This window comes from Phycicoccus jejuensis (assembly GCF_044797865.1).
In the GTDB taxonomy this organism is placed as follows: domain Bacteria; phylum Actinomycetota; class Actinomycetes; order Actinomycetales; family Dermatophilaceae; genus Phycicoccus; species Phycicoccus jejuensis.
The window spans coordinates 170,636-401,321 of the sequence record NZ_CP085209.1; the positions used below are offsets into that span (position 1 = coordinate 170,636).

At 72.8% G+C, this 230,686-nt stretch carries 192 protein-coding genes, 3 tRNA genes and 1 pseudogene (2 of these 196 cut by a window edge); 88 read left to right on the forward strand and 108 right to left on the reverse strand.

Features of this window, described 5'->3' with window-relative positions; translation table 11 throughout:
- Nucleotides 1-834: the 5' portion of a gamma-glutamyltransferase gene (locus LG324_RS00795; protein WP_404350919.1), read on the reverse strand. 699 nt of this gene lie to the left of the window's left edge; 834 of the gene's 1,533 nt are visible here — the first part of the coding sequence; its start codon is at nucleotides 832-834; the stop codon falls past the left edge of the window.
- 73 nt (nucleotides 835-907) lie between these two features.
- Here LG324_RS00795 and LG324_RS00800 point away from each other — a divergent pair, with 73 nt between their 5' ends.
- From LG324_RS00800 to LG324_RS00855, 12 genes are all read left to right on the forward strand, one after another.
- Complete coding sequence (locus LG324_RS00800; protein ID WP_036828595.1) at nucleotides 908-1,684, forward strand: S-methyl-5'-thioinosine phosphorylase; 777 nt, start codon at nucleotides 908-910, stop codon at nucleotides 1,682-1,684.
- Nucleotides 1,681-3,021: an amidohydrolase family protein gene (locus LG324_RS00805; protein WP_404350922.1), complete on the forward strand. Its 1,341-nt coding sequence runs from the start codon at nucleotides 1,681-1,683 to the stop codon at nucleotides 3,019-3,021. The genes LG324_RS00800 and LG324_RS00805 overlap by 4 nt, the downstream gene beginning before the upstream one ends.
- On the forward strand, nucleotides 3,018-3,518 hold the full coding sequence (locus LG324_RS00810; RefSeq protein ID WP_404350924.1) for a cupin domain-containing protein: 501 nt from the start codon (nucleotides 3,018-3,020) through the stop codon (nucleotides 3,516-3,518). Before LG324_RS00805 ends, LG324_RS00810 begins: the two co-directional genes overlap by 4 nt.
- On the forward strand, nucleotides 3,515-4,267 hold the full coding sequence (locus LG324_RS00815) for an SDR family NAD(P)-dependent oxidoreductase (protein ID WP_404350926.1): 753 nt from the start codon (nucleotides 3,515-3,517) through the stop codon (nucleotides 4,265-4,267). The genes LG324_RS00810 and LG324_RS00815 overlap by 4 nt, the downstream gene beginning before the upstream one ends.
- Before the next feature lie 112 nt (nucleotides 4,268-4,379).
- Nucleotides 4,380-5,468: a BMP family ABC transporter substrate-binding protein gene (locus LG324_RS00820; RefSeq protein ID WP_030526187.1), complete on the forward strand. Its 1,089-nt coding sequence runs from the start codon at nucleotides 4,380-4,382 to the stop codon at nucleotides 5,466-5,468.
- A gap of 229 nt (nucleotides 5,469-5,697) precedes the next feature.
- Entirely contained in the window at nucleotides 5,698-6,858 is a 1,161-nt protein-coding gene (locus LG324_RS00825; protein ID WP_404350928.1) for an ABC transporter permease, read from the forward strand.
- Between the two features lie 2 nt (nucleotides 6,859-6,860).
- Nucleotides 6,861-7,898: an ABC transporter permease gene (locus LG324_RS00830; RefSeq protein WP_207022086.1), complete on the forward strand. Its 1,038-nt coding sequence runs from the start codon at nucleotides 6,861-6,863 to the stop codon at nucleotides 7,896-7,898.
- Nucleotides 7,898-9,547, forward strand: a complete 1,650-nt coding sequence (locus LG324_RS00835; protein ID WP_404350930.1) for an ABC transporter ATP-binding protein — start codon at nucleotides 7,898-7,900, stop codon at nucleotides 9,545-9,547. Before LG324_RS00830 ends, LG324_RS00835 begins: the two co-directional genes overlap by 1 nt.
- 367 nt (nucleotides 9,548-9,914) lie before the next feature.
- On the forward strand, nucleotides 9,915-11,069 hold the full coding sequence (locus LG324_RS00840) for a ferredoxin reductase (RefSeq protein ID WP_404350932.1): 1,155 nt from the start codon (nucleotides 9,915-9,917) through the stop codon (nucleotides 11,067-11,069).
- A gap of 43 nt (nucleotides 11,070-11,112) precedes the next feature.
- Nucleotides 11,113-12,408, forward strand: a complete 1,296-nt coding sequence (locus LG324_RS00845; protein WP_404350934.1) for a fatty acid desaturase family protein — start codon at nucleotides 11,113-11,115, stop codon at nucleotides 12,406-12,408.
- Nucleotides 12,409-12,575: 167 nt separating this feature from the next.
- A complete protein-coding gene (locus tag LG324_RS00850) occupies nucleotides 12,576-13,067 on the forward strand; it encodes a CAP domain-containing protein (protein WP_084696490.1) in 492 nt (163 codons plus the stop codon).
- 34 nt (nucleotides 13,068-13,101) lie between these two features.
- Nucleotides 13,102-13,851 carry a sulfite exporter TauE/SafE family protein gene (locus LG324_RS00855; RefSeq protein WP_245616040.1) on the forward strand — a complete coding sequence of 250 codons (750 nt, stop codon included), beginning with the start codon at nucleotides 13,102-13,104 and terminating at the stop codon, nucleotides 13,849-13,851.
- 56 nt (nucleotides 13,852-13,907) lie between these two features.
- On the opposite strand, the gene LG324_RS00860 is transcribed toward LG324_RS00855, so the two are convergent.
- From LG324_RS00860 to LG324_RS00900, 9 genes are all read right to left on the reverse strand, one after another.
- Nucleotides 13,908-15,329 carry a L,D-transpeptidase family protein gene (locus LG324_RS00860; protein WP_404350936.1) on the reverse strand — a complete coding sequence of 474 codons (1,422 nt, stop codon included), beginning with the start codon at nucleotides 15,327-15,329 and terminating at the stop codon, nucleotides 13,908-13,910.
- 268 nt (nucleotides 15,330-15,597) lie between these two features.
- Nucleotides 15,598-17,103, reverse strand: a complete 1,506-nt coding sequence (locus LG324_RS00865) for a CoA-acylating methylmalonate-semialdehyde dehydrogenase (RefSeq protein WP_404350938.1) — start codon at nucleotides 17,101-17,103, stop codon at nucleotides 15,598-15,600.
- A gap of 77 nt (nucleotides 17,104-17,180) precedes the next feature.
- Complete coding sequence (locus tag LG324_RS00870; RefSeq protein ID WP_404350940.1) at nucleotides 17,181-18,242, reverse strand: Gfo/Idh/MocA family protein; 1,062 nt, start codon at nucleotides 18,240-18,242, stop codon at nucleotides 17,181-17,183.
- Complete coding sequence (gene iolD, locus LG324_RS00875; protein WP_404350942.1) at nucleotides 18,239-20,197, reverse strand: 3D-(3,5/4)-trihydroxycyclohexane-1,2-dione acylhydrolase (decyclizing); 1,959 nt, start codon at nucleotides 20,195-20,197, stop codon at nucleotides 18,239-18,241. Before iolD ends, LG324_RS00870 begins: the two co-directional genes overlap by 4 nt.
- The gene (gene iolB, locus LG324_RS00880) at nucleotides 20,194-21,129 is read right to left on the reverse strand and encodes a 5-deoxy-glucuronate isomerase (protein ID WP_030526175.1); all 936 of its coding nucleotides are present in this window, start codon (nucleotides 21,127-21,129) and stop codon (nucleotides 20,194-20,196) included. Before iolB ends, iolD begins: the two co-directional genes overlap by 4 nt.
- The gene (locus tag LG324_RS00885) at nucleotides 21,126-22,028 is read right to left on the reverse strand and encodes a deoxyribose-phosphate aldolase (RefSeq protein WP_404350944.1); all 903 of its coding nucleotides are present in this window, start codon (nucleotides 22,026-22,028) and stop codon (nucleotides 21,126-21,128) included. Before LG324_RS00885 ends, iolB begins: the two co-directional genes overlap by 4 nt.
- 5 nt (nucleotides 22,029-22,033) lie before the next feature.
- Nucleotides 22,034-22,987: a 5-dehydro-2-deoxygluconokinase gene (gene iolC / locus LG324_RS00890; protein WP_404350946.1), complete on the reverse strand. Its 954-nt coding sequence runs from the start codon at nucleotides 22,985-22,987 to the stop codon at nucleotides 22,034-22,036.
- On the reverse strand, nucleotides 22,984-23,889 hold the full coding sequence (locus tag LG324_RS00895) for a TIM barrel protein (RefSeq protein ID WP_404350948.1): 906 nt from the start codon (nucleotides 23,887-23,889) through the stop codon (nucleotides 22,984-22,986). Before LG324_RS00895 ends, iolC begins: the two co-directional genes overlap by 4 nt.
- An 11-nt stretch (nucleotides 23,890-23,900) precedes the next feature.
- Nucleotides 23,901-24,905: a Gfo/Idh/MocA family oxidoreductase gene (locus LG324_RS00900; RefSeq protein ID WP_404350950.1), complete on the reverse strand. Its 1,005-nt coding sequence runs from the start codon at nucleotides 24,903-24,905 to the stop codon at nucleotides 23,901-23,903.
- A gap of 59 nt (nucleotides 24,906-24,964) precedes the next feature.
- On the opposite strand from LG324_RS00900, the gene LG324_RS00905 reads away from it, so the two are divergent.
- A complete protein-coding gene (locus LG324_RS00905; RefSeq protein ID WP_207022074.1) occupies nucleotides 24,965-25,705 on the forward strand; it encodes a GntR family transcriptional regulator in 741 nt (246 codons plus the stop codon).
- Nucleotides 25,706-25,720: 15 nt separating this feature from the next.
- Here LG324_RS00905 and LG324_RS00910 read toward each other — a convergent pair whose 3' ends face one another.
- The gene (locus tag LG324_RS00910; protein WP_242525681.1) at nucleotides 25,721-26,488 is read right to left on the reverse strand and encodes an AAA family ATPase; all 768 of its coding nucleotides are present in this window, start codon (nucleotides 26,486-26,488) and stop codon (nucleotides 25,721-25,723) included.
- 158 nt (nucleotides 26,489-26,646) lie between these two features.
- Here LG324_RS00910 and lysS point away from each other — a divergent pair, with 158 nt between their 5' ends.
- The 5 genes from lysS (at nucleotide 26,647) to LG324_RS00935 (ending at nucleotide 30,090) form a co-directional block, all read left to right on the forward strand.
- Entirely contained in the window at nucleotides 26,647-28,098 is a 1,452-nt protein-coding gene (gene lysS, locus LG324_RS00915; protein ID WP_084696547.1) for a lysine--tRNA ligase, read from the forward strand.
- A gap of 5 nt (nucleotides 28,099-28,103) precedes the next feature.
- Nucleotides 28,104-28,313, forward strand: coding sequence for a hypothetical protein (locus tag LG324_RS00920; protein WP_404350953.1), 210 nt, complete (start codon nucleotides 28,104-28,106; stop codon nucleotides 28,311-28,313).
- Between the two features lie 124 nt (nucleotides 28,314-28,437).
- Nucleotides 28,438-28,776, forward strand: a complete 339-nt coding sequence (locus tag LG324_RS00925) for an Lsr2 family protein (RefSeq protein WP_404350955.1) — start codon at nucleotides 28,438-28,440, stop codon at nucleotides 28,774-28,776.
- A gap of 56 nt (nucleotides 28,777-28,832) precedes the next feature.
- Nucleotides 28,833-29,420, forward strand: coding sequence for a (2Fe-2S)-binding protein (locus tag LG324_RS00930; RefSeq protein WP_404350957.1), 588 nt, complete (start codon nucleotides 28,833-28,835; stop codon nucleotides 29,418-29,420).
- Between the two features lie 229 nt (nucleotides 29,421-29,649).
- Nucleotides 29,650-30,090 carry a hypothetical protein gene (locus LG324_RS00935; protein ID WP_404350959.1) on the forward strand — a complete coding sequence of 147 codons (441 nt, stop codon included), beginning with the start codon at nucleotides 29,650-29,652 and terminating at the stop codon, nucleotides 30,088-30,090.
- 162 nt (nucleotides 30,091-30,252) lie between these two features.
- On the opposite strand, the gene LG324_RS00940 is transcribed toward LG324_RS00935, so the two are convergent.
- The 3 genes from LG324_RS00940 to ligD (LG324_RS00950) all read right to left on the reverse strand — a co-directional run bounded on the left by LG324_RS00940 (nucleotide 30,253) and on the right by ligD (LG324_RS00950) (nucleotide 32,498).
- A complete protein-coding gene (locus LG324_RS00940) occupies nucleotides 30,253-30,507 on the reverse strand; it encodes a hypothetical protein (RefSeq protein ID WP_404350961.1) in 255 nt (84 codons plus the stop codon).
- Nucleotides 30,508-30,664: 157 nt separating this feature from the next.
- Entirely contained in the window at nucleotides 30,665-31,549 is an 885-nt protein-coding gene (gene ligD / locus LG324_RS00945; RefSeq protein WP_404350963.1) for a non-homologous end-joining DNA ligase, read from the reverse strand.
- Nucleotides 31,542-32,498 (reverse strand): non-homologous end-joining DNA ligase, encoded by a 957-nt coding sequence (ligD, locus tag LG324_RS00950; RefSeq protein ID WP_030526162.1) that lies wholly within the window; start codon nucleotides 32,496-32,498, stop codon nucleotides 31,542-31,544. Before ligD (LG324_RS00950) ends, ligD (LG324_RS00945) begins: the two co-directional genes overlap by 8 nt.
- A gap of 59 nt (nucleotides 32,499-32,557) precedes the next feature.
- Here ligD (LG324_RS00950) and LG324_RS00955 point away from each other — a divergent pair, with 59 nt between their 5' ends.
- From LG324_RS00955 to LG324_RS00965, 3 genes are all read left to right on the forward strand, one after another.
- Entirely contained in the window at nucleotides 32,558-33,112 is a 555-nt protein-coding gene (locus LG324_RS00955) for a hypothetical protein (protein WP_404350965.1), read from the forward strand.
- A 108-nt stretch (nucleotides 33,113-33,220) separates the two neighbouring features.
- Nucleotides 33,221-34,186 (forward strand): Ku protein, encoded by a 966-nt coding sequence (locus tag LG324_RS00960; protein WP_404350967.1) that lies wholly within the window; start codon nucleotides 33,221-33,223, stop codon nucleotides 34,184-34,186.
- A gap of 92 nt (nucleotides 34,187-34,278) precedes the next feature.
- Complete coding sequence (locus tag LG324_RS00965) at nucleotides 34,279-36,306, forward strand: hypothetical protein (RefSeq protein WP_404350969.1); 2,028 nt, start codon at nucleotides 34,279-34,281, stop codon at nucleotides 36,304-36,306.
- Between the two features lie 33 nt (nucleotides 36,307-36,339).
- Here LG324_RS00965 and LG324_RS00970 read toward each other — a convergent pair whose 3' ends face one another.
- From LG324_RS00970 to LG324_RS00980, 3 genes are all read right to left on the reverse strand, one after another.
- Complete coding sequence (locus LG324_RS00970; RefSeq protein ID WP_404350971.1) at nucleotides 36,340-36,900, reverse strand: amino-acid N-acetyltransferase; 561 nt, start codon at nucleotides 36,898-36,900, stop codon at nucleotides 36,340-36,342.
- Between the two features lie 297 nt (nucleotides 36,901-37,197).
- Complete coding sequence (locus LG324_RS00975; protein ID WP_030526158.1) at nucleotides 37,198-39,717, reverse strand: ATP-dependent Clp protease ATP-binding subunit; 2,520 nt, start codon at nucleotides 39,715-39,717, stop codon at nucleotides 37,198-37,200.
- Between the two features lie 849 nt (nucleotides 39,718-40,566).
- Nucleotides 40,567-41,184: a CGNR zinc finger domain-containing protein gene (locus LG324_RS00980; RefSeq protein WP_051749951.1), complete on the reverse strand. Its 618-nt coding sequence runs from the start codon at nucleotides 41,182-41,184 to the stop codon at nucleotides 40,567-40,569.
- Between the two features lie 70 nt (nucleotides 41,185-41,254).
- Here LG324_RS00980 and LG324_RS00985 point away from each other — a divergent pair, with 70 nt between their 5' ends.
- Nucleotides 41,255-41,824 carry a hypothetical protein gene (locus LG324_RS00985; protein ID WP_404350973.1) on the forward strand — a complete coding sequence of 190 codons (570 nt, stop codon included), beginning with the start codon at nucleotides 41,255-41,257 and terminating at the stop codon, nucleotides 41,822-41,824.
- Nucleotides 41,825-41,834: 10 nt separating this feature from the next.
- Here LG324_RS00985 and LG324_RS00990 read toward each other — a convergent pair whose 3' ends face one another.
- Together LG324_RS00990 and LG324_RS00995 are read right to left on the reverse strand one after the other, a co-directional pair.
- On the reverse strand, nucleotides 41,835-42,662 hold the full coding sequence (locus LG324_RS00990) for an Fpg/Nei family DNA glycosylase (RefSeq protein ID WP_207022058.1): 828 nt from the start codon (nucleotides 42,660-42,662) through the stop codon (nucleotides 41,835-41,837).
- Between the two features lie 31 nt (nucleotides 42,663-42,693).
- Entirely contained in the window at nucleotides 42,694-43,395 is a 702-nt protein-coding gene (locus tag LG324_RS00995; RefSeq protein ID WP_404350975.1) for a DUF305 domain-containing protein, read from the reverse strand.
- 183 nt (nucleotides 43,396-43,578) lie between these two features.
- Here LG324_RS00995 and LG324_RS01000 point away from each other — a divergent pair, with 183 nt between their 5' ends.
- Nucleotides 43,579-45,000: an LVIVD repeat-containing protein gene (locus tag LG324_RS01000; protein WP_404350977.1), complete on the forward strand. Its 1,422-nt coding sequence runs from the start codon at nucleotides 43,579-43,581 to the stop codon at nucleotides 44,998-45,000.
- A 93-nt stretch (nucleotides 45,001-45,093) separates the two neighbouring features.
- Here the strand turns inward: LG324_RS01000 and LG324_RS01005 are convergent, their stop codons facing one another.
- A complete protein-coding gene (locus tag LG324_RS01005) occupies nucleotides 45,094-45,765 on the reverse strand; it encodes a DUF305 domain-containing protein (RefSeq protein WP_404350979.1) in 672 nt (223 codons plus the stop codon).
- 156 nt (nucleotides 45,766-45,921) lie between these two features.
- Here LG324_RS01005 and LG324_RS01010 point away from each other — a divergent pair, with 156 nt between their 5' ends.
- Nucleotides 45,922-46,779 carry an HAD family acid phosphatase gene (locus tag LG324_RS01010; protein WP_404350981.1) on the forward strand — a complete coding sequence of 286 codons (858 nt, stop codon included), beginning with the start codon at nucleotides 45,922-45,924 and terminating at the stop codon, nucleotides 46,777-46,779.
- A gap of 164 nt (nucleotides 46,780-46,943) precedes the next feature.
- Here LG324_RS01010 and LG324_RS01015 read toward each other — a convergent pair whose 3' ends face one another.
- The 10 genes from LG324_RS01015 to LG324_RS01060 form a co-directional block, all read right to left on the reverse strand.
- Nucleotides 46,944-47,858, reverse strand: a complete 915-nt coding sequence (locus tag LG324_RS01015; protein ID WP_404350983.1) for an A/G-specific adenine glycosylase — start codon at nucleotides 47,856-47,858, stop codon at nucleotides 46,944-46,946.
- Nucleotide 47,859: 1 nt separating this feature from the next.
- Nucleotides 47,860-48,942 carry a DNA integrity scanning diadenylate cyclase DisA gene (disA, locus tag LG324_RS01020; protein ID WP_030526149.1) on the reverse strand — a complete coding sequence of 361 codons (1,083 nt, stop codon included), beginning with the start codon at nucleotides 48,940-48,942 and terminating at the stop codon, nucleotides 47,860-47,862.
- Between the two features lie 142 nt (nucleotides 48,943-49,084).
- Nucleotides 49,085-50,488, reverse strand: a complete 1,404-nt coding sequence (radA, locus tag LG324_RS01025) for a DNA repair protein RadA (protein ID WP_404350985.1) — start codon at nucleotides 50,486-50,488, stop codon at nucleotides 49,085-49,087.
- A gap of 166 nt (nucleotides 50,489-50,654) precedes the next feature.
- Nucleotides 50,655-51,374 (reverse strand): BCCT family transporter, encoded by a 720-nt coding sequence (locus LG324_RS01030; protein WP_404350987.1) that lies wholly within the window; start codon nucleotides 51,372-51,374, stop codon nucleotides 50,655-50,657.
- A 399-nt stretch (nucleotides 51,375-51,773) separates the two neighbouring features.
- On the reverse strand, nucleotides 51,774-52,220 hold the full coding sequence (rplI, locus tag LG324_RS01035; protein WP_404350989.1) for a 50S ribosomal protein L9: 447 nt from the start codon (nucleotides 52,218-52,220) through the stop codon (nucleotides 51,774-51,776).
- 21 nt (nucleotides 52,221-52,241) lie between these two features.
- On the reverse strand, nucleotides 52,242-52,478 hold the full coding sequence (gene rpsR, locus LG324_RS01040; protein WP_030526145.1) for a 30S ribosomal protein S18: 237 nt from the start codon (nucleotides 52,476-52,478) through the stop codon (nucleotides 52,242-52,244).
- Between the two features lie 110 nt (nucleotides 52,479-52,588).
- The gene (locus LG324_RS01045) at nucleotides 52,589-53,173 is read right to left on the reverse strand and encodes a single-stranded DNA-binding protein (RefSeq protein WP_404350991.1); all 585 of its coding nucleotides are present in this window, start codon (nucleotides 53,171-53,173) and stop codon (nucleotides 52,589-52,591) included.
- A gap of 46 nt (nucleotides 53,174-53,219) precedes the next feature.
- Nucleotides 53,220-53,507: a 30S ribosomal protein S6 gene (rpsF, locus tag LG324_RS01050; RefSeq protein WP_030526143.1), complete on the reverse strand. Its 288-nt coding sequence runs from the start codon at nucleotides 53,505-53,507 to the stop codon at nucleotides 53,220-53,222.
- 3 nt (nucleotides 53,508-53,510) lie between these two features.
- Nucleotides 53,511-54,776, reverse strand: coding sequence for a hypothetical protein (locus LG324_RS01055; protein WP_404350993.1), 1,266 nt, complete (start codon nucleotides 54,774-54,776; stop codon nucleotides 53,511-53,513).
- Nucleotides 54,777-54,889: 113 nt separating this feature from the next.
- Entirely contained in the window at nucleotides 54,890-57,112 is a 2,223-nt protein-coding gene (locus LG324_RS01060) for a transglycosylase domain-containing protein (protein ID WP_404350995.1), read from the reverse strand.
- A gap of 285 nt (nucleotides 57,113-57,397) precedes the next feature.
- On the opposite strand from LG324_RS01060, the gene LG324_RS01065 reads away from it, so the two are divergent.
- Together LG324_RS01065 and LG324_RS01070 are read left to right on the forward strand one after the other, a co-directional pair.
- Nucleotides 57,398-57,961 (forward strand): PadR family transcriptional regulator, encoded by a 564-nt coding sequence (locus LG324_RS01065; protein WP_030526140.1) that lies wholly within the window; start codon nucleotides 57,398-57,400, stop codon nucleotides 57,959-57,961.
- An 80-nt stretch (nucleotides 57,962-58,041) separates the two neighbouring features.
- Nucleotides 58,042-59,133: an inositol-3-phosphate synthase gene (locus LG324_RS01070; RefSeq protein WP_030526139.1), complete on the forward strand. Its 1,092-nt coding sequence runs from the start codon at nucleotides 58,042-58,044 to the stop codon at nucleotides 59,131-59,133.
- Nucleotides 59,134-59,411: 278 nt separating this feature from the next.
- On the opposite strand, the gene LG324_RS01075 is transcribed toward LG324_RS01070, so the two are convergent.
- From LG324_RS01075 to LG324_RS01090, 4 genes are all read right to left on the reverse strand, one after another.
- Complete coding sequence (locus LG324_RS01075; protein ID WP_404350998.1) at nucleotides 59,412-61,955, reverse strand: transglutaminaseTgpA domain-containing protein; 2,544 nt, start codon at nucleotides 61,953-61,955, stop codon at nucleotides 59,412-59,414.
- The gene (locus LG324_RS01080; protein WP_404350999.1) at nucleotides 61,952-63,538 is read right to left on the reverse strand and encodes a DUF58 domain-containing protein; all 1,587 of its coding nucleotides are present in this window, start codon (nucleotides 63,536-63,538) and stop codon (nucleotides 61,952-61,954) included. Before LG324_RS01080 ends, LG324_RS01075 begins: the two co-directional genes overlap by 4 nt.
- Before the next feature lie 61 nt (nucleotides 63,539-63,599).
- A complete protein-coding gene (locus tag LG324_RS01085; protein ID WP_404351001.1) occupies nucleotides 63,600-64,571 on the reverse strand; it encodes an AAA family ATPase in 972 nt (323 codons plus the stop codon).
- Nucleotides 64,572-64,611: 40 nt separating this feature from the next.
- Complete coding sequence (locus LG324_RS01090) at nucleotides 64,612-70,962, reverse strand: Ig-like domain-containing protein (protein WP_404351003.1); 6,351 nt, start codon at nucleotides 70,960-70,962, stop codon at nucleotides 64,612-64,614.
- Between the two features lie 342 nt (nucleotides 70,963-71,304).
- On the opposite strand from LG324_RS01090, the gene LG324_RS01095 reads away from it, so the two are divergent.
- Nucleotides 71,305-73,686 (forward strand): M12 family metallopeptidase, encoded by a 2,382-nt coding sequence (locus LG324_RS01095; protein WP_404351005.1) that lies wholly within the window; start codon nucleotides 71,305-71,307, stop codon nucleotides 73,684-73,686.
- 14 nt (nucleotides 73,687-73,700) lie between these two features.
- Here the strand turns inward: LG324_RS01095 and LG324_RS01100 are convergent, their stop codons facing one another.
- The 5 genes from LG324_RS01100 to LG324_RS01120 are packed head-to-tail and all read right to left on the reverse strand — an operon-like array spanning nucleotide 73,701 to nucleotide 78,745.
- Entirely contained in the window at nucleotides 73,701-74,399 is a 699-nt protein-coding gene (locus LG324_RS01100; protein ID WP_404351007.1) for a hypothetical protein, read from the reverse strand.
- 46 nt (nucleotides 74,400-74,445) lie between these two features.
- Nucleotides 74,446-75,903 (reverse strand): serine/threonine-protein kinase, encoded by a 1,458-nt coding sequence (locus LG324_RS01105; protein WP_404351009.1) that lies wholly within the window; start codon nucleotides 75,901-75,903, stop codon nucleotides 74,446-74,448.
- Nucleotides 75,900-77,453 (reverse strand): FHA domain-containing protein, encoded by a 1,554-nt coding sequence (locus tag LG324_RS01110; protein WP_404351011.1) that lies wholly within the window; start codon nucleotides 77,451-77,453, stop codon nucleotides 75,900-75,902. The genes LG324_RS01105 and LG324_RS01110 overlap by 4 nt, the downstream gene beginning before the upstream one ends.
- Before the next feature lie 12 nt (nucleotides 77,454-77,465).
- Entirely contained in the window at nucleotides 77,466-78,272 is an 807-nt protein-coding gene (locus LG324_RS01115) for a PP2C family protein-serine/threonine phosphatase (RefSeq protein WP_404351013.1), read from the reverse strand.
- The gene (locus LG324_RS01120) at nucleotides 78,269-78,745 is read right to left on the reverse strand and encodes a hypothetical protein (protein WP_404351015.1); all 477 of its coding nucleotides are present in this window, start codon (nucleotides 78,743-78,745) and stop codon (nucleotides 78,269-78,271) included. The genes LG324_RS01115 and LG324_RS01120 overlap by 4 nt, the downstream gene beginning before the upstream one ends.
- Nucleotides 78,746-78,961: 216 nt before the next feature.
- Here LG324_RS01120 and LG324_RS01125 point away from each other — a divergent pair, with 216 nt between their 5' ends.
- On the forward strand, nucleotides 78,962-80,683 hold the full coding sequence (locus tag LG324_RS01125; protein WP_404351016.1) for a stealth family protein: 1,722 nt from the start codon (nucleotides 78,962-78,964) through the stop codon (nucleotides 80,681-80,683).
- Between the two features lie 45 nt (nucleotides 80,684-80,728).
- Here the strand turns inward: LG324_RS01125 and LG324_RS01130 are convergent, their stop codons facing one another.
- Together LG324_RS01130 and LG324_RS01135 are read right to left on the reverse strand one after the other, a co-directional pair.
- Entirely contained in the window at nucleotides 80,729-83,407 is a 2,679-nt protein-coding gene (locus LG324_RS01130; protein ID WP_404351018.1) for a CDP-glycerol glycerophosphotransferase family protein, read from the reverse strand.
- 153 nt (nucleotides 83,408-83,560) lie between these two features.
- Entirely contained in the window at nucleotides 83,561-84,682 is a 1,122-nt protein-coding gene (locus tag LG324_RS01135) for an SGNH/GDSL hydrolase family protein (RefSeq protein ID WP_404351020.1), read from the reverse strand.
- A gap of 113 nt (nucleotides 84,683-84,795) precedes the next feature.
- On the opposite strand from LG324_RS01135, the gene LG324_RS01140 reads away from it, so the two are divergent.
- The 9 genes from LG324_RS01140 to LG324_RS01180 all read left to right on the forward strand — a co-directional run bounded on the left by LG324_RS01140 (nucleotide 84,796) and on the right by LG324_RS01180 (nucleotide 101,520).
- The gene (locus tag LG324_RS01140) at nucleotides 84,796-86,685 is read left to right on the forward strand and encodes a glycosyltransferase (protein WP_404351021.1); all 1,890 of its coding nucleotides are present in this window, start codon (nucleotides 84,796-84,798) and stop codon (nucleotides 86,683-86,685) included.
- 210 nt (nucleotides 86,686-86,895) lie between these two features.
- On the forward strand, nucleotides 86,896-87,525 hold the full coding sequence (locus tag LG324_RS01145) for a hypothetical protein (protein WP_404351023.1): 630 nt from the start codon (nucleotides 86,896-86,898) through the stop codon (nucleotides 87,523-87,525).
- On the forward strand, nucleotides 87,522-89,507 hold the full coding sequence (locus LG324_RS01150; protein ID WP_404351025.1) for a glycosyltransferase: 1,986 nt from the start codon (nucleotides 87,522-87,524) through the stop codon (nucleotides 89,505-89,507). Before LG324_RS01145 ends, LG324_RS01150 begins: the two co-directional genes overlap by 4 nt.
- Nucleotides 89,504-91,450, forward strand: coding sequence for a glycosyltransferase (locus LG324_RS01155; RefSeq protein WP_404351027.1), 1,947 nt, complete (start codon nucleotides 89,504-89,506; stop codon nucleotides 91,448-91,450). Before LG324_RS01150 ends, LG324_RS01155 begins: the two co-directional genes overlap by 4 nt.
- Nucleotides 91,447-92,103, forward strand: a complete 657-nt coding sequence (locus tag LG324_RS01160; protein WP_404351029.1) for a hypothetical protein — start codon at nucleotides 91,447-91,449, stop codon at nucleotides 92,101-92,103. The genes LG324_RS01155 and LG324_RS01160 overlap by 4 nt, the downstream gene beginning before the upstream one ends.
- A 49-nt stretch (nucleotides 92,104-92,152) precedes the next feature.
- A complete protein-coding gene (locus LG324_RS01165) occupies nucleotides 92,153-92,512 on the forward strand; it encodes a hypothetical protein (RefSeq protein WP_404351031.1) in 360 nt (119 codons plus the stop codon).
- A 115-nt stretch (nucleotides 92,513-92,627) separates the two neighbouring features.
- A complete protein-coding gene (wecC, locus tag LG324_RS01170; RefSeq protein ID WP_404351033.1) occupies nucleotides 92,628-93,851 on the forward strand; it encodes a UDP-N-acetyl-D-mannosamine dehydrogenase in 1,224 nt (407 codons plus the stop codon).
- A 95-nt stretch (nucleotides 93,852-93,946) separates the two neighbouring features.
- Complete coding sequence (locus LG324_RS01175) at nucleotides 93,947-98,335, forward strand: glycosyltransferase (protein ID WP_404351036.1); 4,389 nt, start codon at nucleotides 93,947-93,949, stop codon at nucleotides 98,333-98,335.
- A gap of 197 nt (nucleotides 98,336-98,532) precedes the next feature.
- Nucleotides 98,533-101,520 (forward strand): hypothetical protein, encoded by a 2,988-nt coding sequence (locus LG324_RS01180; protein ID WP_404351039.1) that lies wholly within the window; start codon nucleotides 98,533-98,535, stop codon nucleotides 101,518-101,520.
- 15 nt (nucleotides 101,521-101,535) lie between these two features.
- Here the strand turns inward: LG324_RS01180 and LG324_RS01185 are convergent, their stop codons facing one another.
- The 10 genes from LG324_RS01185 to LG324_RS01230 are packed head-to-tail and all read right to left on the reverse strand — an operon-like array spanning nucleotide 101,536 to nucleotide 114,969.
- Nucleotides 101,536-102,702 carry a DUF6270 domain-containing protein gene (locus LG324_RS01185; protein ID WP_404351041.1) on the reverse strand — a complete coding sequence of 389 codons (1,167 nt, stop codon included), beginning with the start codon at nucleotides 102,700-102,702 and terminating at the stop codon, nucleotides 101,536-101,538.
- Nucleotides 102,615-104,429: a hypothetical protein gene (locus tag LG324_RS01190; protein WP_404351044.1), complete on the reverse strand. Its 1,815-nt coding sequence runs from the start codon at nucleotides 104,427-104,429 to the stop codon at nucleotides 102,615-102,617. Before LG324_RS01190 ends, LG324_RS01185 begins: the two co-directional genes overlap by 88 nt.
- A gap of 18 nt (nucleotides 104,430-104,447) precedes the next feature.
- A complete protein-coding gene (gene wecB, locus LG324_RS01195; protein WP_404353170.1) occupies nucleotides 104,448-105,578 on the reverse strand; it encodes a non-hydrolyzing UDP-N-acetylglucosamine 2-epimerase in 1,131 nt (376 codons plus the stop codon).
- A gap of 25 nt (nucleotides 105,579-105,603) precedes the next feature.
- A complete protein-coding gene (locus tag LG324_RS01200; protein ID WP_404351046.1) occupies nucleotides 105,604-106,518 on the reverse strand; it encodes an ABC transporter ATP-binding protein in 915 nt (304 codons plus the stop codon).
- Nucleotides 106,511-107,413: an ABC transporter permease gene (locus tag LG324_RS01205; protein WP_404351049.1), complete on the reverse strand. Its 903-nt coding sequence runs from the start codon at nucleotides 107,411-107,413 to the stop codon at nucleotides 106,511-106,513. The genes LG324_RS01200 and LG324_RS01205 overlap by 8 nt, the downstream gene beginning before the upstream one ends.
- Complete coding sequence (locus LG324_RS01210) at nucleotides 107,410-109,161, reverse strand: glycosyltransferase family 4 protein (RefSeq protein ID WP_404351051.1); 1,752 nt, start codon at nucleotides 109,159-109,161, stop codon at nucleotides 107,410-107,412. Before LG324_RS01210 ends, LG324_RS01205 begins: the two co-directional genes overlap by 4 nt.
- The gene (locus tag LG324_RS01215; RefSeq protein ID WP_404351054.1) at nucleotides 109,151-110,416 is read right to left on the reverse strand and encodes a glycosyltransferase family 4 protein; all 1,266 of its coding nucleotides are present in this window, start codon (nucleotides 110,414-110,416) and stop codon (nucleotides 109,151-109,153) included. Before LG324_RS01215 ends, LG324_RS01210 begins: the two co-directional genes overlap by 11 nt.
- A complete protein-coding gene (locus LG324_RS01220) occupies nucleotides 110,413-111,453 on the reverse strand; it encodes a hypothetical protein (protein WP_404351057.1) in 1,041 nt (346 codons plus the stop codon). The genes LG324_RS01215 and LG324_RS01220 overlap by 4 nt, the downstream gene beginning before the upstream one ends.
- Nucleotides 111,450-113,432 carry a polysaccharide biosynthesis protein gene (locus tag LG324_RS01225; protein WP_404351060.1) on the reverse strand — a complete coding sequence of 661 codons (1,983 nt, stop codon included), beginning with the start codon at nucleotides 113,430-113,432 and terminating at the stop codon, nucleotides 111,450-111,452. Before LG324_RS01225 ends, LG324_RS01220 begins: the two co-directional genes overlap by 4 nt.
- 58 nt (nucleotides 113,433-113,490) lie before the next feature.
- Nucleotides 113,491-114,969, reverse strand: a complete 1,479-nt coding sequence (locus tag LG324_RS01230; RefSeq protein WP_404351063.1) for a CCA tRNA nucleotidyltransferase — start codon at nucleotides 114,967-114,969, stop codon at nucleotides 113,491-113,493.
- 116 nt (nucleotides 114,970-115,085) lie between these two features.
- On the opposite strand from LG324_RS01230, the gene LG324_RS01235 reads away from it, so the two are divergent.
- The 7 genes from LG324_RS01235 (at nucleotide 115,086) to trxA (ending at nucleotide 122,145) form a co-directional block, all read left to right on the forward strand.
- Nucleotides 115,086-115,577, forward strand: a complete 492-nt coding sequence (locus LG324_RS01235) for an NUDIX hydrolase (RefSeq protein ID WP_030527304.1) — start codon at nucleotides 115,086-115,088, stop codon at nucleotides 115,575-115,577.
- Complete coding sequence (gene murJ / locus LG324_RS01240) at nucleotides 115,574-117,232, forward strand: murein biosynthesis integral membrane protein MurJ (RefSeq protein WP_404351066.1); 1,659 nt, start codon at nucleotides 115,574-115,576, stop codon at nucleotides 117,230-117,232. The genes LG324_RS01235 and murJ overlap by 4 nt, the downstream gene beginning before the upstream one ends.
- 76 nt (nucleotides 117,233-117,308) lie before the next feature.
- On the forward strand, nucleotides 117,309-119,174 hold the full coding sequence (locus LG324_RS01245) for a hypothetical protein (protein ID WP_404351068.1): 1,866 nt from the start codon (nucleotides 117,309-117,311) through the stop codon (nucleotides 119,172-119,174).
- A gap of 17 nt (nucleotides 119,175-119,191) precedes the next feature.
- On the forward strand, nucleotides 119,192-119,773 hold the full coding sequence (gene sigM, locus LG324_RS01250) for an RNA polymerase sigma factor SigM (protein WP_030527301.1): 582 nt from the start codon (nucleotides 119,192-119,194) through the stop codon (nucleotides 119,771-119,773).
- Between the two features lie 82 nt (nucleotides 119,774-119,855).
- A complete protein-coding gene (locus tag LG324_RS01255) occupies nucleotides 119,856-120,677 on the forward strand; it encodes a hypothetical protein (RefSeq protein WP_404351070.1) in 822 nt (273 codons plus the stop codon).
- 117 nt (nucleotides 120,678-120,794) lie between these two features.
- Entirely contained in the window at nucleotides 120,795-121,733 is a 939-nt protein-coding gene (gene trxB, locus LG324_RS01260; protein ID WP_030527300.1) for a thioredoxin-disulfide reductase, read from the forward strand.
- An 85-nt stretch (nucleotides 121,734-121,818) separates the two neighbouring features.
- Nucleotides 121,819-122,145, forward strand: coding sequence for a thioredoxin (gene trxA, locus LG324_RS01265; protein WP_404351073.1), 327 nt, complete (start codon nucleotides 121,819-121,821; stop codon nucleotides 122,143-122,145).
- 92 nt (nucleotides 122,146-122,237) lie between these two features.
- On the opposite strand, the gene LG324_RS01270 is transcribed toward trxA, so the two are convergent.
- The 8 genes from LG324_RS01270 to rpmH all read right to left on the reverse strand — a co-directional run bounded on the left by LG324_RS01270 (nucleotide 122,238) and on the right by rpmH (nucleotide 129,400).
- Nucleotides 122,238-123,278 (reverse strand): ParB/RepB/Spo0J family partition protein, encoded by a 1,041-nt coding sequence (locus LG324_RS01270; protein ID WP_404351076.1) that lies wholly within the window; start codon nucleotides 123,276-123,278, stop codon nucleotides 122,238-122,240.
- Entirely contained in the window at nucleotides 123,275-124,426 is a 1,152-nt protein-coding gene (locus LG324_RS01275; protein ID WP_404351079.1) for a ParA family protein, read from the reverse strand. Before LG324_RS01275 ends, LG324_RS01270 begins: the two co-directional genes overlap by 4 nt.
- A 1,596-nt stretch (nucleotides 124,427-126,022) precedes the next feature.
- Complete coding sequence (gene rsmG / locus LG324_RS01280; protein ID WP_404351081.1) at nucleotides 126,023-126,739, reverse strand: 16S rRNA (guanine(527)-N(7))-methyltransferase RsmG; 717 nt, start codon at nucleotides 126,737-126,739, stop codon at nucleotides 126,023-126,025.
- Between the two features lie 17 nt (nucleotides 126,740-126,756).
- Nucleotides 126,757-127,476 (reverse strand): R3H domain-containing nucleic acid-binding protein, encoded by a 720-nt coding sequence (locus tag LG324_RS01285; RefSeq protein ID WP_030527295.1) that lies wholly within the window; start codon nucleotides 127,474-127,476, stop codon nucleotides 126,757-126,759.
- A gap of 74 nt (nucleotides 127,477-127,550) precedes the next feature.
- On the reverse strand, nucleotides 127,551-128,513 hold the full coding sequence (gene yidC / locus LG324_RS01290; RefSeq protein WP_030527294.1) for a membrane protein insertase YidC: 963 nt from the start codon (nucleotides 128,511-128,513) through the stop codon (nucleotides 127,551-127,553).
- A gap of 57 nt (nucleotides 128,514-128,570) precedes the next feature.
- On the reverse strand, nucleotides 128,571-128,891 hold the full coding sequence (gene yidD / locus LG324_RS01295) for a membrane protein insertion efficiency factor YidD (RefSeq protein ID WP_404351084.1): 321 nt from the start codon (nucleotides 128,889-128,891) through the stop codon (nucleotides 128,571-128,573).
- Nucleotides 128,888-129,253 carry a ribonuclease P protein component gene (gene rnpA, locus LG324_RS01300; protein WP_030527292.1) on the reverse strand — a complete coding sequence of 122 codons (366 nt, stop codon included), beginning with the start codon at nucleotides 129,251-129,253 and terminating at the stop codon, nucleotides 128,888-128,890. The genes yidD and rnpA overlap by 4 nt, the downstream gene beginning before the upstream one ends.
- A 9-nt stretch (nucleotides 129,254-129,262) precedes the next feature.
- On the reverse strand, nucleotides 129,263-129,400 hold the full coding sequence (rpmH, locus tag LG324_RS01305) for a 50S ribosomal protein L34 (RefSeq protein WP_013885212.1): 138 nt from the start codon (nucleotides 129,398-129,400) through the stop codon (nucleotides 129,263-129,265).
- A 399-nt stretch (nucleotides 129,401-129,799) separates the two neighbouring features.
- Here rpmH and dnaA point away from each other — a divergent pair, with 399 nt between their 5' ends.
- From dnaA to gnd, 3 genes are all read left to right on the forward strand, one after another.
- A complete protein-coding gene (gene dnaA / locus LG324_RS01310; RefSeq protein WP_030527291.1) occupies nucleotides 129,800-131,311 on the forward strand; it encodes a chromosomal replication initiator protein DnaA in 1,512 nt (503 codons plus the stop codon).
- 939 nt (nucleotides 131,312-132,250) lie between these two features.
- Entirely contained in the window at nucleotides 132,251-133,384 is a 1,134-nt protein-coding gene (gene dnaN / locus LG324_RS01315) for a DNA polymerase III subunit beta (protein WP_030527290.1), read from the forward strand.
- An 85-nt stretch (nucleotides 133,385-133,469) separates the two neighbouring features.
- Nucleotides 133,470-134,492: a phosphogluconate dehydrogenase (NAD(+)-dependent, decarboxylating) gene (gene gnd, locus LG324_RS01320; protein ID WP_404351089.1), complete on the forward strand. Its 1,023-nt coding sequence runs from the start codon at nucleotides 133,470-133,472 to the stop codon at nucleotides 134,490-134,492.
- 23 nt (nucleotides 134,493-134,515) lie between these two features.
- Here gnd and LG324_RS01325 read toward each other — a convergent pair whose 3' ends face one another.
- A complete protein-coding gene (locus tag LG324_RS01325; protein ID WP_404351092.1) occupies nucleotides 134,516-135,139 on the reverse strand; it encodes an Hcp family type VI secretion system effector in 624 nt (207 codons plus the stop codon).
- A gap of 105 nt (nucleotides 135,140-135,244) precedes the next feature.
- Here LG324_RS01325 and recF point away from each other — a divergent pair, with 105 nt between their 5' ends.
- Nucleotides 135,245-136,504, forward strand: coding sequence for a DNA replication/repair protein RecF (gene recF, locus LG324_RS01330; RefSeq protein WP_404351094.1), 1,260 nt, complete (start codon nucleotides 135,245-135,247; stop codon nucleotides 136,502-136,504).
- Nucleotides 136,488-137,186: a DUF721 domain-containing protein gene (locus LG324_RS01335; RefSeq protein ID WP_404351097.1), complete on the forward strand. Its 699-nt coding sequence runs from the start codon at nucleotides 136,488-136,490 to the stop codon at nucleotides 137,184-137,186. Before recF ends, LG324_RS01335 begins: the two co-directional genes overlap by 17 nt.
- Before the next feature lie 130 nt (nucleotides 137,187-137,316).
- On the opposite strand, the gene LG324_RS01340 is transcribed toward LG324_RS01335, so the two are convergent.
- Nucleotides 137,317-138,063, reverse strand: a complete 747-nt coding sequence (locus tag LG324_RS01340) for a TetR/AcrR family transcriptional regulator (RefSeq protein WP_404351100.1) — start codon at nucleotides 138,061-138,063, stop codon at nucleotides 137,317-137,319.
- A gap of 107 nt (nucleotides 138,064-138,170) precedes the next feature.
- On the opposite strand from LG324_RS01340, the gene LG324_RS01345 reads away from it, so the two are divergent.
- The 11 genes from LG324_RS01345 (at nucleotide 138,171) to LG324_RS01395 (ending at nucleotide 149,189) form a co-directional block, all read left to right on the forward strand.
- Entirely contained in the window at nucleotides 138,171-138,644 is a 474-nt protein-coding gene (locus LG324_RS01345; protein ID WP_404351104.1) for a nitroreductase family deazaflavin-dependent oxidoreductase, read from the forward strand.
- Between the two features lie 30 nt (nucleotides 138,645-138,674).
- Nucleotides 138,675-139,427, forward strand: a complete 753-nt coding sequence (locus tag LG324_RS01350; protein WP_404351107.1) for an enoyl-CoA hydratase-related protein — start codon at nucleotides 138,675-138,677, stop codon at nucleotides 139,425-139,427.
- Between the two features lie 61 nt (nucleotides 139,428-139,488).
- On the forward strand, nucleotides 139,489-140,940 hold the full coding sequence (locus LG324_RS01355) for a protealysin inhibitor emfourin (RefSeq protein ID WP_404351109.1): 1,452 nt from the start codon (nucleotides 139,489-139,491) through the stop codon (nucleotides 140,938-140,940).
- Between the two features lie 179 nt (nucleotides 140,941-141,119).
- Nucleotides 141,120-142,442, forward strand: a complete 1,323-nt coding sequence (locus tag LG324_RS01360; protein WP_404351112.1) for a hypothetical protein — start codon at nucleotides 141,120-141,122, stop codon at nucleotides 142,440-142,442.
- A 196-nt stretch (nucleotides 142,443-142,638) separates the two neighbouring features.
- A complete protein-coding gene (gene gyrB, locus LG324_RS01365) occupies nucleotides 142,639-144,810 on the forward strand; it encodes a DNA topoisomerase (ATP-hydrolyzing) subunit B (RefSeq protein ID WP_404351114.1) in 2,172 nt (723 codons plus the stop codon).
- A 52-nt stretch (nucleotides 144,811-144,862) separates the two neighbouring features.
- A complete protein-coding gene (gene gyrA, locus LG324_RS01370) occupies nucleotides 144,863-147,502 on the forward strand; it encodes a DNA gyrase subunit A (protein ID WP_404351117.1) in 2,640 nt (879 codons plus the stop codon).
- 74 nt (nucleotides 147,503-147,576) lie between these two features.
- The gene (locus LG324_RS01375; protein ID WP_404351120.1) at nucleotides 147,577-148,065 is read left to right on the forward strand and encodes a DUF3566 domain-containing protein; all 489 of its coding nucleotides are present in this window, start codon (nucleotides 147,577-147,579) and stop codon (nucleotides 148,063-148,065) included.
- A gap of 103 nt (nucleotides 148,066-148,168) precedes the next feature.
- A tRNA-Ile gene (locus tag LG324_RS01380) sits at nucleotides 148,169-148,245 on the forward strand.
- Nucleotides 148,246-148,276: 31 nt separating this feature from the next.
- Nucleotides 148,277-148,399, forward strand: a complete 123-nt coding sequence (locus LG324_RS01385; RefSeq protein WP_211250970.1) for a DLW-39 family protein — start codon at nucleotides 148,277-148,279, stop codon at nucleotides 148,397-148,399.
- Nucleotides 148,400-148,430: 31 nt separating this feature from the next.
- Nucleotides 148,431-148,503: transfer RNA gene (locus LG324_RS01390), tRNA-Ala, on the forward strand.
- 206 nt (nucleotides 148,504-148,709) lie between these two features.
- Complete coding sequence (locus LG324_RS01395; RefSeq protein WP_404351124.1) at nucleotides 148,710-149,189, forward strand: SLATT domain-containing protein; 480 nt, start codon at nucleotides 148,710-148,712, stop codon at nucleotides 149,187-149,189.
- On the opposite strand, the gene LG324_RS01400 is transcribed toward LG324_RS01395, so the two are convergent.
- The 5 genes from LG324_RS01400 to LG324_RS01420 all read right to left on the reverse strand — a co-directional run bounded on the left by LG324_RS01400 (nucleotide 149,186) and on the right by LG324_RS01420 (nucleotide 153,233).
- Complete coding sequence (locus LG324_RS01400; RefSeq protein ID WP_404351128.1) at nucleotides 149,186-149,731, reverse strand: ImmA/IrrE family metallo-endopeptidase; 546 nt, start codon at nucleotides 149,729-149,731, stop codon at nucleotides 149,186-149,188. The genes LG324_RS01395 and LG324_RS01400 overlap by 4 nt on opposite strands.
- Before the next feature lie 2 nt (nucleotides 149,732-149,733).
- Nucleotides 149,734-150,249, reverse strand: coding sequence for a helix-turn-helix domain-containing protein (locus tag LG324_RS01405; protein WP_404351131.1), 516 nt, complete (start codon nucleotides 150,247-150,249; stop codon nucleotides 149,734-149,736).
- 425 nt (nucleotides 150,250-150,674) lie between these two features.
- Nucleotides 150,675-151,832: a nucleotidyltransferase gene (locus LG324_RS01410; RefSeq protein ID WP_404351134.1), complete on the reverse strand. Its 1,158-nt coding sequence runs from the start codon at nucleotides 151,830-151,832 to the stop codon at nucleotides 150,675-150,677.
- A complete protein-coding gene (locus tag LG324_RS01415; protein WP_404351137.1) occupies nucleotides 151,807-153,087 on the reverse strand; it encodes a site-specific integrase in 1,281 nt (426 codons plus the stop codon). Before LG324_RS01415 ends, LG324_RS01410 begins: the two co-directional genes overlap by 26 nt.
- Nucleotides 153,084-153,233 carry a hypothetical protein gene (locus LG324_RS01420; protein WP_404351140.1) on the reverse strand — a complete coding sequence of 50 codons (150 nt, stop codon included), beginning with the start codon at nucleotides 153,231-153,233 and terminating at the stop codon, nucleotides 153,084-153,086. The genes LG324_RS01415 and LG324_RS01420 overlap by 4 nt, the downstream gene beginning before the upstream one ends.
- A gap of 377 nt (nucleotides 153,234-153,610) precedes the next feature.
- Here LG324_RS01420 and LG324_RS01425 point away from each other — a divergent pair, with 377 nt between their 5' ends.
- The 5 genes and pseudogenes from LG324_RS01425 (at nucleotide 153,611) to LG324_RS01445 (ending at nucleotide 159,393) form a co-directional block, all read left to right on the forward strand.
- Nucleotides 153,611-154,201: a relaxase domain-containing protein gene (locus LG324_RS01425; protein WP_404351143.1), complete on the forward strand. Its 591-nt coding sequence runs from the start codon at nucleotides 153,611-153,613 to the stop codon at nucleotides 154,199-154,201.
- Nucleotides 154,119-154,754: pseudogene (gene mobF, locus LG324_RS01430) on the forward strand (MobF family relaxase); the annotation flags it as partial. The gene LG324_RS01425 and the pseudogene mobF, both read left to right, overlap by 83 nt.
- 519 nt (nucleotides 154,755-155,273) lie before the next feature.
- A complete protein-coding gene (locus tag LG324_RS01435; protein WP_404353171.1) occupies nucleotides 155,274-157,136 on the forward strand; it encodes an ATP-dependent RecD-like DNA helicase in 1,863 nt (620 codons plus the stop codon).
- Between the two features lie 240 nt (nucleotides 157,137-157,376).
- Complete coding sequence (locus LG324_RS01440; RefSeq protein WP_404351146.1) at nucleotides 157,377-158,462, forward strand: hypothetical protein; 1,086 nt, start codon at nucleotides 157,377-157,379, stop codon at nucleotides 158,460-158,462.
- Complete coding sequence (locus tag LG324_RS01445; RefSeq protein WP_404351149.1) at nucleotides 158,455-159,393, forward strand: hypothetical protein; 939 nt, start codon at nucleotides 158,455-158,457, stop codon at nucleotides 159,391-159,393. Before LG324_RS01440 ends, LG324_RS01445 begins: the two co-directional genes overlap by 8 nt.
- Before the next feature lie 26 nt (nucleotides 159,394-159,419).
- On the opposite strand, the gene LG324_RS01450 is transcribed toward LG324_RS01445, so the two are convergent.
- The 6 genes from LG324_RS01450 to LG324_RS01475 form a co-directional block, all read right to left on the reverse strand.
- Entirely contained in the window at nucleotides 159,420-159,749 is a 330-nt protein-coding gene (locus tag LG324_RS01450) for a hypothetical protein (RefSeq protein ID WP_404351152.1), read from the reverse strand.
- Entirely contained in the window at nucleotides 159,746-160,600 is an 855-nt protein-coding gene (locus LG324_RS01455) for a hypothetical protein (RefSeq protein WP_404351155.1), read from the reverse strand. Before LG324_RS01455 ends, LG324_RS01450 begins: the two co-directional genes overlap by 4 nt.
- On the reverse strand, nucleotides 160,593-161,684 hold the full coding sequence (locus LG324_RS01460; protein WP_404351158.1) for a hypothetical protein: 1,092 nt from the start codon (nucleotides 161,682-161,684) through the stop codon (nucleotides 160,593-160,595). The genes LG324_RS01455 and LG324_RS01460 overlap by 8 nt, the downstream gene beginning before the upstream one ends.
- A gap of 2 nt (nucleotides 161,685-161,686) precedes the next feature.
- Nucleotides 161,687-163,738, reverse strand: coding sequence for a Z1 domain-containing protein (locus LG324_RS01465; RefSeq protein WP_404351161.1), 2,052 nt, complete (start codon nucleotides 163,736-163,738; stop codon nucleotides 161,687-161,689).
- Between the two features lie 101 nt (nucleotides 163,739-163,839).
- Entirely contained in the window at nucleotides 163,840-165,249 is a 1,410-nt protein-coding gene (locus LG324_RS01470; protein WP_404351164.1) for a DNA cytosine methyltransferase, read from the reverse strand.
- Between the two features lie 168 nt (nucleotides 165,250-165,417).
- A complete protein-coding gene (locus LG324_RS01475) occupies nucleotides 165,418-165,849 on the reverse strand; it encodes a very short patch repair endonuclease (protein WP_404351167.1) in 432 nt (143 codons plus the stop codon).
- A gap of 91 nt (nucleotides 165,850-165,940) precedes the next feature.
- On the opposite strand from LG324_RS01475, the gene LG324_RS01480 reads away from it, so the two are divergent.
- Both LG324_RS01480 and LG324_RS01485 read left to right on the forward strand, forming a co-directional pair.
- Nucleotides 165,941-166,831 (forward strand): nuclease-related domain-containing protein, encoded by an 891-nt coding sequence (locus LG324_RS01480; RefSeq protein ID WP_404351170.1) that lies wholly within the window; start codon nucleotides 165,941-165,943, stop codon nucleotides 166,829-166,831.
- 11 nt (nucleotides 166,832-166,842) lie between these two features.
- Entirely contained in the window at nucleotides 166,843-169,386 is a 2,544-nt protein-coding gene (locus tag LG324_RS01485; RefSeq protein WP_404351173.1) for a UvrD-helicase domain-containing protein, read from the forward strand.
- Nucleotides 169,387-169,809: 423 nt separating this feature from the next.
- On the opposite strand, the gene LG324_RS01490 is transcribed toward LG324_RS01485, so the two are convergent.
- Entirely contained in the window at nucleotides 169,810-170,937 is a 1,128-nt protein-coding gene (locus tag LG324_RS01490; protein WP_404351176.1) for a hypothetical protein, read from the reverse strand.
- A 135-nt stretch (nucleotides 170,938-171,072) separates the two neighbouring features.
- Between LG324_RS01490 and LG324_RS01495 the strand changes: the two genes are divergently transcribed.
- Both LG324_RS01495 and LG324_RS01500 read left to right on the forward strand, forming a co-directional pair.
- On the forward strand, nucleotides 171,073-171,591 hold the full coding sequence (locus tag LG324_RS01495) for a peptidylprolyl isomerase (protein ID WP_404351179.1): 519 nt from the start codon (nucleotides 171,073-171,075) through the stop codon (nucleotides 171,589-171,591).
- A gap of 58 nt (nucleotides 171,592-171,649) precedes the next feature.
- Complete coding sequence (locus tag LG324_RS01500; protein WP_404351182.1) at nucleotides 171,650-172,528, forward strand: rhomboid family intramembrane serine protease; 879 nt, start codon at nucleotides 171,650-171,652, stop codon at nucleotides 172,526-172,528.
- 351 nt (nucleotides 172,529-172,879) lie between these two features.
- On the opposite strand, the gene LG324_RS01505 is transcribed toward LG324_RS01500, so the two are convergent.
- Nucleotides 172,880-173,134, reverse strand: coding sequence for a cell division protein CrgA (locus LG324_RS01505; protein ID WP_030527270.1), 255 nt, complete (start codon nucleotides 173,132-173,134; stop codon nucleotides 172,880-172,882).
- A gap of 71 nt (nucleotides 173,135-173,205) precedes the next feature.
- Between LG324_RS01505 and LG324_RS01510 the strand changes: the two genes are divergently transcribed.
- The 4 genes from LG324_RS01510 to LG324_RS01525 all read left to right on the forward strand — a co-directional run bounded on the left by LG324_RS01510 (nucleotide 173,206) and on the right by LG324_RS01525 (nucleotide 175,568).
- The gene (locus LG324_RS01510) at nucleotides 173,206-173,988 is read left to right on the forward strand and encodes a DUF881 domain-containing protein (protein ID WP_404351185.1); all 783 of its coding nucleotides are present in this window, start codon (nucleotides 173,206-173,208) and stop codon (nucleotides 173,986-173,988) included.
- Nucleotides 173,985-174,662 (forward strand): class E sortase, encoded by a 678-nt coding sequence (locus LG324_RS01515; RefSeq protein ID WP_404351188.1) that lies wholly within the window; start codon nucleotides 173,985-173,987, stop codon nucleotides 174,660-174,662. Before LG324_RS01510 ends, LG324_RS01515 begins: the two co-directional genes overlap by 4 nt.
- Nucleotides 174,663-174,666: 4 nt before the next feature.
- On the forward strand, nucleotides 174,667-174,822 hold the full coding sequence (locus tag LG324_RS01520; RefSeq protein ID WP_404351191.1) for a hypothetical protein: 156 nt from the start codon (nucleotides 174,667-174,669) through the stop codon (nucleotides 174,820-174,822).
- Between the two features lie 89 nt (nucleotides 174,823-174,911).
- The gene (locus tag LG324_RS01525) at nucleotides 174,912-175,568 is read left to right on the forward strand and encodes an aminodeoxychorismate/anthranilate synthase component II (protein ID WP_404351193.1); all 657 of its coding nucleotides are present in this window, start codon (nucleotides 174,912-174,914) and stop codon (nucleotides 175,566-175,568) included.
- Nucleotides 175,569-176,013: 445 nt separating this feature from the next.
- On the opposite strand, the gene pknB is transcribed toward LG324_RS01525, so the two are convergent.
- Genes pknB through LG324_RS01555 form a run of 6 tightly spaced genes read right to left on the reverse strand, consistent with a single transcriptional unit; the run spans nucleotide 176,014 to nucleotide 183,479 of the window.
- Nucleotides 176,014-177,861 (reverse strand): Stk1 family PASTA domain-containing Ser/Thr kinase, encoded by a 1,848-nt coding sequence (pknB, locus tag LG324_RS01530; protein ID WP_404351196.1) that lies wholly within the window; start codon nucleotides 177,859-177,861, stop codon nucleotides 176,014-176,016.
- A 12-nt stretch (nucleotides 177,862-177,873) separates the two neighbouring features.
- Nucleotides 177,874-179,328 carry a peptidoglycan D,D-transpeptidase FtsI family protein gene (locus tag LG324_RS01535; protein WP_404351199.1) on the reverse strand — a complete coding sequence of 485 codons (1,455 nt, stop codon included), beginning with the start codon at nucleotides 179,326-179,328 and terminating at the stop codon, nucleotides 177,874-177,876.
- Nucleotides 179,325-180,707 (reverse strand): FtsW/RodA/SpoVE family cell cycle protein, encoded by a 1,383-nt coding sequence (locus tag LG324_RS01540; RefSeq protein WP_207025382.1) that lies wholly within the window; start codon nucleotides 180,705-180,707, stop codon nucleotides 179,325-179,327. The genes LG324_RS01535 and LG324_RS01540 overlap by 4 nt, the downstream gene beginning before the upstream one ends.
- Nucleotides 180,704-182,125 (reverse strand): PP2C family protein-serine/threonine phosphatase, encoded by a 1,422-nt coding sequence (locus tag LG324_RS01545; protein WP_404351202.1) that lies wholly within the window; start codon nucleotides 182,123-182,125, stop codon nucleotides 180,704-180,706. The genes LG324_RS01540 and LG324_RS01545 overlap by 4 nt, the downstream gene beginning before the upstream one ends.
- A gap of 3 nt (nucleotides 182,126-182,128) precedes the next feature.
- Entirely contained in the window at nucleotides 182,129-182,626 is a 498-nt protein-coding gene (locus LG324_RS01550; protein WP_404353172.1) for an FHA domain-containing protein, read from the reverse strand.
- A gap of 10 nt (nucleotides 182,627-182,636) precedes the next feature.
- Nucleotides 182,637-183,479 (reverse strand): FhaA domain-containing protein, encoded by an 843-nt coding sequence (locus tag LG324_RS01555; RefSeq protein WP_404351205.1) that lies wholly within the window; start codon nucleotides 183,477-183,479, stop codon nucleotides 182,637-182,639.
- 141 nt (nucleotides 183,480-183,620) lie between these two features.
- On the opposite strand from LG324_RS01555, the gene LG324_RS01560 reads away from it, so the two are divergent.
- From LG324_RS01560 to LG324_RS01570, 3 genes are all read left to right on the forward strand, one after another.
- A complete protein-coding gene (locus LG324_RS01560; protein ID WP_404351208.1) occupies nucleotides 183,621-184,607 on the forward strand; it encodes a pirin family protein in 987 nt (328 codons plus the stop codon).
- 75 nt (nucleotides 184,608-184,682) lie between these two features.
- Nucleotides 184,683-184,765 (forward strand) — tRNA-Leu (locus tag LG324_RS01565).
- 257 nt (nucleotides 184,766-185,022) lie between these two features.
- On the forward strand, nucleotides 185,023-185,397 hold the full coding sequence (locus LG324_RS01570; RefSeq protein WP_404351211.1) for a DoxX family protein: 375 nt from the start codon (nucleotides 185,023-185,025) through the stop codon (nucleotides 185,395-185,397).
- Nucleotides 185,398-185,427: 30 nt separating this feature from the next.
- On the opposite strand, the gene LG324_RS01575 is transcribed toward LG324_RS01570, so the two are convergent.
- From LG324_RS01575 to LG324_RS01585, 3 genes are all read right to left on the reverse strand, one after another.
- Entirely contained in the window at nucleotides 185,428-186,621 is a 1,194-nt protein-coding gene (locus LG324_RS01575) for a sterol desaturase family protein (protein ID WP_404351213.1), read from the reverse strand.
- Between the two features lie 62 nt (nucleotides 186,622-186,683).
- Nucleotides 186,684-188,003 (reverse strand): DUF4232 domain-containing protein, encoded by a 1,320-nt coding sequence (locus tag LG324_RS01580; protein WP_404351216.1) that lies wholly within the window; start codon nucleotides 188,001-188,003, stop codon nucleotides 186,684-186,686.
- A 143-nt stretch (nucleotides 188,004-188,146) separates the two neighbouring features.
- Complete coding sequence (locus tag LG324_RS01585) at nucleotides 188,147-188,671, reverse strand: hypothetical protein (RefSeq protein ID WP_404351219.1); 525 nt, start codon at nucleotides 188,669-188,671, stop codon at nucleotides 188,147-188,149.
- Nucleotides 188,672-188,802: 131 nt separating this feature from the next.
- Between LG324_RS01585 and LG324_RS01590 the strand changes: the two genes are divergently transcribed.
- From LG324_RS01590 to LG324_RS01605, 4 genes are all read left to right on the forward strand, one after another.
- The gene (locus LG324_RS01590) at nucleotides 188,803-189,255 is read left to right on the forward strand and encodes a hypothetical protein (protein ID WP_404351222.1); all 453 of its coding nucleotides are present in this window, start codon (nucleotides 188,803-188,805) and stop codon (nucleotides 189,253-189,255) included.
- Nucleotides 189,256-189,313: 58 nt separating this feature from the next.
- Nucleotides 189,314-190,747 carry a DNA polymerase IV gene (locus tag LG324_RS01595; protein WP_404351225.1) on the forward strand — a complete coding sequence of 478 codons (1,434 nt, stop codon included), beginning with the start codon at nucleotides 189,314-189,316 and terminating at the stop codon, nucleotides 190,745-190,747.
- 399 nt (nucleotides 190,748-191,146) lie between these two features.
- The gene (locus tag LG324_RS01600; protein ID WP_404351228.1) at nucleotides 191,147-191,581 is read left to right on the forward strand and encodes a hypothetical protein; all 435 of its coding nucleotides are present in this window, start codon (nucleotides 191,147-191,149) and stop codon (nucleotides 191,579-191,581) included.
- Between the two features lie 62 nt (nucleotides 191,582-191,643).
- The gene (locus LG324_RS01605) at nucleotides 191,644-191,814 is read left to right on the forward strand and encodes a CsbD family protein (protein WP_404351231.1); all 171 of its coding nucleotides are present in this window, start codon (nucleotides 191,644-191,646) and stop codon (nucleotides 191,812-191,814) included.
- A 28-nt stretch (nucleotides 191,815-191,842) separates the two neighbouring features.
- On the opposite strand, the gene LG324_RS01610 is transcribed toward LG324_RS01605, so the two are convergent.
- On the reverse strand, nucleotides 191,843-192,646 hold the full coding sequence (locus LG324_RS01610; protein WP_404351234.1) for an alpha/beta fold hydrolase: 804 nt from the start codon (nucleotides 192,644-192,646) through the stop codon (nucleotides 191,843-191,845).
- Between the two features lie 50 nt (nucleotides 192,647-192,696).
- Between LG324_RS01610 and LG324_RS01615 the strand changes: the two genes are divergently transcribed.
- The gene (locus LG324_RS01615) at nucleotides 192,697-194,007 is read left to right on the forward strand and encodes a condensation domain-containing protein (RefSeq protein ID WP_404351237.1); all 1,311 of its coding nucleotides are present in this window, start codon (nucleotides 192,697-192,699) and stop codon (nucleotides 194,005-194,007) included.
- Here LG324_RS01615 and LG324_RS01620 read toward each other — a convergent pair.
- Nucleotides 194,004-194,654 carry a GNAT family N-acetyltransferase gene (locus tag LG324_RS01620; protein ID WP_404351240.1) on the reverse strand — a complete coding sequence of 217 codons (651 nt, stop codon included), beginning with the start codon at nucleotides 194,652-194,654 and terminating at the stop codon, nucleotides 194,004-194,006. The genes LG324_RS01615 and LG324_RS01620 overlap by 4 nt on opposite strands.
- A 268-nt stretch (nucleotides 194,655-194,922) precedes the next feature.
- On the opposite strand from LG324_RS01620, the gene LG324_RS01625 reads away from it, so the two are divergent.
- Both LG324_RS01625 and bfr read left to right on the forward strand, forming a co-directional pair.
- The gene (locus tag LG324_RS01625; protein WP_051750264.1) at nucleotides 194,923-195,174 is read left to right on the forward strand and encodes a bacterioferritin-associated ferredoxin; all 252 of its coding nucleotides are present in this window, start codon (nucleotides 194,923-194,925) and stop codon (nucleotides 195,172-195,174) included.
- Nucleotides 195,161-195,655, forward strand: a complete 495-nt coding sequence (gene bfr, locus LG324_RS01630) for a bacterioferritin (RefSeq protein ID WP_030527246.1) — start codon at nucleotides 195,161-195,163, stop codon at nucleotides 195,653-195,655. The genes LG324_RS01625 and bfr overlap by 14 nt, the downstream gene beginning before the upstream one ends.
- Before the next feature lie 100 nt (nucleotides 195,656-195,755).
- On the opposite strand, the gene LG324_RS01635 is transcribed toward bfr, so the two are convergent.
- The 4 genes from LG324_RS01635 to egtB form a co-directional block, all read right to left on the reverse strand.
- On the reverse strand, nucleotides 195,756-196,547 hold the full coding sequence (locus LG324_RS01635) for a 2-oxo acid dehydrogenase subunit E2 (protein ID WP_404351244.1): 792 nt from the start codon (nucleotides 196,545-196,547) through the stop codon (nucleotides 195,756-195,758).
- Entirely contained in the window at nucleotides 196,544-197,329 is a 786-nt protein-coding gene (locus LG324_RS01640; RefSeq protein ID WP_404351246.1) for an SDR family NAD(P)-dependent oxidoreductase, read from the reverse strand. The genes LG324_RS01635 and LG324_RS01640 overlap by 4 nt, the downstream gene beginning before the upstream one ends.
- Before the next feature lie 91 nt (nucleotides 197,330-197,420).
- Nucleotides 197,421-198,413, reverse strand: a complete 993-nt coding sequence (egtD, locus tag LG324_RS01645) for an L-histidine N(alpha)-methyltransferase (protein ID WP_404351248.1) — start codon at nucleotides 198,411-198,413, stop codon at nucleotides 197,421-197,423.
- Nucleotides 198,410-199,741, reverse strand: coding sequence for an ergothioneine biosynthesis protein EgtB (gene egtB / locus LG324_RS01650; RefSeq protein WP_404351250.1), 1,332 nt, complete (start codon nucleotides 199,739-199,741; stop codon nucleotides 198,410-198,412). Before egtB ends, egtD begins: the two co-directional genes overlap by 4 nt.
- Nucleotides 199,742-199,953: 212 nt before the next feature.
- Between egtB and LG324_RS01655 the strand changes: the two genes are divergently transcribed.
- Both LG324_RS01655 and LG324_RS01660 read left to right on the forward strand, forming a co-directional pair.
- Nucleotides 199,954-200,547, forward strand: coding sequence for a hypothetical protein (locus LG324_RS01655; protein WP_404351252.1), 594 nt, complete (start codon nucleotides 199,954-199,956; stop codon nucleotides 200,545-200,547).
- A complete protein-coding gene (locus LG324_RS01660) occupies nucleotides 200,544-202,004 on the forward strand; it encodes a SagB family peptide dehydrogenase (protein WP_404351254.1) in 1,461 nt (486 codons plus the stop codon). Before LG324_RS01655 ends, LG324_RS01660 begins: the two co-directional genes overlap by 4 nt.
- 182 nt (nucleotides 202,005-202,186) lie before the next feature.
- On the opposite strand, the gene LG324_RS01665 is transcribed toward LG324_RS01660, so the two are convergent.
- From LG324_RS01665 to LG324_RS01685, 5 genes are all read right to left on the reverse strand, one after another.
- Nucleotides 202,187-203,113, reverse strand: a complete 927-nt coding sequence (locus LG324_RS01665) for a lantibiotic dehydratase C-terminal domain-containing protein (RefSeq protein WP_404351256.1) — start codon at nucleotides 203,111-203,113, stop codon at nucleotides 202,187-202,189.
- Nucleotides 203,113-204,588, reverse strand: coding sequence for a hypothetical protein (locus LG324_RS01670; protein WP_404351258.1), 1,476 nt, complete (start codon nucleotides 204,586-204,588; stop codon nucleotides 203,113-203,115). The genes LG324_RS01665 and LG324_RS01670 overlap by 1 nt, the downstream gene beginning before the upstream one ends.
- A 65-nt stretch (nucleotides 204,589-204,653) precedes the next feature.
- On the reverse strand, nucleotides 204,654-208,079 hold the full coding sequence (locus LG324_RS01675; protein ID WP_404351260.1) for a TOMM precursor leader peptide-binding protein: 3,426 nt from the start codon (nucleotides 208,077-208,079) through the stop codon (nucleotides 204,654-204,656).
- Nucleotides 208,076-210,670: a hypothetical protein gene (locus LG324_RS01680; protein ID WP_404351261.1), complete on the reverse strand. Its 2,595-nt coding sequence runs from the start codon at nucleotides 210,668-210,670 to the stop codon at nucleotides 208,076-208,078. The genes LG324_RS01675 and LG324_RS01680 overlap by 4 nt, the downstream gene beginning before the upstream one ends.
- Entirely contained in the window at nucleotides 210,667-211,767 is a 1,101-nt protein-coding gene (locus LG324_RS01685) for a hypothetical protein (protein WP_404351263.1), read from the reverse strand. Before LG324_RS01685 ends, LG324_RS01680 begins: the two co-directional genes overlap by 4 nt.
- Before the next feature lie 589 nt (nucleotides 211,768-212,356).
- On the opposite strand from LG324_RS01685, the gene LG324_RS01690 reads away from it, so the two are divergent.
- From LG324_RS01690 to LG324_RS01700, 3 genes are all read left to right on the forward strand, one after another.
- On the forward strand, nucleotides 212,357-212,515 hold the full coding sequence (locus LG324_RS01690) for a thiazolylpeptide-type bacteriocin (protein WP_084696604.1): 159 nt from the start codon (nucleotides 212,357-212,359) through the stop codon (nucleotides 212,513-212,515).
- Nucleotides 212,516-212,870: 355 nt separating this feature from the next.
- On the forward strand, nucleotides 212,871-213,620 hold the full coding sequence (locus tag LG324_RS01695; protein ID WP_404351266.1) for a response regulator transcription factor: 750 nt from the start codon (nucleotides 212,871-212,873) through the stop codon (nucleotides 213,618-213,620).
- A gap of 1 nt (nucleotide 213,621) precedes the next feature.
- Nucleotides 213,622-214,797 (forward strand): FAD-dependent monooxygenase, encoded by a 1,176-nt coding sequence (locus LG324_RS01700; RefSeq protein WP_404351269.1) that lies wholly within the window; start codon nucleotides 213,622-213,624, stop codon nucleotides 214,795-214,797.
- Nucleotides 214,798-214,851: 54 nt separating this feature from the next.
- Here the strand turns inward: LG324_RS01700 and LG324_RS01705 are convergent, their stop codons facing one another.
- The 14 genes from LG324_RS01705 to LG324_RS01770 form a co-directional block, all read right to left on the reverse strand.
- Complete coding sequence (locus LG324_RS01705; protein WP_226902858.1) at nucleotides 214,852-215,706, reverse strand: carbohydrate ABC transporter permease; 855 nt, start codon at nucleotides 215,704-215,706, stop codon at nucleotides 214,852-214,854.
- On the reverse strand, nucleotides 215,703-216,665 hold the full coding sequence (locus LG324_RS01710) for a carbohydrate ABC transporter permease (RefSeq protein ID WP_404351272.1): 963 nt from the start codon (nucleotides 216,663-216,665) through the stop codon (nucleotides 215,703-215,705). The genes LG324_RS01705 and LG324_RS01710 overlap by 4 nt, the downstream gene beginning before the upstream one ends.
- On the reverse strand, nucleotides 216,662-217,969 hold the full coding sequence (locus LG324_RS01715) for an ABC transporter substrate-binding protein (RefSeq protein ID WP_404351274.1): 1,308 nt from the start codon (nucleotides 217,967-217,969) through the stop codon (nucleotides 216,662-216,664). The genes LG324_RS01710 and LG324_RS01715 overlap by 4 nt, the downstream gene beginning before the upstream one ends.
- Nucleotides 217,970-218,173: 204 nt before the next feature.
- Entirely contained in the window at nucleotides 218,174-218,614 is a 441-nt protein-coding gene (locus LG324_RS01720) for a DUF6069 family protein (protein ID WP_030527229.1), read from the reverse strand.
- A gap of 55 nt (nucleotides 218,615-218,669) precedes the next feature.
- On the reverse strand, nucleotides 218,670-219,782 hold the full coding sequence (locus LG324_RS01725) for a 3-dehydroquinate synthase II family protein (protein WP_404351277.1): 1,113 nt from the start codon (nucleotides 219,780-219,782) through the stop codon (nucleotides 218,670-218,672).
- The gene (locus tag LG324_RS01730) at nucleotides 219,751-220,608 is read right to left on the reverse strand and encodes a 2-amino-3,7-dideoxy-D-threo-hept-6-ulosonate synthase (protein WP_404351279.1); all 858 of its coding nucleotides are present in this window, start codon (nucleotides 220,606-220,608) and stop codon (nucleotides 219,751-219,753) included. Before LG324_RS01730 ends, LG324_RS01725 begins: the two co-directional genes overlap by 32 nt.
- Nucleotides 220,605-222,152 (reverse strand): class I adenylate-forming enzyme family protein, encoded by a 1,548-nt coding sequence (locus LG324_RS01735; RefSeq protein ID WP_404351282.1) that lies wholly within the window; start codon nucleotides 222,150-222,152, stop codon nucleotides 220,605-220,607. The genes LG324_RS01730 and LG324_RS01735 overlap by 4 nt, the downstream gene beginning before the upstream one ends.
- Nucleotides 222,153-222,155: 3 nt before the next feature.
- Nucleotides 222,156-223,673 carry a multicopper oxidase family protein gene (locus LG324_RS01740; protein WP_030527225.1) on the reverse strand — a complete coding sequence of 506 codons (1,518 nt, stop codon included), beginning with the start codon at nucleotides 223,671-223,673 and terminating at the stop codon, nucleotides 222,156-222,158.
- Nucleotides 223,674-223,898: 225 nt separating this feature from the next.
- Nucleotides 223,899-224,654, reverse strand: coding sequence for an ABC transporter permease (locus LG324_RS01745; RefSeq protein ID WP_404351285.1), 756 nt, complete (start codon nucleotides 224,652-224,654; stop codon nucleotides 223,899-223,901).
- Between the two features lie 27 nt (nucleotides 224,655-224,681).
- On the reverse strand, nucleotides 224,682-225,650 hold the full coding sequence (locus LG324_RS01750; protein ID WP_404351288.1) for an ATP-binding cassette domain-containing protein: 969 nt from the start codon (nucleotides 225,648-225,650) through the stop codon (nucleotides 224,682-224,684).
- A 144-nt stretch (nucleotides 225,651-225,794) separates the two neighbouring features.
- A complete protein-coding gene (locus tag LG324_RS01755; protein WP_245616090.1) occupies nucleotides 225,795-226,433 on the reverse strand; it encodes a response regulator transcription factor in 639 nt (212 codons plus the stop codon).
- Nucleotides 226,430-227,581 (reverse strand): sensor histidine kinase, encoded by a 1,152-nt coding sequence (locus tag LG324_RS01760; RefSeq protein WP_404351292.1) that lies wholly within the window; start codon nucleotides 227,579-227,581, stop codon nucleotides 226,430-226,432. The genes LG324_RS01755 and LG324_RS01760 overlap by 4 nt, the downstream gene beginning before the upstream one ends.
- A gap of 55 nt (nucleotides 227,582-227,636) precedes the next feature.
- Nucleotides 227,637-228,323: a hypothetical protein gene (locus tag LG324_RS01765; RefSeq protein WP_030527220.1), complete on the reverse strand. Its 687-nt coding sequence runs from the start codon at nucleotides 228,321-228,323 to the stop codon at nucleotides 227,637-227,639.
- A 204-nt stretch (nucleotides 228,324-228,527) separates the two neighbouring features.
- Nucleotides 228,528-230,686: the 3' portion of a hypothetical protein gene (locus LG324_RS01770; RefSeq protein WP_404351295.1), read on the reverse strand. It continues 466 nt past the right edge of the window; 2,159 of the gene's 2,625 nt are visible here — the last part of the coding sequence; its start codon lies beyond the right edge, outside the window — the gene reads right to left on this strand; its stop codon occupies nucleotides 228,528-228,530.

Genomic DNA, 230,686 nt, shown 5'->3' on the forward strand with positions numbered 1-230,686 from the left:
GTCCCAGTCGTAGGAGCCGCGACGCGCGAGCTCGCCGAGCATCACGGCGAGCATCGGACCGCCCACCGACGGAGGCGGGTTCGCGGCGAGGTCCCAGTCGCCGACGGTGCGCCGCACCGGGTCGCGCTCGAGGACGCGGTAGGCGGCGACGTCGTCGGCGGTCACGAGCCCACCGTGCGCGGCCATGTCGGCGACCATCGCCCGGCCCACCTCGCCCGTCGTGAGGACGGAGGCGCCGTCGCGCCCGACGAGGTCGAGGACGTCGGCGAGCAGCGGGTTCGTCGTGACGTCGCCGGCGCGCAGCGGCGAGCCGTCGTCGCGGGTGACGACCCGGTGCGCCTCGGGGTCGGCCCCGAAGAGGCTGCCGGCGACGAAGCCGAGGTAGCGGGCGGCGGCGCCCCCCATCGGGTACCCGTCGCGGCAGGCGGCGGCCGCCGGGGCCACGACGTCGGACCATCCCGCCCGCCCGAAGCGGGTCACGACGTCCTCGCACGCCGACGCGGCGCCCGGGGTCGCCACCGACCCGTGGCCGGCGAACATCGTCACGCCGCCCCCGTACTCGGTGTGGACCTCGCGCACGCCCTGCCCGAAGGCCTCGCGGGACAGGCCGCGGCCCGGCATCTCGACCGTGCCGTCGACGAGGACGGGCTCGCCGTCGGGGCCCCAGACCGACACGAAGGCACCACCGCCGAGCGAGACGATGCCCGGCTCGGTGGCCATCGCGGCGAGCGCCGCGGCGACGGCGACGTCGACGGCGTTGCCCCCGGCGTCGGCGAGGGCCCGGCCCGCCGCGAGCGACACCGGACCGGTCGCCGCCAGCGCCACCTCACCCATGGAGCGGCATCCTGCCACCGCCCGGACCGCTCGCGTGGCCGCCGTCCGTGACCGGGCGGTAGCGTTCGGGAGCATGAGCCGCCCGCCCCTCGCCGTCGTCGCCGGGACCGGCTTCTACGACCTCGAGGCCCTCGAGGACCGCACCGAGGAGACCGTCGACACCCGGTGGGGCCCGGCGCGGGTCACCCGCGGCCGCTGGCACGGGCTGCCGGTCGTCTTCCTCACCCGGCACGGCCCGGGCCACTCGGTGCCGCCGCACCTCGTCAACTACCGCGCGAACATCCGCGCGCTCGCCGACCTCGGCGTCGAGGACGTCGTGGCCGTCAACGTCACCGGCTCGATCGACCCCGACCTCGCCCCCGGCGACCTCGTCTGCCTCGACGACTTCCTCGACCTCACGAAGCAGCGGCCGCTCACCTTCTTCGACGGCTCGGGCCCCGAGGGCGTCGTCCACGTCGACGTCTCGGCGCCCTACCACCCGGCGCTGCGCCGCGAGCTGCTCGACGCCGCCGCGGCGGTCGGCCGGCCGATGCGCGACGGCGGGGTCTACGCCGCCTTCGAGGGGCCGCGCTTCGAGACCGCCGCCGAGATCCGGCTGGCCCGCCTCGCCGGCGGCGACGTCGCCGGGATGACCGGCGTCCCCGAGGTCACCCTCGCCCGCGAGGCCGGCCTGCGCTACGCGGCGGTCTCGCTCGTCGTCAACCCCGCGACCGGGGTCGGCGACGCCGACGAGCCGATCACCATGGCCGAGATCGACGCGGTGCTGGCCCGCAGCCGCGACGCGGTGCTCGCCGTCCTCGACGAGCTCGTCCACACCCGGGCCACGTTCAGCGAGGAGGACGCCGGATGAGCCGGCTGGTCATCGACCGCGCCGCGTACGTCGTCACGGTCGACGACACCGACACCGTCCTGCGGGACACGACCGTCGTCGTCGAGGACGGCACGGTCACCGAGGTCCGGCCGGCGGCCGACGGCCCGGTCGACGGCGACGAGGTCCTCAACGCGCGCGGCCGGCTGCTGATGCCGGGCCTGGTCAACCTCCACACCCACCTGCCGATGACGCTGCTGCGCGGGCTCGCCGAGGACGTCGACCTCCAGGGCTTCCTCACCCGCGTGTGGGCGGCCGAGGGCGCGGTGATGGACCCGCCGACCGTCGAGCTCGGCGCGACGCTCGGGGCGCTGGAGTCGCTGCTCGGCGGCTGCACCACGCAGCTCGACATGTACTTCCACCACGAGGCCGCCCACCGGGGCGCGGTCGCGGCGGGCAGCCGGCACGTCATCGGCCCGGTCTTCATGGACGGCCCCGGCCCCGACGGCCTCGCCTGGGAGGAGCGCCTCGCCCTGATGCGCGCCTGGCCGGCGGCGATGGCGGCGCTCGGCGGCCCGGCGGTGCCCGTGTCGGCCATGCCGCACGCGACGTACACCTGCTCTCCCGAGAACCTCGCCGAGGTGCTCGCCACGCTGCGCGAGGTGCGCGACGGCGGGCCCGCCCTGCTGACGACCCACGTCTCGGAGAACGCCGCCGAGAACGACGACGTCGCGGCCCGCTACGGCGCGACCCCCACCGAGGTCCTCGCCGGGGCCGGCTGGCTCGACGGCGACCTCCCGCTCGTCGTCGGCCACGGCGTGCACCTCTCGGCGAGCGACCGCGAGCGCCTGGCCGCCGCGGGCGCCGCCGTCGCGCACTGCGCCGGCTCCAACCAGAAGCTCGCCAGCGGCGCCCTGCCGTGGGAGACGGTGCGCGAGAGCGGGGTCCGCCTCGGCATCGGCACCGACGGCTGCTCGAGCTCGAACGACCTCGACATGTGGCAGGCGATGCGCCAGGCCGCGCTCCTGGCCCGCCTGACGAGCGGCCGTCCCGACGTCGCGAGCGCCCACGCCGTGCTGCGCGCGGCGACCATCGACGGGGCCCGGGCGCTCGGCCTCGGCGACGTCGTCGGGTCGGTCGAGGTCGGCAAGCGGGCCGACCTCGTCCTCCTCGACCTCGAGAAGCCGCACCTCACGCCGGTGCACGACGTGCACGCGCTCCTCGTCTTCGCGGCCGGTCGCGCCGACGTCACCGACGTCCTCGTCGACGGCGAGGTCGTCGTGCGCGACGGGCGCAGCACCCGCGTCGACACTCCTGCCCTCCTCGCGCGCGCCCGCGAGGTCGGGGCCAGCGCCCGGGCGGCCGCGGAGGCCTCGTGAGCGCGGCGGCGGGCGTCCCCCAGGTCGACCCACCGGACGAGAGCGCCGAGGAGGTCATCGACCGGCTCGGCATGGTCCCGATCCCGGAGGAGGGCGCCTGGTACGTCGCCGGCCCCCGGACCCAGGGCCTCAACGCGATCACCGTGCTGCTGACCAACCGGCCCGACGGGTTCTCGGCGATGCACCGGCTCACGATCGACGAGGGCTGGCAGTGGCTCGGTGGCGCGCCGGCCGCGCTGCTGCGGCTGCGGCCCGGTGGCTCCGGCGTCCTCAACTACGTCGGGGGCGAGCACTCGCAGGTCCTCGTCCGCAGGAACACGTGGATGGGCGCGACGACCCTCGGCTGGTGGACGCTCCTGTCCTGCTGGTGCGCCCCGGCCTTCCGTCCCGAGCACTTCGAGCTCGGCCGCCGCGACGACCTCGTCGCGCGGTACCCGCAGTTCGGCGAGGAGATCCGCACCCTGACCCGCGAGCAGCCGGTCGGGCGGATGGGGTGACCGCGCTCGTCACCGGCGCGAGCGGTGGGCTCGGCGCGGCCGTGGCCCGGGCCCTCGCGAGCGCCGGGCACGACGTCGCCGTCCACTACCGCGGCGACGAGGCGGGGGCACGCGCCGTCGTCGCCGGCGTCGAGGGGCTGGGCCGGCGGGCGCTGGCCCTCCACGCCGACCTCGACCTCGAGGCCCCCGCCGACCTCGACGCCGCCTGCGCCGACCTGCTCGGGCGCTGCACCGACGCGCTCGGCGCCCCCGACGTCGTCGTGCTCAACGCCTTCCCCCAGCACCACCTCGCGTGGGACGACCTCGACGCCGCCGCGTGGGACGGCTACCACCGGGCCGGCCTGCGCCCGACCGCCGTGCTCCTGCGCCAGGCCGCGGCCGGGATGGGCGCCGGCGGCGCGGTCGTCGTCGTCGGCTCGATCGAGGGGCTGCGGGCGATGCCGACCCACGCCCCCTACGCCGTCGCGAAGGCCGCGCTGCACCACCTCGTCGGGGCGGCGGCGCACGAGGTCGGGCCGCGCGGCGTGCGCGTCGTCGGGGTCGCGCCGGGCCTGGTCGACCGCGACGGGCTCGCCGAGGCGTGGCCCGCGGGCGTCGAGCGGTGGCGGGCGGCCTCGGCGCTCGGGCGGCCCGTCGACCCCGACGAGGTCGCCGCGACCGTCGCCTTCCTCGCCTCACCGGGTGCCTCCGGCATCACGGGCACCACCGTCACCGTCGACGCCGGGTGGTCCGCCGCGCCCGGGTGGTGAGGGACGGGGACCTCTGGTAACGACCCCGCAACGAAGCCCGGCGGCGTGCGGCGAGAGGCGTTTCTGGCCGTAGCATCTGCTCGTCTGTACAGCCCTCTCGAGGAGATCCTCCATGAAGTCTTCGCGTTACCTCGTCGCGGTCCCCGCGGCGCTCGCCCTGGCCCTCGCGGGCTGTGGCGGCAGCACCGGCACCTCCGGGTCCGGCAGCTCGGCCTCCGGCTCGGCCGCGGCCGGCGCCCCGACCGACGACTCGAACTGCGCGAGCGCCGACGTGTTCTGCATCGGCCTGGTCACCGACACCGGCAAGGTCGACGACAAGTCGTTCAACCAGTCGGCGCACGAGGGCGCGAAGGCCGCTCAGGCCGAGACCAACGGCTTCTACAAGTACATCGAGACGCAGGACGCCAAGGACTACGCGGCCAACATGGCCCAGTTCACGAACAAGAAGTACGACGTCGTCGTCACGGTCGGCTTCCTCATGACCGACGCCACGGTCGCCGCGGCCAAGGCCTCCCCCGACACCAAGTTCATCGGTGTCGACCAGGGCTACCCCGAGGGCACGACCGAGAAGAACCTCACCGGTCTGATCTTCCCCGAGGACCAGGCCGGCTACGGCGCGGGCTACCTCGCGGGCCTGATGACCAAGACCAACAAGCTCGGCCAGGTCCTCGGCCTCGAGATCCCGCCGGTCCAGAAGTACGCCAAGGGCTTCGAGGCGGGCGCCAAGGCCGCCAACCCGTCGGTCTCGGTCACCACCGTCTACCACCCCGCCGGCGACAACGCGTTCAACGACCCGGTGTGGGGCGGCGGCGAGGCGCGCAAGATGCTCGCGCAGAACGCGGACATCATCTTCGGCGCCGGCGGCAACACCGGCAACGGCGCGCTCCAGGAGGTCGCGAAGGCCTCCGGTGCGGGCACCGACAAGTTCTGCATCGGTGTCGACACCGACCAGTGGGACACCGTCCCCGCCGCGCAGCCGTGCCTCATCACCTCGGCCGAGAAGCTCATCTCGAAGGGTGTCACCGACACCATCAAGACGGCCAAGGACGGCGAGTTCTCCGGCATCCAGACCCTCGGCCAGGCGGGGCTGTCGTCGTTCCACGACTTCGACGCCACGATCCCCGAGGACGTCAAGACCAAGGTCGCCGACATCGTCAAGCAGATGGAGGCCGGCACGCTGAAGACCGGCGTCACCCTCTGACCGACGCGGTCACCGGTCAGCGCCGCTGACCACCCGCCCGAGGGGGCGGGCATCCCGACCGGATGCCCGCCCCCTCGGCACGTCGGTCGCCGTCGGCGCCGCCCCCGCCCTCGGCCGCCCCGCCCTCGGCAGAACCTGCCCAGAGCACGCCCGCGCGTCGGGCACCCCCGCACTTCCGCCCACCGGGCCCTCGGGCCACACTGTGGGCACCCCGAGTCATTGGAGACCCATGTCCGACACCCGCACGGCGGAGAAGACTCCGCCGCCGCCCGCCGAGGATCCGCAGCAGCGCGACCGGGGCGGGGCTCTCGCGTTCCTCGTCAGCCACCAGAGCGGCGTCGTCATCGTCGTCGCCCTCCTCATCTCGCTCCTCGTGGGCGCGGCGCTCATCCGCTACCAGGGCGTGGACCCCTGGTACGCGTACACGACGCTGTTCAAGGAGGCCTTCCAGAACGACGCGTACACGCGCACGCTCCAGAAGACGGCGCCGCTCGTCCTCACGGGGCTCGCGGTCGTCCTGCCGCTGCGGGTGGGGCTGTTCAACATCGGCGGCCAGGGACAGTTCGCCACCGGCGCCATCGCGGGCGCGTGGGTCGCCTACGCCGCGGGCGGGGCGGGCTGGCTCGGCGCGCTCCTCGGCATGCTCGCCGGGCTCGTGGCGGGCGCGCTCGTCGGGGTCCTCGTCGGCGTCCTCAAGGCCTGGCGCGGGGTGCACGAGGTCATCTCGACGATCATGCTCAACTACATCGTCGCGGGCGTCACCTTCTGGCTCGTCGTCGGCCCGCTGCAGGCGGAGTCCTCGAAGACCAGCGGCATCCCGCAGACCGAGGCGATCCCCGAGTCCAGCCAGATCGGCGCCGTCGGCGGCGTCCCGGTCGGGTTCCTCGTCGCCGTTGTCCTCGCCGTCGCGTGCTGGTGGATGCTCACGCGCACCACCCTGGGCTTCAAGCTCAACACCGTCGGTGCGAACAAGAGCGCGGCCGGCTACGCGGGCATCTCGATCCCGACCATCACCGTCCTCTCGCTCGCGCTCGGCGCCGGCCTCGCCGGGCTCGGCGGCGCCCTCGAGGCCGAGGGCACGCTGTTCCGGTTCGAGCCGGCCATCGTCGGGACGCTCGGCTTCGACGGCATCACCATCGCGCTGCTCGCCCGGGCCAACCCGCTCGCGACGATCCCGGCCGCGTTCCTCGTCGGCATCCTGCGCACCGGCGCCGCCGGCCTGCAGTTCGCGACCCAGACGCCCGACCTCCCGAGCGGCATCACGCCCGAGATCGTCGACGTCCTCCTCGCCGTCATCCTCCTCATGGTGTCGATCCCCGTCCTCGGCAAGTGGCTCTTCCGCAGCCGCGCCGCCAAGGTGAGCGTCGCCTCGACGAGCTGGGGGAGCTGAGCATGGCCTGGGTGCAGAAGAACCGCACGACGCTGGCCATCGCGGCCGCCGTCCTCGTCGCCTCGTACGTCTTCTACTACGCGAAGAACGACATCGCGCCGTCGATGTTCGGCGCCGCGTGGGGCTACGCGATCCCGCTCGTCCTCGCCGCGCTCGTCGGCGTCATCGGCGAGCGCTCCGGCGTCGTCAACATCGGCATCGAGGGGCAGATGCTCCTCGCCGCGTTCGCCGGCTTCTTCGGAGCCGCCTACAGCGGCTCGATGATCGTCGGCGTCCTCGCCGGCATCGGCACCGGCCTCATCGCCGGCGGGTTCCTCGCGTGGACGACCGTCCGCTGGCGGATGGACCAGATCATCGCCGGTGTCGTCCTCAACATCATCGCCACCGGCATCACGTCCTTCTACCTCAAGTCGGGCCAGACCCTGCCGGGCGTCATCCCCAACGTCGACGTCCCGGTGCTCGGCAGCATCCCGCTCATCGGCGAGACGTTCTTCAGCGGCCGCAGCGCCATCGCGCTCGTCGCCATCGCCGCCGCGGTGCTCGTGCACCTCTCGCTGTTCCACACCCGCTGGGGCCTGCGCACCCGCGCGGTCGGCGAGTACCCGTCGGCCGCCGACACCGCCGGCATCAACGTCGAGCGGCTGCGGATCATCAACGTGACGCTCGCCGGCTCGCTCGCCGGCCTCGCCGGGGTCTACCTGTCGATGGACGCCTCGAGCTCGTTCGAGCGCGGCATCACCGCCGGGCGCGGCTTCCTCGCCCTCGCGATCATGATCATGGGCGCGTGGCGGCCGCTGCGGGCCTTCGTCATGGCCCTGTTCTTCGGCTTCGTCAACGCGATCGCCAGCCAGCTCCAGCAGTCCGGGCTCGGCCAGGGCGAGGGCACCGGGTTCTTCCACGGGATCGTCGGCGCCATCACCGCGCCGCAGATCCTCGGCACCCTCCCCTACGTCGCGACGCTCGTCGTCCTGGCGCTGGCCGCCGGCCGGGTCCGCGGGCCGGCGGCGGCCGGGCAGCCCTACGTCAAGAAGGACCAGTGATGAGCGACCCCACGCCCACCGAGGGCACCCCGCGGCCGGTCGGGCACGACACCTCGCGCGAGCACCTGGCGGCCCACGTCACGAACGAGGCGATCCTCGCGCTGCCGCCGGAGCAGTCCGGCTTCGGCGAGGGCAACGTCGGCGAGGTGCTGCTCGACATCGACGGGCTCTCGAAGTCCTTCGGGTCGGTCCAGGCCAACCGCGACATCAGCCTGAGCGTCCGGCGCGGCGAGATCGTCGCGCTCCTCGGCGAGAACGGCGCCGGCAAGTCGACCCTCGTCAACCAGATCTTCGGCCTCATCACGCCCGACACCGGCACGGTCGCGGTCAAGGGCGACACGACGCCGATCAAGGACCCGAAGGACGCCATCGCGCGGGGCATCGGGATGGTGCACCAGCACTTCCAGCTCGTGCCGGTCATGACGGTGGCCGAGAACATGGTCCTCGGCCACGAGACCACGCGCGGCGGCGGCGTGCTCGACCTCGAGGCGGCGCGGCGGATGGTCCGCGAGCTCTCGGAGCGCCACGGCCTCGCCGTCGACCCCGACGCCGCGGTCGAGGACCTGCCGGTCGGCACCCAGCAGCGCGTCGAGATCCTCAAGGCGCTCTCGCGCAAGGTCGACCTCCTCATCCTCGACGAGCCGACCGCGGTGCTCACGCCGCAGGAGACCGACGAGCTGCTCGGCGTCATGAAGGAGCTCGCCGACTCCGGCACCTCCATCGTCTTCATCACGCACAAGCTGCGCGAGGTGCTGGCCGTCGCCGACCGCGTCTACGTCCTGCGCCAGGGCCAGGTCGTCGGCGAGGTCGCGACCAGGGACACCGACGCCCGCGGGCTCGCGACGATGATGGTCGGCCGCGAGGTCGTCCTGTCCATCGACAAGGCGGCGGCCACGCCCGGCGAGACGGTGCTCGAGGTCGAGGACCTCCGCGTCCGCGACGACCGCGGGCTCGGGGCGGTCAACGGCTTCAGCCTGACCGTGCGCGCCGGCGAGATCGTCGGCGTCGCCGGTGTCGAGGGCAACGGCCAGCGCGAGCTCGTCGAGGCCCTCGCCGGGATGCGCAAGGTCGACTCCGGCCGGATGGCCTTGGGCTCCCTCGACCTCACGAGGGCGAACCCGCACCAGACCCACCACGCCGGCATCGGCCACGTCCCGGAGGACCGCGAGAAGCACGGCATCGTCGGGTCGTACTCGATCGCCGACAACCTCGTCCTCAACGAGTTCGACCAGGCGCCGTACGCCAAGGGCGGCGTGCGCCAGTTCGACGCCGTCCGCGAGAACGCCGAGCGGCTGCGCGAGGAGTTCGACATCCGCTCCAGCGGCGTCGGGCAGAGCGCGGGGTCGCTCTCGGGCGGCAACAAGCAGAAGGTCGTCGTCGCGCGCGAGATGTCCTTCGAGCCCACGCTGCTCATGGCGGCCCAGCCCACGCGTGGCGTCGACGTCGGGTCGATCGAGTTCATCCACCGGCGGATCGTCGAGGCGCGGGACGCGGGCGCCGCGGTCCTCCTCGTCTCGGCCGAGCTCGACGAGATCCTCTCGCTCTCGGACCGGATCGCCGTCGTCCACGGCGGCGCGGTCGTCGCCGAGATGGACGCGAAGGACGCGGACCGGACGGAGATCGGCCGCCTCATGGCCGGCGACCACTGACCCGCGGCACTACGTCCGGCACCACGACGACAGACACCACGACGACCCCCGTCGGCCCCGGCCGGCGGGGGTCGCGCACCTCCGGTCGAGGTGAAACCAGACCACGAGAAGGTCCTGTTTCACCTCGACCCACCGGCTCCCACGCGGTTCGAGGTGAAACCGACCACGACAGGGTCCTGTTTCACCTCGACCCGATGTCGCGCCGTCCGTCCCAACTTCTTGCGAGTTCCGCCGCTCGACGCGCCGCTGACGGGCGTGTCGAGCGGCGGAACTCGCAATCAGTGCGGATCGGGGCGTGGCTGATCACTTCCTGAGAAGCGACCCTACGATGCCGTAACTTACGGATGCGTAGGTTACGCTGGCGTACGTGAGCACCATCACCGACCGAGCGACCCCCCGCGGGGCCATGCGGCCGCGCCTCGGGGCGCACACCGACGGACCCCTGGGCGGCCTCGCCCGCGGCGCCCGCCGGGTCGCCGAGGCCCTCGCCACCCCGCTCGTCCCCGCCGACTACCTCGACCTCCTCGACCCGATGCGGGCCGGCGCCGACCTGCGCGGGCGCATCGTCGAGGTCCGTCCCGAGACCGACGACGCCGCGACGGTCATCATCCGCCCGGGCCGCGGCTGGCGCGGGCACGTGCCCGGCCAGTACATCCGGATCGGCGTCGACATCGACGGCGTCCGCCACTGGCGCGCCTACAGCCTGACCCACCGCGCCGACGGCACCGCCGCGGCCGGCATCCCCGCCGGGTGCGTCGCCATCACGACCAAGGCGATCCCGGAGGGCAGGGTCAGCACCCACCTCGTGCGCCACGCCACCCCGGGCACCCTCGTGATGCTCGACCAGGCGACCGGTGACTTCACCCTCCCGACGCCGGCGCCGGCCAAGGTCCTCTTCCTCACCGCCGGCAGCGGCATCACGCCGGTCATGGGGATGCTGCGCAACCACCTCGGCGAGCTCGCCGACGTCGCGCACGTCCACTGCGCCCCCTCCGAGCGCGACGTGATCTTCCACCGCGAGCTCGCCGGGCACCACGCCGCCGGTCGGCTCGCCCTCAGCCTCAACCTCGACGACGTCCACGGCGTCCTCGACCTCGCCCGCCTCGACACCCTCGTCCCGGACTGGCGCGAGCGCGAGACCTGGCTGTGCGGCCCGACCGCGCTGCTCGACGCCGCCGAGAAGCACTGGGCGGACGCCGGGGTCCCCGAGCGCCTCCACGTCGAGCGCTTCCGCCCGAGCGTCGTCGAGCCCGGTGAGGGCGGCATCGTCACCTTCGCCCGCAGCAGCCGCATCGTCGAGGCCGACGGCGCCACGGCCATCCTCGACGCCGGCGAGGACGCCGGCGTCCTCATGCCGAGCGGCTGCCGGATGGGCATCTGCTTCGGCTGCGTCGTGCCGATGCGCTCCGGCGCGATCCGTGACCTGCGCACCGGCGAGGTCACCGTCCACGAGTCCGACGAGCCGCTGCCGGTCCAGACGTGCGTCAACGCCGTCGCCGGCTCCTGCGAGCTCGACCTCTGACCATCCGACCGCCCTCCCGACCCCTCCACGGAAGGACCACCCCATGACCCTCGCCCCCGAGCGCACCCCCGCCCACGGCTCGAGCAAGCCGCACGGCATCAACCCGCGCCTGCGCGTCGCGTCCGACGCCCCGCGCCCCCAGCGCCCCGCCCTCAAGAAGTCCGGCCGCCCCAACCCGGCCGCGCACCTGACCCCCGAGCAGATCGAGGGCATCGGCCACGAGCTCGACGCCCTGCGCAAGGAGGTCATGGACTCCCGCGGCGAGCGCGACGCGGCCTACATCCGCAAGGTCATCAAGGTCCAGCGCTACCTCGAGATGGGCTCGCGCGCCGCGCTGCTCTTCAGCGGCGTCAAGGTCAAGGGCTTCCGCCCGGCCTGGTGGATCGGCACGGCCGGCCTCTCGGTCGCCAAGATCCTCGAGAACATGGAGATCGGCCACAACGTCATGCACGGCCAGTGGGACTGGATGCGTGACCCGAAGATCCACTCGACGGCGTGGGAGTGGGACAACGCCTCGCCGGCCAGCCAGTGGAAGCACAGCCACAACGAGATGCACCACACCTTCACCAACGTGCTCGGCCGCGACAACGACCTCGGCTACGGCATCCTGCGGGTCGACGAGGACCAGAAGTGGAGCCTCTTCTACCTCTTCCAGCCGATCTGGCACGTGGGCAACGCGCTGCTCTTCGAGTACTCCATCGCCGCCTACGACCTCGAGCTCGGCGGCTACCTCGCGAAGAAGCACCGCCTCAGCGAGGAGGACAAGGCCGAGTTCCGCAAGAACCGCGACGAGGTGCTCGCGAAGATCCGCCGCCAGGCGACGAAGGACTACCTCGTCCACCCCGCGCTCTCGGCCGTCACGGGCTCGGCCCGCACGACGCTCACCGCGAACGTCGTGGCCAACCTCGTGCGCAACGTGTGGACCAACACGGTCATCATCTGCGGCCACTTCCCGCCCGGCATCTCCACCTTCGAGAAGACCTCGATCGACGGCGAGACCCGTGGCGAGTGGTACCTGCGCCAGATGCTCGGCTCCGGCAACATCTCGGGCACCAAGGCGATGCACGTGATGACCGGCAACCTCAGCCACCAGATCGAGCACCACCTCTTCCCGGACATGCCGAGCAACCGGTACGCCGAGATCGCCCCGCAGATCCGCGACCTCATGCAGCGCCACGACCTGCCCTACGTCACCGGCAGCCTCTGGAAGCAGGCGGCGTCGGTGTACTGGAAGGTCGTCGAGCTCTCGCTGCCGAACAAGGTCGAGGGTCGCCGCCGTCGCGACATCATCCGTCTCGAGCTGAAGAAGGCGCAGCGCCGCCGGAAGACCCGCCGCTGAGCGGGGCGTCGCAGCGAGGGTGAGGGGTCGGCCGGTCGGCCGACCCCTCACCCGTCCGCCGCGCGGGCGACCGCCCGCGCATGGCATGGTGGCCGGGCGCCGTCCCCTGCCCGGCGCGGCCTGCGGGCCCGACCGCGCCACCGGCGCGACCACCCCGAGGAAGCACCATGAGCACCAGCCCCACCCGTACCCGCCTCGTGCGCGCGCTCGCCTGCACCGCGCTGCTCACCCCGGCCGCCGTCGTCGCCGCCGAGCCCGCGAGCGCCGCCACGGCCGCCCAGATGCAGACCGAGGTCATCACGCTCGTCAACGCCCAGCGCGCCAAGGTCGGCTGCGCCCCGCTGCGCACGAGCACCGCGCTGCGCAACGCCGCGGTCCTGCACAGCACCGACATGCGCACGAAGAACTACTTCAGCCACACCTCGAAGGACGGCCGCAGCCCCTGGGACCGCATCCGGGCGCAGGACTACGCGTACGGCTCCGCCGAGAACATCGCCGCCGGCCAGCGCACGCCCAAGGCCGTCGTCACCGCGTGGATGAACAGCGCCGGCCACCGCAAGAACATCCTCAACTGCGCCAACAAGGCCGTGGGCGTGGGTGTCTCGCAGGGCGGCGGCGACTACTACATCTACTGGACGCAGGACTTCGGCACGCGCTGACCCCGGCGCCGCCGCGCCCGGTAGCGTCCGGGCGGTGGACCTGCTCGGTGGTGGCGTGGTCGCGGCCGGGCTCATGGCCCTCGCCGCGGTCGTCATCGGCTACTCCAAGACCGCGCTCGGCGGCCTGGCCGTCGTCGCCGTCGCGATCTTCGCCACCGTGCTGCCGGCCCGGCAGTCGACGGGCGCCATCCTCGCGGTGCTCGTCGTCGGCGACCTCGTCGCGGTCGCGCACTACCGCCGCGACGCCGACTGGTCGCTCATCCGCCGGCTCCTGCCGGCCGTTCTGCCCGGCCTGGTGCTCGGGTCGCTGTTCCTCGGCGTCGTCGACGACACGACGCTGCGCCGCAGCATCGGCGCCATCCTCCTCGTGCTCGTCCTGCTCCAGCTGTGGGTCAAGCGGCGCAGCGACGGCGGTGGCAGCGACGTCCACGAGCGGCGCCCGGTCGCCTGGGCCGCGGGGACGGGGGTCGGCTTCGCGACGATGACGGCCAATGCGGCGGGGGCCGTCATGACGCTCTACCTGTCGGCCTCGGGCATCGACAAGCGGCGCTTCGTCGGGACCAACGCCTGGTTCTTCCTCATCGTCAACCTCGTCAAGGTGCCGTTCTCGGTCGGGCTCGGGCTGCTGCACCCGGCCGACGTCGGCCGCGCCGCGCTCCTCGCGCCGCTCGTGCTCGTCGGCGGGCTGCTCGGCTACGCGACGGTGCGGCGCATCGGCCAGCGCACCTTCGACGTGGCCGTGCTCGTGGCCTCGGCGGTGGCGGCCGCCGCGCTGCTGCTCTGACGCGGGCGGGCCGGGGCGCCGGCCGGTCAGGTCCGGTCGGGTCCGGTCGGGTCCGGTCAGAAGTGGGTGGTGACGGTCGTGCCGACGGTGGCGAAGTCGTAGACCCACTTGGCGACCGGCACCGGCAGGTTGATGCAGCCGTGCGACGCGGCGTACCCGAAGGAGTCACGCCACGGCGCACCGTGCAGCGCGTAGCCGCGGTGGAAGAACGAGGTCCACGGGACGTCGGGAGTCTCGTAGTTCGACCCGTCGGCGTTGGCGCCCCGCATCGTCATCAGCGGGTTCTTCAGGTACACCTGGAAGGTGCCGACGACGGTCGGCGTCGCGCTCGCGCCGTTGACCATCGACACCGGCCCGTAGACGACCTTCGCGCCGACGTAGGCGGTCATCGTGTGGCGGCTCAGGTTGACGTCGATCCACTTCTCGCCGACCGCGGCCGGGTAGGCCAGGTGCTCCGCGCCGGGAGCGACGGTGCGCTGCTCCCACGTGGCGGGGACGGTCGTGTACCCGAGCTTGCCGGCGTACTTCTCGTGGGCGCCCAGCGCCGCGAGGACCTTCTCGGCGAGCGCGCCGGTGTCCTTGGCGGTCCGGCCGTCGACCGCCTCGGTGACGACCCGGCGGACCGCGCCGTCGGCGTCGACGTACCGCAGGCCGGTCGTCGGCGAGCGCTCGGCGTCGGCGGCGACCGAGTCGACCCAGGCCCGGACCTTCGCGGCGTCGACCTCGGGTGCGCCGATGCCGTCGGAGGTGGTGGGGACGGTGACCCACGACGCCTTGCGCGCTGCGGAGGGCGCGTGCTTCTCGGACCCGTCGCTGATGCTCACCGGTGTGCGCACGACGGCGTTCGCCGCGGCCGCGGCCTTCTCGGCCTCGGCCGTCGTCACGGCCGGCGTGCGCTCGACGAGGTCGACGTGGGCGGTCGCGGGCTCCATCGCGCGGGCGGCACGCTCGAGGACGTCCTGGAAGCTGGCCGGGTCGACGGTGCGGCCGGGGACCGCGGGAACGACGGTGAAGGACTTCTTGCTCGACGCGAGGCGCACCTGCGCGTCGCGCCCCTTCTCGCCGGCCTCGCCGACGAGCCCGGCGACGGCGCGCTGCACGGCCGCGTCGTCGGTCGTCACGACGGCGGCGACATCGTGGTGCGACACGAGCGAGCGCGCGTAGGAGGACCAGGTGCGGTGGTCGGCGGCGAGCACGGCGTCGACGGTGGCGTCGACGTCGACCCGGTAGCCGACGTCGGCCGGGTCGACGGACCGGGTGGTGCCGTCGGCGTCGACGGTGACGCGCAGCGCCTCGGCCCGCTGCCGGACGGCGGCGGTCAGCTCGGCGCGGGTCATCCCGGTGACGTCGACGCCCGCGACGGTGCTGCCGGGGAGCGCGCGGTCCTGGTAGTGCGCAGCGTAGGCGGTGCCGACGCCCCCCAGCGCCAGCGGGACCGCCACGGCGGCGGTCAGCAGCAGGGTCCTGCGCGTGCTCATGTGTCGTCCGTCCTCGTCCCCGGTGACGCGCGCAGAGGTCACGCGCCGTCCCTCATGATGGAGCAGCCGTCGCGATCGGGCCACACGGCAGCGGCCCCGAGGGCGTCACGAAGTGACAACGATGCACCCACGCCCCACGCGCCCCAGCCACCCCACACCCCCTCGCGCCTCCACATTTCGGGGTCACCCCGACATGTCCACGAGACCCCGGCTCGGAGCCGGGGTCTCGTGGACGAACCGGGGTCTCGGCGCCCCGGCAGCCGCGCCGTCAGACGTTCTGGGGGAAGCCGAGCTCGATGCCGCCGTGGCTCGGGTCGAGCCAGCGCGAGGTGACGACCTTGCCGCGGGTGAAGAAGTGCACGCCCTCCATGCCGTGGGCGTGGGTGTCGCCGAAGAGGCTGCTCTTCCACCCGCCGAAGGAGTAGTACGCCATCGGCACGGGGATCGGCACGTTGATGCCGATCATCCCGACCTCGACCTCGTGCTGGAAGCGCCGGGCCGCGCCGCCGTCGTTGGTGAAGATCGCCGTGCCGTTGCCGTACTGGTTGGCGTTGATCAGCTCGATGGCCTCGTCGTAGCTCTTCGCGCGCACGATCGACAGAACCGGTCCGAAGATCTCGTCGGTGTAGACCGACATCTCGGGGGTCACGTCGTCGAAGAGCGTGGGGCGCAGGAAGAACCCGTCGCCGTCGGCGTCGACGTCGCCCTCGCGCCCGTCGACGACGAGCGTCGCGCCCACCTCGACGCCGGCGTCGAGGTAGGAGGCCACCTTGTCGCGGTGCTGCTTGGTCACGAGCGGGCCCATGTCGCAGCCGCGCGTGCCGTCGCCGGTGACGAGCTTGCCCATCCGGTCCTTGATCTTCCCGACGAGCTCGTCGGCGATCGGCTCGAGCGCGACGAGGGCCGAGATGGCCATGCAGCGCTCGCCGGCCGAGCCGAAGCCCGCGTTGACGGCGGCGTCGGCGGCGAGGTCGAGGTCGGCGTCGGGCAGGACGACCATGTGGTTCTTCGCGCCGCCGAGGGCCTGGACGCGCTTGCCGTGCGCGGTCCCGGTCTCGTAGACGTACTTCGCGATCGGGGTCGAGCCGACGAACGAGACGGCGCGCACGTCCGGGTGGGTCAGCAGCGCGTCGACGGCCTCCTTGTCGCCGTGGACGACGTTGAGCACGCCGTCGGGCAGGCCGGCCTCCTTCCAGAGGGCCGCGACGGCGTTGACCGCCGACGGGTCCTTCTCGGAGGGCTTGATGACGACCGCGTTGCCGCAGGCGATGGCGACGGGCACGAACCACAGCGGCACCATCGCCGGGAAGTTGAACGGGCTGATGACGGCGACGACGCCGAGGCTCTGCCGGATGGAGTAGACGTCGACCTTCGTCGAGGCGTTCTCGGTGAAGCCGCCCTTCATGAGGTGCGGGATGCCGCAGGCGAACTCGGCGACCTCGAGGCCGCGGGTCACCTCGCCGACCGCGTCGGAGAGGACCTTGCCGTGCTCGGCGGTGATGAGCGCGGCGATGTCCTCCTTGCGCTCGTCGAGCAGCTGGCGGAACTTGAACAGGACCTGCGTGCGCTTGGCGAGCGAGGCGTCGCGCCACTCGTCGAGCCAGGCCTGCTTCGCGCGGCCGACGACGTCACCGACGACCTGCGCCGAGGCGAGGTCGAGGACGCCGGTCTGCGCCCCGGTGGCCGGGTTGTAGACGGGGCTCGTGCGCTCGGCGGTGCCCTCCCACGGGGTGCCGGCGACGAGGTGGGTGATGCGGGTGGGGGTCGAGCTCACGGGTATCGGTCCTTGTCCGTGTCAGTGGTGGATTCAGTGTGTCAGGTGCGGCCGCGGATGTGGAGTCCGCGTCCGCGTCACGGAACGGCGACGGGATCAGCAGCCGAGGCGTAGAGCGCCGGCCGCTCGGCCAGCGTGACGGCGACCGGCGCACCGGACGCGAGCGAGACCATCCCGGCGGTGCTGACGGCGGTCGCGGCGTAGCCGTCCCACGCCGAGGCGCCGACCGCGCCGGTGCCCGAACGGATGCCGTCGACCCAGGCCTGGACCTCGAGGTCGTAGGCGCGGGCGAACCGGGTCCGGTAGTCGGCCGGGACGACACCGCCCCACGCCCCCTCGCCCCCGGCCGCGCTCGTGCCGAGCAGCGCGGTCGAGTGCAGCCCCGCGGTGAGCGAGCCGCGCTCGGCCACCGCCTCGAAGCGCACCTCGTAGCCGACCTGGCTGTTGACGAACACCTCGTTGGTGACGAGCCCGCCGCCGGCCATCCGGAACAGGGCGACCTGCGGGTCGAGGACGCCCTGTGCGGCGTGCGACGTCGGGGCCGGCGCGAGGACCGTGACCTCGACGATCTCGTCGTCGAAGAGGAAGCGCGAGGAGTCGACCTCGTGGACGAGGCTGTCGCGCACGATCATCTCGGAGCGAAAGTCGGCGTTGGGGACCGACCGGTTGCGGTGGACGTTGTGCAGGACGAGCAGCCGCCCGCGGTCGCCGGCCGCCAGGAGCGAGCGCACCTGGGCGTACTCGGGGTCGAATCGCCGCATGAACCCGACGGTGACGAGGCGCCGCCCGAGCGCCGCCTCCGCCTCGACGAGCCGCAGCGAGGACGCGTCGTCCATCGTCAGCGGCTTCTCGCAGAGCACCGGCTTGCCGGCCGCGAGGCAGGCGAGGACCTGCTCCTCGTGGACGAAGCCGGGCGAGGCGACGACGACGGCGTCGACGGCGTCGTCGGCCACCAGGTCGAGCGGGTCCTCGCGGGCGCGCACCCCGAGGCGGTCGGCGAGCTCGCGGGCCCGCGCGTGGTCGGGGTCGGCGACGGCGGCCAGCGTGGCACCGGCCACGCGGGCCGCGAGACGCTCGGCGTGGTCGGTGCCCATGAGGCCGACGCCGAGCACCCCGACGCGGACGGTGGACGGGCTCATCGGGCGGTCTCCTTCGGGAGGGTCGGGGCGAGGTGGTGGCGCTGCGCGGCCTTGGCCTCGCGGTACGCGGTGGACGCGCCCTGGGTGGACGCGAGCGACGAGACCTGCGCGACGGGGACGTCCCACCACGACTCGCTCGACGGGGCGTGGACGCGCGGGTCGGTCTCGACGTGGATGACGACCGGGCCGCCGTCGCGCGGAGCCGCCTTGGCCTGTGCCAGGGCGGCGACGAGCTCGTCGCGCGAGTGCACCTCGATGACGTGGGCGCCGAGGCTGCGGGCGTTGGCGGCGAGGTCGACCGGCAGGTGACCGCCGTCGAGCCGGCCGTCGGCGCCCCGGTACTCGTACGAGGTCCCGAAGCGCTGCGAGCCCAGGCCCTCCGACAGCGACCCGATCGAGTGGAAGCCGTGGTTCTGGACGAGCACGACGACGAGCTTGACCCGCTCCTGGACGGCGACGACGAGCTCGGTCGGCATCATGAGGTAGCCGCCGTCGCCGACCATCGCGACGACGTCGCGGGTGTCGTCGGCGAGCGCGACGCCGAGGGCGCCGGGGATCTCGTAGCCCATGCAGGAGTAGCCGTACTCGACGTGGTAGCCCTTGCGGTCGCGCACCCGCCACAGCTTGTGCAGGTCGCCGGGCATCGAGCCGGCCGCGCAGAGGACGACGTCGCGCGGGTCGGTGTGCTCGTTGACGACCCCGAGCACCTGGCCCTGGGTGAGCAGGCCGGGCGCCAGGGCGTCGGTGACCTCGGCGGGCGGGTCGTAGGTCGCGTCGACCTGCGCGTCCCAGGCGCGCCAGAGCCCGGCGACCTCGTCGGCGTAGGCGTCGTCGACCCGGTGGCCGGCGACGGCCTCGGTCAGCGCCTCGAGGCCGGAGCGCGCGTCGGCGACGAGCGGGATGCCGCTGTGCTTGCCGGCGTCGAACGCGGCGACGTTGAGGCTGACGAACCGGACCCCGTTGCGCGCGAACGCGGTCCGCGAAGCGGTCGTGAAGTCGGACCAGCGGGTGCCCACGCCGATGACGAGGTCGGCCTGCGCCGCGAGCGCGTTGGCCGCGGTCGTGCCGGTGGAGCCGACGGCCCCGACGAGCTGCGGGTGCCCGTGCGGCAGAGCGCCCTTGCCCGCCTGGGTCTCGGCCACCGGCACCCCGGTGGCCTCGGCGAAGGCGGCGAGCGCGGCCTCGGCGCCGGAGTAGTGCACGCCACCGCCGGCGACGACGAGCGGCCGCTGCGCCGACCGCAGCGCGTCGGCGACGTCGGCGACCCGCGAGGGCTCGGCCGGCGGCCGCGCCACGTGCCAGACGCGCTCGGCGAACAGCTCGACCGGCCAGTCGAAGGCCTCGGCCTGCACGTCCTGCGGCAGCGAGATGGTCGCCGCGCCGGTCTCGGCGGGGTCGGTGAGGACGCGGCAGGCGCCGAGGAGCGCCGCGGGCAGCTGCTCGGGCCGGTCGACCTGGTCGTAGAAGCGCGACAGCGGCCGGAAGGCGTCGTTGACGCTGACGTCGGCGGCGTACGGCAGCTCGAGCTCCTGGAGCACCGGGGCGGCGACGCGCGTGGCGAAGGTGCCCGAGGGCAGCAGGAGCACCGGGATGCGGTTGATGGTCGCGAGCGCGGCCCCGGTCAGCATGTTCGTCGAGCCGGGGCCCACCGAGGCGGTGACCGCCCACGTCGTCAGCCGGTCGCGGTGCTTGGCGTAGCCGACGGCGGTGTGGACCATCGCCTGCTCGTTGCGACCGAGGACGTAGCGCAGGCCGGGCTCCTCGCCGGCCTCGGCGGCGCGCAGCTCGTCCTCGAGGAGGGCCTGCCCGACGCCGGCGACGTTGCCGTGGCCGAAGATGCCGAGGCACCCGGCGAAGAGGCGCCGGCGCTCGCCGTCGCGCTCGGTCCACTGCTGCGCGAGGAAGCGCACCACCGCCTGCGCGACGGTGAGGCGGACGGTCTCGGGCGCGGTCATCGGCTGCCTCCCAGGGGAAGTCGGGGGTCGAAGGGCTCGTCGGGCCAGGACTCCCGCACCCAGGCGTGGGCGGGGTCGTCGCAGATGCGCCAGGCCCGCTCGGGGCCGGGGCCGGCCATGACGTTGAGGTAGTAGAGGTCGGCGTCGGGGGCGGCGATGGCCGGGCCGTGCCAGCCGTGGGGCACGAGGACGACGTCGCCGGTGCGGACCTCGGCGACGACGTCGAGGGGCCGCTCGTCGCTCGAGCCGTAGACCCGGAGGTAGCCGACGGGGTCGGTCCCGCGCGGGTCGGTCGAGCGGGTCTCGACGTAGTAGACCTCCTCGAGCTCGGTCTCCTCGCCGGGCCGCTCGACGTCGTGCTTGTGCGGCGGCCAGCTCGACCAGTTGCCGGCGGGTGTGACGACCTCGCAGACGAGGAAGGAGTCGGCGTCGAGGACGTCGGGCAGGCCCATGTTGCGCACCTCGCGGCTGGCCCGGCCGGCGCCGCGCAGCTCGACGGGGACGTCGGCGGCGGCCAGGTGCCGGAAGGGCCTCGGGGCGTCGGCCTTCGTCGCCGGGGCGCCGCAGAGGGCGACGCGGGAGGGCCCGTCGGCCGTGCCGGTGACCCGCAGGCGAGAGCCGCGGCCGGCGTAGACCACGTCGGTGGGGCCGTCGAAGACCGAGGCGCGGCCCGCGAGGTCGACCGCGTGCGTCGTGCCGTCGGCCTCGGTCACCTCGACCCGGACGGACCCGACGAGGGGGACGACGAGCGTCTCCTCCTCGCCGGCGTCGTGCTCGACCGCAGCGCCGTCGAGCGTGGCGACGCGCAGCGTCGTGTGGCGCCAGCCCGGGACCGGCGAGGAGGACGTCGGCGTGACGGCCACCCCGAAGTCACCGTCGACGGCGCTGCCGAGCGGGCGGACGTAGGCCTCGTTGTCGCGACCGGTGCTCATGACGTTCCACCGTGGACGAGGTCGGCCGCCACGTCCACCGCGGCGGCGACGTCGCCCTCGCGCGGGTAGAGCAGCGCGCGCCCGACGACGAGCCCGCGGACCGACGGCAGCCCGAGGGCGTGCCCCCAGGACGCGTACGTCTCGGCCGGCGCGCCGGCGGGGTCGCCGCCGAGGAGCAGGGTCGGCAGGGTCGTGGCGTCCATGACCCGCTCGAGGTCGTCGACGACCGGCAGCTTGAGCCACGTGTGCGCGCTGCTGGCACCGAGACCGGAGGCGACGTGCACGGCGCGCACCATCGACTCGGCGTCGAGCAGGTTGCGGACGCGGCCGTCCTCGCGCACCGACCAGAACGGCTCGACCATCGCGAGCAGCCCGGCGTCGGCGAGGTCGGTGACCGCCTGCGCACACGCCTCGAGGGTGCGGACCGAGCCGGCGTCCTCGAGCGCGATGCGGGTGAGCATCTTGCCGCCGTCGAGCCCGAGCCGGCGCACGGCCTCGGCGGTGTAGGCGGTGAAGCGGTCGTCGAGCTCCCACGAGGCGCCCTGCAGCCCACCGCGGTTCATCGAGCCGACGACGACCTTGCCGTCGAGCGCCCCGAGCAGCAGGAGGTCCTCGAGGATGTCGGGGGTGCCGAGCACGCCGTCGACGCCGGGTCGCTCCAGCGCGGTGACGAGCCGGTCGAGCAGGTCCGTGCGGCTGGCCATCGCCATCGGGTCCGCGCCGACGCCGAGCGCACCGCGGGCGGGGTGGTCGGCGGCGACGAGGAGCAGGCGGCCGTCGACGGGCAGCAGCGGGCGCAGCCGGCGCTCGTCCCACAGGCGGGCCACCTGCTGCGGCTCGCGGGCGCGCACCTCGGTGAGGCGGGCGAGGTCGGCGGGTCCGACGCGGCGGGTCGTCACGGCGGTCACCTCCCGGCCCCGGCGAGCGCGGCCTCGACCTCGTCGCTCGTCGGCATCGCGGTCGAGCACTCGAGCCGGCCGGCGACGATGGCGCCGGCGACGTTGGCGAAGCGGACGGTCCGCTCCAGGTCCCAGCCCTCGAGCAGCCCGTGGACGAGCGCTCCCCCGAACGCGTCGCCGGCGCCCAGCCCGTTGACGACCTCGACGGGGAAGGGGGCGGCCTCGACGCGCTCGTCACGGGTGGCGGCGAGGACGCCGCGGGGCCCCTGCTTGACGACGGCGAGCTCGAGCCCGCGCTCGAGGAGGGCGTCGGCGGCGCGGTGGGGGTCGGTCTCACCGACGGCGACCTCGCACTCCTCGAGGTTGCCGACCGCGACGGTCACGTGCTCGAGCGCCCGGCCGACCTCGGTGCTCGCCTCGGCCGGGTCGGCCCAGAACATCGGCCGCCAGTCGAGGTCGAGGACGGTGTGGCGGGCCCGGCCGCGCGCCGCCCACGCGGTGTGGTGCGCGCCGCGCGAGGGCTCCTGCGAGAGCCCGGTCACCGTCGCCCAGAAGACCCGGGCGTCGCGCACGGCGTCCAGCGGCAGGTCGTCGTCGGTGAGGAGCAGGTCGGGAGCGGTCGGCCAGCGGTAGAACGAGAGCGGGAAGTGGTCCGGCGGGTGCACCTCGCAGAAGGTGACCGGCGTCGGCGGCCCGTCCCCCGCGTGGACGGCGATGGCGGCCGGGTCGACGCCGAGCCGCTCGGCCTCGCGACGCACGTAGCGGCCGAACGCGTCGTCCGCGACCTTCGTGACGAGCAGGGCCGAGTGCCCGTGCCGGGCGGCGGCCACGGCGACGTTGGTCGCGCTGCCGCCGAGGAACTTCTGGAAGGTCTCGACGTCCTCGAGGCCCACCCCGTGCTGGAGCGGGTAGACGTCGACCCCGGTGCGCCCGATCGCGACGAGGTCGGGGGCGCTCACGGGCGGTCCCCGAGCCGGTCGGCGACCCCGACGACGTGCGCGACCGAGGCCCGGACGTCGGCGGCGGGGTCGACCCCGGTGGCGTCGGGGTCGCCGGAGAGGACGGTGTCCTGCTCGAGGACGTACCAGCCGTCGTAGCCGGCCGCCTCGAGCGAGCCGATGATGGCGGCGACGTCGACGTCGCCCTCGCCGAGCGGCACGTACATCCCGGCGCCCACGGCGTCGGTGTACGAGAGCTCCCCCGCGCGCACGCGGTCGGCGAGGTCGAGGCGCACGTCCTTGAGGTGCACGTGCCCGATGCGGTCGGGGTGCTGCGCGGCGACCGCCACCGGGTCGCCACCCCCGATGAGGAGGTGCCCGGTGTCGAGGCAGAGGGCGATCCGGCTGCCGGCGAGGACGCGCTCGGTCTCGGTGCCGCTCTCGACCATCGTGCCGACGTGCGGGTGGAGCGCGGCGAGGAGGCCGCGCGCGGCGGCGGCGGCGCTGATCCGGTCGAGGTTGGCGAGGAGCGTCGCCCACTGGTCGTCGTCGAGGTCGGGGCGCTCGTCGTAGCCGTCGGCCCCGGTGGCCGCGGCGATGACGACGACGCCGGCCTGCGCGGCGACGAGGCCGGTCATCGCCTCCTCGACCGCGGGGAGGGGGTCGACCGCGGTGTCGTGGAGGACGACCGGCACGAACTGCCCGACCGCGCGCAGGCCGGCGGCCGCGAGCGTCTCGGCCTTCGCCTCGGGTGCGTCGGGGAGGAAGCCGTCGGGGCCGAACTCGGTGGCGGCGAGGCCGACCTCGCGCATCTGGGCGAGGACGAGGTCCGGGGTCAGCTGGTGACCCCAGCCGGGGACCTCGCAGACGCCCCAGGAGATGGGGGCGCCGGCGATGCGCTGGGCGACGGGTGCGGTGGTCATCGACGGTTCCTTCAGGTGGTGGGGATCTCGGACAGGGCGACGGCGCGGCCCTCGGCGAGGGCGAGCGTGGCGGCCTCGACGACGCGTGAGGCCTCGAGCGCGTCGCGGACGGTGCAGGGGCTCGGCGCCGCGCCGCGGGCGACGTCGAGGAAGGCGGCGAGCTCGGCGCGGTAGGCCGGCTCGAAGCGGTCCATGAAGGCCTCGTGCACCGGCCCGGCGGGGAAGCTCACGCCGTCCTCGACCGAGCGCAGCGCGAGGCTGTCGTCGAGGCCGACGGCCACCGAGCCCTCCGAGCCGACGACCTCGAGCCGGACGTCGTGGCCCTGGCCGGAGTAGCGGGTCGTCGTGAGCACGGCGATGGTGCCGTCGTCGAGCGTGAGCAGCGCGGCGGCGCTGGCGACGTCGCCGGCGGCGGCGAAGAACGGCTCGCCCTTCGTGCCGCCGACGGCCTGGACGGTGAGCACCTCGCGGCCGGTGACGAAGCGGACGGCGTCGGCGTCGTGCACCGCGCAGTCGCGGAAGATGCCGCCCGAGGTCGGCACGTAGTCGGGGTGCGGCGGGCGGCGGTCCGACGTCGTGGCCCGCAGGGTGTGGACGAAGCCGAGCTCGCCGGACGCGACGGCCTTGCGGGCCCGCCGGTAGCCGGTGTCGAAGCGCCGCTGGAAGCCGACGTGCACGGGGGTGTCGGCGTCCTCGACGAGGCGCACGAGCTCGAGCGTGCCGTCGAGGGTCGCGGCGAGGGGCTTCTCGACGAAGACGGGGACGCCCGCCTCGACGCCGGCCCGCACGAGCGGGGCGTGCCCGGGGGTGGAGGTCGCGACGACGAGGGCGTCGAGGCCGGAGCCGACGAGCTCGTCGATGCCGACGGCCTCGGCGACGGGGAGCGTCGCGGCCACCTGCGCCGCGCGGGCCGCATCGGCGTCCGCCACGACGAGCGCCTCCACGCCCTCGAGCCCGGCCAGCGTGCGGGCGTGGAACGCCCCGATCCGTCCGGCTCCCGCGAGTCCGACCCTCATCCGACCTCCTTTGTCAGGACATACTGACACGACGCGGCGCCGGCTGTACAGTCCCCTGCATGGCGGCGCGACAGGTGACGGTGCGGATCGACCGCACCTCCCCCGTGCCGCTGTGGCACCAGCTGGCCGAGCAGCTCGGCGGGGCGGTGCGCGACGGTGTCCTCGCGCCCGGCGACGCGGTCGAGAACGAGCTCGACCTCGCGAGCCGCCTCGGCCTCTCGCGCCCCACCGTCCGCCGGGCGATGCAGGACCTCGTCGACCGCGGCCTGCTCGTGCGCCGCCGCGGCATCGGGACGACGGTGGCGCCGACGCGCGTGCACCGCCGGGCCGAGCTGTCGAGCCTCCACGACGACCTCCTGCGCACCGGCCGCACCCCGGGCACGACCGTGCTCTCCCTGGAGATGACGCGCAACGACGAGGCCGCCGCTGCGTTCGAGCTGCCCTCCGACACACCGCTGCTCGGCATCGTCCGGCTGCGGACGGTCGACGGGCGCCCGCTCGCCGTCCTCCACAACTGGCTGCCACCGGGCCTGTCGGACCTCACCGCCGAGGAGCTCGAGGCCACCGGCCTCTACGCCGCACTGCGCACCCGCGGCGCCGTGCCCGTCGTCGCCCGGCAGTCGGTCGGCGCCCGGATGCCGACCCCCGAGGAACGGCGGCGGCTCGCGCTCAAGGGCACGAAGCCGGTCCTCACGATGGCCCGCACGGCCTTCGGGGCGCACGGCGAGCCGGTCGAGCACGCCAACCACTGCTACGACGCCGACGGCTACACGCTCGAGATGACCCTCGACGAGCGCTGACCCCCGGCGCCTCGGTCAGTCGTCGAGGTCGTCGACGACGTGCCGCAGGTACCGGCGCGGGGCGTCGAGGAAGCCGCGGTGGTGCGCCACGAGGTCGAGCTCGTCCCACGTGCTCGGCCGGATGCCGTGCTCGCCGAGCTCGAGCAGGTGCGCGCCGGGGATGGCCGCGAGCACGGGCGAGTGCGTCGCGAGGACGACCTGCGTGCGCGGCCGGCGGGCCATCTCGGTCAGCTCGGCGACGAGGTGCAGCTGCGCCGAGAACGACAGCCCGGCCTCCGGCTCGTCCATCACGAAGAGGCCCTCGCCGCGGAAGCGCCGCGTGCCGAGCAGCGCGACGAAGGACTCGCCGTGCGAGAGGCCGTGGAAGAGCGGGTCACGGCTCCACGGTGAGTCCGCGCGCGAGGTGTCGAGGTAGGTGAAGAGGCCGTGCATCGTCTCGGCCCGCACGAAGTAGCCCCAGCGCGGCGCCCCGGGGTCGCGGACGACGCGCAGCCACTCGTGCAGCGGCGACTCGCTCGCGTGGGTGCGGTGCGCGGCGCCGGTCGAGCCGCCCTCGGCGTTCATCCCGACGGCCATCGCGAGCGCCTCGACGAGCGTCGACTTGCCGGAGCCGTTCTCGCCGACGAGCACCGTGCAGCGGGCGAGGTCGACGCCGTGCGCGAGGACGTGCTCGACCGCGGGCACGGTGCGCGGCCAGACGTCGGGCGGCGGGAGCTCGACGGGGTCGGCGTGCTCGAGCCGGCGCGCGGGCAGCCCCTCCTCCCAGCTCCCGTGCCTCGCCACGCGGGCGACGCTACCGACGCGCCCCGACATCCGGACCTCGCCGCGGCGGCGGTCGCTGGGCGGGCAGGGGGCGGACCGGCCCTCGCGGGTCAGTAGGCTTGTCCTCCGTGACCGAGAACCCCACCACCGCCCTTCCCGAGGCCGAGCTGCCCGAGCAGATGCGGGTCCGGCGCGAGAAGCGCGACCGGCTGATCGCCGAGGGCGGCCAGGCCTACCCCGTCGCGGTCCCGCGCACGCACTCGCTCGCCGAGGTCCGCGAGCAGTGGGCGCACCTCGAGACCGGCGAGGAGACCCAGGACGTCGTCGCCGTCGCCGGCCGCGTCGTCTTCGTCCGCACCACCGGCAAGCTCGCCTTCGCGACGCTCCAGGAGGGCGTGGGCACCCGCCTCCAGGTGATGCTCAGCCTCGCCGAGGTGGGGCAGGAGGCGCTCGACGCCTTCAAGCGCGACGCCGACCTCGGCGACCACGTGTGGGTCGAGGGCAGGGTCATCTCCAGCCGCCGCGGCGAGCTGTCGGTGATGGCGACCCGCTGGGGCGTCGCGAGCAAGGCGCTGCGCCCGCTGCCGACCCTCCACAAGGAGCTCTCGGAGGAGTCGCGGGTCCGCCAGCGCTACGCCGACCTCGTCGTGCGCCAGGAGGCCCGCGACATGGTGCGCACCAAGGCCGCCGCGCTGCGCGCCGTCCGCTCCGTGCTCGACGGCCAGGGCTACCTCGAGGTCGAGACGCCGGTGCTCCAGCTGGTCCACGGTGGGGCCGCGGCCCGGCCGTTCCGGACGCACCTCAACGCGTTCGACCAGGAGATGGTCCTGCGCATCGCCCTCGAGCTCAACCTCAAGAAGGCCGTCGTCGGCGGGGTCGACCGCGTCTACGAGATGGGCCGCATCTTCCGCAACGAGGGCGTCGACGCGACGCACTCCCCCGAGTTCACGATGCTCGAGGCCTACCAGGCATGGGGCGACCAGCGCTCCATCGCCGGCCTCATGCGCGACCTCTACCTCGGCGTCGCCGACGCGCTCGGGTCGCGGCAGGTCGAGACGCCCGCGGGCACGGTCGACCTCGACGGCGAGTGGCGCTGGCTGCCCGTCTACGAGGGCGTCAGCGAGGCCGTCGGCGAGGAGGTCACCCAGGAGACCTCGAAGGAGACGCTGCTCGCGCACGCCGAGCGGCACGGCGTCGAGGTCGACCCGGCGCTCGAGAAGGACAAGGTCTTCCTCGAGCTGCTCGGCGAGCTCGTCGAGCCCGGCCTGCTCCAGCCGACCTTCCTCTGCGACTACCCCGCCATCGCGCAGCCGCTCGCGCGGCCGCACCGCGACACCCCTGGGCTCATCGAGGCGTGGGACCTCATCATCGCCGGCGTCGAGCGCGGCACCGGGTTCTCCGAGCTCGTCGACCCCGTCGTCCAGCGCGAGGTCCTCACCGCCCAGTCGCTGCGGGCGGCCGGCGGCGACCCCGAGGCGATGCAGCTCGACGAGGACTTCCTGCGCGCGCTCGAGTACGGCGCCCCGCCGATGGGCGGCCTGGGCCTGGGCGTGGACCGGCTCATCATGCTGTTCACCGGCGCGAACATCCGCGAGACCATCCTCTTTCCGCACCTGAAGCCGGAGGCCTGATTCCGATGGGTTCGATCGTCCCTTATCTCGTCGCGATCATCCCGACGATCGTCGTGGCGGCGTTTTTCTACGTCATCGTCAAACGCATCATGGAGGCCGACCGCAACGAGCGCCTGGCCCAGAGCAAGTTCGAGGCCGAGCAGGACCGGCAGGCGGCCCGCGAGGCGTCCGCCGAGCACGGAACGACGACGGGAAACGACGAAAAGACCGACTGAGGAATGTCTCGGACTTTCCTTTCCTTTACCTGCGCTTTACCCTGTGGGAGAGACGCCGCGCACCTTTGTGCGGCATGCTCGGACCACCCCTGACATTCCCTTCTGCATTCGGAGGCACGACACCATGGCCAAAAAGGTCCAGGTCCTTCTCGTCGACGACGTCGACAAGGAGTCCCCTGCCGACGAGACGGTCACCTTCGCCCTCGACGGCGTCAGCTACGAGATCGACCTCACCAGCGACAACGCGAGCAAGCTGCGCGACGCGATGGCGGTGTGGATCGGCCACGCCGAGCGCACCGGCGGGCGGCGCAGCGCCTCCCGCGGCGCGGCCAAGAACAGCGGCGGCAGCAAGCGCGACGTCTCGGCGATCCGCGAGTGGGCGCGCAGCAACGGCTACGACGTCAGCGAGCGCGGCCGTATCTCGGGCGAGGTCCAGGAGGCCTACGACAAGGCGAACTCCTGAGCCACGGCTCGCCCGACGCAGCGGCGGCACCCGACCCGGGTGCCGCCGCTGCGCGCATGTCCGCCCGCCACGCGTGGCTGCGGTTCGTCGTCGGGGGGCCGGCCCTGCCGCACGACCTCGCCGTCGACCCCGACCCGTGGCGCGAGGGGCTGCGGCGGATGCACGCCCGCTGGTACGACGGCGTCGCCCCACCCTCGGTCGCGGCGGTGTTCGTCCTCCAGTGGCTGCTCCAGGTCCCGGCGCACACTGCCGCACACGCTGCCGCGGCCGGGCCCGTGCGAGCGGTCCTCGACGGGCTGACGTTCTCGCTCGCCCCGTCGCTCGTCCCCGACGCGGTACGCCTGGCCGGGCTCGTCGCCGACCCCCGCAAGCTCGAGGCCCGGCTCGACGCCGCCGAAGCCGACTACCGCGCCGTCGCGACCCCGCTCGCGCAGGGCTACCGCAGCCCGGTGCGCCTCGGGCCGCACGCGCGCGCCGCGCTCGTCGACGACATGTGGGCCGCCGCCCGCCGCGAGGCCGAGTCGGCGGCCGGGATGCTCCGGCCCGGCGGCGTGCCTCGCGCGTCGTGCTGCCTCATCTACGCCCTGCCCGGGTGCGTCGAGTGCGCCGGCTGCCCCCGCCTGCGCCGCACCCCCTCCCCCTGACCCGACCCCTCCCCCGCCCCGACCCCCTCACCCCGCCCTCGACCCCCCTCATCGACTTCTTGCGAGTTGAGCCGCTCGACACGCCGTCCGACGGCGCGTCGAGCGGCGGAACTCGCAAGAAGTCGGGGTCGATACCGGCTGGCGGACAGGTCGGCCGAGCGGACCGTCCTCGCGCGGCTGAGTACCGGTGCTCACGCCGGCCCGCGCCGGGCGCCGCCATGCTCGCGCCATGACCACTGCTCTCGCCGCCCTGCCGCGCACCGCCGCCCTCGCCGTCCTCGCCTGGGCGGCCCTCACTCTCGTCGAGCGGCTCTCCGGTCCCACCGTCGGCGCGAACATCGGGGCAGGCCTCGCGGCGATGCTCGCCGTCGCCGTGGCCGCCCTCGTCTGGGGCACGGTCGACGGGCTGCGCGCCCGGGCCGCCGGTCCCGTGCTCGCGCGCTGGGGCGTCGTCGCCGTCCTCGCCGTGCCCGTCTTCACCGCGGCCGGCCAGCTCGGCGCCCCGACCGCGTTCGACTGGGGCCTCTGGGCGACCGAGACCGTCTTCGGCGGCTGGTTCTGGGCGGTGCTCGTCGCCGTGCCGGCCCTGACGGGCGTTGCGGTCGGGTCCGCACTCTCGGGCCGCCGCGCCCCGACCACGCCCACGACCCCCCGCCACCGCCCCGCCTGACCCGACTGGTTGCGAGTTCCGCCGCTCGACACGCTGTCTAGCGGCGTGTCGAGCGGCTCAACTCGCAAGAAGTCGATGGATCAGTGCCGACGTGTTGCCCATCTGCCACCCGCCCCGGACCGGATCGGGCCCTCGGAGGTGGCGGATGGGCAAGAAGTCGGGTCAGGGGAGACGCACCCAGCGGGCGCCGTCCCACCGCCACGTGACGCCGCGCGTGCTCGTCTCCGTCGGCGGCGCGGCCGGGTCCGGCGGACGCGGCACGACGACCGGCCGGTCGTCGTGGACGCCGGCCGCCTCAGCCGCCGCGGCGGGGAGGGCAGCCGTCCCGACGAGGGCGACGGCGGTGGCCGAGGTCAGGGCGCCGACGAGGCGCAGGCCGGTGGAGCGGAACGGTCCGGAGCGGGTCGAGGAGGTCATGGCTCCAGCCTCCGACCGGCCCGGATGACCCCGCTGTCCGTTCCCTGTGCCCCTCCCCTGACCGGCACCCACCCGACTGATTGCGACTTCCGCCGCTCGACACGCGGTCCGGCGGCGTGTCGAGCGGCTCAACTCGCAAGAAGTCGATGGGGTCGGGTCAGGGGAGGTCGGCGAGGAGGTCGCCGTCGCGCTCGACCCGCTCGAGCACCTCTTCGAACATCAGCTGGGCCAGCGTGCCGTCGTCCTCGGCGCCGGCCTCGACCTCGTCCCAGGTGCGCGGCGCCGCGACGTGCGGCAGCTCGCGCCCGCGCAGCGAGTACGGGCTGATGGTCGTCTTCGCCGCGACGTTCTGGCTCCAGTCGAGGAACACCTTGCCCGGGCGCAGCGACTTGGTCATCTTCCACAGCACGAGCTCGGGGTGCTTCTTCGTCATCTCCTGCGCCAGCTGCTGCGCGAGGTCGCGCACCTGGTCGGAGGTCAGGTCGCCGCCGAGCCGCGCGTACAGCTGCATCCCCTTGCTGCCCGAGGTCACCGGGTGCAGCTCGAGGCCGAGCCGCTCCAGCCGGTCGCGCACGAGCAGCGCGACCCGGGCGCACTCGCGCAGGCCGGCCGGCTTGCCGGGGTCGAGGTCGATGACGAGCCGGTCCGGGTGCTCGCGCGCGCCGTCGTCGTCGACCGTCCACTGCGGGACGTGCAGCTCGAGGGAGTTGAGGTTGACGAGATAGGTGAGCTCGGCCATCCCGGGCACGAGGGGGTAGCGGACGTCGTCGACCTGCACGCCGGGCAGCCACGACGGCGCCCCGGACGGCATGTTCTTCTCGAAGAACATCTGGTCCTCGACTCCGTGCGGCCAGCGCACGCGCGTCACCGGTCGGCGCGCGAGGTGCGGCAGCAGCACGCCGGCGACGCGCGCGTAGTAGTCGAGGACCTCGCCCTTGGTCGTCTCGGTGGCGGGGTACATCACCTTGTCGAGGCTGGTCAGCTTCAGCCGCCGCCCGTCGACCTCGACGCGCGTCACCTGCGGGACGTACCGCTCAGCCACCCTCCTCGACCTCCTGCAGCTCGTCGGGCGTGAGGTCGGCGCGCACCCCGAGGAACGTGGGCTGGCGCAGCCGGTGGTCGGGGGTGAGCTGGAGCGTGCGGACCTCGACGACGACCGCCGGCTCGACCCACGTCGTCCCCGAGGCGTCGATGCGGGGCACCTCGTCGGCGAACGGCGACGCGTCGCACTCGTGCCGGCGGACCCGGCGCAGCAGCGCCTCGCCGGCCGACCCCGCGAGCCCGGACCCGACCCGCCCCGCGTACCGCCAGCCACCCTCGCCGTCGGGCAGCCCGACGAGCACCGCCCCCAGCCGGTCCGCCGACGACGCCCCCGACCCCACCTCGGGCCGCCAGCCCCCGACGACGACCGAGTAGGTGCGCCGGTGCGCGACCTTGCGCCAGTCCGGCGAGCGCCGACCGGGCAGGTAACGCGCGTCCCGCCGCTTGCTGACGACCCCCTCGAGCCCCTGCTCGCCGGTGACCCGCAGCAGCACCGCGCCGTCGTCGTGCACCTCGGGCACGCGCCACGCACGCCCGTCGAGCTCGAGCTCCTCGAGCAGCCGCCGCCGCGCCGACCAGGGCTGGCCGGTGAGGTCCTGCCCGAAGAGCCGCAGCAGGTCGAAGACCATGAGCGTCACCGGCCGCGAGCGCGCCAGGCGCTCGGCCTGCGCCCGCTTCGTGACGTGCATCCGCTCGGTCAGCGCGTGGAAGCTCGGCAGCCCCTCGTCGAGGGCGACGACCTCGCCGTCGAGCAGGAGGTCGTCGTAGGTGCCGGCGAGCGCGTCGAGCTCGGGGAAGGCCGCCGTCACGTCGCGCTCGGTCCGCGAGGTCACCGTCACCGACCCGCTGCGGACGTCGACGAGCACCCGCATCCCGTCCCACTTCACCTCGTGCACCCACGCGTCACCGCGCGGCGGGGCCTCCGCGGCGGTCGCGAGCATGGGACGCATGGGCCCATCCTGCCGCCCGCGGGCCCCGGAGCGCCCCGGGCACGGGTTAGCGTCGCGCCATGGAGGCCGCGGGCGCCGGACCCGTCGTGCTCGTCGAGGGCGAGAGCGACGCCGTCGTCGTGCGCACGCTGCTCGCCGGCCGCGGCGTGCCGGCCACCGTCGTCCCGATGGGCGGGGTCACCAACCTCGCCCGCCACCTCGACGGGCTCGGCGGCCCCGGTCCGGGCGTCCTCGCCCTCGTCGACGCCCCCGAGATGCGCTTCGCGGTGGGCGCGCTGCGTCGGCACGGCGTCGTCGCGCGCGACGTCGAGGAGCTCGCCTGGCACGGCGTCTTCGTCTGCGACCGCGACCTCGAGGACGTCCTCATGCGCGCCCTGGGCGCCGATGCCGTCCGCGACGCGCTGGCCTCGATGGCCGAGCTCGGCGCGTTCGAGTCGATGGCCCGGATGCCGTACTGGCGCGGGCGCCCGGTGCTGGAGCAGCTGCACCGGTTCGCGGGCTCGGGGTCGGGACGCAAGGCCCGGCTGGCCGCCCGCCTCGCCGAGCGGCTCGACCCGGATGCCCTGCCGGACCCGCTCGGGGCGCTCGTCGACGCCGTGGCCGCCCGCGCCTGACCGTCGACCCGACCCGCCGCGGGCCCTCCCCCGCGGGCGCCGACCGTCCTAGGCTGGGTGGACGTGCCGGGGGCACCCGGGGCGAGCGACGAGAGGACGGGACCGACGATGCGCGCGATCTGGAAGGGCGCGGTCTCCTTCGGGCTGGTCAACGTGCCGGTGCGGCTCTACTCGGCGACCGAGAACCACGACGTGCAGTTCCGGCAGGTGCACCGCGAGGACGGCGGGCGCATCCGCTACCGGCGCTTCTGCTCGATCGACGGGGAGGAGGTGAGCTACGACGACATCGCCAAGGGCTACGAGACCGAGGACGGCGACATGGTCGTGCTCACGGACGACGACTTCGCCGACCTCCCCTCGCGCTCGAGCAAGGAGATCGGCGTGACGAAGTTCGTCCCCGCCGACCAGATCGACCCGATGTGGCTCGACAAGAGCTACTACCTCGAGCCCGACAAGTCCGCCACCAAGCCGTACGTCCTCCTGCGCGATGCCCTCGAGAGCGAGCAGCGCGTCGCCGTCGTCACCGTCTCGATCCGGACCCGCATGACGATGGCGATCCTGCGCGTCCGCGACGGCGTCATCGTCATGCAGACGATGCTCTGGCCCGACGAGGTGCGCGCTGCCGACTTCGCCGCCGTCGACGAGCAGCACGCCACCCGCCAGGAGATGGACATGGCGAAGATGCTCATCGACCAGCTCGCCGGCGACTACGACCCGGCCGAGTACGAGGACGACTACGCGCTCGCGGTCAAGGAGCTCGTCCGGGCCAAGGTCGAGGGCGGCGAGGTGCGGGTCTCCGCGCCCGAGGAGGAGGAGTCCGGCGAGGTCGTCGACCTGCTCGCCGCGCTGTCGCGCTCGGTCGAGCGGGCCAAGGCCTCCCGCGGCGAGGCGCCGTCGTCCGGCGGGGGCCAGGGCTCGACGGCGGCGAAGAGCTCGTCCGGCTCGTCCGGGAGCACGAAGAAGGCCGCGCCGAAGAAGTCCTCGACGACGAAGAAGGCGGCGTCGAAGAAGTCCACCGCCACGAAGAAGTCCACGACGAAGACGGCGAAGAAGGCCGAGAAGAAGGCCAGCTGACCCGCACCGGACGGTCCGCCACGCCGCCGCGCGCCTACGATCGGGTGCGGCGCCGCAGCGCCGTGCCGCCCCGGGCGACGACGGAGGGACCGATGACGAGCACGCTGCGCCGCGCCGTGGCCGGCTCCGTCGTGTCCGCCCTCGTCGCGCTCTCGCTCGTCGTCGCGGCCCCGGTCGGCCCCGCCGCGGCGGCCGAGGAGGGGCTCGCGGTGTCGGCCGTCAGCCGCTACCGGCTCGACCCGGCGGCCGACCTCGTCCGCGCCACGATGACCCTCGACCTGCGCAACACGAGCAAGGACACGAAGGCCGACGGCGGCGTCTACGCCTACTTCTTCGACGCCTACACCGTCCCGATCCCGGCCGGCGCCACCGACGTCCGCGCGTCGACCGGGGGCAGCCGGCTGTCCGTCCGGACCTCGGGCACCGACGACCCGAGCACCCAGACGGTGCGCATCGGCTTCCCGGCCCTGCGCTACGACCAGCAGCGCCGGATCGTCCTGGAGTTCGACGTCCCCGGGGCGCCGCCGCGCTCGGCCAACAGCACGCGGGTCGGCCCCGGCTACGCCACGTTCGTCGCCTACGGCCCGGGCGACGAGGGCCGCAACCGCGTCGAGGTGATCGCCCCGTCGGGGATGTCGTTCGCGAGCACCGTCGACGGCTTCGACACGGCGCGCTCCGGTGGTACGGCGACGTACACCGCGACGGAGAACACCTTCGAGGGCGGTCTCTGGGCGACCGTGTCGCTGCGCGACCCCGCCCAGGTCACGGAGCGCGCGGTCGACGTCGGCGACCTCTCGCTCACGCTGTCGGCCTTCCCCGACGACGAGCAGTGGTCGCGCTTCGTCGCCGGCCGGGTCGAGGAGGGCCTGCCCGTCCTCGAGCGCCTCGTCGACACCCCGTGGCCCGGCGGGCTCCAGCGCATCCGGGAGGATGCCTCTCCGTCGCTGCGCGGCTACGACGGCTGGTTCGACCCGACCGGTGACGAGATCGTCGTCGGGGAGCAGCTCGACGACGACCTGATCTTCCACGAGCTGACCCATGCGTGGGTCTCCGCCGACACCCTCGAGCAGCGCTGGCTCTTCGAGGGGCTCGCCCAGGCCGTCGCCGAGCGCGCCGTCGACGAGACCGGGGGCACGCCGCGCGAGCACCGCTCCGTCGGCTCCGACGACCGCGACGCCGTCCCCCTCAACGAGTGGAGCGGGGACGCCGGCAGCCGCTCCGCCGACGTCGACGCCTACGCCTACCCCGCCTCCTACCGCGTGATGCACACGCTGCTCGCGGACACGACGGACGCCGAGTTCGCCGCCGTGGTCGGCGCCGCCGTGCGCGGCGAGCGGGCGTACGACCCCCCGGGCCTCGTGACCCCGAGCGGCGGGCGCACGTCGTGGCAGGACTGGCTCGACCTCGTCGAGGACCGGGCCGGGGTCGAGGGCGCGCCCGAGCTGCTCTCGACCTGGGTGCTCACGAAGGAGCAGCGCGCGCTCCTCGCGCCCCGCGAGCGCGAGCGCACGGCCTACCGAGCGCTGGACCGCGCCGACGGCCCGTGGCTGCCGCCCGAGGGGCTGCGCGACGCGATGACCGTCTGGGACTTCGACCGGGCCCGCCAGGTGCGCGAGGCGGTCGCCCCGCTCGGCCCCGACGTGGCCGCCGTGCAGCAGGCCTCGGCCCGCACCGGGCTCGCCGTCCCGCCGAGCGTGCGCGAGGCCTACGAGCAGGCGGCCCTGGACCCCGACTACCGCGAGCTCGCGTCCACGCTGCCCGCGACGGCCACGGCCCTGCGCGCGGTCGGGTCCGCCCGCGACACCGCCGCCCGCGAGCGCGACCCCCTCTCGGACGTCGGGACGACGCTGCTCGGCGTGCGGGAGCGAGCCGACGCGGCGCGCACCTCCCTCGCCGACGGCGAGGTCGGCCGGGCCACCACCCTCGCCCGCGAGAGCACCGAGCGGGCCGGGTGGGCCCTCCCGCTCGGGCTGGGCCTCCTCCTGCTCGGGGTCGTGCTCGTCGTGGGCACGACGACCGTGGTCGTCGTCGCGGTCCGCCGGCGACCCCAGGGGCGGCACGCCCACGCGCTCCCCGAGCGCAGCGTCGACCCCGCGCTGGACCCTTCCTCCGGTCGCTGAGCCGCCCGGCGGCCCGCGCCGCCAGCGGCGGGGTCAGAGGACGCGGAGCATCCGGGTGTTGCCGAGCGTGTTCGGCTTGACCCGCTCGAGGTCGAGGAACTCGGCGACGCCCTCGTCGTAGGAGCGCAGGAGCTCGGCGTAGACGGCCGGCTCGACGGCTTGGCCCTCGATGGCCTCGAAGCCGTGCCGCGCGAAGAAGGCGGTCTCGAAGGTCAGGCAGAACAGCCGCGACAGGCCGAGCTCGTGGGCCCGCTCGACGAGCCGCGTCATCAGGGCGCTGCCGACCCCGAGCCCGAGGACCGAGCGGTCGACGGCGAGGGTGCGGACCTCCCCGAGGTCCTCCCACAGGACGTGCAGGGCCCCGCAGCCGACGACCCGCGGCGACGTCGCGTCGGCGCCGTCGGTCTCGGCGACGACGAAGTCCGCCACCGACTCGTAGTAGGCGACGGCCTCTTTCTGCAGCAGCACCCGAGCCTCGGCGAGCGGGGCGACGAGCGAGCGGATGGCGCGGACGTCGGCGGTGCGGGCGGGCCGGACGCGCACGCCGGTGCGGGACGTGGCGACGGCGTCGGGCGCAGCGTCGGAGGAGGCCATCCCGGCAGCGTAGCCGCGGCTCGCCGGCGGGTGGCGGCGGTGTCCGGACAGGGGCACGGCCCGCCACCGCAGGGGTGGTGGCGGGCCGCTGCAAGGGCCCCGGAGGTCCTTGCTGCGCTCAAGTCTGCACAATCCGTCCATCCAGTGGGGTAAAGACCGGGTAAGGATTTCGCGGCGCGAACCCCGTTTTCGACGGAATCCGTGGGTCCAGCGGCGACATGACCGGTCGCGCGATGTCCCCCGGACACACCGAGGGCGCCCGACCGTGTGGTCGGGCGCCCTCGGGGAGCGGCTCGGTCAGCCCTCGGCGGCCTCGGCCGCGACGACCGGGAGCTCGATGCCCCGGCTGTGCGCCGTGCCCTGGAAGGTGAACGTGTCGTCCTTGGTCTCGCCGGTCGCGTCGACCGCGACGATCTCGCCGGACTTCAGCTCGTTGAAGAGGATCTTCTCCGAGAGGATGTCCTCGATCTCGCGCTGGATCGTGCGACGCAGCGGACGCGCACCGAGCACCGGGTCGTAGCCCTTGGTGGCGAGGAGGTTCTTCGCCGCCGGGGTGAGCTCGATGCCCATGTCCTTGTCCTTGAGCCGCTTGTCCAGCTTGGCGATCTCGAGGTCGACGATCTGGACGATCTCGGCCTGCGAGAGCTGCGGGAAGACGATCGTGTCGTCGACGCGGTTGAGGAACTCAGGACGGAAGTGCTGCTTGAGCTCGTCCTGGACCTTGGCCTTCATCCGCTCGTAGTCCGAGCGGGTGTCGGGCCCGGCGGAGAAGCCGAGCGTGCCCTTGGAGATGTCCCGGGTGCCGAGGTTGGTCGTCATGATGATGACCGTGTTCTTGAAGTCGACCATCCGACCCTGGGAGTCGGTGAGGCGGCCGTCCTCGAGCACCTGCAGGAGGCTGTTGAAGATCTCCGGGTGGGCCTTCTCGACCTCGTCGAAGAGGACGACGGAGAACGGCTTGCGGCGCACCTTCTCGGTGAGCTGACCGCCCTCCTCGTACCCGACGTAGCCGGGGGGCGAGCCGAAGAGGCGCGAGACGGTGTGCTTCTCGCTGTACTCCGACATGTCGAGCTGGATGAGGCTGTCCTCGTCGCCGAACAGGAACTCCGCGAGCGTCTTGGCCAGCTCGGTCTTCCCGACGCCGGTCGGGCCGGCGAAGATGAACGAGCCGCCGGGGCGACGCGGGTCCTTGAGGCCGGCCCGCGTGCGGCGGATGGCCTGCGAGAGCGACTTGATGGCCTCGTCCATGCCGACGACGCGCTTGTGCAGCTCGTCCTCCATGTGGAGCAGGCGGCTGGACTCCTCCTCGGTCAGCTTGAAGACCGGGATGCCCGTCGACGCGGCGAGGACCTCGGCGATGAGCTCCTCGTCGACCTCGGCGATGACGTCCATGTCGCCGGACTTCCACTCGGCCTCGCGCCGCGCCTTCTCGTTGCGCAGGTTCTTCTCGTCGTCGCGCAGGCGCGCGGCCTTCTCGAAGTCTTGGCCGTCGATGGCCGACTCCTTCTCGCGCACGACGGCGGCGATCTTCTCGTCGAACTCGCGCAGGTCCGGCGGCGCGGTCATCCGGCGGATGCGCAAGCGCGCGCCCGCCTCATCGATGAGGTCGATCGCCTTGTCCGGGAGGAAGCGGTCGTTGACGTAGCGGTCGGCCATGTTCGCCGCTGCGACGAGCGCGCCGTCGGTGATGGACACCCGGTGGTGCGCCTCGTACCGGTCGCGCAGGCCCTTGAGGATCTCGATGGCGTGCGCGAGGGTCGGCTCGGCGACCTGGATCGGCTGGAAGCGGCGCTCGAGGGCGGCGTCTTTTTCGATGTGCTTGCGGTACTCGTCGAGCGTCGTCGCCCCGATGACCTGCAGCTCGCCGCGGGCCAGCATCGGCTTGAGGATGGAGGCCGCGTCGATGGCGCCCTCGGCCGCCCCGGCCCCGACGAGGGTGTGGATCTCGTCGATGAACAGGACGATGTCGCCGCGGGTGCGGATCTCCTTGAGGACCTTCTTCAGCCGCTCCTCGAAGTCACCGCGGTAGCGGCTGCCGGCGACGAGCGCGCCGAGGTCGAGCGTGTAGAGCTGCTTGTCCTTGAGCGTCTCGGGCACCTCACCCTTGACGATGTCCTGCGCGAGGCCCTCGACGACCGCGGTCTTGCCGACGCCGGGCTCACCGATGAGCACCGGGTTGTTCTTGGTGCGGCGGGAGAGCACCTGCATGACCCGCTCGATCTCCTTCTCGCGCCCGATGACCGGGTCGAGCTTGCCCTCGCGCGCGGCCTGCGTGAGGTTGCGGCCGAACTGGTCGAGGACGAGGGAGCCCGCGGGGGTGCCCTCGGCGGGACCGCCCTGGGTGCCGCCGGCGCCCTGGGCCGCGCCCTCCTTGCCACCCTGGTAGCCCGAGATGAGCTGGATGACCTGCTGGCGCACGCGCGAGAGGTCGGCGCCGAGCTTGACGAGCACCTGGGCCGCGACGCCCTCGCCCTCACGGATGAGGCCGAGGAGGATGTGCTCGGTGCCGATGTAGTTGTGGCCGAGCTGGAGCGCCTCGCGCAGGCTCAGCTCGAGGACCTTCTTCGCGCGCGGCGTGAACGGGATGTGACCGGTCGGGGCCTGCTGGCCCTGGCCGATGATCTCCTGCACCTGCTCGCGCACCGCCTCGAGGCTGATGCCGAGGCTCTCCAGGGCCTTGCTCGCGACACCCTCACCCTCGTGGATGAGGCCGAGGAGGATGTGCTCGGTCCCGATGTAGTTGTGGTTGAGACCGCGCGCCTCCTCCTGGGCGAGCACGACGACGCGCCGGGCGCGGTCGGTGAACCGTTCGAACATGGTGCTTCTCCTGACGTCGAGTCCCCTCGATGCTAGTCGCGCTGCCTGTCGGTGGCGCCCCCGTTCCTCACGGAGGGGGGTGCGCGTCTACGAGGTGGTCAACGTCGTGAGCACGCAGGCCTGTTCCGCGTTCGCCCACGGCGTAGCGCCGGCCGGCCTCGGTGCCCCGCACCACCCGCCCCACGCGTCTCCACATTTCGGGGTCACCCCGAAATGTCCACCGGGCAGGGCTTCGGAGCCGGGGTCTCGCGGACGAACCGGGGTCTCGACCCGGCCGGGATGGTCCCGCCCTGCCGGGGTGCCAGGACGCACCGGCCCGGCGAGGTGAAGGCGGAGAGGGGACAACGGTGCGGCCGGGCGAGGTCAGGGCGGCATGACGAGGTGGGGGCGACCCCGCCCCGCCGGGGTGGCCTCGCCGTGCCGGGGTGCCAGGGCGCACCGGCCGGGCGAGGTGAAGGCGGAGAGGGGACAACGGTGCGGCCGGGCGAGGTCAGGGCGGCATGACGAGGTGGGGGCGACCCCGCCCCGCCGGGGTGGCCCCGCCCTGCCGGGGCGCCAGGATGCACCGTCCGGGCGAGGTCAGAGCGGCAAGGGGGCATCGGTGCGGCCGGGCGAGGTCACGGCGGCGTGACGACATCGGGGTGACGAGCCGAGGCGACATCGGGGCGGCGAGCGGCAGCCGGGCACGCCGGCGTCGTCGGTCACCCCGGCCTCCTGCCGACCCCACGGTCCCCACGCGTATCGGGTGACCCGATACGACCGCGCTGTACCCCGGAACCGTTCCTGGGTGAAGCGCAGGGTTATCGGGTCACCCGATACGCGTGTGACTCGTGAGGGGGCTGGGCGGGGTCAGCGGCGGGAGCGGGTGCGCTCGGCGTGCGCGCGGACCTTGGCCCGGTTGCCGCACCAGGCCATCGAGCACCACCGGCGCCGGCCGGAGGTGTCGAGGAAGACCCACCCGCACCCCAGCCCGGGGCACGCCCGCACCCGCGCCACCTCCGGCCGGGTCACGAGGTCGGCGGCCACCCAGGCGAACGCGTCGGAGGGGCGGTCGAGGTCGTCCGGCGAGATGCCCTGCACCCGCCAGCGCGCCGGGTGACCGGGGACGAGCTGCACCCCGGTGGCCGCCGACCGGGTCGCGACCGTGAGCGCCCCGACCGCCTCGCCGTCGCTCGGGTCGAGCGCGGCGTCGCGGATGACGGCCCGGACGGTGCAGGCCCGCTCGAGCGCCGCCGCTGCGGCCTCGGGCTGGCGGTGGGCGGCGCGCCGCAGCCGCTGGACGTCTCCCACCGGCAGCAGGTCGAGCTCCCCCGCGAGCACCGCGAGGTGGTCGTAGGTCTCGAGGTAGTCGCTCGCATGCGTGCCGTCCCACCCGGAGAAGGTGTTGACGAGCTCGAGCGCCGGGTGGCCCGCCACCGGTCGGGGCAGCACGAGGCCGTCGACCTCCACCCAGTGCTGCTCAGCCACCCGCAGAGCGTATCCGTGGGCTACGGTCGAACCTAACCGTTCACAGCGCATTACCGGTTAGGAGACCGTCGTGACGACCACCGCCACCCGCACCACCCCCCGCCGCACCCTGGCCGCCCTCGGCGTCGCGACCCTCCTCGGAGCCGGCGTCGCCGCGCCGGCCGCGAGCGCGCACCCCCGCCCGGGCCACCACCACGGGTCGCCGTGGACCCCGTACCGCACCGAGGAGGTCGTCGTCCCGGCCGCACGCTCGACCTGCGGCTTCGACACCCGCATCACGCCGCTGCGCGACGAGGAGGAGTACCGGACGAGCTCGACCTGGCCCGACGGGACGCCCCGCACGCAGCTGTTCCGGGGCGCGCTGGTCGAGCGCTACACGAACCTCTCGACCGGCGCCTCGGTCGTGCGCGACCTCAGCGCGACCGCCGTCTTCGCCTACCGCCCCGACGGCTCCCCGGAGTCGCTGACCTCGCTCCACGGCGCGTTCGGCACGACGATGCCGCCCGGCAGCCGCCCGGACACCGGCCTCTACGTCCTCGGCGGCCGCGGAACCCGCGTCGTCTTCGAGGCCGACGGCACCCGCACCTTCACCCTCGGCCGGCACGGCACGGCGGAGGACGTCTGCGAGGCCATCGACTGACCCCGCCCGGTCAGCGGCGTCGCTGGCAGCGGCCGCACCAGAAGAGGTTGCGCCCGGCGACGACCTGGGTGCGGATGCGCGAGCCGCACCGCGGGCACTCCTCGCCGGCCCGTTTGTAGACCTGCGAGGTGCGCTCGGTCAGGTGCGGCCGCTCACCGCGCCCGAGCGCCGCCTCGACCTCGAGCACCTGCTCCTCCACCGTGACGATCCGCCCGGTCGCGACCCCGAGCGGCATGAGGCGCACGAGGTCGTCCCACACCAGCCGCCACGACGCCGGCTTCATCGCCCGCCCCTCGGTGAACGGCGAGAGGCGGTGGCGCCAGAGCACCTCCGAGCGGTACACGTTGCCGACCCCGGCGAGCACCGCCTGGTCCATGAGCAGCTCGCCGACGCTCCGGCTCGAGCGCTGGATGCGCCGCCACGCGCGGTCAGGGTCGGCGTCGGGGCGCAGCGGGTCGGGGCCGAGCCGGTCGAGCACCGCCGCGACCTCGTCCGGCGTGACGACCGCGCAGAGGTTCGGGCCGCGCAGGTCCGCCACATGCTCGGGTGTGGCGAGGCGCATCCGCACCGCGCCGACCGGCGCGACCTCGGCCGTCCAGTCGCGCCCGTCGACCCGGAAGGTGCCGATGAGGCCGAGGTGCACGTGCACCCAGCGCTCGCCCTCGAACTCGAGGAAGAGGTGCTTGCCGCGCGAGGTCGCCGCGAGCAGCTCGCGCCCCGTCACCTGCGCGGCGCCCTCCTCGAAGCGCCCCTGCGGGCTCGTGACCTCGGGGCGGGTGCCCGCGAAGGCCGCGTGGAGGTCGCGGGCGAGCGCGAACAGCGTGTGTCCCTCGGGCATGGGCCCATCCTGCCCCGGCCCGTCGACCGGCTCAGCCCAGGCGGGCGAGCATCCCCGTCATCTGCTCGACCTGCTTGGCCTGCGTGACGTTGATGTCGGCCGCCAGCTCCTCGACGCGGGGGTCGCCCGCCGAGCGCGCGTGCTGCCCGACCATCTCGAGCGCGCCCTCGTGGTGGCGGACCATCAGCCGCAGGAACAGGCGGTCGGCCTCGGCGCCGCGGGCGGCCCCGAGCGCGGCGAGGTCGGCCTCGGACGCCATCCCCGGCATGCCGCGGTGCGCGGAGTGGTCCTGGATGCGCGGGTTCTCGGCCTGCGGGGGGACGTCCTGCCCGCGCTGGCGCAGCCACGCCGCCATCGCGTCGATCTCGGGCTCCTGCTCGTCGCGGATGCGCGAGGCGATGCTCGCGACCGGGCGGTCGGAGAGGGCCGCCGACGCGGTGTCGACGAGGACGATGGCCTGCGCGTGGTGGACGACCATGTCCTGCATAAACCGGGTGTCCGCCGGGGTCGCGCTCGTCGTGACGACCGGCGTCGCGGCCGGGCCGGTGAGCGTGGCGTTCGGCTCGCCGGGCTTCCCGGGCTGCAGGACCGGGACGTCGCCGGGGGACGCGGTGACCGCCGGCGTCGCGTCGCCGCCGCTGCAGCCGGCGAGCAGCACCGCCGCGAGGAGGACCGGGGCGGCCGCGGCGCGCAGCACCGCACGACGCGCGCTCGGGGCGTGGGGGCTCGGCATCGCGCCACTGTAGGCGCGGACCGCGGACGTCACCAGTTGGCGGAGAGAACCCCCGACCTGTCATTTTTTGACCCGGACTTTGCCCCCGACCTCCCGGTAGCCCGCCATCGTGGGCCGTTCCATACCGCCAGGGGTGCGCACGGAGGGAACGTGTCGGGCACCCCACGACGAGGGAGACACCACATGGGAGCACGACGACGCCTCGGCGTCATCGCCGCGGGAGGGGTGCTGGCCCTCACCGGGGGCGTCGGCACGGCCGCCGCGGGCGACGGGGTCGGGCTGGGAGGCCTGGACCTGCAGCCCGAGCAGATCGGGTACTCGAAGAACATCGAGCACCTCGCCAACGTCCCGCACACCGGGCCGTTCACCGGCCAGTTCGGCACCGACATGGCCTTCCAGGGCGACCGGGCCTACGTCGGGAACTACCAGGGCTTCATCATCTACGACATCTCGAACCCGAGGAAGCCGCGGACGCTCGCGCAGGTCAACTGCCCCGGGTCGCAGAACGACGTGTCGGTCTCGGGCGACCTGCTCTACCTCTCGACCGACAGCTCGCGCAGCGACTCCTCGTGCAGCTCGGTCGCGCAGTCGGCGACCGTCAAGTCCTCGTGGGAGGGCATCAAGGTCTTCGACGTCAGCAACCCGCGCGCCCCGAAGTACGTCGCGGCCGTCGAGACCGCGTGCGGCTCGCACACCAACACCCTCGTGCCGGGCAAGGACGCCGACTACGTCTACGTCTCGAGCTACTCGCCCCGCGCGGAGTACCCGGACTGCCAGCCGCCGCACGACGCGATCTCCATCGTCAAGGTCCCGAAGAAGAAGCCGGCCTCGGCGGCCGTCATCGCCGCGCCGAACCTCTTCCCCGACGGCGGCAACCCGGGTGGCACCAACCCCGCGGGCAACTCGTACTCGGCGACGACGGGCTGCCACGACATCACGGCCTACCCCGCGAAGAAGATCGCGGCCGGGGCGTGCATGGGCGACGGCATCATTATGGACATCAAGAACCCCGAGAAGCCGAAGGTCATCGAGCGGGTCACCGACACCGAGAACTTCGCGTTCTGGCACTCGGCGACGTTCAACCAGGCCGGCACCAAGGTCGTCTTCACCGACGAGCTCGGCGGCGGCGGCGCGGCGACCTGCAACGACGAGGTCGGCCCGACCCGCGGCGCGAACGCGATCTACACGCTCTCGAAGAAGAACCGGCTGACGTTCGCCTCGTACTACAAGATCCCGCGCAACCAGTACGACACCGAGAACTGCGTCGCGCACAACGGCTCCATCGTGCCGGTCAACGGGCGCGACGTCATGGTGCAGTCCTGGTACCAGGGCGGGGTCTCGCTGTGGGACTTCACCGACGCGAAGAACCCGCGTGAGCTCGGATGGTTCGAGCGCGGCCCGCTGGAGCCGGCGAACACCGGCGGCACGTGGTCGGCGTACTACTACAACGGGTACGTCTACAGCTCCGACATCCAAAAGGGCTTCGACGTGCTCGAGCTCAAGGACAAGAACCTCAAGCAGGCCGCGAAGGTCCGCCTGAAGGAGCTCAACCCGCAGTCCCAGCCGGTGTACTCCGGCAAGGGCGGCGGGCACCACCACCACTGACGCCCACCGCACGCACCGACGGCCCGTCCCCATCCCGGGGGCGGGCCGTCGTCGTCGTGGTCGGCCCGGCCCGGCGGCACCGAGGCCCGGCGGTCAGTCGGTGAGCGTGACGAACAGGTCGTCGATGCGCCGCAGCTGCTCCTGCCGCGTCTGGCGGATGCCGGCGAGGAGGGCCTCGAGCTCGGCGTCGGCGGAGGCCGGTCGGCCCTCCAGCAGCGCGAGGGCCTTCTCGTGGTGGGTCATGAGCAGCCCGAGGAGCAGGCGGTCGGCATCCGACCCGCGGGCGGCCGCGAGGTGCTCCAGCTGCGTGCCGGAGACGAGCGCGGCAGCGGCCCCGGCTCCCTCGTGGACGACGCGGCGCGGGTCCTCGACCTCGGGCGGGACCTCCTCGCCGCGCGCCCGCAGCCACCGCGCGGTGTCGTCGAGCTCGCGCAGCCGCTCGGCGCGGACCTCGTCGGCGAACTCGGCCACGGCGGGGCGTTCGAACGCGCGGACGGTGTCGACGAGGACGACCGCTTGGGCCTGCTGCGCGACGAGCGAGCGAGCGAGGGCGGAGTCCTGCGGGCTCGCCGTCGTCGGCCGCCCGGCGCCGGCGCCGTCGGTCGTCCCGTCCGCCACGCCTCTGGGCACGGCCGCGGGCGCCGGGGCCGACAGGGCCCCCGACGTGCGCTCTGCGCCACCGGAGGAGCAGCCCCCGAGCAGCGCCACGGCCGCGACGAGACCCGTCAGCAGCCGACCGGGACGGGCCGTGGGGGCGGGAAGCACCCGGACACCCTACGCATCCTCCCCGGGCGCCGCCCCCGGGAGGGGTGGTCTGAGAGGGGCCTGAGCACCGCTCGCCGATGCGCCGTCACGCGGCCCCCGTCGGACCGGGGACGGGTCTAGCGTCCCGGCGTCCGGTCACCACCGAGAGGACCTCCCATGCCGAACCGATCGCTCTCCCGCCGCGGCCTCGCCGCCACCGCCGTCGTCTGCTCCGCCCTCGTCGGGGGTGGCGTCGCGTACGCCGCCACGACGCCCGAGCCCGCCATCAAGACCTTCACCCCGCGCTCCGCCGACCAGGTGACGAACATCGACGTCCTGCGCCAGCAGATCCGCAACTACTACGGTGACCCGCTGGGCACGGGGACCTTCGGGCCGGACTCGAACTACGTGCGCGAGGCCACGTCGGTGGCCCGCGACGCCGGCCGCTGGCTCTCCGCGCGGGGCCGCGAGCGCGGCGAGGACCGCCACCACCACCGCGGGCAGAAGGCGATCGTCCTCGACGTCGACGACACGACGCTCACGACCTGGAACTACGAGGTCGCGAGCAACTGGGCCTACAACCCGACGACGAACGGCGAGTACGTCACCGGCCAGCGCTTCCCGGCGACCCCGGGCATGGTCGACCTCGTGAAGACGGCGAAGCGCGAGGGGTACGCCGTCTTCTTCCTCACCGGACGCCCCTCGTCGCAGGAGGCCGCCACGCTCGGCAACCTCACGTCCGACGGTGTCGGCGTCGACGCCGGCTACCCCGCGCCGACGACCCTGCGCAACGGCGAGGACGGCCTCTTCACCAAGCCCGACGTGTCGGCCTACCCCGGCTACCTGCAGAAGGCCTGCACCGCCGACCCCGGTGGCAAGTGCACGACGATCCACTACAAGTCGGCGACCCGTGCGCACATCGAGTCGCTCGGGTACGACATCGTCGCCAACCTCGGCGACCAGTACAGCGACCTCAAGGGCGGGTACGCGGACCGCACCTTCAAGGTGCCGAACCCGAACTACTACCTGCCCTGATGCTCCGGCGGCCGGGGGTGTGAGGGCCCCCGGTCGCCGCATCCCCGGGTGCGCACTGGCCGTGTGCAGGAATCGACGAATGTGTCAGTTCTTGTCCGCCCCGCTCACTCGACCCTCGCGGAAGGCCCCTGCTCCTCGCGTGCGCCGACGTGCCGCGGCCCCGCTCAGGCGGGCAGCCGGTAGCGGCCGGCGCCGTCCGGCTCGACGAGGCCGTCCTCGACGAGCGAGGCGAGGCAGCGGTCGACCTGCCCGAGCGCGCCGGGGTCGGTCCGGGCGAGGCGCTCGAGCACCGTCGCCTCGAGGACCTCGCGGCCGACGGGGTCCGCGCTCTCGCGCAGCACCTGGACGAGGGCGCCGCGCACCTGCCGGTCGGTGCCCTCCCACGCCTGCCCGCGCCGGGGCGGCCCGTCGTCGGGCGGGCTGCCGGCGGCGACCCAGGCGCAGACGTCCTCGAGCGGGCACCGGCCACACTCCGGCCCGCGGGCGCGGCAGACGAGCGCGCCGAGCTCCATGACGGCGACGTTCCAGCGGGCCGAGGTCGCGGCGTCGTCGGGCACGAGCGAGGCGGCCAGCCGGGTCTCGGCCGCCGTGAGCGAGGGCGAAGCCATCGCCCGTCCCTCGACCGCGCGGGCGAGGACCCGCCGCACGTTGGTGTCGACGACGACCGCGCGCCGGCCGAAGCCGAAGGCCGCGACGGCCGCCGCGGTGTACGCCCCGACCCCCGGCAGCGCCCGCAGCGCCTCCTCGTCGGCGGGCAGCTCCCCGCCGTGCCGCTCGACGACGGCCACCGCCGCGTCGCGCAGCCGCAGCGCACGCCGCGGGTAGCCGAGGCGCCCCCAGGCCCGGACGACGTCGCCGGGGCTCGCCGCGGCCAGCGCCGCCGGGGTGGGCCAGCGCTCCATCCACGTCCGCCACACCGGCTCGACGCGCGCGACGGGTGTCTGCTGCGCCATCACCTCCGAGACGTGCACGCCCCACGGCGTCGTCGACGGGTCGCGCCAGGCGAGCGGGCGGGCGTGCTCGTCGAACCAGGCGAGCACGCGGCGGTGGAGGACCTCGCGGTCCGGCGCCGGGGCCACGTCAGACGTAGCGCTCGAGGATGCTCGTCTCGGCGAGGCGCGAGAGGCCCTCGCGGACCAGGCGCGCCCGGCCCTCGCCGACGCCGTCGACGTCCATGAGGTCGTCGATGTTCGCCGCGAGCAGCTTCTGGAGGGAGCCGAAGTGGACGACGAGGCGGTCGACGATCGCGCCCGGCAGGCGCGGCACCTTCGAGAGGAGCCGGTGCCCGAGCGGGCTGACCGAGGAGTCGAGCGCGTCGCCGACGACGGTGAAGCCCATCGCCTTGGCACCGCCGGAGGGGTCGAGCAGCTCGGTGGAGTCGATCGCCGTGAGGTTCGCGACGGCCTCCTCGAGCGTGAACCCGGCCTTGGCCTCGTGGAGGTAGTCGCGGATGACGAGCCCGAGGTCGTCGGACAGGCCCCCGGTCAGCTCCTCGAGCTGCAGGCTGAGCAGGCGGCCGTCGGTGCCGAGCTGGACGACGTACTCGGCGATCTCGTCCTTGATCCGCCGGACCATCTCGAGGCGCTGGAGGACGTTGGCGACGTCACGGACCGTCACGAGGTCCTCGATCTCGAGGGCCGACAGCGTGCCGGTGACCTCGTCGAGGCGCGACTTGTAGCGCTCGAGGGTCTGCAGCGCCTGGTTGGCGCGGGACAGGATGGCGCTGGAGTCCTCGAGGACGATGCGCCGGCCGGCGATGTAGAGCTGGATGATCCGCATCGACTGGCTGACCGAGACGACGGGGAAGCCGGTCTGCTTGGCGACGCGCTCGGCGGTGCGGTGCCGTGTGCCCGACTCGCTCGTCTCGATGCCGGCGTCGGGCAGCAGCTGGGTCGCCGCGTGGAGGATGCGGGTGACGTCGCGGTCGACGACGACGGCGCCGTCCATCTTCGCGAGCTCGCGCAGGCGGGTCGCGGAGAACTCGATGTCGAGGGGGAAGCCACCGGTCGCGATCTGCTCGACGACGCGGTCGTGGCCGAGGACGATGAGCGCGCCGGTGCGGCCGCGCAGGATGCGCTCGAGGCCGTCCCGGAGCTCGGTGCCGGGCGCGACGGCGCCGAGGGTGACGCGCAGCAGCTCGTCGTCGGTCGGTGACCCGGCCATCCGTGCTCCTCCTGCTGCGTCCGTGGGCGTGCGTCTCGGGGGCCCGTGGGCGGGATCCCGCTGGATCCTATCGGCCGGGTGGTCACGGCGCGGTCTCGATCTGCGGGAGCTCGCAGCGGACCGTCCCGCCGGGGCGCCGGGCTCAGCGGACGGGCACGTCGTGCAGCGCCCGCCCGACGGCCTCGGCGACCGTCCCGACCTCGAGCACCGACAGCCCTTCGGGCACCGGCCCGGCCCCGAGGACCCCGCTCGGGACGACGGCCCGGGTGAAGCCGAGCCGCGCGGCCTCGGCGAGGCGGCGGTGCGCGCCGGTGACCGGCCGCACCTCGCCCGCGAGCCCGACCTCGCCGAACGCGACGGTGCCGGGCGGGAGCGGCCGGTCGGTGATGGCGCCGGCGAGCGCGAGGGTGATCGCGAGGTCGGCGGCGGGCTCGGTGAGCCGCACCCCGCCGACCGTCGAGAGGTAGGCGTCGCTGCCGCCGATCGGGGCCTGGGCCCGCTTGTCGAGGACGGCGAGCACCATGTTGACGCGGGCGGCGTCGAGCCCGCTCGTCGCGCGGCGCGGCGTGGCGAGCGAGGACTGGGTGACGAGGGCCTGCACCTCGGTGACGAGGGGGCGGCGCCCCTCGAGGGTGACGGTGACGCAGGTGCCCGGCACGGCGGCGGTGCGCCCGGAGAGGAAGAGGCCGCTCGGGTCGGCGAGGCCGACGATGCCGACGTCGGAGAGGTCGAAGCAGCCGACCTCGTCCGTCGGGCCGTACCGGTTCTTGACCGCCCGGACCAGCCGCAGCCGCGAGTGCCGGTCGCCCTCGAACTGCACGACGACGTCGACGAGGTGCTCGAGGACGCGGGGGCCGGCGATCGAGCCGTCCTTGGTCACGTGCCCGACGAGCAGCACGGCGATGCCCCGCGCCTTCGCCGCCTGGATGAGGGAGGCCGCGACCTCGCGCACCTGCGCGACGTTGCCGGCCGACCCCTCGACCTCCCCGCTGGAGATGGTCTGCACCGAGTCGACGACGAGGAGCTCGGGCTGCACCTGCTCGACCTGCCCGAGGACCGTGGCGAGGTCGGTCTCGCTCGCGAGGTAGAGCGTGCGGGCCATCGCCTCGATGCGCTCGGCGCGGGCGCGCACCTGCGCGGCCGACTCCTCGCCACTGACGTAGAGGACCGTGCGGTCACCGTGCTCGGCGGAGCGGGCGGCGCGCCCGGCGACGTCGAGCAGCAGCGTGGACTTGCCGATGCCGGGCTCACCCGCGACGAGGACGACGGCGCCGGGCACGAGACCGCCACCGAGGACCCGGTCGAACTCGGGCACCCCGGTCGGGCGGGCGACCGCGTGGCTGACGTCGACCTCGCCGATGGGGGTCGCAGGGCGCGCGACGGTGCTCGCGGCGGTCGTGCGGACGGTGACGGCGCCGACCTCGGCGACGCTCCCCCACGCCTGGCACTCCCCGCAGCGGCCGACCCACTTGGCGGTCTGCCAGCCGCACTCGGAGCATCGGAAGGCGCCGGCGCCCTTCGCGCGTCGTGTCGTCGTCCCGGCCATGGCGCCCAACCTACGGCCCGCCCCCGACACCGCCCCGCACCCCGCCCGTCGGCACACCAGCACCCCCGGGTCCGGGCTCTTCTCCCGGCGACCTGCGCGGGTCCGCGTGCGGTCGCACGCGCAGGAGCGCATGTCGCGGGGAGAAGGGGCCAGGATGCGCGTGCGGCTACTCGCGCGTCGGGACGCTGCGCGTCTCGGACGGGTCGGGCGTCGCCGCCGGGACCGTGGCGCGCAGCCCGTCCGTCGTGCCGTTGCCGTTGCCGTACGCCCTCTCGCGCAGGTCCGGCGTGCGGGCGATCTGGCCGGCGATCTCGTCGGCGAGCAGGCGACGCTCGGCACGCTCGGTGCGCCCGTGCTCGGCGAGGAGCGCGCGCGTGATCGACATGACCATGCCGATCATCACGAGGCTGAACGGCAGCGCGAGGAGGATGGCGGCCGTCTGCAGCGCGGTCAGCCCGCTGTCGCCGCCGGCGACGAGCAGCGCGATCGCGACCGCGCCCTCGAGCACGGCCCAGAGCACGCGGCTCCAGGTGGGCGGCTCGGGGTCGCCACCGCTGGCGAGCATGTCGACGACGAACGAGCCCGAGTCCGAGCTCGTGACGAAGAAGACGACGACGAGCACGATGGCGACGATGCTGAGCAGCGAGGACCACGGCAGGCCGCCGAGCATCTGGAAGAGCGCCGCGTCGGTGTCGACGGCGCCGTCGGGGCCGACGAGGCCGCCCTGGCCGAAGATCTCGCGGTGGATGCCCGAGCCGCCGAAGATGGCGAACCAGGCGAAGGTGACGACCGTCGGCACGAGCAGCACGCCCGTGACGAACTCGCGCACCGTGCGGCCGCGCGAGATGCGCGCGATGAAGACACCGACGAACGGGGCCCAGCTCATCCAGGTCCGAGCTCGGTGGCTCGGGGGGCATGGCGGCTGGTGCGTCGGGTAGGGGTCGTTCGGGTGCGGACACGGTCTTGCTCCTCCGGGGACGGCGGTCTGGGGCACGGTCGGCGATCGACGCCAACGGCGCCCGGGGGCGCCTGGCCAATGCCTCGCGCCGTCGCGCGGCTGCGGACGCGCGCTCGCCGCGCGGGCTCCGGTGTCCCGGAGCGCGGTTGGGCCGGAGGTCACGATCCGGTCTCGGGCCCCGCCGGACCCCGTCGAGTGAGCAGGACACGCCGTCTGCACACCGGCCCGGACGGCGTGTTCTGTTCGCTCGACGGGTGGGTGGGGATACACGAGGGCCCCGGACCGCTGGTGCGGTCCGGGGCCCTGCGTGCTCACGAGGTGTCGGCGTCAGCCGGCGACGACCTCGAGGGAGACGGTCGCCTGGACCTCCGGGTGGAGGCGGACGAGCGCGGTGTGCGTGCCGGTCGTCTTGATCGGGGTCGGGACCTCGATGCGGCGACGGTCGAGCGACGGCCCGCCGGAGGCCTGGACGGCCTCGGCGATGTCGGCGGTGGAGACGGCGCCGAAGAGGCGGCCCCCGGTGCCGGCGTGCGCGGTGACGGTGACGGCGTTGGCCTCGAGGTTGCCCTTGATGGACTTCGCCTCCTCGAGGGACTTCACCTCGCGGGTCTCGCGACCCTTGGCGATCGAGTCGACCTGCTTCTGGCCGCCCTTGGTCCACGCGGTCGCGAGACCACGCTTGAAGAGGAAGTTGCGGGCGTACCCGTCCTTGACGTCGACGACGTCACCGGCGGTACCGAGGCCGGTGACCTCGTGGGTGAGGATGACCTTCATCTGTCTGGCTCCTTCGGCGGGTCAGCGGGACGAGCTCGAGTACGGCAGGAGCGCCATCTCGCGCGCGTTCTTCACCGCGTTGGCGATGAGGCGCTGCTCCTGGACGGAGACGCCGGTCACGCGCCGGGCGCGGATCTTGCCGCGGTCGGAGATGAACTTGCGCAGGAGCGCGACGTCCTTGTAGTCGATGTTCTCGACCTTCGCCGCCTTGAGCGGGTTGGCCTTCTTCTTCGGCTTGCGAATGGCGGGCTTGGCCATCGTGGTGCTCTCCTTCTGCCGGCCGGAGCCGGCGGATGAGCCCCGGTCACCCGGGGATGGTGTCTGTCTGTGTCGTGTCGACCGTCAGCGGGCGGGGTGCCCGGCGTCGGTCAGAAGGGGGGCTCGTCGTAGCTCGGGGCCTGGCCCCAGCCGCCGCCCTGCTGGCCACCCTGCGCGGGCTGCTGCTGCGGGGCCTGCTGGCCACCGCCCCAGCCGCCGCCCTGCTGGCCGCCGCCACCCTGCTGGGGGGCGGAGCCACCGGTGGCCCACGGGTCGTTCTGCTGGAAGCCGCCGCCACCGCCGCCGCCGAAACCGCCGCCACCCTGGCCGCGCTCGGCCTTGGTGACCTTCGCGGAGGCGTACCGCAGCGAGGGGCCGACCTCGTCGACCTCGAGCTCCATGACGGTGCGCTTCTCGCCCTCCTTCGTCTCGTAGGAGCGCGACTTCAGCCGGCCCGAGACGATGACGCGCGTGCCGCGGTGGAGCGACTCGGCCACGTTCTCGGCCGCGTCACGCCAGATCGAGCAGCGCATGAAGAGGGTCTCGCCGTCCTTCCACTCGTTCGACTGGCGGTCGAACGCGCGGGGGGTCGACGCGACGGTGAAGTTGGCGACCGCGGCACCCGAGGGGGTGAAGCGGAGCTCGGGGTCGGCGGTGAGGTTGCCGATGATCGTGATGACGGTGTCGCCTGCCATGACGGGCGTCCCTTCGGGGGTTGGTCGTGGGCTGGTGACGGAGTGCTCAGGCGCCGGGGCGCAGGAGCTTCGTCCGCATGACCGTCTCGTTGAGGCCGAGCTGGCGGTCCAGCTCCTTGGCCGTCGCCGGCTCGGACGTGAAGTTGACGACGGCGTAGATGCCCTCGGCCTTCTTCTTGATCTCGTAGGCCAGGCGGCGCCGGCCCCAGACGTCGACGGTGTCGATCGAGCCACCATCGGTGGTCACGACCTTGAGGAGCTTCTCCAGCGACGGCTGGATGGTCCGGTCGTCGAGCTCCGGGTCGAGGATGACCATGAGTTCGTACTGACGCATGTGCTAACCCGCCTCCTTCGGTCTCAGGCGGTCACGGTCTTTCCGTGACAGGAGGGTATGCGGTGTCGCCCACAGCCCCCGTGGTTCGTCCACAGGGTGCCCGGCGGGCAACCGCTCCAGCCTACCGGCAGCGCGGCCGGGCTCCCAATCCGTGCGGGAGGAGGGGTCCGGCGCCCCCGTCCCCCAGGTGGCGCGGGCCCACACGACCCAGCCCAGACGACCGAGCGCGACGAGCCGCAGCGCGAGCGCCGTGGCGTACCAGCCGGCGGGCAGGCCGTGCGCGGGGTCGGTGGCGGCGGCCAGCCACGCGAGGAGCGCCACCGCGTGCACGACCTCCGCGCCGGCCCAGAGCAGCTGGTCGCGCCACGGCACGCCCGCGAGCGCGAGGAAGGGCACGAGCCACAGCGCGGCGCCCACCGGCAGCGCCGGCGCGGTGACGAGGGCGACGACGAGCGCGAGCACGACGACGTCGGCCACCGGGGGGCGGGCCCGGTGCCGCAGCAGCAGCCCGGCGAGGACGGCGGCGAGCAGCATCCCGAGGACGGCGAGCCCCGCGACGGCCGCCCCGGGGAGGGGCCGCTCGACGAGGGAGGGGACGAACCAGGGCGAGCCGGGCCCGGCCCCGCCGGTCCACCACGCGGCGACCGGGCGCCCGAGCAGGCCGGGGTCGAGGGCGGCGGCCGGGCCGGCGACGAGCACGACGGCCGCGCCGGCTCCGACGAGCAGCCGGCGCGCGTCGGCGCCCCGGGCGAGCAGGACGAGCGCGAGGAGCGGGGCGAGCCCGAGGGGGCCGCCGAGCACCGCGAGCCCCGCCGGCGCCCCGGCCACGGCCACGCGTCCGCGGCTGCCCGCCCAGACCGCGAGCACTGCGCACGTGACGGGCACGAGGTCGGTCGAGGTGAGGACGGCGAGCGCGAGGACCGGCGAGAGCGCGAGCGGCAGCGGGTCGGCCAGCGGGTGGCGGCGTGTGGTCCCGACGAGGACGACGACCGCGGCGAGCAGCAGCGCCGCCACGACCGTCCACAGGACCAGCACCCAGCGGTGCTCGGGCATCCCCGTCCCCGGCGCGGCGGTGCGCAGGAACCCGACGGCGAGGCGCTGCAGCAGCGGCAGGTCGGGCGTCCCGGTGCCGGCGAGCAGCGGCGAGGCGCACTGGCCCCACAGCGCGGTCCGTCCGTCCCACCCGGTGGTGGCGCAGGCCGCCTGGCGCAGCGCGGCGAGCCCGACCGGCAGCGCGAGGAGCGCGACGACCGGTGCCAGCGCGGCCACCCCCCGCGCGGCGGCGGGGGCACGAACACCGCGCCGCCCCCCGAGGGCCGTCAGGAGACGGGCGGGGAGCGGCGCGGCGGGGTGGCGGTCACGGGCCACGGTCGCGGCGGGGGTCAGCCGGTGTTCTGCGACGCGTTCGGCGACGGGCTGCTCGACGGTCGGCCGGGGACGGTCGGCAGTCCGGGCGACTGCGTCGGGGTCGGCTGGTCGGTCGGCGTCGGCGGGTCGCTCGGGGTCGGGGTCTCGCTCGGCGTCGGCGTCTCGCTCGGCGAGGGCTCGGCCGTGCTCTGCGTCGGCCGCGGCGCCTGCGTCGTGCGGGTCGGCTGCGGGGGCAGGACGTCCCGGTTGATGTAGGCCGGCTGCGGGAACTGCTCGATGTCGGTCCGGTCGAGCGCGGCCTTCATGTACGCCGTCCAGATGCGGGTCGGGAAGGTGCCACCGGTGATGCTGCCGGCGTTCGGCAGGTTCTCCATGAGGAGCTCCTTGCCGGTCTCGTCGTCGGAGCGGTAGAGCGCGACCGCGGTGGCCAGCTGCGGCACGTAGCCGTCGAACCAGGCCGAGCGGAAGCTCTCGGAGGTCCCGGTCTTGCCGGCGGCCGGGCGGCCGAGGTTCTGCCCGACGTAGCGGGCGGTGCCGCCGTTGACCGGCTCCTGCATCGCCGTGATGACGTCGGCCATGAGGTCCTCGTCGAAGACCCGCTTGGTCTTTGCCTTGGCCTTGACGACCGGCTGCTCGTCCTTGGGGAAGCGGATCTCCTTGACGATGTACGGCTCGGAGCGCACACCCTGCGCGGCGATCGTCGCGTAGGCGTTGGCCATGTCGAGGACGGTCACGTAGTCGGTGCCGAGCACGTCGGCGACGTTGGGCTCGAGCGGCGAGCGCACGCCGGCGTCCTCCGCGGCCTGCATCGTGTTCTTCGCGCCGGCCTCGATGTTGAGCTTGGCGTACACGGTGTTGACCGAGTGGCCGGTCGCGGTGAGCAGGTCGATGTTGCCGAACTGCTCGTTGCCGAAGTTCTTGACCCGGCCACGGCGGGAGTTCTCGTTCGACGCGTTCGGGTCGGCGAACTCCTCGAAGTACTGCGGGCTGTAGCCGGGGAAGGCCGAGCGGATGCTCGCCTTCTTCTCCTGCAGCGCCGCGATGAGGGTGAAGATCTTGAACGTCGAGCCGGCCTGCATCTTCGCCTGCGTCGCGTTGTTGAGCGGCCGCTTCGCGAAGTCCTCGCCGCCGTAGAGCGCGACGATGGCGCCGTTGCCGGGCTTGATCGAGACCAGGCCCTCGTGGACGTCCTCGACGTCCGGGCGCTCCTCGCGCACGGCCTTCACCGCGTCGTTCTGGCGGCCGCGCTCGACGGTGGAGGTGATCTTCAGACCGCCGCGCTGGATGTCGTTCTCGCTCAGCTTGTACTTGCTGACGAGCTCCTTCTTCACGAGGTCCACGATGTAGCCGTTGGTGCCGCCGAGCTGCTTGGGCGTGTACTTCTTGATGCCGTCGAGCGTCTTCTCGACGTCGGCCGCCTCGCGGTCCTGCGGCGAGAGCCACTTCTTGTCGACCATCGCGTCGAGGATGTAGGCCGAGCGCTTCTCGGCGTTCGCCTTCTGCTCCGCCCCGAGGGTCGGGTCGTAGAACGAGGGCCCGCGGATGACGGAGGCGAGGATCGCGGCCTCGGCCGGGGTGAGGTCCTTCGCGTTCTTCTTGAAGTAGGCCTGCGAGGCGGTCTGGATGCCGTACGCGCCGCGGCCGTAGTAGATCGTGTTGAGGTAGTTGGTGAGGATCTCGTCCTTGGACTGCTGCTTGTCGATCTTCAGGGAGATGAGGATCTCCTTGGCCTTGCGGGTCAGCGTGCGGTCCTGGGTGAGGAAGTAGTTCTTGACGTACTGCTGCGTGATCGTCGACCCGCCCTGCGTCGCCTGCCCGCCCTTGACCGCGACCCAGACGGCGCGCGCGATGCCCGTCGGGCTGATGCCGCTGTTCTGGTAGAAGTCGCGGTCCTCGGCGGCGAGGATCGCGTGCTGCATGTTCGGGGAGATGTCCGCGAGCGGCACGGACTGGCGGTTGCCGCCCTCGTCGGACAGGCGCGCGAGCACGGTCTTGCCGTCGGAGTAGTAGACGGTGCTGGCCTCGGCCGTCACCATCTCGTTCGGCTGCGGGATGTCGGTCATCGCGTAGGCGACGAAGAACCCGGCCATGCCGAGGACGAACGCCCCGAGGCCGGCCCAGACGACGCGGCGCAGCCAGCGGCGGGTGCGCGAGGTCGTCGGGGCTCCGGCGGCGCCGGAGCGGGCGGTGGCCCGTCGCGTGGCGTCGGAACGGGTGCGTGGCTGTCGTTGGCTCATGGGCTTCCGGGGCAGGGAACGGGGGGACAGTGAACGACGCGGCTCGCGCCGCGTCCACCCGCCAGTATGACCACGCAGGCTGGGAAATCCCCAAGAACGGACGCTCCGGTCGGTCCGTCGACGTGCCCTGCCGCCGCGACCGCGGCCCGCCCGCCGCTCGCACCCGGTCCGTCGCGCCACCCCGCGCGAGATGTATCGCCCCGATATATCTGTGTTACGTTCGAGGTGACAAGGTCCGAGTTTGTCCGGTCGGCCGGCGCCAGTGGTGAGGAGGAGCAGCAGCCCGTGGTCTCGCGTCGCGCCCAGCTCCTCGAGCTCGCCGTCCTCGGCCTCCTCCACGAGGGGCCCACGCACGGCTACGACCTGCGCCGTCGGCTCAACACCGCCCTCGGCCCGTTCCGGGCGCTCTCCTACGGCACGCTCTACCCGGCGCTCAAGGGCCTGCTGGCCCGCGGGCTCATCGCCGAGGCCACGGACGCCCCCCGCCCGGGCAAGCGCCCGCGCGTCGTGTACGAGCTGACCGCCGCCGGCAAGGAGCACTTCGCCGAGCTCGTCGCCCGCACCGACGCCTCCTCGTGGGAGGACGACGGCTTCGACGTGCGCTTCGCCTTCTTCGCCCGCACCGAGCGCGAGGTGCGCCTGCGCATCCTCGAGGGCCGCCGCTCCCGCCTCGAGGAGGACCTCGAGCGCGTCCGCGAGCGCTCGGCCCGGCACCGCGAGCGGCTCGACTCCTACACCGCCGCCCTCCAGCGCCACGGCGAGGAGACGACCGAGCGCGAGGTCCGCTGGCTCTCGGAGCTCATCGACGCCGAACGGCGCCACCCCACCGACCCCGGCCCCCAGCCGTAGGCGGTCTCCGGTCCGCGGCTCGTCCGCGGCCCGGCGCCCGTCGCCCCACCCCCTCCACCACCGACCCACCAGGAGAAGCCATGGGTTCCATCCGCGTCGCGATCGTCGGCGTCGGCAACTGCGCGTCCTCGCTCGTGCAGGGCGTGCACTACTACCGGGACGCCGACCCCGCCACCACCGTCCCCGGCCTCATGCACGTCCGCTTCGGCGAGTACCACGTGAGCGACGTCGAGTTCGTCGCCGCGTTCGACGTGGACGACAAGAAGGTCGGCAAGGACCTCTCCGAGGCCATCAACTCCTCCGAGAACAACACCATCACCATCGCCGAGGTGCCGACGACGGGCGTCACCGTCCAGCGCGGCCACACCCTCGACGGGCTCGGCAAGTACTACCGCCAGACGATCGACGAGTCGGGCGCCGAGCCGGTCGACGTCGTCGCCACGCTGCGCGACGCGCAGGTCGACGTGCTCGTCTCCTACCTCCCGGTGGGCTCGGAGCAGGCCGACAAGTTCTACGCCCAGTGCGCCATCGACGCGGGTGTCGCCTTCGTCAACGCGCTGCCGGTCTTCATCGCCTCCGACCCGGAGTGGGCCGCGAAGTTCGAGGCCGCGGGCGTGCCGGTCATCGGCGACGACATCAAGTCGCAGGTCGGCGCCACGATCACCCACCGCGTGATGGCGAAGCTCTTCGAGGACCGCGGCGTGCAGCTGGACCGCACCTACCAGCTCAACGTCGGCGGCAACATGGACTTCAAGAACATGCTCGAGCGCGAGCGCCTGGAGTCCAAGAAGATCTCCAAGACGCAGGCCGTCACCTCGAACCTCACCGGCTCGCTCGCCGGCAAGACCGAGGACCGCAACGTCCACATCGGCCCGTCGGACTACGTCGCCTGGCTCGACGACCGCAAGTGGGCCTACGTCCGCCTCGAGGGTCGCGCGTTCGGCGACGTCCCGCTCAACCTGGAGTACAAGCTCGAGGTCTGGGACTCCCCGAACTCGGCCGGCATCATCATCGACGCCATCCGCGCGGCGAAGATCGCCAAGGACCGCGGCATCGGCGGTGCCCTGCTCTCGGCGTCGAGCTACCTCATGAAGTCCCCGCCGGAGCAGCGCCCCGACGAGGTCGGCCGCGCCCGCCTCGAGGCCTTCATCTCGGGTGACGAGGAGCGCTGAGGCGCCCCTCCCCCCGGCCCATCGCGGGCTACACCGCAGTACGTGACGCTCTGGCGGCAGTTACTGCGGTGTAGCAGGCACCGGGCTCGCGCACGACGGGGCGGTCTCCCACACCGGGAGGCCGCCCCGTCGGCGTTCCTCCGCCGGGGTCGAGGGCGGAAGAGGTTGCCGGGGCTGCCGCTTCCGCACTCGACTCCGGGAGGCGTGCGGGTCGAGGGCGGAGGGGGTTGCCGGGGCTGCCGCTTCCGCACTCGACTCCGGGGATGGGGTGAGGGGGGTCAGGCCGGGGTGGGGTCCTCACCGCGGCGGCGGGGCAGCGAGGGCAGGCGCAGGCGCCGCCACCACCGGACACGGGGGCCGGTGCGCTCGCGCTGCACCCACAGGGGACGGGGGTCGGCGTCGGAGCGCAGCCGCGCCCAGCGGCTCACGCCGGCGCGCATCGTCGTCCGCGCGGCCTCGGCCTGGGCGTGCAGGGCCGCCGTGGCCTCCGGGTCACCGTCACCGGGCCCGAAGACGACGGCGTCGACGGACGCCGCGACCTCGCTCACCGCCACCGCACCCTCCAGCGCGGTGGCGTACGCGGCCGCCTCCCCCGGCTCCGCCTCGGGCACCGAGCGCAGCGCGACCGCCGCGTCGATGCCGTGCGCCTGCTCGCGGCGGGTCACCCCGCGCGGCACGGCGACCCCGAGGGACCGTGACTCGGCGACGAGGTCGCGCCACACCCACGCGGCCCGGCCGGGCACCGGCCCGAGCGAGGCGTGCCGGCGCCGGCGCCGCGCCTTGAGCAGGCGCAGCACCACGACGTAGAGGGCGACGAGGAGCAGCAGCGCCGCGACCCCGGCGAGGACCTGCAGCCACAGCGGCCAGGCGGTGACGTCGAAGGGGTTCTTCTTGCGCTTGGTGACGTCGGTGGCGTTCTGCGCCTGGTCCGGACCCTGGAGCACCGACGGCGGGCTGACCCCCGCGGGCGGCGGCACCTGGGCGCCGACCTTCTGCTCCTCGGTCTTCAGCTGCTGCTCGCTCGGCGTCTTGTCGCGGCTCGGCACGAAGGACCGGTAGTCCATCGGGAACCACGTGCCGTCGTCGAGCTGGACCTCGACCCAGGCGTGGACGTCCTTGCCACGGACCTCGCCGCCCGCCTGCGGGATGCCGCCCATGACGACGCGGCTGGGGATGCCGAGCCGCTGGCCGACGAGCGCCAGCGTCGCGGCGTACTGCTCGTCGTTGCCCGCGAGCTTGCTCGAGCCGGCGAACCGGGTGAGCCGCGACACCGCGTGCCCGGGCAGGTAGACCTTCTCGAAGCTGTTCGGGGTGCCGCCGTCGGTGTACGTGCCCTCGGTGCGCATCGCCGTCGCGAAGGCGCGCAGCTTCGACCACGGGCCACCCTCGGCGCGGCTGGTCAGCGCGTCGATCTTCGCGTCGAGGAAGTCGGTGTCGACGACGCTCGAGGCGCCGGTGCGGACGTCGAGGTCCTCGGGCAGGGTCGTCGCGGGGGTCGGCGGCACGAGGGCCGTCATCCGGTAGGAGTCGCCGCCGAGGAGGCCGGCCGGCACGACGGCGGTGTCGGTGGCGGTGTTGAGCCAGAGGGCGTCGGCGAGGTCGGTGGCCCGCGGCCCCTCGAACTGGATGCGGGTCGGGTCGCCGACGGTCGGCAGCCAGACCGAGCGGTAGCCGCCGTCGGGCACCGTGACGTCGACGTCGACCTCGCGCCCCTCGGCCCCGGTCGGGGCGATGCGGGAGCCGACCTGCTGGAAGGGCGTGCCGTCGGCGGTGCGGTCGGCCGCACCCCAGACGAGGCCGTCGTACCGGTCGAGGGTGGCGAAGCGGACGGGCGTGCCGGCGGGCAGCCCGGTGACCCGCAGGACGACCTGGTCGTAGAGCTTCGCGCCGTTGGGCTCGGTGTACTGCCGGTACCCGGGCAGGGGGCTCGCGAACTGCGAGACGTCGAACGGCGGCACGAGCCGCTCGCGCACGACCTCGCGGGTGGCGGCGGCCGAGGTGCCGGGCAGCAGCGGGCCGGCGAAGGCCCCGGCGACGAGGGCGACCACCGCGAGGACGCCGGCGGTCGCGAAGCGCACCCCGCGGCCGGCGCCGTTCTGCACCGGCGGGCGCGTGCGGTGGGCACGGACGACGAGCCACGCCACGAGCACCGCCGCGAAGCCGACGCCCTGGACGAGCAGGGCCGCGGGCTGCGTCGTCCCGAGGGCGATCGAGCCGGCGAGCAGGGCCAGCGGCGCCACCGCGGTGAGCGGCACGTTGGCCCAGCGGCGCGCGAACCCGAGGGTCGTCGCGCCGCCGAGGAGGCCGGCGAGCCACGGCAGCGCGAGGACCGGCCCGCGGGCGTCGACGGGCGGCAGCAGCGTCAGCCACTTCTTCCAGCCGGTGACCGCCCAGGTCGCGAGGTCGACGAAGGTCTGCCCGGTCGGGACGAACCCGGCGAGGAGGTTGTCGCGCACCGCGAGCGGCCCGCCGAGGAGGAAGTAGATCGCGACGAGGACGGCGAAGGTCGTCAGCGCCATCCAGCGCAGCGTGCCGGCGACGTGCCCGACGACGAGGCCGAGGACGAGCCCGGACCACGCGGCCACGACCCACTCGACGCCGAGGAAGCCGGTGCGCATCCCGAGCAGGGCGATGCTGCCGAGGACGAGCGCGAAGGCGAGGTCGACCGACGCGTCGCGCCCGGGGACGAGGCTGCGCCACACCGACGGTGCGTCGGCGGCGCGGCGGCGGGGGCGCCGCTTCTCGCCGCCGCGAAGGGCGGTCGCCAGGCTGGGCTGCCGGCCGGTGCGGCCGGCGCCATCGGTGGACGGCTGGTCGGTCATGCGAGCGCTCCGGAGAAGAGGACACGGCGGACGTCGGTCAGCTCACGGACGTGGAGGATGACGATGGACCCGAGGCGGCGGACGCCCACGGGCACGTCGGGGTCGACGACGAGCGCGACCTTGACGACCTCCGGCTCGAACTGGTCGAGGGTCCGCTGCACCTGGATGAAGGGCCGCTCGACCCCGGTGACGAGCACCGCGATGCTCGCGTCCGGTGCGAGGGCGGCGGCCTGCCCCACCGAGCCGTAGAGGTCGAGGGGGCCGACCTCGGCGCGGGCCAGCGCGTCGAGGGTCAGCGGCGCGGTCGTGCGGGACGCGGTCTCGCCGTGGCAGACGACGGTCGTGTCCTGCTCGTCGAGGATGGAGCGCAGCGCCAACGACGCGGCGCACGAGATCGCGAGCTCGACGTCGTCCTCGTCGTTCGTGTACACCTCCGGCGTGGTGTCGACGACGATCGCGAGGTGGCTGCGGCGGGTGTCGAGGAACTGCCGCACGAGGAGGCGGCCGTGCTTGGCCGAGGAGCGCCAGTGCACGTAGCGGCGGTCGTCACCGGCCTGGTACTCGCGCAGCGCGTGGAAGGCGAGGTCGGACATCGACAGGTCGGGCGTCACCTCGCCCTCGAGGTCGCGCAGCAGGCCGGCGCCGAGGTTGTCGAGCGAGATCGTCCGCGGGTGGACGTAGAGCTCGGAGCGCTCGGTCCACTGCACGGTGCGGCGCACGAGCCCGAACGGGTCGCCGTGGACGGTGGTCGCCGGGCCGACGGGCACGACGCCGCGGCGCGAGGTCGGGACGACGAAGAGCTCCTCGTGGGTGCGCCCGGCGGACAGGGCCGGCAGCGTGAAGCGCGCGGCGGTGCGGCCGACCGGCAGCTCCACGAGCAGCGGGAGCATCCCCCGCTTCGAGGTGTTGGTGACGGCGATGCGGCCCGTCGCGGGGTCGCCGACGGTGACGCGGGCCGGCTCGACGTCGGCGCGGATGCGCACCTTCGCGCGGTCGAGCGCCAGCAGCACGCAGGCGATGACGAGGACGAGGCACGCGGCGGCGACCATCCCGAGCTCCGCCCAGGCGAACCGCGCCGTCATCCACCAGGCGAGCAGGCCGACGACGAGCACCGTCCAGCCGAGCGGCGAGACCCAGCGCAGCACCTCGACGACGGGGTGCCAGACGCGGCGGGTCTGGTCGGCGATCGGCTTGATGCGCTCCCCGGTGAGGACGAGGATGCGCGCGCCGGTGTCGGTGAGGGCGCTCGGCACCTGGACGCGCGGCAGCGTGACGGTCCGGGTGCTGCCGTCGGCCTTCGTCTGCGTGCGGGTGGCCGCGCGCGCCGCGGGGCGCGAGCGGCCGGCGTCGTCCCGGCCGGGGCCGGTGGTGCGCAGGCGGGGCAGCGAGAGGCGGCGGCCGGCGCGGGGTCGCCTGGACCCGCCGGAGGGTCGCCGGGCGGAGCGCGAGGTGGCCCCCTCCGCGGCGTCGTCCACCGGGCGTGGGGCACCGCCCCCGGCGCCGCGCGGCGCGGGGGGAGGCGTGAGGTCCGAGCGACGGACCGTCGACTCGGCGTCCTCGGGCAGCCCGGTGGGGTCGCTCATGCGGGGTCCTCGCGAAGTATCTGGAGGAGCGAAGCGGGGGAAGAACTTCGTGGGGCGCCTCTCATGCGGGGACGCGCTCCGTGGGCGGCGCCACCTCGGCGAGGATCTGGTCGATGACCTGCTCGACGGTGATGCCGGCGAACTGCGCCTCGGCGGTCACGAGGAGGCGGTGGTTGAGCACCGGCTGCGCGAGGAGCTTGACGTCGTCGGGCACGACGTGGTCGCGGCCCTGGCTGATCGCCCACGTCTTGGCGCAGCGGACGAAGGCGAGGCAGCCGCGGACCGACAGGCCCAGGCGGATGCTCACGTGGCGACGGGTCTCCTCGGCCAGCCGCGAGACGTAGTCGAGGATCGCGTCGTCGACGTGCACGCCATCGGCGAGCTCGGCCATGTCGCTGACCACCTGGGCGGTGACGACCGGCTCGAGCGAGCGCGTGCGGTCACGGGTCGCGGCGTCACGCAGGACCCGGACGGTCGCGTCGTGGTCGGGGTAGCCGAGCGTCGTCTTCATGAGGAAGCGGTCGAGCTGCGCCTCGGGGAGGCGGTAGGTACCGGCCTGCTCGATGGGGTTCTGGGTCGCGATGACCATGAACGGCTCGCCGACCGAGTGGCGCGTCTTGTCGACGGTGACGTGTCCCTCCTCCATGACCTCGAGGAGCGCCGACTGGGTCTTGGGCGAGGCGCGGTTGATCTCGTCGGCGAGGACGATCGTCGCGAAGATCGGGCCCTCGTGGAACTCGAAGACCTTGCTGTTGGGGTCGTAGATCGTCACGCCGGTGACGTCGCTCGGCAGCAGGTCCGGCGTGAACTGGATGCGCGAGTTCGTCCCCTTGACCGTGCCCGCCATCGCCCGCGCGAGCTGCGTCTTGCCCGTGCCGGGGAAGTCCTCGAGCAGGAGGTGGCCCTCGGAGAGCATGCAGGTCAGCGCGAGGCGGATGACGTGCTCCTTGCCGAGCACCGCCTTGTCGACGTTGGCGACCATGGCGCCGAAGGCCTGCGAGAACCAGGTGGCCTGGTCGGAGGTGACGGTCATGCGGAGGGTGTCCTTTCGACGGAACGGGGGATGGAGGGGCTCACCACGGGGTGGGCGCTGACTCGTGGCACGTGCCGCCCCGGCAGAGTCGCACGATGACGGGTCCGTTGCCGTCGTCGAGGACATAGCCCTGCGAGCTCCAGTTGGAGCGGTTCGTGCTCGAGCCGGTGCCGTCGCCACTGACGTTGAACGGCGTGCTCGAGTGGAACCCGGGCGACGGCGAGGCCCGGCTGATGAAGTAGACGTCCCACCCGCCGCCACCGCCGGGGAAGTCCTTGACGTCGAACGAGACGCGGGGGCACGCCTTCGTCGTGCAGCTGCCGGTGGCGTTCGGGGGGATGTACCCCGGGGTCTTGCGGACGTTGTAGACCGACGGGTCCGGCGGCGGCGGGGCCGGGACGGTGACCTGGCGCGAGACCGGGTCGGACCATCCGGCGTCGGAGTGCGCCTCGACGGTCAGCGTGTAGGTGCCCGGGCCCTTGCTGATCGAGTGCTGCGTCTTGTTGCCGCCGAAGGTGCCGGTGTCGGCGCCGGAGAGCCGCACCTGGTCGATCGGGCGGCCGTTGGTCGGCAGGTTCCAGGTCCAGGTCGCGCCGGTCGTGCCGTCGTTGCGCCCGTCGAGACCGGAGGGCGAGAGCGTCGGGCCGTAGGGGGTCGCGTTGGTCGCCGCGGGGTTCGAGGAGGCGCCGGCCGAGTTCTCGGTGCGGACGGCCACGTTGTACGCCTGGGTCGGGCTCGTGTCGAGCGGGCCGATGTCGAAGGTCACCTGCGAGCCGGGCGCGCACCCGCACTGGTGGGTGCCCGAGGCGCCGTTGGCCGACCACCGGATGACCGAGAAGGACGCCGCCCGCGGCTGCCCGACGGTGACGGTCACGCGGATCTTCCGGTCGGCGGCGGGGGTCGACGCGGTGACAGACGGGTCGGACGGGACGCCGTTGGAGGTGAAGGACGACGAGTTCGTCCTGGGCCCCTCGAGGTCGGCGCCGTTGGTCAGCGTCACCGTGTAGCGGTAGTCGCGACCGTCGTAGGGGACGACGACCTTCGTGGTGCGGCGGTCCGGGGCGAGGGTCTCGACGGCGGTCCAGCCGCCCCCACCGACCTGCTGGTAGAGGGTGTAGCCGGTCGTCGGCGGGCCGTTGGGGCTGCCCTGCTCCCACGAGATGGTGAGCGTCGCCGAGTCCTCTGCCGGGCCGGGGCCGCTGGCAGTGATCTTCGGGGCCGGTAGCGCGGGTGGCGTGCCGGCGGACTGCATCGTCACGGCCGGGCCGAACTGGCCCGCGCCGAGCTCGTTCCACGCCTGGACCTGCACGTCCTGCTCGGCCATGTTGTCCAGGCCGGTCACCGTGGCCTGGCGGGTCGCGGCGGCGACGTCCTGGGTCTTGGTCTGCCCGGTCGAGGAGATGAGCCGGACGACGTACTTGCGCAGGGCGCTGCCCTCGTTGACCGGCTGGTCCCAGGCGATGGTCAGGGTGCCGTCGCCACGCGAGACCATCCGGACGCCGGACACGGCCTCGGGCAGCCGGTCGGGGCGCACGGCCGCGCTGGGCGCCGACGGCTCCCCCTCGCCGATGCCGTTCACCGCGGCGACGGTGAAGGTGTAGTCCTGGCCGTTGGTCAGGCCCTGGATGGTGCACGGAGACGCCGAGCAGGTCTGCTCGCCCGACGAGCCGCCGCTCCAGCGCACGACGTAGCCGGTGACGACCGACCCGCCGTCGTACGTGGGCGGCAGCCAGCGGACGCGCGCCTGCCCACCGGCGTCGCGGTCGGCGACGGCCTGCACCTGTCGCGGCGGGTCGGGCCGGCCGAGCATCGTCACGGTGACCCGGCCGGAGGTCTCGCGGCGCGGGCCGTCGGTGACGACGAGGCCGATCGACGCGGTCGGCGAGGGCCGGTCGCCGGCGGTGAGCGTGAGGGAGCAGCCGTCGGAGGAGGCGGTGATGCCCGAGCCCGACTCGACGGTGGCGCTGACGATCGCGCAGGTCGGGGCGAAGAGCGGCGAGTCGAGGTAGCCGGAGACGTCGACGGTGCGCGACTGCCCCTCCTCGAGCCCGGAGACCGAGATGGGGCGCAGCCGGGCCGGGCCCTGGGCGTCGGCGCCGACGACCCGGACGGTGAGGGTCGACGGCTGCGTCATCCCGCGCGAGGAGATCTCGACCTTGCCGGTGGAGGTCTGGGCGTCGGCGTCGGCGTGGAGGGTGAGGCGGCGGTTGCCCTGGCCGTCGACCTCGAGGTCGGCGTCGGCCTCGGTCTGCCAGCGGGCCTCGAAGTCGATGTCGTCGAACGTCATGCCGACCGGGAGCCAGGCGTGGCAGACCGTGGGGATGTCGACCGTGCGGTCCAGGCCGCCGGCGGTGACCGTGACGGCGCCGTCGGGGCAGCGCAGCAGCGGCACCAGCGGCCCGACCTGCACCGGCACCGACACGTACGCCGTGCCGAAGTCCTTCTGGTCCACCGCGCTCTGGTCGGTCACCTCCAGCATCACCGCGGCCGGGCCCACGTACCCGTTGGAGGAGGTCAGCTGCAGGGTCCGGTTGTCGGTGAGGCTGACCGAGAGGTTCTCCGCCGGGGAGGCCGAGACCGTCGAGGCCGTCGTCACCGACACCACCCGGCCGCGCGGGGAGCGCACGTGGTCGCCCAGGTTGACGGTCTTGGACGAGTCGGGGTCCATCGTGATGAGCGAGCCGGCCACGACGAACGGCTGCCCGTTGGCGCCGGTCGGGACGTGGATGAGCGCCATCGCCTCCTCGTCGTCCTCGTCGACGATGACGTAGGGCACCGAGTAGGCGTGGTCGAGGATCTTGACGCTGACCCGACCGTCCGCGGTGACCTGCGCGTCCGGGGAGAGGACCTCCTTGACCCGCAGCGTGGCGGGGTCGGAGTCGACGTCGGTGTCGTTGGCCAGCGCGTCGACCACCGTCGAGGTCTCCCCCGGCTTCGGCGCCGCGACGTCGTCGTTGGCCACCGGCGGGTTGGTGTAGCCGGCCACCGGGCGCACGAGCACCGTGGCCCGGGAGGGGTCGAAGAGCCCGTCGCTGATGCCGTAGACGAGCTGGTGGAGGGACGAGGTGTCCTCGGGGACCTTCGTGCGGACGGTGTGGTCGGCGTCGACCGTCCACTTCTTCAGCTCGCCGGCGGGGTTGAGGCCCTCGGTCTGCACGTCGACCACGTCGCCGCGGGCGATGAGGTCGTTGACGAGCGGCTTGACGGTCACCGTCTTGCCGGGCGCGGCGAAGACCTCGTCCGGCACCGCCACCGGGGGCTGCGGGTCGCCGGGCTGCACGACGCCGACCCGCACGAACGCGCGGCTCGTGGCGCCGAAGCGGTCGCGCACCTCGTAGGTGATGACCTCGGTACCCGCGGCGAGCGGGAAGGCCTCGTACCGGATGGTGGTCGGACCCGTGCCGACCACGCGGCCGAGGCGCAGGTCGACCGGGCCGCCGTCGCTGCCGACCACGCCGGTGACCGACACCGAGTCGCCGTCGGGGTCGACGCCGAACGTCGGGATGGTCATCGTCAGGGGGTCGCCGGCGGTGACCGTGGCCGTGAAGCTGCGCGCGACCGGGGCCTGGTTGACCTGCTGCGCGGTCGGGAGAGGGTTGACCTGCACCCGGACCCGCGCGGTCTGGGCGCGTTCCTTGCTGCCCTCGGCGTAGGCGGCGTACTCGATCGTCACGAACTTGGGGGCACGGAGGCCGCGGGCCTCGGGCACGTAGCGCACGACGTTGCCGGAGGCGAAGGCGCGCTGGGCGTCCCCCTTGCTCACGACCTTGACCGAGCCCGGGTCCAGGCGCAGCGGGATGCCGTCGGCCATCGTGTCGTTGTCCAGCACCGGGATGCTCACGGTGTCGCCCTCGCGCACGGTCGCCTTGTCGTCCTCGACGAGGGGGAGGGAGTCGGCGAGCGGACCCTGCTGGAGCACCTCGACCTGGCCGGTCGTGCGCTGCGTGCCGTCGCTGACCGTGTACCGGATGGTGCCACGGCGCCCCTCGGTGCCGGCGGGCGCGGGGTCGCGGGCCTCGAGCCGGACCCATCGGCCCTGGTAGATCGAGGGCTGGAGCCACTGCGAGTCGTCGGTGGTCTCGACGGCCGCCGTCACGAGCACGTCACCGCGGGGCGAGTAGTCGTTGGCGAGGACGTCGACCATCGCCGGGGCCTGGTCGTGCAGGGTCGCGTTGTCCGGCACCGAGACCGGCGGAGCACCCTCGGGAGGGGCGGTGAGGTCGACGCGGATGCGGCCGGGCGCGGCGCCGGCGCCGGTGACGGCGGAGTAGCTCAGCTCGAACGTCCCGGGGGCGTTGCCGGTGACCGTGACGGTGCCGGTCGCGAGGTCGGTGTCGACCTGGAGCGGACCGACCGGCCGGACCTCGGAGCGCAGCCGCAGCGACGCGTCCGGCTCCCCCGGGTCGGCGCCGGCGATGTCGTTGCCCAGCGGCTCGACCTGCAGCGGCTTGCCGACGACACCGCGCACGGCATCCGGCTGGGTGCGGGGAGCGACGAACGTGCTGTCGCCGTTGGTCGACAGGACGCGGGCGTTGACGCTGCCCCTGGTCTCACCGCCGCGGCCGTCGCTGACGACGTAGCCGATGGGCTGTCGGCCCTCCTCGCCCGGGGCGGTGACGGTGACGCGGCCGCCGCCGTCGACGACCGCACCCTCGACGTCGGCCCGCGCGGCGAGCGTGTCGTTCTCGGGGTCGCGCCAGTCCGCGAGGACCGGCACCGAGAGGCGCTTGCCGGCGATGACCGGGTACTGGCGCTGCGCGAGCTCGGCGCCACCCCGCCGCAGCTGCGGGGGCGAGTTGACGTCGTCGCCGACTACCCGCACCGTCACCTTGCCGGCGGTCTTCGACGTCGCCCGGCCGTTGTTGACCTTGTAGGTGAACTCGAGCTGCTGGTTCGCGGTCCCGGCGGGGACGGACAGGTCGATGGCCTGGCCGTCCGACGAGACGGTGGCAGTCGCGCCGCGCATCGACGGTGCGGTGACGTCGCGCTGGTCGATCGCGAGCACGGACCCGGCGACGTCGGTGTCGTTGTCGAGGACGTGCAGCTTGCTCGTGCGGCCGGGGCGGACCTTCTCGGAGTCGTCGACGGCCTTCGGCGGCTGCTGCGCGGACGCCTCGTCGACGAGGTTCTCGTCCTTCTTCTGGTTCTTGTCGTCCTGACGGGTCGGCGGCGTCAGCGCGTCCCAGTTGTCGATCTTCGTCGGCTTGTCGTCGAGGTCCCAGACGCCGCCGTCGTCGAGCTCGTTGAGCACGACGAGGCCGCGGTTGACCCGGAAGGCCACGCCCTCGCGGATGGGGTCCTCGGAGCCGGTCGGGAGCGTCGCGGTCGGCTCGTCGCCGGTGCGCCCGCAGTTGGCCCCGTAGAAGACCTGCGTCTGCTCGGCCCACGCCGCGTGGACGCAGCCGCCGAGGACGACCGGCCGCGTGACGAGGGTCGCGCCCGGCACGCGGTTGACCCGCTCGCCGATGACGACGCCGCCCGGCGAGAGGCCACCGTCGAGCGGCACCTGGACGGCGCGCTGGGCGGACTCGACGACGACCGTGTCGGCGTCCGGCCCGGGCACCTGGAGCGCCGCGAGCCGGGAGCCGTCGGCGGTGACCTGCGCGTCGACGCCCTCGGGCTCGTCGGCGGTGTAGACGCGGTCGGTCTCGGGGTCGTAGGCGACCCAGTCCGCCCCGACGGCGGTGATGTCGGGGTGCGGGCTGCGCAGCGCCGAGCGCGTGGTCGTCGGCTTCGCGAAGCCGGTGGGGGTCGGGGCGATGGTCGTCACCGTGCCGTCGGCGCCGGAGACCGCGTGGACGACGCCGTCGAGGCCGACCGCGACCGCGGCGCTCCTGCCGACCGTGGCGACGGGCTTGGCGCCCACCGCGACCCCGGGCAGGTCGGTCGTGCCGGTGCGGGTGTCGACGCGCTGCGCGTAGAGCTTGCCGCTCGCGGGGTCGAGGAGCGCGAGGGTGCCGCCGCGCAGGTCGACCGGCTGCGGCGTGAAGCGACCGGACTGCTCGTCGACGGCTGGCACGGTGGCGGCCGGGTCGCCGGCGGTCGAGGTGCGCGGGTCGAGGGGGAAGAGCTCGCCGCCGGCGGTGGAGATGCCGAAGACCGCGGCGCCGTCCTGGAGCACGTCGAGGCCGTCCCCCGTGCCGCTGTCGGTCGCGACCCCGGTCTCCAGCTGGCCGATCGGGATGTTGGCCTTGGCGAACTTGGCCTGCTGCGCGGAGCTGACCCAGACGCCGGCGTCGTTGAGGTCGGCCTCGTGGACGGTGGTGCCGTCACTGGCGACCGCGGCGTACCCGAGGCCGGCGGCGACGAGCGCGACGACGACGGTGCCGGCCGTGCGCCGGCGCGCGCGGCTGCGCGAACCACGGGCCCGCGCGGCACCCACCCGTGTCACGTGCGGCTCCTCGTCCCGTGCTGGTCTGCTCCCCCGAGCGGTCCCGTCCACCACCCCGGCCCGTCCAGAGTAACCAGAGAACGGGGGGCATCTGTCCCGGTCCGGAGGGGAGCACTCCCCGGGTGCAACCGGGGCGTCCAGATCAGACGGTGGACGCGGCGCGTCCGCTCTCCCATACTGAGGTGGATCCACGGCTGGCCGAGATGGTCTCTGAGCGGAGGATCAATGGGCCTGTTGCACGCTGATCACCGACGACGCTGGCCCCACGCCACGCTGCCGTACACGCTCGACGAGACGCAGTTTCCCGCAGGATCACCCGCACGACGCGGAATCGACCGCGTCGTGGAGTACCTCGCAGCCACGACCGGGATACGAATGGTCGCGCGCACCGGGGAGGCGGACTACCTGCGCTTCATCAGGGTCGCAGACAGACCCTCGTCCGCCGTCGGTCGACTGGGAGGGGAGCAGTTCCTTCGCTGCGCCATCGCTGACCTGGTTGTCGACATCGAGCGGGTCACTACATACACCGACACCAGCGAGGATCCACCCGCCCTCGCCGTTGAGCACGTCGATGGCGCGGGCACGCACCTGCTGATGGCTTGGCGCGGCGAGGGCAACGCCTGGCTCAATATCGGCCGCCCGGGCCCGGGACCGGGACTCTCCGATAAGGTCACGATCACCCTCCGTTGCGAGGAAGCCCCGACCCTCGCCGTACGTCGATCGCCAACTCTCAACGCCCCCGACCTGCTTTCCGTGTTGTGCGCGACAGTGATAGACGGGCACGTGGCGGTTCTCGCGTCGGCAGGCGCGAGCGTCGGAGGTCCTCTCCCTTTGCCGACGCGGCTGTCTCTCGCGACCGGCATCGTGGGTTCGGACGCACTGGCCACGAGTACAGGGGTGGCCATCGCCCACCACGCGGGCCGCGAAGAGCTGGCGTGGTGCGATGGCGACGGTCGCATCGTCATGGGTGACCTCCTGCGGACGTCACCGACGAGCGGTCGCGTCACCATCACAGCGGTGCTTCCGGAGACCAGCCGGTCGATGCCGACACTCTGCTCGCACGCCAGCGCACTGTACCTCGCATGGCGTGGCCTCGACGACCGGGTCAACGTGATGGTTCGCCCTCAAGGCGGCATCAACTTCATCGGCAAGTCTACGACCGACGAGCGCACAGACGGCCCGGTCAGTCTCGCATCCGCCGTCACCATGCCTGGACCCCGCCCGCAACTCTTCGCCTCGTGGCGCAGTCAGGACGGCGCCATCTCCATCGGCCGGGTCAGGGACGTGCCGGGAGACGGCCCAGTCCGCGTGAATCAACTGTGGCAACACGGGCGGACGAGCCACGCCAGCACCTCAGCGGCGCCAGCGATCGTTGGTGACGGCGGCGCGGCCTCTCTAGCCGTGGCATGGGTTGGCTCGGGGAACACGAACCTGAACGTGGCGCCTGTTAGCGCGCTGGGCGATGAGGCACTCATCCACGAGGTGGGGCACGCTCTGGGCCTCTTCCACGAGCAGCAGAGGAGCGATCGCGACCTCTTCGTGCAGGTCATCGGGCCCAGAGACGACTCGGAGTACCGAAACAACTACGAGGTCGTGGACGACGCGCAGAAATGTGAGGCGTACGACCTCCAGTCCACGATGCACTACCCCACAGGTCCGCGTCTGCAACCACTCCCAACAGGACCAGGGCCCGCCCCATCCGCAGCCTTCAGCCCGCTGGACATCCGGACGCTCCAACTCGCATACCCGATGACCAGTGTCCTGACCCTCCCCTTCACCACACCGTCATCACCGGCGGTGTCCCAACTCGGCGCCGGTGAAGGTGTGGCCATAGCGTGGCGAGACGACGGGAGCGATGACCTCAGCGTCGTCGGCGTTCCGCTCGAGCTGATTTACCGTCCCGGGGGAACGCTCTTCCCGACGTTCGGCGCCCCGGTGCCGTGGACGTCCACACCTGGGGCTCCACCGGCACGGCTCACGGGTGCCGACCTGAGGCCCGGAGCTCCTTGGCCACCGTACCGGCTGCCGGAGCGCTCGGCCGCGGGTCCCAGCCTCGCGCTGTCGACGATGTGCTGGCGCGGTGCTGGTAACGAGAATCTCTCGGTTGCGAGCCTCGGTGACATGGCTGTCCGCTGGAAGGTCGTGCTTCCCGATCGGTCGGAGTTTGCTCCGGCCATCGCACGGTGCGGCGGAGGATACCTCCTGGCGTGGACCGGCACGGACGAGCGGCTCAATGTCGCCCTCCTCGACGACCGTGGTGCGATCCTGGCCAGAGACATCACGCTGCAGAGGTCCGACGCAGCACCCTCGGTGGCTTGTGACACCGAGGGCCGGGCGTTTCTCGCTTGGAAGGGTGTGGGTAACGACGCCCTAAACGTCGCCGCCGTCCAGACGTCCTCAGGTTCGCTCGGCCTCGGCTCTCCGACGACGCTCGACGAACGTTGCGATCCTGTCACCGGACCCTCCGTGGCGTGCGTAGGACCTTGGCTGTGCCTCGGATGGAGGGGGAAGGGCAACGACTACCTCAACGTCATCACCTCGCCCGACCTTGGAGGTACCTTCAGCCAGAAGCACGTGTCGGGCGAACGTTCAGAGCACGCACCCGCCCTCGCAGGCTTCGCGACCGGGATCGGTCGACTGACCAGCCACGCCCTCGTCGTGGCGTGGACTGGTGTCGGCAACCATCGGGTGAATGTGGCGATCGTCGGGCTGCGTCTTCCTTGAGGCGAAAGCCGGCCTCACCCCTCGGGGAGGAGGCGCAGGTCGACCTCGGTGACCATCCGGGTCGAGAGGGCGTGCTCGACGAGCCGGGCCTTGCGATTGCTCGCGAGCTTGCCCGGGCCACCGTGCAGCCCGCGCGTCCCGGCGTCCGCCAGCTTCTGGCACACGTTGTCGAGCTTGCGGTTGAACTTGGTCGTGGTCCAGCCCAGGCGCGCGGCGGCGTCGGCGGACGAGGGGATCTGTCCCCCACCGGCGTACGTCGTGCGCAGGAAGCTCTCGCAGAGCGCGACGACGAGCAGCTTCTGGTCCGGGGTCATCGAGATCCGGCCGACGGTCGTCTGCGCGCCGGAGTCCTCCGGCTCGGGCTCCGCCGCGGTCTCGACCGACACGAACGGGGTGTCGTCGACGAGCACGTCGAAGTCGTACGTCGTCGGCCCGGCGGTGAACCACACGGTGAACGCCTCGAGCGCGAGCGGGATGCGCGCGCCGGGGCTCAGCCACGCTTGGAAGAGCCCCTTCTTGTCGGCGACCGTGGCGGTGAGGGTCGAGCCGACGTTGGTCAGCCACCAGAGCCCGTGCTCGTGGTGCACCTGGAGGAAGACGCGGTGCAGGTACGGGTTGTCGTCGACCTCGACGTCGGCCACCCGGCCGATCGTCATCGGGCGGTCCTCCGGCGCCACGTACAGCTCGCCGCAGTAGTCGACGGTCACCCCCATCGGGTCGTCCTCTCTCGCAGGGAAGTCGGCATCGACAGGCTAGGCGTCACGGCGCGGTCTCGCAGCGCACGGGCGAGAGGGGGGACGTCACGCCGGAGCTCCGCGACACCTGCACCTGGGCGCACACCGTCTGCCCCGAGCCCGCCTTCGCGGTGTAGCGCGGACCGTCCTTGACCGTGATGATCTCGGCATCCGCCACCCCACCCTCGGTGTCCGCCAACCGGACCCGGAAGAAGTCACCACTCTCGGCGCCGACGTAGTTCCAGGAGAACGTGACTCCGGCATCGGTACCGCGCGCGTCGATGGCCGGCTGCTCGGGGTAGTCGACCGCCCGGCTCGGGGCGGCGGTGCGCGTCAGCGTCCCGGCGGCGCTCGGGGTCGGCGCGGCCTCCTCGTCACCGCGGCCGAGGGCCCACACGACGACCCCGACCGTGACGGCGACGAGCGCCGCCAGCACGCCGAGCACGACGCCGCCGCTGACGGTCGTCGGGGCGTCGTCGTCCTCGTCGTCGTCCGGGTGCGCAGCCGCGGGCGCCGGGGCCGCCGGGGCGGGGACGGACACCGCGCGGATGCTCGTGCGGTCGTGGTCGTCGGTGCCTCGCGCGGCCGGCGACTCGGCGACCGTCGTGTTGCCCTGCTCGTCGAGGACGACCACCGCGGTCGGGGCCAGCCGCTGCTCGCGCTCGACGGCCTGGAGGCCGCGCGCCAGCTCGATCGCGCTCTGCGGGCGGCCGTCCGGGCTCTTGGCCATCGCGTGCGCGAGCAGCCGCTCGAGCGAGACGGGCACGTCGGCCCGGCCGGTGGCGGGCACCGGCGTCGCGCGGATGCGGGGCATCAGCGCGTAGGCGGAGTTGTCGCCGCCCGGCTGCTCGAACGGCGAGCGCCCCACGAGCAGGTGCCACAGGGTCGCGGCCAGCGAGTAGACGTCGCTGCGGGCGTCGCCGTTCGACATCCCGTAGAGCACCTCGGGCGCCGACCACGGGACGGAGACGCCCACGTCCTCGTCGACGTCCTCGGCGTGGCCGCCGCGCCCCGCGATGCCGAAGTCGGTGAGCCCCGGCTGCCCGTACTGGCTGACGAGCACGTTGGCCGGCTTGATGTCACGGTGGACGATGCCGGCCCGGTGCGCGGTCTCGACGGCGCTGGCCAGCTGGATCCCGGTGCGCAGCACCTCCTCGACCGTGAGCCGCTCCGCCTTGGCCCGCTGCGCGAGGTTCGGCGGCGGGTAGTACTTCATGACGAGGTACGCGCCGCCGTCGGCCGTCTGCTCGGACCGGAAGACCTGGACGATGTACGGGTGGTCGGCGAGCTGGGCCATCGTGTTCGCCTCGTCGACGAACTGCCGCCGGATGCTCGCCGTCAGGCCCTGGCGCTTGAGCACCTTGACCGCGACGTTCATCCGCGGCGACTGCTGCTCGTAGAGGTAGACGTCCGCGTACCCGCCCGAGCCGAGCGGGCGCACGAAGGTCAGGCCCGGGATGACCGGGGCGTCGGCTGGGGTCATCCCTCGACCTCGTAGGTCAGCGAGACCTCGTCGGCGAGGGTGATGACGGCTCCGGGCTCGATGCCCTGGTCCTCGGTCGGCCGCAGGCGCACCGGTTCCTCGCCGGGCAGCGCGACCGTGGTGCCGTTGGTCGACCCGAGGTCGCGGACGAGGACGTGCCAGCCCTCGAGGACGACCTCGGCGTGGTTGCGGCTGATGTCGCGGTCGACGCCGCCGACGCGCACGAGATGGGGACGCTGCGCCGCCGGGAGCTCCTCGTTGACGCGCGGCGAGCGCCCGAGGAGGACGCCGCGGTCCAGCGGCACCGAGCCGCCGGTCGAGATGCGCAGGACGCCGAGGGTCGGGCGCGGGATGGGGGTCGGCTGCTGCGGCGGGATCTCGCGCCGGCAGGTGCGGCACCGGCCGGCGTGCGGCGGTGAGTGGTGCCCGGCGGGGCAGAGGACGGCGAGGACGACCGGGCGGTCGAGGTCCTCGTCGTGCCGGGGCAGCGCGGCGCGCGCGGTCGTCACCTCCGGGGCGGCGTCCGGGACGGGGGTCGCGACCGGCGCCGGGACCGGCTCGGGGTCGGGGGTGGGTTCTGGCTCGGCGTGGTGCTCGGGCTCCGGCTCGGGCACGACCGTGCGCTCAACCGGCGGGGGCGGCGGCCCGGCGGGCGGCGGCGGGGGGACGGGCGGAGCCGCTGCGGCGGCCTCCGGGGGCGCTCCGCCGGAGCGGCGCCACGGCACGGAGTCGATGATCGTCCGGTCCGGCGGCGGGGAGGCGGGCACCCGCTCGGCCGGGGTCTGCCCGGCGGAGTCCTCCGGCGGGGGGAGCGTGAGGTCGGCCGGGGGCACGACGGGCTCGGGCTCGGGCTCGGACTCGGACTCGGACTCGGACTCGGACTCGGACTCGGACTCGGAGGCAGCCTGTGCATCGAGCGACACATCCGGCGATTCCTGCACGTCCTCGCGCTCAGGCCCCACCTCCGGCTCCGGCTCGGCGTGGTCAGGAATCGACACATCCGACGATTCCTGCACGCTCTCGAGCTCAGGCCCGACCTCCGGCTCCGGCTCGGCGTGGTCAGGAATCGACACATTCGACGATTCCTGCACGTCCTCGACCTCGGGCCCGACCTCCGCCCCCGGCTCGGGCACCGGGAGGACGGCGGCAACCGTGCCGGCGCGCAGCCGGGCCGGCCGGCGCCACCCACGGGCGACCTCGGGTTCGGGCAGCACCGCCGAGAGCACGACGTCGGACGCCGGCGCCTCGAGCACGACCTCGCGCCAGGGCAGCCGGTCCTCGGCACCGACGACCGAGCCGTCCGGCAGCGCCGCCGTGGCCACGCCACGCAAGAGCACCCGGACCCCGTCACCGTGCGCGGTGGCCAGCGCGAACGCCGGCATGACGAGCAGCCCGCGCGAGCAGAGCAGGTCGAGCAGCTGGAGCATCCCCTCGGAGGCCGCGTTCTCCAGGGCCTCGCGGTGCCGGTCGGCGACCTCGACGACGGCCACGACGTCGGCCCCCCGCACCTCGACGAAGCCGTCCGGCACCGAGGTTCGCACGTCGGTCACGGTCGGCTCCTGTCAGGGTCGGTGCAGGCCGGCGCGCGGTGCGGTGTCCGCGTCGTCGTCGTCCTCTCCGGGGTCGACGGCCACGACCACGACGGACACGTTGTCGCGTCCCCCGGCCCGCACGGCGGCACCGACGAGCTCGTCGGCTGCTGTCTGGGGGTCAGCGTACTGGCGCGCCAGCACCATGATGTCCCGGTCGTCGAGCTCGTTGCTCAGCCCGTCGCTGCAGATGACGAACCGCTCCCCCGGCGTCGGAGCCATCACCCACACGTCCACGCGGGGCGCGGGGTCGGTGCCGAGCGAGCGCGTGATGACGTTGCGCAGCGGGTGCGTCGCGACCTCCGACGGGTCGAGCAGCCCGGCGTCCACGAGCTCGCGCACCTCGGAGTGGTCGCGCGTCACCTGGTGCATCCGGTGGTCGGCGAGCCGGTAGACCCGGGAGTCGCCGACGTTGAAGACGACCCACTGCTCACGCCCGCCGGTGTCGACGACCACGACGCCGGTCGCCGTCGTGCCCATGCCGCGCTTCGCGGGGTCGGCACCGACGGTGTCGAGGATGCGCCGGTTCGCCTCGCGCAGCGCGGCGCTCACGTCGTCGGCGCTGGTCGGCGGGTGCTCCTCGAGCTCGCCGAGCGTCTCGACGACGATGCGGGAGGCGACCTCGCCGGCGGCGTGGCCGCCCATCCCGTCGGCCACGGCGAACACCCGGCTGGCCGCGATGACGCTGTCCTCGTTGTGCTCGCGCACCCGGCCGACGTCGGTGGCCCGCCCGGAGCGCACGAGCATCGAGCTGCCGCGCAGCACCCGCCCGGCCCTCACGCGTCCACCCCGTCGACGACGACGGACTCGAGGACCTGCTGGAGGAGGTCGTAGTCGTCGTCCAGGCCCTCGCCCGACACCCGGCCGCGCACGTGCACCGCCGAGACGGCGTCGTCGTCGGCACCGACCACGGCCACGAGGTGCACCTCGACGACGGCGCCGTCGGCGTCGTCGCGAGAGACGTTGTGCGCGGTCCACTCGCGGTCGGCGATCTCGACGAGAAACACCTCCTCGACCTCCCCCGATGCGCCGGCGGCCGCCGTGGCGACGGAGGACGCGACCGTCCCGGCGACGGCGTCCGGCGCCTCGACCCGGTGCCGGACCTCGACGACGACCTCGTCACCGGCGCTGCCCCGGCCGACGACGCGGACGAGCGCGTCCCCGGGCGGCGGGCACGACCAGCCGTCGGGGACCTCGAGCCGCAGCGCGGGCGGCGCCGGGCGGACCCGGGAGGGATACGCGACCACGGGCATCAGACGGTTCCCCCTCGGACGGCGGCAGGTGACCGACCGAGCCTAGACCGCGCCGCCGACCCCGACGATGGGGAGCGCTCCCCGGCGGTCGGTCGACGACGCCCTCGCGGCACGCCCCTGACCCGGGCGGTCGCAGGCCAAACGACCGCCTATCATGGGCGCGCGTCGTCGGGGTGACGGCGCAGGTCACCACCCGGGGGAGAGGAGCAGTCCGGCATGCGCCTGGCCCGAGCCGTTCCCGTGCCCGCCCGCGAGTGGGTCCGCGCCCACGTCCCCGACCCGGTCTGGCGCCAGATCCGCGACGTCGCCAACGGGCGCACGCTCCCCCAGCGGGCCGTGCGGGACCTGCGCGAGACCTCCGCCAAGGCGCGCGTCGCCCAGCACCGCCGCGGCTGGAGCGCGGTGACCGTCGCCGGGCAGGTCTACGTCGCCAAGCAGGTCGAGTCCTTCCGCGCCGGCGACGTGCTCGACGCCAACCTCGCGGTCGTCGCCGACGCCCTCGAGGCGGCCGACGTCCCCTACTTCGTCCTCGACGCCGAGCCGGGCACCCGCCGCGTCGTCGTCGTCCGGCAGCCGAACCGGGCGCAGGCCCTCAGGGCGCTCGCGGCCGCGTGCCGCGGTGACGTGGTCTACGTCGGCCGGGTCGGGGGCCAGCAGGTGCGCGGCGTCCGCGTCGTGCGCCCGCAGACGCTCCCGCGCCGGGCCAAAGTCGTCCGGGTCTTCCGCGCGTACGCGAGCCCGGACGGCCGCTTCATCGGCGGTCCGGCGCTCGGCTGCGACCTCGAGTTCTGGCCGGTGGCTTCCTCGGACCGGCCCGCAGCGGAGAACGGCGAGCCGATCCCGGCCGGCACGCTCGTCGCCCCCCGCGTCAACCGCTGGATCGACCTCATCACCCCCGACGAGCAGGAGACGACGCCGCGGCGCATCGGCGACACCGAGCGGCCGACCCTCGCCTCGGTCCGGTACCCCCACGTCCAGTCCGTCCAGTTCCCGGTCGACGTCGTCTACACGTGGGTCGACGGCAGCGACCCGGCCTGGCTGGAGCGCAAGGCCCGCACCCTCGAGGCCCGCGGCGGCGACGCCGGGGAGCTGCACGCCCTGGCGACCAACCCCAGCCGCTTCGTCTCCCGCGACGAGCTGCGCTTCTCGATGCGCTCGCTCGACATGTACGCCGACTGGGTGCGCCACGTCTACCTCGTGACCGACGACCAGGTCCCGGAGTGGCTCGACACCGACAACCCGCGCGTCACCGTCGTGTCGCACCGCGAGCTGTTCGGCGACCGCGGCCGGCTGCCGACGTTCAACTCGCACGCCATCGAGACCCAGCTGCACCACATCGAGGGCCTGAGCGAGCAGTACCTCTACCTCAACGACGACGTGTTCTTCGCACGCCCGGTTAGCCCCACGCACTTCTTCGTGGCCAACGGGCTGAGCACGTTCCACATGTCGAAGGCGAAGATCGGCCTGGGCCACCCCTCGGCCGAGGACGCCCCGGTGATGAGCGCCGCCAAGCGCAACCGCGACCTGCTCGCCGGGGCGTACGGCGTGACCATCGCCAACAAGTTCTGGCACGTCCCGCACGCGCTGCGCCGCTCGACGATGACCGACCTCGAGCAGCGCTTCGCCGACGAGTTCCGCGCCACCTCCTGCGCGCAGTTCCGCAGCCCGATGGACCTCTCGGTCGCCGCCTCGCTCGGGCACTACTACGGCTACCTCACCGGGCGGGCCGTCCCCGGCCGGCTGCGCTACTTCTACGCCGACATCGCCAAGGACGACACGCCCGCGCGCCTCACCGGGCTGCTCGACGAACGCAACTTCGACGTCTTCTGCCTCAACGACCACGACTCCAGCGGGATGGACCCCGCCGCGCAGGCGAAGATCGTCCGCAACTTCCTCCAGGCCTACTTCCCCCTCAAGAGCTCCTTCGAGCGCGACTGAGCCGGGCGACCGCCCCGCCTCGACGTGGTCGCGCAGCGGGGCGGGTCAGCGGTCGGCCCGGTCCAGGGCCAGGATTTCGCGATGGACGCGCGCGCACGCCTGACCGTCGCGCAGCGCCATCGTCGCCTGCATCCGCTCGACGTACCCGGGAGGCACCCCGTCCCGGAGGAGCGCGACCACCGCGTCGGTCGTCTCCGCCGTGGTCTGCGTCACGGGACCGAAGCCGTCGTCCTCGTAGGACCAGTAACCCCTGCGGTAGGGGTGGACCCCGGAGAAGAACTCCTCGGCGTCGAACTGGAAGTAGACCGTCGCGGCGTCGAGGTACGCCATGTCGAAGGCGAGCGAGGAGTAGTCGGTGACGAGCAGGGCCGAGCCCGCCATCATCTCCTGGATGTCGGTCGAGGCGTAGGCGCGGACCTCGCAGTGGTCCGGGACGGCGAACTCCGACAGGAACCCGGCCATGTTGGGGTGCGGCATGAAGGTCAGCGTGAGCCCGTTCTCCTCGCACACCGCGCGCAGCTCGTCGTCGTTGAGCAGGCCTTCCCACGCCCGGACGTAGTCCGACTGCTTGAACTCGGCGAGCCGCTCCTCCGGCGTCGAGTCGGGCCGGACGAGGAAGCGTCGCCAGGTGGGGCACACCAGCAGACGACGCTTCTCCGAGCGCGTCCCGAGCTCGCCGAGGCGGTCGTGTCGCGGGAAGCCGGTCAGCTTGACCTCACGTGTCGTGTACTCGTAGGGCGTGCCGTCCGCGACGAAGGAGTCCTGCTCCGCCGTCGTCGCGCTGATCATGAGCGTGATCGGCTTGGGGTTGACCCACCGCGACAGGTCGTCCTTGGTGACGCCGTGCTGCAGCCAGACCAAGCGCCAGCCGCCCCTGCGCAGGGCCTCGCGCTGGAACGGCTGGAGGACGTACCAGTCCAGGTGCGAGGAGATGAGCTTCGTGGCGTTCTGGGCGAGCAGCACGTGCTCGCGGCTACCGTGCGCGACGAGGCGGAACCCCTCCTGCCGGAGCCGGTCCCAGTCGCTGGAGTCGCGACGGAGGACGAACCACGAGTTGGTGGCGGGGGTGTTGTGCATCAACCATCGGTAGAGGTGTTCCGCGTTGTCCCCGGCCTGGACGTCCCGGTCCATGAGGATCCAGGCGTCCTCGTAGCGTGTCCGCACCCGCTTCGTGCGGGCGATCCGGACGGCCAGGCGGTCCGCCCTCTCCTGACGACGGGTCGGCGACATCTCCAGGCGCAGCTCGTGCGCCCATCCCTCCACGGACTTCCCGTACCTCTCCACGGTCTGCAGGCCGAGCCGCGCGGACGCCTTGGCACGGCGCAGGGCCCGGCGTCGCGGTCCGCCCGTGCGCGGGGCCGGCCGGGGAGAGGCCGTCGGGGACGGCTCCGGGGGTCGTGAGTTGGCCAGCTTGCGCCAGTACACGACGGGTCGCGCGGTGTAGACCGGATCCGGGGACTGACCGATGTCGAGCGGCACGGGACGGCCGTCGAGCGTCATCCGGATCGTCCCGTTGGCCGGCAACCACACGATGCGCTGGCTGATGAGCGTCTGCCCGAAGAACTGCACGGCCCTGTCCTTGGCGTGCCGCGGGGACACGACCCGTCCCCGCACCCGGAACTCCTCGACCGGCCGCTCGCCCGCGAAGTAGTAGGTGACGCGGACGAGCTCGCGTTTGCGGTCCAGGAAGGAGAGGGCGACGTCGGAGGTGGAGTAGCTGCCGCGCAGGCCCATCACCAAGGCCAGCCGCAGCTCGCGGCTCGTGGGCACCAGCGCGAAGGACTCGATGGTCTCGTCGGCGACGTGCTGCAGGATCGCCGCGACGGTCCGGAGGAACTCCTGGGCCGTCTCGGTGTCGAGCCACCCGGTCTGACCGTAGGTGCGTGCGTCCTCCCGGAAGTAGAACAGGAGGTCGTAGAGGAGCAGCGTCTGCGCCCAGAGCGGCAGCTCGCCGGACTCGTACGCCAGTCGCTCCGCGAGCCGGAGATACCCCACCCGCGGGAGGAGCAGGTACTTGTCGGGGTTGCGCCAGCTGCTCTGGATGAGTGAGCTGCCGTCGTCGCGTCGCCGGTAGAGGTAGCGGGCCTCGCGGACCACGGCGAGCGTGGGGGCCTCGCGCAGCCCGAGGTAGAGGGCGGTGAAGAAGGCGTCCTCGAAGTTGGGGCGCACGTCCGTCGGGAACTCGAGCCCGTGCTCGCGGATGCGGTCGAGTCGGTAGAGCGCACTGCCCGACTGCAGGTGGATGTACTCGGGGTGCCGTTCGAGGTTGACCAGCTGCGACCCACCGCGGAACTTCCGTCGCAGGGCATGGGTGTCGGAGAGCTCGCCGGTGCGGTCCGACAGGAAGATCTGCGGAGTGCTCACGAGGTCCACGGCGCGGCCCCGACGCCCGGTCACCCAGGGTCGGACCGAGGCGTAGAACTCGGGGTCCAGCATGTCGTCGGGGTCCGGGAAGTGGACCCAGTCGGCATCGACGTGCCGCAGGCCGAGGTTGCGGGCCGACGCCGGACCGCCATTGGGCTGGCGGAAGAGCCGCGCGTGCGGCGCGCGGGTGTCGATCCACTGCTGGATGATGGCGCCGGAGGCGTCGGGCGACTCGTCGTCCACGAACACCAGGTCGATGTCCTCCAGGGGAACCGTCTGCTGCTCGAGCGAATCCAGGAACGCCTGGACGTACTTCTCCACCCCGTACACCGCGACGACCGCCCCGAACGGGCGCCTCACCTGCGTCTCCACCTGCGTCCTCTCTCCGCAGCGCACCTGCTCACCCCACGCCCGGACGGCGTTCGGCAGGTGTCGCTGACCCCAGATCGGGCGTCAGTGTCGCACAGGCCCGAGGTGCCCCTCGCGAAGGTGCGCTCGGGACCGGGTCCCGGGTCAGACCGCCGCGGACGCGGGCGTCGGCCCCGGGAGCCAGGCGTCGGTCTCCGTGGTGGCCGGGTCCGTGGTCGTCGGCTCCGGCGTGCTCGGCGGCGGGTCCGTGGCCGGCGGCGGGGTGGTCGGGGTCGGGTCCGCGCTCGGCGTCGTCCCGCCGGTGGGGGTCGGGTCGACGTTCGACGGCTCCGGCTGCGGGGCGACCGACCCGGTGCCACCGCCGGTCCCCGTCCCGCCGGTGGTGCCGCTGCCCGCGGGGGTGCCGGCCTCCGTGGTCTGCGAGGGCTGCGGGGCGTCCGGCGTGGCGGCCTCCTTGCCGGTGAGGAGCCGGTAGACCTCGCGGCCCCACAGCTCGTCGCCGGCGCTGGACATCACGAGGGGGTCGCGGCCGGAGACGTAGGAGTCGGCCCGGCCGGTGTCCTCGAAGGCGGCGGCGATGTCGAGGGTCGGCAGGTCCGACTCCTCCGCCCAGTCGCTGACCGCCTCGCGGACGTCCTGCTGGCCGTCGCCGGCCGTCGGCGCCTGGAGCGTGACGAGCACCCGGGCCTGCGGCAGCTGCCGGCGGACGGCCTTCGCCGTCTTCTCGAGCCGGTCGGCGACCTTGTCGGCGGAGTCGTTGCGGCCGTAGTTGAGGATGACCAGGTCGGCCTCGACGGGCACCAGCAGCGGGAGCCGGGGCGCGGCGTAGTCGGCCTTGACCCCGGCGCGGCTGGCGTTGCGGATGGAGATCTTCGACCCGGAGGAGCCGTAGGAGCGCTCCTTGGCATAGACCGTCGGGTCCGAGGGGTCGAGGCCGCGCAGCTCCACCCGGTGGTCCTGCCCGAGGAGGGCGGCCATGACCCCGACCCACTCGGCGTCGCCGTCGCTCGTCTGGTCACCGAGGACGGCGAGGCTGACTGGCTCGCCACTGGTGATGAGGCTGCGAGCGCTCGGCGGCGAGGGCGCCTCGGTCGGGTCGACGGTCGTGCTCGTCGAGGGGCTGGCCGACGGCGACACCGCCACCGTCGCCTCCGCCTCGGGGGTCTCGCGGTTGCTGGTCATGGCGACGACGCCCACGACGAGCCCGATGTTCACCGCGACGGCCACGAGGCCGAGCGCGACATCGGTCCCCCGGAAGCGATTCACACGTCAATTGTGCAGCACCAGCCCCTCCGGCCACAGCCGGTCGGTCTCCTCTACCCTTGATCACCCGGGGTGGAGCCACACGGGCCGCACCCGTCCGACGGGTGGAGGACACGGTGCGACGGGCCGGCCGATCGCAGGACCTGCGGCGCCTCCTCTGGCACGTCCGCCGGGGTGGTCTGGGCCAGGCCCGCCGCCACCTGAAGCGCCGCCGCCTCGACGCGGCCCGCCTCGAGGGCTCGGTGCACGTGGGGCCGGACGGGCTCGAGGTGCCGCCCTGGCCGCTGCCCGAGCGCGCTCCCCGGCGCCCGGACCTGCGGGTCGGCGTCGTCCTCGACGACTTCTCGGCCCTGGCCTACCGCTACGAGTGGGACCAAGTGGCCCTGACCCCGCAGGGCTGGCGGGCGCAGGTGGTGGAGCCGCGACCCCTCGACCTGCTCTTCGTCGAGTCGGCCTGGCACGGCAACGGCGACGCCTGGCAGTACCACCTCGCGGGCCCGAGCGCCCCGCGGCCGGCGCTGGTCGAGCTGGTGGCGTGGTGCCGCGATCAGGGCGTCCCGACGGTCTTCTGGAACAAGGAGGACCCGGCCCACTACGACGACTTCCTCGCCACCGCGCGGCTGTTCGACCACGTCCTCACGACCGACGAGGGCCGGCTTCCGGCCTACCGCCGCGACCTCGGGCACGAGCGGGTCGGGCTGCTGCCGTTCGCGGCCCAGCCGGCGGTGCACAACCCGGTGCGCCTGCCCCCGGACCAGCACCAGTCCCGCGACCTGTTGTTCGGCGGGATGTACTTCGCCCACAAGTTCCCCGAGCGCCGCGCCCAGATGGACCTGCTCCTCGGGGCCGCCGAGCGCGTCTCGGCGCGGATGGCCACCGGGCTCGAGATCTTCTCCCGCTACCTCGGCGGGGACGAGCGCTACCAGTTCCCCGCGCCGCTCGATGCCCGCGTCGTCGGCTCCCTCGACTATGCCCGGATGCTCACCGCGACCCGGGCCTACAAGGTCGTCCTCAACGTCAACTCCGTCGTCGACAGCCCGAGCATGTGCGCCCGCCGGGTCCTCGAGGCCAGCGCGTGCGGCACCCCCGTCGTCTCCACGCCGAGCGCGGCGATCGACCGGGTCTTCGCGGGCGACGAGGTGCTGCGGGTCGCGACGCCCGAGGAGGCCGAGTGGACGCTGCGCGCCCTCGTCGGCAGCCCGGAGATGCGCGACCGGACGGTCCACCTGGCCCAGCGGCGCATCTGGGCGGCCCACACCTACGGCCACCGCGTCGACGACGTGCTCGCCGCGACCGGGATGGCCACCCGGCGCCGCGCGCGGCCCACGGTCAGCGCCCTCGTGTCGACCAACCGCCCGCAGCAGCTCGACCACGTCCTGAGCACCCTCGGAGCGCAGGTCGACGTCGACCTCCAGGTCGTGCTCCTCGCGCACGGCTGGGACCTGCCCGCCGACGTGGCCGAGCGCGCCGTCGCGCACGGCGTCACGGACCTCGTCACCCTCGCCGCACCGGCCGGGCTGACCCTGGGCGAGTGCCTCAACCGCCTCGTCACGGCGGCGGACGGCGATGTCGTGGCCAAGGTCGACGACGACGACCTCTACGGCCCGCACTACCTGTCCGACCAGCTGTACGCGCTCGACTTCTCGGGGGCGGAGGTCGTCGGCAAGCAGGCGCACCACATGTACCTCGAGGGTCAGGACGTGACGATCCTGCGCTTCCCGGACCGCGAGCACCGGTACACCGACCTCGTGATGGGTCCGACGATCGTCACCGGGTGCGACGTCGCCCGCGCCCACCCGTTCGCCGCCGTCGGGCGCGGCGAGGACACGGGTTTCCTGCGCGACGTCGTCGCCGCCGGGGGCCGGGTCTACTCGGCCGACCGTTTCTCGTTCCTCCAGATGCGGCATACTTTGGTGCGCCACACCTGGGGAACGTCGTCGGCCGAACTGCTGGCCAATGCGCGGGTGCTTTTCTATGGCCGTGCCGACAGGCACATCTTCTTCTGACAACCTGCCCGCCGATTTTCGAGAAGGGTGATCACCGCGATGCACGCCCCCCGCTCATCGCATGCCCCCCAGTTCAAGCGGCTCGCCCAGTACATCCGTGATGACGCTGCTGGCGCCCCTCTGATCTTCTGCCCTTCCCCTGGCAACTGGGGTGACTCGCTCATCAACGCAGGCAGCCGTGCGTTCCTGGCCCATCACGGATTCGCTTACGTGGAGCTGCGACGGGAACGCATCTTGGAGCACCGAAATCTCGCTGCAAGCCACGTTCTCGTCGGGGGCGGAGGTGGATGGTGCGAGTTCTGGCACACCACACCCGAGTTGGTCTCCTCTCTCAAGTCGAAGGTCAGGTCGATCACGGTGCTGCCCACAACGTTTGGCGTGCCCCCGACCGAGCCGGAACCCACGGAGGGGGTACGACTGTTCGCCAGGGACAACTCGTACTCTCTGGGCAATCGCTCCGACGCCATCTTCTGTCACGACATGGCCTTCTATCTCTCCCCGGAACCGGTGCAGGGCGGGTCGCCACTCAACCACCTCAGCGCCTTCCGGAACGACGGCGAACGTGACCGGGCCTCCACCCAGTTCGAGGACCCCGCCAACCGCGATCTCAGCCTCGAGGGGGATGGCTTCTCGGCGTCCGCCGGCTTCTATGACCGCCTGCGGGAGTACGGGTCGGTCAACACCGACCGGCTCCACGTCGCCATCGCCGGAGCGCAACTCGGCTTGGACGTGACCTTGTATCCCAGCGCCTACCCGAAGATCGAGTCCGTCTACCGGAGCTCGCTAGAGGGGACGTTCCCCAACGTCAGCATCGGCGGTCATCGGGAGCACGCTCCGTGATCGACCTGACGGTCATCATCCCCTTCCGGGATCGTGACGTGCGGCGAGTGCAGTTGGCCGCATCGACTTTGACAGCGGCTTGTGGAGACCTCACGTACGAGGTCATCGTCAGCGATGGTGGGAGCTCCGACCTCGACGAGCTCGCCGCCGCCTCCCACCGCATCGGGTCGATCCTCGTATCAACGCCCGCCAACCACTGGAACAAGCCCGTCGTCATGAACCGGGCCCTGTCCATCGCTCGCGGCGAGTGGATCCTCTGCGCGGACGCGGACATGGTGTGGGCTCCCGGGTCGATCGCCAGTGCTGTGTCGCGACTCCGTCAGGGGGGCAGCGACAGCGTCTTGGCATTCCAAACGCGGGATCTACCGTCCGAACTGACCAGCTTCTTGCTCGACGATGCCGAGCAGATCCCGTGGGGTGAGCTTCAGACGCTCTCCCAGATGCACTCCCGTTGGGGCAATGGCGTCCTGCTCTTCCCCCGTGCTCTCGCCGCAAAGGTGGGCGGGTACGACCAGCGGCTCAGTGTCTACGGTGTCGAGGACCTGGACTTCTGCCTGCGTTTGCAGTCCGTGGGTGCCATCTTCATGTGGAGCCACCCCCACCACGAGCGCGTCTACCACGTGTGGCACCCAACTCTGCAGAACCGTGAGAAGCGCTTGGGGTGGGCAAGTCGGGCGCTCGAGCGCAACCGTCGCATCCTGCGAACTGACCGCTCGGTCGTGCGGAACGTGACTGAGCCTCGCCCGATGGACGAACCGCTGGTCACCATCGCCATCTCGACCCAGAACCGGGCCGACATGCTGCGCACCGCGATTTCTTCCGTGCTGTGCCAGACGGTCCAGTCGTTCGAGGTCGTCGTCGTCGACGACGGTTCGACCGACCACACGCACGCCGTGGTCGAGGAGTTCGACGACCCGCGCCTGCGCTATTTCCGCCAGGACAACGCCGGAATCTCGAAGGCACGGAACAGGGCACTGGACGAAGCCCGTGGCTGGTTCACCGCCGTCATGGACGACGACGACATCATGCCCCCGTGGCGCCTCGAACGATCCATCGAGCGCATCCACGCCGGCGAGCACGGCTGCGTCGGATCCTTCGTCACCTTCGACGACGACTCCGGACAGCTCACCTCCTGGGGCGACCCGTACCCCACCCTTTTGGGCGCCTACCGCCAGGGCGGCTTCGCCGGACACCCGACCTGGATGGTCCGCACCGACGTCCTGCGAGCCTTCCGCTACGACGAGTCGTTCACCTCGGCGGTGGACAACAACCTCGGCCTGCGCATGCTCCGCTCCGGGATCAGGCTGCGCCACTCCGGGTCAGTGATGAACCTGCGCCGCGTGCACCCGGGACAGATCACCAGCCACGACTCCGCATTCCAAGGGCGAGGCGCCAAACTCAACGGCACGTGGCTGCGAACCGGCAGCACAGCCAAGGAATGGCACGAGGCCGGACAGGAAGCCGCCAAGAGCCAGCTCACACCCACACCCTCACCGGCCCAGCACGCCGAGATCTTGCCCTACCTGCCTGACCACCTGGTCCACCGCACCATCACGGCCAAGACGCATCGCGACCACGCAGCGCAGGCGATCCGCGCCCACCTACCCCGCGCTGCGCACGTGCAGCTGGAGAACCCGGACGGCTCCCACGTCCACCTCTTCCATATCCCCGACGCCACCTGGCGAGAGTGCGCCTTCATCACCACCCGTCCCGACACCACCATCACCCGCTGGACCGGCACCCCCCGCACCGACGTCGCGAACAGCCCACGGGCAGAATCTGAGCTCTACGGCGCAGCCTGGGGCGAGATCATCGAGGGGTGGGCCCGGACCGCTGATTTGGGGAGCCCGATCACCATGGTCGTCTCGAGGACGATCGAAGAATCGAGCCTCACGCAGGCGTTGACCTACGACTCCAGCAACCCGACAGACGAGCGTGGCCTTCTCGCCATCACAATCGAACCTACGGACCCGACATCATGACGACTCCTGACCTGTCTGCCGTCATCCCGTTCCGCAACCGTGGCCCCGAGCGGCTCGCCTTGGCCATCCGGTCCCTACTCACCTCCACCAATCGCCCGGTCGAGGTCATCGTCTCGGACTTCGGATCCGACGACCCCGCCGTAGCCCGCGACGTCGCAGACTCCCAAGGAGCGTCGGTTGTATACACACCGAGCGACCACTGGTCGAGGTCGGGAGCTCTTAATGCCGGGTTCCGCGCTGCTCGCGCCCCGTACTTCCTCGGAGCCGACGCCGACATCATCTGGGGACCCGAAGCCGTCAATCACGCCTTAACCATCATGGACCTCGATCCACAGACGTGCGTGGCCTTCGAGTGCCAGTTCATGGGCCCCGAGATCAGCGTCGACGATGTCACAGCCGATGCCACCTCGTGGAAGGCGTTCGACCGGGCTTCGCAGCTCAACCCCCGTTGGGGTGTCGGCATGCTGTTCTTCCCCCGTTCCGCATTCATCCGGACCAACGGGTACGAGGCCCGCATGAGAACGTACGGCTACGAGGACAACGACTTTTCGAGTCGGGTCCGGTCTTTGGGCCATCGCATCAAGTGGGTCGGTGCCGGACAACACCGGGCCTACCACATCTGGCACGAGCGTCCCGGGCTCATGGCCAAGCACGACACCAAGCTCGCGGCGGAGTACGCGGCCAACCGCGTCCTTTTCGAGGCGACGAAGTCGGTCGTGCGGAACGTGACTGAGCCTCGCCCGATGGACGAACCGCTGGTCACCATCGCCATCTCGACCCAGAACCGGGCCGACATGCTGCGCACCGCGATTTCTTCCGTGCTGTGCCAGACGGTCCAGTCGTTCGAGGTCGTCGTCGTCGACGACGGTTCGACCGACCACACGCACGCCGTGGTCGAGGAGTTCGACGACCCGCGCCTGCGCTATTTCCGCCAGGACAACGCCGGAATCTCGAAGGCACGGAACAGGGCACTGGACGAAGCCCGTGGCTGGTTCACCGCCGTCATGGACGACGACGACATCATGCCCCCGTGGCGCCTCGAACGATCCATCGAGCGCATCCACGCCGGCGAGCACGGCTGCGTCGGATCCTTCGTCACCTTCGACGACGACTCCGGACAGCTCACCTCCTGGGGCGACCCGTACCCCACCCTTTTGGGCGCCTACCGCCAGGGCGGCTTCGCCGGACACCCGACCTGGATGGTCCGCACCGACGTCCTGCGAGCCTTCCGCTACGACGAGTCGTTCACCTCGGCGGTGGACAACAACCTCGGCCTGCGCATGCTCCGCTCCGGGATCAGGCTGCGCCACTCCGGGTCAGTGATGAACCTGCGCCGCGTGCACCCGGGACAGATCACCAGCCACGACTCCGCATTCCAAGGGCGAGGCGCCAAACTCAACGGCACGTGGCTGCGAACCGGCAGCACAGCCAAGGAATGGCACGAGGCCGGACAGGAAGCCGCCAAGAGCCAGCTCACACCCACACCCTCACCGGCCCAGCACGCCGAGATCTTGCCCTACCTGCCTGACCACCTGGTCCACCGCACCATCACGGCCAAGACGCATCGCGACCACGCAGCGCAGGCGATCCGCGCCCACCTACCCCGCGCTGCGCACGTGCAGCTGGAGAACCCGGACGGCTCCCACGTCCACCTCTTCCATATCCCCGACGCCACCTGGCGAGAGTGCGCCTTCATCACCACCCGTCCCGACACCACCATCACCCGCTGGACCGGCACCCCCCGCACCGACGCCTCTTCCGAGCACCCGCCGCCCTCTGGTGACCCCGTGGCCGCTCTGCTTGCGGCGGCACTCGAGTCGGGACTCCCACATTCCACGGTGACACGCTTCGACCCGGGCGACGGCGGCCCGGTCTGGCACGTCGAGAGCGACGCAGTTCACCGCATACAGATCACTGTCAACGAGTCGGGAGATGAGGCGTGAAGACCGCCTACACCATGGATCGTTTCCGCCGGGCCTGCCTTCAGGCCGAGCCGGAGGAATACGACGGCCGAGCTCAGCTGCCGACCCGCACACTCGAGCTGGCCCCGCAGCGTCTGAACAGGTTCCGCGAGGGGCTGGCGTCGGCCCTGCCGTTCCTCGACCGGGTGAACGGCCCGCTTCGGACCGAGCGGCCCATGTATCCCCTGACGGCGTCGTTGTTGCGTGAGTATGCCGAGCCCTTCGAGGCCTTGGCCACCGAGGTCGAATGGAAGCCTGCCGATATCCCCTCCGGGGCGGGTCGACTCTTGATCCGCCTCGCCAAGGACGGCGAGCGCGTGTCCCCATCGAGGGACCATCCGGACACCTTCGAGATGATTCTTGCGCGATCGGATGAGTACCGCGGATACCTCAGTACGACCACGGGTTGCGTTGTGAGCTCGAACGCCTGGCTGTCGCGAATCCTAGAAGGCGACAACGCCCTTGCGTTGACGCTCGTGGCCTTCGGGGTCTTATTCGCGGAGGACTACGACGCCAAGGTCCTGGAGGTCGAGGTGCCCGTCATCCCGGTGAAGCACGAGCTCCTCTCCCAGATCCTCGAATCCACCGGGCTACAGCTCGTTTTCAAAGAGGTGACGCACGATGGCCCCCAGTAACTCGACCACCGTCCATTTCCCGTTCCCCGTGCGGGAACTGCATTGCACCGTGAGCGGATTGCCCGCGGACGTGCCGTCCCGTTCAGCACTGCTGTGTCTCAAGGCAGAAGAACGACTCACGGGCGCGAACTGGTCCCGACTCCTGGAGTGCAACTACGCCTACCTGGAGTCTGAAGACGGCCAGGAGATCGGTAACTACTCTGTCCTCTTCGAGACGAAGGAGTCTTGGCACACCGCCGAGATCTACGTCCACCCGTGGGGTGAGGCTAGCCGTCGCGTTGACCTCGTCCCCGAGTCGATCCAGGTGTCAGCGACCGGCGTGCTGGGCGAGGAGATGAGGGAGTTCATCGTGACCTATCGATGGTCGCCCACAGCGTGGTCTCCTGAGTCCGACTCCACACCTTTTTGAATCTCCGGATCAGTCCGAAGGCAGGGCTGAACTCACCGGACCTCCTCTATTCAGAACCTAACCGGTTCACCCTGAAGAAAAGGCATTACTTGTGGTTCGAGACTCCACCGTCGCCGTGATCGGACTTGGTTACATCGGCCTTCCCACCGCAGCCATCCTGGCCACGAACGGGATGACGGTCGTCGGGGTCGACATCAGCGACCGACACGTCGACGCGGTCAACCGCGGAGAGGTGCCCTTCGTCGAACCCGACCTCGCGACGCACGTCGCGGGCGCGGTCAGCCAAGGTCGGCTGAGTGCCCGCAAGGACACCCCCGAGGCCGACATCTACATCGTCGCCGTCCCCACGCCCTTCAAGGACGGCTACTCGGCCGACCTCTCCTACATCGACGCCGCGGTCGACGCGATCATCCCCACCCTGCGCGGTGGCGAGCTCCTCATCCTCGAGTCGACGTCCCCGCCTGGCACGACGGAGCACATGGCCCACCGTGTCATGGACACCCGCCCGGACCTGTCGCTGCACGGCGAGGGCGGCCGCCCCGTCGTCCACTTCGCCCACTGCCCCGAACGCGTCCTGCCGGGCCGGGTGATGATCGAGCTCGTCACCAACGACCGGATCATCGGCGGCCTGACTCCCGAGGCGGCCACCCGTGCGCGCGATCTCTACGCCGTCTTCTGCACGGCCGAGCTCCACCTGACAGACGCGACCACGGCCGAGATGGCGAAGCTCACCGAGAACTCGTTCCGGGACGTCAACATCGCCTTCGCGAACGAGCTCTCCGTCATCTCCGACCGCCTGGGGATCGACGTCTTCGAGCTCATCCAGCTCGCGAACAAGCACCCCCGCGTCAACATCCTCCAGCCAGGGCCGGGTGTCGGTGGCCACTGCATCGCCGTGGACCCCTGGTTCATCGTCGACGCGGCCCCCGAGCAGGCCCGCCTGATCCGCACCGCCCGCGAGGTCAACGACGACAAGCCGGAGTTCGTCCTGGCGCAGGTCGAGCAGGCGGTCGCCGGTCAGGACGCACCCGTCATCGCGGCGCTCGGCCTGGCCTTCAAGCCCGACATCGACGACCTACGGGAGTCACCGGCCCTCGGCATCACCCGACAGCTCGCCGAGCGTCACGGTGCGGCCACCATCCTGGCCGTCGAGCCGAACATCGAGCAGCTCCCGGCGGAGCTGGGCCGCCTGGGCAACGTCCAGCTCTGCGGCCTGGAGGCGGCCATGGAGCGCGCCGACGTCACGGTCCTCCTCGTCGACCACCGGCAGTTCAAGACCGTGGACCGCTCCCGCCTCGCCGGCCTCGCCGTCATCGACACGCGCGGCGTCTGGCGCTGACGGTCGACCCGGACAGACCAGTGCACGAGGACGAGACCCGCGACCCGCGTTCCATCGACGACGCGATTATCGCGTCCTTGCTGGATGAGCCGGAGGTGCTGGCGGCACGGTTCCGCGACCTGTCGGCCGAGGTCGGCAGGCTGCGGCGCACGGCAAGGGCCGCCCGCACGGCCGAGGCCCGGGCCAAGAAGCTGGAGGCCGAGAACGCCGCGCTCACGAGGCGGCTCGGTTCTGCGAGCTCGTCGCTGGACGCCTACCGGGCCGAGACCGCCCGGTTGAAGGACGACCTGAAGCGTCTGCGCGGCTCCCGGGCCTACCGTCTCGGTCGCGGACTCGGTACGCCCCTGGCGTTGGTCAGGGCGATGAACCGGGCGGGCACGCGCACCGACACCCCGCTCGCCCTGCCGCCGGCACCGACCGCGTCGGCGGCGACGCCCACCAAGCGTCTGCGCGACCACTCCCTCGAGGAGCTGCTGGAGCGCTTCCGCGCACACCACGACCCGGAGCGGCTCGGCCACGTCCTCAGCCGGTCCTGGTACGAGCAGGGTGACATCACCACGGCGGCCGACCTGCTCCGGGCCCACCCGGACGTGAGCGCCGGGCTCGCGGGCCACCCAGCCGACCTGGCGCAGCGGATCCTCGGGGCGCACCGGGTCATGGCCGAGGGCCTGCCCGTACCCGGCCGCGCTCCCGGGGCCGCCTACCTGCCCGAGCCCGGACGAGTGCTCTACTGTGCGCACTCCACGCCCGCGTTCAACAGCAACGGGTACTCGGTCCGAACCCGCGGTTTGGTGAGCGGGCTCCGCGACGCCGGCGTCGACGTCGTCGTGGCCGCGCGGTCCGGATACCCCTGGGACACCAAGACCGACCGCCGGAGCACGTCGACGCAGCGCACCGTGGTCGACGTCGGTGGTGTGCCGTACGTGCACCACCCTGGCTCCCGACTCACCCACACCCCGCTCGACCACTACGTCCTCGAGTGCGCGGATGCCTTCGTCCGAGAGGCGCGCCTGCAGCGGCCGGCGCTCATCCACGCAGCGTCCAACCATGTCGTCGGCCTCGCCGCCCTCATCGCCGCGCGACGGGTCGGCGTCCCCTTCGTCTACGAGGTCCGCGGTCTCTGGGAGGTCACCGAGGCGTCCGAGAAACCCGGCTGGGATGACTCGGAGCGCTTCGCCCTGCAGGTCCGGCTCGAGACCCTCGTCGCCGCCGAGGCGGACGCCGTCCTGGTCATCACCGAGCAGACGCGGGACGAGCTGGTGCGCCGGGGCGTCGACCCGGAGCTCATCACCGTCACCCCCAACGCGGTGGACCCGCACGAGCTCCTCCCGCTCCCACGGGATGGGCAGTACGCCACGAAGCGGGGGGTGCGCACGGATGTCCCGGTCATCGGCTTCGCGGGCAGCCTCGTGTCATACGAGGGACTCGACGTCCTGCTCGAGGCAGCCGACGTCCTGCGACGGGACGGTTTGGACTTCCAGGTCGTCATCGCCGGTGACGGCCCGGCGGCGGAGTCGCTCGCCGCCCAGGCCGACAGCCTGGGGCTCCGCGATCACGTCAGCCTGCTCGGGCGCGTGCCCAGCGACGAGATCCCCCGGTTGCTGAGCCTCTTCGACGTCATGCCGTGCCCGCGACGATCGCTGCCCGTCACCGAGATGGTCTCTCCGCTCAAGCCGCTCGAGGCGATGGCCGCCGCCAAGGCGGTCGTCCTCTCCGACGTCGCGCCCCATCGCGATCTCGCCGGTGCTCACGAGGAACGCGCGCGACTGGTCCCGGCCGGCGACGCCGTCGCACTGGCCGACGTGCTGCGCGAGCTCCTCACCGACGCCGACGCACGCGCCGACCTCGGTCGGGCGGGGAGGCTCTGGTGCCTCGACGAGCGCAGCTGGGTGCGCATCGCGGACACCATCGGTGTGGCGCACCGCCGGGCGACCGCGCGCTCAAAGGAGCTGAGCTCGGGCGGTCGTCGCTTGGCCTCGCTGAGGGTCGGCCTGATCGCGGACGAGTTCACCACCGAGACGTTGTCCGCTTCTCTGGACGTCGTCCCACTCGACCGTCACGGCTGGCGTGACCAGCTGGACGGACTCGACCTCATGTTCGTCGAGTCCGCCTGGAAGGGCAATGGCGGTGGCTGGCACCGTGGAGTGGGTCAGTACGACGAGGACGAGCACGCCGACGTCCTCGGCCTGCTGGACCGGTGCCGCGAGCTGGGCATCCCGTCGGTGTTCTGGAACAAGGAGGACCCGGTCCACTACGCCCGTTTCGTCGGGACGGCCTCTCGGTGCGATCACGTCTTCACGACGGATGCCGGGAAGCTGCCCGCGTACCTCGCCGCCGGGGTCGGCCGGGTCCGGACCGTCTCGGCCCTGCCGTTCTACGCCCAACCCCGCATCCACAACCCGTTGCCGGGCGCGCGACCGTACGAGCACACCGTGGCGTACGCCGGGACCTACTACGGGGATCGCTATCCCCAGCGGTCGACCGAGCTGCGCGGGCTCCTCGAGACCGCGGTGCCGTACGGGCTCTCGGTGTACGACCGTCAGGCCGACATCCCGGACTCGCCCTACCACTTCCCCCCGGCACTGCGTCCCTACGTGCGTGGGGCGCTGCCTTACTCCGAGGTCATCGACTCCTACAAGGCGCACCTGGCCAACCTCAACGTCAACTCGGTCACCACCTCGCCGTCGATGTTCTCGCGGCGCGTGGTCGAGGTGGCGGCGTGCGGAGGCGTCGTCCTGTCGGGCCCCGGTCGCGGCGTCGTCGAGACCTTCGGCTCCGCCATCCCCACCTCGGGGGACGCCGTCGCCTGGCGTGCCCTGCTGCGCCTCTGGGCCGGGGACTCGCAGGCGCGGCTCGCCGAGGCGTGGTTGCAGATGCGCGCGGTCATGCGGTCGCACACCGTCGATGCCGCCCTGACCCTCGTGGCCCGCACCGCCGGCCTTGCGGTCCGCGGGCCGCACCGGCCGACCTGGACGGCGGTGGTGGGTTCGACCGACGACACGGTGCTACGAGCCCTGGCGACCCAGTCCTGGCCTCCCGCCCAGGTGGTCCGCCTCCGTGACTCGGACGAGTCGTCACATGAGCTCGTGTCCTCCGCGACAGGCATCCTCGGCGACTCCATCCCTCTCGTGGTGACGACGCGGACCGGCCTCCCTGACACGGTGGACTCGGACTGGGTGGGCTACGTCGACTCGGCCGTGGGTCGCACGTGGGCCGAGGACCACCTCCAGGCCGACGGCTACGGGCCGTGGGACCGCATCGACCTACGAAGCGATGACGAGCTCCAGGCCGGTGATCCCATCGCTGTGCCGACGCGTCAGGTGGACGGCAGGTCCGGACTCGTCCGGGTCGACCTCCTCCGCACGACCGGGGACCTCGACGCGGCGCTGCAGCAGCACAAGGTCCGAGGACTGCTCCTCCGGGTCCCCGCCCAGCCCTCGACACCGACCACCCCTCTGAGGCGCAACCCGGACCAGACCAGCACCGGTTCGGAGAGTCTCGACGGCCTCCGCGTGCTCGTCGCCGGTCACGACCTGAAGTTCGCCCGGCGCCTGCTCGACGATCTCGCGAGCGCGGGCGCCGTCGTCAGCGTGGACGAGTGGGCCTCCCACACCGAGCACGACGTGCAGCGTTCCCGCGATCTCCTCGCGGAGGCCGACGTCGTCTTCTGCGAGTGGGCGCTGGGCAACCTGGAGTGGTACTCGCAGCACGTCGGTGCCCACCAGCGGCTCGTCGTCCGCGTCCACCTGCAGGAGCTCGACCGGCCTTACCTCGCCCGGTCGGCCCACGAGAACGTCGACGCGTACGTGTTCGTCGGCGAGCTGATCCGCCAGGCCGCGATCCTCGGACACGGAGTGCCCGCAGGGCGCTCCGTCGTCGTCCCCAACTACGTCGACACCGAAGCCTTGGCCCGGCCCAAGCACCCGGGGGCCGAGCACACCCTCGGCATCGTCGGGGTCGTTCCGCAGCGCAAGCGGCTCGACCTCGCCCTCGACGTCCTGGAACGGCTCCGTGCGGCGGGGAGCGAGCACCGTCTGCGCATCAAGGGGAAGCTGCCCGACGACTTTCCGTGGATGAGTGCGCGACCCCAGGAGAAGGCGTGGTTCGACCGACAGTTCGCACGCATCGACGCCCTCAACGCGTCCGCGCCGGGGACGGTGCTGTTCGACGGTCAGGGTGACGACATGGCGGAGTGGTACCGCCACGTCGGCGTCGTGCTGTCCGTCAGCGACTTCGAGTCCTTCCACCTCACGATCCCCGACGGAGCCGCGTCCGGGTCGCTTCCTGCCGTGCTCGCGTGGGACGGAGCAGACCTCATCTATCCCCGGGAGTGGCTCAGCCCGACTGTCGAGGCGCTCGTCGATCGGATTCAAACGAGCCATACGGACGCGGAGTCGGGGCGAGACGTCGTCAGGCAGCGCTTCGCCGTCGACACGGTGATGGAAGCGCTCCGTCGCGTCATCGCTCCACCGCCCACTGCGTGAGCCCGTCGAGCCGTTCGGTCCGCCCACCTCCCGGTCGTGACTCCGTGGCCCGTCCGCCTGAGGGCGGAGTCGCCCGAACGGCCCCGGTGCCGCCGACCGCGGCGCCCCCGGGCCGTGCCGACGTCTAGCCTCGAGGGGACGCGCGGGCAGGGCGCGCCGCTGACGCTGCTACCTGGAGGACCACCATGCGCTCATCCGTGAGCGGAGCCACCGCCCTGCCGGCACCCCACCGTGCCCGGACCGTCCTCTCCTCGATGCTCGTCGTGGCGCTGTGCCTCCTCGGGGTGGGCGTGGTGGCCGCCCCAGCCAGTGCGCTCACCAAGGTCGAGACCGGTTCCGCGTACGGAGACTTCGAGGACCCTCGGCTGACTCCCGTCGGCTGGAGCGTCTCCACGAGCGGTCCGAACCAGGTCAACACCTCGAGCACCGTGGCCGCCTCCGGCATCCGGTCCCTCTACGTCTCCGACTCATCGACCGTCGACCCGGTGACGGTGCTGCGCAAGCTCCAGAGGGTCACCCCGGGTTCGGAGTACACGCTGCAGGCGTACACGTTCTCGAAGTCCGGTGGGCAACGGCTCGCGATGCGGTTCGTCGATGCCGACAACAAGATCCTCTCCCGGATCGAGGTCCCCACGCCGGACGCCACCATGGTGTGGTCTCGCGTCGTCGCTCGTGCCAAGGCACCCGTCAGCGCCGTGGCGGTCACCGCCGAGATCTCCTCGACGAAGACCGGTCGGGGGGTCGTCTGGTGGGACGCCGTCGAGGTCCTGGTCTCCGACCTGGCCAACAGCGGGTTCGAGAAGGTCGACCGGACGACTCCCACTCCGTCCCCCGCCCCCGACTGGACGATCAGTGCACCCCCGGGTGCCGTCGCCCAGGTGACCGGCGACACCGTCCTCGGGCGTTACGCCCTGAAAACCGAGGACACCTCGACCACCGACGCCGTCACGCTCCGCACCGCTCCGAAGCGGATCTTCCCCGGAGTGAGCCAGGACCTGAGGATCTGGCTGAAGCCCGAGTCGGGCACGTTCACGGGCGGCATCCGCTTCTATGACGCCTCGATGCAGGAGGTGTCATCGTCCATCGAGACCCTGCGCAAGAGCAACGGTCGCTGGAACCTTGTCAAGCGCAGCCTCGTCTCGCCCACCAATGCGATCTGGGCGACGGTCGAGATCGGCAGCAGCACCGGCTCCACGGGAACCTCCCTGTGGGACGCGATCGACCTTCGGTCCTCGAGCGACACCGGTGTCCACTCCTACACCGCCGGCGCCTCCGTCGAGCCCGTCAAGCAGTCCGCGAATGCGGCGGCGACCATGGCGATGGTCGTCGGTGGTCGGCCCAAGATGCTCGGCATCGTCTCCGGCTCGCCCGCCGAGCTCCAGGTCGTCGACATCCAGACCGGCTCCGTCGAGCGCCGACTGGTGCTCGGGGAGATGCTCGTCGGCTGGGCGCTGACCCAGGGCAAGGACGGCAACGTCTATCTCGGGGGCAACGACGGCCACGTGTGGCGCTGGACCCCCGGGGCGACCTCCGTCGTCGACCTCGGGCGCGCGACGACGACCGCCACCACCGTGTGGGATCTCGAGACCGCACCCGACGGACAGGTGTGGGGGGTTTCCTACCCTGAGGCCCAGCTGTGGTCCTACAACCCAGCAACGGCTCGCTTCACCTCGCCGACGACCGTGGCGCCGGCGCAGGAGTACGCCCGGAGCCTGGCGATCATCGGGTCGTCGCTGTTCGTCGGCGTGGGCTCGACCGACCCGGAGATCGTCGAGGTCTCCCGGCAGGACCGCAGCATCCGGTCCACCATCACCCTTCCGTCACCCGTGACCAGCGGGAACATCACGGAGCTCGACGCGCGAGGCCGCTTCCTCGCGGTCAAGACCCCGCCCGGCGTGGCAGCCCTGGGTACCAGCGTCGCCGGTGAGCGCCGCCTCTACGACACCGTGGAACGAACCTGGGACGTTGCTGCCAACTACTCCGTGCAACGGCCGTCCGAAGCCGATGCAGACGGCGACTTCTACTACGTCAAGTACCGCCAGCTGGCTCGCGTCGGCGGTGCGACCGGTGCCACGACCGTCGTCGGCCCCACCGCCGTCCCCGCCGGCCGGGACAAGCTGCTGGTGACCGGGACGCTCGACGGAGTCACCGGGACCTGGCTCGTGAACTGGACCCCGGGGAGCGGGGTGGGCGCCGTCGAGGTCGCTTCGCTGGCGGAGAAGACCTTCCCCGTGGATTTCTCGCCCACGGCCCTCCAGATCAAGACGTTGGCCAAGAATGCTACGGGCTACTTCGCGGGCGGCTTCGGTGCGCCCAGTCTGACGTCCGTGGGGACAGACCTCTCCGTGCTGGGTTCGTACGCCCCGTCGTCGTCCGCCGCGGACACCATCGGTGAGGTCGAGGGGTCGATCACGAACGGTGCATACGAGTACGTCGGGACATACACGAACTCCAAGATCTTCCGGTACGACCTCAGCCAGCCGTGGAGCGACGGGACGAACCCGCGCCTCATCGCCAACCTCGGTGAGACCTCCCTGCAGGACCGTCCTCTCGCGTGGGCGACCTCGGGCGAGCGTACCTTCTTCGGCACTCTGCCGAAGTACGGCCGTCTCGGCGGTTCGCTGGGCATCATCGACGACAACAAGTCCGCACCGCGCGTGATCGACGAGCCGGTGTCCGACCAGAGCGTCGTCTCGTTGGCCGCCTCGGGGTCGGTCGTCTTCGGCGGTACGTCACGCTGGGGAGGACTCGGGGCTACCCCCACCCAGACGAGCGCCCGCATCTTCGCCCTCGACGCCACGACCGGCAAGGTCCTCTGGAGCGTCGCGCCGCAGACAGGTGTGGAGGCCTACGGGGCGATGCTCGTCACGCCGTCCGGCTCGTTGTGGGCCGCCAGCGGTCCCACGCTCTTCGAGCTGGATCCGGCCAACGGGCAGGTCCTGCGGCGTGTCGAGCTGCAGAAGGTCGGGCCGCAGCCGACGCCGACGTTCCGCAACGCCTCGCTCGACTTCGCCGACAACCTCCTGTACCTGACGGCCGCCGGTCGCGTCTACGTGGTCGACCTTGCCTCGATGCGCGTCGACGTCCCGGTCAAGGAGGGCGTCACCGCCTTCCAGATCGCGGCCCGCCCCGGTCGGTTCGTCGTCCCGATGGGAACCGAGCTCCGCGAGTTCCTCGTGCGGTGACGCGATCGGCCGCCCTCAGGCCACCGTGAGACCTCGCGATGACACGGGAACACGACGACCGTCCGCAGACCTCACGAAGACCCGCGCCCGGTAGGTCCCGGGACCGCTCACCGGGAACCGGTGAGCCGTCGCACGGATGTAGGGCGTCATTGCGACGCGGTCCGGACCCCGGAAGAGCCCGAACGAGCAGGGTTGTCGCTCACTGCCGAAGATCTCGACCAGCAGCTCGTCGTCTGCCGATCGCGTGAGGCTGACGCGCATCGGTCGGGGAGCAACCGCTGCCCGTCCGCGGTACGCCCCCGGCTGCGGGTCCCGGACCAGCGCCCGGGGGTCGGTCAATCCGTCGTCGAGCAGCTCCATCGCCTCCAGCGAGGTCACGATGTCGAGGGCCAGCGCTCGGTAGGTCGCAGGGTCGTAGTGGAAGGCAGCCGGTCCCCATCGGTGGTCCGCATCGGCGACCGGAAGGACGTCGCGCCCTGCCGTGCGCACACCGACGACGTCCCTGATCAGCCCCACGTACTCGTCGGTGAGCTCGTTCGCGTACGACGCGGCCAGGCCGAAGCTCGTGGGCACCGGCTCACCCGCCGTGCTCACCTCGGCCCAGCGAGGAGCCAGGAGGACCGTGCGCTCGCGCAGGTCGAGGTCGTCGAGCAGCCGTCGCCACCTCTCGAGCGCCCGCGCGAACAACGTCCGGTGCCGCGGTGTGCCGAAGGCCGGTCCGTCGAGAGGCGACGGGGTCAAGCCCCGGGACTCGGCGTCGCGCAGCTCGACGCTCGACGTGAGCACCCCACCCTCAGGCGGCTCGACGAGACCCAGCCTCTCGTCGACGATGTCCCACAGGAGGACGTCGACGTCGCCGGCCGACTCCCGCACCAGGTCCGGCAACCGCGACGCGGCGTCCCAGTCGAGCATCCGGCGCTGGAACGGCGACGTGAGGAGCGAGAGGTCCAGCGGCGGGTCCGCCGGGGGGCCGAAGGCGCTGGCGAGGCTCTGCCGAGCGACGTACTCGAGCAAGGTGAACGACTCCGGGACCAGGTACTCGAAGGTGTCGCGGGAGACGCAGCTCCCGGCGATGAAGATCCGGAGCGGTTCGGTCACCGCGTCCTCCCGGACTCCTGCTCCGCGAGCCACAGCAGCATGCTCGTCGCCCCGTAGACGTGTCGCACCCGAGGGCGGGTCCACTGCGCCGTGGTCGCGAGCTCCTTGAGGTAGTCGACCCGCACGAGGTCTGTCAGCGTGGACGCGTCGAGCATCTCCACCGCGCCGGCCAGCGCCTCCTGAGTCTCCTCGAGGTGCACGGACTGCCACTGGTGCACGCCCAGGGCGGAGGCCCGGTCGAGCCGTACGCGTCGTTGCTCCTCTGGCACCGCGATCGGTGGAGGTGCGTCCGCGGTCAGCGGCGGCTCGACACCCCAGCGCAGGCTTCCGTTCGCGAAGGCCAGCGGCGCGCGGGCGCGCCTCTGCCGTCGGTACTCGGGGCTCGACCGATCGTGGTCGAAGGGGTAGCGCGACAGCTCGCCGGGCAATGACTCGAGCAGGTCGTACCCGGGCACGTTGGCCCGTCGGGCCAGCGCCGACACCGCGCGGGAGGCGTTGAGCGCGTGGACGGAGTAGAGCGGGTTGACCCGCACACCGACCCGGCTCCACGCCAAGCTCGTCGCCCCCATGTGGTACCGGTTGCGGACCTCCGAGTAGTACGTGTCGCCGACGGCATCCCGGGGGACGCCGGTTGCCTCGATGGCGCTGAGGGTCTCACTCAGACGCTGTCCGAGGGCCTCACGGGCGGACGGCGTGAGCAACGGGTCCTCGGCCTGTCCGCCGAGGATGCCTTCGACGAGGGCGGCTCCGGCAGCCCACGGCTCCATGCCCTGTCCGCTGATCGCGTCACCGTAGAAGGAGCGGAGCAGCTCGCCGTACCCCCCGCCGGCAGCGATGACGTCGACGAGCCGCTCGCTCCCGGTCGGTCCGACGGTTGACAACCCGGCGGTGTAGCGGAGTAGGCGCAGCTGCTGCTCGGCCGGGTTCGCGACCCGGTCGGGAGCGAGCCCGGAGGTGTGGATGCGGCGCAACCCGAAGGTCCGGGCGAGCCCGTCCGCGATCTCGCGATCGGTCGACTCGGGTGAGCCGCTGCAGAAGAAGTCGAACCGATCGGCCAGGCCGCACGCGAGGATGCCGCCGAGCACGAGGCGCGAGTCGAACCCACCGGTGAGGTGGGCGATGCGGTGCTGCGCCGAGGCCGCGGCCACGGCCTCGACACCGCGCAGAAGATCCTCGCGGACCGCCACGAGGTTGTTGAGGTAGCCCTCGGGCGAGTTGGGGTCCGGACGGCTCGCGTACGTGAGCTCTCGGACTTCGTCGCTCGTGACCACGAGGTGGTGGAACGAGGGCACCCGACGTCCTCCGATGTGACTGGTGTGCCAGAGCCCTCCGGCGCCGAAGACCGACCGCTCGACCTGGTACATCGGGTCGGCGGTCGGCGCGGCGCCCAGTGCGGCCAGCACGTCGACGAGCGCGCCGTAGTCGGTGCCAAGCACCGTCAGGTCCGCCGACTCGTGGACGAACACGGTGGCACCCCCGAGCGGGTCCGGGAGCACGGTCATCCGGCGCGAACGCGGGTCCCACACGTACGCGCACCCGGACTGGGTCGCACCGGCTCCCCATCGGTCCACGAGGGCTTCCGGTGACAGGTCGCCACGCAGGGCTTGGAGCTCGGTGGCCGACGCCACCAGCCGGCCGTTGATCACCACGGCGCCGTCCAGCCCCAGAAGGACGCCGTCCTGGCCGACCTGCGGGTTGTCCGAGGACCCCCAGTGCACGTGCAGTCGGTCCGAGAGGGGGTTAAGACCGGCGACTTCCGCGGCCGCCACGCGCGAGGGGTCGGCGAGGACGACGACGGGTCCGGTCCTCATCACGTCGTCCAACTGCGCTCAGCCCCCGAAGTCCGGCAGGCGCTCGCCCACCCCGAGGAGCTGGGCGATCGCGGCCACCGACCGCTCGGCGGCGCGGCCGTCGCCGTAGGGATTGACCGCGTTGGCCATCTCGGCGTACGCGGCAGGGTCGTCGACGAGGCGCGAGACCTCGGCGACGATGCGCTCCTCGTCGGTGCCGATGAGACGGACGGTCCCGGCGTCGACGGCCTCGGGTCGCTCGGTGTTCTCGCGCATGACGAGGACCGGCTTGCCGAGCGAGGGCGCCTCCTCCTGCACGCCACCGGAGTCGGTGAGCACGACGGTCGAGGCGGCCATGAGGCGCGTGAACTCGCCGTAGGCCAGCGGCTCGGTGACGAGCACGTTGTCGCGACCCGCGACGTGCGGCAGGACGGCCTCGCGGACCACGGGGTTGCGGTGGGCGGGCAGGACGATGGTGTGCCCCGGGTAGGCGTCGGCGAGGCGCCCGAGGGCGCGACCCACGCCCTCCATCGCGCCGCCCCAGTTCTCGCGACGGTGGGTGGTGACGAGCACGACCGGCCGCTCCTCCTTCTCGAGCAGCGCGAGCCGCTCGTCCGAGAAGGGCACGTCCTGGGCCACCGTGAGGAGCAGGGCGTCGATGACCGTGTTGCCGGTGACGGCGATGGTGGCGGGGTCGGTCGCCTCGCGCAGGAGGTTGTCGCGCGAGGTGGGGGTCGGGGCCAGGTGCAGGGCCGTCGTCTGCGTGGTGATCCGCCGGTTCGCCTCCTCGGGGAAGGGCGAGTCGATGTCCCCGCTGCGCAGGCCGGCCTCGAGGTGGACGACCGGGATGCGCCGGTAGAAGGCGGCGATCGAGGCGGCGGCGACCGTCGTCGTGTCGCCCTGGACGAGCACGGCGTCCGGCGCCTCCGAGACGAGCACGTCGTCGAGGCCGGCGAACACCTTGGCCATGAGGCCGTTGAGGGTCTGCCCGTGGGCGAAGACGTCGAGGTCGTGGTCGGGCTCGATGCCGAAGATCTCGTTGACCTGGTCGAGCATCTCGCGGTGCTGCCCGGTGACCACCGTGACCGACTCGAGGTCCGGGTGGGCCTCGACGGCCCGGATGACCGGGGCCACCTTGATGGCCTCGGGCCGGGTGCCGTAGACGGTCATGACGCGGTGCACGGGCGGATGCTCCTCAGGTCGGTGAGTGCCGGGCGACGTGCCGGCCGGTCTCTCGGTCCTCGGGGTGGACGATGGTGGCGCGGAAGTGGGCCCGCGACTTCTCGAGGACCGACGCCGCCACCTCGTGTTCCCCCTTGGCGATGTTCCACGCCCACCAGCGGTAGGCGCGGGCCGTCTCGACCGCGGGTCCGTCGAGGACGAGCTCGCCCTCGTGGATCCACAGGGCCCGCGTACACATCTCCTCGATGGTCTGGGCCGCGTGCGAGACGAGGAAGACCGTACCCGCGTGCCGGCGGATCTCCGTCATCCGGGCCTCGCTGCGCTCCTTCGAGGCGACGTCCCCGGTCGCGAGTGCCTCGTCGATGAGGAGGATCTCGGGGCGGGCCGCCGCCGCGATGGCGAAGCGCAGCCGGGAGCCCATTCCCGAGGAGTAGGTCTTCATCGGGCGGTGGATCGCGCTGCCCAGCCCAGCCAGCTCGAGCACGTCGGGGGTGGCCTCGCGCACTCCCGCAGGCGTCATCCCGATGGCGAGCAGCCCGATGCGGACGTTCTGCAGCCCCGAGAGCTCGGGCAGGAGCGCGGCGTTGACCCCGAGCAGCGTCGGCGGTGAGCTGGCCAGCACCTCCCCGGACGTCGGGGTCTCCAGCCCGGCGATGACGCGCAGCAGCGTGCTCTTGCCCGAGCCGTTGTGCCCCACGACCCCGACCGCCTCACCCGCACGGGCCACGAACGACACGTCGTCGACGGCACGCACCGTGACGCTGCGGCTCAGGCCCACCTTCCGGGCGACCCGGCGCAGCCGCCCCGGCCGGGACGTCTCCGCCTCGGCGCTGGCCACCTTGTAGTGGACGGAGAGCCGGCGCACGGAGACGGTGGGCTCTCCGATCGGCGCCTCGGGAGCGGTCGGGGCGGGAGCTCGGTCACTCACGGCCGTACTCCTCCTCGCCCTGCCAGAAGTACAGGAAGCCCAGGACGGGGGTGGCGACCGCCCAGGCGACGAGGGTCAGCCAGAGGCTCGCCGCTGGCATCGTGTCGTAGAGCAGGAGGTCGCGGCTGATTTCGAGGACGCAGTACGCCGGGTTGAGCTCGAGGACCTGCATGACGGTCGGGTGGCTGACGAACCGCTCGATCGAGTACATGACGCCCGAGCCGTACATCCACAGCCGCGTGAAGAAGCCCAGGACGAGGCGCAGGTCCGGGACGGCGAAGGTGAACCGCGCGGCGTAGAGGACCAGGCCCGTGTTGAGCATGAGCTGGAGCAGCAGCACGACCGGGAACAGCAGCCAGGCACGCGTCGGCAGCGCGTGCGGCGGGATGAGCATGATCAGCGCGAACATCGTGAGCAGCCGCGGGACCATCGACAGTGTCTCGCGCACCGCGAAGGCGAGGGGGACCGCAGCGCGGGGGAAGGCGAAGGCCCGGATGAGGTTGCGTCCGGAGGACATGACGGCCGCACCGCCGGTCAGGGCAGCAGAGCTGGAGGAGAACATGAAGACGCCGATGAGCAGGAAGCCGATGTAGTTCTCGACCCCGCGCGAGGCCTTGAGCAGCAGGCCGAAGACGACGAAGAAGGTCAGCCCGTCGAGCAGCGGCTTCCCGACCAGCCAGAACCGCCCGAGGATGGTGTTGCGGTTCTCGGACAGGGCGCGCGCCCGCGAGTCGGCCCAGATGAAGTAGCGGCGCTGCCACAGCTGGGCGACGTAGCTCCCCAACGGAGGGCGCCGGCCCACCGGTTGCAGGCGCGAGACGTCGACGCGCTCGACGACCACCGCGCCGGGCTCGTCCGGCGGTGGGGAGAGGGTCGTCCCACGGTGTCGTCTCACCGCTCGCTCCCCAGGTTCTCGTAGACGGTCCGGTACCGCAGGGCCATCGTCCGCCACGTCCGGGTGGCGGCGAAGTCTCGCCCGCGGTCGGCCAGCCGGCGCCGGAGCGCGGGGTCGGCCTGCAGGTCCCGCAGTGTATCGGCGAGCGCCCGGGGGTCCTCCGGTCGCACGAGCAGCCCGGCCCCCGGGGCGCCGACCACCTCGGCGAGCGCGGGCAGGTCGCTGGCGACCACCGGGCGGCCCAGCGCCATCGCCTCGACGGGCTTGAGGGGGGTCACGGTGCGCGCGACCTCGACGTCGCGGCGGGGCACGACGAACACGTCGAGCGCCCGGTGCCAGCGCACGGCCTGCGCCGGGGGGACCCGCCCGGGCATGACGACGGCGGCCCCGAGCCGCAGCTCGTCGACCAGGCGCACGAGGGAGGGCCGCGAGACCCCGTCCCCCACGACGGCGCACCGCGCGTCGACCCCCTCGGCCCGCAGCAGCGCGACGGCGTGCAGCAGCACGTCGAGGCCCTCGTAGCCGACGAGCGAGGAGACCGTCCCGACCCAGAAGCCGTCGTCGGGCAGGCCGAGGTCGCGGCGGGCGGCGGCCGGCTCGGTGGGTCCGGCCGCGTCGTCGAGGAGCGCGGCGTCGACCGCGTTGGGGACGACGGTGACCCGCTCGGGCGGCAGGCCGCGCGCGACCACCTCGTCGCGCAGCACCTCCGACAGGACGACGACGTGGTCGGCCGCGCAGGCCATCTCGAGCTCGCGGTCGCGCCAGAGGCAGTACCGCTCACTGGCGGCCGCGTGCTCGCGCAGGCCCTCCGGGCGTCCGGCGACCCAGGTGCGCTCCAGCTGCCCCCGCATCTCGTAGACCCACGGCAGGCCGGTGGCCCGGGCCGCGGCCTCGGTGACGAGCGCGTTCGGGAAGTGCGTCGTCGTGTGCAGCACGGTCGCGCGCTCGCGCCGCGCGTGGTCGGCCAGGATCCGGGCGCCCTGCTCGAGGCGCTGCTCGGCGGTGGGCGCCAGCCGGGGCGGCAGCATCCGCGTGTAGGCGACGCCGTCGACGACGTCGCGGTCGGCGGCCCAGGGCAGGCCGACCGTCACGGGGTAGCCCACCCGGGTCGTCGCACCGGCGGTGATGCCGAGCGCCGCCTGCGCGCGGAGCACGGCGTGCGAGCGCAGGGCGTAGCCCGACTGCGTCCACGGCAGCGAGTTGGTCAGCAGGTGCAGCGAGCGCGGGCCCTCCCCGGGCGGGAGGGACGGCCCTCCAGCGGGGGCGGCCACCCGGTGCTCCGGCAGGTGGGTCCGGCGCTCGGACTCCAGGCGGGCGGCCTGCCGTCGCTCGCGGCGACCCCCGGTCCGCAGGGTCGCGACGGCCTCGGTCAGGTCGCCGCGCTGCCAGGCCTCGCGCGCTCGGACCGACGCCGGCGCCGTCAGCGGGACGGGCAGGCCGAGCTCGACGGCGACCTCCGCCCCGAGCCGCCCCGGGCGGTCGTCCGCGAGCAGGTCGCGCGCCGCGTCCGGGTGGTCGGCGAGGACGAGGCCGAGCGCGTGCGCCGCCGGCCGGCCCGAGGCACGCCCCGCCCGCTCGAGCAGGCCGCCGACCGGTCCCCGGACGCGCGGCGGCAGGCGGCGGACGGCGAGCAGCGAGGAGCGGACCGGGTCCTCGTCGACGAGCTGCACCGCCGTCCGCCCGAGCATCAGCAGGTGCGAGGCGAGCCGGCGCGGCGTGGCCCGGGCCGGCCGGGGGTCAGGCGCCACGACGGGTCACCACCGAGTCCAGGACGCCCACGTAGGCCTCGGCGAGGGCGTCGGGGCGGGCGTTCTCGGCCACCCACGCGCGCCCGAGGGCCGGGACCTCGAGCAGCGTGCGGTCGGCCGCCAGGCGCTCCCACGTGTCAGCCAGCTGCTCGACGTCGCCCGGGGTGCTCACGGCGCCGGCGTGGCGGCCCTCGACGATCTCGCGGGCCTCCCCCGCGACGACGGCGGTCACGTGGACGCCCAGGCCCATGACCTCGTAGAGCTTCGAGGGCACCGCCATCTCGAGCGCCGCCCAGCCGCGCAGGCTGACGAGGACGGTGTCGCACCACGCGTAGTGCTCGGTCATCCGCGAGCGCGGGACGGGGTCGCACCAGACCACCGGGGCCCCGAGCTCGCGGGTCAGCGCCTCCAGCCCCCGGCGGTCGGCGCCGGCGCCGACGACCCGCAGCTCGAGGCGGACCCCGCGCGCCTGGGCGAGCGCGGCGGCCCGGACGGCGGTGGCGAGGCCCTGGGCGCGGCCGACGGTCCCGCCGTAGAGGACGCGCAGGACGTCGTCGTGGTGCTCGGCCCCGGCGGGCCGGTCCGGCCACCCCGGCAGCTCGTGCGCCGCGTTGCGGACGACGTGCACCGGCTCGACGCCGCGCGAGCGCAGGACCTGGGCGAAGGCGTCGGTCGTCACGACGACGGCGTCGGCGCGGCGCTGGAGCCGGGTCGTCGCCGCACTGAGGGCGCTCATCCCCCGGCGGGCCGCGCGGGCGGGCAGGGAGGGCCGGCCGTGGGCGTCGGCGTGGTCCCAGTCGTCGGCGACGACGAGCAGGTCCGGCCACGCGTCACGCACCTCGGCGACGAAGGGCACGCCGAGGTGGCGGGCCGCGCGGCCCCCGGCCCACAGCATCGGGAGGGACGGGACGGTCGCGATGACCACCTCCGGGCGCCAGCCGCCGAGGCCCCGCCGCACGGTCGCCACCGCGGCGGACGCGACGACCGCCTCGTCGGCCATCCGCGGCCGCACCCGCTCGTCGTAGGGCCGGAACCGGACCCGGTGCACGACCTCGCCGTGCTCGCCCGTGTGCGTGCGGCCCGGCGCGAAGGCCCGGTGCTCCGGCAGCAGGTGGCCGTGCGGGTAGTGGGGCGCGGGGGCGACGACGTGCAGCTCGTGGCCGGCGGCCGTGAGGCACCGCGCGAGCCCGGACCACCGGTGCTGCGGGGCCCCCACCTCGGGGGCGTAGTACTGCGAGAGCAGGAGGATCCTCACGGGGCCTCCCGCGAGGCGCGCCACCGGGCTCCGCCGCCGACGACGGCGGTCGTGCCGAGATAGGCGAGGCAGAGCAGGACGCCGACCGCGATGGCCGGCAGGCGCACCGTGGCCGGGGCGTGCAGCACGCTCGGGAGGGAGAGCGCGCACAGGGTGGCGGTCGCCGCCACGACCGTGGCCGTCACCCGTGCGTGCGACCACCCGCCGCGCACGAGGCGCTGGTAGACGTGCAGGCGGTGCGCGGTCGTGATGCGGTCGCCCGCCATCGCGCGGCGCAGCATGGTGGCGCCGGTGTCGGTGAGCAGGACGAGGAGGGGCGCGAGGACCGCGACGAGGGAGGCGCCGCTCGCCGCGAGCCACGCCGCGAGGACCGCCCAGGAGGCACCGAGGAGGTAGGAGCCGACGTCGCCGAGGAAGGCCTTGGCGACGGGGAGGTTGACCGGGAGGAAACCGAGGGCGGCCCCGGCGACCGCCGCGGAGGCCACCGCCGCCGACGGCACCGCGGCGTGGGCGGCGAGCACCGCGTACCAGCCACCCGTCACCACCGCGTGGCCGGCGACGAGGCCGTTGGCCCCGTCCATGAAGTTCGTGGCGTTGACGAGGGCGACGACGAGCACGGTGACCACCGGCACCCACGCCCAGGCGGAGCCGGTCGCCTGGACGAGCGCGACGCCGACGACGAGCCCGACGGCCACCTGCGCCGCCATCCGCACCGTGACCGACACCGAGCGCAGGTCGTCGAACAGCCCGAGCAGCCCGAGCACGAACGGCCCGGCGAGGAGGACGACCGGCCACCGCCCCGCCGCGTCGAGGACGTCCGGGGCGACGACCCGGGTCAGCAGGACGACGACCGGCACGGCGACGAGCAGGCCCACGCCGCCACCGCGCACCGTCGGCCGCTCGTGGAGCGAGCGCGAGCCCGGCACGTCGAGCACACCCCGCCGCCGCAGCGCGGGCAGAGCCACCCGGAGCGCGAGCGCGCAGACGGCCAGGGCGGCCGCCGCGACGAGCGCGAGGGCCGTTGGGGATGGGGTCATCGCCGCCCGCTGGGCACGCCGCGGGGCGCCGCGGCGGTGGTCAGCGTCCGCAGCAGCTCGGGGACGAGCACGTCACCGTGGCCACCGTCGAGCTCGGCGCGGATCCGGTCGATCTCGCTCAGCGCGTCGGCCGGCAGGGCCGGCATCGGCACGTGCGTGACGAGGGGGTGGTGCGGACGGACGTCCGGCTCGTCGGCGGCGAGCACCCGCTCGGCCGTCTTCTCGCCGGGCCGGGCACCGGTGTAGACGATGGCGGGGTCGGGGTAGCCCTGGAGCTCGGCGAAGCGTCGCGCCACGGACTCGATGAGGTGCGGGTCGCCCATGTCGAGGACCAGGCCCTCGCCGGTGCGGCCGTGCACCCCGGCCTGGAGGACGAGCTGGGTCGCCTCGTGCACCGTCATGAAGTACCGCGTCATGTCAGGGGTCGTGATGGTCAGGGGGCGCCCGGCGGCCAGCTGCGCCGCGAAGGCGGTCAGGGCCGACCCGCGCGACCCGAGGACGTTGCCGAAGCGGACCGAGATGTACCGGCTGCCCTCCGGCGCCACAGACCCGTAGGTGGCGGTGAGCCGCTCGGTCAGCCGCTTGCTGTAGCCGAGGACGCTCTGCGGGTCGGCGGCCTTGTCGGTGGAGATGTTGACGAAGCGGTCGACGCCGTGGTCGACGCACGCCGCGAGCAGGTCCGAGGTGGCGGCGACGTTGGTCCGGAACGCCTCGGCCGGGAAGCGCTCGGCGAGCGTCAGGTGCTTGAGGGCGGCCGCGTGGAAGACGACGTCGGGGCGGTGGCGCCGCAGGAGGCTGCGGACGAAGGCCGGGTCGCGCAGGTCACCGAGGACGAGGTCGTCGGAGTCGAGCTGGCCGCGGCCGTCGACCGACAGCTGGACGCCGTGCAGGAGGCTGTCGTCGCGGTCGGTCATCACCAGGCGCGCGGGCCCGAAGGCGTTGATCTCGCGGCACAGCTGGGAGCCGATCGAGCCGCCGGCCCCGGTGACGAGGACGGTCCTGCCCCGGAGGTACTGCGCGATGCCCTCCTGGTCGATCTGGATGACCCCGCGGCCGAGCAGGTCGTCCAGGAGGACCGACCGGAAGGCCGGGCGGGCGAGCTCGACCGAGCCGCCGGCGGGGATGCCCTCGCGGGAGCCGCCACCCGAGGTCGGGGTGGAGACCATCTCGTCGAACGACGGCAGGACGAGCAGCTCGACGCCGATCTCCGTCGTCGTCTCGACGACCCGCTGGACGAGCGCCGACGGAGCGGTGGGCGCGGCGAGCAGCACGACCTCGGCCCCGACGCGCCGGCACACTGCCTCGAGGTCGCCGACCGTGCCGTGCACCCGGACGCCGAGGATGGACAGCGACCGCTTGCGAGGGTCGTCGTCGACGACCGCGACGGGGGTGAGGGTGCTCGTGCCGTCGTCGAGGAGCATCGAGACGGCCCGTCGGCCCCCGGCCCCGGCCCCGACGACCACCGCGCGGCGTCGTTCGCCGCGCTGCCGGGTCCGGGCGCGGTGGACCTGCAGCGCGAGGTAGCGCAGGACCACCCACGAGAAGGCCGCGGTGGGCGGGGCGGTGAGCGCGACGCTGACCGGGAGGACGGCGGGGGTGGTGAGGACGGAGGCGGTGGTCAGGCACGCGACGAGCACCATCGTCACCAGGCCCAGGCCCACGGCCTCGTCCTGCGAGCCCCAGTGGCAGCGCCGGGCGACGACGAGCCCGTAGGTGACGAGGTACACCGCGCCCGCGAGGAGCATCGCGAGGCCGAGCCCCTGGCGGTTGACCTGGGAGGCGTTGAGGTCGTAGCGGACGACGGCGAGGACGGCGATCGCCGCGACGAGGACGGCGACGTCGACGAGGACGAGCGCCAGCACCGGCCAGCGGCGCGCGTGAGGGGTCACCGAGGGCGTCGTCCGCCCGCCGGGGTCGGTGTTGTCCGTGCCCCCGGCGTCGGACGAGGTCCCGGCCGATCGGCCCGCTCCCTCGAACACGGGCGCCATCGTACTGAGTTTCGGGGGTACCGGCGCCCCGGTCGGTCCCTTGCGGGTCTCAGCCGTCACCCGCGACGCGCGACTCCGGCTGCTCCGCCCACCAGGCGAGCAGCCGCTCGCGGGCGACCTCCGGGCCGACCGGCCCCTCGTCGAGCCGCAGCGCGAGGAGGAACTGGTAGGCCCGCCCGAGCACCGGCCCGGGTCGGATGCCGAGGGCCTGCGCGATCTCGTGGCCGTCGAGCTCGGGCCGGACGGCCTTGAGCTCCTCCTCCTCCAGCAGGCGGGCGATGCGCTCCTCGAGCTCGTCGTAGGCCCGCGACAGGCGCCGCGCCTTCTTGACGTTGCGCGTCGTGCAGTCCGCGCGGGTCAGGCGGTGCAGCCGGGGCAGGAGGTCACCGGAGTCGGTGACGTAGCGGCGCACCGCCGAGTCGGTCCAGGCGCCGTCGCCGTAGCCGTGGAAGCGCAGGTGCAACTCGACCAGCCGGGCCACGGCCTTGGTCGTCTCCTTGTCGAAGCGCAGCGCCCGCATCCGCTTCGCGCTGAGCTTGGCGCCGACGACCTCGTGGTGGTGGAACGAGACCCCGCCGCCGTCCTCGAAGCGCCGGGTCGCGGGCTTGCCGATGTCGTGCAGGAGCGCGGCCAGGCGCAGGACGAGGTCCGGCCCCGGCACCGACTCCGGCGGCCCGTCGGCCGGCCCCTCGAGGTCGATGGCCTGCTCGAGGACGGTCATCGAGTGCTCGTAGACGTCCTTGTGCCGGTGGTGCTCGTCGACCTCGAGCTGCAGGGCGGGGAGCTCGGGCAGGACGATCGCCGCGATGCCGCTCCGGACGAGCAGCTCGAGGCCCGCGCGGGGGTGGGCCCCCATGAGCAGCTTGACGAGCTCGTCGCGCACCCGCTCCGCCGACACGATGTCGATGGAGGAGGCCATGTCGCGCATGGCCGTCAGCACCTCCGGCGCCGGGACGAAGCCCAGCTGCGACACGAACCGGGCGGCGCGCATCATCCGCAGCGGGTCGTCGCCGAACGAGACCTCCGGGGTGGTCGGGGTGCGCAGCACGCGGGCCTGGAGGTCCTCGAGGCCACCGTGGGGGTCGACGAAGGCGAGGTCCGGGAGCCGCAGCGCCATCGCGTTGCACGCGAAGTCACGGCGCACGAGGTCGTCCTCGAGGGTGTCACCGAAGGCCACGACGGGCTTGCGGGTCACGCCGTCGTAGGCGTCGGCCCGGTAGGTCGTCACCTCGACGACGACGTCGCCGCGGCGGGCGCCGATCGTCCCGAAGGCGCGTCCCATGTCCCACGTCGCGCTGCCCCAGGCCGCGAGGATCGCCTCGGTGTCGTCCGGGCGGGCCGAGGTCGTCAGGTCGAGGTCGCTCGAGGTCCGGCCGAGGAAGGCGTCGCGGACCGGGCCGCCGACGAGCGCGAGGTCGTGCCCGGCCGCGGCGAAGCGCTGCCCGAGGTCGGTGAGCACGGGCAGCGCGGGGGCGAGGTGGGCGACGGCTTCGCGGAGCAGCGCGGCCGGGGGCTGACGGTCGGACACGAGGGTCAAGCCTAGGGGCGCGCCGCCGCCGCCCCGTCCGGAGGACCCTCGGCGGGCACCGCACCGGGGGCCCCGACGACCCGGCCGGGAGGTGCCCCAGTGGTTACAGTGACCAGATGAGCCACGCAGCAGCCGACCCCGCCGGGTCACCGCCGCGCCGGCTCCCGGCGGTCGAGGAGCGCAGCGCGGGCGGTGTCGTCGTCGACGTCCACGAGGGCCGCGCCCGGATCGCCGTCATCGCCCGCCGCAACCGGGCCGGCCGGGTCGAGTGGTGCCTCCCCAAGGGCCACATCGAGGGCCAGGAGACGCTGCCCGAGACCGCCGTGCGCGAGGTCGAGGAGGAGACCGGCATCGAGGGCCGCGTCCTCATCGAGCTCGGCATCATCGACTACTGGTTCGCGGCCGGCGACCGGCGCATCCACAAGTACGTGCACCACTACCTCCTCGAGGCGACCGGGGGCTACCTCACCATCGAGAAGGACCCCGACCACGAGGCCATCGACGTCGCGTGGCTGCCCCTCGAGGACGCCCACCGGCACCTGACCTTCCCCAACGAGCGACGGATCGCCCGGCTCGCGTGGCAGCGCCTCGCCGGGGACGCCGGGTGAGCACGACGAACGCGACGGCCCCCAGCGTGGGCCGCTCCGGAGCCGTCATGGCCGCAGGCACCCTGGCCAGCCGCCTGGCGGGGATGCTCCGCGCTCTCCTGCTCACCTCGGTCATCGGCAGCACCGGGCTCGCGGCCGAGGCCTTCACCGTCGCCAACACGCTGCCCAACAGCCTCTACCTGCTGCTCGCCGGCGGGACGCTCAACGCCGTCCTCGTGCCGCAGATCATCCGGGCGCGCACCCGGCCCGACGCCGGCGAGGACTTCGTCAACCGGCTCATCACGGCCGCCATCGCCCTCTTCGTCGTCGCGACGGTCGTCCTCACGCTCGCCTCGCCGCTGCTCGTGCGCCTGTACTTCAACACCAACGACGCGCAGGCCCTCCAGCTCGGCACCGTCTTCGCCTTCGTCTGCGTGCCGCAGATCCTCTTCTACGGGCTCTACACGATCTTCGGCCAGGTGCTCAACGCCAACGGCCGCTTCGCCGCCTTCACCTGGGCGCCGCTCGTCGCCAACGTCGTCGCCATCGCCGGTCTCGGCTGGTTCGTCGTCGCGGGCCTGCCCGTGCGCGCCGCGCCGGGCGCCTGGACCCCCCAGATGGTCGCGATCCTCGCCGGCACCTCGACCCTGTCGATCGTCCTCCAGGCCGCCGCCCTCGTGCCCCCGCTGCGGCGGATGGGCTTCCGCTACCGCCCGCGCTGGGGGTTCAAGGGGCACGGCTTCGAGGGCGTCTCGGACGTCGCCAAGTGGAGCTTCGGCTCGATCGTCGTCGTCCAGCTCGGGTTCTGGGTCACGACGCAGGTCCTCACGGACGCCGCGAGCAAGGGCAAGGCGCTCGGCCTGCCCGCGGCCGGCATCGCGGCCTTCAGCCCGGCCCAGCTCCTCATGATGCTGCCGCACGGCATCGTCACCGTCAGCCTCGTCACGGCGCTCTACACGCAGCTGTCGGAGGCCGCGAGCCGCGGCGACCACGAGACCGTCATGCGCCACCACGAGCAGGGCCTGCGGATGCCCGCGCCGCTGCTGCTGCCGGTCGTCGCCCTCGTGCTCGCGACCGTGCCCGTCGTCACGGCCACCCTGTTCTTCCGCAACCCGCTCTCCGACACGCAGGCGATCGCTGCGGTGCTCGTTGGCCTCTTCGGCGGCATCCTCCCGCTCGGCTGGGTCTACCTCAACGACCGCGTCTTCTACGCGCAGCAGCAGACCTTCTGGTCCTTCCGGACGCAGTGCGTCGTCACGGGCATCTCGATGGCCGTCGCCTGGTTCGCCTCGACCCTGGCCCCGCAGCGCACCGCCACCGTCCTCGCCTTCGGGCAGACCAGCGCCTACGTCGTCGGCGCCGTCGTCGGATGGCTCGTCCTGCGCCGGCAGCACGGGCGCATCGGGCTGCGCGGCGCCGCCCGCGTCTACGTCCGGGTCGGTGTCCCCGCGGTCGTCACCGCCGCGCTGCTCGGCCTCGCGATCCACGCGCTCTTCCCGGACTTCGGCACCGAGCGCGGTCTGCACACCTTCCTCCTCGGCGCGCTCGTGCTCGGTGTCGCGGGCGTCGTCGAGCTCGCCGTCACGTGGGGGGTCGCGCACGCGCTCGGGGTCGAGGAGGTCGGGCGCCTGCTCGCGCCCGTCGCGCGCCGCCTGCCTGGCCTGCGCCGTCGCTGAGACGACCCCCTACGATGGACGGACCCCGCCGCACGCCGCGGCGGGCCGCCGTGACCGACGACGGAAGGAGCCCGCGGTGAGGGGTGTGGGACCCGGCACCGTGCTCGGGGGCAGGTACACGGCGCACCGGAGGGTCGCGCAGGACCGCGGCACCGAGCGCTGGCTCGCCGACGACACCACGCTCGGACGCCGGGTGTCGGTCCTCGTCGTCCCGGCCGACGACCACCGCGCCGCCGCCTTCCTCGACGCCGCACGCCGCGCCGGCTCCGTCACCCACCCCGTCCTCCTGCGCGTGCTCGACGTCGGTCGCGACGACGAGGTCGCCTGGCTCGTCGAGGAGGAGCTCCCCGACGCCCGCACCCTCGCCGAGCTCGTCTCCGACGGCGGGGTCCCCGGTGACGAGGTCCGCCGCATCACCGGCGAGGTCGCCGCGGCGCTCGAGTCGGCCCGCGGCCGCGGGATGCACCACCTCGACCTCACCCCGGACGACGTCCTGCGCACGAGCGACGGCGAGGTGCGACTGCGCGGCCTCGAGGTCGCCGGGGTGCGCGCCGGCGAGGACGGCCTGGAGCCGGACGACGCCGCCCGCCGCGACGCCGTCGGGGTCGTCGCCCTGGCCTACGCCGGGCTGACCGGCCTGTGGCCCCTCGGGGCCGGCGCCTCCGGCCTCGCCGCCGCCCCCCGCGTGCCCGGCGGGGTCGCCTCACCGTCCGAGATCGCGGCCGGTGTGCCGCGCGACCTCGACGCCCTCTGCCGCCTCACCCTCTCCGACGACCAGGGCCCGACCTCCCCCGGCGACTACGCGTCGCAGGTCGCGCCGTGGCCCTCGCGCCAGGTCGTCGGCCGTCCCGTCGTGCCCGTGCCCGCACCGGTGCTGCCGGAGCCGGTCGGCGTCGAGGAGCCGGTCGAGGACGAGCCCGCGCCCACCGCGTCCACCGAGGCCCCCGAGGCCGACGAGTCCGACCCCGAGACTGCCGACCCGGCGCGGGACGTCGACGACACCGAGGTGACCCGGGTCGTCGAGCGGCCGACGCCCCCCGCGTGGGCCGTCGACGAGACCGCGGACCGCGAGCCGGCCGACGGCTCCCCCGAGGACGCCCGCTCCGACGACGACGCACCGGGCCGCGCGGCCGCGTCCGGCGCCGCCGTGACCGCCGCGATGACCTCGGTCGGGACGAGCGTGAGCTCCTTCGCCCGCCGCGCCGTCGACAAGGTCACCGAGCTCTCGCCGGACACCCGGCGCGACCCCGACGCCGACGACGACCTGCTCTCCCCGCTCGTGCCGGCCGAGCCGCTGACCCGTGACCAGTCGAAGCTGGCCATCGGCATCATCATCACCTTCCTCGTCGTGGCCCTCGTCATCGGCATCGCGGGCATCCGCCGGATCGGCGCCAACACCAACCTCGGCCTCGACGGGCCGATCGCGACGAGCCCGACCGGCGGCGCCTCGCGCAGCCCGTCGGCGAGCGCGTCGAGCGACGAGGGGGACGGCGCGGACAGCGGCGAGCCCGAGCCGCTCGCCATCCTCAAGGTCGAGGCCTACGACCCCGAGGGCGACGGGTCCGAGAACGACAACCTCACCCCGAAGACCTACGACGGCGACACCTCGACCGGGTGGTTCTCCGAGAACTACCGGACCGACGCCTTCGGTGGGCTCAAGAAGGGGCTCGGCCTCGTCGTCGACCTCGGGCCGAACAAGAAGCCGCAGAACGTCGAGCTCGTCGTCCCGCAGGACGTCGACCTCGAGGTGTACGTCGGGCCCGACGCCACCCGCGACGGCGCGACGAAGATCGGCGAGAAGACCGACGCCAAGGGCACCCTGGAGTTCCCCGTCCCCGAGAAGGTCAGCGGGCAGTACATCATCGTCTGGTACACCGGCCTCCACGCGGACGCCGACGGCAAGCGTCGGGCGTGGCTCGACGAGGTCGTCGTCACCGGGTGACGGGTCCGCGCGTGAACGTGCCGGAGCCGGCCGACCCCGACGACGCCACCCTGCTGGCGCGGCACGTCGCGGGGGACGCCGAGGCGTTCGGCGAGCTGTTCCGCCGGCACCGGGACCGGATGTACGCCGTCGCGCTGCGCACCACCGGGCAGCGCGAGCTCGCGGCCGACGCGGTGCAGGAGGCCTTCATCTCGGCCTTCCGCCGCGCCGACGCCTACCGGGGCGACGCCGCCGTCACGACGTGGCTGCACCGCATCGTCGTCAACGCCTGCCTCGACCGGCTCCGCCGCGAGAAGGTGTCCGTCCGGCGCGCCGGTGACCTCGGCGAGCTCGACCTGCCCGACCGGCACGACCACCACGCCTCGACGGAGACCGCGCTCGTCGTCCGGGAGGCCCTCGCGCGCCTGCCCGAGGGGCAGCGCAGCGCCCTCGTCCTCGTCGACATGCACGGGATGCCGGTGGCCGAGGCCGCCGTGGTCCTCGGGGTCGCGGAGGGCACCGTCAAGTCACGGTGCTTCCGGGGGCGCGAGGCCCTCGCCGCGATGCTGCGTCCCTCCGCAGGAAGCTCGGACGCGACGGAACCGCAGGGGGCCACGTGACGTCACAGCCCTGGCCCGCATCCTGCGCGCCGTCCCCCCGCCCCACCTGCCGCGTCCCGGACGCCACCGACCGGAGGAGCTCGTGAGCCACCCCCACGACGAGACCGACCCGGTCGAGCACGACCCCACGGGGATGCGCGCCCTCCTCGGCTCGCTCCCCGAGCCCGGTCCGATGCCCGCCGACCTCGTGGCCCGCATCGAGGCCGCCCTCGCGGCGGAGGCGCGGGCCCTCCGGGACCCGGCCGCCGGACCCGAGCGCCGCCCGGCCGCGCCGGACGACGTCGTCGTCCCGTTGCGCCGGCGCTCCCGCTGGCAGCTCGTCGCCGTCGCCGCGTCCGTCCTCGCCGTCCTCGGGCTCGGTGGGGTGGTGCTGCAGACGATGGGAGACGGCGGCGTCACCGCGAGCCTCGGCCTCGCCGGGGGGTCCTCCGACAGCGCCGGCTCCGGCGCCGCGCCGCAGACGTCCCCCGAGGACGGGTCCGCCCTCCTCGCCGACGACGACGACCTGGGTGTCGTCGTCCTCGAGAGCGGGCGCAGCTACGCGAGCGCCGACCTGTCCATTCAGGTCGTGCGCGGCCTGCCGTGGGACCGGACCGGACGCGACGCCACCGACGCGCCGACCGCGTCCCCGACCGCCAGGGCGCAGGTCGAGGCCCAGGACGGCGGCGGCCCGACCGCGTCGCTCGGGGTGCTCGCCACCGCGGCCGGGGCGCGGGCCTGCGCCGAGGGGCTCGACGTCCCCGACGCCGACACCGTCGTCGTCGATCTCGCGACCGTCGACGGGATGCCGGCCGCGGTGCTCGTCGCGACGGCCGAGTCGGGGCGTCGCACGGTCTGGGCGGTCCAGCGGGACTGCACCCGGGCCGCCGCCCACGTCCTCACCGGTCCGCTCGTCGTCGGCTGACGCTCCGCGCGCGGCCGTCCGGCGGGGCGCGGGCGTGTCGGGAACAGCGCGGCCCTAGGATCGGTTCAACGAATCGCACCGCATGTTGCGGTGTCCACCCGCTCGCACCACAAGGGGATGTGTCCCGTGACCTCCGACGTCCGCAACGTCATCATCATCGGCTCCGGCCCGGCCGGCTGGACCGCCGCCGTGTACGCGGCCCGCGCCAACCTCCAGCCGCTCGTCATCGAGGGCTCGGTCACCGCCGGCGGCGCGCTGATGAACACGACCGAGGTCGAGAACTTCCCCGGCTTCCGTGACGGCATCATGGGCCCGGACCTCATGGAGAACATGCGTGCCCAGGCCGAGCGCTTCGGGGCCGAGATCATCACCGACGACGTCGAGCACGTCGAGCTCGAGGGTGACGTCAAGCTCGTCCGCGACGGCATGGGCAACGAGTACCGCGCCAGGGCCGTCATCCTCGCGATGGGCTCGGCCTACCGCGAGCTCGGCCTGCCCGACGAGAAGCGCCTCTCCGGCCACGGCGTCTCGTGGTGCGCCACCTGCGACGGGTTCTTCTTCCGCGACCAGGACATCGTCGTCGTCGGCGGCGGCGACTCCGCAATGGAGGAGGCGACCTTCCTCACGAAGTTCGCCCGGTCCGTCACCGTCGTCGTGCGCCGCGACGAGCTGCGCGCCAGCCGCATCATGGCCGAGCGGGCGACCGCGAACGAGAAGATCCACTTCGCCTGGAACAGCGCCGTCGACGCCATCCACGGCGAGTCCAAGGTCTCCGGTGTCACCCTGCGCGACACCGTGACCGGCGAGACCCGCGAGCTGGCCGCCACCGGGCTCTTCGTCGCGATCGGGCACGACCCGCGCAACGAGCTCGTCAAGGGCCTCGTCGACCTCGACGCCGAGGGCTACGTCCTCACCGAGGGCCGCACCTCCAAGACCAACGTCCCGGGCGTCTTCGCCTGCGGCGACCTCGTCGACCACACCTACCGCCAGGCCATCACCGCCGCCGGCTCCGGCTGCGCCGCAGCCCTCGACGCCGAGCGGTTCCTCGCCCACTGATCCGTCGGGTGTCGGACCCCACCGGCATCCTCGAGTCACCACCTCGTCCCGCAGACCCCACCCGCACCACCCGGAAGGAACTCCCATGGGAGCCGTGAACAGCACCACCGACGCCACCTTCGAGGCCGACGTCCTCAAGAGCGACAAGCCCGTCCTCGTCGACTTCTGGGCCGAGTGGTGCGGTCCGTGCCGCGCCGTCGCCCCGGTTCTCGAGGAGATCGCGCGCGACCACGGCGACAAGGTCGCCGTCGTCAAGCTCAACACCGACGAGAACCCCGGCATCACCGGCCAGCTCGGCATCACGAGCATCCCGACGATGCACGTCTACCAGGGTGGCGAGATCGTCAAGACGATCATCGGTGCCCGCCCGAAGCCCGTCCTGCTCCGCGAGCTGGAGCAGTTCCTCGGCTGACGCGTCGAACCGCACGAAGCGGCCCCGGACCTCATGGTCCGGGGCCGCTTCGTCGTTATCGGCAGGGTTGTGGCAGAACCCGATTCGCTCGTTCAGGCCGGGATCTCGCCGCGCAGGCGCATCAGCTCGAGGATGCGGTTGAGGTCGTCCACCGACGCGAACTCGACGGTCAGCCGGCCCTTCTTCTGCCCGAGGGCGATGCGCACCCGGGTGTCGAGGCGGTCGGAGAGGTCGGCCGCGAGGTCGTCGAGCTGCGGACGCCGGGAGCCGGCCCGCGGCGCGCTGCGCCGGGTCGGGGCCTCACCCTCGCCGAGCGCGACGAGCTCCTCGGCCGTGCGGACCGACAGGCCCTCGGCGACGATGCGCTGGGCGAGCCGCTCCATGGCGGCGGCGTCGGGCAGACCGAGCAGGGCCCGGGCGTGGCCGGCGCTCAGCACCCCGGCCGCCACCCGGCGGGCGACGAGCGGAGGCAGGCGCAGGAGGCGCAGGGTGTTGCTGATCTGCGGCCGCGAGCGGCCGATCCGGGTCGCGAGCTCCTCCTGCGTGCAGCCGAAGTCGTCGAGCAGCTGCTGGTAGGCGGCGGCCTCCTCGAGCGCGTTGAGCTGGCTGCGGTGGAGGTTCTCCAGCAGCGCGTCGCGCAGGAGGTCGTCCTCGTCGGTGCTGCGCACGATCGCCGGGACGACGTCCTTGCCGGCCTCGCGCGAGGCGCGCCAGCGCCGCTCGCCCATGATGAGCTCGAAGCGGACCTCGTCGTCGGGCCCGGCGTCCGGCACGGGGCGGACGACGACGGGCTGGAGGACACCGATCTCGGTGATCGAGTGGACCAGCTCGGCGAGCTCGTCCTCGTCGAACACGGTGCGCGGCTGCCGCGGGTTGGGCCGGATGGCGTCGAGCGGGATCTCCGCGAAGCGGGCGCCGGGCACCGGGGCCAGGCCGTCGGTCTCGGCGGCGGGGGCCACCGCGTCGTCCGGGGTGGAGGGCGTCGGCGTCGGGCCCGTCGCCTCGGGCCGCTCGTCGGTGGTCACGCCTCCGTCGCGGTCCTTGAAGAACACGTCGACCGGGCGGTCCGTGGCCGGCTGCGCGGGGATGAGGGCGCCCAGGCCTCGCCCGAGGGCGCGACGCTTCTCGCTCATGCGGATTCCTCCGTCGTCGGGGCGGCGGCGCCACGCTCGGCGAGCTCGACGGCCGCCTCGAGGTAGGACAGCGCACCACTGCTGTTGGGGTCGTAGGTGATGACGGTCTGGCCGTGGCTCGGCGCCTCGCTGATCCGGACCGACCGGGGCACGGTGGCCCGCAGGGTCTGCTCACCGAAGTGGGCCCGGACCTCGTCGGCGACCTGCGCCGACAGCCGGGTCCGCCCGTCGTACATCGTGAGGAGGATCGTCGACACGTGCAGCGCCGGGTTGAGGTGGTTGCGGATCAGCTCGATGTTCTTCAGCAGCTGGCTCAGCCCTTCGAGCGCGTAGTACTCGCACTGGATCGGGATGAACACCTCGTTGGCGGCGACGAACGCGTTGACCGTCAGCAGGCCGAGGCTCGGCGGGCAGTCGATGAGCACGTAGTCGAGGCGGTCCCCCGCGGCCTCACGCTCCTCGACGTAGGCGATGACCGCCTTCTGCAGGCGAGTCTCGCGCGCGACGAGCGAGACGAGCTCGATCTCGGCCCCCGCGAGGTCGATCGTCGCCGGCGCACAGGTCAGCCCCTCGATGTCCGGGCACCGCTGCACCACCCCGCTGATGGGTGCGCCGTCGACCAGGACGTCGTAGATGCTCGGCACCTCGGAGTGGTGGTCGATCCCCAGCGCCGTGCTGGCGTTGCCCTGGGGGTCGAGGTCGATGACGAGGACCGTGCTGCCCGCCTGTGCGAGGGCTGCGGCGATGTTGACGGTCGTCGTCGTCTTGCCCACCCCGCCCTTCTGGTTGGCCACGGTCAGGACACGCGTCTGCGCCGGGCGCGGCACCGGGCGGCCACTGAGGGTCACCCGCTTGCGCTCGTCCGCGGCGACGGCCTGGGCGAGCGGCGTGTTGCCGTCGGCTTCCGGGATGGATGCGGCGATGGCGGCTCGCTCCTCGTGGTCGGGTCTGGCGGGTTCCGCGTCGACGACCTGTCCGGTCGGTTCGACGGGGTCCGTGGAGCTGGACGCCTGCTCCTCCGGCGGCTGCGGCGTTTCACGTGAAACGGCGGGCCACCCGACGCCGACGGGCGACGTGACATCCCCGAGGGGGAAGCCAAGTCCGTCGACGACGCGGGATGCGTCCGTGGGGTTGAGCACAGAGCTCACCGGTACCTCCTGCGACATGTTCAGCCCCCATCCAACCCCACGGGGGGTCGACACGCCAAAGCGAGCAGAGGCTGTGGACGACCCGGTGGACAACCACCCTCGATAGGGATCGTCCGCGTGGCTCACGACCCCGAAAACCCTGTCGTGGCGCGGGCTTGCAGTCGTTCCCGTCCGCAGGAGCGGTGGCCGGCCGCGGTGGAAAACCTGTGGACAGCGTGCCTGCTCCAGAGGTGTCGCGCCGGGGGGCTCCTTCGCCCGATGGCTCATGGGGCCGGCGGGCGTCGACCTCGTCGCCGGCGACGCCGCGTGATGTGCGCCCGCATCGACTGCGCCCCCACCGGGTCGTCGTCGAGGCCCGGCTCACTCGACCTCCTCAGCCCGGACGTCATTCCGTGTTTTACGTGAAACAGCGGAGCACACATCGAGACGTCTCCGTGCCCTGACTCGGGGCAGGCTCTCCCGTCATGCACGGGGAGTCGACGAACGCCTTCGCGTCGTGAGCCCGCGTGCCGTCTGCGATCGGCCCGATGGGCTGTTTCACGTGAAACGTGAGCATTGACCCGCCCGAGGTCCCTTCGGCCTCCTGCCGACCATCGTCGTCGTCGACGATCGGCCGCGGCAGGGTGTTGCGCCAGCACCGCCAAGCACGGCGATGTTGCTGAGGGCATCCTTGTTTCACGTGAAACGGCGTTGAAGGGTGATGGTGCAGGACTGATCTCCCTCTCGGCGAGGTGCTGCCACTGGGCCCCGTGATCGCGCTGCCGCCGATCGGCCTCGGCGGCCGGGTGGCGCGCGACGAGTCAGTGCGGATGGCCTGATGGTTTGTCCACATCCGCTCGTGATGCGTGATGCGCGCACGGTTGCCCGCGCGCGTGGTCCCTTCACGGCCGGCCAGTCGCCGGGCAGCGCGTTTCACGTGAAACGCGTTCCGCAGGACCGTGCGACCTGGTGTGCGCCGAACCGGGCTGCCACCTCCACTCGACAGCCAACCCAGGTCACCTAGCCCGCTCACGAGGGCTGACCACCGGCGATGGACATCGCCCGGTCGTCGACCGCGGGGAGATCCTCGTCGACGAGGACGACGGGCGCCCGCCCTCAGTCAGGACGGTGTCTCCCCGCGTCCCCCCGTGCTGCACGAACCTCGAGGAAGAACAGGCCGGGCCGGGCCACCCGTGGCTCCGGTCGAGTCATGACGCCACCGTGCTGTTGCCGGCACCTACGGGGTGGCGTCGAGTCATGGGGCCGTGCCGCTGGACCCTGGTCGCGCTGTGCGCCCGGACCCACGACCAGCGCTCGACGCTCGGTACCGTGGCACCGCTGCTCCCCTGCGGGCGGTCCGAGCAGCCGGTCGGTCGACCAGCTGAGGCGGGTGCGAGCACGGCACCGTTGACAGAGGCTCCGAGCGGCCGACGACACCCTGGAGTCGGTGGTGGCGGCTGTCCCGTGGTCCCGGTCCCCACCGGCCATGGCCCGTGTTCCGCACGACCCGCGGGTCTGCGCCGACGTTTCACGTGAAACACGCCGCGCCCCGGCCGGTTTCACGTGGAACAGGCCGCCCCTCGGCCGCGCTGCTCGTTCACCGCGCGGCGCGGCGGGTCAGGTGCGGGGCCGCTGGGCGCTGCGACGGCGGGCTGCCGTCGTCGCGCGCGCCGGCTTGGCCGGCTGTGACCGGAACCGCAGGTCGACGGTGAGGACCGGCTCGTCGAGCACCGCACCCCCGTGCTCGCTGACGCGCGCCGCCTCCAGGCCCAGGCGCTGCAGGGCGCGGCGGTCCTCGTCCAGCTCCTCGCCTGCGCTGCGGCCCTTCATCGCGACGAGCGTCCCGCCGTCCGCGAGGAGCGGCACGCACCAGCGCGCGAGCTTGTCGAGGCGGGCCACCGCCCGCGCCGTCACCCACGGCGCGGAGACGGAGCCGGCCAGCTCCTCCGCGCGGCCCCGGTGAACGGTGACGTTCTCCAGCCCGAGGTCCTCGACGACACCGGCGAGCCACGTCGTGCGCCGCAACATCGGCTCGACGAGGTGGACGTCGAGGTCCGGACGCGCCACCGCGAGGGCGACGCCCGGGAGGCCGGCGCCGGACCCGACGTCGACGAGGGACGCCCCGTGGGGGAACGCGTCCTCGATGACGGCGCAGTTGAGCACGTGCCGCTCCCACAACCGCGGCACCTCACGCGGCCCGATCAGCCCGTGGGTGACCCCCGTGTCGGCGAGGATCGCGGTGAACCGCTCGGCGAGGGCGAGTCGGTCACCGAACACCGCGGCCGCACCCGTGGGTGCGGCCGGTGGCGCGAGAGGACGCTCGTCCTGCTCCATCGTGGGGTCCTCGTCGGTCAGGACGCCGTGATGACGACGTAGCGGCGGGGCTCGCTGCCCTCGGACTCGCTGTGCAGCCCGGCGCTGAGCACCTCGTCGTGGACGACCTTGCGCTCGAAGGCCGACATCGGCTCGAGCGAGGCGGACTCCCCGGAGCTCTGGACCGTCGCGATGGCCTCCTTGGCGATACGCACGAGCTCCGCGCGACGGCCGGCGCGGTGGCCGGCGACGTCGAGCATGAGGCGGCTGCGCTCACCGGTCTCGCTCTGCACGGCGAGGCGGGTCAGCTCCTGGAGGGCCTCGAGCACCTGCCCGTCCTGACCGACGAGGCGCCGCGGCACGCGACCCTCCTCGCTGTCGACGATCGCCACCGCGGCGCGGTCGCCGTCGATGTCGACGTCCAGGTCCCCGTCGAGGTCGCAGATGTCGAGGAGGGTCTCGAGGAAGTCGGCTGCGACCTCACCCTCGCGCTCGAGCTGCTGGCGTCGCGCCGGGCGGCGCTGGCCGGCCGCCGGGGCCGCCGTCTCGTCGCCCGCTGGGTCGGCGCCGCCGTCGGCGTCGTCCGAGGTGGCGTTCGCGGCGTCCGCGGACGTCTCGTGCTGGACACCCCCGGGGGTGTCCGTCGTGGCCTCGCCCGGCGTCACCGCGCCGGCGGTCTCGGCCGCGCCGAGCTCCGCCGCGAGGGGCGTGGTCTCGTCGGCGGTGGGGGCGGTGCCCTCGGTCGTGTTCTCGCTCATGTGTGTGCCCTCCGTGTGGGACGTCGTACCGGTGTCGTGGGGCGTCGACGGCACCGAGGTGCCCGACGCAGTGCTCACTTCTTGCCCTTGGACCGCTTCTTGGACTTCGGCTGGACCCGCTGACCGACGATCGTCTGGTCCTCGACCTCGGCCTCGGCGGCCACCGCCGCGGCGCCGGGGACCGGCTTGCCCTTGCGCGCGAGCCGCGCGTGGTAGGCCCGCTCGGCGGCCGAGCCGGGCGCCGGCATCCGGCGGATCACGTAGAACTGCTGCGTCATCGACCAGACGTTGGTCGTGAACCAGTAGACGAGGACACCGATCGGGAAGTTGACGCCGGAGACGGCGAAGATGATCGGGAAGATGTAGAGCAGCATCTTCTGCTGCTTGGCGAACGGGCTGTCGAGCGCCGACTGCGGCATGTTCTTCGTCATCAGCTGGCGCTGGGTGAGGAAGGTCGTCGCCGACATGAGGATGATGAGGACGACGGTGACGATCTGGGTCGACAGGTTGTTCGCCCCGAGGAAGGTGTCGGACAGCTGGGCGCCGAAGATGGACGCCTTCTCGGCCTGAGCGGCCACCTCCTTGGTGATCGGGCCGATGCTGGCGGCGCTGCCGGTGCCGGCCGCGAGCTCGTCGAGACCGTTGAGGACCCGGAAGAGACCGAAGAAGAACGGCGACTGGACGAGGATCGGGAGGCACGAGCTGAAGGGGTTGGTCCCCTCCTTCTTGTACAGCTCCATCGTCTCCTGGGTCATCGCCTGGCGGGACTCGGGGTCGGACTTGCCCTTGTACTTCTTCTGGATCTTCTGCAGCTCGGGCTGGATGAGCTGCATCTTGCGCGATGCCTTGATCTGCTTGACGAACAGCGGGATCATCGCGGCGCGCATGACGAGCACGAGCCCGACGATCGACAGGGCCCACGTCCAGCCGGACGCCGCGGGCAGCCCGATCGTCGTCAGGGCCTCGTGGAAGCCGTACATGATCCAGGCCACGAGCCACTCGATCGGGGCCAGGATGCTGTTGAACAGGTCGCCCATGATGTCCTTCGCTGGGCCGGCCTCAGCCGGCGTGTGGGGTCACGGTCGTGACGGGGGTCAGGGGTGCGACGGGCTCGCCGGGCCCGTGCTCGGTCGGTACGGCTTGGGCCCGGTCGTGCCGGCCACCGGAGCACCGGTCACCGGGTCGCGGTCCGGCACGTGGTCGACCCCGCCCGGGGTCCACGGGTGGCAGCGACCGATCCGACGCACGGCCATCCACGACCCGCGCAGCGGGCCGAACCGCTGGAGCGCGGTCACGGCGTACTCCGAGCACGAGGGGTAGTACCGACAGGTCGGCGGACGCAGGGGGCTGATGAACCGCTGGTAGCCGCGGATCATCCAGACCAGGGGCGCGGCGAGGAGGCGTCCGACGCTCACGAGGCACCTCCGACCCGACCGACCACCTTGTGCACCAACGTGTCGAGCGCACCCCCCAGTTCCGCGGAGGAGGCTTCGGCGGCGGCGGGGTTGGCCCGGACGACGAGGTCGACACCGGCCGGCACACCCGCGAGGCGAGCGGCGACGAGGTGACGCAGCCGGCGCTTCGTCCGGTTGCGCACCACCGCGTTGCCGACGGCCCGTGACACGACGAAACCGACCCGCGGCGGGCATCCCGCGCGCGCGTCGGTCCGGGTGGCATGCACCACGATCAGCCTCGAGCCGGCCCGGGTCGTCCCCCGGCCGCGGACCGCCGACGCGAAGTCCGCCCGCTCACGCAGACGGTTCGGCGCCGGCAGCACCGGTCGGCCTCAGGCCGAGAGCTCGGAGCGACCCTTGCGACGCCGGGCGGCGAGGATGGCGCGACCCGCACGGGTGCGCATCCGCAGACGGAAGCCGTGCGTCTTGGCGCGACGGCGGTTGTTCGGCTGGAAGGTCCGCTTGCTCACGATGTATCTCTTTCGCGGTGTCGGGCCGGACGGCCCGGGGGCTGGGAAGACGGCCTGGTCGGCCGCAGTCGGAGACCCACGACGTGCTCGGGAGCAGCGTTCGCGGGCATGCGAAAACGGCCGGAACAGGCCCCCCCAAGGTACCCGAGGCGCCGCTCACCGACCAAACCCACGGCCGGGTACCGCCGGACCCGCACCACGCTCTACCATCGCACGGAGCATCGGGCGGGCGCGGCACGACACACGCGGAGCACGACTCCGGCGGCGTCGACCGCACCATGATGTCCCCACAGGCTGTGGACAATCGTGTGGACGACCATCCCTCCCACGCAGTGCCGACCGGCGCCGCGACCACCACCAGGGCATCGGAAGGACGGGAACCACGTGCCGGACGCGACGATGACCCAGGTGTGGCAGGCCACGCTGGAGGCGCTCGACGAGGACGGGATCCCGGTCCAGCAGCGGGCCTTCCTCTCCCTCGCCCGCCTCGTCGGCCTCCTCGACGACACCGCCCTCATCGCCGTGCCGAACGACTTCACGAAGGACATCGTCGAGACCCGGCTGCGCGAACGCGTCACGCAGAGCCTCGGCGAGCGCCTGGGGCGCGACGTCCGCCTCGCGGTGACCGTCGACCCGACCCTCGGCGAGGTCGGGGAGCCGACGTCCAACGGCGTCGGCGACGACGGGCACGAGGCACGGGCCGCGGACCGCCGCCAGCAGATCGACGACCTCGAGCTCGACGACGACGGCGACGGCACCGACCACTCCGCCGGCCTGGCCACGGCCCACGCCGACCAGGACGGCGGCGGCCGCGACCTCGTCGCGGTCCCCGGGATGCGCCGGCCGCGGCCGGGCGCGCAGGTGCCGGAGCAGATCGAGCTGACGCGCCTGAACCCCAAGTACACCTTCGACACCTTCGTCATCGGCGCGAGCAACCGGTTCGCGCACGCCGCGGCGGTCGCGGTCGCCGAGGCGCCGGCCAAGGCGTACAACCCGCTGTTCGTCTACGGCGACTCGGGGCTGGGCAAGACCCACCTGTTGCACGCCATCGGGCACTACGCGCGCAACCTCTTCCCGCACGTCAAGGTGCGGTACGTGAACTCCGAGGAGTTCACCAACGACTTCATCAACAGCATCCGCGACGACAAGGCGGCCAACTTCCAGCGCCGCTACCGCGACGTCGACGTGCTGCTCATCGACGACATCCAGTTCCTCCAGGGCAAGGTGCAGACGCAGGAGGAGTTCTTCCACACGTTCAACACCCTGCACAACGCCGGCAAGCAGGTCGTCATCACGAGCGACGTGCCGCCGAAGCTGCTCACCGGCTTCGAGGCGCGGATGCGCAGCCGCTTCGAGATGGGCCTGCTCACCGACGTGCAGCCGCCCGACCTCGAGACGCGCATCGCCATCCTGCGCAAGAAGGCCATCCAGGAGCGCCTGTCGGTGCCCGAGGACGTGCACGAGTTCATCGCCTCGCGGATCTCGACGAACATCCGCGAGCTCGAGGGCGCCCTCATCCGCGTCACGGCCTTCGCGAGCCTCAACCGCCAGCCGGTCGACATGAGCCTCGCCGAGATCGTCCTGCGCGACCTCATCCCCGACGACTCGACGAGCCAGGTCACGCCGGCGACGATCATCGCCCAGACCGCGGCCTACTTCGGGCTGACGATCGAGGACCTCCAGGGCCAGTCCCGCTCGCGCGTGCTCGTGACGGCGCGGCAGATCGCGATGTACCTGTGCCGCGAGCTGACCGAGATGTCGCTGCCGAAGATCGGGCAGCAGTTCGGCGGCCGCGACCACACGACCGTCATGCACGCCGAGAAGAAGATCCGGCAGCTGATGGCCGAGCGCCGCGCCATCTACAACCAGGTCACCGAGCTGACCAACCGGATCAAGCAGCAGTCCCGCTGACGCCCGGCGGCGGCCTCCCCGACGCCGTTGGGGTCCCATCGCCCCGTCGTGCCCTGCTGACCCCGCACGTGCGGGCTTATCGCTGTCCGCGCCCGTTCCGGACCTCCCCAACCCCGCACGTGCGGGCTTATCGCTGTCCGCGCCCGTTCCGGACCTCCCCAACCCCGCACGTGCGGGGTTATCGCTGTCGGCACGCGCTCCCAATCACGGAAAGCCCGCACGTGCGCGGTCGTCGGGAGTCGGTCGGCCGTCCCCACCCGGTCCACACCTCGTCCCCCGGTCGTCCGCAGGGTTCTCCACAGGTTGTGCACAACCGGTGTACAACCTTCGTCCAAGGCTGGGAGGACGCTGGCCCGCGTCGCGCCGCGGAACCCGTCGTTCACCCCCCGTTCGCCCGACCCGGCCCTGCGTCATCCACCGCTGGGTACAAGCCTGTGGACAACTCGCCCCCACCCCCGCCACGACGCCCCGCACGCCACGGTTTGTCCACAAGGCCTGTGGACGACTGTGGACGACGGCCCCGACGCCGTGGACGACGGATGACGCCCCCGTGGACGCCCTGTGGACGCGGTCTCGTCGTCAACACGACGGTTGATCTTCTCCACGACCGGTCCACGGTCCGTCCACACCGCGCGCCGCGCCGATGACCTGCGCCGACGCCCCGCCGTCCACAGGATCCACACCTCCGACCACGACGACGAGATCCCTCAATCACCCTGTCCGCCCCGACCAGGTGCTGGGGATGGCGACCCCCGGCCCGACCTCTCGATGATCGGCTCGAGCACCCGCTCGGAGCGGATGGTGCGCTCCGAGGACGTGCACTAGTGTCAGGGACCCCGCCCGCGTGAGGGAGGCGCCGTCGCGCGTCCCGAGCCGGTGCGGTGTGGTCTCCGATGCACGACAGGGGCGGCTGGTCCGCGCCGGACAAGGGTGGTAGCCGTGAAGTTCCGCGTCGAGCGCGACGTCCTCGCCGAGGCGGTCACCTGGGTGGCCCGTGGCCTGCCCGCGCGCCCGCCGGTCCCGGTGCTCGCCGGCATCCTCCTCGAGGCCTCCGACGACGGCACCCTGACCCTCTCGGCGTTCGACTACGAGGTCTCGGCCCGGGTCACCGTCGCGGCCGAGGTCTCCGAGGCCGGCACCGTCCTCGTGCTCGGCCGCCTCCTCGCCGACATCTCGCGCAACCTGCCGGACCGCCCGATCGACGTCGTCGCCGAGGGCAGCAAGGTCCAGGTCACGTGCGGGGCCTCCCGCTTCAGCCTGCTGATGATGCCCGCCGACGACTACCCGACCCTCCCCAGCTCGCCCGAGCCCACCGGGTCGGTCGACGGCCATCTCTTCACCCAGGCGGTCGCCCAGGTGTCCGTCGCGGCCGACCGCGGCGACACCCTCCCGATCCTCACCGGCGTCCGGGTCGAGGTCGAGGGCGACAAGATGACGCTGCTCGCCACCGACCGCTACCGCCTCGCGATGCGCGAGCTGACCTGGAACCCGACGGCGACCGACGCGAGCCACGTCGTCCTCGTCCCGGCCCGCACCCTCAGCGAGACCGCCCGAAGCCTCGGTGCCGCCGGCTCCATCGACGTCGCCCTCGGCGCCACCGCGGGCGGCGACGGCCTCGCCGGCTTCGAGGCCGGCCGGCGCCGCACCACCACCCGCCTCCTCGACGGCGAGTACCCCAAGGTGTCCTCGATCTTCCCGACGAGCTCCGAGACCGACGCGGTCGTCCGCACCGCCGAGCTCGTCGAGGCCGTCAAGCGCGTCGCGCTCGTCGCCGAGCGCAACACCCCTGTGCGCCTGCGCTTCTCGGGCGACCAGGTGGCCATCGAGGCCGGCACCGGTGACGACGCCCAGGCGTCCGAGGCGGTCGAGTGCGCCCTGACCGGCCCCGACATCGAGATCGCCTTCAACCCCCAGTACCTGCTCGACGGCCTCGGCGTCGTCGGTACCGACTGGTCGCGGATCTCCTTCACGCAGGCCTCGCGCCCGGCCGTGCTCAGCGGCCAGGAGAGCGCCGACGGCGAGGCCGACACCTCGTACCGGTATGTCCTCATGCCGGTCCGCTTCGCGTCCTGACCCGCAGCCGCCCCCACCGGGCCGGTGGCGGGCGGCGTAGCCTTCGGGACGGACACCTGCGACACCTCGACGAAGGAGCCTTCGGATGCAGCTCGGACTGGTCGGCCTCGGCAAGATGGGCGGCAACATGCGCGAGCGTCTGCGCCGCGCGGGCCACGAGGTCGTCGGGTACGACCGCAACCGCCAGGTGTCGGACGCCCGCTCGCTCGCCGACATGGTCAAGCAGCTCGAGGGCCCGCGCGTGGTCTGGGTGATGGTCCCCCATGGCGCCCCGACGACCGAGACGATCGAGAAGCTCGCCGACCTCCTCGACAAGGGCGACCTGGTCATCGACGGCGGCAACAGCAAGTTCACCGACGACGCCGTCCACGAGAAGCTGCTCAAGGCCAAGGGCATCGGCTACCTCGACTGCGGCGTGTCCGGCGGCATCTGGGGCCTCGAGAACGGCTACGGCCTCATGGTCGGCGGTACGGCGGCCAACGTGAAGAAGGCGATGCCGATCTTCGACGCGCTGCGCCCCGAGGGCCCGCGCGACGAGGGCTTCGTCCACGCCGGCAAGGTCGGTGCCGGGCACTACACGAAGATGGTCCACAACGGCATCGAGTACGGCCTCATGCAGGCCTACGCCGAGGGCTACGAGCTGCTCGAGAAGAAGGACATCGTCGAGAACGTCCCCGGCGCCTTCAAGGCCTGGAGCCGCGGCACGGTCGTGCGCTCCTGGCTGCTCGACCTCATGGTCGCCGCGCTCGAGGACAACCCGGGCCTCGAGGACGTCTCGGACTACACGGTCGACTCCGGCGAGGGTCGCTGGACGGTCGAGGAGGCCATCGAGCTCGGCGTGCCGATGCCCGTCATCTCGGCCTCGCTCTTCGCCCGGTTCGCCTCGCGCCAGCACACCTCCCCCTCGATGCAGGCCGTCGCGGCCCTGCGCGGGCAGTTCGGCGGCCACCAGGTGATGACCGTCGCCGAGGGCGAGGCTCTGCGCGGTGGCGAGGACGGCTCGAGCACGCCGGCCAAGCGTGCCGCGGACGTCAAGAAGGCCGCGACGAAGGGCACCGCCCGCAAGGCCGCCGCGAAGAAGTCGGCCGCCAAGCGCACCGACCTCTGACGGACGCCGCCGCGGGCGGTGGCTCAGGCCACTCGTCCGGAGCGCAGGTCCCAGGTCACGGACACCGGCGTGCCGGTCGAGCCGTCGGGGTTCCGGGGCGTCCAGGTCTCGGTGACCCCGCCCATCGCGAACGACACGACGTCGACCGGCAGGCCGGCGCTCGACATCACCTCGTAGCCGGTGAGCACGACGTCGGTGAAGGCCAGTGTCATGGTCTCGACGGGGTTCTCGCCGGTCCGCACGACGTGGACGACGGCGCTGCGCATCGTCCGACCGGTCACGAGCCGCCGGAGCAGCTGGGGCGAGGCCGACGACGAGAACGCGGCGAGCCGAACATCGCCGGCGACCGGCCGGCCGGCGGAGGAGCCGGCGCCGGTGGTGGTGCGCGTGGCCTTGACACCCCAGTCGAGGGCGAGCAGCTCGACGGCGCCGGGGAAGCGCTCGGCCTGCGAGTCGCCCGCGATGCCGTCCGCGACGAGGTACAGGTCGCAGCCGCCGGAGGCCAGCGCGTCCGGCGGGACGACGAGCCCGGCCGGGGTGGCGGCCTGCGCCGTGGCCGGGGTCGCGAGGCCGAGCGTGCCGAGGGTTCCGAGCCCGAGGGCCCCGACGAGGGTGCGGCGGCTGGTGCCGAGCGAGGGATGGGTCATCCGTGCCTCCTGGGTGCGGGCACCGGGGCGTCCGGTGCGCTCGGCGGGAGGAGGCTCGGCACCGGCCCGGTGATACCGCGGCGGGCCGCGCACTAGTCTCGGGGAGTGTTCGTCCGGCACCTCTCCCTCGGGGACTTCCGCAGCTACGAGCGGGCCGAGCTCCCGCTCGGGCCGGGCGTGACGACCCTCGTCGGGCTCAACGGGCAGGGCAAGACCAACCTTGTCGAGGCCGTCGGGTACCTCGCCTCGCTCTCCAGCCACCGGGTGGCGACGGATGCCCCGCTCGTCCGGTTCGGCGCCGAGCGGGCGGTCGTGCGCGGCGCCGTGGTCCGTGACGGGCGCGAGACGATGGTCGAGCTCGAGATCACCCCCGGGCGCGCCAACCGGGCCCGCCTCAACCGCTCGCCGGTCCGGCCGCGCGAGGTGCTCGGCACGCTGCGCACGGTGCTCTTCGCCCCGGAGGACCTCGCGCTGGTCAAGGGCGACCCCGGCGAGCGCCGGCGCTTCCTCGACGACCTCCTCGTCGCGCGCCAGCCGCGGTGGGCCGGGGTGCGCCAGGAGTACGACCGCATCGTCAAGCAGCGCTCGGCCCTCCTCAAGTCCGCGCAGCCCTACCTCTCGCGCCGGGCCCGCGGGCGGCGGCCGCGCCCGGGCGCCGAGGCGCTCGACCCGGCGTCGGAGGCGGTGAGCGCGCTGCACACCCTGTCGGTGTGGGACCAGCAGCTCGCCGGAGTCGGCTCGCAGCTGCTCTACGCGCGGCTGCGCCTCCTGCGCGACCTCGGGCCGTACCTGACCAAGTCCTACGACGAGGTGAGCAACGGGCAGTCGGACGCCCGGGTCGCCTACCGCTCCTCCCTGCGCGAGGCGACGGCGGGGCGCATCGCGGCCGGTGAGGTGCCCGAGGTCGCCGAGCTGCACGAGGAGGTGGTCGCGAGCCTCGCCGAGGTGCGGGACCAGGAGGTCGAGCGGGGCGTCTGCCTCGTCGGCCCGCACCGCGACGACGTGCTCCTCACCCTCGGGGAGCTGCCGGCCAAGGGGTACGCGAGCCACGGGGAGTCGTGGTCGTTCGCGCTCGGGCTGCGAATCGCGGCCTTCCAGCTGCTGCGCACCGACCTCGGCGACGACCCGGTGCTCGTCCTCGACGACGTCTTCGCCGAGCTCGACGCGGGCCGCCGCGAGCGGCTGGCCGCGATGGTCGCCGACGCCGAGCAGGTGCTCGTGACGGCCGCGGTCCCCGCCGACGTCCCGGCCTCGCTCGCCGGTGCGACGCGCCGGGTCACGCTCGGCACGGTCGAGACCGACGAGGACGACAGGCCGGACGAGGGCGAGCAGGTCGCGGAGGCCGACGGTGCCGACCCCTCCTGACCCACGCGTATCGGGTGACCCGATACGGCCGCGCTCTCCCCGGGAACCGTTCCCCGGGGAAGCGACAGGTTCTCGGGGGAAGCAGCCCGACCAGGGCCCGGATGCCCCACCGTCCGGAGCGCCGACGCCGCAGCTCCCGGTCGAGGACGGCGACGACACCACCTCCGGGTTCGCCGCCGACGGGGCGCCCGAGGTCGAGGAGGGGCTCGCGGCGGCCGAGGCGCTGGCCCGCGCCCGCGCCGCGGCCCGGGCGAAGGGTCTGCGACCGGGCCTCAAGCCGCGCCGCCGCGCGAAGGACATCCCCGGCGGCCGCAAGCGCTCGGGCCGAGACCCGCAGCTGCTGTCGGACCAGATCGACCGGTTCGTCAACGACCGGGGCTGGGGCGCCGACGTCGCCGTCGGCTCGGTCATCGGCCGGTGGCCCGGCATCGTCGGGCCGGACATCTCGGCGCACTGCCAGCCGACGGACTTCGTCGACGGCGTCCTCACCATCCGGGCCGACTCGACCGCCTGGGCGACGCAGCTGCGGCTGCTCGAGAACACGCTGATGACCCGGCTCACCGACGAGGTCGGCGAGGGCACGGTCACCGAGCTGCGCGTCGTCGGCCCGAGCGCGCCGACCTGGTCGCGCGGCCGTCACCGGGTGCAGGACGGTCGCGGCCCCCGCGACACCTACGGCTGACCGGACCCCTTCGTCCCCCACCCTCACACCCATCGACTTCTTGCGAGTTCCGCCGCTCGACACGCCGTCCGGCGGCGCGTCGAGCGGCTCAACTCGCAATCAGTGGGAAGAGCCGGGGGTGGGAGGGGCGTCAGGCGGGGGTGCGCAGGAGGGCGAGGGTGAGGCGCAGCTGGTGCTCGAGGAGGGCGCCGGGGTCGGTCAGGGTGTCGCGCCCGTACGGGCCGAAGACCTCGAGGCTCGTGCCGCCGACGAGCACCGCCCAGAGCAGCAGCGCGCGCCCCATGACGTCCGGGCCACCCGGCAGCCCGGTCTCGTCGCAGAGCCGGTGCAGGTCCGCAGCCAGCCCACTCGCTCGATCCGGCCCGGCCGTTCCGACGGATGCCTCCAGCAGCGGCGCGTCGACCGGCACCGCGCCGACGGGCGACACCTCACCCGCGTCGACGCCCTCCGCGAGCAGTTTGAGCAGGGCGAACGTCACGCGCGTCCCCGGCCCGACGGTCCGCTCGGCCGGCGCCTCGTACCCGGGCACCGGGCTGCCGTAGAGCAGCGCGTACCGCGAGGGGTCGCCGACCGCCCACGCGCGGAACGCCGCGCCGGCGACGACGACCCGCTCGTCCCACGGCCGGTCGTCGGCTGCAGCGACCGCCGCGTCGACGGCGTCGGCCAGCTCGGTGTACGCGTCGACGACGAGGAGCGTCAGCAGCTCGTCCCGGTTGGCGACGTACCGGTAGACGGCGGACGAGACCATCCCGAGCTCGCGCGTCACCGCCCGCAGCGAGAGACCCGCCGCGCCCTCCGTCGCCAGGTGCCGCCGGCCGACCTCGACGATGCGCGTCTCGAGGTCGCGGCGGCGCTCGGCGCGGGAGGTGGGGGACACAGGACCATCCAACCACAGGAACGAGAGCAGTGCTCTTGACAGCGCACAGGACCCGGGCGCACACTCCACACATAAAGAGAGCACCGCTCTCACTTCCCGAGGAGCCGATGACCGTGACCGCCCAGCACCCCTCCGCCGACCGCTACGTCCGCCCCGACACCCGGATGGACGCGGCCTTCAACGCGCTCGTCCGCTGGCTGACCGCCCGCGGCATCAGCCTGCTCGGCTCCCGCGTCCTCACGGTCACCGGCCGGCGCTCCGGCCTGCCGCGCAGCACGCCGGTCAACCTCATGCCGCTGGAGGGCGAGCGCTACCTCGTCGCGCCGCGCGGCGTCACCGAGTGGGTGCGCAACGTGCGCGCGAACCCCGAGGCCGAGCTGCGGCTCGGGCGCCGCACCGAGCGGGTGCGCCTCGTCGAGGTCCCGGTCGTGGAACGCCCCGCGGTCCTGCGCGTCTACCTGCGGCGCTGGGGCTGGGAGGTCGGCCGGTTCGTCGAGGGCCTCTCGAAGGACTCGACCGACGCCGAGCTCGCCGCGGCCGCCCCCGGCTTCCCGGTCTTCCGGGTGACGACCGCCCCCTGAGGCACGGCACCCGGCGGCTAGGGTCGGCCCGTGGATGCCGACGTCGCCCCCCTGGTCCGCCGTGACGACGAGGACCGGGTCGCGGTCCTCACCCTCGACTCGCCGGCCAACCGCAACGCCCTCTCGCGCCGCCTGCTCGCCGACCTGCGCGACCGGCTGGCCGAGGTCGCGCAGGACGAGTCGGTCCACGCCGTCCTCCTGCGCTCGAGCCATCGCGTCTTCTGCGCCGGCGCCGACCTCAAGGAGGCGGCGACCGTCGACATGACCGAGCAGGCCCGCGCCATCGTCGACGTCCAGCGCCGCATCGCCGCGCTGCCGGTGCCGGTCGTCGCCCGGCTCGACGGCCCGGTGCGCGCCGGCGGCATCGGGCTCGTCGCCTCCGCCGACGTCGTCGTCTGTCGCGACGACGTGGGCTTCGCCCTCACCGAGGTCCGCCTCGGGCTCGCGGCCGCGACCATCTCCATCCCGCTGCGCTACCGCCTCACCCCGCGCTCGGCCGCCGACTGGTTCCTCACCGGCCGCGTCTTCACCGCCGCCGAGGCCCGCGCCCAAGGGCTCGTCACCCACGTCGCCGACGAGGCCGGGATGGACGCCACGGTCGGCGCCGTCCTCGACGACCTGCGGGCCGGCGCCCGGCAGGGGCTGACCGCCGCCAAGCAGATCCTCAACGCCGACCTTCTCGCCTCCTTCGAGCGCGACGGGGAGGCGATGGCGCGGATGTCGGGCGAGCTGTTCCACTCCGACCTCGCGCAGGAGCGGATGGCCGCGGCGCTGCGCCGCTGACCACCCGCCGCGGCCAACCCGTCGGGTCGCGGCTGTCGGTGGGCGGGTCCATCGTGGAGGGATGACGCACTCGCCCGCCCGCTGCTCGATCGTCCCGCCGTACCTGCTCGCCGCGCTCGCGGCCTCCGGCGACGACCACGTCGCGCAGCGCGCCGACGCCACGCTGCGCAGCGACGCCGAGCTCCGGCGCGGGCGGGTCACCGCCGAGGCGCGTCCCGGCGGGACGACGCTGCCCGGCGGGGCGGCCGGGAGCGCCGACGGGCCGCAGCGCACCGTCCACGACGCCCAGCAGGGCACGACCCTGCCGGGGGTGAAGGTGCGCGGCGAGGGTGACCCGCCCACCGCCGACACCGCCGTCACCGAGGCCTACGACGGCCTCGGCGCCACGTGGCAGCTGTGGCAGGAGGCGTACGGGCGCAACTCCCTCGACGGCAAGGGCCTGCCGCTCGTCGCCACCGTCCACTACGGGCGCGACTACGACAACGCCTTCTGGGACGGCGCCCAGATGGTCTTCGGCGACGGTGACGGCGAGGTGTTCCTCGGGTTCACCCGCAGCCTCGACGTCATCGGCCACGAGCTCGCGCACGGCGTCACCCAGTACACGGCGGGCCTGAACTACCAGGGCCAGTCGGGGGCGCTCAACGAGTCGGTGTCCGACGTCTTCGGGGTCCTCGTCAAGCAGCGCTCGCTCGGCCAGGACGCCGCCGCAGCCGACTGGCTCATCGGCGCCGACCTCCTCGCGCCGGGCGTCCAGGGCGTGGCGCTGCGCTCGATGGCCGCCCCCGGGACCGCCTACGACGACCCGCGCTTGGGCAAGGACCCGCAGCCCGCGCACCTGCGCGACTACGTCGAGACCTCCGAGGACAACGGCGGCGTCCACATCAACTCGGGCATCCCGAACAAGGCCTTCCACGACCTCGCGGTCGCGCTCGGCGGCAACGCCTGGGAGGTCGCCGGACAGGTCTGGTTCGACACGATCGTCGGCGAGATCCGCGCCGACTGCGACTTCGCGACGTTCGCCGGTCTGACGCTGGCCGCCGCCACCGCGCGGTACGGCGAGGGCTCGCGGGAGGCGGATGCCGTGCGCACCGCCTGGAGCGGTGTTGGCGTCGAGGTGGGGACGGACGCTCCCGCGCCCGGCTCCCCCGCCCCCCAGGCGCCCGGCACGCCGGCCCCGGATGCCCCCGCCCCCACCCCGGACCCGCCGGAGGCGCCGGCGCCCGGTACCGAGCTCGAGGTCCGGCGCACCGGCGGGTTCGCGGGCCGCACCCGCACCCGCACGGTCGTCCTCGGCGAGCTGCCCGAGCCCGACGGCCGCGCCTGGCACGACCTCATCGCCACCGACCGCCTGCGGATGCTCGCCGCCGGCGTCGAGCGCGAGTACCCGGACGCGTACTGCTACGGCGTGCGCTGCGCGGTGCCGGAGGTCGACGTCGTCGTGCCCGAGCCGGCCCTGACCGACGACGTCCGCGACCTGTTCGAGCGCACCCTGCGCCCCCACACGGACGGCTGACCTGCGGGGGGACCGCCGCAGGAGCGGCGGGTCGTTCGTTCGGCCGGACTCCCGGGACGTCGGGGGGAGCCGGACTGCGAGCGGCAGCGGTTGGCGACGGCGCGCGGGCACCGTGGGAGAAACCTTCGCCCACGGTGACCACCATCCGCCGGTCGCCGCCCATCGGAACGGACTCCGACGTGAACGACCACGCCCCCGGCCGCGACCCCGGCCTCCCCGCGCGCGACCCCCGCGACCCCGGGGGCGCGCGCTCCGGTGACGGTGGGCCCGGTGGCCGCGGCCCGATGCGCGACCTGCTCGCCAGCGCGCTCGTCGGCATCGAGGCGCGGCGCCGGGTCGACCCCTCGCACGTGGGCCGGGTGCGCGTCACCTCGGCGACCGGCGGCGGCCCGCTCGTCGTCCACGACGACGGGGTCGGCTTCACGCCGCAGGAGGTGCGCTGGCTGAGCGCCGCGCCCGCCACGGCCGAGCACGGCCAGGTCCGCGAGGGCCTGCGCCGGTACGAGACCTCGCTCCTCACGGCCTTCGGCGTCGCCGACGTCGTCGAGCTCGTGACCCGCTCGGCGCTGGTCCCGATGGCCCCGACGATGCGCTGGGTCGGCCTGTCCGACGGCACCGTCCTCGTCACCCTCGCCGACGAGCCACTCGAGCGGCCCGGCACCCAGATCCGCCTGCACCCGCGTCGCGCCACCCGCACCTGGTGCACCCCCGAGACCGTCCTCGAGCAGGTGCTCGACATCATCGACCAGCTGCCGGTCGCGGTCGAGGTCGACGGCGTCCTCGTCTCCGGCGGCACGACTCTGTGGGAGCGCCCCGCCGCTCAGCAGGCCGAGTGGTGCCGCCAGCGCCTGGGCGTCGACCCGCTCGCGGTGCTGCCGCTGCGCACGACGGTCTCGGGCGTGCGCGCCGTCGCCGCCGTCCTGCCGGTCGAGACCGGGCCCGACCACCACGAGGGCCACCGCCGCTACGTCGGCGGGATGCTCGCCGAGGAGGGCCCGTCCGCCCTCGTCCCGGACTGGCTGACCTTCTGCACGGTGCTCGTCGACGACCGGCGCGACGCCCTGACCGACCCCGCGCACGACGACGCCGCCGTCGCGGAGCGCGTCGGGCGCGCGGTCCTCGCGCAGCTCATCCTTCTGGGAGCGGCCGACCTCGCGCTGTACCGGCAGGTCATCGACCTCCACGGCAGCGCCCTGGCCCGGCACGCCCTCGAGCACCGCGACCTGCTCGACCTCGTTCGTTCGACGGTGCCGCTGCCGACGACGCTCGGCCCCCGCACCCTCGACGAGCTCGCCGGCCTCGGCGAGGTGCTCTACACCGACGACCCCGCCGTGCTCGCCGCCGTCACCGCCGCGGCGACCCGGGACGGCCTCGCCGTCGTCGACGCGACCCGGCCCCACCTGGCCACGCTCCTCGACGGGCTGGCCGCGGCGCGGGTCACCGGACCGGCCGTCGTGCGGGTCCGGCCGACCGTCGCGGACGTGCACGGCGCCGCGTCCTGACCCCCGGCGCGGGCGAGCCCGAGGAAGGCCGCTCAGCGCCGCTGGGAGCCCCGGTTGCGTGTGGGGAGTCGTGGACACCCTCGAAAATCGGTGAGAACCGGCGCCACGGGCCTCCCAGCGGGTCATCTGTCGGCCCCGAGCGGTAGGATGGGCGGCAACAGCGCGCCCGTGGGTGACCAGCCCGTGGGCGCGCGCCATGAGCACCGGTCGGGCGTGCACGCCCCCCGGAGCCAGCCGACGAAGGAGCCCCGTGGCCGACCAGCCCGACACCCCCGACGTGCCCGCCGAGGACCCCGTGGTCCCGCAGCAGGAGGAGCAGGCCACCCCGGTCGCCGGCCCCGCCTACGACGCCTCCGCGATCACCGTGCTCGAGGGGCTCGAGGCCGTCCGCAAGCGCCCGGGCATGTACATCGGCTCCACCGGCGAGCGCGGCCTGCACCACCTCGTCTGGGAGATCGTCGACAACGCGGTCGACGAGGCCCTCGCCGGCTACGCCGACACCATCGACGTCATCCTCATGGAGGACGGCGCGGTCCGGGTCAAGGACAACGGCCGCGGCATCCCCACCGACATGCACCCGACCGAGGGCGTGAGCGCGGTCGAGCTCGTCCTCACCCAGCTGCACGCGGGCGGCAAGTTCGGCGGCGGCGGGTACAAGGTCTCCGGCGGCCTGCACGGCGTCGGCTCCTCGGTCGTCAACGCGCTCTCCACGCGCCTCGACGTCTGCGTGCGCCAGAAGGGCCACGCGCACCGGATGTCCTTCGACCACGGCGTGCCCACCGGCCCCCTCCAGCAGATGGAGGAGACCGACCGCACCGGCACGACCATCACGTTCTGGGCGAGCCCCGAGATCTTCGAGACGACCGAGTACGACTGGGAGACGATCCGCTCGCGCTTCCAGCAGTACGCGTTCCTCAACAAGGGCCTGACGATCAACCTCGTCGACGAGCGCGTCACCGAGGCCGCGGGCGAGGGCGAGCCCGACCTCGACGGCGTCGACTCCGACATCACGGTCGTCGAGGACAGCGAGGACGCCGGCGCCGACGGCACCGCCCGCACGACGACCGCCCGCTCGGTCTCCTACCGCTACGACAACGGCCTCGTCGACTACGTCGACCACCTCGTCGCCTCCAAGCGCAGCGAGCCGGTGCACGCCGACGTCATCGCGATCGAGGTCGAGGACGAGGCGCGCAGCCTCTCCCTCGAGCTCGCGATGCAGTGGACGACCGCCTACTCCGAGTCGGTCCACACCTACGCCAACACCATCAACACCCACGAGGGCGGCACCCACGAGGAGGGCTTCCGTGCGGCGCTGACCAAGCTCGTCAACGACTTCGCGCGCAAGCAGAACCAGCTCAAGGAGAAGGACGACAACCTCACCGGTGACGACGTCCGCGAGGGCCTGACCGCCGTCATCAGCGTCAAGCTCGGCGAGCCGCAGTTCGAGGGCCAGACCAAGACCAAGCTCGGCAACTCCGAGGTCAAGGGCTTCGTCCAGCGCGCGATGACCGAGGAGTTCGGCGACTGGCTCGAGCGCCACCCGAACGAGGGCAAGGAGATCGTCCGCAAGGCGATCCAGGCGGCGACGGCCCGGATGGCCGCGCGCAAGGCCCGCGAGGCCACCCGCAAGCGGGTGCTGGAGTCCGGCGGCCTGCCCGGCAAGCTGCGCGACTGCCAGGCCAAGGACCCGGCCGTCTCCGAGGTGTTCATCGTCGAGGGCGACTCCGCCGGCGGCTCGGCGGTGCGCGGGCGCAACCCGCACACCCAGGCGATCCTCCCGATCCGCGGCAAGATCCTCAACGTCGAGCGCGCGCGCCTCGACAAGGCCCTCGCCAACCAGGAGGTGCAGGCGCTCATCTCGGCGTTCGGCACCGGCATCGGCGAGGACTTCGACATCGAGAAGGCGCGGTACCACAAGATCGTCCTGATGGCCGACGCCGACGTCGACGGCATGCACATCCGGACCCTGCTGCTCACGCTGCTCTTCCGGTTCATGAAGCCGCTCATCGAGGCCGGGTACGTCTACCTCGCGCAGCCGCCGCTCTACCGCCTCAAGTGGAGCAACGCGGCGCACGAGTTCGCCTTCACCGACCGCGAGCGCGACGCGCTCATCGCCGAGGGCCAGTCCAAGGGCCGCCGCCTGCCGAAGGACAACCCGGTGCAGCGCTACAAGGGTCTCGGCGAGATGGACTACCAGGAGCTGTGGGAGACCACGATGGACCCCGACCAGCGGGTGCTCCTCCAGGTGACGCTCGACGACGCCGCCGCGGCCGACGAGATCTTCTCGATCCTCATGGGCGAGGACGTCGAGAGCCGGCGCTCGTTCATCCAGCGCAACGCGCGCGACGTGCGCTTCCTGGACATCTGACGCCGCGCGTCACCCACGACCTCCCCTGACGACCCGCTAGGCAAGGACCTCCATGACCGACCAGCCCGTCGAGACCGACCGCACGGAGCCGATCGACCTCAACACCGAGATGCAGCGCTCGTACATCGAGTACGCGATGTCGGTGATCGTCTCGCGCGCGCTGCCCGACGTGCGCGACGGCCTCAAGCCGGTGCACCGCCGCGTGCTCTACGCGATGTACGACGGCGGCTACCGCCCCGACCGCGGCTTCAACAAGTGCAGTCGCGTCGTCGGCGACGTCATGGGCCAGTACCACCCGCACGGCGACAGCGCGATCTACGACGCCCTCGTCCGGCTCGTCCAGGACTGGTCGCTGCGCTACCCGCTCGTCCAGGGCCAGGGCAACTTCGGCTCCCCCGGTGACGACCCGGCCGCCGCGCCGCGGTACACCGAGTGCCGGATGGCGCCGCTGTCGATGGAGATGGTCCGCGACATCGAGCAGGAGACCGTCGACTTCAAGCCGAACTACGACGGCAAGACGCTCGAGCCGGAGGTCCTGCCCTCCCGCTTCCCGAACCTGCTCGTCAACGGCAGCGCCGGCATCGCGGTCGGCATGGCCACCCAGATCCCGCCGCACAACCTGCGCGAGGTCGCCGCGGCCGCCGAGTGGATGCTCCGCCACCCCGACGCCAGCCGCGAGGAGGCGCTCGAGGCGGTCATGAAGGCCGTCCCGGGGCCGGACTTCCCGACCGGGGCGCTCATCATGGGCCACCGCGGCATCGACGACGCGTACCGCACGGGCCGCGGCTCGATCATCATGCGGGCGGTCGTCGAGGTCGAGGAGATCCACAACCGGCAGTGCCTCGTCGTCACCGAGCTGCCCTACCAGGTCAACCCGGACAGCCTCGCGCAGAAGATCGCCGAGCACGTCAAGGACGGCCGGCTCGCGGGCATCGCCGACATCCGCGACGAGACCTCGGGCCGCACCGGCCAGCGCCTCGTCATCGTGCTCAAGCGCGACGCGGTGGCCAAGGTCGTGCTCAACAACCTCTACAAGCACACCCAGCTGCAGACGACGTTCGGCGCGAACATGCTCGCCCTCGTCGACGGCGTGCCGCGCACGCTGCCGATCGACGCGTTCATCCGGTACTGGTGCGAGCACCAGATCGACGTCATCCAGCGGCGCACGGCCTACCGGTTGCGCAAGGCCGAGGAGGAGATCCACATCCTCCGCGGCTACCTCAAGGCGCTCGACATGCTCGACGAGGTCATCGCGCTCATCCGCCGCAGCCCGACCGTCGAGGAGGCGCGCAACGGCCTCATCGAGCTCCTCGAGATCGACGAGATCCAGGCGCGGGCCATCCTCGACCTGCAGCTGCGGCGCCTCGCGGCCCTCGAGCGGCAGAAGATCATCGACGACCACGACAAGCTGCAGGCGCAGATCGAGGACTACAAGGACATCCTCGCGACGCCCGGCCGCCAGCGCGACATCGTCTCCGACGAGCTGCGCGCCATCGTCGACAAGTTCGGCGACGACCGCCGCACGACGATCATGCCGACCGACGGCGACATGTCGATGGAGGACCTCATCCCCGAGGAGGACGTGGTCGTCACCATCACCCGCGGCGGCTACGCCAAGCGCACCCGGGTCGACGCGTACCGCTCGCAGCGGCGCGGCGGCAAGGGCGTCCGCGGGGCGGCCCTGCGCGGCGAGGACATGGTCGACCACTTCTTCACGACGACCTCGCACCACTGGCTGCTGTTCTTCACCAACCTCGGGCGGGTCTACCGCGCCAAGGCGTACGAGCTGCCGGACGCCGGCCGGGACGGCAAGGGCCAGCACGTCGCCAACCTCATGGCCTTCCAGCCGGGCGAGGAGATCGCCCAGGTGCTGGCCATCCGCTCCTACGAGGACGCGCCGTACCTGCTCCTCGCGACGCGGGCCGGCCTGGTCAAGAAGACCCGCCTCTCGGAGTACGACAGCCCGCGGGCCGGGGGCCTCATCGCCGTCAACCTGCGCGACGGCGACGAGCTCGTCGGCGTCGGGCTGGTCGAGGCCGAGGACGACCTCATGCTCGTCTCGCGCAAGGGGCAGTCGGTGCGCTTCCACGCCGACGACGCCACGCTGCGCCCGATGGGCCGCGCGACCTCCGGTGTCACCGGCATGAAGTTCCGCGACGGCGACGAGCTGCTCTCGATGTCGGTCGTCGCCGACGGCGAGGACCCGGACGTCTTCGTCGTCTTCGAGTCGGGCCTGGCCAAGCGGTCCAAGGCGTCGGAGTGGAACGTCAAGGGGCGCGCCATCCTCGGTGTCGCGGTCGCGAAGCTGTCCGAGAAGGGCGGCGACCTCGTCGGGGCGCTGACCGTCGACGAGGGCGACGAGGTGCTCGTCGTCTTCGAGAAGGGCAACATCGTTCGCTCGCGGGTCGACGAGGTGCGCCTGACCGGCCGCAACACGATGGGCGTGCAGTTCGCCAAGCCGGGCCGGAACGACGCGATCGTCGCCGTCACGCGCAACCCCGAGAAGGAGGTCGAGGAGGCCGTCGAGGCCGCCGAGGAGGCCGCCGGTGACGCCCCGGGTGACGAGGGGGTCACGACTGTCGAGACCCCGGGTGGCGAGGTCGCAGCCCCGGCGGAGGATGCCGTACCGTCGGACCCGACGTCGACCGACGACTCGTCGGGCGACGACGCAGACCGAGGAGGCCGTGAGTGAGCACCGCAGACAGCGCCGGGCGTCCCGCCCGTCCGTCGGGTGCCGCGCGCCCGGCCCGCCAGGAGGCTGCCACCATGCAGCGTGACGCCACCCGTCCGGTCCCGACCGGTCGCGAGGCCGTGCCCGCCGCCGGTCGCGAGGCCGCGGCCTCCGGGTCCACGGCCGCTGCGGCGACGAAGCCGGCTCCCCGGCCCGCGTCGTCGCGCCGGGTCAAGCTGACCGTCTCGCGCATCGACCCGTGGTCGGCGATGAAGATGTCGTTCCTGCTGTCGGTGGCGCTGGGCATCGCCCTCGTCGTCGCGACGGTGGTCCTGTGGACCGTCCTCGACGCGATGGGCGTCTTCGACAAGGTCAACGGCGTCATCGGCTCGGTGATCCAGGACGGCGGCACGCGCTTCGACATCCTCGACTTCGTCGGCTTCACCCGCGTGGTGTCGCTGTCGATCGTCATCGCGGTCGTCGACGTCATCCTCATCACCGCGATCGCCACGCTCGGGGCGTTCCTCTACAACCTCTCCTCCGCCCTCGTCGGCGGCGTGCACCTCACCCTCACCGACGACTGAGGTGCAGGTCGGAGCCGCCCCGACCCCCGTTTTGGGGAGCGGGGCGGGCATCGGGTAATCTCGTGCACCGCGCCTCCTGAGAGGTGCGACGCCGGTCGGTGACGGGCCTATAGCTCAGACGGTTAGAGCGCTTCCCTGATAAGGAAGAGGCCACAGGTTCAAGTCCTGTTAGGCCCACCACCCGACCTCCCCGGCTCCCAGGTGGTGTTCCGTGAAGAAGCTCCTCGTCCTCCTCGCCTCTGCGGCAGGTGCGTTCGCCCTGAGCAAGCAGATCAAGGACAAGCAGGCCGAGAACCGGCTCTGGGCCGAGGCCACGGACACCCCGCAGAGCTGACGCTCACCCCGCCGCCCACGCGCGGCACCCGGGGGCCATGGCGCAATTGGTAGCGCACCTGCTTTGCAAGCAGGGGGTTAGGGGTTCGAGTCCCCTTGGCTCCACCGCAGGTCAGAGGCCCTTTTCGCTGGTCGAGGAGGGCCTCCGGCGAAGCCCGTACCTCAGCAAAGTACTGCAGTGTGCGTGAACCAATCGCTTGGATTGGATGGCACGGCGCGGCACCCCTCGGCTGGCCCGGTAGCGTGCTGACTGTCGGCAGGCGCAGCGATACACGAGGAGGAGGCAAGTGGCGAGTCTTCGAGACGACGTCGTGGCCGAGTTCGACCGTGTCGAGACCGACCTGCTGTACACGGAGAAAGCCCATTTCTGTGCAGCCGAGCACTTCAAGCTAACGCATTTCGTGTTGGGCGGGTCGGCCGCCGTGGCTTCCGCGATCACTGCAGCAGCCATATGGGACAAGCGGACCACCCTGTCCGCAGTTCTAACGCTGGTCGCGGCGATGGCGGCTGCGCTGCTGACGTTCGTCAAGCCGCTAAGCGTGGCGGCACTGCACGTTGCTTGCGGCAGGAAGTTGGCTGACCTGCGGTTTCGGGTGCGTCAGTCAAAGATCCTTGACGGCCACCCGGACTCCGGCGTTTCCGACACCACCCTGCGGCAACTTGTTGCGGCCTTCACCGAGGAGAAGCACCAGGCGCTAGACGATGCCCCCACCACTGGACCGCTTTCGTTCTGGCGCGCGCAGCGGAAGATCGACGCTGGCCACTTCACCTATCCAGTGGATGAGGCCTAGTTCCGCCGGACCTGGCGCAGGACACCCGTCGCGCGGATTCGGTAGTTCGCCATCTGAATGCTTACCTCATAGCGATCAGCAAGGTCATCGGCAGTAGCGCCACGTCGGAGCTGCGAGACGAGAAGCGGTCGCGGGAGGAGTAGGCAGCCGGCGAGCCAGTTGGCCTCCTGTTCCTCGTCTGGGTCGCACCCAAAGAACGTCAGGCCGCCCACTGTGTGGACGTCCTTGACTGAATGCTTAAGCAGCAGGTGTGACAACTCGTGGGCGATGTCGCTGCTGCGTCGCCCTTGGCTCGACAGCGGGTTCCACACGATTACACGACGATCCCCGATCTCGAAGGTGCACGCAGAGAACGCACCGGGCTGTCGCTGGTCGATCTCGGCAAGACGGGACACATCTATGAGGTCGCCAGCCGACCGAAGTTCTGCTCCCAACGTGCCGGCCAATAGGTCGAGAGGGAGCTGGGCATCGGAAGCGAGGCCCAGGTCGGCACGAACGCGCTCACTGAGGCGCTCTGCCTCAGCTTTGAAGCCTCGTCGCACGCCTAGCGGGCTTCCTCGCTCAGGACAGTGTGCATGTCTGTGAGGGCCCCGGCTAGAAGGGTGCCGACCTCTGGAAGGAATGTCTGGCTGGATCGCAGGTGGACCGAGAAGGCCGGCTTGGGCGCCGCCAAGTTCGCATACAGGTCTTGGATCACGGACATGATCTTGGTGGCGGCATCTGGGTCCAGACGGCTGTCTGTATATAGGTGTTTGGCGATGAGCTCAGGTGTCGACGGCGATTCCTCGTCGGTGGCGAACAGGCTTTGCCCCGGAGCATCGAGCCACTTGGCGATGCGTTCGTAGTTCTTCAACTCAGGTAAGTGCCCGCGCTCGACGCGCGAAAGAGTGTTGAAGCTGACTCCGATCTCGTCGGCAAGATCACGGAGCGACATGCGCCGGCGTCGTCGTTCCGTACGCAACGACTCCCCAAGTCCAGCCAAGGACTGGTGGTCCGTCATTCTCGACCCTTCATGTGGACGGACCGGACGGCGCTCGCCGCCTCGGTCGATGTCGCTCATTCGCATGTTATCCGTACGCATGCAGGATGCTGTCCTGCCACGCGGCGTCCAGGCGGTCTGGTCCGTCCCCGTACCAAAGCCCAGTCGCTAACCATAGTTCGTAGAAGGCCAGCCATTCGCATGCCCAAGGTAGGAAAGTCTCGGAGAGCAGCATGGTTGGTCGCCACTGCGCTCGTCCGCTGAGGCAGAGGTGGCCAGTGTTATACACGTGGGGTAGCCGACCCTCCCCATTCGGCTTCAGAGCAGGTGATAGCACGCTCACTGAGGGCGTACGACCCCGAGGCATTTCGATGCGCAGTTCGTACCGCGCACTCTCCTCAGTTGGCTGTACGACACCGGTCCAGACGAGCTCGCCCGGCTGAAGAATTACGCGGCCGTGGGGCATCAGCCGCCGCAGGGAAAGGGCCTGCAGCGCCAGGTTTGGTTCACCGCCGCGGCCCACCCTCGAAGCCATGGCTCCTCACCCTTCGCGTCGTCGTGGGAACGGGCGCGCTCACCAGGGCGCCGCCAGTGGCTACATGCAGCTGCCGGCTTGTCCTCGCGTCGTACAGGTTCTTCCCGTAACCGAAACTAGCCGCCTTTGCGAAGCGCGTGCCAAATGCCGCATCCAGCCGCGGCACCGTGGAGTCGAGACCCGCCTTGTCGCCGAACCCGTTGAAGTCGGTTACCGCCGCCTCGAGCCACTCGAAGAACCACTCCGCGCGCTGGGGATGCGCGGCCCAAGCATCCGCGAAGTTCTCATCGCCCCGGACTGGGTTGGAGACCCACCATGTGCCCCCGCGGTTCTCGACAAGTGAGCCCATCCGCGAAGTCACAGTTCGGAGCACGTCGTACAACGCGTCCCCTCCCTCGTACGCCCGGGCCGCAAGCGTAGTGAGGATGATCGACGCCGGCCGCTCGTCCAGTCGTCCGTTGAAGTAGATGTCCCTGTGACGTTTGAGCGCCTGCACGGTCTGCTGGAGTGTGGTCTTGACTTGCCAGCCGGGCACGTCGTCAACCTGCAGCTTCTTGGAGAGCTTTACGCGCTCCTCGAGGAACGCCCGATGCATCTGGTTCTCGAACCACGTGGAGTAGCCGGTTGGGTCCGAGGGAAGCCACTGCCGGACGTCCTTGTCGGTGATCCAGATGCCCGACTGCCACGGCTCACGGTTAGGGACGGCCGGCAGTAGGTCCAGGTGCATGCCCCGCCAGGTGAGCGTCCAACAGCGGTGACATTCGCTTACAGAAGGTCCTCCACTTCCCCACGAGTCCGCGTACCGATGGACTGCGACGCCAGCATCACGCTTCAGTTCCGTCTGGCTCAACGTGGAACGGTCGACATCGCGGATCGCGACGGCATCAAGGTCTATGTCGTCGTCGCTAGAGATGTTGCGCACCACGGTGCCCAGCAGGAACGAGCCCTGAGGCGTGATGACGTTGTGTCCGCGCGTGTCTTCCCAGTGGTCGTCGAGGACAGCCCCTAGGGCTTCATACCGAGCGACGGCTTGGTCACGTTCCGCCTCGGTGATGTCGAGTGACCGGACACCGTCCGACAGGAGGGAGTCAAGGGACCAGAGCTCACCGGTAACTAGTTGAGTAGGCACGATACGAATGTACCATGCGTCGTACAAACGTGTGTGATGCGCCACTAAGAGCCAGCGAGTTCGCCCCCAAGCCGCTTGAGGGCATCTCGAGTGGAGGTTGAAGAAACTTGCGAATAGATCTCCATGGTGAGCGCGATCCGGTTGTGCCGGAGGACGGCCATCGCGACCCGCGGGTGCACATCGATGGCCACAAGCAGGCTGGCGCAAGTCCGCCGCGTGGAGTGAATGGGGACGACGGGCACGCCGGCCTTCGCGGCCCTGAGTTTGAAGTCCCGGTGGAAGTTGCGCGGGTCGACCGGATCGCCGAGCCGAGTGGTGAAGACCAAGCCGCAGTCGCCCCACATGTCGCCGGCGCGAGCCGTCGTCTGGTTTCCTCCACCCGATGGCGCTCGAGTGCCCGCACCGCGATCTGCGGCAGCGGCAGGGGCGCATCCGAGGACGGCGTCTTCGTGTGGCGCCGCTGAAGTGAGTGCTCGACTCGCTGGACCTGCCACGCGATCAGCGCCTCGCCCTTCTCGAGGTCGACGTCCTCCCACGCGAGCCCGAGCAGCTCCCCGCGCCGCAGCCCGAGCGTGAGCAGCAGGACGTACCCGGCGTACATCGGATCGTGGTCCGTGCGCGCCGACTCGAGGAACCGCCGAGCCTCGTCGACGGTCCACACCGCCTGCTTCTTCGGCCGGGGCATGGGCACCCGCACCAGCGCGGCCACGTTGCGGAACACCAGCTCCTCGCGCATCGCCTGGGTCAGCGCACCCCGGAGGACCCTCCACGCCTGGTGGACCGTCCAGTCCGACGCGACGTCGTGGCAGCAGCTCCCGAGAGCGCAGCACTGCGGCTCGGGGCGCGCGGCATCCTTGCCCTGGAAGCAGCACTGGCATCGTTTGCGCAGCCCGTTGACCCAGGTCTGCACGTCCCGAACCATCAGCTTGTCGAGCTTGCGGTCGCCGAGGTCCGGGATGATGTACAGCCGCGAGAACATCTCGTAGTTCGAGGTGGTGGCCGGTGACAGGGTCGGTCGCACCGTCTCCTCAAGCCACCGTTCGAGGAAGTCGCGCAGGCGCGGGGAGACCGGCACCATCGGTCCCCGCCGCGCCTGCTCGTGGAGCCGAAGCCACTTGTCGTGGACCTCCGGCCGGGTCTTCCCGTAGACGGTCTTGCGCTGCCGACGGCCCTTCGGAGTCACGATCCACACGTGCGCCGCGAAGCCGTTCCGGTACGGGTAGATCGACCCCTCGCCGTTCGCGCGCCGGCTCACGGCCAGTCCGCCTCCGCCTCGGCCGCGCGCATCTCGACGTACTCGTCGACCCACGCGGGCAGGATGCGGCGCGACCCGCCGTCCTTGAGCGAGCGCAGGTCGCCGGTGATGCACATCCGCACCTTCGTCGGGCCGTAGCCGAGCATCTCGGCGACCTCCGGAACCGTGTACCACCGCCGCTGGATCGGGCCGATCGGCGCCTTCCGCCGGTATTGCGATCCACCGCTGTTTCGTGCCGTCGTTGACATGTCCATTCCCTTCGTCAGGGACCGACCTCCAGTAGGCCACGTCCCGCTTGGACTCAACAGGTCTCCACCGCCCCTGTGGATAACCCACCTGACGACTCGACCTGCTACCCCCAGAAGCACCGGCACCCCCCGCTCCCGGCCACCTTGCGACGAGCAACTTCACGCAACTTCGCGCCGCCCCGTCGACCGACAACCCCAGATCGAGAACACACCTGGTGCACTTCGTGTCCCCCCCGCGGCCGGGAAGCGCCTGCGAGAACGCATCAGGAGGTGTGATGACCTTGCACAAGCTCGCCGCCGGCAGCGGGTACACCTACCTGACGCAGCAGGTCGCTGCCCACGACGCCACCGAGAGGGGCCAGCTCGGGCTGGTCGCCTACTACGAGGAGAAGGGCGAGTCACCGGGCCGCTGGATGGGCAGCGGCCTCGCCGGCCTCGACCTTGCCGACGGAGACGTCGTCACCGAGGAGCAGATGAAGCTCCTCTTCGGCCAGGGCTGGCACCCGCGCTCCAATGAACCGGATGCCGACGCCCGCCGCTGGGGTGCGCTCGGCCGACCCTTCCCCACCTTCGGGGCCACCACCCTTCGCCAGGAGATCGCCACCGCCTTCAGCGCGCACAACACCTCGCGAGGACGCCCGTGGAACGCCCCAATCGCGACCGACCGAGGATCGAGCCCAGATCCGGACCGAGGTCATCGCTCGCGCATTCGCCCGGACGCATGGCCGCGCCCGGGGCGACGACGCAGAGCTAACGGGCTTCGTCGCGGCCGCATCAAAGTCGGCTCAGACCCCGGTCGCCGGCTACGACCTGACCTTCAGCCCGGTGAAGTCGGTGTCTGCACTGTGGGCGCTCGCCGCGCCTGAGGTGTCCCGGGAGGTCGAGGCCGCGCACGAGGCGGCGGTCCGGGCGACCATCGGTCTCCTCGAGCGAGAGGTCGCCTTCACCCGCGTCGGCAAGGGCGGCGTCCGGCAAGTGCCGGTGGCCGGCCTGGTGGCGGCGGCGTTCGACCACCGCGACTCGCGTGCCGGCGACCCCGACCTGCACACCCACGTCGTGATCTCCAACAAGGTGCAGACCCTTCCGAATGAAGGAGGCAAGTGGCTCACCCTCGACGGCCGGATGATCTTCAAAGCGAAGGTCATGGACTCCGAGCACTACAAAACCCGGCTCGAGGCCGAGCTCACCGAGCGGCTGGGAGTCCGGTTCACCGAACGTCCCTCCCCGCAGGGACGCCGCCCCGTGCGCGAGATCGAGGGCATCGACGCACGGCTCCTTGAGGAGTGGTCCTCCCGTCGTGGCGACATCACGAGCCGGCAGCGTCAGCTCGCGGCCTCCTTCCAGGCTGACCACGGCCGTGCGCCCACCCGGATAGAGTCCCTCGCCCTTGCCCAGCAGGCCAACCTCGAGACGCGCCCCGACAAGCACGAGCCGCGCAGCCTGCGTGAGCAGCGCGAGCAGTGGCGCGCCCAGGCGGACGTCGTCCTGGCCACCGGCGACCGCGCTGGTCCCACGACCGTCACCAACATGGCCGCGACCGTGCTCGGTCGTGACGGGGACACAACCCTTGTCTGGGGGAGGGACGAAACCGAGGACGAACTCGCGAGGCGTGTGGTCGACGTCCTGGAGTCGTCCCGGTCGACCTGGCAGGTGTGGCACGTCCAGGCCGAGGCGCTCCGCCAGGCCAGGTACGCCGGCATCTCCTTGACCTCCCTCGACGAAACGGTCGGGGACGTCGTTGAGCGGGTAACCCAAGGATTGTCCCTACCTGTGGATGCCGCCCCCGACCTCGGCGAGCCCGAGTGGCTACTTCGCGCGGACGGCACGTCGCTCTACACCGTCCACGGGAGTCGCACGTACACCTCGGCCGCGATCCTCGACGCCGAGCGACGCCTCCTCGAGGCCGCGGAACGAACTGACGGGCACGTCATCCCGGAGATGCTCGTCGACCTCACCGTCCGTCGGGACGCCGCGGATGGAGTGGTACTCGACGCCGGTCAGGCCGACCTGGTCAAGGCTCTCGCCACGAGAGGGGCTCGCATCCAGGTGGCCCTGGCACCTGCCGGGAGCGGTAAGACCACTGCGATGACCAGCCTCGCCACAGCCTGGCGCAGTGGGGGCGGGCACGTCATCGGGTTTGCGCCCACTGCGGTCGCGGCAGACGAAATCGGCCAGGCGATCGACATGCGCGCAGAGACCATCGCTAAGTTCCTCCACAGCGCCATGGCCGCCGCAAGCGACGCCCGGGTTGCGGCCTTCCCGCCCATCGGGCCGCGCACTCTTGTCGTCATCGACGAGGCGGGGATGGTGGGGACCAAGGACCTCGCGGCGGTGGTCGATCGTGTTCTCCAGCGAGGGGGCAGCGTCCGCCTGGTCGGGGACGACCAGCAGCTGACTGCTGTCGCCGCGAGTGGTGTCTTCCGCGACCTGGCCGAACTGGGCGCTGCGCTGGGGACGACCGTCCGCCTCACCGAGCTCCACCGGTTCTCCAACGCGGAGGGGGCGGCCTCGACACTCGGCATCCGGAGTGGCGACCCCGCGGCTCTTGAGCACTACTTCTCGCAGGGTCGTGTCCACGTCGGGGTAGCTGGCGCCGCCGTCGACCAGGCATTCAACGCCTGGAGAGCTGACCTTGCCGCCGGCAAATCGAGCTTGCTCCTGGCGGCCAGCCGCGACACGGTCCGCGGCCTGAACGAATTGGCCCGCGATGACCGGCTGGCCTCGCAGTCGGGGCGTTCGGGTCGGGAGGCCGCGCTTGCCGACGGCGCTCGAGCCAGTGCTGGGGACATAGTCATGACGCGGCACAACGACCGTTCACTTCGCGGCCGTGACGGGTCGTGGGTGAAGAACGGGGACCGCTGGGTTGTTCGAAGCGTCGACCGCAACGGCGACTTCCACGTTGCACGGGCGGGTCATCATGCTCGCCGGCTCGGCGCGGGGCTCAGGTTGCCGGCCGACTACGTCGGGCACCACGTACAGCTCGGGTACGCCAGCACCATCCACGGCGCCCAGGGCGCCACCGTAGACACGGCTCACGCCGTGATCGCCGGCACCGAGAGTCGACAAGGTCTAAACGTCGCGCTCTCCAGGGGACGGCACGCGAACCACCTCTACCTGTCGGATGACGAGCCGGTCCCCGATGGATTCGCCCTCGACCTGCCCGCCGACCACGGTCCCCGCGAGGTGCTCACCCGGATCCTCGAACGAGACGACCGCGCGGAATCTGCGACGCGGGCGATGGCTACCGACCCGGCCCAAGAGCTCGCGCGGACCATCCGGCAGTACGAAGATGGCTTGCCCTTGCTCACCGAGCACCTCCTCGGTGACTCGAAGATCCGCGCTCTCGACGCGGCGCTCGAGCGTTGGATGCCCGGCCTGACCAACCAGCCGGGCTACGCCGGGCTCCGCGGCCAGATCGCGCTCCGATGGGTCGATGGCGAGTCCCCGAAGGAGGTTGTCGAGGAGGCAACCTGGTGGCAGAGCCAGGCCGATCTCCTCGCCTCCGAAGACCCTGCCACGGTTCTGGCTCGTGGCGTCACAAGGTGCGGCCCGGTACCAGTGGAGATCAGCCCCCGCGCATGGCTAACCGTGGTGCCTGAGGCACTACGTACCCACCCAGAGATTGGCCCGTACCTGGAGCGCATGATGGCTGCCATCGGTGACGGTGCTGTCGCTGCCGGGCACTACACGGCTGCGCCGGCGCCACCCGCGAGCAGACTCTCGCCAGCACAACCCCTCGGCTATCGGCAGTCAGCCCTTCCGGGCACCGGCAGAGAGGGACCCCGGGGGCCTGGCCGGTAGACATGCGGCCCGATCGAGAGGCACCCCCGTGAAGACACCCGAAACGACGCAGGCGACTCGATGCCCACATAGCAGTTGCTGGGGCTCATAGGGAGCCTCCTGGCCCGCAGGGCTCGCCTGCCTCGCCAAGTGGGGTTGACGTGCACCGAGGCCGATGGTTGCCGCTACGGTGTCAAGCGTGCCGCGGAACAACCGCGGGAGCAGGCGGCTCTTTGGGCCCATTGCATCTAGGAGTGGTTGGTGCGCGATATCGGGCGAATCCCTGTCACATCCTTGGCTCTCGACCCACAGAATCCTCGCCTGCCCGAGCGGATTCAGGGGGGGCGCCAAGAGGAACTCCTCGAATATCTCTTTGAGAACGACGTTCTAGATGAGCTGGCGGCGTCCTTCATCGCGAACGGCTATTTTGACAACGAACCGATCCTCGTTCTCCCCGAGGGAGATGACGGCAAGCGAATTGTCGTTGAGGGAAACCGACGTGTGTCAACGCTTCTCGTCTTAGCTCAGGCGGATGTTGCACTGGAATTGGACCTCGCCTTCGACCTGACGTCTGTGCCAACCCCGGACCAAGTCGAACGGCTTTCGACAGTCCCTGCCTATGAAGTGGAGAACCGTGAGGAACTGGGCGCCTATCTGGGATATCGGCACATCGGAGGCATCCGTCCTTGGCCTGCCGAGTCCAAAGCACGATGGATTCATCGGAGCGTCTTAGCCGCAGTTGACGCCGGGGCTGCAAACCCATTCTATGAGGTTGGAAGGACATTCGGTAGTAATGCCCGAGGGGTTAGGACTTCTTATCTGACCCTCGAGCTGCTACGCCGCGCACGCGTCGATTTTGGAATCGACACAACTTACGTGGAACGCAATAGGTTCAGCGTTTGGGGGATACTCGTATCAAACACCCGGATCCGCGAGTACATACACCTGCAAAGTGATCCGCGAGACTTTGCCGCCATACAGGATGCGTTGGAAGGCGTCCGCACAGATCGCGTGGGAGATGTGGTGCGCGATCTTACTCCTGACGGCAGCAGACCCGCGTTGCTCGCCGACTCCAGGATGGTGTCAAAGTACGCCGAAGTGCTTGTCAATGAACGTGCCCACGAGGTCCTACGCAGTTATGGCGATCTCACCTTGGCAACTGCGGTTCTCGAACAGGGGGCGCTCGCGGACAGGCTAAATTCACACGTGCGGGGGCTTCGTGAACTCCTTGTGGACGCTGGGCGTTTGCCTGTCGATACCACCGCGTTGAACGCAGCAACTGAACTGTCTGAACTCGCTAGATCAATTCGTGCCGTGGTCGCAGACCGGTTTGCCAGCGATGAGTAGGCCGCTGGAGCCTGACATCAATGCCTATGGGACCTATGGTCGTGTGGAGGCGTTGGCTGACTGGCTGGAAGTTGCCGCATTGGCTGGGCGACGCGTCACGCGGGCACAGTTAGAAGACATGATTTTCGACAACGGCTGGACCCGCCTATCGCCCCAGCAGTTCCTACTCCCGGACGGGATGGAAGAGGAGGCCACTCCCGAATCTTGGGTGGAGGCCGTCCATTCAACTCTTCAACGCCGTGAGCAGGTGCTCGGAGTCAAGTGGCCCTTTGAGATCGTCGGGTCCTGGCGCGTGAAGAAGCGTCCCGGGGCCAACACTGTGGTGCCCTACACTGCGATGCTGGCGCTTTCCGTCGCACATGCATGGAACGTGGCGACTACACATAAACCAGAGGTGCTGCTTGAGGCAACTATTGCTCGAGCCTTGTCAGGTTTCGGACTCGCGGTCGCTCCCGTTGGTACAGGGACTTCATTTTCAGGCGGGTTTCCCGAAGTAATGCGACAAGCTGCAGCCTCACTCGGAATCCGATGCGACCCAGACGCGGCTCCTCGCAAGAAGAGTGCCAAGGATGAAGGAGTTGACACTCTGGCGCTCCTCGGCTGGCCAAGCGATCCCCGCCTCGCGGGACAATGGGTGTTCGTCGGACAGGCCACAGTGGCAAGGAGCAACGAGTGGTACAAGAAGCTCATGGAGCCGCGCCGCGATCATTGGCGTAGCCGGCTGATTCAGCCGCTCGAGCCGCAACGCTTTCTTGTGGTGCCACATCAAGTTGCGTCTGAATATCTTACGCACCTGGTAGGCAATGACACTGGGGTCGTGATAGATCGTCTGCGGTTGGCACTTGTGTTGGATGATGTTACGGGAGAAGAGCGTTTGGTCCTTGACGAGATACTTGCCGCGGGCGTTAGCGATGGAAGGGCGGCCGCGTAGCGGGCCCGGGCTGGAGAGTCATGTCGTCAGTCGTCGAGGAAGAAGTGAACTGCTCGTAGGACCGCGAGGAGGCCCGACTTCGTGACGGTCGCACCACGCGACTCGAAGTCGGGACTCCACCTTCCGCCGCTGGCCTCGACGATTGCTCGGGCAAGGTCCGGCTTGCCCAGAGCGTTGTCTAGCCCCAGTCCAAGGTGGTCGTTGACCAGCGCGAAGATGGCGCGAGGTTCGGTCGAACCCGTCGACATTGCGGGTGCCGCAACTCCCAAGAGCTCGGCAATCTCCTGAACGATGTCGGACTTGCGCAAAGGGACGGCTGCAGGCTCGAACACCATGTTGCGCGGCGGGTCCGTCATGTCTGGCTCCGTAGCTGTTCGAGCTGGTCTTCGGCCCAATCTGCCACCGGGACGAGGCGGTCGTCCTCGTTGACCGCGGGCAGCAGCGAGGCCAACCGGATGCGATCCAGAACGACGGTGCGCGTTGCGAGGGCGTTCCAGTCCTCCCCTGCAGCGACGACGTCGGGAACGGCCAGGGCGGTCGTTGGGTCCACGTCGAGTCTTAACCAGCCCGACCAAACGCGGCGGTCCACGTCTGCTGCCTTGTGGGCGTAGTTGCGCTCTAGCGTGCACTGGACGAGGACGACTGGGAACCCTGAACGACCGTCCGGGAACGGGCGCCAGGCAACGACATCGACGCCTCCGTCCTTGTTGACCGGAGGGCGGTATGACGTACCGATCGGGACCTTCATCAGGCCAGCCAGCCACCGCACCGCATCAGGGAACTCCACCGGTCGACCGTCTTCGGAGGGCCAGCCAAACCGCACAGATTGAGTGTCCGGCCCGAGGAGGAAGCGGGAGGCGGCGGCGGTGATTCGTTCGAGGTGCGCGGCGGCCACGGCAACATCCAGACTCCGCCGCAAGGGCCCCTCGCTACCCATGAGAAGCAACGCGGACCACACCGAGCGAGATGCGTGCTCGCGCGCGGCGGCCCCGGCCGCGACACGGAAGGGGTAGGCCTCCCCCACTGCAACGGACCGCCGAGCCATGGTCCTCAGGCCGAGGTCGAGGTCAGCCGACTTGTAGCCATGGACCTTGCCTGCTTCGAAGAGTGCGTCTGCACCCAGGGCCCGACCCGAGGCCAGGCACCTGGTCTCGATCCAATCGGCAACGCGGTTGGCCCGCTTGGACGGAGCGTAGGGCTCAGACATGAGTCAGTGTGGCGAGGAGGGCGTCGGCGGCCGCCCTCACCTCGTCCACCGCGTCAGACACCTCGCCGTCCTCGGCGAAGTCATCGATGTCATCCAGTGCTGACGTCAGGGAGTTCCTACCTGCCCGCAGTCGAGCCAGCAGCCTCTGACGCGGGTTCACATCTGCGTCCTTGGCCTTCTGGATCGCGGACTCGAGTGATTCGCTGGCACGAAGGGCGGACAGGCCGACACTCGACGCAACGACGTTTCCGAGCTTGCTGATGTCGCGTGACTCGCCGATCACCGGCTCGACCTCGCCGTCGCCGTATAGCCAGGTGACGAGTTCCTTCAGCTCCGGCGCCCGCGACGCGGGAATCGGCGCGACGCCTGGCTCCGTCTTCGACCCGAGCGGTGCATCGATGTGGGACCTGAGCTTGGGAGTGCTCATCGCAACTGTGAGCAGTGAGAAGGCTTCCTCGAGCGGACCGGTCTCGATACCTAGGTCGCGTGCCTGAACGGCGATGGCCTGGTCTCTGTAGAGGTTGCCCACTCTGGTCCGGTCGACGCCGATCATCTCTGCCACGGCTGCGAAGGACATGTCGTCATGGTCCACGAGTCGTGCGATGTAACGCGCTTGGGCGTACGGCTGCCACTGCAGGATCCCGGAGATGTGACGGAACCCGATGATTGGTGTGGCGGCAGCCCGGTCTGGCAGGACCACCACCGGCACCTGGTCTCCGTAGCTGAGTTCCGCTTGCTCGGCTAAGGGCGCCCACGGGGTCGGGTTTGCGAATTGAGCCCTGATGTTCGGGTCCACGAGGCCGAGGAGGGCCGTGAGCCTGCGGTTGCCCTCGACGACAACCCATTTGTCGGAGGTCCCGTCCTTGATGACGATGAGTGGTTCGCTGCCGAAGAACCCGTGAGAGGCAATGGACTCCGCAACCGTGAGGGCGTCGAAGCCCAGTTCCAGGTGAACAGCGAGATCCTCCTGGGCTTCGCCCTGCATGTCCGCGGGCAGACGTGGGTTCGCGGGGTCCAGCAGTAGATCGCTGAGGGGCACCCAGCGCTGTTCCCCTATGGATCGGACATCTCGCAGTTCGCTCATCCTCAAACCTTCCGTACGACTCCTCGACGTCCCGCGTGGATCGCGAGAGTAAACAGTTCTGGGGCAGCGCCGGGTTCGGTTGACCTCACCCGGTGAACCTGGACCACCACCCGTTCCGGGTCCTCGGTCACCCCACCGATGGCGCGGTCGCCCGGGTACCACGGTTGGCCGGGTCGGCGAACCGGATCAGCACCCTGCATCAGGTTGATGAATCCGAGCTCGGGGTCCCACTCACGCTGGCGCGGGCCACCCTCGGGATGCTCCATCAGGAGAAGGGGCGTAAGCGCTCCCCGGTCGGGCAGTCGCCCGAGAAGGTCTAGCAGCTCTTGGTGCCGCCACCCGGGACTGCTGCCCACTTCTACGCCGGCCCAGCGGGTGAGCAGTTGGTCGAGAATGACGTCCAACGGGAGCCACAGGGTGGGGTGGTGGAGCCTTCCGTAATCGGCCGGTGCTGCCCCCAGCAAGCCGATGGCCTCAACAATCGAGGCGTTCTGGTCTCGTACAAGGGGGTCCACGGAAGGCCTGCGAAGCTGGTGCCATCCGGGCCGCTCGTTGAACCGGGACAGCGTTGTTAGGACCGTCTGCCGAGAGGGCTTCGTTCCCTGGGGGAGGAGAAGGCCCACGTGGCGTGCCCAGGTGGACACGTCATGGCCGTCCGCCAGCCAGTCGCGGAGGTTGGCGCGGAGGTCGTATTCGGTATCGACCGTCTCGCGAAGAACCTTCAACGTCCGTGGTGTCGCGAAGAACTGGCAGTACGGAAGAAGGTCGGACCGGTAGCCGAAGGCGCGAGCCCGCTGCTCGAGCGTGTCGACCTGATCGCTCGCCGGGCGGTTCATGTAGGTGACTGTGAGTCCTTCGACCGTGAAGCCACGGTCGAGCTTGTTGCCGCCGACGAGCACATGGACGGGTGCAACTTTCCAGTCAACCTTGTTGACGTCGCTGACCGAGTTGACCAGCCAGAGCGTGGTCTCGCGGAGTGCGAAGCGGACCCCTTCTAGGAAGTCATGGTCGCTCACGTCTGGAGCGCCGAGGGTGGTGATCCGTCCGCGCTCGTCCATTACCTGCTGCGGTAGTGCGTCGACATCCTGGGCTGTGGTGGCCACCTCGGTCCAGCGGCGCACCAACCGCTGCAGAAGGAAGTGATACCGCGCCTGGACGTCGTTGCGCTGGGTGCTGTGCACGAGCATCGACACCGGTGCCGCGGTGGGGTCGCTTCGCAGCAGAAGTGCTGTGCCAGCGACGAAGCTTCCAAACGCTTCGACCAAGGACTTGGGCAGCTGTGTCGGCAAGGACCTTGGGGCCTGCTCATCGAGAGTCGGGATGGGCCTCACCACGACGTCCGCATGGTCGACGAAGAACTCGCGACCGCCCGTGTACCCCTGCCCGGGCTGTAGTAGCTCGATGAAGTCCGGGCGTAGATGGTCGTCCGGCTCGAGCAGCAGGGGCGCGTACGGGGTTGCGGTGAACTGAACGTAGAGATGGCGTGGGACGGCCGCCCTCAGCTGCGTTAGCGCGTCGTACGTTCGGCTCTCAAGGCCCTGGTTCACCTCTGTGTTCAGGCTTGCTTGGTCGGCCTCGTCGTCGATGATCAGCACAGGCATGTTCGTGGCGTCGGCGCCGGACAGGACCTTCGCGAGGGCGCTGATGCGGCCCGCGTGCTTGAGGACTGGCACCAGGACGGTCCGCCCACGCGACAACCAGTCGGCCATCTCCTTCGTCCGCGCCACGCCTGATGGGTTCACCATGACGACCCATCGATAGTCCTGCCGATGGTCCAGCCCGAGGGCCTGAATCAGGCGGCCGTGGTTCTGCTCAAGCAAGAGGTTTGTCGACCCCAGCAGTGCCACGATCACGCGGTAGCCCGAGTCTGCCGCCGCTGCGATCAGCGCAGTGATCGCGGTCGTCTTTCCGGACTGGACATACCCGAGCGCCAGGCCAGTGGCACCCGCTCGGTCATTGAGAGAGGGGCCGTGGGCGAGGATCGAGTCCACAACGGTCCAGAGCGACTCTCGTGTCATAGCCGACAAGTCACGACGAACGAAGGACGCGTCCATCAGATCGCGTTCTGCAGTCCCCACCGAATCCCCTTCTCGCCAAGATCCGTTGACGCTATCAACAAAGACTGATCGCGCCGTAGGGATCGGGGCATCCGGGATTAACCGGCGAGGGGGACGCGTCCCATCCGATTGACAGAGCGCTCCAGGTCTACCGCCGCAGATGAGAGGGCATCTCCGGTCGGAGCCGATCGAACGGCTCGCACAGCTTGAACCAGCTGCTGCGGAAGATCTGCGGCATTCTGCTCGACGTGCGTGCGGAAGACGTGCCAGGCCGCTCCCACAGCAACACCGTTACCGACTTGCTTGTAGGAGGCCGAGAGCCGCTGCCCGGCGAATGAGAAGTTGCGTGAGAACCCTTGGAGCCGTGCGGCCTCATGGGGGGTGATCCGACGCTTGCGTGCGCCGATGACGGAGGTCTGGGTGATGGCAACCAACGCAGGCAGGTAGGTCGGCGCCTTGGCCCGGATGCCGGAGGGTCGGAAGTGCATCACGGTGTCCCACAGGGATGCACTGTCCTGCGCCTGCCACTCGAGCTTGCGACGGGAAGCGGGGAAAGAGCGGAAGTCGGGGTTGGCCTTGCGCCAAGACTCGATGACCACCCGGTGGTCGTCGTAGAAGCGGGCGTTCTTGACCAGGAAGTCGGACTTCCACTTGGGAAGCGCCTCGAGCTCCAGTGGCATGAGTGAACGCTCAGGGCGCCACTCGTCGGCCCAGAGCGGGAAGCCGGGGAGGCGCGTGCCGGTGTCGGCCCAGATGCGCTGCACGAGGTCGTCCCAGACCTCGATCCACCGCTCCTCGTCCGTCGTCAGCTGGTAGCGGTGCAGGTCCGGGATCGAGGCGTCCTCGTCAAGAACCCACTCGACGTCCCAGTCGTGAACGTTCCAGCCGTCGACCGGGCCGCGCACTATGGTCGGAGGGACATCGGTCTCACGCTTCGCTCGCTCCGGGCCGACGTACGTCCCGAGGATGAACACGCGCTCCCGCACTTGAGGGGTGCCACCCAGAGATGGGGGGAGGAAGTGCGGAGAGAACACGGACGGGACGTCAGAGACTCGGTAGCCGAGTTGCCGCAGCGTCTTGATGATGACGTTCCACTCATGGCGGTGGCGGGGGCCGGTGAGGTTGCGGACGTTCTCCAGAAGCACGACCGACGGGGTGCGGTCCTCGAGGATGCGCGCGATGTTCCAGAACAGGGTGCCCCGCGCCTCCTCCATGCCTCGCTGCATCCCGGACTTGGAGAACGGCTGGCACGGGAAGCCGGCCGCGAGCACGTCATGCTTGGGCACCTGGACCTCGGCATCGGTCGGCGTGACGGTTGTGATGTCCTGGTTGATCTGCGGACGCAGATCTTCAGGGAGATGTTCTACCCAGTTCTTCAGATAGACCTGCCGCGCTTCCGGATCGATCTCTGACACGAACTTGCAGTGCCCACCGGCGTGATCGAGCATCGCGTGAAATCCGCCGATGCCTGCGAAGAGGTCGACGTACGTGAACGCGGGCTCCGGCATGGTAATCAGCTTATCAGCTGAGTTACCGTTCGCGGAAGCTCGACTCGCGACAGGCAGAAACTCCAATGGCAAGGGATGTGACACGGCTCGGAACCTTTCGACGGGTCAGCCGATCCTGTTGTGCAGCACGGGGAGAGGACGGAGGATAGGGACACTGACGACACCTCATCACTCGACACCGACAGAGGCCTGACCTGCAATGACGCGGTCAGTTGTCGAGTCCAGGTCGTCCCGAACGTCGCACTCCCAGACCCGCACGACCGTCCAGCCAAGAGTCTCTGCGATCGCAGTGGAACGCCGGTCGCGCTCGGCGTTGCGCTCCATCTTCAGGCGCCACAACTCGGCATTCGGGCCCGTCCACGCCGTCTTGCGTCCGTGGACCGGGCACCCGTGCCAGAAGCAGCCGTCGACGAAGACCGCGACGCGGCGACCGGGAAGGACGAAGTCAGGAGTGCAACCCTTGGCCAGCTGACGGTGGAGACGGAACCGTCCGCCTCGTGCGTGGACGGCCTGCCGCAGACGGACCTCGGGTCCGGTGCTGGTCTTGCGTCGGCCAGACAGGTGGCTGCCCGCCTTCGTGCTGACCCATCGCTCGACCACGCACTCACGCTACGCGCCACCTCACTCACGCGTCGTCACGGTCTTCGCGAACGGCCCTCGCGGAGTGGTGCCATCCGCCTACGGTGACTGGGTGACGGGGGCGGGTGACGAGAAGCGGATGCGGCTGCGGTACGCGGGGACGTGCCGGGTCTGCGATGCCGAGCTGCCGGCAAAGGCCGAGGCCATCTACGAGCGAGCGACGAAGAGCGTGCGCTGCGTGGCGCACGTCCAGCCTGCAGACGAACCGACCACGGCAGAGGTCGGGAGCGGGGACACCTCGAAGGAAGCACAGCCATCCAACGGTCCCGCGGCCGAGACGGCCGAGCCAGAGGCGGTCGACAGCGGGGTCGCCGGCGCATCGGCGCGCCGTGAGTTCGAGCGGCGGAAGGCCAAGCGGGAGGAGAGCATCCGCAGCAAGCACCCGAAGCTCGGCGGCCTCATCTTGGCGGTGACCGACGACCCGCAGTCGACGCGGGCGTGGGACACCGGCGCGGTCGGGGAGGAGAAGCTCGGCAAGGGACTCGACGCCCAGGCCGGCGACACCGTCAGCCTGCTGCACGACCGACGCATCCCGCGGACGCGCGCCAACATCGACCACATCGCCGTCACCGCACACGGAGTGGTCGTCATCGACGCCAAGCGCTACAAGGGCCGGCCGTCGCTGAGGGTCGAGGGCGGCATCCTGCGGCCTCGGGTCGAGAAGCTCATGGTCGGCTCGCGGGACTGCAGCAAGCTCCTCGATGGCGTCCTCAAGCAGATGGCGCTCGTCCGCGACATCGTCGGGGAGGACGTGCGGGTCACGGGCGCGCTCTGCTTCCTCGACGCCGACTGGCCACTGCTCGGCGGCGACTTCACCACCCGCGACGTGCGGGTCCTCTGGCCCAAGAAGCTCTACAAGAACCTCCAGCAGCCTGGCCCGTTGGATGCCGCCGCGGTCGACGCACTTCACCGGCGTCTGGCCGCCGCCCTTCCCCCGAGCTGAGCGCGCAGCCGATGCTCGACGAAGCTCGTGCTGTCGTCCTCGACCTCTTCCGTGGACGATCGTGCAGACGTGGTCGACTCGCACGCACCATCGACGACGCGGAGGAGTCGCTGACTGCTCTTCGCGGGTGGAAGCGGACGGTCACCATGGGCCTCGAGGAGGCGCTGGCCGAGGGGCGGTGGGTCAGCCGGGACGTACGAGAGACCTGGTCCCAGTCGGCGCCCCTGCCGAGCAGACATGTCGGAGCCCTCGCGCGGAACACGAAGGCAGGCCGGGAGGCGCGTGAGCTGATCGCCTTCACGTCCGCTGACTTGCGCGCCCTGGTGCACGACACCAACAAGCGCATCCGAGCCCAGGAGCTCGTGGCGCGCCGGCACTTCCTCGACACCATCGAGACCCAGCCGCTGACCGACGAACAGGCCGCGGCCGTCGTCACGTTCGACAACCGCGTCCAGGTCATCGCCGCGGCAGGGTCGGGCAAGACGTCGGTGATGGTCGCGCGCGCCGGCTACGCCATCCAACGGCGGCTGGTTCCTGCCGACCGCATCGTCATGCTCGCGTTCAACAGAGACGCGGCCGCCGAGCTCCAGCGTCGCGTCGAGGAGCGGCTCGAGGCGGCCGGCATCGATGCGCCGGGCCTGAAGGCGGCGACGTTCCACTCCTTCGGACTGTCTGTCATCGGCGCGGCGACCGGTCGCAAGCCTCGCCTGGCCCCGTGGCTGGACGCGGGCGGGGACATCGCGATGGTGTGCCGCCTGGTGGACGAGCTGCGTGATCAGAACCCCACGTTCCGTTACCGCTGGGACTCCTACCGGCTCCTGTTCGCCCGCATGTCCGACGACCCCAGCGGCGGTGAGCCCGACTCCTACGACCACAACACCCGGCAGACCGGTTACCGGACGTTCCAGGGTGAAACGGTCAAGAGCCAGGGCGAGCGGATGATCGCCGACTTCCTCTTCCTCAACGGCGTCAGGTACGAGTACGAGGCGCCGTACCAGCACGACGTGGCCGACGCCGACCACTCGCAGTACCGGCCCGACTTCTACTACCCCGACGCCGGCGTCTACCACGAGCACTGGGCCCTCGACCGGGAGGGAAACCCGCCTTCCGCATTCGCTGGGTACGCCGCCAGCATGAAGTGGAAGAGGTCGGTCCATCAGCGCTTCGGGACGACGCTGTTGGAGACGACCTGGGCATCAATCATCGACCAGACGGGGTTCGGCCCTCTCGCCGACGACCTGACGAAGGCCGGGCTGGTCCTCGACTGGAATCCCGACCGGCCTGTACCGGGGGCTACCCCGGTCAGGCACGAGGACCTCGCACGGGTGATGCGCTCGTTCATGACCCACGTCAAGTCGAACTCGCTGAGTCGTGCCGACCTCGAACGCAGGCTCGAGGTCGCACCTTGCAGCGTTCAGCGGTTCCGGGCTCGGATGTTCCTCGACCTGTTCTGGGACATCCATGACGAGTGGCAGGCCGGGCTCGCAGCGGACGACTCCATCGACTTCGAAGACATGCTCGTCCAGGCGGCGACCCACCTCGAGTCCGGCGGCATCGACATGGGCTACGAGCTCGTGCTGGTCGACGAGTTACAGGACGCCAGCCAGGCGCGCGCTCGACTCACCAAGGCGCTCGTCGACCAGCCGCACCGCTACCTGCTCGCGGTGGGCGATGACTGGCAGTCGGTCAACCGGTTCGCCGGAGCCGACCTCTCCGTGATGACGTCCTTCGCCGAGTGGTTCGGGGAGGGGCAGACGCTGCGCCTCCAGACCACGTTCCGCTCGCCGCAGTCCATCTGCGACGTCGCCAGCGAGTTCGTCGCCAGGAACCCGCGTCAGCTGACCAAGGTCGTCACCTCGGCCCACCCTGCATACGGACAGGCGGCCAGCCTGGTCCGGGTGCGCCGGTTCGACGAGGTGTCGGAAGCAGTCGCGCGTGTGCTCGACGATCTTGCGGCGCGGGTCCGCACGGGCGAGGTGACCCCGGGCCGCTCCGGGATGGTCGAGGTCGACGTGCTCGGTCGGTACCGGTTCGACCGCGACTCACTCCCCCGGCAGACGCCCCCCGAGCTCAAGGTCACGTTCCGCACGGTCCACGGCTCCAAGGGGCTCGAAGCCGACTACGTCATCCTCCCCAACGTCGCCTCCGGCACGTACGGCTTCCCGAGTGAGGTCGCCGACGACCCGGTCATGTCCCTGGCCATGGCCGAGACCGACCCCTACCCCTTCGCGGAGGAGCGGCGCTTGTTCTACGTCGCGCTGACCCGAGCGCGGCGGCACGTCACCTTGATCGGCGTCGAGGGCAGGGAGTCCGCATTCGTTGCTGAGCTGCTCGCGAGCAAGCGCCTCGAGCTGTCGCCCCTCAGCATCGTCGATCTTTCCGCGCCATGTCCGCTCTGCGGTCAGGGTGTCCTCGTCGTGCGCAGGCGGAAGGCCGACGGGAGGCCGTTCGAGGGGTGCAGTGCGTTCCCTCGCTGCCGGTTCACCCAGAGCGTGCCGAGCGTCGGGTCGCCGATGCGGCTGTCGGCATCCCCGGGTGCCCGTGGGCGGAACTGACCGTCGTCGAACCCCGGTGAAATCGTGATGAGACCGCGGAAACGGCCCTGACCATCGGCTTTGCCGCGGAGCCCGTCGGCAACCTTCGACAGTAGCCCGATCGGACCATTCCCCCGCGTGCGCGGCAGGTCTACATTCGGCCTCGTCGACTCCTGGCCGTGCCTCGAAGGGTTTCGAGCCGACACGGCCGACGTCCCGGGACGGTGACGCGACGGGTGCTGAGGGCACCTGGTCGCGACCCCCTCCATCGCCCCGGGACGTCCCGGCCGGACAACTCCATCCACACAGACGCACACGGCGCACGATCCAGAGCGTGCGCATCCCCGGACAGGGCGGCCGACAGGGGGTCGCCCCGTCCGGACACGACGGCGCCGGCCGTATCCCCGGGGGGATGCGGCCGGCGCCGGTCCGTCTGCGCTGCGGTCAGCTCTTGTCGTTCGAGCCGCCCTCGACGTTCGGGGTGGAGAGGTCGGAGCCCTCGGAGGTACCGGTCGTCGACGGGATGGTCGAGTCGCCGGTCTTCGCGTCGTCCCAGGTGGCGGCGGCCTCGTCGGCCGCGTCGCTCGCGGCGTCTTTGACCTCGTCGGCCTTCGCGGCGGCGGCGTCCTTGGCGTCGTCGGCCTTCGAGGCCGCGGCATCCTTGAGCTCGCCGGCCTTCTCGAGGCCCTTGTCCTTGAGTTCGGACGCACGCTCGGCGGCGGCGCCGGCGGTCTCGGCGAGCTTCTCGCGCACCTCGCCCGCCTTCTCCTTGGCGGTGTCGACGGCGTCGGACGCCTTGGTGGGGGCCGACGACGGCGGGGTGTACGAGCCGGCGCTCGCCCACGGGTCGGGGCGCTCTGAGCTCTTGCGGTACGCCATGACGGCGGCGCCGGCGGCGACCGCGCCGAGGAGGAGCACCCAGCGACCCTTGCCGCGGCTCTTCTTCGCGCGGGCGTCGCCCTTGAGGACGGCGTAGGCGTCGGGGGCGCGCTCGGCGGCCTCGGCGGCCTGCTCGCGCGCGGTCGCGGCACCGGCGGCGATGGCGGTCAGGGCCGCCATGACCTTCGGGAGGACGTCGTCGGAGAAGGTCTCCTTGGCGTGCTCGGCGCTCTTCTTCGCGTGCTCGACGCGGGGAGCCAACGCCTCGAGCGCCTCCTCGGCCTTCTCGCGCGCGGTCTCGGCGGCGTCCTGCGCGCGCTCGCGGCCCTCGCGCACCTTCGGCGCGACGGTGCTGGCGTAGTCGCGCGCGGTGTCGGCGTAGTCGTGCGCCTGCTTGGTGGCGTCGTGGGCGAGGTCGCGGGCCGACGTGTTCGCGTCGTGGGCCAGGTCGCGGGCCGACGCGTACTGCGCGACGGCCTCCTTCTTCGCCTTCTTGCCCTGCTTGCGCAGGTGCTTCGCCTCGGACTTGCTGCTCTTGCGGAGGTCCTTGATCTCGGACTTCGTCTTCTTGCGCAGGTCGTGGGCGGTGTCGGCGGCGCGCTCGGCGGCGTCGCGCGAGGCCGCGCTCACGCGGTCGGCGGCATCCGTCACGGCATCCACGGCCTGGTCGGTCCTGCTCTTGCTGCGGAACACGCGTCCTCCTCGGTGTGGGACATCTCTTCCGTCCATCCTGCCCTGTTTGCGCTGCTCGGGGCACATCAGGACAAGCCTCGATGCCGTGAGTCGCCCCACCCGGCGGCGTCAGGCCCGCGTGAGAGGATCGGAGGCATGAAGGCAACGCTGCACACCAACCACGGCCCGATCGTCGTCGAGCTCTTCCCCAACGAGGCGCCGAAGACCGTCAAGAACTTCACCGGCCTCGCCACGGGCGAGCAGGAGTACAAGGACGACGCGGGGCGCACCAACCCGACCCCGTTCTACGACGGCCTCGTCTTCCACCGCATCATCCCCGGCTTCATGATCCAGGGCGGCTGCCCGCTCGGCCAGGGCATGGGCGGCCCCGGGTACACCTTCGACGACGAGGTCCACCCCGACAAGCAGTTCGACCGCCCCTACCTCTTCGCGATGGCCAACGCCGGCAAGCGCATGGGCAAGGGCACCAACGGCTCGCAGTTCTTCATCACCGTCGCGCCGACCACCTGGCTCAACGGCAAGCACACGATCTTCGGCGAGGTCGCCGACGGCGCCAGCCGCGAGGTCGTCGACAAGATCGCCGGTGTCCGCACCGGTGCCCAGGACCGTCCGGTCGACGACGTCGTCATCGAGCGCGTCGAGATCGAGCAGTAAGCACCACGCACCACCACCCCGGGAGACCGACGTGTCCGAACCACCGCCGATCCCCCCGGTGAACCCAGCGCCGGAGGCCGCGGGCCAGGTCCCGACCTGCCCGCGGCACCCGGACCGGGAGTCCTACGTCCGCTGCCAGCGCTGCGGACGCCCCGCCTGCCCCGAGTGCCAGCGCCCCGCCGCCGTCGGCATCCACTGCGTCGACTGCGTACGCGAGGCCTCGAAGACCGTCCGGCAGGGTCGCACGACCTTCGGCGGAGCCGTCACCGACGGCCGGCCGCTGGTGACGTTCTGGATCATCGGCATCTGCGTCGCGGTCTACCTGCTGCAGACCGTGCAGCCCTCGCTCACCCGCGACATCGCGTTCGCGCCCGTCGTCGGCGACACGCAGCCCTGGCGGTTCATCACCTCCGGGTTCGCCCACGGCGGCCTCACGCACATCGCGTTCAACATGTACGCCCTCTACGTGATGGGCCAGTACCTCGAGCCGATGCTCGGCCGCGCCCGGTACATCGCCCTCTATCTGCTCAGCGCGTTCGGCGGGTCGGTGGGCATCCTGCTGCTGGCGTCGAAGCCGGCCGGCGGTGTCGCGACGCTCGCCGACGAGTCGTGGTTCACCGCGGCGGTCGGTGCCTCGGGGGCGGTCTTCGGCCTCTTCGGGGCGTTCCTCGTGCTGCAGCGCCGGCTCGGCCGGTCCGCGGCGGGGATGTATGTCGTCATCGGCATCAACGCGGTCATCGGGTTCGTCATCCCGGGCATCGCGTGGCAGGCGCACCTCGGCGGCCTCATCACGGGGGCCGTCGCCGCGGCGGCCATCGGCTACCTCGGCCGGGCCAAGGACCCGCTGCAGCCGCCGGACCGGCGCATCCACTGGGCCGCGCTCGGTGGCCTGTTCGTCGTCCTCGTCCTGCTGGCCGTGGCCAAGTACGCCCTCTGACCCGGCACCCCAACACCTCGTCGATGCCCCGGCCGCTGTGGCCGGGGCATCGCGCTGTCCACCGGTCGTCCACAGGCGTCCACAGCGCATCCACGCGTTGTTCGCACACTTGTCCACAGGCTGTCCCCATGTGGATTACACGCGTGTCATTCATCCCCAATGGGGACAACCCCTGTGGACAACTGGGGACGAACCTCCAGAACCTGGGGACGAGGTGTGGACGAGCGGTGCACGACGGGGAGTCCGGGCCGGTCATGCACAGGACCCCGGGGCTGCACCACGCATGTCGCGTGGGAGCCCCGGGGTCCGGGGAGCGGTGCCTGTGGACGGCGCCGGCGTCGACCTCGGCGGTCAGCGCCAGCGGGTCGTCATGAGGAAGCCGGAGAGCATGAGGCCGAAGCCGACGCCGAGGTTCCAGCGGCCGAGCTGCGGCACGGGGTACTGGTTGGCACCCGAGATGTAGAAGGTGACGACCCACAGCAGGCCGAGCACCATGAGCGTGAGCATTACCGGGACGAACCAGCGCGCGTTGGGGCCCTGCTGCGCCGCCGACGCCGTCCGCTGCGGGGTGTAGGCGGGCTTCTTGCGACCCTTGGACTCGGGCACGGGAACTCCTCCGGTTCGTTCAGACTCGTGCCCTAGCGTAGAGGCCACGTCGTCAGGAGAGGGGAGGCAGGGTGCCGGGCACGCACGCCGGTCGGTCCGAGCGGTCCTCGCGGCACGCCGGCCGGGTCGACCGACCCTCGCCGTGGCCCTGGCTGGTCCCCGTCGCCGCCCTCGTCGCCGGCGCCCTCTTCGCGAGCAGCGTCCGCGCCTCCGACGGTGAGGAGCTGCGCACCGGCTACACCCGGCTGCCCGACCTCATCCGCGAGCAGACCCGCGTCAACGCCGACCGCGCCGAGAAGGTCGACACCCTGCGCGCACAGGTCGAGGACGCGACCGCCGCGCTGGCCCCCGGCGACCTCACGACCCAGCGGCTCGAGCGCCAGGCCGCCGAGATCGCGACGGCGGCGGGACGCACCGAGGTGCGCGGGCCGGCGCTGCGCGTCACCCTGACCGACGCCCCGCTGCCCGGCGGCGAGGTGCCCGAGGGCGGCGACCCGGACGACTACGTCATCCACCAGCAGGACATCGAGGCCGTCGTCAACGCCCTGTGGGCCGGCGGCGCCGAGGCGATGATGGTGCAGGACCAGCGGATCATCTCGACGAGCGCCGTCCGCTGCGTCGGCAACACCCTCATCCTCCAGGGCCGCGTCTACTCCCCGCCCTACACGGTCACGGCGATCGGGAACCTCGAGACGATGCGGTCCCGGCTGCAGCAGGACCGCGCGGTCGACCTCATCCGTCAGTACGCCATCGCGTTCGGCCTCGGGTACGACCTCGAGGACGCCGGCACCCAGACCCTGCCCGCGTACGCCGGCAGCATCACGCCGACCGTCGCCGAGGTGGACACGTCGTGATCCGTCGCGCCGTCGGCTGGGTCGGCGAGCTCCTCATCACGGCGGGCGTCCTGGTCCTGCTGTTCGTCGCGTGGCAGCTGTGGTGGACCGACGTCACGAGCAACCGCTCCCAGGAGCAGATCGTGCGGGCGCTCGACGAGGGGTTCGCGTCGGGGCGTGACGCGGGCGCCGCGCTGCACGACGCGTTCCCGGAGCTGGGCGAGGCCGACGCGTTCGCGGTCATCCGCATCCCGCGGTTCGGGGCGGACTTCGCGCGGCCGGTCATCGAGGGTGTCGGGCGTCCGGTGCTGGCCCTCGGGGTCGGGCACTACGAAGGGTCGGCGTCGCCGGGAGCCGTGGGCAACTTCGCGGTCGCGGGCCACCGGACGACGTACGGGCGGCCCTTCCACGAGATCGACACGCTGCGCGACGGCGACCGCGTCATCGTCGAGACCGCGCCCACCGTGTACGTCTACGAGATCACCGGGCGTGAGATCGTCCGGCCGTGGCAGACCGAGGTCATCGCGCCGGTGCCGGACTCGCCCGGGGCGAAGCCGACGGAGCGGATGATCACGATGACCTCCTGCCACCCGAAGTACAGCGCGACGGAGCGGTTCGTGACGCACGGTCGCCTCGTCGAGGCCGTGCCGCGGGCGCAGTGGCGGCTGGCCGACTGGTCGACGGTGAAGGGGTAGGCGGATGTACGCAGCGCTGTGGCGATCGCTGCCCGGGCCCGCGTGGGTGCGGGCGCTCGTGTGCGTCGTGCTGGTGGCGGCGGTCGTCGCCGTGCTCTTCGAGTGGGGGTTCCCGGCGCTCGCCGAGGTGCTGCCCTTCAACGACAACACGGTGGGGTGAGTGGTGGGTGTGCCCGGCGGCCGGGGCGGGGCGCGGACCCGGGGCGGACCGGGCTGGGGCGGCGCGGCCGGGCGGGGCACCATAGGGGGATGACCCACGTCCTCGTCGTCGACAACTACGACAGCTTCGTCTTCACGATCGTCGGCTACCTCGAGCAGATCGGCGCCGAGTGCGAGGTCGTCCGCAACGACGCCGTGTCGCCGGCCGACGGCGCCGGCTTCGACGGGGTGCTCGTCTCGCCGGGGCCGGGGACTCCCGAGGAGGCCGGCGTCTCGATGGCGATGATCGAGGCGTGCGCCGAGCGGGCGCAGCCGATGCTCGGGGTGTGCCTCGGGCACCAGGCGCTGGGCGTGGTCATGGGCGCGACGGTGGGGCGGGCGCCGGAGCTGCTGCACGGCAAGACCTCGAGCGTGCTGCACGACGGGTCCGGGGTGCTGGCCGGCGTGCCGCAGCCGTTCACGGCGACGCGCTACCACTCGCTGACCATCGACCCCGCGACGATGCCGGAGTCGCTCGTGCCGAACGGGCACACCGAGTCGGGGATCGTCATGGCCGTGCGGCACGCGACCCTGCCGCTGCACGGGGTGCAGTTCCACCCCGAGTCGGTGCTCACCGAGGGCGGGCACCTCATGCTGGCCAACTGGCTGCGCATCGCGGGGATGGCGGATGCGGTGTCGCGCGCGGAGGGGCTGTCGCCGCTCGTGCACGACGCGGCGGGGGTCGCGCGGATGGTGGCCGCGACCTGAGGAGGGCGGCGCGCGGGCGTTCGGCGTCTGCGCTCTGGTAGCGAGCGTCGAGCGCCCGGCGCCCGGTTCGGGTCTCCTGAGAGCCGGGGGCGGAGGTAGGTGTCCCCGGACTCCATGCGCCGCGGAAGGTTTACCTTGCCCCGCGCAACCACTTCCTTGCACCGCGGAAGGTTTACCTTGCGGGGACGACCGCATGGTTGCGTCGGGAAGGGATCCCTTGCGGGGTGGAAGGGAAACCTTGCCGGGCGCAAGGTAATCCTTCCGGGGAGGCAGGATCCTGGGAGAGGTACATATCTCCCGGGCCTCCTGGGCGCGGTCGCCTCGGCGTCTCGGGGTGATCTCGCCTGGCCGCGGTGGTCTCGCTGTGCCGGGGTGCTGTGGCAGGGCGGCACGGCGAGATCTCACCGGCAGGGCGAGACGGCCCGGCTGGGCGAGGTCGAGGCGGTCAGCTCGGGGAGGGGCTCGGCGACGGGGTCTCGGTGGGCGACTCCGACGGGGTGGGGGTCGGCGTCGGGGTCGGGGTGGGCGTCGGCGCGGCCTTCTGGGCGACGACGATCTTCACCGTCGAGCCGGTGTCGACCGCCTGCTTGCCCTTCGGGTCCTGGCTGATGACGTCGCCCTCGGCCGCTTGGTCGGTCTGCTCGTACGAGGTCTCGACCTTGAGGTTGGCATCGGCGAGGGCGCTCTGGGCCTCGTTCTGGCTCATCCCCACGACGTTCGGCACCTCGACCTGGCCGGTGCCGACCGTCACGTTGATCCGCGTCCCGGGCTTGACCGCGACCTGCGAGCCGGGGTCGGAGGAGATGATGACGTTCTCCGCGGTGTTCGCGTCGTTGACCTCGTCGACGGTCCCGAGCGTCAGCCCGAGGTCGGAGAGGATGCCGCGGGCCTCGTCGAGCGAGCGCCCGGCCAGGTCCGGCACCTCGACGTTGTCGGGCCCGCCGGAGACGGTGATGCGCACCGTCGAGCCCCGGTCGACGCGGGTGCCGCCCTCGGGGGTCTGCGAGATGACGTTGCCCTCGTCGACCGTGTCGGAGGCGGCGACCATCGACTCGACGCGGAAGCCGGCGCCGGTCAGCGTGGCGGTCGCGGCGTCCTGCGGGGCGTCGACGACCGACGGCACCTGCACCTGCGGTGGCGTGTCGGACTCGCCGAGGTAGTTCACGAGGCCGAACACGAGTAGCCCGAGCGCGGCGAGCACCGCGACGACGAGGAGGATGGCCGCGGCCGGGTTGCGCTTCTTGCGCTCCTCCTCCATCACCTCGCGGCGGGTCAGCGGCTCGTCGTCGGCGGGCGGGGTGACGAACGGGGCGTCCCATGCGGCGGTGCGGTCGGTGAGCGCGGTCGAGGAGGCCGGCAGGGCCTCGGTGACCCCGGCCGCCGCGGCGCCGGCCAACGCCGCGGCCGACGAGCGGGCGGCGATGCTCACGGGACGCCCGAGCCGGACGGCCTGGAGGTCGGCGCGGAACTCGTCGGCGTCCTGGTAGCGGTCCTCGCGCGGCTTCTCGAGCGCGTGGAGCACGACGGCGTCGAGGTCGGCCGAGATCCCCTCGGCGAACCGCGACGGCGGCACCGGGGCCTCGCCGACGTGCTGGTAGGCGATGGCGACCGGGCTGTCGCCCTGGAACGGCGGCCGGCCGGTGACCAGCTCGAAGAGCATGCAGCCGGCGGAGTACAGGTCCGAGCGTGCGTCGACCGTCTGGCCCTGCGCCTGCTCCGGCGAGAGGTACTGCGCGGTGCCGATGACGGCCTGCGTGGCGGTGACGGTGGCGTTCGCGTCGGCCATCGCCCGGGCGATCCCGAAGTCCATGACCTTGACCGAGCCGTCGGCCGCGACCATGACGTTGGCCGGCTTGATGTCGCGGTGGACGATGCCCTGCCGGTGGCTGTAGGCCAGCGCGTCGAGGACGCCCTCGGTGACCCGCACGGCCTCGGTCTCGTCGAGCTGCCCCTTCTCGGTCAGCTCCTCGCGCAGCGTCCGCCCGTCGACGAACTCCATGACGATGTAGGGGATGTTGACCTGCGCCCCACCGGACTCGGTGTGCAGGTGGTCCTCGCCGTGGTCGTACACCGCGACGATCGAGGCGTGGTTGAGCGCGGCCGCCGACTGCGCCTCGCGGCGGAACCGGGTGATGAACGTGGCGTCGCGCGCGAGGTCGCTGCGGAGCATCTTGATGGCGACGGAGCGGCCGAGCCGCGTGTCGAACCCTCGGTGGACCTCCGCCATGCCGCCGCGACCGAGGAGCTCACCGACCTCGTACCGGCCGCCGAGCAGCTTCGGGACGTCAACCATGTCGTGCCTTCCTCATTCGCTCAGCCGTGCTTCCATCATCGCCTTCGCGATGGGTGCGGCGACCGCACCACCGCCGGTCTCGCTGTTGGCCGTCCCGCCGTCCTCGACGACGACCGCGACGGCGATCTTCGGGTCGTCCGCCGGGGCGAACGAGATGAACCAGGCGTGCGCGCGCCGGCCGGTGCCGTGCTCCGCGGTGCCGGTCTTGCCCGCCACCGACACGCCCTGGATCTGCGCCCGCGTGCCCGAGCCCTCCTGCACGACACCGACCATCATGTCCGTGAGGGTCGCGGCGACCTCGGGGGTCACGGCCTCCGACAGCTCGGTCGGGTCGGCCGACTCGATGACCGACAGGTCCGAGCCGATGACGGACTGCACGAGGTAGGGCTTCATGACGACGCCCTTGTTCGCGATGCCGGCCGCGACCATCGCCATCTGCATCGGGGTGACGCGGACGTCGTACTGACCGATCGAGGCCTGCGCGAGCTGCGGCTCGTTCATCTCGGCGGGGACGCTGCTCGGCGTCACCCGCATCGGGACGGTCAGCGCGTCGCCGAAGCCGAACTTCGCGGCCTGCTCGCGCAGCGCGTCGGCGCCGATCTCCATGCCGGCCTCACCGAAGGCGGGGTTGCACGAGACGACGAGGGCCTGCTTGAGCGTGATCCGGCCGGACGGGCTGCACGGCACGTTGCCGTGGTTGGGCAGGTCGGTGTCGGTGAGGGGCAGGTCGAGCGAGGCGCCGCCGGGCAGCTCGGAGTCGGCCGTGTACTTGCCGCTGGTCAGCGCGGCCGCCGCGGTGACGACCTTGAAGACCGACCCGGGCGGGTAGAGGTCGCCGGCGATGGCGCGGTCGACGAGCGGCCGGCCGTCCGCCTTGAGCAGCGACTGGTAGTTGGCGTCGACCTTGCCGAGGTCGTGACCGGCCAGCGTGTTGGGGTCGAACGAGGGGCGGCTGACGAGCGCGAGGATCGCGCCGGTCTTGGGGTCGAGGGCCACCGCGGCGCCGCGCGCATCGCCGATGCCGTCGGACGCGGCCTTCTGGACGGCGGCGTCGAGCGTGGTCTCGACGGTGGCGCCCTGCGGCCGGCGTCCGGTGAAGAGGTCGGAGATGCGCCGGTAGAAGAGCTTGTCGCTCGAGCCCGACAGCAGCTCGTTCTCGGACTGCTCGAGCCCGCCGACCGCGCCGTAGAAGGAGTAGAAGCCGGTGACGTGCGCGAAGAGGTCGGCGGCGTCGTAGGTGCGCTGGAACTTGAACTCGTCGTCGGTCGGCACCGACTTCGCGATCGGGGTCTGCCCGACGAGGATCTCGCCGCGCTCGCGGGCGTACGTCGCGAGCAGCGTCCGGCGGTTGTCCGGGCGACCGTTGAGGTCGGCGGCGAACACGTACTGGATGAGCGTCGTCGAGACGAGCAGCGCCGCGAAGAGACCGGCGACGAGGAAGGAGAGGCGGCGGACGGGGGCGTTCACGACAGCTTCACCACCTCGGTGCGGGCCTCGCCGACCGCGCTCTGCGCGGACTCGTCGGGCAGCGGGCGGCGGGCGTGGTCCGAGATGCGCAGCAGGATGGCGAGCAACGTCCAGTTGGCGAGCAGCGAGGAGCCGCCCGAGGAGAGGAAGGGGGCCGTGAGACCGGTCAGCGGGATGACCCGCGTGACGCCGCCGACGACGACGAAGCACTGGAGGGCGAGCGAGAACGAGAGGCCGGCGGCGAGCAGCTTGCCGAAGCCGTCACGCGTGCCGAGCGAGGTGCGCAGGCCGCGCTCGACGAGCAGCGCGTAGAGCACGAGGATCGCGAAGAGCCCGACGAGCCCGAGCTCCTCGCCGAAGCTCGGGATGATGAAGTCCGACTCCGCGAGGTAGGTCAGGTCAGGGCGCCCGCGGCCGAGGCCGGTGCCGACCATCCCGCCGGCGGCCATCCCCATGAGGCCCTTGGCGAGCTGGTCGGAGGTCTGCAGCGCCTCGGGGCTGAAGGTGTGCAGCCACAGCAGGACCCGGACCTGGACGTGCGCGAACGCGAGGTAGGCGACGTACGCGCCGGCCCCGAAGAGCCCGAGGCCGATCGCGATCCACGACACCCGCTCGGTGGCGACGTAGAGCATCGCGACGAAGAGGCCGAAGAAGAGCAGCGACGAGCCGAGGTCGCGCTCGAAGACGAGCACGCTCAGGCTCGCGAGCCACGCGATGAGGATCGGCCCGAGGTCGCGGGCGCGCGGGAGCGTGAGGCCGAGGATCTTGCGGCCGGCGACCGACAGCGCGTCTCGCGTCTGCACGAGGTAGCCCGCGAAGAACACCGCGAGCGAGATCTTGGCGATCTCACCCGGCTGGAACGAGAACGGCCCCAGCCGGATCCAGATGCGCGAGCCGAACTCGGAGGTGCCGATGACCGGCAGCAGCGGCAGCAGGAGCAGCGAGAAGCCGGCGACCCCCGCGACGTAGGTGTAACGGCGCAGGATGCGGTGGTCGCGCAGCACGACGAGCACCGCCGCGGCGATCGCGACGGCCAGCGCGCTCCACATCAGCTGGCGCAGCGCCACCCCGTCGGCGATGTCGCGGCCGCGGGCGATGTCGACGCGGTGGATCATCACGAGACCGAGGCCGTTGAGCAGCGTGACGATCGGCAGGAGCAGCGGGTCGGCGTACTTCGCCCGCCAGCGCAGCACGACGTGGAAGGCCAGCGACACACCGAGGTAGCCGAGCCCGAGCGCAGCGAGGCCCGGTGGCACCGTGCCGGTCGTGGCCAGGCCGAGGTTGACGTAGGCGAGCCCGACGATGCCGACCGCCCCGAGCACGAGGACGAGCTCGGTGGTGCGGCCGGAGCGCGGCGCGACGGACGAGACGGTGCTCATGCCGGCGGCGGGACGGTCGGGGTGGACGTGGTCGAGAGCGACGGCAGGCCGCTGGACGACGCCGACGGGGACGCGGACGGCGACGGGGAGGCGGACCCGGAGGGGGACGCCGACGGGGACGCGCTGGGGCTCGGCGGTGTCCATCCGGGCTGGACCGTGCGGCACTCGTCGCCCTGGCTGCGGGCGTAGCGGCACGCCTCGGCCTGCAGGCGCAGCTCGGTGACGCGTGCGTCGGCGTCGGCCCGGCTGCTCGCCTCGATGCCGGCCTCGATGTTCTGCTGGTAGGAGTCGGGCAGCTCGTCGACGGGGATGGTCGTCGCGTACTCCGGGGAGTGCAGCGAGATCGGGCCGAGGTCCTGGTCGACCCCGCGGAAGACCGTGACGACGCCGTCCTGCTCGCCGAGGTAGTACTGCTGCTGCGACCACGCGTAGGCCGCGTAGGAGCCGCCGGCGACGACGACCGCGGCGACGACGAGGGCCGCGACGACGCGCAGCACCGTGCCGCGGCGGGTGCGCGGGCCCTCCTCGGCGAGGGTGACGCCGTCGTCGTCGGTGTCGTCGTCCCCGCCGGTGGCCGCCTTGCTCAGCGCGGCGGCCTTCTCGGCCGGGGTGACCGGCACCGGGCGCGTGCCGCGGCGGCGCTCGGCCGCGGCGCCGACGACCTGCGGCTGGGTGGGCGGGGCGTCGACCTTCGCGATGTCGACGAGGTCGCCGACGATGACGGTCACGTTGTCGGGGGCACCGGCGCGCAGGGCGAGCCCGACGAGCCGCTCGGCACACTCGCCGGGGTCGCGGGTCTCGCGCAGGACGTCGTCGACGGTCTCGCGCGCCACGTAGTCGGTGAGGCCGTCGGAGGCGATGAGGTAGCGGTCGCCGGCGCGGCCCTGGCGCACGACGAGGTCGGGCTCGTCCTCGTCGCTGCCGGTGAGCACGCGGGTGACGAGCGAGCGCTGCGGGTGGGTCTTCGCCTCGTCGGCGGTGATGCGTCCCTCGTCGACGAGGTTCTGCACGAACGAGTGGTCCTTGGTCACCTGCGTGACCTCGCCGTCGCGCAGCAGGAACGCGCGCGAGTCGCCGATGTGCGCCAACGCGATCCGGTCGCCGGTGCGCAGCATCGCGATGAGCGTCGTGCCCATCCCGTCCAGGCGCGGGTCGTCGTCGATCGCCGTCCCGATCTCGCGGTTGGCCTCGCGGATGCGGTCGAGCAGCGCCTGGCTCGCGTCCCGCCCGGACAACGACTGGCCGTCGAGGTCGACGAGGGCCGCGACGACGGTCGAGCTCGCGACGTCGCCGCCGGCGTGCCCGCCCATCCCGTCGGCCATCGCGAGGAGGTGGGGGCCGGCGTAGCCCGAGTCCTCGTTGTTGGACCGCACCATGCCGACGTCGGAGCGCGCCGCGTAGTGGAAGGCGAACGGCATCGGCTACCTCTGCAGCTCGAGCGTCGTCTGGCCGATGCGCAGCACGCTGCCGGCCGCGACCTCGCGCGGCTCGGTCAGGCGCGTCGCCCCGAGGTAGGTGCCGTTCGTGGAGCGCAGGTCCTCGACCATCCAGCGGCCGTCGTCGCCCTCGAAGATGCGGGCGTGCCGGCCGGACGCGTAGTCGTCGTCGAGGACGAGGGCGCACTCGGGGCTGCGGCCGACGAGCGTGCCCGAGGAGCGCAGCGGCAGCGTCGTGCCGGAGAGCGGGCCGGCGGTGACGACGAGGCGGGTCGGGCCCTTGGACGCCTTCGGCGGCTTGGGGGTGCGCTCGCGGCGCGGGGCGCGCGGGGCGGGGTTGCCCTTGGCCGGTGTCGTGCCCGCGCGCTTGCGGACGCGGGTGCCGTAGAGGTCGCCGCGCAGGACCCCGACGACCGCGAAGACGAACGCCCACAGGGCGACCAGCAGCCCGAGCCGGAGCACGGTGAGGGTCAGCTCGCTCAGCATCGCGGGGTCACCGCCGCCCGGCGCGGAAGGAGACGGAGGTGCGGCCGACGGTGACGCGGTCGCCGTCGGACAGGTGCGTGCTCGTGATGCGCTCGCCATTGACGAACGTGCCGTTGGTCGAGCCGAGGTCGCGGATCGTCGTCACGAAGTGCGGGCCGTCGGTGGTCACGCGCAGCTCGCTGTGCCGACGTGAGATGCCGGGGTCGTCGAGGATGATGTCGGCGCTGTCGTCGCGGCCGAGGATCGTCATCGCGCCCATCAGGGGGTAGCGCTCGCCGTCGACGTCGAGCCACGGACGGTCGGCCGGGTTGACGCGGCGCGGGCGGGCCGGCGGGGCCTGCTGCTGGTTCGGGCGGGTCGGGAGGTCGTCGGCCTCGGCGGCAGCGGGAGCCGGCGCGGCGGCGGCTGCTGCGGGCGTGGCGGGAGCGGCGGGCGGGGCCGGGGGGCGCTGGTGCTGGCCGGTGTGCCCCGTGGCGCGGGGGCGCGAGGCCTTGCTCGGGCGCAGCCGGAAGACCCCGGTCTCGAGGTCGTCGTGCTCCTCGAAGACGATGTCGAACGGCCCGGCGGGCTGGTAGTGCTGGCCGTCGCAGTGCTCCTCGGCGGCGGCGACGAGGTCCTCCTCGACGCTCGTGAGGTCGGGCTGGAGCCGGTCGAAGTCACCGGGGCTCAGCTCGATGACGAAGACGTTGGGGACGATCGCGCGGCCCGAGGAGGTGACGGCGCGGTCGTCCATCGCGCGGCGCATGTTGCTCGCGATCTCGACGGGGTGCACGGCCGAGCGCAGGTGCTTGGCGAAGGTGCCCTGGACGGCACGTTCGATGCCCGCCTCGAGGCGGTCGAGCAGTCCCACGGCGCACCTCCTCGTCGGTCACGGGCCGGCAGACGTCGCTCCAGCCTATCCGCCGGGGCTGGACGCGCCCTGAACGCGTGCGCCCGCGCGCGAGGCGCGTCGGGACGGTCGGCTGGCTAGCGTGGACCCATGGTGGACCGGGTGCAGACGCTGAGACCGCGCGAGGTGCCGCTCGGGGGGCCGCGCGCGATGACGGTGCGGCGCACCCTGCCGGCCAAGGAGCGCTCGTTCGTCGGGGCGTGGTGCTTCGCCGACCACTACGGGCCCGACGACGTCTCGGTCAGCGGCGGGATGGACGTCGCGCCGCACCCCCACTGCGGCCTCGCCACCGTCTCGTGGCTGTTCTCCGGCGAGGTCGAGCACCGCGACTCCCTCGGCACGGTCGCGGTCGTCCGTCCGGGCGAGGTCAACCTCATGACGGCCGGACGGGGCATCTCGCACTCGGAGGTGTCGACCGCCGGCACGCGCGTGCTGCACGGCGCACAGCTGTGGGTCGTGCTGCCGTCGGCCGCCGCGTCGGTCGAGCCGCGGTTCGAGCACCACGTGCCGGAGACGGTGCATCCCGCGCCCGGGGTCGAGGCCCGTGTGTTCGTCGGGTCGCTGTGGGGCTCGCGCTCGCCCGTGCGGGTCGAGACCGCGCTGCTCGGGGTCGAGATCGTGCTCGAGGCCGGGGCCTCGGTGGTCCTGCCGGTGCCGGACGAGTTCGAGGTCGGGGTGCTCGTCGACCGTGGGTCCGTGGACTTCGCCGGTGCACCGGTGGCCGCGACCGAGCTGGGCGTCGTGGAGGCGGCCTCGGCGGACGGCGACGGGGTCAGGGACGGGCGGTCGCTCGTGCTGACGGCGGGGGGCGAGGGCGCCCGCGTCCTCGTCCTGGCCGGTGAGCCCTTCGGCGAGGAGATCGTCATGTGGTGGAACTTCGTCGGGCGCTCGCACGACGAGGTCGTCGCCGCCCGCGAGGCGTGGGAGGCCGGCGCCGACGGGTCGGCGGGCCGCTTCGGCCGGGTCGAGGGCTACGAGGGCGACGTGCCGCGCATCCCCGCGCCCGGCCTGCCCGGCGTGCGGCTGCGCTCGCGGGGCAACCGGGGCCGGCCCGCCCGCCCCGAGACCGAGGCCGAGCCGATGTCCTGAGCAGGCCGCTCCGGGGGTCGCTTTGGTCGATCGGGCATCCATCGGGCACACTGGGACGGCTCATCCGAGCACCACGCGCAAGTGGCGGAACGGCAGACGCGCTGTCTTCAGGTGGCAGTGTCCTTACGGGCGTGGGGGTTCAAATCCCCCCTTGCGCACAGCACGAGGACGACCCCGACCAGGTTCTGGTCGGGGTCGCGCTCGTTCCGGGGGCCAGGATCCGCCGCGAACGTGTGTGAGGCCCCTGCGGCGAGACCGACTGCGGCGAGACCGACGTTCTCCACACACGTTCGTGGGATGACCGGGGCGTGGATCAGGGGTCGCCGAGGCCGGCGTCCCGGGCGACGAGCGCGGCCTGGACCCGGTTCGTCACGAGTTCACGCATGAACTGAAACCACCCCCACTGGAGGTCCCCGTGAACATCGTGCTCTGGGTCGTCGCCGTCGTGCTCGCCCTCGCGTTCCTCGCCGCCGGCGCCATGAAGCTCTCCCGCCCGAAGGCGGCGCTCGCCGAGTCGGGCCTCGGCTGGGTCGAGGACTTCTCGGCCGGCGCCGTCAAGGGCATCGGCGTCGTCGAGGTGCTCGGCGCCCTCGGCCTCGTCCTGCCCGCCGTCACCGGCATCGCGCCGGTCCTCGTGCCGCTGGCGGCGACGGGGCTCGCGCTGACGATGGTGGGTGCGGCCGTCGTCCACGCCCGTCGCGGCGAGACGCCGATGATCGCCGTCAACGTCGTGCTGCTGCTCCTCGCGGCGTTCGTCGCCTGGGGCCGGTTCGGCTCGTACGCGTTCTGAGCCCGGCGCCGGCCCGCCCGGGGTGGTCGTTCAGGCGGCCACGGGGGCGGGCGGCGCGGGCTCCATCGCCGGGTCGCGCGCCGCGGCGAGGGCCCGGTGGCGTTCGTACGCCCACCCCGGGCCGCGCAGCAAGAACGACCACCGGTCACGCCAGGTCTGCGACCCCGCGACGTCGCGGGCGATGTCGCGCCACTCGTGGGTCGCGATGACTGCCGGGTCGTAGGTGTCGATGTTCTTCGTCAGCCCGTAGACGACCGGCTCGTCCTCCTCCTCGAACGTGCCGAACAGCTTGTCCCACACGATGAGGATGCTGCCGTGGTTGCGGTCGAGGTAGCGCGAGTTGGACCCGTGGTGGACCCGGTGGTGCGAGGGCGTGTTGAGGACCTTCTCGAGCCACCCGATGGAGCGGACCGCCTCGGTGTGGATCCAGAACTGGTAGATGAGGTTGAGCGCGCGGGCGTTCTCGATGACGCTCGGCCGCACCCCGGCGAGCGCGAGCAGGCCGTAGGGGACGCTCATCGTCACGCCCTCGGCGACGGGCTGCCGCAGCGCTGTCGAGAGGTTGTAGCGCTCGCTGCTGTGGTGCACGACGTGCATCGCCCAGAGCCAGCGGCTCTCGTGGTTGAAGCGGTGGTTCCAGTAGTAGATGGCGTCCCAGCCGAGCAGCGCGACCGTGTTGGCGAGCAGGCCGGTGCCGAGGTCGCGGCCGGTGCGGGCGAAGAGCTTCTCGCCGCTCGTCAGCGCCGACCAGGTCGTCGCCACCGTCAGCGCCGTCGACGCGACCGCGGCCACGGCCATCCCGCCGGTGACGCGGCGCAGGGCGGGGACGGCGTCGGGGTCGGCACTCGGGGGGACGTCGGTCCGGCGCACCTGCCGGGCCTCCTCCGGGATGCTGCCCGCCGGCGGCAGGCCGCCCTCGGCCCGGTGCCGGCGTACGACGTCGAGGACGGTGGTGGCGGCGCTCGCGGCGACGGCGGTGCCCATCAGCCAGCGGGCGCCGCGGCCCTTCCCCGGCGTCACGGGGTCGAGGAGGCGCTTCGCGACGAACGGGGCGAGGAGGCTGCCGACGCCCATCGTCAGGCTCGCGACCGTGTCGGCGAGCTCGTAGTCGCCGGCGCGCGTCGTCCCGGCCGGGGCGGGGTGGCGCTTCTGCCACCAGTACTCGGCGGCCATCGCACCGACGAAGGCGGGGATGGCGAGGACGGTGAGGTCGGGCCGCTGCACCCGGCCACCGTACCGACCGGTAACCCGGTTGTCAGGAGGAGCGGACGAGGGCTTCACCACGCTCAGGGCGCGTCCTCGACCGCCACCCACCGGTCGGCCACGAGGACCTCGCCCGGACGGTCCGGGCCGGCGGTCGCGGTGGTGACGTCGACCGCCTCCCCCGGCGCGAGCAGCACGGGCGGTCCCTCGACCGCGTCCGGCACGCCGTCGGGGAGGGCGGAGACGCCGGGAACGAGCAGGCAGGGTGTGACGGCGGTCAGGTGGGCCCGCACCGACGGAGGGAGCGGCCGACCGGAGCCGGCGTCCGGGCGATCGCTCGTCACGGCGAGCTCCTCGGGCCGGCAGCGGGGCGCGACGTCCGGACGCACGGGCTCCTCCCCGCTCCCGGCTCCGTAGCCCCGGCGCTCCCACGGCGAGAGCGTGACCTCGGCGCCGGGGTCGACGGTCGGGACGCCGGTCCCCGCGGAGGACGCGAGCCGGACCGGGAGGGGGTCGGGCCCGGCCGGCCCGAGGACCGAGAGCCGCTGGGCGGCGGCCCCGTCGATGCCCTGGACCGGTCGCCACGTGACGAGGGCGGAGGCCGACTCCCGGGGCGCGAGGACGACCTCGCCACGCGACGGGGTGGTGCGCAGGGGCACGTCCTCGCCGTCGCGGGTGAGCACCAGCCCGGTCGGTGCGGCGAGGCGGCACGCGAGGGGGCCGGTGTTGACCACGAGGAGGGGCACGGCGTCCACGCCCGTGAGGCGCTGCGGCGGGCCGAGGGCGAGGTCGAGGTCGTCGTCGGCGCAGGGGTCCGCCTCGCCCCGGGACGTGGGTCGCAGCGACGCGCCCGGACTCCCTCGCCGTGGTGGCGAACCGGTGACGAGCTCCCCCGCGTCCGGAGGGTCGAGGTCCAGGTGGGGGGCCGGGTCGTCGCCGACGGGCTGCACGGGCTCGGGGGTGACGCCGTCGGGGCAGCCGACCGGCTCCGCGGTGAAGGCCGTGCGGGAACGGTCGACGGACAGGCGGGCGCAGACGACGTGCCACGCACCGCCGTCGTCGACGAACGGCCCGCCTCCCGCGGTGCGGTGCCACACGACGACCGGGACCGCCCCGGCGGCGGCCCGTCCGCCCTCGCGCTCGCCGTAGGTCGCGTACTCGACCTGTCCCACGCCGCTGTCCGTGCGCTCCGGGACGACGACGGAGGGCCGCGCCTCCCGGACGAGCGCCTCGACCTGCGCGCTGCTGCGGACCTCGAGCCCGGCGAGCGCATGGTCGAGCCCGTGCGTCAGGGTGTCGAGCGCGAGCCCGTCGATCGTGTGCGACACCGCTGCCGAGCACCCGGAGGTCGTCAGCAACGCGGCGACGACACCCGCGACCCACACCCCTCGCCCCCCGGTCATGACCTCATCGTGCAGGACGTCCACGGCGAGGGTGTGACGCGAGCCGGCGGACGGTGTGGAGATCTCGTGGAGACCGCGCCGTCCCCTCGGCACGGACGGCCGGTCGGGCAGACGGCCTCGGGCAAGGTGCCCGTCGGCGTCGCTCAGCGCGTGGTCCGCTCCTCGCTGACCCCCGGACCCGGCCGAGGACGTCGGGGCCGCAGGGCGGCGTGCAGGGCGACCCCCAGCAGGGCGAGGACGACGGCCAGCCCGGCGGCCCCCAGCGGCGGGGAGACCACGGTCGCGCCGGCCAGGGGGATGGCCGCGACGACGCCCACCCCGACGGTGACGAAGACGGCGCGGTGCAGCAGCCACCAGGCACCGCGCTCGCGGTCGACGAGCCGCCGGCCCGCGTCCACGAGTCCACCGAGGACGAGGGCCGCCCCGGCCATCGCGAGCAGGGTCGGCGGACCCAGGGCGGCCCAGGCCTCCTGCTGGTGCTGCCCGAGGTCCTCCCGGGTGCAGGTGCCCGCGGTGAGGCACGACGGCTCGGCGAGGAAGAAGCCCCAGTAGACGTCGGCCCGCCATCCCACGGAGAGCATCCACAGCAGACCACCGACGAGCACAAGCCACCCGACGACGGTCGTGTCGCGCGGCGGCGCCCCCTTCTCGTCCTCCCCCGGAACCATGCCCCCATCCTCACCGCCGGGTCGGTGCGTCCGTGGGTGCAACGGGCGCAGGACGTGGGGAGATCGCGTGGAGAACGATGCCACAGTCACCGACTCCCCCGTGGGGGCCGCCGACCCAACACACTGGGGGGATGACGCACCACGACGAGACCCCGACCCGCCGCGAGAAGACCGGCCGCGCCCTGCGCGCGCTGGGCAAGGTGGCTCTCGGCGCCGTGCTCGTCGGGGCCGGCACCGCGCACCTCACGAGCAAGCGCGAGGAGTTCCAGGCGCAGGTCCCAGAGTGGATGCCCTTCGACCCGGACGACGTCGTCGTGTGGTCCGGCTACGCCGAGATCGCCCTCGGGGCGGCGACGCTCCTCACGTGGCGCCAGCCGTCGCGGGCGCGGATGGGGCGGGTCGGCGCGCTGTTCTTCCTCGGGGTCTTCCCGGGCAACGTCGCGCAGTGGCTCGAGCGCAAGGACGGCTTCGGCCTCGACACCGACGAGAAGCGCCTGGCCCGGCTCGCCTTCCAGCCGGCGCTCATGGCGTGGGCGCTCTACGCCGGCGACTCCCGCCGCCAGAAGCGCCTCGCCCGGGGCTGAGCCCGCGGCCCTCACGGGCCGACCGGGCGGGGTCGGTGGGCGGAGGCAGACTGGGGGCGTGCGCGCGCGTCCGGTGATCCTCCACCTGGACCTCGACGCGTTCTTCACGGCCGTCGAGCAGCTCCACAAGCCGTCGCTGCGCGGCAAGCCGGTCGTCGTCGGCGGGGTCCGCGGTCGCGGCGTCGTGTCGACCGCGTCGTACGAGGCGCGCGTCTTCGGCATCCGCTCGGCGATGCCGACCGCCGAGGCCCGCCGCCGCTGCCCGAACGCCGCCTTCCTCAGCCCCCGCTTCGAGGCCTACCGCGACGCCTCGCACGCCGTGATGGACCTCGTCCGCGAGCTGACGCCCCTCGTCGAGCAGGTGTCCATCGACGAGGCCTACCTCGACCTCACCCCGCAGCACCCGCAGGCCGACGTCGGGCTGGTCGGCGAGCTGGTCGAGGGGCTGCGCGCCCGGATCCACGCCCGGACCGGGCTCACCGCGTCGGTGGGCGCCGGCACGAGCAAGCTCGTCGCGAAGATCCACTCCGACCTCGCCAAGCCCGACGGCCAGATCGTCGTGCCGCCCGGCGAGGAGGCCGAGCGCCTGGCCCCGATGGCGGTGCGCGCCATCCCCGGGGTCGGCCCGGCGACGGCGGCGCGGCTGACGGCGCACGGCATCGCGACGGTGGGGCGACTCGCCGCGCTCGACCTCGACGAGGTCGTCGCGCTGCTCGGCAAGGCGCACGGCACGCAGCTGCACGCGTTCGCGCGCGGCGAGGACGACCGCGAGGTCGTCACCGAGCGCGCGGCGAAGTCGGTGTCGGCCGAGTCGACGTTCGAGACCGACGTGACCGACCGGGTCCGGCTCGCGGAGCACGTGCGCCGGCTGACCGACCGGGTCGGCGAGCGGCTGCGCGCCGACGGGCTCTCGGGGCGGACCGTGGTCCTCAAGGCGCGACGCCACGACTTCAGCACACTGACCCGCTCGACGACCCTCGACCAGCCGACCGACGCCGACGCGGTGGTCCTGCGGCAGGCGCTGCGCCTGCTCGACGGCCTCGACGTCACGGACGGCCTGCGGCTGCTCGGCGTCGGCGTCTCGGGCCTCTCGCTCTACACGCAGCCGGACCTGCTCGACGGACTCCTCGACGACCGGCCGGGCCCGGTGCGCACGGGCACGGTCGAGGACGACGACGAGTTCGTCCGGCCGGACGCCGGCGGGGGCGTGCTGCCGGTCGAGGAGCCGGCGGGCCCGGGGGACGAGGCGCCGGCCGCGGACCAGCCGGCGCCGCGCTCGCCGTGGCGCCCGGGCCAGGACGTCGAGCACGTCGAGCACGGCCGGGGCTGGGTGCAGGGCAGCGGGGTCGGGCGGGTCACCGTCCGCTTCGAGGGTCCGAACACCGAGGTCGGCCGCATCCGGACCTTCGCCGAGGACGACCCCGACCTCACGCCGGCCGACCCGCCGGTCTGGCAGCCCGAGGACGCGGTCGGCGAGGCCGCGGGCTCCTGACCCAGGGCGCGCGCGATGGCGTGAGACGTGGGGCGATCACCCCAGGTCCGGCGCCAGGAACGGCACCACCGCCGGAGCCCGGACTCACGCCACCGGTCGCTCGGCGGCGCGTCAGACGATGACGTCGTCGATGGTCACCTCGACGGGCACGCCCTCCGGCGGCAGCGTGTCCGCGCCGAGCGTGTCGACGACCGCCCGCGCGACGGTCGACCGTACGTCGCAGTGACGTGCACGGCCACCGAGGTGCAGCGGTCCTCCTCGAGGCCGACGCGGATCTGGGTGGGCGTCACGCCGACGAGCGCGGACACGGCCTCGCGCAGGACACCGACGAGCACCCACTCGCGCACGACGAGGACGTCGTCGCGTGTCCGTCAAGGTCTCGACCCTGGGAGGCAAGCGATGACCTGCTCCGCGATGCGGCTCGACCGCAGCCTGACCCTCGTCGTCGGGCTGCTCCTCCTCGCCGGTGGCGTCGCCCTCGGCCTGTCGTGGCTCTCGGCGCACGTGCAGCGCGTCGGCATCCGGGCCATCTCGCTGCCGGGCAGCGGTGAGGACGGGCGCCTGCGCCTGCGCCTCGGCGCCCTCGCCGACGTCGTCGCCGCCGCCGCGGAGTCCCGGCTGGCCACCGAGTCGGCCTCCGGCTCCGTGGGCTCCGGCACCGACGCCGGGGTCGTCGAGGTCACCGTCACGGCCCGCCACGACGCCTCGCTGACCGAGCTGCGCCGCGACCTCGCGGCCGTCGACGCCGAGGTGGCCACCGCCACCGGTGGTGCCGTCCCGGTCCGCTACCGCGTCAAGGTGCACCGGCCGCCGCGCAACGCGGCCACCACCTGACCCCTCCGGGTCACCCCGAACCACCCGTCCGACCCATCCACCACCACAGAGAGGAACACCACATGGGTATCGCTGACAAGGCCAAGAACGCCGCTCAGGACCTCACCGGCAAGGCCGAGGAGGTCATCGGCGATGCGACGACCAACGAGCGTCTCGAGGCCGAGGGCAAGGCCGACCAGGCTGAGGCCAAGGCCAGGAAGGCCGGCGAGAACATCAAGGACACCCTGTCCTGATCCTTGCCGCACCACACGGGAGGGCCCGTCACCGCAGGGGGTGACGGGCCCTCTCCGCGTGCGAGGCCACGTGGTCGGCGACGAGCCCGGGCCACGCCATGATCCCGTAGGGCGTGCGGGCGACGACGAGCCGGCTGTCGTCGACGAGCTCGTGGAGGAGGGCTGCCGTGCTCAGCGGATGCCCCGGGTCGTCGCTCCACGCGAGGACCAGGGTGGGCACGTCGATGCCGGTCAGGGCCTCGGCGGGCGGCAGGTCGGTGGAGGCCGCGCCGCGCAGGACGCTCGGCAGCAGGTGCTCGGGGACGGCCGGCTCGGTGAGCGGTGCGTCGGCGAGGGCCGGCGGCGGCCCCGTCGTGGCCGCCCGGGCGACGAACGCGGCGAGGCCCTCGCGCTCGACGAGCTCGGCGCTCGCGAGGTAGGCGGACGCCTGGGCGCGCCGGGTGGTCCAGGCCGTCGGGGGCACGGCGAGGGTGAGGCTCGCGAAGCGGCCCGGGTCGCGCAGGGCGGCGTGCAGCAGCGTCGCCGCGCCCATCGACGGCCCGAGGCCGTGCACCGTCTCGCCGGGGGCGACGTGGTCCAGGAGCGCGAGGAGGTCCTCAGCGAGGTGGTGCCACGCGTAGGACGCAGGGTGCCGGTCGCCCGTCGAGCGGCCGTGTCCGCGTGCGTCGTAGCGCAGCACCCGGTGGTGGCGCAGGGCGCGGGCGAGGTCGAGGCCCATCCGCTCGTCCCGCTCGCGGCACGAGGTGAGGCCGTGCAGCTGCACGACGAGCGGGCCGTCGTCACCGACGACGTCGTGGTCGAGCGTCGCGCCGTCGAGCTCGAACGTGGGCACAGCGCCTCCAGGGCGGTCCGTCGTCGGGGATGCGCCTAGAGTACGGCGGCATGCGCCTGACCAACGTCGCGCAGATGGCCCTCCCCGACGGGCGCGTCCGCAGCCTCGGCGTGGTCGTGCCGCCCTCGCGCGGACGGGCGCTGCCGGTCTCGTTCGACCAGGGGCGGCACGTCGGCGAGGGTGACCGGCCCGGGTCGTGGATGGCGGTCGCCGTCCGGCTGCCCTCGGCCGTGGCCCCGGACGCCCTCGCGGAGGCCTGGTGCGCCGTCGTCCGGCGGCACGGCACGTTGCGGACCGTGTTCTCGCAGAGCCCGTCCGGAGAGGTCGAGCTGCACGAGGTCGACGTCTCGCCGGGGCCGTGGGTCGAGCACCCGCTGGACGGGCGGCCGGCGCGCGAGGTGCTGCGCGAGGTCCTCGACGCGACCTGCCGCTCGTACTCGGTTCCGGCGCACCGCATCTGCCTCGTGGAGCCGCCGGATGGCTCGCGCCCGTCGCTCGTCGTCGCGGCCGAGCACGCCCACGTCGACATGTGGAGCCTCGTCGTGCTGGTCCGCGACCTGCTGGCCTGCCTCGACGACGTGGTCGCCGATCGCCCCGTGGGCGCGGCGCTGCCCGAGGTGCCGGCCTTCGCCGAGCACACCGCAGCGCTCGCCGCCCGGCCCCCCGCGCCGGGTGAGGTGCGCCGCCGGTGGGCCGACGTGCTCGAGGCCGAGGGCGGGGTGATGCCCCTCTTCCCCCTCCCCCTCGGCGACGTCTCGAGCGCGCGCCCGGAGGTCGTCGAGGTGCGTGACGTGCTCGACGCCGAGGAGGTCGAGCGGCTGACCGTCCGGGCCCGGGCGGACGGGGTGCGGCTGGTCGCGATGGCGACGTCGGCCCTCACCCGCGCCTCGCGCGCCCTCGCCGGCCGCCCGCTGCGGGCGGTCTTCCCCGTCCACAGCCGCTACGAGCCGCGCTGGCACGACGCGTGCGGGTGGTTCATCACCAACGCGGTGCTCGAGTCCTTCGACCCCGAGCCGGCCGCGTGTGCCACGGCGGTGCGCGAGGCGCTCTCGCTCGGGTCCTGGCCGCTCGCCCCCATCCTCGCGCCGTGGGGCGGGATGCCGCAGGCGCCGGGGATGTTCGCCGTCTCGTGGCTCGACACCCGCCGGCTGCCGGTGGAGCTCGACCCGGCCCTGGAGCTGCAGTACGTCTCGGCGCGGATCCGCACCGACGGCGTGATGGTGTGGTTCGTCGTCAACGGGTCGGGCCTGCACCTGCGCTGCCGCTACCCGGACACGCCGGAGGCGCGCGAGCACGTCGGCCGATGGCTCGACGCCGTCGAGGAGGGGCTGCGCGCCGACGTCCGTGGGCCGGTGGCCTAGGTCGTCGTCCCCGTCGACCCCGTCGGCCGGGGCAGGGTCGTGCCGAGCAGGGTGACGCCCTCGTCGCCGCCGAGCGGCTGCAGCCCCAGGCGGCGGTAGAAGGCGATGGCCCCGGGGTTGCGGGGGTCGACGCCCAGGTGCAGCCCGGCGACCCCGTCGGCGGCGAGCTCGTCGAGCACCGCCTCGACGAGCCGGCGCCCCCATCCACCGCCCTGGAGCCGGGGCAGCAGGTCGACGTGCAGGTGGGCCGGGTGCGTCGCGAGCAGCGCGGGGTCGGTGCGCGGGCCGGCGTGGATGCGCTCGACGACCGCGGCGTCGGCCGGGGTCGTGCCGCTGCCGCGGGGGTGGCGCGCGCGCAGGGCCGGCCACCACCGGTTCTCGAGCCAGTCCTCGAAGGCGGCGGTGTCGGCGGTCGCGACGCAGTAGCCGGCGACCCCGAGCTCGTCCTCGACGACGAGCGCGAGGCATCCGGGGCCGTGGAGGTAGGGCTGCGCCCACACCTCGCCGAGCACGTCGGGGTCGGCGTGCAGGGCGGTGGCGTCGCGACCCGCGGCACCGGTGCGCAGGCAGACGCGGCGCAGGTCGGCGGCGTCGGCCGGGGTGGCGCGACGCATCCGCGGGGTGGGGGGCGGGGTCGGCGACGTCACCCGTCCACGGTAGGTCGCCCGCGCACCGACCCGCCCCACCGCCCGGGGTCGAGGGCGCACGCGGTAGCCCCGGCGACCGCTAGCGCACTCGATCCGAGAGGGAGAGGAGCGCAGGGGGAGTCGAGGGCGCAGGTGGCAGCCCCGGCGACCACTTGCGCACTCGACCGGGGAAGGGGTCGCCCAGCGGACTCTTAGGTAAGCCTCACCTTGGTGTGGTTAGGTGTACCTCACCACGGGAGGTCCGTGGGTCCGAGCGCGAGGAGCAGCGGTGATCATCTGCCAGTGCCGCGTCGTCAGCGACACCGCCGTGCACGCCGCGGTCGAGGCGGGCGCCACGACCCTCGCCGAGGTCTGCCGGACGACCGGCGCGGGCACCGACTGCGGCGGCTGCGTCTTCACGGTCAAGGCCCTCGTCTGCGAGCATGACGTGCTCACGGCCCGCACGATGGACGACCTGCAGCACCTGACCGTCGGCCGGGCCACGACCCCCGACCAGGAGGACCTCCGTGCAGCCAGTTGACCGCCGGGTCGTCGACCTCTTCAACGAGGCGCTGACCTTCGAGCTCACCGTCACGAACACCTACTTCCTCCACGCGCGGATGCTCGACAACTGGGGGTTCACCAAGCTCGGCAAGGTCTTCTACGACCTGTCCATCGACGAGATGAAGGACGCCGACGCCCTCATCAACCGGATCCTCTTCTTCGAGGGGCACCCCAACGTCCAGAAGCTCGGGGCCATCCGGGTCGGCGAGACCGCGGAGGAGATGCTGCGTCTCGCGCACGCCTCCGAGCTCGAGGCCATCGCGCAGTTCAACGCGGCGGCCAAGGAGTGCCACGCCCTCGGCGACCACGGCTCGGCCTCGATCTTCGAGGAGATGGTGCGCGACGAGGAGCGGCACGCCGACTTCTTCGAGTCGCAGCTCGAGGCGATCGAGCGGATCAGCATCCAGCAGTACCTCGCCCAGCACATGGAGGCGGGCACCGGGCCGACGCCCGAGTGACCCCACCCCGTCGCTCGACCTCTCACTGATTGCGAGTTCCGCCGGTCGACACGCGTCGGACCGGCGTGTCGAGCGGCTGAACTCGCAAGAAGTCGGGGGGTCAGGCGGGGGTGTCCATCCGGTCGGGATGGGTGAGCAGCTCGACGACGATGGACTGCAGCCGGCCGGCGTGCGCGCCGTCGACGACCCGGTGGTCGGCCGTCGCGACGAGCACGGCGACCGGCCTGACCTCGACCCGGCCCTCGACCGCCACCGGGCGCTGGCGCACCGCCCCGATGGACAGGTAGACCGGCGTGCGGGCGAACGGGGCAGGCGCGAGGTAGGCCTCGTCGAGCCCGAGCGGTCCGACGTTGGAGACGAAGCCGGTGCCGAGCGGCCGCCCGGGCTGGCCGAACGCAGGCAGACCCAGCCCCCCGACCAGCAGGCTCGCCGTGGCCATGACCGGCCGCATGACGAACCACGGGGCGATGCGCACGAGGCCGTTGGTGCGGCGGTGGTGGCGGTCCTGCCGCCCCCGGACCGCGGCCACGGCGTCGTGCACGCGGGTTGCGATCTCGACGGGGGTCAGCCGGTCCGCCTGATCGACGCGCACCGGAGCGAGGTCGACGCCCTCCTCGATGTCGACGGCGAAGGCGATCGTGCAGTCCTCGATGGGGTGCAGCCGCCCGAGCACGACGCGCGCCCGGGCTTCCGGGACGGCCCGCAGTCCCCGCGCCAGCGCGGCGCCGACGAGGTGGGTCAGGGTGACCCGCACGCCGGTGCTCGCGCGCAGGCGCGAGAGGTGCGCCAGCGCGGCGCTCACGTCGACCTCGACGCGGGCCTGGATGCGTCCCTCGACCGGCGGGCGCCACGTGGCGACGGCGATCTTGCGGCGGACCGAGCGGTGGCTCATCCGCGGATCCCGGTGAGCGCGAGCCGGACCGCGAGGCCCGGAGCGGCGGCGAGCGCGGCAAAGGGCGCTGCGCGCCGGGGCAGCCGGACGTGCGGCCGTCCGGCCTCGACGGCGTCGAGCAGCGCCTCGGCGGTAACGGAAGGGTCGAGGTCCCGCAGCACGCGCAACCGCCGGGCCCGGGCGAACGCCGCCTCGGCCGGAGCATGTCGACGGGCCCGGTCCATCATCGAGGAGTCGACCGGCCCGAGCTCGGCGACGGTGCTGCCGATGCCCGAGCCGCGCAGCTCCAGCTGCAGGCCGGCGGCCGCCCGGGTGAGACCCGCCTTGGTCGCGCCGTAGGGCCCGAGGCCGGGGAAGGTCGCGACCCCGGCGAGCGAGGAGACCCAGAGGAGGTGGCCGCGGCGGCGGGCGCGCATCCCGGGGAGGGCCAGGCGGGTCAGCTCGAGCGGGGCGCGCAGGTTGAGGGCGATCGCGGCGGCGAGGGACGAGGCGTCGAGGTCGTCGAGGCGGCCGACGAGCTCGACCGCGGCGTTGTGCACGAGGACGTCGGGCGGGCCGTGGGCCGAGTGGGCGGCGGCGAGCAGCTCGGCGGGGCCGCCGGGGGTCGCGAGGTCGACGGGCACGGGGTGGGCGCCGGTGCGCGACGCGAGGTCGCCCAGCGCGTCGCGGCTGCGCGCGGTGACGGTGACGCGGGCGCCGCGCGCGGCGAGGCCGTCGGCCAGGCGGGTGCCGATCGTCCCGGTGGCCCCGGTCAGGAGGACGTGGGCCCCGTGGAGTCGCATCTGCCCAGTCTCCGTGACGTCGAGGGGGTCACCGACGCGGCACCCGCCCGGCGGTGGTCGGTGTGCAACGTGGCCGGCCGCCGCCCGCGGGTCAGTCGCGTCGCGCCAGCGTGAGCGCGAAGTCCCCGGCGTCGTCGGTCCACGTGCGCTCGACGGTGAACCCGGCCTCGCCGAGCTCGGCGGCGATGCCCTCGCGCCGGAACTTCGTCGAGATCTCGACGCAGATCTCCTCGCCGGTGGCGAGCTCGACGACGAGGTCCGCGCCGGGCACGGTGACGACCTGCGGCTCCTCGGCGCGCAGCCGCATGTCGATGCGCTCCATCCGCGGGTCCCAGAAGGGGACGTAGCTGAAGGCGCCGGGGTCGAAGTCGGCCCCGAGCTCGCGGTTGACGACGACCAGGCAGTTGCGGATGAACCGCTCGGTGACGCCGGCCGAGTCGTCGTAGGCGGCGACGAGGCGGTCGGCGTCCTTGACGAGGTCGGTGCCGAGGAGCAGCCACTCGCCGGTGTCGAGGGAGTCGGCGAGCGCGCCGAGGAAGGCGGCCCGCTCCTCGAGGTAGAAGTTGCCGATCGTGCTGCCGAGGAAGGCGACCATCCGGCGGTCGCCGCGGGGCAGCTGGCCGAGGTGGAGGGTGAAGTCGCCGACGACGGCCTCGACGGCCATTCCGGGGTAGCGGACGCTGAGCATCGACGCGGCCTCGCGCAGCGTGCCGTCGGACACGTCGACCGGCACGAAGCGCGCGAGCGGGCCGTGCGAGCGGTCCTCGGCGCGGAAGGCGTCGAGGAGCGTGCGGGTCTTGTCGCTCGTGCCGCTGCCGAGCTCGACGAGGGTCGAGGCGTCGCACACCTGCGCGATCTCGGCCGCGTGCGCGGTGAGGATGGCCCGCTCGGCCTCGGTCGGGTAGTACTCCGGCAGCCGGGTGATCTCGTCGAAGAGGTCGGCGCCGACCGGGTCGTACAGCCACTTCGGGTGAAGCCGCCGTGGGCGGCCGCCGAGCCCGCGGCGCACGTCGTCGACGAGCGAGCCGGAGGCCCAGTCGGGGTCGAGGAGGACCTGGACCCGGGGCTCGACGACGCCGCTCACGCGTGGGCCCCCGTCGGCGCGTCGGCCGGTCGGGCCTGCGGCGCACCGCCGTCGGCCAGCCGCACGCCGGACAGGGCCCAGCGCGAGCCGTGCGGGAAGAAGTTGCGGTAGGTGAGCCGGGCGTGCGCCGGCGGGGTGAGGGCGCAGCCGCCGCGCAGGACCATCTGGTTCGACATGAACTTCCCGTTGTACTCGCCGATGGCTCCCGCCGGGGGGTGGAAGCCGGGGTAGGGGTGGTACGCGGACGAGGTCCACTCCCAGCAGTCGCCGTAGACCTGACGCAGCCGGTGCTCGCCGTCCCGCTCCGGCGCCGCGGCCGGGTGGTAGTGCCGCAGGTCGGCGAGGTTTCCGCCGGAGTGCGCGGCGTCGGCCTGGCCGTCGACGACGACGGCGTGCTCCCACTCGGCCTCGCTCGGCAGCCGCTTGCCGGCCCACGCCGCGTACGCGTCGGCCTCGTAGAAGCTGACGTGGCTGACCGGCAGGCCGGGGTTGACCGGCCAGGTGCCGTGGAGGGTGTGCTCGAGCCAGACACCGTCGTGCTCGGTCCAGTACAGGGGCGCCCGCCACCCCTCCGCCCGGACCCGGGCGAGGCCGTCGGAGAGCCAGAGCTCGGGGCGCTGGTAGCCGCCGTCGGCCATGAACTCGAGCCACTCGCCGTTGGTCACGAGGCGGTCGGCGAGCCGGTAGGGCTCGAGCCACTGCCGGTGGCGGGGCAGCTCGTTGTCGAAGGAGAAGCCGCCGCCCTCGTGGCCGATCTCGACGAGACCGCCCTCGACGTCGACCCAGCCGAGCGCGTCCGGCTCGCTGGGCGCCGGCCGGGTACCGCCGTAGACGGGCTCGAGCGGGTTGCGCGAGAGGACGTGCTTGATGTCCATGAGCAGCAGCTCCTGGTGCTGCTGCTCGTGGTGGAAGCCGAGCTCGATGGTCGGGGCGAGCTTCTCGAGGGACCCCTCGTCGAGGCGCTCGACGAGGTCGCGCATCCGCTCGTCGACGTTGCCGCGGTAGACCCCCACGTCCGCGGCGCCCGGGCGGGTGATGAACCCGCGGTCGGCGCGCGAGTACCGCGGGCCGATGCCCTCGTAGTAGCTGTTGAAGAGGAACCAGTAGCGGTCCTGGAAGGGCGCGAAGTCCTGCTCGTGCTCGCTGAGCACGAAGGTCTCGAAGAACCACGTCACGTGGGCGCGGTGCCACTTCGTGGGTGACACGTCCGGCATCGACTGGACCGTCTGGTCCTCGGGCGACAGCGGTGAGGCGAGGGTCTCGGTGTGCGAGCGGACCTCGTCGTAGCGGGTGGTCAGGGTGCTGGCGTCCCACGTCGAGGTGGACATGGCGGCGCTCCTCTCGGTCGGGCCGGTCGGGCGTGACGTCCATCCTTACCCAGCCCGCCGACACCGGACACCCCCCGTGCGCACCGGTCATCGGGGCGACGGCTGCCGTCCACCCGGATGACAGGTGTCATGCCGGGTCGGTGGCCGGTGGCACTGCCCCGGCCGGCGGGTCGACGCCCACGCTGGGACGACCACCGAGAGAGGACCGTCCGATGACGACGACCCACCACCCGTCGGCCGCCCGGGTGCCGACCGACCGGCCGCACCGCGGCATCCAGCACCTCCTGCACCCGCAGGTGCTCGGCGTCATCATCGGCGGCTCGGGTGCCAGCGCGTTCGTGCACGTCAACAAGGACCTCCTGCCGGGCTCGTGGCCGACGGTGGCCGTCCTCGCCTGGACGGCGGCCCTGTTCGTCTGCGCCTGGGCCGTGCTGTTGCGACCGCGGCGGCTGCGCGACATCGGCCCCCCGCGCCCCGGCGCCGGCCTCGTCTACAGCGCCTCGGTGCTCGGGATGCTCGCCGGCTTCGCCGTCGGTCGGTTCGTCCTCGACGCCCTCGACCGGCCGGAGCTGATGCCCGCCGTCGTCGTCGTGGCCGTCGGCCTGCACTTCGTCCCGTTCGCCCGCGCGTTCGGGGCGCCGGTGTTCGGCACGCTCGGCTGGACCCTGGCGGCGATCGGGGTCGTCGGGGTGCTGCTCGGCCTCGTCGCCGGCGCCGTGCCCGTTGCGGCCGCCGCCGTGGTCACGGGCGTCGTCATGCTCCTGCTCATGGCGCTCGACGCCGTCCGTCCCGGGGCCCCGTCGTGACCCCGGACGCCGGCCTCCTCGAGGCCAGGACGACCGTCCTCACCGCCTGGCCCGGCCTGCGCGACGGCGTGACCGCCCGCGTCGAGGGCACCGACCTCGTCCTCACCGGCGAGGGCCGCACGACGCGGCTGCGCGGCATCCCCGAGGCCCTGCGCCGCCACCTCGCCGAGGGCCGACCGGCCACCGGTGAGGCGGTCCGCGAGGCGACCGAGCGACTGCTGGCGCGGATGGGGCACCTGACGACGACCCGGCTGCGCCGTGACGCCCACGAGGTGATGCGCCACGAGTCGACGACCCGCTCGACGGCGTACGAGGCCGCCGTCCTCGCGCCGACCGACGTCCTGCGCCTCGACCGGTTCGCGCTGCTGCGCACGCGGGGGGACGTCCTCGTCCTCGAGTGCCCGCGGGCCACCCACCGTTTCGTGCTCACCTCCGACCTCGCCCGCGCGCTCGCCGTCGACCTGGGCACCCCGCGCCGGGTCCGCGACCTCGTGACGGGCACGACCTGCGAGGACGCGGCCGCCGAGGTCCTCGGTCACTGGGTGGGCGCCGGCCTCGTCGAGCGGGCCCGCCCGGACGGCGGCTTCGCGACCGACACCGACCCGACGCTCGTCCAGTGGGACTTCCACGACCTGCTGATGCACAGCCGCAGCCGCTCCGGGCGCCACGACGAGCCGCTCGGCGCCCTCAGCCCGCACCGTGGCCGCATCGACCCGCTCCCGGCGGTCGTCCCCCCGCGCGGTGACGCCCTCGCGGTCGTCGACCTGCCGCGACCGGCGCCCTGGACCGGTGGGCTGAGCCTCGCCGAGGCGGTCGAGCGGCGGCGGTCCGTCCGCGACTACGCCCGGGCGCCGGTGTCGCTCGAGGAGCTCGGCGCCTTCCTCCACCGCTCCTTCCGCGACCGGGCGCGGTTCGACCCGCCGGCGGACGCCGGGCAGGAGTCGAAGGTCTCGCGTCCCTACCCGAGCGGGGGTGGCCTCTACGAGCACGAGTTGTACCTCACCGTGCGCCGGTGCGAGGGACTGGCGCCGGGCATCTACCACTACGACGCCCTGCACCACCGTCTCGAGCTGGTCACCGACGACGCCGGCGCGGCGAGCGCGATGCTCGCGGTGGCGGCGGCGGCCACGGGACATCCCGCGAGCCCGGACGTGCTGCTGACGCTCACCGCGCGCTTCCAGCGGATGTCGTGGCGCTACCGGTCCATCGCCTACGCCAACGTCCTGCGGACCACCGGGGCGATCTACCAGACGATGTACCTCGTCGCGACCGACCTCGACCTGGCGCCCTGTGCCCTCGGCAACGGGGACGCCGACCTCGCCGCGCGGGTGCTCGGGCTGGACTACCTGCGGGAGTCGTCCGTCGGTGACTTCGTCCTCGGGCGCCGCGACCCGCGCGACGTCGTCGAGGGTGCGCCGATGGCCGGCTGGACCGTCCTCGACGAGCCGACCGCCTGAGCGTCCCCGGTCCGGCACGTCGGAGGGGGCGTGCCCGCCGGGGTCCTCCACGGCCGGCCGGTGCGGAGTCGCGCCGACCGGCCGGGACGGGGGGTGGTCCACGAGACCCCGGGTTCGGAGCCGGGGTCTCGTGGACCTTTCGGGGTCACCCCGAGAAGCGGGGGCTGGTGCGACGGGTGGGGTCAGGCCGGGACGGCGGACGGCGGGACGGGCAGGCCGAGGTCCGGGACGCTGCCGGCGGGCGCCGGGAAGCTCGCGGCGAGCACCGCGTAGGTGCGCAGCTCGTCGAGGATGGTCAGCCCGAGGCGGTTGTGCGTCATGTGGACGTGCGACGAGACCACCGTGCCGGGCAAGGCCACCCCGGCCGTGGTCAGCGTGCCGACGAGGTCCGCGACGTCGTCGTGCCAGCCGCGAGCCCACCCGGACAGCTCGGCGAAGGCCGCCGGGGACGGGGCCGCGCGCACGATGGCGACGCGGGCGACGAGCGACGGCTCGTACCCGTAGGACGCCGCCCAGGCGGCCCACGAGCGCCGACCGATCTCGTGGAACACGGACCGTGCGACCTGCGGGCCGACCGACCGCGCTGCGGCCTCGGTGAGCCGCAGCGCCGCCTGCCGCCGTGCGCCGAGGTCCGGCAGTTGGGGCAGCAGGCGGACGACGAGCTCGCTCGAGCGCGCGAACAGCTCCTCGGAGGCGTCCATCACCGCCGGGCCGCCGTACCGCTCGAGCTCCGGCTCGTAGGCCGCGACGTGGACGCCGGGTGGCTGCAGGGCGCCGACGCGGCGGTTCTCGCCGGTCTCGCCGCGGGCCTGCCGTCCCGCCTCGGCCGCGTAGGCCGCGGCCTCGACGAGGGGCTCGTCGGGGCGCGGCGCCGCGTGGCGCGGCAGCAGCTCCTCGAGACGGGCCGTGAGGCGGGCGGCCGAGGTGTCGTCGAGGTCGCGCACCCGGAGACGGACGTGCGGGCCGCCCTGCCAGTACCGGACGAAGAACCACGGGTGGCCGGTCTCGGCCGCCGCGGGGGCGGCGACGTGCTCGACGACACGGTCGAGCGCGGCCACGGCCCCGGTCGCGAGGTGGAGGTGGCGGGAGGTCCACCGGGTCACGGTCATCAGCTCCTGAGGTCGATCTGCAGCCCGCCGTGCGGGGAGTGGTGGGACACGACGACGGCGATGCCGGGCATCTCGTCGGCGTCGAGGGCGAGCGCGACGGCGACGTCGCGCTCGTCGAGGGCCCGGACGGGCCGGGCCACGAGGTGGTGGGCGGCGGCGCCCAGCCCCAGTCCGTGGACGAGCCAGCCCGTCGCGACGTGGGTCGCCGTCCAGGCACCCGCCCCGGCCCGGCCCACCGACGCGCGCGGACGTGACGTCACGACGAGGACGAGCGGTGCGCGGGCGATGTCGTTGCGCGAGAGCTCGTCCGAGCCGTAGAGGTACGACCCGGCGAGGCGCTGCACCGCGTCGTCGGGGACGTCATCCCGTCGCTGGAAGCGGCCGGCGAGCACCTCGTGCACACCCGGCTCGAGCCCGGGCACGTCACGCACGACCGCGTGCAGGCGCAGGCCGTCGACCGCCCCGTCGACCGGCGAAGGGGGCACGGCCCAGCGGGCGAGGGCCCTCGCGTCGTCGAGGGACACGGGGGCGTCGGCGACGCGGAACCCGAAGAGGCGGCGGGGCATCCGCCCGGCGCTGCGGCGCCAGAGCACGTCGGCCCAGGAGCCGGCGCCGTCGTCGCTCTCGACCGACAGGCCGGTGGGCACGGCGACCGGCGGCCGTTCGAGGGTGTGCGACCGGTAGACCCGGGCGAGGTCGGCGCCGACGTCGTCGAGGTGCTGCGCGGCCCCCGGCGCGGACGGTCCCGGCCGCGGTGCCTCGCCCGTCTGCCCCGGGACGGCGTCGGTGGGGGTCAGCACCCACGGCGGTGACCAGCGTCCGGGGTCGCGCCACAGCCGCGCGAGTCCGCCTGTCTCCCAGCCCTGCCGGGGGGTGTGAAGCGTGAGGGGGAGGCCGTCGAGCCGTGAGAGCGCCGCGAGGTGGCGCAGGAGGATGCCCGTCTCGAGGGCGACGAGGCTGCCGCGGAACCAGCCGTAGCCCGAGGGAACGGCGTCCCACCGCCCGGTCAGCGCGACCGCCCCGGTCGCGTGCTCGGGGTCGGCGGTGACCCCCGTGGCCAGCACCGCGCGGCGGTCCGGGTCGAGGACGTGCCACTCCCCGTCGACGACGACGGCCGCCGCGACAGGGAAGAGGCAGCGGGGGGAGGCGTAGGCGCGGTGGTCGTTGTAGGGGTCGTCGGGGTCACGGCGCACGGGGGCGACGGCCCGCGCCGCGAGCCGGAGCAGGCGGGCGTCCACGGGGCGCCCGCGGTCCGTGTCGGTGGAGGATGAGCAGTGCGCGAACGCGGTCCGGCGTGCGGTGGCCCACAGCCCGCGCGGCCACGGCAGCGCGGCCGGCGTTCCCGCGGCGAGGGACGAGAGCGGCTCGGGGGGCGGCGGCGAGGGGTCGCCCGCCTCGCCGCGCAGCACCCAGGGCGCCGGCCCCGGACGGTCCACCCCGAGCGCGTGGTCGTACCAGAGGGTCTCGCGGTCCACCGCGCCCTGGCGCGCGGACCCCGGCAGCCACCCGGGTCCGCACGGCCGGGGCGGCACCGCGACGCTCACGGGAACGGGTGCGGGTCGAAGGGGTGCGGCCCGGGTTCGCGGCCGGCCAGGGCGGCCTCGAGCCGGGGGATGCCGAGGAGGCGCTGGTGGGCCTGCCCGAACACCATCGGGACGGTGCCCGGCACGACGGTCTTGACGACGTGCAGCCCCTGGTCGCGGTGCTCGCGGGTGGACTGGTCGACGACGACGACCTCGTCGAGGCCGGCGGCCCCGAACCGGTCCGCGACGAGCCCGAGCGTCGTGAGGATGCTGCCGTCGGCCGGCGTGAGGGCTGCGGGCCATCCCGGGAAGGCCTCGGCCAGCGAGACGTCCGGGCCGCCGAGGACGGCCGTCACCCGGTCGAGCACCTCCGGCGCCGAGGACCAGCGGACGTGGTCCTCGAGCTCGCGCACCCGCCAGGAGTCCTCGACGAGCGCGAGGGCGTCCGCGTGGTCCCAGTCGAGCGGCATCGTCGCGAGCTGCGCGACCTCGCGCAGGCCCGAGCGGGCGGCCGACACGGGGTCGGCCCCGGAGCCGGCGCTCGTGAACGACGCGGGGAAGCGCCCGTCCCGCGAGACCGCCAGCACCCAGACGACGGGCAGGTCGACGTCCTGCGTGGCCCGCAGGAAGTGCACGTCGAGCCCGCGCGACTCGACGAGGGCCACGAGCGCGTCGACCACCGGGTCGGCGAGCTCACCGGCGGGGATGCGCGGCAGCGGCGCCGCGCGGTGCCACGAGAGGAGGAAGGCGTCCCGCTCCGCGACCTCGAAGAGCGCGTGCACCGTGGCCTCGGCGAGGCTCGACCCGAGGGCGCACCCGCTCGAGGACTCGAGGAAGAGGCGCCGGCGCTGTTCGGGGCCCGCCGCACGCGAACCCCGCAGGTCGCGCTTGAAGGCGTGGTCGTACTGGTAGAAGCCGATCTCGGCCGGGACGAGCCGCGGCCGGCCCGTCGCGAGGTCGACACCCCAGGCCCAGTCCAGCGGGACGTCCGGGCCGTACGCCTCGACCTTCGAGGACGGGTGGGCCAGCTGCTCGGCGGAGTACTGCCCGAGCCGCAGCGGGTCGACCGCGTCGGCGGCGACCTCGCGGTAGGTGCGGTCCTCGACGATGGGCGCCTCGTACGGGAACCCGGCGAGCCGCTCGTACGCCTCGAGCACCGCGACCGACCGGGTCTGGTCGAAGGAGAGGGCGCGGCCGTGACCCATCACGGGACCGCCGGCGAGGACGGCCATGCTCATCGCGTAGGGGACGGCTTCCTCGCGCAGGATGCCGCGCACCGGGCCGTACCGGTCGTCGACGGCGGCCTCGAGCCGGTCGGCCCGCAGCAGCGGTGTTCCCGCGGCAACGCGGGTCGGGTCGTCAGCGTCGACCGGCTCGTCCACGAGGGCGAGGCCGGCCGGTGGCGCCGACCCCGGGACGGGACCGCACCAGGCGCAGGTCGGGTGACGGAGCACGTCGTGGCGGGTCACCCCGTCGGTGGAGACGACGACGACCTCGCCCTCGCGCAGCGGGCGCGTGGTCCGCAGCGTCGTGGCGGCGAGCTCCAGCAGGCTGGCCGGGGCCGGGCCGCTGGGGGTGGTCGCGACCCGCAGGTCGGTGCCGAGGACGTGGTCGAGCACGGTGCGTCGGCGGGTCTCGGCGCACGCGGGGCACCCGGCCGTCGAGGACGGTGACCAGACCGGCCCCGCGACGACCGCGTCGGCCGTCGTCTGGAGCGGGACCAGCGCGGTGTCCCCGGCCCGGGCCGCCTGGACCGCACGCTCGAAGGCGTCGTGGTCCCAGCCGGTGGTGACGATGACCGCGGCGCCGGTCCGGGACTGCAGCTGCGCCGCGATGGCGTCGACGGTGCCGGCGCGCGTGGCGCGCGATCCGTCGGGCTCCTCCACGACACGCACCTGTCCGGCGTGCAGCGGGGCCGGGCCCAGGTGCGGGTCGGCCGGGTGGGCGCGCCCGACGAGCCGGAGACCACGGACGGCGAGCCAGGTGCCGAGGTCGTCGGCCAGCATCGCCACGGCGGTGGCCGGCGCGGTCCGCAGCGCCGCGGTGCCGGGGGCACCGAGCAGCACCGAACCCTCGGCGGGCAGCGTGTGGACGGCGACCGCCCGCGAGAGCGCGTCGAGGGCGGCCTCCTGCGCGTCGGGTCCCCAGGCCGTCGTCGCGCGGCCGTCGGCCAGGGCGCACCGGGCGAGGACCCAGCCGAGCCCCGGCAGGCCGTGGACGGTGACGCGCGGCGCGGCGCCGGCCGTCGTCAGGGCGTCGACGAGGCGGACCCCGCGGGGGTCCTCGACCTCCAGCAGGGCACCGTCACCGGCACGGCCCGCGAGCAGGCGCAGGGCACCGTCGAGCAGCCACCGCCGGCCCGTCGTCCCGGCCGCGCCACCGCCGCTGACCCGTCGAGCCACGGCGAGGGCTGCGGAGGCGGCGGCGTGCTGCTGGTCGACGCCCTCCGCCACGACGACGCCGCGATCGGCCGTGCGCAGGCGGCGCAGCGCGACGGGCATCTGGGGCAGGGCGTCCTCGTCGTCAGGGGTGACGAGCCCGAGCCACGGGTCGGTCAGCCGCCCGAGCCATCCGGCGAGATCGGCGTCGTCGCCCTCGTCGTCGACGGTGTCGAGGGTCGCCTCGGTGCCGTCGTGCGGGGTCTCGCGCGGTAGGTCGAGCGCCCGCACACCGAGGGTGTCGCCGGAGACGACGTAGGCGTCGGGGCCGGCGACCGAGGCGAGGTCCTGGAGCAGCAGGTGCACGGCCGAGGACACGGCGACGGCGGTCGCGGCGGCCTCGTCGACGACGGGTCCCTCACGGTCGAGCGTCCGGTCGACGAGGGTCCGCCAGCGGGTCCAGCCGCGCAGGTCGTGGACGAGCGGACCCACGAGAGAAGCCCGCTCGCCCACGACGACGGGCAGCACGCGGCTCGCGCGCGGCGGCACGTCACCGACGCGGTCGCGCGGGAGGACGGTGACCGCGACGTCGTGCTCGCGGCCGGAGTCCTCGACGTCACCCTCGATGCCGAGCCCGCGCAGCGCGCTGCCGGCGACGGCCAGGGCGTCGTCGGGGCCGACGAGGAGGATGCGGGCCGAGAGGATCTCCTCGAACGCCGCGTACGGCTGGGCCGAGCGGCACTCGAGGTAGGCGAGCAGCTCGGCGTGGCGCTCGCGGTCCGCGCCCACCGGGGCGTCCGGCACGAGGTGGTCCAGCCGCAGCACCATGTCGTGCGCCTCGAGCTGGCCGAGCAGGTGACGCACGGCCGGTCGCGCCTTCTCGGTGCCGATGGCGCCGACGAGGTCGTCCTCGTCGGCACCCTCGCCGAGCAGGGGGAGGCAGCGCGCCATGAGGTCGGCGAAGCCGGACCATCCGGAGAGCGCGAACTCCCCCGTGCCGGAGCTGACGTAGACGCCGTCCGGCAGCGGTGCGTGGTGCAGGTCGGGGCGGGCCTTGAGTCTCATCCTTCTCCTCCGTGGCTGAACCGGCCCCCCGCGGGGCGGGAGACCTCGAGCACCCACTCGGCGGCGTGGGTGCCGTCGACCACCCCGGGGGCGGCCTCCTCGAGGTAGAGGGCGGGGGCGTCCTCGCCGCCGCGCCGCTCAAGCATCCGGGGCAGCACGCGCACGCAGAGGGCGCTGCCGAGGTCGACGTACTGGGGCTTGCTGCGGAACCGCACCGCCTGCGCCTCCGGGCTGCCGACCGACGCGGGACCGGTGTCCGCCGGGACGGACTTGACGACCACCTCGCGGGGGACGCCGTGGGCCGCGCACCAGCGGGCGACGGCGAGGACGCGGTCGGCCTCGTCCGGCTCGGCGAGCGCGGCGGCCAGGTCCTCACCGGGGTACCAGCGGGCCCGGCTGACGACGACGTCGCCGACGAGCACGCGAGGCACGCGGCGGGTGGTCGTCCGGTCGCGGCCGTCGCGCTCGGCCCACGCGTCGGGCAGGCCGTTGTAGAGACGTCCGGCGATGACGAGCCCCGACGCCACCGAGAGGGGCGGCGGGTACAGACCGGGATGGCCGCCGCCGACGGGCAGGACCTTGAGCCGGCGCTCGCCGTCGAGGACCTCGAGGCGGTCGCTCGCGGCGTCGTGGCGCAGCTCGAGGCGCTGCCAGTCCTGCGGCTCGAGGACGTCGTCGAGGACGGGCGGGTGGACGTTGACGTTCATCCCGTGGTGGCTGCGGTCCTCGACGAGGGTCGTGCCCGGCTCGGCGTAGCGCGCCTCGAGGCCGGCACGCAGCCGCGCGAGGGTGTGGCCACCGAGGGCGCGGTCGGGTCCGAGGAAGCGGGAGAAGAGCATCCCGTGGCCGGGCAGCCCGTCGTTGACGACGAGGCGGCCGCCGAGCGACTGCACGAGGACGCCGTAGCCGAGCGGGCGCTCGCGCAGCCGCTCGGGCATCCCGGCCAGGAGCCGGTCGACGTCTGCGTGCGTGAGGACGACCTCGTCGAGGCCGCGGGCGAGGGCGTCGTCGACCGCGGCGCCGACGGCGTCCTCGACCCCGCGTCGCACGGCGTAGAGGCGGGCGAGCGTGGAGTCGGCGCCGCCGATGGTGTCGAGCACCGACGGGTCGTCGGCGGCCTCGGCGTAGACGCGGGTCATCCGCTCGGCGGCCTCGGTGACGGCGGCCACGAGGGCCGGGGCGTCGTCGACGAGGCGCACGGTGGCGCCGGCGCCGTGCCGGGCGACGAATGCCTCACCGAGCGCGACGGCGACATCGGCCAGCCAGTCGAAGGTGGCGAGCAGGTCGACGGCCGGGCCGAGGTCGTCGAGCGCCGGCCGCCAGTGGGCGTCGTCCACCGGGGCGAGCTCGACGAACCGGTCCTCGGTCACCCCGATGCGCGCGGGCCGGCCGGCGGCCCGGCTGAGATCGCCGAGGGAGGTGTCGAGACGGTCGAGGACCGCGCGGCGCTCGTGCGCCGGGGCCTCCCCGAGGGCGGCGAGGTCGGCGGCGACGCCCGGCAGGTGCTCGGCGAGGAGCGTCGAGCCGCGGGGGGTGAGGTCGGCGAGGTCGGCGTCGGTGCTCGGGGCGAGGGTGCAGACGAGGCCGCGCTCGACGGCCGTCCGGACGAACTGCTCGAGCCGGGTGCGGAGCGCGTCGTCGGCGTGGTCGGTGCCGACCGTGGCGACGAGGTGGTCGACGACGGCCGACAGGGGTGCCGGGCCCATCGCGACGGCCTCGACGAGCTGGCGCAGCGGCGGGGCCAGCGGCACGCCGACCCGTTGCCACCCCTCGGCGGTCGGGCGCAGGACGTACAGGCGTTCGCCGTCGGTCGCCCCGGTCGGGGGGATGCCGATGTGCGGGTCCCCGCCGAGGACGCCGTCGCGTTCGAGGGCGCCGCCCACGACGTGGTCGAGCATCACGCGGTCGAGCGAGCAGACGCTTCGCTCCCCGAGGACCACCGGGTGGTCGGGATGCGCTCCCCCCGGCTCGGCATGGGTCAGGCCGATGGCGGTGAGGCGCGACAGCGGGCTCGTGCGGACGGCGGCGCGCATCACGTACTGGACGAGGCCGCGCTCGGACTTGAGCACCCGGCTGGCCGCCCGGCCGGTCGGACCGACGGCGTCGACGTAGCGCCCGGCCTGCTTGGCGACCTCCGGGGCGACGAGCTCGAGGGATGCGCGCAGGTCGGGGTCGGCCAGCTGGCGGGCGAGCTCGCGGCGTTCACGGGCCAGGGCGTCGTCGTGGTCGGCGCGGAGGGTCGCGAGGGCGGCGTCGCGCCGGGTGACGGCGGCCTGCCAGGCCTCGACCTCGGCCGGGTGCTCGCCCGCAGGGAGCTGCTTGCCGCGGCGCAGGGCGCGGCTCGTCGCGAGGAGGGCCTTGCGCGCCTCGGGGGCGGTGGCCTCGCCGACGAGGACGTGCAGCGCGGCGCCGGCGGCGTCGGCGGACCGGGCGACCTCCGTCTCCGCAGCCAGCACGGCGGCGACCGCACCGGTCAGGTGGGCGTCCGCGAGGCGAGCCCTGGTGAAGGGGTTGACCCGGTGGAACCACACGGGCCCGGCGTCGGTGGGCGACGCGGTGCTCGGGGCGGGGGCGGCGGCGAGGTCGGTCATCGGGTCTCCTCCTGGTGTGTGCCGGTGGTGGCCAGCCGGTCGGTCCACCTCTGGCCGAGCACGTCGTCGACGGCCTCGGCGACGGCGAAGCACCCCCACGCGCGGTGCAGCGGTGCGACGCCGAGGAGCGGAAGCTGTCCGTACACGCAGTTGACGAGCACGCGGTAGGCGGCGAACCACTCGCCCGCGCCGTCGGTCGCGCCCGAGCCGTAGACCGTGCGGTGGAACTCGGTGTCCGGGTGGTCGTGGCCCGTCGAGGGGCGCGCGGTCGTCGCCGGGGCGGAGGCGGCGTCGACCAGGTCGTTGGTCAGCTCGCCGCGGCGCACCGACTCGTCGAGCACACCGCGGCTGTACGCGAGGGCGGTGCGCCAGGCGGTGACGTCGCCGCCGCCGTCGCCGGCCAGCAGGGTCTCGACGCGGGCGGTGACGGCGGGGCGCTGCGCCGCGTAGCGCGCGACGAACTCGGGTCGCAGGTCGCCGCGGGGCGACCACGCCGCGAGCAGCGCCTCGGCGTGGGAGCGCAGCGAGAAGGTGCCGAAGCCGGGGCCCATCACGTGGGCGTCGGCGATGACGGTGAGGACGTCGATAAGGGTGGCGGGCAGGCGGTCCGCGTCGTCCGCGACGGTGCGGACGCTCCGCGCGACGGCCGGGGCGAGCACCGCGTCGGCGAGCGAGTGCAGGGGGCCGGTCGGGCCGGTCGGCGTCGCCGCGGCCTCGTCGAGAAGGAGGGTCGCGCCGTGCTCGCGCAGCGGGAGGTAGGGCGGCGGCACGTGCTCGAGGCGGCCGCGGACGCGGGCCCGGTCGAGGTACTCCGCCGGGTCGAGCGGCGTGGTCGGGGCCGGGCCGGCGTCGACGGTCCGGGCGAGGGCCGCCCAGGTCCCGGCGGGGGCGGCGGGGCCGAGAGCGACGACGTCGGCGTGCGGGCCGCCGACCCAGCCGCGGCGCATCCGCACGAGCTGGCGGCCACCTTGGCGTGCCTCTTCCCACACGGGGAGCACGCAGTCACGGACCCACGTCGGGGTGACCTCTCCGTGGGTGTGGACGCGCAGGCCCACCACCTCCCGGTGGGGGGTGACGGGGGTCGTCGTGGCGGTCATCGGGTGCTCCGTTCGGTCGTGCGCTGGTTCGTGCTGCCTCTGTGGTCTCACGGGCGAGCGGGTCGCCGGGAGGGGCGACGCGCCAGGTGGTGACAGCCGTCATCCGCGCCGTGACCGCCTCGGTGTCCCGGAGGGCTTTCCCTCCCCGCGCGCCCCCGCGAGGGCGCTCGGGGCACGGCCGTCCGCGGAGCGACGAGCGACCAGTTCGCCCTGCCGGCTCGACGTCGCCTCACCGCCCTGGTCTCGGCCTGCCGGCCCGGTCTCGTCCAGCCGCCATGTCATCGCACCCCGGCACGGCGAGATCTCCCTGACGTTGGTCGTCCTCGACACGGAGCTGTTCGGTCTGTACCGAATCCCTTGTGCAGCACCGGTTTTGCGTACATGGCAAGCCCGGTGGAGGTCTCTGAGGGATGTCGGGGCGGAGTGACGTGGGTCATCCCGCGGGTGACGAGCACCCCGTGCTGGTTGCAGTCCCCTTCTGCCGCAGACGTTCCCCGTCATACCTTCGTTGTGGCGCAAGTGAGCCGCTGGAAATCCGGTGGTAAGCGCCGGATTTCCGGATCACCACACCATTCGAAGGAGACACATCATGAGCAAGGACACCCAGGACATCACGTTCGACAGCTTCGACGTCCAGGACGTCGAGGTCCTCGAGGCCGCCGACGGCACCGCCCTCCCCGAGATGGGCGCGTCGAGCGGCTCGATCGGCACCTCGTCCTCCTCGAGCTCGACCTGCTCCGCCTGCTGAACACCGTTCACGCGCAGCACGACCACAGGACCCACCCGGTGCACCGGGTGGGTCCTGTCGTGCTGCCCGCGCCAGGACGTCGGCCACGTCCTGCACGTCCGAGAGGGCGCGGCGGGGATGACCGGCGCCGGCGAGCGGGGTGTCGCGCGGCGGTGGGTGCGGTGACCGCAGTCATCGGGCAGTCGTGGTCGTGCACACTGCCGCCCGCGCGCCGGCCGGAGAAGAGTCGGGGTATGCCGGAGGGACGACCGACCGCCGGCCCCGACCATCCCGAGGAGACGGCCATGGAGGACACCACGACCGCTCGCCAGACCATCACGGCGAGCGCAGCACGAGGCATCGGAGGAATGCGCTCATGACCATCACGACCCACCGGGTGCCGACCGCCCCGACGCTCAAGCCCACCGCCACCCTGGCGCCCGAGCACCCCTACCCCACACCGGGACCCGAGGCCGTGCGCGCCGGGTCGCCCGCCGCCGCCGCCGGCGGCCAGAAGCCGCAGGCCGTCCTGCGCCTCGTCGTCGGCCACCCGTGCCGCCTCACCGGCGAGGTCCTGGCCCAGAGCCTCGGTGGGTCCGGGGACTTCGCGGCCATCAAGCTCGTCCACGGCCTCGAGCAGGTCAGCGACGTGGTCGCCCAGTGGAGGCCGCACGTCGTCCTGCTGGCCGGCGTGGCCGGCCAGCCGCAGCTCGAGATGGCGAAGGAGATCGCCGTCACCCACCGCTGCGGGGTCGTCGTCGTCGCGACCGAGCCCTCCCGCGCCGCCGTCGACACGGCGTTGCGCCAGGGCAACATCAGCCTCCTGAGCCACCAGGCCGGGCTCGCGCACCTGCTCCACGCGGTCCGCGGCACGGCCATGGGCTGCCCGACCATCGACACCTCGTTCGCCCCGACCGGCGACGACGCCGCCGGGTGCACCCTGACCCCGCGGGAGCGCGACGTGCTCCTGCTGACGACGGAGGGCCTGCCCGTCAAGGAGATCGCCACCCGGCTCTTCCTCACCGGCGGGACCGTGCGCAACATCAGCTCCTCCGCCATCCGCAAGCTCGGCGCCCGCAACCGTTACGAGGCCGCTCGCCAGGCGCACGACAAGGGGTGGCTCTGAGATGACGGCGCGCGCACCGCACCCCGTCGTCGTCGGTGGGGGGATGGCCGGCCTCATGCTGGCGGCCACCCTCGGCGGGCTCGGCCACCGCAGCACCGTCCTCGAGCGGGCGTCGTCGCTCGACGAGATCGGCGCCGGGGTCCAGCTCTCCCCCCGGTCGGTCAACCTGCTGCGGCAGACCGGAGTCCTGAACGAGGTGCTCGAGCGCGCGGTGGCCGTGTCCTACCGCGAGGTGCGGTCGTGGCGCGGCGAGGTGATCAGCCGCACCGAGCTCGGCGACACCTGCGAGGACCGCTACGGCGCGCCGTACCTCGCGGTGCACCGGGCCGACCTCCAGCACGCGCTGCTCACGGCCGTGCCGGACGACACCCTCCGGCTCGGGGCCTGCGTGACGGCGGTCGAGACCGGGGCCGAGGGGGCCCGGGTGACGCTCGACGACGACACCGTGGAGGAAGGGTCCCTCGTCGTCGGGGCGGACGGCATCCGCTCCACCGTGCGGGGGGTCTTCGCCCCGGACGCCCCCGTCGCGAGCGGGCTCGCGGCCTACCGGGCCCTGGTCCCGACGATGCTCTGTCCGCCCGAGGCCGCGCAGCCCGTCGTGCGGATCTGGGTGGGCGCCGGCTCGCACGCCGTCGTCTACCCGATCCGCGGCGGCGAGATGCTCAACATCGTCGCCGTCGTGCCCTCCACCCGCGGCGGGGAGGACTGGACCGCCCCGGCTCCGGTCGACGAGCTGCTCGCCGCCTACCTCGGCTGGGACGACCTCCTGGCGGGGATCGTCGCCCGCGTCGGGGCGACGAGCGCCTGGGCCCTGCACGACCGCGAGCCGCTGCACCGTCTCGCCGACGGCCGGGTCGTCCTCATCGGGGACGCCGCCCACCCCATGCTCCCCTTCGCCGCGCAGGGCGTGAACCAGGGTCTCGAGGACGCCTGGGTGCTCGGCCGCTGCCTCGGGGCCCCGGGGTCGACCGGGGTGGCCGACCGCCTCGCCGGCTACAGCCGGCTCCGGGCGCCGCGGGCCGCGCAGGCGCAGGTCGCCTCCCGGCACCTCGCGGCGACGTTGCACGTCCCGGACGGGCCGTGGCGCGACGTCCGGGACGCCCAGCTGGTGGCTGGTGCCTCGCTGTCCGCGCAGGACGAGCTCCTCGCCCCGCTCGGCTGGCTCCCGCCGAGCTGACCCCCACGTCCTCCGTGTCCCACCGGCACGGTGATGCGCGGGGCCGGACCGCGCTCAACGGATGCCCGTGCGCGCGAACCCTTCGACGAAGTAGCGCTGGGCCACGAGGAAGAGCGCGACCATCGGGGCGACCGTGATGATCGCGAAGGCCATCGTGCCGCCGTAGTCGGACCCGAGCTGCCCCTGGAGGTAGAGCAGCCCGATGGGCAGCGTGTAGAGGGCGTTGTCCTGCAACGCGACCAGCGGCCACGCGAGGTCGTTCCACGACGACAGCAGCGTCATGAAGAACAGCACCGCGAGCAGCGGCCGGCTGAGCGGCAGGACGATCGAACGGAAGATCCGCAGGTGGCCGGCGCCGTCGACCCGGGCGGCGTCGATGAGCTCGCGTGGGATGGCGAGGACGAACTGCCGTGCGAGGAAGGCGCCGAAGCCGCTGGCCGCCGTCGGCAGGATGACCGCCCAGTAGCTGCCGAACAGGCCCATGGAGGTGACGATCCGGAACAGCGGCACCATGATCACCTGGAGCGGGATCATCACCGTCGCCACGGTGAGCAGGAACAGCGCGGTCGACCCCGGGAAGCGCAGCTGCGCGAACGCGTACCCCGCGAGCATGCTCACCGTCACCGAGAGCAGCGCCACGGTGAGCGAGATCGCGACGGAGTTGCCGACCCACGCGGCGACGGGGAAGGCGTCGAGGACCCGGCGGAAGTTGTCGAGCGTCAGCTCCCGCGGGACGAGGCGCAGCGTGCCGCCGAGCAGCTCCGAGCGGGAGGTCAGCGCGACGACGACCATCCAGTAGAGCGGGAACAGCGTGACGAGCGAGACGACGACGGCAGCAGCGAGGCGGGCCGGCATCCACCGGTCGCGGCGTCGACGGCGTGGGGCGCGGACGGGGGCGGCGGTGCTCATCCGACGAGGTCCTTGGTGCGGCTCGTGCGCCAGCGCAGCCAGGTGAACGCGAGGCTGACGACGAGGAGGAAGACGCCGATCGTCGCGGCGTACCCCTGGTCACGCGTGACGAAGCCGTTGTCGTACGCGTAGGTGACGAGCACCGTCGTCGCGTTGCGCGGGCCGCCGCCGGTGAGGACGAAGACGATGTCGAACACCTGGAACGAGTAGATGACGTTCATGACGACGAGGAAGAACGACGACGGCCCGAGCATCGGCACGACGACGTACCGGAACCGCTGCCACGGCCCGGCGCCGTCGAGCGTCGCCGCCTCGAGCATCTCGCGGCCGATGCCCTGGAGGCCGGCCAGGTAGATGAGCATGTTGAACCCGGTTCTCCACCACAGGGTCACGAGCACGACGGTGACGAACGCCGCCGTGCCGCCCGACTGCCAGGCGACCCCGGGGAGGCCGAGGGCGCGCAGGACGGCGTTGGCGAACCCGCTGTTCTGGTCGAAGACGAGGACGCCGACCAGTGCGGTCGCGACGCCGCTGACGGCCATCGGGAGGATGAGCACGGACCGGTAGAGGCCGCGGGCCGGGAGCACCGAGTTGAGGAGCACGGCGGCACCGAGGCCCAGGGCCATCGACCCCGGCGTCACGACGAGGGTGAAGAGGACGGTGTTGAGCGTCGCCCGCCAGAAGACCGGGTCGGTGAACAGCCGCGCGTAGTTGTCGAGGCCGACCCACACCCCGTCGCCGAACCCGTTGGTGCGCTGCAGGCTGAGGGCGGCGGCGCCGGCCAGCGGGACGAAGACGAAGGTGCCCAGCAGCACGAGGCCGGGCGCGAGGAAGCCGTAGGCGGCGAGCGCCTCCTTGACGGCGCCGCGCCGGGGCCCCCGCCGGCCCCGGCGCGGTGGGTCCGGTGCCTGGACGCCGGGCGGAGCGGTGGCCGCGGTCGCCGGGGGGACGGTGCTCACCGCGCGACGGCGGCGCCGATGCCGTCGGCGAGGTTGCGCACGGTCGTCGCGGCGTCCTGGTCGCCGACGAACGCCTCCTCGAGCTGGTCCTTGAGGACGGTGATGATCGCCGACATCGACGGCGAGGCGACCTGCCCGGAGTCCCGCGGCAGCACGGCGCCGGCCTGGGCGACGAAGACGGGCGAGAGCTCGGGTCGGACTTTGAACTCGATGCCCTCCTGCACGAGGTCGGCGCGCGTGGGCAGCAGCGACGCGCCGGCGCAGAAGTCGGCCATCGGCTGCTTCTGCGTCACGTGGTCGAGGAACTTCGCCACGAGCGCGGGGTCCTTGGCGGCCTTCGTCGCGACGAGGGCGTTGCCGCCGAAGTCGCCGGCGGAGCGCACGTCCTTCGGCGGGAAGGTGACGCCCCACTCGAAGCCGGCGGTGGTCGTGGCGTCCGGGACGAGGAAGGCGCCGCCGAAGTTCATCGCCGTCGTGCCCGAGTACCAGAGGTCCGCGGCGTAGGTCGAGGACTTCACGGAGCTGTTCTGCGGCACCAGGTTCTGCCGGAAGAAGCCCTGCGTGAACTCGACCGCGGCCCGGCCGGCGTCGGAGTCGATGGCCGCCGCCGTCAGGTCCTCGGTGAGGAAGCGGCCGTCGGCCTCGAAGAGCCAGCTGAGCCAGCGCGTCACGCCGTTGCCCTGCCAGTTGTACGCGAAGGGCCACTTGTCGTCGGGGAGCTTCTGCCGCAGGCGCTTCGCGACGTCCTCGAACTCCTGCCAGGTCCACGCGTCCTCGATGCGCGTCGGGACGTCGGTGACGCCGGCCGACTCCATCAACGCCTTGTTGTAGAGGATGACCGAGGTGTCGGTGTGGTGCGGGACGCCGTAGGGCTTCCCGCCGTTCTGGACCGCGGCCCACGCCTGCGGGGTGAACCGGTCGGAGAACGCGCTGTCGAGGTGGCTGCTCAGGTCGAGCAGCTGCCCGCGCCCGGCGTAGCTGCCGAAGGTGTAGTACGGCACCCGGAAGACGTCCGGGGGGTTGCCGGCCTGCAGCTGGGCGTCGATCGTCGTGAACATCTGCTCGTACGGCACCGAGTTCAGCGTGACCTCGACGCCGCTGTTCGCCTGCTCGAAGGAAGAGATGGCGGCGCGGAGGCCGGCGAGCTCGGCGTCGGTGCCCCACGTCGTGAACGTGACGGTGCCGGAGGAGGCGGATGCGCCGCTGTCCCGGCCGGAGGTGGAGAAGCCACCGCACGCGCTGAGCGCGAGGGGTGCCGAGGCGGCACCGGCGGCGGCGAGGAGCTGGCGACGGGTCAGGGGCATGCGGACTCCGGGGAGTGGTGCGGGCGGGATCGCCTGCGGCACGCTTCTCGACCACGGACGTGGGCGACGCTAGCCCCCGTCGTCGCGGCCTCGACCGCACGTGCGTGATCCGCGTCACCGCTGTCGAAGGTCGGGCTCTCCGGCCGACGAGACGAGAAGGTCCACCGGCATCCTGCCGGTGGACCTTCTCGTCGACGTCGCGTCTCAGGCGCGCACGCGCTTCACGCTGACGAACCAGGCGATGCCGGTGACGACGTGCATCGCCGCGAGGACCAGCCGACCGCCGAGGGCCCCACCCATCGACAGGGGCATCACGACGGTGCCGACGCCGATGAGCAGCCCGACCCAGGGCAGCGCCCGGGCGCTCGCCGGCGAGACGCGGGAGAAGAGCACGAGCGCCACCCCGCCGACGACGATCGGGACGAGCGTCATCGTCACGACGGCGAACGGCGCGACGGTGACGGGGGCGGCACCGGGCGGGGTGAGCACGGTCTCGACGCCGGTCACCCGGGCGATGGTGTGGACGAGGACGTTGACGACGACGGCGACGACGGCCGCGCGGACCGTCGCCGTCACCAGGGTGGACGCGGTGGGACGGGCGGCCGGGGCCGCGAGGGGCGCGTCGGCGATGGTGTGTGCGGACATGGTGGCTTCCTTTCGTGGTGTGCCGGAACGGGGCACGGGGGTGGTTGACCTCGGGTCACTGCTCGCGGCAGAACTCCCGGATCGGGTACCCGACGTGCCGGTCGGCGGTCGGGAGGTGCCCGAGGACGATGTGCCCCGGGCGCAGCTCGGTGCTGTTGAGGACCTCCGCGCCCGGTCCGAGCACGCGCACGTGCCAGTCGTGCTGGAGGATGAGGTTGACCGCGCGCCCATCGGAGCTCTCGGCGTCGATGCTGATGAGCGGGCGGCTCTCGATCTTGACGCGCCCGACCGTCACGAGGCGGGTGCTGCCGTCGGTGCGCACCGCGGTGACGCGGTCCCCGGCCCGCAGCTCCGAGAGGTAGCGGGTGCGGCCGTTCTCGCCGAGCGTGTACGAGTGGACCGCCCCGGCGTTGACGCGGAAGGGACGTGTCGGCATGTACGGCAACGGGTGGGTCTCGCTGACGCAGAGGACCTGGCCCTTGGAGGTCGAGCCGACGAGGATGCCCTCGTCGAGACCGAGGTAGGAGCAGGTGTCGATGCACGCCCGCTCCCCCAGGCCGACGTGCGTCGTGCGCACGACCCGCAGCTCGTCGAGCTTGACCGGGTCGGAGCCGCCGAGCGCGGCCGCCCTCAGCGCGGTGGCCTCACCCACGGCGCGGGCCCGCAGCGCGACGCCGTCCGACCCGTGCTCCAGCACGGTGTAGATGATCTGCGCCTCCTCGAGGTCGCCGGCCATCGTCACGACCGAGCCTTCGCAGGCGTCGGCCGCCGCGAGGACGATCTCGAGCGGGATCTTCGTGGGGTCGCGGAACCGGATGACCGTCAGGTCTTCCGTGCTCGCGGCGCGGCAGGCGTCCTCGAGCGTCGGGGCGTCGGCGACGTCGACGTAGACGCCGAAGCGCACGTCGGGGTGTGCCGCCTCGAGGGTCTGCCGCTCGGTCGGTGTCATGGGGGCCACGACGACGTCGGCGACGCCGAGGTCGGCGCCGGGCGCGACGGGCTCCTCCGAGAGGAGCACGCGGTCGATGGAGGGCGGCAGGTCCGCGAGCTCCGAGGGGTGAGCCGCGACGAGGCCGTCGATGCCCTGGTGCAGGGCCTCCTCGACGATCGCGTCCCGGGACGGCGCCTCGCGCAGGTCAAGCCAGCACAGCCTGGTCGTCGTCGACATGGGTCATTCCTTCCTGGTGGGTGTGCGGGCTCGCGACGAGTCCCGGTCTCTGGTGGATCAGGGCCGCCACGGTGGCGGTCGTACGGCGGGGGTCGGCGGCGCGGAAGAGCGCCCGGCCCATGGCGAGCCCGCCGACGCCCCCGGCGAGGGCGCGACGCACGTCGGCGACCAGCTCGCGCTCGGTGGCCCGGGGGGGTCCGCCGGCGAGGAGCAGGGGCACGGGGCAGCTCTCGACGAGGTCGCGGGTCGTGGCGACGTCGCGGGGGGCTGCGGTCTTCACGAGGTCGGCGCCCAGGTCGGCGGCGACGGCGACGGCCCGCACGAGCAGCTCGGGGTCGGCGGGGTCGAGGACGGCGGGGCCGCGCGGGTAGACCATGACGAGCAGCGGCAGGTTCCAGCGGTCGCAGGCGGCAGCGACGGCGGCGAGGTCGGCCAGCTGCCGTGCCTCCGTGGCCGACCCGAGGTTGACGTGGACGCTCACCGCGTCGGCGCCCAGCCGGAGGGCCTCCTCGACGGAGGTGAGCATCACCTTGTCGTCGGGGTCGGTGGCCGAGGCGGTGCTGCCGTTGAGGTGCACCACGAGCGAGACGGCGGCGAGATGCTCGGGAGCCACGTGCCGGACCGCCCCCTTGTGCAGGACGACGGCGTCCGAGCCGCCCGCAGCCAGCGCGGCGACGAGGTCGTCGAGGGTGCGGCCGGGGCTCGTCACCGGCCCGCAGGCGAGGGTGTGGTCGAGCGGCGTGACGAGGAGCCCGTGGGGGCCGTGACGGTAGAGGCGGCGCAGGCGCGTGGTGCGTGGGCCGGTCGTGGTGGTCAGCACGGTCATCCCCCCAGGAGCTCTCGGACGAGGCGGCGGTCGGGCTTGCCCGACCGGGTCAGCGGCACGCCGCGCCAGACGACGACACGGGTCGGCGCGTGGGCGGCGCTCAGCCGCCGGGTCACGTGGGCGACGAGCTCGGCCTCGTCGACGTCGCGGCCGGCCGTGGGCACGACGACCGCGTGGACGGACTCGCGCCGCTCGGCGTCGCGCAGCCCGTGGACGACGGCCTCGGACACCGTCGGGTGCTCGCGCAGCGCGGACTCGATGGCCGCCGGGTGGAGCTTCAGCCCGCCCAGCTTGATGACGCCGCCGAGCCGCCCGACGAGCCGGAGCCGGCCGTGGGCCTCGAGGGCGCCGAGGTCGCCCGTGCCGACCCAGCCGTCCGGGGCCATCCGGTCCGTGTCGTCCTCGGCCCAGTAGCCCTGGGCCGTCGTCTCGGAGCGGACCCACACCGCGCCGACGTGGCCGAGCGGCAACGGGGAGCCCGAGTCGGGGTCGCGGACCTCGACCTGCACCCAGGGGAAGGGCCGCCCGACCGTGCCGCGCAGCAGCGGCTCGTCGTGGTCCTCGGGGGTGAGCACGCTGATACCGCCGGTCTCGGTGGTCCCGTACACCTGGGCGACGGCGTCCCCGAACACGGTGCGCGCGGCGGCCACGCGGTGCGGTGCGGCCGGGGTGCCGCTGTAGACGACCCTGCGCAGCCCGTCCAGCCGTGCCGTCGCCGTCCGTGGGTGGTCGAGGAGCGCGCAGAGGTGCGGCACGGCGAGGTACAGGTCCGTGACGCCCGCCTCCACGGCGTCGAGCACGGCGTCGGGGTCGAAGCCGCGGTGGAGGACGACCGAGCCGCCGCGCAGGAGGACGGCGTCGAGCATCGGGGCCGTCGTGTGGGTGACCGGGGTGACCGACAGCAGGCGTGTCGGGACCGGACCGAGGTCGTCGGCCAGACGGGCGACGAGGCGCTCACGCGCCGCGTGGCCCTGGCGGACGAGGCGCGGGGCGCCGGTCGTGCCGCTCGTGACGTCGACGACGGTGCACTCACCGGGGTCGTTCACCCACGGGGCGACCGCCGGCGCGGCGCCGGCATCGTCCGTGGTCGGGACGACGAGGAGGCCCGGGCGCAGCGCCCGCAGCTCTGCGGAGCGCTCGGCGGAGGCGGCGTCGGTGACGACGACGTCTGCGCCGGTCCGGTCGAGGACGTCGAGCTGGGCCTCGACGGCGAACTCCTCCTCGTCGCTGCGCGGGTTCATCGACCGCAGGTGGACGACGGTGCTGCCGACGAGCCGCGCGGCGTGCCGGGCGACGACGACGTCGGGGTCGTTGGGCCCGCTGAGCAGCGCAACCACGCGGCCGGCGCCGACGCCGTGCGCGGCGAGGACCGCGGCGGTGGCGCGCGCCCGTGTGACGAGCTCGTGGCCGGTCAGGATGCGGTCGGGCGTCAGCAGGGCCGGCGCCGCGGAGTGCTCGAGTCGGGCGAGCAGAGCGGCGCTGCTGCCGACGGCACGCGCGCTCGGGTGGGCGGCGGCCGGACGCTGGAGGGCCTCGGTAGTCATCCGTCACACCACCTTGAGCTGGGCCATCATGCCCATCGCGCCGTGGTCGAGCATGTGGCAGTGGTAGGGGTAGACGCCGCGGTACCGGTCGAAGGTCAGCCGCACGCGGATGCTCTCGCCGGGAAAGATCTGCACGGTGTCCTTGAGCCCGAGCTCGTTCGGGGCGGCCGGTCCGGTGCTGCGGTCGACGACCCGCATGTGCGCCAGGTGGCAGTGGAAGTTGTGCGGGACGGTCGGGTTCGCGTTCGTCACCGTCCACTCCTCCGTCGTCCCGAAGCGCACGGTGGTGTCGACGCGGCCCATGTCGAAGCTGCGGCCGTTGATCGACCCGAACATCGGGGTGACGCCCGGCTCGCTGCTCTCGAGGGTGAAGGCCCGCTTGACCGTCGCGGCGGGGACGGGCGGGAGTGTCGTCAACCGCTCGGGCACGACGCTGTCGTCGGGGGCGTCCGCGCCGACGCGGAAGCGCATCACCTGGCCGACGTCCTCCATCGGGCCGGGGCCGATGTAGTTGACGACGTCGACCTCGGTGCCGGGCGCCCACTGCGAGAAGTCGATGACGAGGTCGGCGCGCTCCCCGGGCGAGACGACGACGACCGGGGCGGTGACCGGCGCCTCGAGGAGGCTCGCGTCGCTGCCGATCTGCGTCATCGGGGTGCCGTCCGAGAGGCCGAGGACGAAGAAGCGCATCGCCGAGGAGTTGATGACCCGGAACCGGTACTTGCGCCTCTTGACGTCCATCCGCGGCCAGGGTGTGCCGTTGACGAGCACGGTCGAGCGGTGCTCGGTGTCGTCCATGGTGAAGACCAGGCGGCCGTCGGAGCCGAAGTCTCCGTCGCGCAGGACGAGCGGCACCTCGAACTCGCCGGAGGGCAGGCCGAGCGCGTCCTCCTCGGGGCTGGTCACGACGTACGGGCTCGACATGCCCCGGTAGACGTTCTCGGCGTCGGTGTGGTGGGTGTGGTCGTGCAGCCACAGGGCGGCGGCAGGCTGGTCGTTCTCGTACACGTAGCTGAAGACGCCGCCGGGCGTGACCGGGCGCGACATCTGGCCGTCGAACACGTCGCGGTTGACGCCACCGTGGAGGTGCACCGACACCGGCACCTTCGTCTCGTTGCGCTGGATGACGACCGTCCGGCGACCGGAGCGGGCGCGGATCACCGGCGGGACCCAGCTGCCGAAGTAGCCGTACACCGGCACGCGGTGGCCGGGGAAGATCTCGGCGGTCACCTCGCGGATGCTGCTGAGGTAGACGTCCTGGCCGCCGCGCGTCGTCACCGGCTTCGCGGTGCGCAGCAGGGGCAGCGGCAGCGTGAACTTCTCGAGGTCCGGGCGGGTGCCGGCGTCGTCGGGGCGGACGGTGGACATCGCGGCGCCGGTGTGGGCCCCGTGGCCACCCCGGCCCAGGGCGAGGCCCTGCGGCAGCTCGGCGGTGCCGGCCCGGGCGACGAGCTGCTGGCCGGCGACGGCGGACAGGGTGCCGGCTCCTGCGAGCCGGATGGCGCTGCGGCGGTTGATCATGACCTCTCCCGGGGTCTGGGCGGATGTGTGCTGGACCCATCGAATGCGGTGTGCGACAGCGGGAGAAGGTCTCGGGCCTGGATGGCGGCCCGTCATCACCCGGGTGGTGACATCGGTCACCACGCGCAGGGCCGGGACGCTGACACGCGTCAACACCCGGCGGGTCGGAGACGAGGTCACGACCGGCCGGGTGTTCGACGGTGGGGTGCTGCGTGGAGGGCTGGGTCAGGTGTCCTCACGACGGAAGGCGAGGACGCCGGCGGTCAGGCCGAGGACGAGGAGCGTGCCGGTGACAGCCAGGCCGATGCCGACGGCGGGGACGGCGAGGTCTCCCGCGAACGCGCTGCGGACGGCGTCGACGACATAGCGGACCGGCATGACGTCGCTGACGGACCGCAGCCAGCCCGGTCCGAGGGTCATCGGCAGGAGGATGCCCGAGAGCAGGAGCACCGGCATCGTCACGACGTTGACGAGCGGCGCCATGATCTCCTCGCTGCGGGTGCGCAGGGCGACGGCGTTGGACAGCGCCGACCCGGCGGCCCCGAGGAGCAGTGCGAGCCCGACCCCGGCGAGGGCGCCCGAGAGCGGCGCGTCCATCCCGAAGGCGTAACCGGCCCCGACCAGCACGAGGCACTGGATGCCGAGCTGGAGGACGTCGCGGCCGAGGCGGCCGAGCAGCAGCGCGCCGCGGCTGGCGGGAGACACGCGTTCGGCCTCGAGGACCCCCTCGCGCCATTCGGCGAGCAGCCCGAAGCCGACGTACAGGGCACCGAAGAGGCCCATCTGCACGACGAGCCCGGGGACGAAGAACGTGTAGGCGTTCTCCACACCAATCTGGGTGGCGATCGGGCCGAGCAGGGGTGCGAACAGGACGAGGTAGAGGATCGGCTGCGCCACGCCGAGCAGGACCCACGCGGGGTTGCGGAGGTTGAGGCGCACCTGCCGGCGGAAGACGACGGTCGCGTCGCGGAGGAGCTGCATCGGGTTCTCCTGGGGTTCGGGGGCGGGTCAGGCCGCGGCGTCGCGGAGCGAGCGCCCGGTGAGGGTGAGGAAGACGTCGTCGAGCGTCGGTCGGCGCACGTCGAGGCCGACGACGGCCAGGTCGTGCCGGTCCAGCTCGCGCACGACGACGGCGAGGCCGCCGGAGTCCGCGTGCAGCGGTCCGGTGAGGGTGCCGTCGTCGGTCGGGCTGAAAGCGTGGCCGAGCACCGCCCGCAGGCAGAGTGCCGCCCGTCCGGCCTCGGAGGGGTCGGCGAGCCGTACCGTGAGGACGTCGCCGTCGAGGTCGGCCTTGAGGGCGTCGGAGGTGCCGTCGGCGACGACGCTGCCGTGGTCGACGACGACGAGCCGGTCGCTCAGGGCGTCGGCCTCGTCGAGGTAGTGGGTCGTGACGAGCACGGTCGTGCCGTGGCTCTCGCGCAGATCGCGGATGTGGTCCCAGAGGTTGGCGCGCGACTGCGGGTCCAGACCGGTCGTCGGCTCGTCGAGGACGACGAGCTCGGGCCGGTGGACCAGGGCCGTCGCGATCTCGAGGCGGCGGCGCTGCCCCCCGGAGAGCGAACCGGTGGGCCGCTCCCAGAGATCGCCGAGGTCGAGCCTGTCGAAGAGGTCGTGGGCCCGCTCGCGGGCGGCGCGCCGGGTCAGGCCGTAGAGCATCCCCCGGTCGGTGGCCTCGTCACCGCAGCGGGCACGACGCGAGGTCGAGCCGCCCTGGGCGACGTACCCCAGCCGCCGGCGGACCTCGCGCGGGGCGGTCCGCACGTCGTGGCCGCAGACCTCGACGGTGCCGGAGGTCGGGCGGAGCAACGTCGAGAGGATGCGCAGCGTCGTCGTCTTGCCGGCGCCGTTGGGTCCGAGCAGTCCGACGATCTCGCCGCGATCGACATCGAGGTCGATGCCCCGCACGGCGTCGACGGGGCGGCGTCGGCGACCCCGGCCGGTGTCGAACGACATCCGCAGGTCTCGGGTACGGATCACGGGGCTCCCCTTCGGCGGTCCGGGGGCCGGGTGCCCCGCGGGTCACCCCATCAACGCAGGCGGGCCGCGGGGGGCCAAGGGGCCGGGAGCCGGGCGGTGACACGCTGCACCCGGCCGATGACCGATGTCAGCACGTGCGTCGCGTCAGAGCCAGCCGCGCCGCTCGGCCTTCGCGAACGCCTCCGCGCGCGACTGCGCGTCGAGCTTGACCATGGCGTTGCTCAGGTAGTTGCGCACGGTCCCGCGCGAGAGGAACAGCTCGCCCGCGATGTCCTCGGTGCTGCGCCCCCGGCCGACGAGCCGGAGGATGTCGATCTCGCGGTCGGTCAGCGGGCACGGGCCGCTGCGCAGCGCCTCGGCGGCGAGCTCGGGGTCGATGGCCGTCCCGCCCGCGGCGACGGTGCGGATGGCCTCGACGAGCCGGCTGCCGGTCGTCGACTTGAGGATGTAACCGTTGGCGCCCGCCGCCAGGGCCTTGTGCATGTGCCCCGGGCCCTCGAGGGCGGTGAGCAGGAGCACCTTGCAGTCGGTCACCTGCGCGGCGGCCTCGATGCCGGTGGCGCCGGGCATGTCGACGTCGAGCACCGCGACGTCGGGCTGCAGGCGCTGCACGGCCGCCGCCACCTCGTCGCCGCGGCTGACCCGCCCGACGACCTCGAAGGACGGCTCCGTGTCCAGCAGGGCCTCGAAGGCCTCGGCGACGAGGTCGACGTCCTCGGCGATGAGGATCCGCAGGCGCTCGGGGTCGACGACGGTGTCGGGGGCGGTGTAGGTGTCGGTCACGATCGTGCTCCCAGGGGTGTCGGCCGGTCGGCCGCGAGGTCGGAAGGGTCGGTGGTGGGCATCCGGCAGATCGCCCGGAACCGCCCGCCGGGCAGGTGCCCTGCCTCGAGCGAGCCCCCGAGCGCGGACGCCCGCGCGGCGAGGTCCGCGAGTCCGGTTCCCCGGGCCCGCCCGGTGTCGGAGGCGCCGTCGTTGAGGATGACGAGCACGCTGGCCGTCGCCTCCTCGCGCAGGCCGATCTCCACCCACGTGGGCCGGGAGTGCTTGAGGAGGTTGGTGACGGACTCGCGCAGCACCCGTGAGCCGAGGGTGTCGACGAGCTCGCCCACGGGACCGTCCGCGTCGACATCGGTCGTGCAGCGAATCCCGAGGCGCTCGAAGATGTCCTGTGCCGATGCGAGCTCATCCTCGAAGCCGACGACGGTCTCGCCACGGGTCAGGCCGCGCAGCTGCGACTGTCCCTCGCTGACCATCCGGGCGACCTCCTCGAGCTGCTCGCCGCAGCGCTGCGGGTCGCGCTCGAGCAGGCGGATCGCGGTCTGGATGCGCAGGCCGACGGCGACGAGGCTGCGGCCGAGGATGTCGTGCAGGTCACGCGAGATGCGGTGGCGCTCCTCGTCGACGCGGAGCCGGGCCACGGTCTCGCGCGCTCGGGCGAGCTCTCCGACGGTGACGGCGAGGCGGGTCAGCACGTAGAGCAGCAGCCCGATGGCGGCGGCGACGAGCGTGAGGAACCCGGTGATGAACGGGTTGACGTCCTGGGTGAGCATGAAGCCCCCGATGAGGAGGACGTAGCCGACCCAGGTGACCGCGAGCCGCCGGCCGCCGAGCAGGAGCATCGCCGTCCCCAGCACGAGCGAGGCGTTGAGCCAGACGCCGGCGACGAACGACGCGGTCGCGGCGAGCACGACGAGCCACGGCATCCACGGCGGCACCGGGCGGTCGCGGACCGTGCGGAGCTGGACCATGGTGAAGAGCACGGCGGCGGCGAGGCCGGCGACGACCGCGGCGACGCGCTCGAGCGGCATGCGGTCGTCGTCGACCTGCGTGAGCATGGACAGGGTGCCCTGCACGACGATGACGATGACGACCGCCCACGACGCGACGAGGGCGATCCGGGCATCATTGCCCTGGTTCTTCACTGGCATCCCCGCACGACTCCTGCCCTCCCTGCGACGCCAGCACCGTAACAGCCCCCCCGCGTCACCGCGCGTCGAGGAACGGGCCGAGCTCGACGACGGCGTCGACGAGCGGGTGTGTCGTGGCCGGGAGTCGGTCGAGCTCCTCGACGACGACGACCGTGCGCCCGTCGACGTCCACGAGATCGCGGACGGCGTCGAGGACACGGCCCAGGCCGTCGGAGTCGAGTCGGGCGGCGGGCTCGTCGAGCGCGACGACGTCGGGACCGCCGGCCAGGGCCAGCGCGACCCCGAGGAGCGTGCGGTCGGCGGGGTCGAGGGCCGCGACCGGGCGGTCGAGAACGGCGGTGAGTCCCAGCCGGGCGGCGGCTCGGACGGCTCCGCGGCCGGCGACCGCCAGCAGGTCGGCCGCGGTGGAGCCGTCCGCAGGGTCCGGGTCGTCGGTGACGACCAGCTGCCAGGACGTCGTGGCGACGTCGCGGCGGGAGGAGCCGTCACCGGTCTCGACGGTCCCTCCCGCCCGGGCGAGCTGCCCGGTGAGGCAGAGGACGACGGTGCGCCCGGCGCGGGCGGGGGTGAGGACCGTGACGGTCCCCGCCTCGACCTCGAAACGGGTGCCCTCCAGGGTCGCCGCGGCCCGCTCGGGGGCTCCGGCGACGTCGAGGTCGTTCACCAGGAGGGCGACGACCCGGGTGGCGGGGAGCTCCGGGCGGACCCGCGGACCCGTGCGGACGGGGGTCGACGTGTCCATCTCCGTGCTCAGCAGTAGACGATGGAGATGGTGCTGAACTGCCAGTCGGCGACGACGCCGGTGGTGGTCTCGTCCTCGGTGGCCAGGGTCTGCATCTCGGTGACGCTCATGGTGTGTGGTCCTCTCCCAGTGGTGTGTCGGTGGGCTCTCCCTCCGACTGGCTCTACTCTTCCCGGATCGTCGGGGGCCCTGTAGTACCCGCCGTCAGTGGCTCGTCGTGACGGGTGTCATCCCCGTGGGGACCCTCGTGACGGACCGGGCGACCTCGGGCAGCGCGAGCACCTGCGTGACCGTCCGCGCCATCCTCACGACGTCCTCGTCGCTGACGAGAACCGCTCCGGCAGAACCTGATCCGAGATCCGCTGAGCACCGGATGTTCTGCTCGCCGAGCAGCAGGTCCGCGTCCCCCGCGAGGGGGTGCTCGCGTCGCGAGGTGGCGGAGACCGGCACGGTGTACCAGCCGAGCCGCTCGCGGTGGAGCGTGACGCCCGGGTGGTCGGGGGCGACGACGGCGAGGGTCGCGAGCAGGCCGGCGCGCCCGTGGAGCAGGCCGGCCCCGGCGACCGAACGCAGCTCGAGGGCACGCACGACGCCGGTGACGGCCTCCCCCGGCGTGACGGCCGCAGGGTCCGGGGCCGAGTCGGATGGAGGGATGCCGGGCTCGTGGCGCCCACCGAGGGCGGCCGCCAGCAGACCGAGGGCGGCCGACCCGGTGCCGAGGTAGGGCATGACGCGGTTCCCGTCAGTAGCGAGCCAGGCCCCCGCGCGCGCCCGGACTGCGGCGCACTCGCGGCGCATCGCGAGAGCGGCCGCGGCCCGCAGCCGCGCCGACACCCCGTCGCCGGCGTGGCGGTCGACGAGCTCCGCGACGCGCAGCAGGGCCAGGCCGACGCCCGCCCAGCCGTCGAGGAGCCCGGCCCGGGCTCCCGGCGGTGGCACATCCGCCTCGACGGCCTCGAGGGTGTCGGCGACCAGGCCGAGCGCCGAGGCGACGAGGGCCGGCTCGTCGAGCAGGCCGGCCAGCTCGGCGTGGGCGAGGGCCCGCCCGGCGCTGCCCCGCGACCACCAGGGGCTCGCGCTCTCGCGGTCCGCCCAGCGGCCGACGAGCGTCCGTGCGGCCTCGCGCTCGCCGAGCCGGGCCAGGCACAGGGCGATGCCGTCGGCGCCGTCGGCCAGTCCCGGCACCAGCCACGGGGCGGCGAGGGAGCGCTCGACGAGCCAGCGGCGCCAGGCCGCCGGGACGGGACGGCCGGTGGCGGCGAGCGTGATGAGGACGCCCCCGGCGCCGTGGAGCAGGCCGAGGCCGCCCCCCGGGACCGAGAAGCCCGCCACGTCGGACGGCAGCAGCCGGTCGTGGCGGGCGGGGTCGGCGGCGACGTGGAGACCGGCGACGAGGCGCTCGGGGCACGGGGGGGTCGGCCGGCACGGCGCGACCGGGGCCCCGGGGTCGGCCACGGCCCCTCCTCCGTGGCCGACCCCGTCCGGCCCCGCCAGGTCGGCCTCGCCGACCCCGGTCAGCTCCGCCGCGAGCTCGGGGCGGCGGGCGGTGAGGGCGTACTGGGGGTTGACCAGCAGCGCGCCCATCCGTGCGAGGGCCGCGAGGTCGGCCGCAGGAGTCACGTCGTCCCCCGTGCTCGAGAGGGCGGTGGCGACGCCCTTCGCGACCGCGACGCCGTCGAGGGCGGAGGACTCGAGGTCGACGAGCACGACCCGCCCGTCGCGCTCGATGACGTTGCCCGGGTGGACGTCACGATGGGAGACGCCGTGCGCGTGGAGCACGGCGAGGGCCTCCCCGGTCCGGGTGACGACGGAGTCGACCCAGGACCGGTAGGCGGCGGCGTCGGCGCCCGGCACCGCGGCGGGGTGGCCGGTCGCCATCCCGGAGGTCACGGTGGGACCCGCGACGTGCTCCATGACGAGGAACTCGCTGTCGCCGGCGGCGTGGTGAGCGACGACCTCCGGCACGACACCGGTGCCGGCGAGTCGCTCGAGCGCGCTCCGCTCGTGGCGCAGGCGGGTCACGGCGTCGCTCCCGGCCAGGTCGAAACCGGTGTGGCGGCGGGCCTCCTTGAGGACGACGCGTCGGCCGTCCTCCCACGTGGCGGTGTAGACCCCGCCGGCGTTGGAGCGGTGGACGACCCGGACGTCGGTGACCGGCAGGACGGCATCGCCGTCGCGCGCGGAGGCGGCGTCGCGCAGGGCCGCGACGAGGGCCGGCACGACGGCCGCCCCGCGGCAGCCGCTGTGCGGTGACCGGTCGTCGGCGGCCGACCCCGTGCCGGCGTCGCCCACGCGCCCGATGCCCCAGCGCCCCTGCGCGTCGACGTGCCGGACGCCGCGGAAAGCCCCGAAGCGCACCGAGA

Excerpts from the sequence above, each read along its gene's own strand:
- dnaA (WP_030527291.1), top strand. The coding sequence starts at position 129,800 with ATGACCCAGGTGTGGCAGGCCACGCTGGAGGCGCTCGACGAGGACGGG.
- LG324_RS01700 (WP_404351269.1), top strand. The coding sequence starts at position 213,622 with ATGACGGCGCGCGCACCGCACCCCGTCGTCGTCGGTGGGGGGATGGCC.
- LG324_RS01635 (WP_404351244.1), bottom strand. The coding sequence starts at position 196,547 with ATGAGCCACCGCTCGGTCCGCCGCAAGATCGCCGTCGCCACGTGGCGC.
- LG324_RS01705 (WP_226902858.1), bottom strand. The coding sequence starts at position 215,706 with ATGAGCACCGCCGCCCCCGTCCGCGCCCCACGCCGTCGACGCCGCGAC.
- LG324_RS01070 (WP_030526139.1), top strand. The coding sequence starts at position 58,042 with ATGGGTTCCATCCGCGTCGCGATCGTCGGCGTCGGCAACTGCGCGTCC.
- LG324_RS01445 (WP_404351149.1), top strand. The coding sequence starts at position 158,455 with ATGAGTAGGCCGCTGGAGCCTGACATCAATGCCTATGGGACCTATGGT.
- LG324_RS00825 (WP_404350928.1), top strand. The coding sequence starts at position 5,698 with ATGTCCGACACCCGCACGGCGGAGAAGACTCCGCCGCCGCCCGCCGAG.
- LG324_RS00965 (WP_404350969.1), top strand. The coding sequence starts at position 34,279 with ATGACGAGCACGCTGCGCCGCGCCGTGGCCGGCTCCGTCGTGTCCGCC.
- LG324_RS01425 (WP_404351143.1), top strand. The coding sequence starts at position 153,611 with ATGACCTTGCACAAGCTCGCCGCCGGCAGCGGGTACACCTACCTGACG.
- LG324_RS01080 (WP_404350999.1), bottom strand. The coding sequence starts at position 63,538 with ATGAGCGACCCCACCGGGCTGCCCGAGGACGCCGAGTCGACGGTCCGT.
- LG324_RS01680 (WP_404351261.1), bottom strand. The coding sequence starts at position 210,670 with ATGACCGACCTCGCCGCCGCCCCCGCCCCGAGCACCGCGTCGCCCACC.
- LG324_RS01715 (WP_404351274.1), bottom strand. The coding sequence starts at position 217,969 with ATGCCCCTGACCCGTCGCCAGCTCCTCGCCGCCGCCGGTGCCGCCTCG.
- LG324_RS00895 (WP_404350948.1), bottom strand. The coding sequence starts at position 23,889 with ATGACCACCGCACCCGTCGCCCAGCGCATCGCCGGCGCCCCCATCTCC.
- gyrB (WP_404351114.1), top strand. The coding sequence starts at position 142,639 with ATGAGCACCGGTCGGGCGTGCACGCCCCCCGGAGCCAGCCGACGAAGG.
- LG324_RS00820 (WP_030526187.1), top strand. The coding sequence starts at position 4,380 with ATGAAGTCTTCGCGTTACCTCGTCGCGGTCCCCGCGGCGCTCGCCCTG.
- LG324_RS01690 (WP_084696604.1), top strand. The coding sequence starts at position 212,357 with ATGAGCAAGGACACCCAGGACATCACGTTCGACAGCTTCGACGTCCAG.
- LG324_RS01405 (WP_404351131.1), bottom strand. The coding sequence starts at position 150,249 with ATGAGCGACATCGACCGAGGCGGCGAGCGCCGTCCGGTCCGTCCACAT.
- disA (WP_030526149.1), bottom strand. The coding sequence starts at position 48,942 with ATGGCCGGGTCACCGACCGACGACGAGCTGCTGCGCGTCACCCTCGGC.
- trxA (WP_404351073.1), top strand. The coding sequence starts at position 121,819 with ATGGGAGCCGTGAACAGCACCACCGACGCCACCTTCGAGGCCGACGTC.
- LG324_RS00930 (WP_404350957.1), top strand. The coding sequence starts at position 28,833 with ATGTCCGCCCGCCACGCGTGGCTGCGGTTCGTCGTCGGGGGGCCGGCC.
- LG324_RS01725 (WP_404351277.1), bottom strand. The coding sequence starts at position 219,782 with ATGTCGACGACGACCAGGCTGTGCTGGCTTGACCTGCGCGAGGCGCCG.
- rplI (WP_404350989.1), bottom strand. The coding sequence starts at position 52,220 with ATGAAGGTCATCCTCACCCACGAGGTCACCGGCCTCGGTACCGCCGGT.
- LG324_RS01465 (WP_404351161.1), bottom strand. The coding sequence starts at position 163,738 with ATGGACGCGTCCTTCGTTCGTCGTGACTTGTCGGCTATGACACGAGAG.
- wecB (WP_404353170.1), bottom strand. The coding sequence starts at position 105,578 with ATGACCGTCTACGGCACCCGGCCCGAGGCCATCAAGGTGGCCCCGGTC.
- yidC (WP_030527294.1), bottom strand. The coding sequence starts at position 128,513 with ATGGGCGACCTGTTCAACAGCATCCTGGCCCCGATCGAGTGGCTCGTG.
- LG324_RS01485 (WP_404351173.1), top strand. The coding sequence starts at position 166,843 with ATGCTCGACGAAGCTCGTGCTGTCGTCCTCGACCTCTTCCGTGGACGA.
- LG324_RS00835 (WP_404350930.1), top strand. The coding sequence starts at position 7,898 with ATGAGCGACCCCACGCCCACCGAGGGCACCCCGCGGCCGGTCGGGCAC.
- LG324_RS01030 (WP_404350987.1), bottom strand. The coding sequence starts at position 51,374 with ATGAGCTGGGCCCCGTTCGTCGGTGTCTTCATCGCGCGCATCTCGCGC.
- LG324_RS01540 (WP_207025382.1), bottom strand. The coding sequence starts at position 180,707 with ATGAGCACCGTCTCGTCCGTCGCGCCGCGCTCCGGCCGCACCACCGAG.
- LG324_RS00870 (WP_404350940.1), bottom strand. The coding sequence starts at position 18,242 with ATGAGCCCGTCCACCGTCCGCGTCGGGGTGCTCGGCGTCGGCCTCATG.
- ligD (WP_030526162.1), bottom strand. The coding sequence starts at position 32,498 with ATGCGTCCCATGCTCGCGACCGCCGCGGAGGCCCCGCCGCGCGGTGAC.
- rsmG (WP_404351081.1), bottom strand. The coding sequence starts at position 126,739 with ATGGAGCAGGACGAGCGTCCTCTCGCGCCACCGGCCGCACCCACGGGT.
- iolB (WP_030526175.1), bottom strand. The coding sequence starts at position 21,129 with ATGAGCACCGGTCGCGACAACGAGGCCTACGTCCGCCCGCTCGGCAGC.
- LG324_RS01525 (WP_404351193.1), top strand. The coding sequence starts at position 174,912 with ATGACCCACGTCCTCGTCGTCGACAACTACGACAGCTTCGTCTTCACG.
- LG324_RS01740 (WP_030527225.1), bottom strand. The coding sequence starts at position 223,673 with ATGATCAACCGCCGCAGCGCCATCCGGCTCGCAGGAGCCGGCACCCTG.
- trxB (WP_030527300.1), top strand. The coding sequence starts at position 120,795 with ATGTGTCCCGTGACCTCCGACGTCCGCAACGTCATCATCATCGGCTCC.
- LG324_RS01355 (WP_404351109.1), top strand. The coding sequence starts at position 139,489 with ATGACGCACTCGCCCGCCCGCTGCTCGATCGTCCCGCCGTACCTGCTC.
- LG324_RS00900 (WP_404350950.1), bottom strand. The coding sequence starts at position 24,905 with ATGAGGGTCGGACTCGCGGGAGCCGGACGGATCGGGGCGTTCCACGCC.
- LG324_RS01495 (WP_404351179.1), top strand. The coding sequence starts at position 171,073 with ATGAAGGCAACGCTGCACACCAACCACGGCCCGATCGTCGTCGAGCTC.
- radA (WP_404350985.1), bottom strand. The coding sequence starts at position 50,488 with ATGGCCGGGACGACGACACGACGCGCGAAGGGCGCCGGCGCCTTCCGA.
- LG324_RS01585 (WP_404351219.1), bottom strand. The coding sequence starts at position 188,671 with ATGGTTCCGGGGGAGGACGAGAAGGGGGCGCCGCCGCGCGACACGACC.
- LG324_RS01000 (WP_404350977.1), top strand. The coding sequence starts at position 43,579 with ATGGGAGCACGACGACGCCTCGGCGTCATCGCCGCGGGAGGGGTGCTG.
- LG324_RS01155 (WP_404351027.1), top strand. The coding sequence starts at position 89,504 with ATGACGACTCCTGACCTGTCTGCCGTCATCCCGTTCCGCAACCGTGGC.
- LG324_RS00805 (WP_404350922.1), top strand. The coding sequence starts at position 1,681 with ATGAGCCGGCTGGTCATCGACCGCGCCGCGTACGTCGTCACGGTCGAC.
- LG324_RS00845 (WP_404350934.1), top strand. The coding sequence starts at position 11,113 with ATGACCCTCGCCCCCGAGCGCACCCCCGCCCACGGCTCGAGCAAGCCG.
- LG324_RS01760 (WP_404351292.1), bottom strand. The coding sequence starts at position 227,581 with ATGCCAGTGAAGAACCAGGGCAATGATGCCCGGATCGCCCTCGTCGCG.
- LG324_RS01075 (WP_404350998.1), bottom strand. The coding sequence starts at position 61,955 with ATGACCGACCAGCCGTCCACCGATGGCGCCGGCCGCACCGGCCGGCAG.
- LG324_RS01460 (WP_404351158.1), bottom strand. The coding sequence starts at position 161,684 with ATGAGCGAACTGCGAGATGTCCGATCCATAGGGGAACAGCGCTGGGTG.
- LG324_RS01735 (WP_404351282.1), bottom strand. The coding sequence starts at position 222,152 with ATGACTACCGAGGCCCTCCAGCGTCCGGCCGCCGCCCACCCGAGCGCG.
- LG324_RS01665 (WP_404351256.1), bottom strand. The coding sequence starts at position 203,113 with ATGACCGTGACCCGGTGGACCTCCCGCCACCTCCACCTCGCGACCGGG.
- LG324_RS01010 (WP_404350981.1), top strand. The coding sequence starts at position 45,922 with ATGCCGAACCGATCGCTCTCCCGCCGCGGCCTCGCCGCCACCGCCGTC.
- LG324_RS00830 (WP_207022086.1), top strand. The coding sequence starts at position 6,861 with ATGGCCTGGGTGCAGAAGAACCGCACGACGCTGGCCATCGCGGCCGCC.
- LG324_RS01105 (WP_404351009.1), bottom strand. The coding sequence starts at position 75,903 with ATGACCCCAGCCGACGCCCCGGTCATCCCGGGCCTGACCTTCGTGCGC.
- LG324_RS00860 (WP_404350936.1), bottom strand. The coding sequence starts at position 15,329 with ATGAGCACGCGCAGGACCCTGCTGCTGACCGCCGCCGTGGCGGTCCCG.
- LG324_RS01455 (WP_404351155.1), bottom strand. The coding sequence starts at position 160,600 with ATGTCTGAGCCCTACGCTCCGTCCAAGCGGGCCAACCGCGTTGCCGAT.
- LG324_RS00920 (WP_404350953.1), top strand. The coding sequence starts at position 28,104 with ATGGGTTCGATCGTCCCTTATCTCGTCGCGATCATCCCGACGATCGTC.
- LG324_RS01730 (WP_404351279.1), bottom strand. The coding sequence starts at position 220,608 with ATGACCGTGCTGACCACCACGACCGGCCCACGCACCACGCGCCTGCGC.
- rpsR (WP_030526145.1), bottom strand. The coding sequence starts at position 52,478 with ATGGCCAAGCCCGCCATTCGCAAGCCGAAGAAGAAGGCCAACCCGCTC.
- LG324_RS00800 (WP_036828595.1), top strand. The coding sequence starts at position 908 with ATGAGCCGCCCGCCCCTCGCCGTCGTCGCCGGGACCGGCTTCTACGAC.
- LG324_RS00925 (WP_404350955.1), top strand. The coding sequence starts at position 28,438 with ATGGCCAAAAAGGTCCAGGTCCTTCTCGTCGACGACGTCGACAAGGAG.
- LG324_RS00940 (WP_404350961.1), bottom strand. The coding sequence starts at position 30,507 with ATGACCTCCTCGACCCGCTCCGGACCGTTCCGCTCCACCGGCCTGCGC.
- LG324_RS01270 (WP_404351076.1), bottom strand. The coding sequence starts at position 123,278 with ATGAGCGAGAAGCGTCGCGCCCTCGGGCGAGGCCTGGGCGCCCTCATC.
- gnd (WP_404351089.1), top strand. The coding sequence starts at position 133,470 with ATGCAGCTCGGACTGGTCGGCCTCGGCAAGATGGGCGGCAACATGCGC.
- rpsF (WP_030526143.1), bottom strand. The coding sequence starts at position 53,507 with ATGCGTCAGTACGAACTCATGGTCATCCTCGACCCGGAGCTCGACGAC.
- LG324_RS01375 (WP_404351120.1), top strand. The coding sequence starts at position 147,577 with ATGCAGCGTGACGCCACCCGTCCGGTCCCGACCGGTCGCGAGGCCGTG.
- LG324_RS01695 (WP_404351266.1), top strand. The coding sequence starts at position 212,871 with ATGACCATCACGACCCACCGGGTGCCGACCGCCCCGACGCTCAAGCCC.
- LG324_RS00970 (WP_404350971.1), bottom strand. The coding sequence starts at position 36,900 with ATGGCCTCCTCCGACGCTGCGCCCGACGCCGTCGCCACGTCCCGCACC.
- LG324_RS01190 (WP_404351044.1), bottom strand. The coding sequence starts at position 104,429 with ATGAGGACCGGACCCGTCGTCGTCCTCGCCGACCCCTCGCGCGTGGCG.
- LG324_RS01120 (WP_404351015.1), bottom strand. The coding sequence starts at position 78,745 with ATGCCCGTGGTCGCGTATCCCTCCCGGGTCCGCCCGGCGCCGCCCGCG.
- LG324_RS01220 (WP_404351057.1), bottom strand. The coding sequence starts at position 111,453 with ATGACCCCATCCCCAACGGCCCTCGCGCTCGTCGCGGCGGCCGCCCTG.
- LG324_RS01470 (WP_404351164.1), bottom strand. The coding sequence starts at position 165,249 with ATGCCGGAGCCCGCGTTCACGTACGTCGACCTCTTCGCAGGCATCGGC.
- iolD (WP_404350942.1), bottom strand. The coding sequence starts at position 20,197 with ATGACCGCGCCCGAGACCGTCCGCCTCACCGTCGCGCAGGCGGTGGTG.
- LG324_RS01745 (WP_404351285.1), bottom strand. The coding sequence starts at position 224,654 with ATGCAGCTCCTCCGCGACGCGACCGTCGTCTTCCGCCGGCAGGTGCGC.
- LG324_RS01675 (WP_404351260.1), bottom strand. The coding sequence starts at position 208,079 with ATGAGACTCAAGGCCCGCCCCGACCTGCACCACGCACCGCTGCCGGAC.
- LG324_RS01235 (WP_030527304.1), top strand. The coding sequence starts at position 115,086 with ATGAGCCACGCAGCAGCCGACCCCGCCGGGTCACCGCCGCGCCGGCTC.
- LG324_RS01420 (WP_404351140.1), bottom strand. The coding sequence starts at position 153,233 with ATGCTCGGCTACGGCCCGACGAAGGTGCGGATGTGCATCACCGGCGAC.
- LG324_RS00955 (WP_404350965.1), top strand. The coding sequence starts at position 32,558 with ATGGAGGCCGCGGGCGCCGGACCCGTCGTGCTCGTCGAGGGCGAGAGC.
- LG324_RS01545 (WP_404351202.1), bottom strand. The coding sequence starts at position 182,125 with ATGCCGTTCGCCTTCCACTACGCGGCGCGCTCCGACGTCGGCATGGTG.
- LG324_RS01580 (WP_404351216.1), bottom strand. The coding sequence starts at position 188,003 with ATGACCGGGGGGCGAGGGGTGTGGGTCGCGGGTGTCGTCGCCGCGTTG.
- lysS (WP_084696547.1), top strand. The coding sequence starts at position 26,647 with ATGCGGGTCCGGCGCGAGAAGCGCGACCGGCTGATCGCCGAGGGCGGC.
- gyrA (WP_404351117.1), top strand. The coding sequence starts at position 144,863 with ATGACCGACCAGCCCGTCGAGACCGACCGCACGGAGCCGATCGACCTC.
- LG324_RS00935 (WP_404350959.1), top strand. The coding sequence starts at position 29,650 with ATGACCACTGCTCTCGCCGCCCTGCCGCGCACCGCCGCCCTCGCCGTC.
- LG324_RS01590 (WP_404351222.1), top strand. The coding sequence starts at position 188,803 with ATGACGCACCACGACGAGACCCCGACCCGCCGCGAGAAGACCGGCCGC.
- LG324_RS00905 (WP_207022074.1), top strand. The coding sequence starts at position 24,965 with ATGGCGGCGCGACAGGTGACGGTGCGGATCGACCGCACCTCCCCCGTG.
- LG324_RS01640 (WP_404351246.1), bottom strand. The coding sequence starts at position 197,329 with ATGCGACTCCACGGGGCCCACGTCCTCCTGACCGGGGCCACCGGGACG.
- LG324_RS00960 (WP_404350967.1), top strand. The coding sequence starts at position 33,221 with ATGCGCGCGATCTGGAAGGGCGCGGTCTCCTTCGGGCTGGTCAACGTG.
- LG324_RS01345 (WP_404351104.1), top strand. The coding sequence starts at position 138,171 with ATGACCGTGACCGCCCAGCACCCCTCCGCCGACCGCTACGTCCGCCCC.
- LG324_RS00990 (WP_207022058.1), bottom strand. The coding sequence starts at position 42,662 with ATGCCCGAGGGACACACGCTGTTCGCGCTCGCCCGCGACCTCCACGCG.
- LG324_RS01520 (WP_404351191.1), top strand. The coding sequence starts at position 174,667 with ATGTACGCAGCGCTGTGGCGATCGCTGCCCGGGCCCGCGTGGGTGCGG.
- LG324_RS01605 (WP_404351231.1), top strand. The coding sequence starts at position 191,644 with ATGGGTATCGCTGACAAGGCCAAGAACGCCGCTCAGGACCTCACCGGC.
- LG324_RS01655 (WP_404351252.1), top strand. The coding sequence starts at position 199,954 with ATGACGACGACCCACCACCCGTCGGCCGCCCGGGTGCCGACCGACCGG.
- LG324_RS01615 (WP_404351237.1), top strand. The coding sequence starts at position 192,697 with ATGCGCCTGACCAACGTCGCGCAGATGGCCCTCCCCGACGGGCGCGTC.
- LG324_RS00850 (WP_084696490.1), top strand. The coding sequence starts at position 12,576 with ATGAGCACCAGCCCCACCCGTACCCGCCTCGTGCGCGCGCTCGCCTGC.
- LG324_RS00975 (WP_030526158.1), bottom strand. The coding sequence starts at position 39,717 with ATGTTCGAACGGTTCACCGACCGCGCCCGGCGCGTCGTCGTGCTCGCC.
- LG324_RS01685 (WP_404351263.1), bottom strand. The coding sequence starts at position 211,767 with ATGACCGCCACGACGACCCCCGTCACCCCCCACCGGGAGGTGGTGGGC.
- LG324_RS01100 (WP_404351007.1), bottom strand. The coding sequence starts at position 74,399 with ATGGGGGTGACCGTCGACTACTGCGGCGAGCTGTACGTGGCGCCGGAG.
- LG324_RS01435 (WP_404353171.1), top strand. The coding sequence starts at position 155,274 with ATGCTCGTCGACCTCACCGTCCGTCGGGACGCCGCGGATGGAGTGGTA.
- LG324_RS01045 (WP_404350991.1), bottom strand. The coding sequence starts at position 53,173 with ATGGCAGGCGACACCGTCATCACGATCATCGGCAACCTCACCGCCGAC.
- egtB (WP_404351250.1), bottom strand. The coding sequence starts at position 199,741 with ATGTCCACCTCGACGTGGGACGCCAGCACCCTGACCACCCGCTACGAC.
- LG324_RS01325 (WP_404351092.1), bottom strand. The coding sequence starts at position 135,139 with ATGACCCATCCCTCGCTCGGCACCAGCCGCCGCACCCTCGTCGGGGCC.
- LG324_RS01060 (WP_404350995.1), bottom strand. The coding sequence starts at position 57,112 with ATGAGCCAACGACAGCCACGCACCCGTTCCGACGCCACGCGACGGGCC.
- LG324_RS00995 (WP_404350975.1), bottom strand. The coding sequence starts at position 43,395 with ATGCCGAGCCCCCACGCCCCGAGCGCGCGTCGTGCGGTGCTGCGCGCC.
- pknB (WP_404351196.1), bottom strand. The coding sequence starts at position 177,861 with ATGGTTGACGTCCCGAAGCTGCTCGGCGGCCGGTACGAGGTCGGTGAG.
- LG324_RS01720 (WP_030527229.1), bottom strand. The coding sequence starts at position 218,614 with ATGTCCGCACACACCATCGCCGACGCGCCCCTCGCGGCCCCGGCCGCC.
- LG324_RS01765 (WP_030527220.1), bottom strand. The coding sequence starts at position 228,323 with ATGGACACGTCGACCCCCGTCCGCACGGGTCCGCGGGTCCGCCCGGAG.
- LG324_RS01285 (WP_030527295.1), bottom strand. The coding sequence starts at position 127,476 with ATGAGCGAGAACACGACCGAGGGCACCGCCCCCACCGCCGACGAGACC.
- LG324_RS01600 (WP_404351228.1), top strand. The coding sequence starts at position 191,147 with ATGACCTGCTCCGCGATGCGGCTCGACCGCAGCCTGACCCTCGTCGTC.
- LG324_RS01085 (WP_404351001.1), bottom strand. The coding sequence starts at position 64,571 with ATGACCGTCACCTCCGACCAGGCCACCTGGTTCTCGCAGGCCTTCGGC.
- LG324_RS01125 (WP_404351016.1), top strand. The coding sequence starts at position 78,962 with ATGCGCCTGGCCCGAGCCGTTCCCGTGCCCGCCCGCGAGTGGGTCCGC.
- LG324_RS01450 (WP_404351152.1), bottom strand. The coding sequence starts at position 159,749 with ATGACGGACCCGCCGCGCAACATGGTGTTCGAGCCTGCAGCCGTCCCT.